Below are 190,196 nucleotides of genomic sequence, written 5' to 3'. Positions count from 1 at the left end.
GTCGGTCACGACCCCGGAATCCCGGAATGCAGCCCTTTCAAGGGCATCGGTCACGATCCCCGGAATGACCGGTCACGATCCTCCGGAATACCCAGACACTGGGGCTGTAAATAAGGTGTTCGCTCTTCGGTTGATCCGTTTGGAGCGCAGGTATCTTGAAACCTGCGCCTTGGAATTCAACCCAACCCGCTAAAGCTTCACAAAACCTTCCCGTTGCGCGACCGAGCGCGGGTCGGGTGACCAGACCTCTAACAAAAAGTCGGCTTCCTCGTGTCTTGCCAGGCGCGGCCAGGCCAGTTGTTCCGCCAGGGCGCGGTGTACGTCGTCACCGTTCAGCGCATAGCCTTGCACCGGATGGCGCCAGTGGCAGGCCAGCAAAGTGCCGCTGGCTTCAAGCGCTGCTTTCATCTGGCTAATCAGTTTGGCCAGTTGCACGTGGTCGAGGTAAAAGCCGATCTCGCTGAACACGATCAGGTCAAAACTTCCCGGTGGCCAGTGGTCGGGCACCCAGCCCTGCAAAAAGCGGATCTGCGACAAGCCTTGCAACCGCTGGCGCGCCTGGTCGAGCGCAGCCGGCACGCCATCGGACACCAGCAGCCGATCACAGCGCGGCGCAAGCGCGGCGGCCAGCTCGCCATTGGCGCAGCCGGGCTCGTAACCGCGCCGGTAGTGCGGGCGCGGCAGGGCCGCCAGGGTCAGGTCGCGCTTGCGCGCCTCGTACCAGCGGGTCTTGAAGCCCCACGGGTCGTCCGTCTGCTGAAACAGCCGGGTGAATTCTTCCCGGTCCGGGTTCACGACGCGTTCCCGGCAGGCATGAAGTATTCAAAGCCCCGCAGCATCCGCGCCAGTGCAAAGCCGGGCAGCACGGCAGGCGCGCCGGTGTCTTGCGGCGCCAACTGGGTCTGGTGGGTGGCCAAAGCGGCGATTTTTTGGCGCACTGCGTTGTCAGGCAGTGCCAGCCGCGCCATGTGTGACCACGGCACGCGCGCATCGCCGGGCCGGGCCCAGTGCCACATCCACACCGGCGCCTGCCAATGGCGGCAGACCACTTGACTGCAAGCACGGGCGGTGGCCTGGCCAGCGGCTTCATGGTCAGGATGGCCGTCCAGTTGCCACGTGGAAAAAACCACGTCGCCGGGCCGAAGCAGTTCAGCCAATCGCTGCGCCAGCCTGTCGTCGCAAGCAGCCAATCTGCCGTCGGGAAGCGAAAGGCGGCTTTGGCTGTGCGGCGGCAAGCCCAGCTGGCGCAGGCCCGCGAGGCTCTCACCGATGCGCGCTTTGGCCAGCAGGCCAGGCGGCCAATTCCGCGAGCCCGGATGGCTGGCTTCGCCGTCGGTCAAGGCGATCACGTGACAAGCGCTTCGGCGTGCGGCCAGCAGCGCCAGCAGGCCGCCAAAGGCGATGACTTCATCATCCGGATGTGGCGCCACCACCACCGCGCGGCGACCTGGCGGTACGAGTTCGTCCAGCGCTATCCGTGACAACTGGCCCAGGCCAGGCCATGTCTGCCACTCGGCTTCCGGCGTGCCTTCTCCGGTGATCTGACGGTCGAACACTACAGCGCCCATGACTCGGGGCCTTGCGCGGCAACCCGTTGGCCTAGCGCCGCAAAATCGCGCTCGGCATGGCTTTGGCGCAGATACACGGGCAGGTCGCAGGCCATGCGGGCAAAGCTGGCGTCCTTGCAAAAAGGGGCTGCGCCCAGTGACCGGCCGGCTTGGGCCAGAACCCGATCCGCGCTGGCTTCGGCACTCAGGCGCACCCGCAGGGCCAGCGCGCTGGCATCGGCCGCAGGCTGCGCGTCGATCCAGGCAGCTGCCTCGCGCAGCAGTGCAGCGGTGTGCTGCAACGCCAGGTCCACCTTGCCAAGGGCCATATGGCGCAGCAGGTTTTTGTCGCTTGGGCGGCCTTGAGACGTGGCTTGCCACAACGCGTGCGCCAGTGCCTGCGCGCCGCCCAGCCAGCAGGCTGCAATGCCTGCGCCGCCGTGCCAGAACCCAGGCCGGGCCAGGTAGGCGCCTTCTTGGCCGACCAGTTGCGCACGGGCGGATGAAAAAACCACATCGACGCTGGCGCTGGCTGCCATGCCTATGGCCGGCCAGCCTTCTTTTGACACCTGCACGCCGGGCTGGTGCATCGCCACGCTGGCCAGAAAGGGTCCGGTTCCGTCAGGGCGCCAGACCGTGAGCAGGCCGTGCGACACCGACCGGGCTCCCGAGCACCAGGCCTTGCGGCCATCAAGCTGCACGCTGTACCCGACATCAGTTACGCCGGTATCACGCGCGTCGTTCTCAAGCGACTGAAAAATCACCCTGGCATCGGGTGGTTCGGCTGCCCACATGCCCCAGCTTGAACCTGACGGCGCTGGCGGCGCACCCAGCTCGCGCATGATGGCCAGTGCATCGGTGTGGCCCTCGAACAGCTTGGCCAGCGACAAGTCCTGCGCTCCAACCCGCGCCAGCGCCTGCCAGCGTTCAAGCGTGCGGCCGCTACCGGGTGCTGGCAATTCGGCCAGGCCGGCGTGAATGAGTTCATGCAGATTGCGGGCAACCTCTTGCTCGTGAAGCGGTGCGGGCACGCCCTCGCTGACTGCAGGCGCGCGCTCAGGGCAGTCGGCTAGGCGCATGCAGCCCCCTCGTTAGCCAGTCCCGCTTCAGGAAATCCGTGGAGCAAGGTGGCGCCAAAGCCGCCCGCTGCACGGAAATTCTTGCGGGCGCTGGTGACCACGCGCGGAGCGGCCGACCAGGCAATCGAGGCACCGCGCGCCTGCAGCGCCTGCACCAGCGCCACGTCCTCGCTGCAGGCCAGCGGTGGAAATCCGCCGGCGTCGCGGTAAGCCTGGGCGCTGACGCCCAGGTTCGCACCGTGAACATGCCGGTGACCGTGCGCGTCGTTGTAGCTGGCCTTGAAACGCAATGCCAGTTGTGGCGCATGTCCGCTCCAGTCGTTGACGGTCACCGTGCCGCAGACCGCGTCGCTGTCCTGGTCGAGCTGCTCGGCCAGCCAGTCGGGCGAGACCCGCGTGTCGGCGTCGGTAAAGGCCAGCCAGCGCGCGCCCATGTCCAGGCAGTGCTGGGCACCGGTGGCGCGGGCAATGCCGACATTGCGCGCCTGCACCTGGAGTGTTTGAATGCCAAAACTGGCTGCAATGCAGGCGCTGCCATCGGTGCAGCTGTCCAGCACGACCAGGGTATGCACGATTTCGCGGTGAAGCTTGGGCGATGCCGCTGCCTGGATAACTGCCTGCAGGCAGCTGGTCAGCCACGCCTCTTCGTTGTGGACCGGTATGACTATGCCGAGCATGCGGGACATTCACGATCAAACGTGCCGTTGCGCAAAGACAATGAAGTGTTGTCATGCCGATAAACACAGCATGCCGGGCTCAGCGGTATTGCAACGAAGCCCGAGGCGGGCAGGTGAAGGTAGGTCATCCAGTGGTCCCCGTAGAAAAAATCAGCAGATCTAAAGCAAAAAAAGCGTGGAGATTTGCCTTCAAGCCTAATGCGCCTGTATGCGTCTGAAAGTAAGAATTCACCATTTCAGCCGGTAAGCGCCCATCACGCAGGCGCTGCAGGTTATGGGTAGCGGGGGTAGGACTTGCTGCCGAGGTGGGGTGTTCAAACCGCCAGCATTGGCACTGCATGCCGAGGTGCCAAACGCTTTTATTTTGATAGCTGAAAGCACACGCCAGTCATGCGTAAACGGTGTTTTTATTGCAAAACCTGACCTGGCAATGCCTGCCAGAGGCTTTAGCTGCCGCTGCCGGTCGAGAAGCTGAAACTGCGGCTGAAGGCCGTGCCGTTGTTGGTGCCGCCTAGCATCACGGTATAGGCCGTGTCCGGCAGCAAGGGCGCGTCCGGCACGACATAGGCCTGGTGCGGCCCGAAGCAGCCGGTCAGGCAGGGTCCGTAGGGATCGTTGGCCGATGTGACCGGCGTGCGCAGCACCACGGCTTCCCCGGTAGCCGCCCGCGTCATGGCTGCTCGGGTGATGGCCAGCCGGTTGCCTTCGCGCACCGCAATGTAAACGGTCGAACCCAGTGGCGCCGTGCGCAGGTCCCGGCCGGGCACCGGGTTCGGCGTTTCGTTGGTCAGTTGGGGGTTCACGCCGCCCGTGCCTTCGCAGGGGTAGGTCTGCACGTCGCTGCTGCCCAGCCGTTGCGGGCCGGCGGAGATGGTGTAGGCCGCGTTGACCTGCACAAAAACGCCGGGTTGGCCCTTGCCGGTGTCGTCCCGGGAGCGCACCGCCACGCCGACATCGCGGTAGCCGCTCATCAGCCCATTCAGGTGGCAGGGCGCATTCAACAGCCCGCGAATGCCCATCACGCCGATGCCGCGCTTGGGCAATGCTGCATTGCCGGACGTGAAAAAAGCGAATTCGTCGGTCACGCCGCCCAGGTCGGCATAACCCTGCGCCCTGACACGCGCAGCCGGGTTGGTGCCGGTAAAGCCTTCCGGAAACCGGCTGGCGTCTTCAAGGTGCGAATTCAGGCTGTTGACGATCAGGTAGTCGGCATGCGCCCGGGCCGCTGCGTCCAGCGGCGCGCTGGCGGTCAGCAGCCCGAAACCGCAGAGCCCGCGCTCGGCGTTGAGCAGCTGATAGGCCGCCAGTTCCTCGCTGCCCGGCGCATAGGTCGTCGGCGCGGTCGGCGTGGTCACGAGCGAAGGGTTCGGCGAAGCAGGCGTGGCCGTCTGGACAGGCGTCGCCATCGGCAGGACGCCATCGCCATCGCTGCCGCCGCCGCAAGCCGACAGCAGCGCCAGCACCGCAAGTACAAGGGCGGCCGCTTTGAAGCCAGCCGGTGTTGAATCGAAAACATGAAGGTTCATGAAAGCCCTTGATGAAGGCGATGAAGGATGACAACGAATCCCGCAGGTTCAGCGCCGTGCCAAAAAGGGAGGGGGATGCGCTGTCAAACCGGAGCAGCAAATCTGATCACGTTAAACGCGAACCGGCCCTTGCACTGTAAGTGTTTGTGGCTGGTGCGGGCGGGCCGCATGAGGTGTTGGCGTGGCGCAGGATTCGAAGCGGCTCGCATCACCACCTGTTGCGCTGTTTTTGATGAATGCTATGGATTGAATAGCTGCAAGCGCCCGCTGGGCATGCGCAATCAACCTTTTTATTCGAAAATTTAGTACGCCTGCCAGTGGGCGCAGGCGTCAAACCGCTTGGGGTTCAGGCAGACGATTCCTTGCATCATGAATTCGACACGTCCGTCATTTTTGCCTGTGCAATGACGGCTTGGGTGCTTAGCGCCCGCTGGCTTCGAGCCGCTCAACGCGGGCGCGCAGCGTGTCCAGCTCGTCGAGCAGTTCCAGCGCCAGTGCGGCGCCGGCCAGGTTCACGCCCAGGTCGCTTTCCAGCCGCAACGCCACGCGGGCGCGGTGCAAATGGACGCCGGTGAAGCGCCATTCGCCGGGCGCGGTGCCGGAGGGTGTCAGCAGTCCCACATCCACCAGCTCGACAATGCGCTCGACCTGCGCGGCGCAGGCTCGGCACAGGTCGTCAAGGCGCAGTTCGCTCTGGTCTTCGAGGATCAGTCCGGTGATTTGTACAAGTTGGAAGTCGGTGGTCATGGCTGGCCTTCCAGTTTGGCTCTGGGTTTGAAGGAGTTGAACTGCGTGGCCATGCCTTCGTAGAACGCCTTGGCGCTGTCGCTGTCGGCAGCCGGCACGGAAATTTGCAGCACGAAGTAAAAGTCGCCCGGCGTGCTGCCCGGCAGGCCGCGTCCCTTGAGCCGCAGCTTGCGCCCGGCTGCCGAGCCGGGCGGCACCGTCACTTCGACGCGCCCGGTGGGCGTGGGCGCTTCCACATTGGCGCCGAGCGCGGCTTCCCATGGCGCCACGGGCAGGTCCAGGTAAACATCGCGCTGCTCCACCCGGTACAGCAGGTGCGGATTGAATTCCACGTCAAGGTACAGGTCGCCCGCGCCGCCGCCGCCCACTCCGGGCGCGCCCTGGCCGGCCAGGCGTATGTGCTGTCCGGCGCGGATGCCCTTGGGCACGCTGAAGCTGATCTGGTGCTCTCGCGGGACGACATGGCCCTGGTCGTCCATTTCGGGCACGCGCAGGCTGATGGTGCGGGTGGCGCCGCTGTAGGCGTCTTCCAGATCGATGAGGATCTTGGCATGGCGGTCTTCGCCGGCGGCGCTGTAGCGGGCGCGCTGGCCGCCGGCGCCCGCGCGGTTGCTTGCATGGCCTGCACTGCCGCCGCTGGCGAACCCCTGGCGGAACAGCGACTCGAAAAAGTCGCTGTAGTCGCCGTCCCCACCGCCCTGGAAATCGCGCGGTGCGCTGCGGCCGGCATGTTCGGCGCCGGCGTTCCAGCCGGGCGGCGGACGGAATTCCTGGCCTTCCTTCCAGTGCTGGCCCAACTGGTCGTAGGCGGTGCGCTTTTCCGGGTCTTTCAGCACTTCATAGGCTTCGCCAAGCTGCTTGAAGCGCGCTTCTGCGTCTTTTTCCTTGCTGACATCGGGATGGTATTTACGCGACAGCTTGCGGTAGGCGCGCTTGATGTCGTCAGGCGAGGCGTCGCGGGCCAGGCCCATGACGGTGTAGTAATCCTTGAATTCCATGAAGGCTTTCCCAGTGCAGAGACGACCCAGGGCGGGCCAGCAAGTACCTTAGCGCAAAACCGCACCGCATTTACTGCGCTGCATCAGGCCGCCGTGTAGGCCATCGGCTTGTTTGGCTATTTCACCGGAATCGGTGTGGTGGCAGGCACCGGAACGGCGGTCACGCTGTTTTGCGGCGAGCCTTCGATCAGCCGGTCCGAATAGGTCAGGTAGACCAGCGTGTTGCGCTTGGCATCGACCATGCGCACCACGCGCAGCCGCTTGAAGACCAGCGAAATGCGCTCGCTGAACATTTCTTCCTGCTTGTCCAGCGGCTTGCCGCCGGCAAAGCTGATGACGCCGGTCTGGCGGCAGGCAATCGACGCATCGGACTTGTCCTCTGCCAGGCCGAAGGCGCCCTTGATGCCGCCGGTCTTGGCGCGCGACACATAGCAGGTCACGCCGCTGACCTTGGGGTCGTCGTAGGCATCGACAACGATCTTGTGGTCGGGGCCGATGAACTTGAAGACGGTGTCGACCGCGCCGACTTCCTCGGCGCTGGAAAGGCCGCAGCCGCTCAGGACCAGGGTGGCCGCCAGGGCGGCGCGGCGCCAGTGGCGCGGAACGGGGGAAAGTGGGGAAGCGGTGGATGTGTGCATGGAAAAGTCCTTGAAAGAGCGCCGAACAGGTTTTGGCGCTGGAGCCAGACCTCTAATGTACAAAGCGGGCCGCCCCTATCATGGGTGGATGATTTCCAGCCCGTCGCCCTCCAGTCTGCATTCCCTGTTCGAAGCCCAGCACCGCGCCAGCCGTGCCCGGGCCGAAGTGCCGCTGGCACTGCGCCGCGAGCGGCTGCTGAAAATCCGCGCGCTGCTGGAGCAGCACGGCGCGGCGCTGGCGCAGGCGGTGCAGGCCGACTTTGGCGTTCGCTCGCCGCAGCTGACCGAGATTGCCGACCTGTTCGTGCTGCGCACGCTGCTGGCCGGCGCGCTGAAAAACCTCGCCCGCTGGATGAAGCCGGTACGGGTGCGTACGCCGCTGTACCTGCAGCCCGCGCGCGCTTTCATGCAGCGCCAGCCGCTGGGCGTGGTCGGCGTGATTTCGCCATGGAACTATCCGGTGCAACTGGCGCTCGGCCCGGTCATCACCGCGCTGGCAGCGGGCAACCGGGTGATGCTCAAGCCCAGCGAGCTGACGCCGCAGACCTCGGCGCTGCTGGCCGAACTGATCGCCCGCAGCTTTGCGTCCGACGAACTGTGCGTGGTCCAGGGAGACGGCGACGTGGCGGCGGCTTTTGCCAGCCTGCCGTTCGACCACCTGTTTTTCACCGGCTCGACGGCAGTCGGCCGCAAGGTGGCTGCTGCGGCTGCCGCCAACCTGACGCCGACCACGCTGGAACTGGGCGGCAAGTCGCCGTGCATCATCGACGCGTCGTGCGACCTGGACCAGGCGGCGCTGAAGATTGCCCACGGCAAGCTGCTCAATGCCGGCCAGACCTGCATCGCGCCCGACTACGTGCTGCTGCCCGCCGGCCGCGAAACAGAGTTCGCCGACGCCTTCGAGCGGGCCGTGGCTAAGCTGTTCCCGCGCATTGAAGGCAACCCTGATTACGCCGCCATCATCAATCCGCGCCAGCATCAGCGCCTGCAGGCGCTGCTCGACGATGCGCGCAACGGCAGCGCGCAGGTGCAGGTGGTCAACCCCGGCGCTGGCCATGCCGCTGCCGCCAGCGGGTCGCGCCAGATGCCGCCGGTGCTGGTGTTTCATCCGGCGCCCGATTCGCGGCTGCTGAACGAGGAAATTTTCGGCCCGATCCTGCCGGTGCTGGCCTACCGCTCGCTGGACGAGGCGATTGCGTTGGTCAATGCCCGGTCCCGGCCGCTGGCGCTGTACTGGTTTGGCACCGACGCGGCGGCCCGCCACAAGGTGCTGGAACGCACCGTGAGCGGCGGCGTGACGGTGAACGACACGCTGATGCACATTGCCCACCCGCAACTGCCGTTCGGCGGCGTGGGCGACAGCGGCTGGGGTGCCTACCACGGTGAAGCCGGCTTTCTGCGGTTGACGCACCAAAAGCCGGTGCTGCTGCAGTCGAAATGGGCGCGCGGCGACCTGTTTTATCCGCCGTATGGCCGGCGCTTCGACCAAGTCATGGGGTTGCTCAAGCGCATCATTTGATGGCCTGGCTTGAAAAATTCAATCAAAAAAGGCTTTCGCGCACTATCCACGGGCGCAGGAAGCTATGAATTAAAGAGCCAATCAGCGCACTGCAATTCAGCGTTTGTCATGGAACTGGCTGGGCGGCTGGCCCATGGCGGCCTTGAACATGGCGGAAAAAGCGCTTTCGCTGGCGTAGCCGCTGGCGGCGGCGACGTTGCCCACTGGCTCGCCACGTGCCAGCATCGGCAGCGCATGCGCCAGGATGGCCTGCTGTCGCCATTGCTGGTAGCCCAGGCCAAGCTGCTCGCGAAACAGCCGCGCTACAGTGCGTTCGCTGGCGCCCACGTCGGCCGCCCAGCCAGCCAGCGTGGCGCGTTTGGACGGCGCGCGCAGCACCGCCTGGCACAGTGCGCGCAGCCGCTTGTCGCCGGTGTCGGGATGCGGCATCGGAACGCCCAGTGCCTGGGTGTCGGCCCGGGCGATTTCATCGAGTACCAGCGCGCTCAGCCATTGCTCGCGTGCGCCCAGCCGGGGCGCAGTGGCGCCGACGTCAAGCGCATGCACCAGTTCGCGCAGCAGCGGCGACACCACCAGCACGCGGCAGCCCTCCCAGCCCGACGGTGTCGCGCTGGCGTCCAGGTAGAGCGTGCGCAGCTCGGCCGCTTCCAGCACCGTGATGTGGTGGTGGGCAGCCGGCGCAATCCAGACCGCTCGCGAGGGCGGAACGATGTAGGTGATTTCTTCCGCCCGGTCGTGGCCGGGCCGGGTCTGTTCGGCCGTGACCTGCATCACGCCGCTGGCGCAATAGGCCAGCTGCGCCCACGCATGGGCATGCGGCTCGAAATGCGCGTCGGCCGGCATGGAACGCGAGCGGACCCGCACCGGCTGCGCGGGGCTGGGCGTAGACAGGCCAGTGTCGCCGATGGGAACGGGCAGGAGGCGGCTGTTGCGGTGCATGGGAAGTGAAATGGGGGACGTTACGGTTGTCCGGTATTCGATGAAACATGACGATTTGTCGCATTTCAGAATTCCGGGGCCAATATTACGATAAGGCCATGAGCACTTCAAGCACCCTTCATCCGCCCGCCGGCGCTTCTTCCTTGCGCGGTGACGCCGGCGTGATCGGCCTGGTCGGGCTGGGCCATATGACCAGTCATTTCAGCCAGTTGCTGCTGGCGCCGCTGTTCCCCTGGCTCAAGGAGGCGTTCGACGTCAGCTATGCACAGCTCGGTTTTCTGATGACGATTTTTTTCGTCGTGTCGTGCGCGGTGCAGGCGCTGTCAGGCTTCGTCGTGGACCGCTTCGGCCCGCGTCCGATTCTGTTTGGCGGCCTGGCGTTGCTGGGTTTTGCCGCGCTGGGCTATTCCATCAGCACCAGTTACGCCATGCTGGCGGGTTTTGCGGTGGTCGGTGGCATCGGCAACGGCGTGTTTCATCCGGCCGACTACACGCTGCTGAACCGCAAGGTCAGCGCCTCGCGCTTGGGCCATGCCTACAGCGTACATGGCATCACCGGCAGCCTGGGCTGGGCGCTGGCGCCAGCGCTGGTGGTGTCCCTGACGTTTGCCTTTTCCTGGCGCATTGCGCTGGCGGCGGCCGGGGTGCTGGTGTTTACCGTGCTGCTGGTCTTGCTGCTTCAGCGCAACAAGCTGGCGCTCCAGCCGGCCGTGCCGGTGGCAGGTGCCAGTGCCGCGGGCGGCAACCTGGATTTCCTGAAGATTCCGGCCGTCTGGATGTGCTTTGCCTTTTTCTTCTGGAATGCCATCGTGCTCAGCGTGGTGCAGGCCTTTGCCCCCGAGGCGGCGCGCCAGCTGCACGGCATGCCGCTGACGCTGGTCGCCGTCTGCCTGACGGTGTACATGGTGTGCGCGGCTGGCGGCATGGTGCTGGGCGGTTTTCTGGCGGCCGATCCAACGCGCTGCGAACGCATCGTGGGCATTGGCTATGGCGTGGCGGCGGCGGTGGCGCTGGTGCTGGCGCTGGGCCACGTGTCGCCGGGCGTGGTGCCGGTGCTGTTCGGCGTGATGGGTTTTGCCTCCGGCATGGCCGGGCCGTCGCGTGACCTGCTGGTCAAGCGCTCGACGCCTGAAAACGCGACCGGCCGCGTCTACGGCGTGGTCTATGCGGGGCTGGACATCGGCCAGGCAGTGGCGCCGCTGATCTTTGGCGTGATGATGGACCATGGGCAGTACCGCGGTGTGCTGCTGGGGCTGGCGCTCACGCAGGGCGTGCTGATTGCCAGCGCCTTCAACGTGCGCCGGGTGCGCCGCACCGCGCTGCCCGTGGCGGCCTGACCAGGGGAAAAGGGTAAGCCAGCGGGCGGTGCCTGCGCGCCTTGTGGCATTCCTTTCATGCATTCTTTGGTGCATTCCCCTATGATTCGGGCTTTCCATAAATCCCTTTTTTCCTTTGCTGAAAAACGCTTTTGAGATGACGGTGCGTGGGCCTGCCAAGCCGGCCGGCCGTCTGATTGCTCGGTGGTGCATGGCGCTGGCAGCGCTGCTGGCCGGCTGCACCAGCCTGGCTCCGCCCACCGACCGCACTGAAAGCAGCGTGCTGCGCAACACCGCCGATACCGCGCTGGGGCGGGGCATTGCGCCGCTGGCCGGCCGCCATCCGGGGCTGTCGGGCATCTACCTGCTCAATGAAGCGCGCGACGCTTTTGCCGCGCGCGTGCTGCTGGCCGATGCTGCCGAGCGCACGCTGGACGTGCAGTACTACATCTGGCGTCCCGACGTGTCGGGCAAGCTGCTGCTGGAAGCCTTGCATAGCGCCGCCGAGCGCGGCGTGCGCGTGCGCTTGCTGCTTGACGACAACAATACCGTCGGCATGGACGCCTTGCTGGCCGCGCTCGACCAGCACGCACACATCGAGGTTCGGCTGTTTAACCCTTTCAAGGTGCGCGGGTTCAGGCCGCTGGGCTATCTGACCGAGTTTTCGCGCCTCAACCGGCGCATGCACAACAAGTCCTTCACCGCCGACAACCAGGCGAGCATCCTGGGCGGGCGCAACGTGGGCGATGAATATTTCGGCGTCGGCGACGGCATGCTGTTTGCCGACCTGGACGTGCTGGCGATTGGCCAGGTGGTCGATGCCGTGTCCACCGACTTTGACCTGTACTGGGCGAGCGCGTCAAGCTACCCGGTCAGCCAGTTGCTGGCTCCCGCGCCGGTGGGCCAGCTTCGCAAAGTGAGCGAGCATGACGCCGGCGCAAGTCGAGACCCTGCCGCCCAGGCCTATGTGCAGGCGGTGCAACAGGCGACTTTTGTGCGCCGCATGGTCGAAGGGACGCTGGCGCTTGAATGGGCGCCAACACACCTGGTGAGCGACGACCCGGCCAAGGTTCTGGCAAAAGCCCGTCAGCAGGACCTGATGCTCCCCCGGCTCAAGCAGGTGCTGCAGGCGCCGACCGAATCGATGGAGCTGGTTTCGCCGTATTTCGTTCCGACGGCTGACGGCGTGCAGGCGCTGGTGGCGCTGCGCCAGCAAGGCGTGCGCATCCGCGTGCTGACCAACTCGCTGGAGGCCACCGACGTGGCGGCGGTGCATGCCGGTTATGCCAGGCGTCGCAAGGCGCTGCTCGAAGCCGGCGTGACCTTGTACGAACTCAAGAAACAACCCTTTGAGGCGACCACGGCCAAGGGGCTTGGGCTGGGCGGAAGTTCCAGCGCCAGCCTGCATGCCAAGACGTTTTCTGTCGACCGCACCCGGCTGTTTGTCGGCTCTTTCAACTTTGACCCGCGCTCGGCCGCGCTCAATACCGAAATGGGCGTGCTGATCAGCAGCCCCAGGCTGGCCGGCCAGGTGGCCGACGGGTTTGACCAGGAACTGCCGGCGCAGGCCTACCAGGTCATGCTGTCCGAAGACAAAAGCGCTGGCGGTCTGCGCTGGCTGAGCCAGGATGCGCAAGGGCAGCCGGTGGTTGACACCACCGAGCCGGGCACCAGCTGGTGGCAGCGCGCAGGCGTGAGCTTTTTGTCGCTCTTGCCCATCGAATGGCTGCTTTAAACACCAGTCGCCGTGCCGCTGCCGGTTGCGGGTCAAAGCCGCTGCCCGGCCTGGCTGGCTGCTGGAGCCTTCTCTTGAAACACCTGGCTCGCCTGGGCCGACTTGGCGTGGCTGTCTTGCCCAGCCTGTTGCTGGCGCTGGTCGCGATGAGCGCCCAGGCGCAGCCGGACAGCACCGACACATCGCTGGACGCTGCGCGTGCGCAGATCGACCAGGCGCGCAAAGTTCTCGACAAGCCACCGAAAGAGGCGGCCGATCTGCTGCCCTTGCGTGCCGGGGTGCTGGCCGCCGGAACCCAGGCCGACGCGGCGGCCGCGCTGCTGGAGCCGCAACTGGCGAGCGTCCAGGCGCGGCTGGCCGAACTCGGGCCGGTCACTGCCGGGCAGGCCGAGGCACCCGACGTGGCGGTCTTGCGCGCCCAGCTGAACAAGGTGCGCGCCGAACTCGACGCCCAGTTCAAGCGGGCCAAGCTGCTGTCGGTGGAAAGCGAGCAGACGGCCGGTGAAATCTCGGCGCTGCGGCGCTCCGAATTCCAGGCCCGGCTGGGCGAGCGCACCTCGTCCATCCTGAGCAGCCTGTTCTGGGCCGAACTGCGCATGGAAATTCCCGGCGACCTGCTGCGTGTGCGCCGCCAGGCCGACGCACTGGCTGCCGCCGCGCGGGCCAGCGGCACGGCGGTCTGGATCAGTGTGGGCCTGGTGCTGATGGTGCTGCTGGGTTTGTACGCCTGGGCGGGCCGGGTGCTGTTGAGACTGACCACCACGCGCGTGCCGCCGGGCCGGTTGCGCCGGTCGCTGCATGCCTGGACACGGGTGCTGTTGCCCGCCGTCACGGCTGGCCTGATGGCCGAGGCGGTTTACCTGGGGCTGGTCTGGGTCGCGCCGCTGCCCGAGTCGCTGGCGCCCGTCATGGGCCGGCTGGCCGGCGTGATCTGCTTTGGCGGCTACGTCGTCGGCCTGGGCCATGCGCTGCTGCTGCCGGCCCGGTCGTCGTGGCGTCTGCTGCCGCTGCCCGATGTGGTGGCGCTGAAATTGCGCTGGCTGCCGGCGGTGCTGGCGCTGCTGATGGTGCTGACCTGGGCGCTGATGCAGCTGACCGCGCAGATCAATGCCAGCCTGGTCACCACGGTGGCGGCCGACTGCATCGTCGCGCTGGTGATGGGCCTGGCCATGGGCCTGGGCCTGCTGCTCGCCGACGTGGCGCGCCGCCGCGCCCTGCGCGACCCCGGCACGGCCGCGAACTGGCCGCCAAGTCCGCTGTGGCTGACGACGGTGTTCGGGCTGGCCTGTCTGGGTGTGTCCGGCAGCCTGATGGCGCTGCTGCTCGGCTACGTGGCGCTGGGCAGCTTCGTGGTGCACCAGATGGCCTGGATGGCGGTGGTGCTGGGATCGGCCTATCTGCTGGCGGTGCTGATCGACGATGGTTTCATGGCGTTGCTGGGACCGAAAACCAGCCCGGCCAGTGCGGCCAGCGATGCCAGCGCGACGGCGGATGCCGCCGCAGCGGCCGACATGCCGGCGTCCCGCTTCCTCAAGGTGCGGGCGCAGGCCGCCGTACTGCTGTCGGGCGTGGGCCGGCTGCTGGTGGTGGCGCTGGCGCTGATGCTGCTGCTGGCACCGTTTGGCGAGGGGCCGTCCGAGTTGTTCGAGCGCGCCGACAAGCTCCAGCAGGGCGTCTCGGTCGGCGCCTTCCAGATTGTTCCGGCAGCCGTGCTGCAGGCCGTGCTGGTCATCATCCTGTGCCTGGTCGTGGTGCGCATCGTCAGGCGCTGGCTGAAGGAGGATTTCCTCCCGACCACATCGCTCGATGCCGGCATGCAGGTCTGGACGTCCACGCTGTTTGCCTATGCAGGCAACCTGCTGGCGCTGTCGCTGGGCCTGGCCGCCGTCGGCATCGGTCTGGAGCGCATTGCGTGGGTGGCCAGCGCCTTGTCGGTGGGCATCGGTTTTGGCCTGCAGGCGGTGGTGCAGAATTTTGTCTCGGGCATCATCATGCTGGCCGAAAAGCCGGTCAAGGTCGGTGACTGGGTGTCGCTGGGCGGCATCGAGGGCGACATCCGTCGCATCAATGTGCGGGCGACTGAAATCCAGATGGGCGACCGCTCGACGGTGATTGTTCCGAATTCGGAATTCATCACCAAGACGGTGCGTAACGTCACCCACGCCAACCCGCTCGGGCTGGTCAAGATCCTGCTGCCGGTGCCGCTGAACGCCGACGCCGACCAGGTCCGCAGCCTGATCCTGGAGCTGTTCGCAGCGCATGCCGACGTGCTGAAGGTGCCAGAGCCCAGCGTGCAGCTCGACGCCATCGACAGCGCCGGCATGGTGTTCAACGCGACCGCCTTTGTCAACTCGCCGCGCATGGCCTACGGCGTTCGCAGCGCCTTGCTCTTCGACGTGCTCAGGCGGCTACGCGAGGCCGACATTTCGCTGGTCAAGCCGGCCGGGCTGGTGCTGCGCGAGACGCAGGACAAAGCGCAGGACAAGGCGCTGGAGCCTGCTTTGCCGCCGCCACTGGCTTAGGGCGGCGCGCTTCCTGTTGCGCTGGCGAAGTTGCCGGCGTACATTGGGATTTTGCGAGCGCACGGCTGCTACGATGGCTTAACTTCAGGAGACTTCAATGACCGCATCCCAGACCCCTCCCGCCAACGACTTTGTCCGCTGGGTGGAAGAAAAATCAGACGCTGTCATGTCCGACCTCGGCGACAAATTTCCGCCCGCCACCAGCGGGCCCGAGGCGCTTCACGCCGAAACCTACACCCAGCGCATCGAGGAAGTGCTGCTCGGCCACGAGCCGCCCGATGAAGCGCTGCTGGAAGAACTCGCTGCGCTGGAGGAAGCGCCACCGCTGAGCGACGAGGAACTGGACCGCCAGGCGCTGGAAAGCGGCGGCGCGGACGCCGATCCGACGACGCCGGAATAAGCCGGGCGCCGCCGCGTTTCAAGACGGCGGCTGCCATTCGGTGCGCAGAGGCCAAGGCACAATAAAGCGCATGACCCAACAACTTGCCGGCCACCTTCTTGTCGACTGCCTTCTGGCCCAGGGCGTCACCCATGCTTTCGGCGTTCCCGGAGAAAGCTACCTTGCCGTGCTCGACGGCTTGCATGCCCGCCAGGACCGCATCCGTTTCGTCACCTGCCGCCAGGAAGGCGGCGCGGCCTTCATGGCCGAGGCGCATGGCAAGCTCACCGGCCGTCCCGGCGTGTGCATGGTCACGCGCGGACCGGGCGCCACCAACGCGTCGATTGGCGTACACACGGCGTTCCAGGATTCGACGCCCATGGTGCTGCTGGTCGGCGACGTGGCCAGCGACTGCCGCGACCGCGAAGCCTTCCAGGAAGTGGACTACACCAGCTTTTTCGGCCCGAGCACCAAGGGTTTTGCCAAACGTGTCGAGCGTATCGATGACGCCGACCGCATCCCTGAATATGTGGCGCGGGCCTTTGCCACCGCCATGAACGGCCGGCCCGGCCCGGTGGTGCTGGTGCTGCCCGAGGACATGCTGACGCGCATGACCGATGCCCGGCCGCTGCCACGCGTTGAAGCGGTGCAGGCCTGGAGCAACCCCGGCGGCTTGCGCACACTGCGCGAGATGCTGCTGGCGTCAAAGCAGCCGCTCATCATTGCCGGTGGAGGTGGCTGGACGCCGCAATCTGCGCAGGCCTTGCAGCGTTTTGCCGAGAACTGGAAGCTGCCGGTGGGCAACGCCTTTCGCTTCCAGGACACTTTCGACAACCACCATCCGCTGTATGCCGGCGATGTCGGCATTGGCCTGAGCCCGAAACTGGCTGCGCGTGTCAAGGCCAGCGACCTGATCATCGCCATCGGCCCGCGCCTGGGTGAAATGACGACCGGCAACTACACACTGATCGAGGCGCCCCGGCCGAAGCAAAAGCTGGTGCATATCCATGCCAGCGCCGAAGAACTCAACCGCGTGTTCCAGGCCGACCTGGCGATCAACGCCACCATGAATGCCGCTGCCCGTTCGCTCGAAGTGCTGAGCGCGCCGGTGTCTGTGCCGTGGGAAGAATGGACCGCCTCGGCCAATGCCGATTACCTGGCCAATCTGGTGCCGCAGGCTTTGCCCGGCGACATCGACATGCCGGCCATCGTCGGCCTGCTGCAACAGCATTTGCCAGAGAATGCGGTGCTGACCAATGGCGCGGGCAATTTCGCCAGCTGGATTCACCGTTTCTACCAGCACCACGGGCTGGTCAAGGGGCACAAGACGCAGCTTGCTCCCACCGTCGGCGCGATGGGCTACGGCGTTCCGGCCGGCATTGCCGCTGCCATCACGACCGGGCGCGTGGCGTTCACCATTGCCGGCGATGGCGACTTCCTGATGAACAGCCAGGAACTGGCGACGGCTGTGCAGCACGGCGCCAAGAGCATCATCCTGCTCCTGAACAACGGCATGTACGGCACCATCCGCATGCACCAGGAAAAGACCTATCCGCAGCATGAGAGCGGCTCGCGCCTCAACAACCCGGACTTTGCGGCGCTGGCCCGCGCCTACGGTTATGCCGGCGTGCGCATCACCCGCACCGACGAATTCGAAGCCGAACTGCTGGCCGCGCTGGCCCGGCCGGAAGGCACGCTGATCGAGGTCATGCTGGACCCGGAAGTCATCACCACGCGTGCCACGCTGTCATCGATCACGCAGGCCGCACTGCAGCAGGGACTATGAAAGTGATAGCTGCTTGCGCCCGTGCTTATTGCGGAAATGGCTGTTTTTGCTTGAAAACATGACGCAAAAGACAGCTTTCCAACTTGCCAGCCGGCGTTGGGCGTTGCACCAGCGGGACTGCCGGCTGTCACAAGGCTGTCATCAAACCAGACAACACTAGGGGCTATTTTTTGACCGTAAAGACCTGTCTTGTTACTTCCCGCCACGACCCCCGCACTGGTCCCCGTCGCCATGCCTGTCAAGTTTCTTGACCGCGACCACAGCATCCTCGCCTTCAACGAGCGGGTGCTGAACTGGGCACGGCGCACCGACGTACCCTTGCTGGAGCGCCTGCGTTTTTTGTGCATCGTGTCGTCCAACCTGGACGAGTTTTTTGAAGTTCGGGCCTTGTCGCACCTGACGGCGGCAATGAACAATGAGCTGAAAGGCGCTTGTTCGGTCGCGTCGTTCAAGACGCTCTCCGGCATGGCGCATGACATGGTGGCGCGCCAGTATGCGCTGTACAACGACGAGCTGCTGCCGGCGTTTGCGCGGCACGGCATCCGCATCGTCTCGCATGGCGAGCGCAATGCGGTGCAGCGGCGCTGGGTCAAGGCCTATTTCGAACGCGCGGTCCGGCCGCTCTTGATTCCGGTCGGGCTGGATCCGTCGCACCCGTTTCCGCAGGTGGCCAACAAGTCGCTGAACTTCATTGTCCGGCTGGGCGGGCGGGACGCCTTTGGCCGTGAAAACGAAATTGCCATCGTCAAGGTTCCCCGGGTCTTGCCGCGGTTCATCCACATGCCCAGCCGCAGCGAGGGAAAAGGCAACAAGCTGTTCCTTTCGCTGTCCAGCGTGATCCGCGCGCACCTGGCCGACCTGTTCGCGGGCCGCAAGGTGGGTGAGTTTTCCCAGTTCCGCGTCACCCGCAATTCCGACCTGGAAGTCGATGAAGACGATGTGAAGAACCTGCGCACCGCGCTGCGCCTGGGACTGGAGCAGCGCCACTACGGCCAGGCGGTCCGGCTCGAAGTGTCGGCCGGCTGCTCGGAGTATCTCTCTGGCTTTTTGCTCAAGCAGTTCAACCTGCCGGCGCAGGCGTTGTACCGGGTGCATGGCCCGGTCAACCTGGTGCGACTGACCCAGCTGGTCGATCTGGTCAACGACCCCAAGCTGCTGTTTCCGCGCTACAAGGCCTGCTACCCGAAGCAACTGGTGCCCGGCCAGTCGTTTTTCGAGCGGCTCCGGCAGGGCGACGTGGCTATCCACCAGCCTTTCGAAAGCTTCGACGGCGTGCTGGCCTTTTTGCGCGAGGCGGTCAACGACGCCTCGGTGCTGGCGATCCGGCAAACCATTTACCGCACCGGTCCCGATTCCGAGCTGATGCTGCTGCTGCGTGAAGCGGTGCGGCGCGGCAAGGAAGTCATGGTGGTGGTCGAGCTGAAGGCTCGCTTTGACGAAGAAGCTAACATCAACTGGGCCGAAATGCTCGAATCCATCGGCGCGCAGGTGGTCTATGGCGTGATGGGCCTGAAAACGCATGCCAAGATGCTGCTCGTCACCCGGCGCGAAGGCCGGCGCCTGGCGCGCTATGCCCATCTGTCCACCGGCAACTACAACCCGGGCACGGCGCGGCTGTACACCGACATCAGCTACCTCACGGCCGACCCGCTGCTGACCGCCGACATCGACCATGTGTTCGTGCACCTGGCAAGCCACAGCCGACTGCCCAGGCTGCACCATCTGCTGCTGGCGCCATTCCAGCTGCAGCGCAGGCTGCTGGACAAAATCGCCGCGCTGGCCCAGGCCGCGCAGGCCGGCAAGGACACGCGCATCGTCGTCAAGACCAATGCGCTGACCGACGAAGACCTGATGCGCGCGCTGGTCAAGGCAGGGCAGTGCGGCGTGAAGATCGACCTGATCGTTCGCGGCGCCTGCATGCTGCCGGCACAGGTCAAAGGCGTGACCGACAACATTCGGGTGCGCTCGGTGATTGGCCGCTTTTTGGAGCATTCACGGGTGTTTTACTTTCGCTCCGGCGACGACGAAACCTTGTTGTTGTCGAGCGCCGACTGGATGAACCGCAACATGCTGCGCCGGGTCGAACTCGCCTGGCCGGTGAACGACCCGGTGATTCGCCAGCGCATCATCGACGAATGCCTGGTCGCCTACCTGCACGACGGCCGCGATGCCTGGGATTTGCAGCCCGATGGCACGTATGTGCTGGTGAACCCGGCAGACCCCGAAAACCGCCACAGCGCGCAATCGGCGCTGATGGCGCGCTATTCAGCCTTGAAACCCCGCAAAAGTTAGTCAAGCATGGACCTGATCCTGTGGCGTCATGCCGAAGCAGAGGCGTTGCCCGAAGGCACGGCCGATGCGTGCCGTGACCTGGAACGCAAACTGACCGCGCGTGGCGACAAGCAGGCAGTCCGCATGGCCGAATGGCTGGACCGGCAGTTGCCCGGTAGCGCCCGCATTTTGGTCAGTCCGGCACGGCGCTGCGAGCAGACCGCGCTGGCGCTGGGGCGCAAGTTCAAGACCCGGCCCGAGCTGGCGCCAGGAGCCACACCCGAGGCCTTGCTGGAAGTGGTGCAGTGGCCGTTGGCCCGTGTGCCGGTGCTGGTGATAGGCCACCAGCCGACGCTGGGACAGACCGTGGCCCGCCTGCTGGGGCTGGTGGAAACCGATTTTTCCGTGAAAAAAGGCGCGGTGTGGTGGCTCCGCACCCGGGAGCGTAACGGTCAGGTGCAGGCCGTCGTGGTGACCGTCCAGTCGCCGGACTTCCTGTAGAACCCACTGGCGCTGACCAGTCGATCGATTTTTTAGATGGAAAATGCTGTTATCGCTTGCCGGGTATGCATAGGCAGCTATTAATAAAGTAGCAAAATTCTGAATTTCCTGCCGCTGCGATGGCGCGTCTGGCGTGTTGCGCTTTGATGGCGCCCGACGGTGGCGCAGCTTTTTCAGGATGTGGAAACGACCAGCGTCCACGGCGTTTTTTGCCAGGCCAGCACTTCTTCCTGCAGCAGCCAGGCGGACTGCGGAAAGGCTTCGGCCCAACCCGGACGACAGGTCAGCCAGAAGCGCCTGCCGGGCTCGGTTTCCCAATTGAGTTGCATCCCCTTCAGGTCCGGGTCGCGCCGTGCATGACACAGGATCACGGCCAGACGCAGGCAGAGCAGTTGCTGGACAAACAGCCTGTCGTCGAAATCAGCTTCGAGCTTGCGCAGCTTGCCCCGGTGGCCAAGCACCAGCAGGCTCAGGTGGTGCATTTCATGCACCGCGAAGCCTGGCGCGTCGGCATTGTCGAGGATGTACGCGCCGTGCTTGTGGTAGTAGTTGTGCGAAACCTGGCAGCCGACTTCATGCAGTTGCGCCGCCCAGCCCAGCTTTCGCTGGGCACGTTGCACCTGGGGCTCCGGCATGCCTGCGCTGCCCAGCTTGAACAGGTGCAGCGCCACCTTGCTCAGGCGCGCCGACTGCACGGTGTCGGTGCTGAAGTTGTGCGCCAGCCGCTGCACGCTGGTGGCTCGCACATCGGTCAGGTCTTCGCCCCGGTCCACCAGGTCGTAAAGCACGCCATGGCGCAAGGCGCCTTGCGCTGCGTGCATCTGCTCGATGTCCAGCAGGCTGAACACCGCCCGGAGCACGCTGACGCCGCCGCCTATCACTGCCCGGCGGTCTTCCTTGATGCCTTCGAGCTTGAGCCGGTCGGCGCTTTGCGCCTTGAGCAGCCGGTCCAGCAGCCAGTCCAGGCCTTCGCGCGTCACCACGTCGGCCGGCCAGCCGGCCACGGCCAGTATCTCGCTGACCGCACCGATGGTTCCCGACGCACCGTAGGCCGTATCCCATGCATCCCGGCGGTAGGTGCCCATGGCTTCGTCAAGCACTGCCTTGGCGGAAATTTCAGCCACCTCAAAGGCGCGCGCGCTGAACTGCCCGTCGGCAAAGTAGCGCATCGACCAGGCGACGCTGCCGACGCGGTAAGACTCCAGCGTACGAGCCTCCAGGCCCTGGCCGAGGATCATTTCGGTCGAGCGCCCGCCAATGTCGACCACCAGGCGCCGTTCGTCGGACTGCGGCAGCAGATGGGCCACGCCCTGGTAAATCAGCCGGGCTTCCTCGCGTCCGGCAATCACATCGATCGGAAAACCCAGCAGTTTCTGGCCGCGCCTGATGAAGTCATCGCGGTTGACGGCTTCACGCAGGGTCTGGGTGGCCACGGCGCGTACCTGCTCCTTGCCGAATCCGGCCAGCCGTTCGCCGAACCGCGCCAGGCAGTCCCAGCCGCGCTGCATGGCGTCCTGCGACAGCCTGCGATCGGCGTCCAGTCCGTTGCCCTGGCGCACGGTTTCCTTGAGGTATTCGATGCGATGGATGCGGCCGTGGTCAAAACGGCCGATTTCAAGGCGAAAGCTGTTGGACCCCAAGTCCACAGCGGCAAGCAGTGTTCCGTTTTGCATATCTGAGTTTTTATTTCGGAGTTCAGCATAGCATTGGCGCAGAGCGGGCATCAGGTCAGCCCTCATGCCTTCTTCTTGATCTTCTTCTTGTCAGCCAATCAGCCGGCCCTCTTGCGTCATCATGCTTTGCGTGACGTAAGCGCCACTTCTGCGCTGGGCGTTGAAGCTGATGCGAAAGCCACCGACGTCCAGGTTGGCGCGCCGCTGGAAGCTGGCCAGGGCGCTTTGACGTGTCGGCGGCCCTTCAATTTCATTGAGTACTTCAAACGTATAGCGGGCAGCAATGAAGCCTGCCAGACTCAAGGGGGTAGGGGGTTCGTCGAACAGCCGGGCGAGCGTTTCACGGTACAAGCGCACCACCGGCAAGCTGGCGTTGACCATGGGAACCGGCTGGGTCGCAATGATGGGCGTGTTGCGTGCCCCGCCCATTTGCATCAGGGTCTGCAGATTGACATCGGCCAGGGCCACGATGTAGCGTTGGCGCGCCTGCTTTTCCAGCCCCTGCGTGAACTGGGTCAGCTCCGGCGTGCCGCCCACGAACAGCAGCAAGGCAGGGGTATTGGCCGTGAGCTTCTGGCCAAGCAGGCTAACGTCTCCGGTGCCTTGAAATGACTGCACCCTGAGCTGCATGCCGGCGGCGATTCGTTCGACTTCGTGATGCAGCGCTGCGTGCTCGCGCGCACTGGCATAAATGGCGCCCAGCTCCTTCACACCCATGACCGACAGGATTTTGAGCGCATGGGCAATCTGTTCTTGCCGTGCCGCGAAGATGGGGAAGGTCTTGTCATCCACTTCAAGGCTGGAGTTCTGCAGCCACGGCGCCGCATGGGCAATATTCAGCTCGCCCTTGAGCGACATGGCGGCGATCTGACTGGCCAGCTGGTCGCCGACACTGCCGGAAAGCACCACGCAGGAAGCGTCGTTTTTCAAGGAGGCCAGTGCGTTGCGCAGGCTGGCGGGCGTGCCGTCAGTCTCTACCGCAAGGTGCTCTACCCGCCGGCCGCGAATGCCGCCGTGTGCATTGATGTCTTGCCATGCGGCGCGCGAGCCGATCAGAAAATCCTTGGAAACATCCTGCTGCTCCTGGGAGAAATCAACCAGCTGGGCGACCATCAGGCTGCGCGATGCCGTCGCTGGTCTGGACGGCTGAGCCCAAACGGGTGCGGCAGCGCCTGCCGCCAGCAGGCTGACACGCTGGAGCCAATGGCGACGGCTCATGAGGGATGGTGGCAATGGCATGTTTGATTTTTCAGGTAAAAAGGAACAGGAAACAATTTGCTATTAAATAAATAGCTGCTAGCGCAGGTGGATACTGCGCAGGAGCCTTATTTGGTATAAAAAAACAGCTATGACTGTCGCTGAAACCTGCTGCAGCGAATCAGGCCAGGAATTTCCCCGCTCGCAAAGCAATGAAGGGGATTAAGAAAACCAGGGGGTTGACGTCTTTCCCTTGGGTGCGGCGGGTGGATGACGGCCTTGCATCACAAGCTGAGCCCATGAAGCCGTCGTTCCATGCCTGGGTGGGTCAGGCATGACCCAAGGCAGTCCGGATGCACGCCACTGACCCCTGAAATCCCGATCTGAAGCAAATCGGCCGAAACAGCCGTGCCTGTATTCAGGGCTTGGCTGGCGGCAGCAGCACACTGTCAACGACATGCACAACGCCATTGCTTGCTGAAATGTCCGGCGTCTGCACCATGGCGTCTTCCACGGTCACGAAATCGCCAGCCCGTGAAAGCGCCACGTTGGCGCCATTGACGGTTTTGCTGTTGCTATTCTTGACATCAGCCGCCATGACCTTGCCGGAAATCACGTGGTAGGTCAGCACCGCTTTCAGTTGGGCCGGGTCTTTGGCCAATGCGTCCATGATTTTGGCCGGCACTTTGGCGAAAGCTTCATTGGTGGGGGCAAATACGGTAAAAGGACCAGCGCCTTTCAATGTGTCCGTCAGGCCGGCTTTAACGATCAGGGCGTTCAGCGTCGAGAGTTGTGGCCGTGCCGCTATGGTGTCGGCCAATGAAACAGGCTGCGACGTCGTGGCGCAGCCAGCAACGATGGCAATGGCTGCAACCGCAAACACGAAATGACGCTTGAGCATATGAATTCTCCTGAGAAGCTGAAAGGGTAGTAGGTAAGACAGCGGCAAGCGTAGGAGGGCTTCGTGACCGGTTCATGACAGAAATTTGACGGTTTTGTGACGCCGGCACACCGTTGGAGCCATCCGTAAATCCGGTGTTCTTGTCACAACTTTGTCATACAAGACTTCTACAGTTGCAGCATCTTTCCAACCAACCGTAAAGGTGTCCTGATGAAATCCACTTTCAAAGCTTCCATGACCGTGACCATGGGTGCTGCCCTGATGTCGTTTGCTGCACTGTCGGCTGCCCAGGACGTGACAGGCGCCGGCGCCAGTTTCCCGGCACCGCTTTACTCCAAATGGGCGGCTGACTACAACAAGGCGACTGGCGTAAAGATCAACTACCAGTCGGTAGGCTCCGGCGCAGGTATTCGCCAGATTGAAGCCAAAACGGTAGATTTTGGCGCCTCGGACGCTCCCCTGAAAGACGATGAACTGGCGAAAAAAGGCCTCATGCAGTTTCCTACCGTCATTGGCGGCGTGGTGCCTGTGGTCAACATCAAGGGCATTGCGCCCGGCCAGCTTAAATTGACGGGACAGGTTCTCGGCGACATCTACCTGGGCAAGGTGACCAAGTGGACCGACCCGGCCATCAAGGCGTTGAACCCTGCCCTGGCGTTGCCTGATGCCGCTATTTCGCCAGTGCGCCGCGCTGATGGTTCAGGCACCAGTTTTATCTTCACCAACTACCTGAGCAAGGCGAACGCCGAGTGGAAAGCCAAAGTGGGCGAGGGTACGGCTGTGAACTGGCCGGTCGGTGCCGGTGGCAAGGGCAACGAAGGTGTGGCCGCTTTTGTGGGCCGCCTGCCCAATTCGATTGGCTACGTCGAATATGCCTATGTCAAGCAAAATAAAATGGCTTTTGCGCAGATGAAAAATGCTGACGGCAATTTTGTATCGCCTGACGACACGTCTTTCAAGGCTGCAGCCGCTGGCGCCGAATGGTCCAAGAGCTTCTACCAGATCCTGACCCAGCAGCCAGGCAAAGACGCATGGCCACTGACCGGTGCGACGTTCATCCTGATGCAAAAAGTCCAGGACAAGCCGGCTCAGGCTGCTTCTTCGCTCAAGTTCTTTGAGTGGGCTTATAAAAATGGCGACCAAACTGCTGGCGCCCTGGACTATGTGCCGATGCCTGCGAACGTGAAGCTGATCATCGAAAAGTCATGGGCCGAGATCAAGGACTCTTCGGGCAAAGCTGTCGCCTTCAAGTAAGCCGTCAGTCAACCGGCTTTGTACTTCAGCTTCAAACCACGGGGGTTTATTTCGTGTCCTCTACACTTCCGGCAAGCCGGGCCGCTTTTGAGTTTCCGGCAAAAGCGACCGGACGCGCCATGACCAATCCTCCTCCTGTAAACCCTGTGAAGCGAAGTCCGTTGCCGGACCGGATTTTCGGCTGGGCCGCCCTGGCAGCGGCACTGCTGACGCTGGGTTTGCTCATTGCCATCCTGGTATCGCTGATCATCGGCGCCTGGCCGGCGATCAGCAAATATGGCCTGGGTTTCCTGACCAGCAGCGTCTGGGATCCGGTCAAGAACGAGTACGGCGGGCTGGTGATGATCTACGGCACGCTGGCCACGTCCTTCATTGCCCTGCTGATTGCGGTGCCGGTGAGTTTCGGCATTGCGCTGTTTTTGACCGAATTGTCGCCAGCGTGGCTCAAACGCCCGCTCGGAACCGCCATTGAACTGCTGGCTGCCGTGCCTTCCATCGTCTATGGCATGTGGGGCTTGCTGGTGTTCGGCCCGATTCTGGCCACTTACGTGCAGCAGCCGCTGCAAGCTGTGTTCAGCGATGTTCCTTACCTGGGGGCGCTCTTTTCAGGCCCGCCGGTGGGTATTGGCATTTTGTCGGCCGGCATCATCCTGGCCATCATGATCATTCCGTTCATCGCCTCGGTGATGCGCGATGTGTTCGAGGTCACGCCGGTGCTGCTCAAGGAATCAGCCTACGGCCTGGGTGCCACGACCTGGGAAGTGGTGTCCAAGGTGGTGCTTCCCTACACCAAGGCCGGTGTCATGGGCGGCATCATGCTGGGTCTGGGGCGCGCACTGGGTGAAACCATGGCGGTGACCTTTGTCATCGGGAACTTCAACCAGCTCGATTCGCTGAGCCTGTTTCAGGCTGCCAACAGCATCACCTCTGCATTGGCCAACGAATTTGCCGAGGCGGCCGATGGCCTGCACCAGGCATCGCTGATCTACCTGGGACTGGTCTTGTTTTTCATCACCTTCGTGGTGCTGTCGCTGTCCAAACTGCTGCTGTCGCAGTTGCAGAAAAATGAAGGAGCCAAAACATGAGCGCCGTGATGAAGGATCCGCGCCGGGCCAAATTTGCCCAGCGCAAACGGGTCAATCAGTTCGCGCTGGTGCTGTCGCTGGCGGCCATGTGTTTCGGCCTGTTCTGGCTGTTCTGGATTCTGTGGGAAACCGTCAGGTTGGGCATAGGCGGCATCACGCTTGCCACTTTCACCGAAATGACGCCCGCCCCGAATGAAGAGGGCGGCATTGCCAATGCAATTTACGGCTCGTTCCTGATGGTGATGCTGGCCACCTTCGTGGGCACGCCGATTGGCATCATGGCAGGCATCTACCTGGCCGAGTACAACACCAAAGGCCCTCTGGCTTCGGTCACGCGCTTTGTCAACGACATCTTGCTGTCTGCACCATCGATTGTGATCGGCCTGTTTGTGTATGCCGTTGTGGTGTCCCGTTTCCATTCCTTTTCAGGCTGGGCCGGTGTCATGGCACTGGCCTTGATTGTGATTCCGGTGGTGATTCGCACCACTGAAAACATGTTGCAGCTGATTCCGCCGGGTCTGCGCGAGGCGGCTTATGCGCTGGGTGCCCCCAAGTGGAAGGTCATCACCAGCATCACGCTGCGGGCAGCCCGTACCGGCGTGGTGACCGGCATATTGCTGGCGGTGGCGCGCATTGCCGGTGAAACAGCGCCCTTGCTGTTCACTGCCTTGAGCAACCAGTTCTGGACCTCGAACCTGAATCAGCCGATTGCCAGCTTGCCGGTGACCATTTTCAAGTTTGCAATGAGTCCGTATGAGAACTGGCAGAAGCTGGCCTGGGCCGGCGTGTTCATCATCACGATGGCGGTGCTGGGCCTGAATATTCTGGCGCGTGTGCTGACACGCAAAAAAGACTGAACTGCCGGCTGACCAGCCCGCCTCCCTACAAGACAAGGTTAATGATGGATACCCACAGCACAATCCTCGAGAAATCTAAAATTTCAGTCAAGAACCTGAATTTTTATTACGGCAAATTCCATGCCCTCAAAAATATCAACCTGGAAATTCCGGAAAACAAGGTGACCGCCTTTATCGGCCCCTCGGGCTGCGGCAAATCAACCCTGCTGCGGATTTTCAACCGGATGTACCAGCTTTATCCGGAGCAGCGGGCCGTAGGCGAAGTCATGTTTGACGGCGACAACCTGCTGACATCCAAGGAAGATGTGGCCTTGATCCGAGCCAAGGTCGGCATGGTGTTCCAGAAGCCAACGCCGTTTCCGATGTCGATTTATGACAACATCGCGTTTGGCGTGAAGCTGTTCGAGAACCTCAAGAATTCGGACATGGACGAGCGGGTGGAATGGGCCTTGCGCAAGGCCGCTTTGTGGACCGAAGTCAAGGACAAGCTCAACCAGAGCGGCTCCAGCCTGTCGGGCGGCCAGCAGCAGCGGCTGTGCATCGCCCGGGGCATCGCCATCAAGCCCGAAGTGCTGCTGCTCGACGAACCGTGTTCGGCGCTGGACCCGATTTCCACCGCCAAGATCGAAGAGTTGATTTCCGAGCTGAAAAACGACTACACCGTGGTCATCGTGACGCACAACATGCAGCAGGCGGCCCGCTGCAGCGACTACACGGCCTATATGTACCTGGGCGACCTGGTGGAGTTCGGCGTCACCGAAGACATATTCTTCAAGCCCAAGCGCCAGGAAACCGAAGACTACATCACCGGCCGTTTCGGCTGAACCACACGCACCGGAGCTGCATCATGGCTGACAAACATCTATCCACCCAGTTCGACAGCGAACTCAATGGCGTCTCGTCCCGCGTGATGGAACTCGGCGGTCTGGTCGAGTCGCAGTTGCGGCTGGCGATTCATGCGCTGTCGCAGTACAGCGCCGAATGCGCCAACCAGGTCATCGAGACCGAGCTTCGCGTCAATGGTATGGAGCTCGACATCGACCGCGAGCTGTCGTCCATCATTGCCCGGCGCCAGCCGACGGCGCGCGACCTGCGCCTGCTGATCGCGATTTCCAAAACCACCGCCAACCTGGAGCGCGCCGGGGACGAAGCCGCCAAGATCGCCCGCATGGTCAAGTCCATCATGCACAACGGCGCCTCGCGCACGCTGCCGTCGTCGGATTTGCGGGTTGCGGCCGACCTGGCCTCGGGGTTGTTGCGCAAGGCGCTTGATGCCTTTGCCCGGCTGGACACGGCGGCGGCGGTGTCCATCCTCAAGGAAGACGACCAGATCGATGCCGAATTCGACGGTTTCGTGCGCAAGCTGATCACCTACATGATGGAAGACCCGCGCACCATTTCGGCCAGCCTGGACCTGCTGTTCATTGCCAAGGCCATCGAGCGCGTGGGCGACCATGCCAAGAACATTGCCGAGTTCATCATCTACATCGTCAAGGGTGCCGATGTGCGGCACAGCCCGATGGAGCAGGTCGAGTCAGCCGTCAAGTCCTGAGCCATGAAGCACCTGCCCCGCGTATTGATCGTCGAGGACGAACCGGCCATTGCCGAACTGATTCAGGTCAACCTCAAGCATGGCGGCTTCACGCCGGTGCTGGCCTACGACAGCGTGGCGGCCCAGCGCGAACTCGACGCCGAGTTGCCTGATGTGATCCTGCTCGACTGGATGCTGCCCGGCCAGAGCGGCCTGAGCCTGGCGCGCCACTGGCGCAAGCAGGAGCGCACCAAAGGCATTCCCATCCTGATGCTGACGGCGCGCGGCGACGAGCCCGACAAGGTCGCCGGGCTCGACGCCGGTGCCGACGACTACATCACCAAGCCCTTTTCGACGCAGGAACTGCTGGCCCGCATCCGCGCCGTGCTGCGCCGCCGTGCGCCCGAGGAGTCGCCAGGCGACCGCGTGACCGTGGGCGCGCTGGTGCTGGACGCCGGCACGCACCGCATTGCCTGGCAAAGCCAGGAGCTCAAGCTGGGGCCGACCGAGTTCAAGCTGCTGCACCACCTGATGAAGCATCCGGAGCGGGTTCACAGCCGCGCCAGCCTGCTCGACAAGGTCTGGGGCGACCATGTGTTCATCGAGGAACGCACGGTCGATGTGCATGTCAAGCGCCTGCGCGAAGCCCTGGGACACGCTGGGGCGATGGTGGAAACCGTCCGGGGCGCAGGCTACCGGCTGACCGCCACCATGGCGAAAATCCCTGCTGCTGCGGCATCCCCGGAGTCATGATCGGCCGCTGGATTGTCTGGACTGTCTTTGCGCTGGCGGGCGGGGCGCTGGGCTGGTGGCTGGCGTCGCGCGAAGGCCTGGCCTGGGGATTGCTTCTGGGCGCCGCTGCCTGGCAGCTCATGGACAGTTTTTACGCCCGGCGGCTGCTCAACTGGTTGCGCTCGGAGCAAAGCAACGAGACGCCGGTGCTGATGACGGGCTCACAGCCACGCTTGCCCGGTGTCTGGGGCGAGGCCGCCGACCGCGTGCGCCGCCTGCTGAAAAACCGCCATGTACAGTACCGCGAAAGCCAGGCCCGGCTGGATGAGTTCCTGGCGGCCCTGCAGGCTTCGCCCAACGGCGTGGTGCTGCTGGACGACGAGGGTCGTATCGAATGGTGCAACCAGACGGCGGCCCAGCATTTCGGTTTCGATGCGCGGCGCGATATTCAGCAGCACATCGCCAACCTCGTGCGCGACCCGGCATTCAGCGCCTACATGGCTGCTGCCAATTTCTCGCAAGAGGTGCAGATCCCGGGAAACTTCAGCACTGCTGGCCGGCCGGTCAGGCTGTCGGTGCATGTGCACCGTTATGGCAAGGACAAGAAACTGCTGCTGTCGCGCGACATCACCGCGCTGGAGCAGGCCGAGGCCATGCGGCGCGATTTTGTCGCCAATGTGTCGCATGAAATCCGCACGCCACTGACCGTGGTGGCCGGCTTCATCGAGACGCTGCAAAACCTGCCCCTCAAAAAGCCCGACCGTGACCGCTACCTGACGCTGATGGCCCAGCAGTCGCAGCGCATGCAGACGCTTGTGGAGGATTTGCTGACGCTGTCCCGACTGGAGGGCAGTCCGCTGCCCGGTACCCATGAATGGACGTCCACCACTTCGCTCTTTGCGCAGTGCGAGCAGGAATCCAGGGCGCTGTCCAGCGTGATGTCGCCGCAGGGCCATCAACTGGTGTTCGATGCCGGCCCAGCCTGCGACATCGCCGGTATCGGGCGCGAACTCGGCAGTGCCTTGTCCAATCTGGTGACGAATGCCGTCCGCTACACGCCCGAAGCCGGCCTGATCCGTGTCACCTGGACACTGCTGCCGGATGGACGGGGCAGCTTTTGCGTCAGGGATTCAGGGCCCGGCATTGCGGCCGAACATCTGCCGCGACTGACCGAACGGTTTTACCGGGTGGACCGCAGCCGTTCGCGAGAGACAGGCGGCACCGGCCTGGGCCTGGCCATCGTCAAGCATGTGGCGCAGCGGCACGGGGCTGAACTGCAGATCGAGAGCCAGGTGGGTCAGGGTTCGTGCTTTTGCATCGTTTTTCCTGCGGCCCGGGTGCGCCGGACGCTTCAACCAGCCTGAAAACTGGCCGCTTGGCCCCGCTGGCTGCGGCTCACTGCATGCACCAAGAGGCCCAGCAGCGCGATGGCTACCAAGGCGATGGCCACGGTGCTGGCCACCCAGAAGCTGCTTGCGGCCTGCGTGGCCGGGTGTCCCGCCAGACCCACGTAAGCCAGCCGGTATCCGCCGTACAGGCCCAGTCCCCAGAGCAGCACACCATACAGCGCCAGTGGTGCGATCGTGATGCGGTAGCAGCGCAGCAAAAAGGCGCACAGCGCCTGCAAGGCATCGGCAACATGGTAGAGCGCCACCCAGGGCAGCAATCCGGACGCCAGGGCCACAACGGCAGGACTTGCCGAATACCAGCTGGCCAGCGTGGGTGATGCTATGTAAACAGTAGCTGCAAAGCCAAGCGCAACAAGCGCAGTCAGCCTGAATCCTATAAAAACCGCGTGTCTGGCTAGGTCCGGGCGGCCCGCGCCCAGCCAGAAGGACACGCGGGCGCTGCAGGCGACTGCCATGGACAGCGGCATCATGTACAGCACGGCGGCCACGCTGGCCGCGATCTGGTGGCTGGCTGACGCGACGGTGCCCAGCCGGGCGATGAACAGCGCCATCAGGGTGAAGGAGGTCACTTCCACCAGATACGCCAGTCCCCCGGGAAGGCCGAGCCGCAGGAAGGCGCCGAGCTGTCGCCAGTCGGGCCGCTCCATGCGCTGCCAGAGCTGGAAGGGCTGGTAGATGTCCTGCGTTCGCAGCATCACCACGGCAAGCACCAGCAGGACGTAGTTGACGACCAGGGTGGCCCAGGCGCAGCCGACAACGCCCATGGCGTCAACGCCGGCGCCGCCCGCTACCCACCAGAGCGAGAGAGGAATCTTGATCGCCAGCGCGGCAATCTGCAGCCAGGTCACCAGGCGCGGCTTGCCCAGGGACTGGTTGAATGTCGCGTAGAGCTTGAACAGCAGCGAAGGTGCAAAGGCGAAGGCCAGCACGCCGAGATAGCGCTGGACGTCGTCCTGCATTGCCACAGGCACCTGGGCCCAGCGCAGCAACGGTCCAGGAAACAGCAGTGCGGCCATGCCCGCGAGGCTGATGGCGCCGCACAGGTAAACGCTTTGGCGTAATGAGGGGCCAACAGCTGCAGGCCGGCGCGACCCCAGCATTTCAGCCCAGACAGGAAGCAGCGCTTGCACAATGCCCATCAAGCCGACATACACACTGATGTAAAGCGCCGAGCCGACCGAGAGCGCGGCCAGCGCCGCCTCACTGTGGCGCCCGGCAATTACCGTGTCGGCAACGCCGAAGGCCATCACCGCCAGCTGACCAACCAGGATGGTTCCTGCGTGGCGGCCGATGAGCCGCAGCTCGCTCATGGGCTGTGCGGGATACCCGCTGGTCCAGGCGTGACCGCGACGCTCACGCGCTTGTAAACCAGCATGTTTTCCGTCTTGTCGGTCGGTTTGCGCACCGTGGCCTGGAACGCCCAGTCGGGCAGGTTGACCGCGCTGCCCAGGCGCGCCTGGGCCGTCACATCCACCACCAGGTATGGGCAACTGGCCAGTGGCGTTGCCTGGCGCAGGTCAAGCTGGCCATGGTATTGCAGGGCTGCTGTCTGGGCGCTACCGACGCCGAAGATTTCAACGCAGCTTTTCTTGTCGACCAGGCTGGCCACCTGGCGCGACAGCGGCGCCAGGCTGCGCGCATAGTCCAGCAAGGGCATCCAGAGCGTCATCAGCAGCAGCCAGCACAAGGTGGCGCCACCGGCAGGCAGCACCAGTGATTTCCAGATGGCAGCGCGATGCGCGCCAGTGCGCCAGCGCACCAGCCAGGCCCAGGCCAGCGTGGCGGCCACGGCGCTGACAAAGGCCAGCAGCGAAAAACTCGGCTCAAAGCCAGGCGCCAGCTTGGTGACATTGGCCGCCGGTTGCCGGGGAACGCCGGTTTGCATGGCTATCCAGATCACCCAGATGGCAATCGCGCAGGTGGTGAAAAACAGCAGCGTGAACCAGTCGATCAGCGAAGCCACGCTGCGCTTGAGCGTGGGAAGGGCAAAGGCGGCCAGCGCTGCCAGCGGCGGCAGGCTCAGCAGCAAGCTGCGGTCAGAGGCATCGGTGGTGAATGCCGACACCACGGCCATGCCGGCAAACCAGAGTGGCAAGGCCACATGACGGCTGGACAATTGCCGGCGCCAGCGCCACAGCGTCCACAGGGCCAGCGGCCAGGCGGGCCAGGTGAACCACAGCAGCAGGCGTGCCAGACTGTTCCAGTCGCTCCAGGCGGACTCGCCGTCGGTGCCGGGCAGTTCGATCCGCCAGCGCCACAAATCCAGTCCGAAACTCAACAGCGAAACGGCCAGCGTGACGCCGGCGATCAGCAGCACCCAGTGCCATGACTGCCGGTCGCTCGCGGCTTCGCGATGGGATGAGGGGTCCCACCGCGTGTGCGACCATTCCACCAGCGCCCCCCCCACGCCGAGCAGCAAGGCCAGCGTCGGCGCGCCGCTCAAGGCCAGTCCAGTCAGGCCGATCAGCAGGCCGAGAGCCGGACCGGCAAGCCGGGTGGCACGGCGGTAAGGACTGGCGGCCATGGCGTAGAACGCCAGCGACGTGAAACCCAGTTGCGCCAAGGCAGGCGTGGTTTCGTGCGAGAACTGCGCCAGGCCCAGGCTGGCAATCAGTGCCAGAACACCGCCGTCGGCAATTGCCCGCGCATAGTCCACCGGATCGGCTTCGCCGCCAAAGGCAAACGCCACGGGTTGCGCCTGCGGACTTTTGGCCAGGTAATACACCGCATACCAGCTACTCAGCAGGGTCATCACCAGCAGAAGCATGTAGGGAATGCGCACCGCCATGGCGGGATCAATAAAAGGCAAAAGCTTGATGGCCAGCGCGCCGAGCCAGTAGGGCAGCAAGGCATCGAAGCCGGTGACCTGGCCGAGCAACTGCGGCTGCAGCCAGTTGGCTGCGGAGGAAGTGAGTTCACGCATCACGCCAAAGGCCGCGATGTCCTCGTTTTTCCACGGACTGCGGCCGAGAAAACCCGGAAGGATGTAGGCCGCGCAGAAGAGCAGCAGTGCCCGGCGCGGCAGGCGCCGCACGGCAGACTGGGCAATGATGGCGGGGGAAGGTTTGTTCAAAACAGCTTGACGATGGAGCTAGACGATGGAAAAGGGCCGGATGCAATGCCCCGGAAGCAGGAAATTTAGCCGAAAAAAAAGCAGCCTGAACTTCAGGCTGCTTTTTGTGCTGACGGGCAGATGCTTGTGCAGCTTATTCGGCAGCGACCGGTGCAGCTTCTGGAGCTGTTTCCTTGGCGGCGGTTTTGCCGAAGCGGTTGCGAAAGCGCTCGACGCGGCCACCCATGTTGTCCACGGATTTTTGCGTGCCGGTGTAGAACGGGTGCGATTCGCTGGACGTGTCAAGCTTGTACAGCGGCAGTTCGCGGCCGTCTTCCATTTTCACCATTTCTTTGGTGTTGGCGCACGAGCGGGTCACGAACTTGAAGTTGTTGGACATGTCCAGGAAACAAACTTCGCGGTAATTGGGGTGAATGCCTGTTTTCATAATCTTTCCTTTTTCATTGTTTTGGTAGCCACCTAAAACCGTTTCAGGCACTTTCCATGAAGCCTGCGATTATCACATTAAATGGAAATCGCGTTATCCGCCCCGGCGCATCATGTCGAAGAATTCGTGGTTGTTTTTGGTGGCCTTCATGTTTTTCAGCATGAGTTCCATCGACTCGATCTCGTCCATGTTGTACATGAACTGGCGCAGGATGCGCGACTTTTGCAGGATTTCGGGGGCCAACAGCAACTCTTCCTTGCGGGTGCCGCTGCGGTTGAGATTGAGCGCCGGAAACACGCGCTTTTCATACAGGCGGCGGTCCAGGTGGATTTCGCAGTTGCCGGTGCCCTTGAATTCTTCAAAGATCACCTCGTCCATGCGGCTGCCGGTGTCGATCAGCGCGGTGCCGATGATGGTCAGGCTGCCGCCTTCCTCGATCTTGCGGGCGGCGCCGAAAAATCGCTTGGGACGCTGCAGTGCGTTGGCGTCCACACCGCCGCTCAGCACCTTGCCCGACGAAGGCAGTACGTTGTTGTAGGCGCGTGCCAGGCGGGTGATCGAGTCCAGCAGGATCACCACGTCCTTGCCGAGTTCGACCAAACGCTTGGCGCGCTCGATCACCATTTCGGCGACATGCACGTGGCGCGCGGCGGGTTCGTCAAACGTCGATGAAATGACTTCGGCGCGCACGCTGCGTTGCATTTCGGTTACTTCTTCCGGGCGCTCGTCCACCAGCAGCACCATCATGACCACTTCGGGGTAGTTGGCGACGATGGCGTGCGCGATGTTCTGCATCATCACCGTCTTGCCTGACTTGGGCGGCGCCACCAGCAGGGCGCGCTGGCCCTTGCCGATGGGCGCGATGATGTCGATGATCCGGCTGGTCAGGTTTTCTTCGGCCTTGATGTCGCGTTCCAGCTTGAATTGCTCGCGCGGGAACAGCGGCGTCAGGTTCTCGAACATGACCTTGTGCTTGTTGTCTTCAGGCGGGCCGTCGTTGATCTTGTCGAGCTTGTTCAGCGCAAAGTAACGCTCGCCGTCTTTAGGCGTGCGCACTTCGCCTTCGATCATGTCGCCGGTGTGCAGGTTGAAGCGGCGAATCTGGCTGGGGCTGATATAGATGTCGTCGGTGGACGCGGTGTAGCTTGAATCGGGCGCGCGCAGAAAGCCGAAACCGTCGGGCAGCACTTCCAGCACGCCATCGGCGACGATGGTTTCACCTGTCTTGGCGCGTTTCTTGATGATGGCGAACATCAATTCCTGCTTGCGCATACGGCCGACGTTTTCGATCTCAAGGGCTTCCGCCTGCTTGAGGACTTCAGACACGTGCAGCGCCTTGAGTTCGTTTAAGTGCATGGGATGACTCCTCGCGGAGTTGATTTGGAAAAACAGGGGGAGGTTTGAAAAGAAGCAGCTTCTTGGCAAGAAGGCTGACAAACCGGCAACTCGAACCCGCTGGCAGCAACCGGCAGGTGAATAAATTGAATTATGACAGGAAATTTATGCGCTGATGCCGAGGCTTGGCAGGAGCGTCAGCAGGGAAGGGAGGATGGGACGGTAAAAAAACAGTGGGAAATAAAACCGCCGGAAGAAGCAGTCAGCGCTTTTCCGGCAGTTCTGACGATCAGGCCAGCTGCTGGTCGATGAAGGCGGTCAATTGCGACTTGCTCAACGCGCCGACCTTGGTGGCGGCAAGTTCGCCGTCCTTGAAGATCATCAGCGTCGGGATGCCGCGAATGCCGAACTTGGCGGGAATCTCGCGGTTTTCATCGACATTCATCTTGGCAATCTTCAGCTTGCCTTCGTAACCCGTGGCCACGTCGTCAAGAATCGGGGCGATCATTTTGCAGGGACCGCACCACTCGGCCCAGTAGTCAACCAGCACGGGGGTGGTGGATTTGAGCACGTCGGCGTCAAAGGTGGCATCGGTGGTATGTTTGATCAGTTCATTGGCCATGATGGCTCCTTGGGTCTGGTTACGATAGGAAAGCGTGAAAAACGTTGCGTTTATTGTGGCAGAAACAAGCGCCAGGGGCGCTGGCCGGCTGCTATCGCGCCGATAGAACGCCGCTGCGGGGCGCGGGCTGCTCTTTTGTCGATTGAAAAAATTCTGTTTTCCCCATCATGACCCTTTCCCCTTCCCTTTCTGTGCGTTGCTGGCACCAGGCCATCCGGCGGTTGGCCGAAATCATTGCGTCGCGCGGCCTGCATCCTTCCGAAGTGGTCGTGCTGCTGCCTTATGCCCAGTTGATCCAGCAGGCGCGCCAGACCTGGGCTGAAAACGCAGGCGACACTTTTTTCGTGCCGCGCTTTGAAACCACCATGAACTGGGCCAGCGGCCTGGGCGGCACGCTGGGGATGTTCACGCCATCAGGGGTTGATCTACGGATGGATGTGTCGGTCGATATGCTGACCGCCGCGTCGCTGCTTGGCAAGGCTGGCCTTGCGGCCCAGCAGGATGCGCTGGCCGGCCGGCTGGTCGAGGCCGCCTGGAGCCTGAGCCGCGTGGCCGCCAGCGTGCTGCCCGCCGAGCGCCAGGCCTGGAGCGAGTCGCTGGCCGAAGCACTGGGCGTCGGCCTGGACTCGCCGGTGCTGGCGCTGGAAGCAGCCGTCGGACGCATCGCGCTGGCCTGGGTCGCGGCCTCTGGCTACGCATCGGACCGGCTGTTTCAGGCCGCGCCGGCCCTGCTGGTAGTGGTCGAGGGTTTCCAGGCCGAGCCGGTGACCGAGGCGTTGCGGCTGCATTTTGGCGAGCGTGCGCTGTCAATCGCGCTGTGCCTGCCCGAGGACGAACCCGAGGCCTGCAGCGCGCCGCTGCCGGCGCTGCATGCGGCGCTCGACGCCGAAGACGAGGCGTGCCGTGCCACGGCCTGCGTGCTGGCGCATCTGGCGCAAGGCCGCTGCCCGGTGGCGCTGATCGCGCAGGACCGGCAGCTGACCCGCCGCGTGGCTGCGATGCTGTCCGAGCGCGGCATTTTCATGCGCGATGAAACCGGCTGGAAGCTGTCCACCTCGCGCGCAGCAGCGCGTCTGATGGGCCTGCTGCGCGCCTTGCCGTGGGACGTGTCCACCGACGCCGTGCTTGACTGGCTGAAGAATGCCCCGGCCTTTGCCGACGCCACCGTCACAGCGGCTGAAGCCGAGGTGCGCAAGTTCGGTATGCGAGCCTGGCGCGACTTGCCGACGGCGCCGCTGGAGGCTCTGGCCATTGCCCAGCCCTTGGCGTGGGAGGTCAACCGGCTGCGCGACGCGCTGGCTCGCCCACGCCTGCTGGCTGCCTGGCTGCGCGACCTGCGCGCCGCCCTGCAATCAGCCGGTCAGTGGGAGCTGCTGGCGCGCGACGAGGCTGGCCAGCGGGTGCTGGAGACACTTCGGCTGCACGAGGGCGCCGACAGCGAGTTTGCTGACGCCCCGGCCTTGAAACTCAGGGAATTCACCAGCTGGGTCAACCAGGCGCTGGAAGCGCAGACGTTTTCTCCCGAGCATCCGACGCACGAGCAGGTGGTGATCCTGCCACTGGCGCAACTGCTGGGCCGGTCGATGCAGGCCGTCGTGCTGCCCGGCTGCGACGAGATCCGCCTGCCGGTGTCCCCCGACCCGCCGGGCCAGTGGACGCCGAGCCAGCGCGAACTGCTCGGCCTGCCGTCCCGCGAGGCGCTGACCCGGGTGTCGCGGCGTGCCTGGACCTATGCCTTGCAGCTGCCGGATGTGGATCTGCTGTGGCGGCGCAGCGAAGCCGGCGAGCACTTGATGCCCAGCGGTTTCGTGCAGGAACTGCTGCTCGGCCGCCGGCTTGCGTCTGATTTGGCGAACGACCCGCGCAGCCTGCGCGCCGTGGCGATCTGCCCGACGCCACGGCCGCAGCCCAGCGGCGAGGCACTGCCCGTCACGCGCCTGTCGGCCAGCAGCTATGGCGACCTGCGCGCCTGCCCCTACCGTTTTTTTGCGCTGCGCCAGCTGGGTCTGAGCGAATCGGACGAACTGGAAAGCGAACTCGGCAAGCGTGATTTCGGCAACTGGCTGCACAGCCTGCTCTGCACCTTTCATGAAGCCTTGAAAGAGTCTCCTGCGCAGGACCAGCATGTGCGGATAGCTATGATTAATGTAGCGGCAGAGCAGGCCACGAAAAAGCTGGGCCTGAGCAGCAGCGAGTTTTTGCCGTTTTCCGCAGCCTGGGTGCCGGTGCGCGACAGCTACTTGGCGTGGCTGGCCGCACACGAGGCCACCGGCGCCTGCTTCGACAGCGCCGAGCAGTGGCGCGAGATGCCTCTGGGCGAGCTGACGCTGATCGGCCAGATCGACCGAATCGACCGGCAGGCCGATGGCGGGCTGTTGCTGATCGACTACAAGACCGAGCCGCGCACCACCACCGCCGAGCGCATAAAGCATGGCATGGAAGACACCCAGCTGGCCTTCTATGCGGCCCTGAGTGCCGATGACACGCTGGCCGCTAGCTATGTCAACCTGGGCGAAAAGGAGCCGACCCGCACCTACGACCAGCCCGATATCGTCGAACTGCGCGATGCATTGATCGACGGCATTCTGGTGGACATGTCACGCATCGCGCAGGGCGCTGCCCTACCTGCGCTGGGCGAAGGCAAGGGCTGTGCCTATTGCGCGGCACGTGGCCTGTGTAGAAAAGATTTCTGGAGTGAGTAGGGCCCCCACGCTCCCCACTGCATGTGGTTCGCTGCCCCCCGAGGGTGCCGCCCCGCCTGCGGCCTGGCAAAGCCAAGGGCGTAGATGCCCCCACGCTTGTCGCTTCGCGTACTGCGCTGCCCCCCGAGGGGGCGCTGCGCCTGCGGCCCGGCTGAGCCGGTTCCGCGGCCCCGGCTGGTTCGGGTGGTTTGGCTGCTATGTGCCCCGCGCTTTGTAACCCGCGCTTTGTTTTTCTGTTTGACGCATGCTTTCCAATGACCAAGAGAGACTTTTCATGACTGCCGCTTACGAATGCAACGGCCAGCCCGTTTCTGCCGATGCCTTTTATGCCATCGCCTGCGATCCGCGCCGCAGTGTGGCGGTTGAGGCCTGCGCCGGTGCGGGCAAGACCTGGATGCTGGTCTCGCGCATCGTTCGGGCGCTGCTCGATGGTGCGAACGCCCCGGACCACGCCGACGGTACACCGCGCGAGGCGGTGCGGCCGCATGAAATCCTGGCCATCACCTTCACCAAAAAGGCCGCTGGTGAAATGCGCGAGCGGCTGGACGAATGGCTGCAAAAGTTCACCCATGCCGACGACGAAACCCTGCGCCAGGAACTGGTCATGCGCGGCGTTTCCAGCCAAAAATCCCTGCAGTCCAATGTCAACATGCGCCGGCAACTGTCAAATCTTTACCGGTCGATGCTGGCCAACGGCCGCTCGGTGCAGATACGCACCTTTCACGGCTGGTTTGCCGCCTTGCTGCGCAGCGCGCCGGTGGCAGTGCTGCACCGCTTGAGCATGCCGGTGAACTACCAGTTGCTGGAAGACGATGCACCGGCACGTGCGCTGGTGTGGCGCCGCTTTTATGCCGCGCTTGCCGGCGAACCGGCGCTGCAGGCTGACTTCGAGGCGCTGGTGCTGGCCCACGGCCGCTTCCAGGCCCACAAGGCGCTGCACACCGCGCTGGACAAGCGGACCGAGTTTGTGCTGGCCGATGAAAAAGGCGTGGTCGATGCGTCGGTCCAGCCGTTTGCCGTGCAGTTTCCGGAGTTTGCAGAACTGGCCGCGCCGCAGGACTGCCTGGGGCCAGCCGGGCCAGGCCACGCCTTGCTGGTCCAGGCCGCCACGGCGCTGGGCCGCGCCAGCGCGCCGTCGTTTTCTGCCAAGGGCGTCGAACTGGAGCACGCCTTGAGCTGCCAGGACCTGCCGGGCATCCTGGGCGCGCTGCTGACCGAGAAGGGAACGCCGCGCAAGTTCGGGGAAAAGATCAATGGCATCGACACCGTGCGCCAGGCGCAGGACCTTGTGATGCGGGTGCAGGCAGCCTGCCAGCAGCAAGAAGCCTGGTTGCACCAGCAGCGCATGGCCCGGCTCAGCCGCTTGTTGATTGCGCAATACAACCAGCTCAAGCGCGAGCAGGGCTGGGTGGACATGAACGATGTCGAGCGTGCTGCGCTGGTCATGCTGGGTGATCCGGTACTGGCCGGCTGGGTGCAGGAACGGCTGGACGCGCGCATCAAGCACCTGATGATCGACGAGTTCCAGGACACCAACCCGCTGCAGTGGCAGGCGCTCTCAAGCTGGCTGAGCGGTTACGGCGGCGCGGGTGCGGCGCCCAGCGTGTTCCTGGTCGGCGACCCCAAGCAGAGCATCTACCGCTTTCGCCGCGCCGAGCCGCAGGTGTTTCGTGCCGCGCAGGCTTTTGTGGTGGAGGGGCTGGGCGGTGACTTGCTCAGTTGCGACCACACCCGGCGCAATGCGCTGGCCGTCATCGAGACGGTGAATGCCGTCATGGGCCATGCGCGTACGGTCGATGGCTACGACGGTTTTCGCGACCACAGCACCGATTCGGTCAAGGCCGGCGCCACCGGCTGCCTGCCGGCGATTCCCCGTCTGGGGGCGAATGCCGATGCGGACACGCCGCCCGGGGACGGCTGGCGCGACAGTTTGATGACACCGCGCGAATTGCCGGAGGAAACGCTGCGAACGCTGGAGGCGCGCCAGGCCGCGGCCTGGATTTCAGGGCAGATTGCCAGCGGCCTGGCGCCTTCGGATGTGATGGTGCTGTCGCGCAAGCGGGCCGGGCTGCTGCCGGTGCAGGAAGCCTTGCGCTCCCTGCACATTCCGGCGCAGATCGGCGAGAAAACAGACCTGATCGACTGCTGCGAAGTGCTGGACCTGGTGGCGCTGCTTGACGCGCTGGTGTCGCCGCAAAACGATCTGTCGCTGGCGCGCGCCTTGCGCTCGCCGCTGTTTGGCCTGCTGGACGCCAGTCTGGTGCAGATCGCGCTGCTGCAACGCGAGCACAAGCTGCCGTGGCACGATCTGTTACAAAAAACAGAGCTGCTGGCGCCGGAGCTGCAAGGGCTGTCGGCCATATTGGCCCGATGGAAGGGCTGGCTGGACAGCCTGCCGCCGCACGACGCGCTGCAAGGCATCTACGATGATGGCGATGTGCTGGCGCGCTTTGCAGCCGCAGCGCCCGCAGCCCGGCGCCTGTCGGTTCTCGCCAACCTGCGCGCGCTGCTTGGCGTGGCGCTGGGGCGCGATGGCGGCCGCTATGCCACGCCCTACGGCCTGGTACGCGCCCTCAAGGCCGGTGGCCTGCTGGCGCCGGTGGCTGCCAGCGACGCAGCGGTCCGGCTGCTGACGATCCACGGCGCCAAGGGCCTGGAAGCCGAAGCGGTGCTGTTGCTGGACACCGACACGGTAGAGCGCAATGCCGACAGCATGGGCGTGCTGATCGACTGGCCCGGCGAAGCCACCGAGCCGCGCAAGCTGGTGTTCCTGGTCAGCGAAGGCAAGCCGCCGGCCTGCGCACAGGAAGCCTTGGCCGTCGAGCAGGCGGCCCGCAAGCGCGAGGAACTCAATGCCCTGTATGTCGCCATGACGCGCGCCCGGCATACGCTGGTCATCTCGTCGATCGAGCCGCACCGCACGACCACCGACAGCTGGTGGCAGCGCCTGCAGGGCCTGCTGCCCCCGCTGGCAGCGCCAGGCCCTGCCGTCGATTCCGCCAGCCAGGACGCGCCCGGCGTGTTTTATCTGGCCGAGCTGGCGGCCCTGCCTGACACCCCGTCGCCAAAGTCGCTGCCCGAAACACCGGCGGACGAAGACCCGGCCAATGCCCGCATCGGCAAGGCCATGCACCGCCTGCTCGAATGGGGAGGTCCGTCGTCGGCCGAGCATGTCGGCGCGGTGGCACGCGAGTTCCGGCTCAGTCCGGCGCAGGCGACCGAAGCGTCTGTACTGGCCCAGCGCATCATCCAGGGCGATGGGGCCTGGGCCTGGCGGGAAGACGTTCTGGCCTGGCAGGGCAATGAAGTGGACCTGGTGTTCCAGGGCCAGGCCTTGCGTCTCGACCGCCTGGTGCGGCGCAAGGACGCGGGCCATGAAGGCCACTGGTGGGTGCTCGACTACAAGTCGGCCCCGGCGCCGGAACTGCAGCCCGAGCTGATCGTGAAAATGAGGGTTTACCGTGCCGCCGTGCAGCGAATCTATCCGGGTGCCCCGGTGAAATCGGCCTTTCTGACGGGGCTGGGCACGGTGGTGGAACTGGGTTGAAGGAGACGATGATTAGCCGTTGTCCGTTGCCCGTTGCCAGAAACGGTTCTTCAAGCGCAAGTTTGAATGCGTTCAATCCCCTTGCATTGCGGCGATGCGCAAACCTTCTACCAATCTATCCATGCCTGAACGCTCAAAGACTTTGATTCGGTCGTCATTGCCACCCGCCCGAACAGGGCTACGGTGGCAGCCAGGCATTCGGCGATACAGGACGCCTGCGGCTTGAAGGCACTGCTCCAGGTGACGATCACCCATCGCCCGCCAGTCCCCATGAATTCACCCCCAAACCCCTGCCTTGCGAGAAAGTGCAAAATGCAAGCCTTTCAAGCATCCTGCGCAATACCGGCGTTCGCTTTCAGCTATTGAAAAAATAGCATGCGCGGAGCGCCGGGCAGTTTGCCCGGGGTCGTCATCATTTTTTACCTCAAGCCAGCACCTTCGTGCGTACGGATTTTCCTTTGAACAACATCGACTCTTTTGCCACTCCCATCCTCGACCCGGCCCGGCCGCTGCGCGTTGCCGTCATTGGTGGCGGCGCCGCCGGCCTGATGGCCGCCGAAGCGCTGGCCAGCGCCGGCCCCGCGGTTTGCGTGCAGGTCTATGACGCCATGCCTTCGGTCGGCCGCAAGTTCCTGCTGGCCGGCAAGGGCGGGCTGAACCTGACGCATTCCGAGCCAGCGGAGATTTTCCTCAAGCGCTACGGCGAGCACAGCGGGCCGCTGCAGGCGCTGATGGACGCTTTCGGACCGGCCGAGGTGCGCGCCTGGGCCGAAGCGCTGGGCATTGAAACCTTTGTCGGCAGTTCGGGGCTGGTGTTTCCCAAGGACATGAAGGCCGCGCCGCTGCTGCGCGCCTGGCTGCACCGCCTGCGCCAGTCGGGGGTGGGATTTTCCATGCGGCATCGCTGGCTGGGCTGGGCCGAGGATGGGGCACTGAAATTTTCAACGCCCGCCGGCGAGCTGCTGGCCGAAGCCGATGCCGTGGTGCTGGCGCTGGGTGGCGGCAGCTGGAAACGCCTGGGTTCCGACGGCGCCTGGGTGCCCTGGCTGGCCGAGCGCGGCGTGGCGGTGGCGCCGCTGCAGCCGTCGAACTGTGGCTTTGACGTGGCGGCCCGGCCGGCGCTGGACGCCGCCGGTCAGGGCGAAACCCGGCGCGATTTCTTGCGCGAACTGGTTGGCCAGGCGCCGCAGCCGCAGCCGGGCTGGAGCGAACACTTTGCCAGCCGCTTTGCCGGCCAGCCCTTCAAGTCGGTGGCGATCCGCTTCACCGATTCGCAAGGCCGCACCTTCAGCCGCAAGGGCGAATTCGTCGCCACCGCCACCGGCGTCGAAGGCAGCCTGGTGTATGCCGCGTCCAGCCTGCTGAGGGATGAGATCGAGGCCCAGGGCAGCGCGACACTGCTACTCGACCTGCTGCCCGACAAGACGCCCGAGCAGGTGCTGGTCGAAGTGCGCCATCCGCGCGGCTCGCGCTCGCTGTCGAGCCACCTCAAGAGCCGCTTGAGTCTGGACGGCATCAAGGCCGGCATGCTTTATGAGCTGCTGGGCAAGGAGGCGATGGCCGACCCGGTGAAGCTGGCCGCTGGCATCAAGGCGCTGCCGTTGCGGCTGGTGGCGGTTCGGCCTATCGACGAAGCCATCAGCAGCGCCGGCGGTGTCCGGTTCGAGGGGCTGGATGCGAACCTGCAAATCACCGTGCCCGCCGACCTTAGGCCGCCGGTGTTTTGCGCTGGCGAAATGCTCGACTGGGAAGCGCCCACCGGCGGCTACCTGCTGACGGCCTGTTTCGCCACCGGACGCGCAGCCGGGCAGGGCGTTTTGCGGCACTTCGGGCAAGCGGCGCCGAGCGGCGCCTGAACGGCTTGCGGCCTGGCTAGATGCCCGACGGAAAGGTTTCGGGCGCTTCGCTGGTGCTCCAGACCGGCCCCTTGTCCAGCGGCTCCAGTGCGCTGGTTTCGTCGATGTGGATCATGGCATCGAACTGGCCGGCCAGGCGGGTGTGGAAATAGTGGCTCTGGCGCTCGGTTTCGGGCCGGTAGATGACGCCGATCGCGCGCTGCAGCCGCAGCGGCTCGGCCAGCTGGCGCAGCGCGGCATGGTCCCGCAGGGCGAGTAAAAAACGCTTCGTGCCGGTCTGGTGGAACACGTCTTCCCAGCTGCCGTGCAGGCCATCGCGCACCCGCTTGCGCTGCGGCGGCTTGTCCCAGTCCGATGCGGCCGTCACCCAGCCATGGTGGGTGCTGAAACCGACGCGAACGGCGTCGCTGCCATAGTGGTCGTGCATCAGCTGGCCGACGTTCCATTCGCCCCGGTCGCTCATCTCGGTGGCCGCCGCATCGCCCAGGTGCGAGTTGTGCGCCCACACGGCGATGCGCGGCGGCGTACCACCGGCGCCCAGGTGCCGGTCCAGCGCCTGCAGCGTCTCGACCATATGGCTGTCGCGCAGGTTCCAGGACGATACCCGTGCGCGGAACATGGTGCGGTAGTACTCTTCCGCGTTTTGCACCAGGCGGACGTTTTGCTGGGCATGGAAGGCCTCGTCGCGCTCCAACCCGGGCGTGTGCGGCAGTTCGGCCGCGCGCCGCGTCATTTCCCGCAGCTGGAGCACCACCGCCTCCTCGCAGCTCGGCGCCATCCCGAAGCTGGCGCTGTAGCCATAGGCGTTGCTGTCTTCGCCGGCATGGTCAAAGCAGCTGTAGCGCTCGCGGGCGCGCCGCGCGGCCTCGGGATCCACCCGGTCCAGGTAGGCCAGCACCTCGTGTATCGAGGAAAACAGGCTGTACAGGTCGATGCCGTAAAACCCGGCCTGGGTGTCCGGGCTGCGGCCCGTGTTGTAGTCGCGCAGCCATTCGACAAAATCGCGCACCTCGGTATTGCGCCACATCCACGACGGAAAGCGCTTGAAGCCCGATAGCGCCGATGCCGCATCAGCGTCGTTGCCCAGGCCGCGAACATAGCGGTTCACGCGCCAGGCGTCAGGCCAGTCGGCTTCGACCGCAATCGCCGTAAAGCCTTTTTCGGTGATCAGCCGGCGCGTGATGGCGGCGCGCTCGCGGTAGAACTCCTGCGTGCCATGCGAGGCCTCGCCCAGCAGGGCAAAGCGCGCCGGGCCGATCAGTTCGAGCAGCGCGTCGTAGTCGTTGTCATGGCCGTTCAGCGGCTGCAGGTGCTGCTGCAGGCTGTGAAGCAGCGCGTTGGGCGCTAGAGAAAACCCAGTCTGCGGCTCGGGGGAGGGGTTTGGCTGCCATGATTTTTCCCGCATCCGGTTGGCCTTCAGCGCCTCTTCATGCCAGCGGCGGGCTTCATCGAGCAGGGCAATGACTTCTTCGTCGCTGGTCTGCCCAAACGACTTGTACCAGAGGCCGACGGCGCGAAACGGAGAAGGCATGGCGGCGCAGACCACCTCGTCGGCATCGTTGCGCAGCGCCTCGCAACTGTCCTGCGCGCCCACCGGAACCGCCATCACCAGCCGGGCCGGATGCTGCTGCCGGATGGCCAGCACAGCCGCGCGCATGCTGGCGCCGGTGGCCAGCCCGTCATCGACCACGATCACCGTGCGTCCTTCGAGGCTGAGCGGCGGGCGCTGGCCCCGGTAGAGCTGCTCGCGCCGCACCAGTTCATCCTGCTCGCGGGCCACGACCTCGGCGATTTTTGAGGGCGCGACATTCAGGCCGGGCAGGGGCGTCATGACGCGCACCCCTCCGCTGGCAATCGCGCCCATGGCGTATTCCTCGTGCCCGGGAAGGCCCAGCTTGCGCACCACGAAGATGTCCAGCGGCGCCTGCAGCGCACGCGCCACTTCAAACGCCACCGGAACGCCGCCGCGCGGCAGGCCGAGCACCAGCAGATTATCCTGGCCGGCATAGCGGGCCAGCTTGTCCGCCAGCAACCTTCCGGCTTGGCGGCGATCATCCAGCGGCAAGGTGATGTCACGCATGATGGTTTCCTCCTTCAGGCTTTGACTGCGGGTGCTTCGGCCGGTTGCGGATGCGCCAGATGCGTGCCGAACCAGGCAGCCGCCAGTTCCGCCACCGCCTCCAGCGCGCCTTTTTCTTCAAACAGGTGGGTGGCGCCCTCGACGATGGCCATGCGCTTGTCGCATCTCAGGTGCGCAAGCGAATCCTCGTTGAGCTGGATGACACCGTGGTCGGCGCCGCCAACGATCAGCAGCGTCGGCGCGGTGACGGCCGCCAGCGCGACCGGGCCCGCCAGGTCAGGCCGGCCTCCGCGCGACACCACGGCGGCAATCTGCCGGCCCAGCCGGGCAGCGGCAATGATGGCGGCGGCGCTGCCGGTGCTGGCGCCGAAATAGCCAACCGGCAGCCGCTGCAGGCCGGGCTGCGCCATGGCCCAGGTGGTCGCGTCCTGCAGGCGCTGGGTGAGCAGCGCGATGTCGAAACGGTGCTCGCGGGTGTGCATGTCAGTCTGCTCCTCCTGCGCGGTGAGCAGGTCGAACAGCAGCGTGGCAATGCCGGCCTGCTGCAGCTTGTCCGCCACCAGCCGGTTGCGCGCGCTGTGCCGGCCACTGCCGCTGCCGTGCACAAACAGCACCACCCCGATGGCATCGGCAGGCACCGTCAGATCGCCGTAAAGCCGGGCTTCGCCGCAGGGAATGCGCACTTCGAACGCGGCGGGAACTTGTCCGGAAAGATTCATGGCGATCTCCAGCAAAAGGTAAGCCTGAGCCTATGAAAAAAATGCGCTTTCGGTTATCAGGATTTTTCGATTTTTTGTGTAGTCAAGCGCTGGCCCGGTGCCTGAGTTGGTATTTTTCAAGCCTTTTAGGCCTCTGGCGCACGCGCTGCGGGCGCAGGGCGCTATCAAATTTGTTAACTCTATATGGCGCGAAGGCTTGAAGGCAATCCGCGTGTCAGGGCGCAGGCGGGCAGCCGGCAGGCTTGAAAACGCGTTCGGTCGTTGCTGGATGTTTCACCAGCTTGTTCGCCGGTCGGCGCGTACGCGCCACCAGTTCGCCGCCGCAGTTGGGACAAAGGCTGGCCAGCCGGGTGCTGGCGCAGTCGCTGCAAAAGGTGCATTCAAAGCTGCAGATGCGCGCATCCGGCGATGCGGCGGGGAGGTCACGGTTGCAGCATTCGCAATTGGGGCGCAGCTGGAGCATGGGTCGGGTTCCGGCAGGGTTGGAATGGCTGGCTCAGCCCAGTTTCTTGACCAGGACCTGGCTTTTGCGGTCCCAGTTGTACTTGCGTTTGCGGGCGTCGGGCAGCCAGTCCGGCTCCATCTGCACGAAGCCGCGCTTGATGAACCAGTGCATGGTGCGCGTGGTCAGCACGAAGATGCTTTGCAGTCCGGCGGCCTTGGCGCGCTGCTCGATGCGTTTGAGGATTTTCTCGCCGTCGCCCTGGCCCTGGCTTTGCGGCGACACCGTCAGGGCGGCCATCTCGGCGGTCTTGGCTTCGGGGTAGGGGTAGAGCGCTGCGCAGGCAAAGATCACGCCGTCATGCTCGACGATGGTGTAGTGGTCGGCGTCGCGCTCGATCTCGGTGCGGCTGCGCTTGACCAGCGTGCCGTCCTGCTCGAAGGGCTCGATCAGTTGCAAAATGCCGCCCACGTCGTCAGCCGTGGCTTCGCGCAGTTCTTCGAGCTTTTCATCGACCACCATGGTGCCGATGCCGTCGTGAACATAAATTTCCAGCAACAGCGCGCCATCGACCGCAAACGGGATGATGTGGCTGCGCTCGACGCCGGCCTTGCACGCCTTCACGCAATGCTGCAGGTAAAACGCCGTGTCGCTCGGGCGCTGGGCGGCCGGCACCTGGGCCAGCAGGCTTTCGGCGGCGGCCAGTGGCAGTTCGGTGTCAATGGGGTTGTCTTCGCTGAGGGGTTCGTCCGGATTGCTGCGGATTCCGGGGATTTCGGTGACGAAAATCAGCTTGTCGGCCTGCAGCGCAATCGACACGCTGGTCGCCACTTCTTCCATCGTCAGGTTGAAGGCCTCGCCGGTCGGCGAGAAACCGAAGGGCGAGAGCAGCACCATCGCGCCAAAATCGAGCGTGCGGGAAATGCCCGCCACATCGACCTTGCGCACCAGGCCCGAATGCTGGAAATCCACGCCATCGACAATGCCGACCGGCCGGGCGGTGATGAAGTTGCCCGAAATCACGCGAACGGTCGAGCCGGCCATCGGCGTGTTCGGCAGGCCCTGGCTGAAGGCCGCCTCGATTTCATAGCGCAGCTGGCCGGCGGCTTCCTGGGCGCAGTCGAGCGCCACGCCGTCGGTGATGCGCATGCCGTGCGAGTATTTCGCCTCGTGGCCCTTGGCCCTGAGCTGCTCGTTGACCTGTGGCCGGAAGCCATGCACCAGCACAACTTTGACGCCCATGCTCTGGATCATGGCCAGGTCCTGCGCCAGGTGCGCAAGCTTGCCGGCGGCAATCGCCTCGCCGCAGACGGCGACCACGAAGGTCTGGTTGCGGAACTTGTGGATGTAGGGCGCCACCGAGCGAAACCAAGGGACAAAGGTGAAGTTGAAGACCGTGGACATGACGCGCTTTCGGGGTTCGGGCAAGGGCGGGGCGGTAGAAATGCCTGGCAACGCCCTGATCGGGTCGTGGCTGCATTTCCACGCAAACAAAAAATAGCAGTGAGTGTAAGGGCGTGCCCCCGCGCCGACAGGCCTGCTGGCGCTTGAAAGCCTGCCAGGCAAGCCCTGACCGGGCAGAACGCCGATAATCAGCAGCTTTGACTGCTGGGTCTTCCTTGGCTTCTTCTGCTTCCACCTTGTCTCCTCTGGCCATCACCTTTCCCGAGTCGCTGCCGGTTTCCAGCCGTCGCGACGATATTGCCGCAGCGCTCACGGCGCACCAGGTCATCATCGTCTGCGGTGAAACCGGCTCGGGCAAAACCACGCAACTTCCCAAGATCGCGCTGTCGTTGGGGCGCGGCAAGCTCAATTACCCGCCCGGCCAGGGCAAGCTGATCGGCCACACCCAGCCGCGCCGCATTGCCGCGTCCAGCGTGGCCAAGCGCATCGCCGAAGAATTGAAGACGCCGCTGGGCGACGTGGTCGGCTACAAGGTGCGTTTCCAGGACCGGCTGAGCCGCGATGCGTCGGTCAAGCTGATGACCGACGGCATCCTGCTGGCCGAGACGCAGACCGACCCGCTGCTGCGCGCCTACGACACCATCATCATTGACGAGGCGCACGAGCGCAGCCTGAACATCGACTTTTTGCTCGGCTATTTGCGCCAGTTGCTGCCGCGCCGGCCGGACCTGAAGGTCATCATCACCTCGGCGACGATTGATGCGCAGCGCTTTGCCGACTATTTCACGTCCAGCAAAGGGCCTGCGCCCGTGATCATGGTGTCGGGCCGGATGTTTCCGGTCGAGCAGCGCTACCGGCCGTTCGAGGAGTCGCGCGACTACGGCCTGAACGACGCCATTGCCGATGCGGTCGATGAGTTGTGGATGAGTCCGCACAGCGCCGGCGACATCCTGATTTTCCTGCCCGGCGAGCGCGAGATTCGCGAAGCCGCCGACCATTTACGCAAGCACCTGGCGCACCAGCCGCTGACACGCAATGCCGAAGTACTGCCGCTGTTTGCACGTCTCTCCCAAGCCGAGCAGGACCGGATTTTTGATGGCCACAGCGGGCGGCGCATCGTGCTGGCGACCAACGTGGCCGAAACGTCTCTGACGGTTCCAGGTATCAGATACGTCATTGACGCCGGCACGGCGCGCGTCAAGCGCTACAGTTTCAGGAACAAGGTCGAGCAGTTGATGGTCGAACCGATCTCGCAGTCGGCGGCCAACCAGCGCGCCGGGCGCTGCGGCCGCGTGGCCGACGGCATCTGCATCCGGCTGTACGATGAGCCCGATTTCCTGGGCCGACCACGCTTTACCGACCCCGAGATTTTGCGCAGCTCCCTGGCGTCGGTGATTCTGCGCATGAAGTCGCTGCACCTGGGAACGATTGAAAGCTTTGCCTTCATCGAGCCGCCGCAGGGCCGCGCAATTGCCGACGGCTACCAATTGCTGGCCGAACTCGGCGCGGTGAACGACGACAACGAACTCACGCCGGTCGGCTGGACGCTGGCCAAGCTGCCGCTGGACCCGCGTGTCGGCCGCATGATCCTGGAAGCGAAAGACCGGCAGGCGCTCGACGAGGTGCTGGTGATCGCCAGCGCGCTGAGCGTGCAGGACGTGCGCGACCGGCCGATGGACAAGCAGTCGCAGGCCGACCAGGCACATGCCAAGTTCGACGACGAGAAAAGCGAATTCGTCGGCTTTTTGAAATTGTGGAAGTGGCTGGGCGACTCGCGTGGCGGGCATGATGCGGTGCACAAGCTGACGAACCGTCAGTACGAAGGCCTGCTGCGCGAGAATTTTGTCAACATTCGCCGCGTGCGCGAGTGGCGCGACATCCATTCGCAACTGCTGGCGGTGGTCAGGGAGCAAGGCTGGCATCTCAACACGCAGCCGGCCAGCTACGACCAACTGCATTTGTCCCTGCTGTGCGGCCTGCTCGGCAACATCGGCCTGAAAAGCGAAGAAGACGACTGGTACCTGGGCGCGCGCGGCATCCGCTTTTACCGCCACCCCGGCGCACGGCTCAGCAAAAAGCCGGGCCGCTGGATCGTTGCGGCCGAGCTGGTCGAAACCACGCGGCTGTTTGGCCGGGGTATTGCCAACATTGACCCGCAATGGATCGAGCAGGTCGGCGGCCATCTTTTAAAGAAGCAGTTGCTCGACCCGCACTGGGAGAAAAAAGCCGCGCAGGTCACGGCGCTGGAGCGGGCCACGCTGTACGGCCTGGTGGCCTACAACGGGCGGCGCGTCAACTTTGGCCGTATCGATCCGGTCACATCGCGCGAAATCTTCATCCGCGAAGCGCTGGTGGCCGGCAACTGGGACACCAGGCTGCCCTTTTTGGCGGCCAACGACAAGATGATCACGCATGTCCAGGAACTGGAGCACAAGGCGCGCCGGCAGGACGTGCTGGTCGATGACGAGCTGATTTACGCCTTTTACGACCAGCAGTTGCCGGCCGACATCTGCACTGGCGCCGGCTTTGAGAGCTGGTTCAAGGCCGAGGTCAAGAAGCAGCCGAAATTGCTGCTTTTGACGCAGGACGAGTTGATGCGCCACGAGGCGGCCGGCATCACCACGCAGGCGTTTCCCAAGACATTGCGGCTGGGCGGCGTTGATTGCCTGGCAACCTATTTGCACGAGCCCGGCGACGCGCGCGATGGCGTGACCGTCGAGGTGCCGATCTTTGCGCTGAACCAGGTCAACGAGGAGCGCTGCGAGTGGCTGGTGCCCGGCATGCTGAAAGACAAGATCCAGGCGCTCATCAAAACCCTGCACCAGCGTCCGCGCTCGCGCCTGGTGCCGCTGCCTGACACCGCCACGCGCATGGCTCAGGAACTGATGGCGGCAGAGAAATTCGGCGCGCTATCGCTGACCGACGCGGTGCTGAAATGGGTGCGCGACGCGACTTCGCTCGACATCAAACGGGCCGACCTGAAGCTCGACATGCTGGCCCCGCACCTGTTCATGAACTTCCGCGTGGTCGATGAACACGGGCGCCAGCTGGGCGCCGGGCGCAACCTGGGCGCGCTCAAGGGCGAGCTGGGCTCGCAGGCGCGCGGTGCCTTCCAGGCGCTGGCGGGGCTGAAGAACCTGGGTAGGGCGATGCCCGCTGCGCTTGACAGCGCTCCGACCAGTGCCTCAGACCGAAATAAAGCATCAAACAAGCCTCTTACGCAAGCTGGTCGGGCACAGGCAGCTCCTGAAAAGATAGTGGCCAAGGTGGCGCAGCGCTACACCAGCTGGACTTTCGGCGAGCTGCCCGAACTGATGGAAATCGGCAAGGGCGCGCAAACGCTGATCGGTTTTCCGGCGCTGATCGATGTGGGCGATGCGGTGACGATCGAGGTGTTCGACGAGCCCGATACTGCGGCCGTCAAGCATCGCGCGGGTCTGCGACGACTGTTCTCGCTGCAGATCAGGGACGCGCTGAAATACCTGGAAAAAAACCTGCCTGACCTGCAGAAAACCGCCACGTCCTACATGCTGGTCGGCCGCGCCGCCGACAACTCGGGCGGCGGCACGGTGGACGAGTTGCGCCAGCAGATCATCGAGGTCGCGCTGGACCGGGCATTTTTGCTCGATCCGTTGCCGACGAACGAAGCTGACTTCAAAAAGCGCATCGACGACGGACGCGGCCGCCTGACACTCATTGCCAGCGAAGTGGCGCGCCTGGCATCCAGCATCCTGATCGAGTTTGCCGTGGCGCAGCGAAAAATCAAGGACAGCAAAAATGCCACCGAAGCAGTGCAGGACACGTCGCAGCAACTGGCGCGGCTGGTACCGAAGAAATTCCTGACCACCGTGCCTTACGGCCAGCTGCAGCATTTCACCCGCTACCTGAAAGCCATCACATTGCGGCTGGAAAAGTGGCGCGCCGACCCTGCCAGAGACGCCGCCCGTTTGGCCGAATTGCGCCCGCACGAACAGCGCTACTGGCGACTGCTGGCTGAGCGCAAGGGCGCTATCGATCCGCGCATGCAGGAATACCGCTGGTTGCTGGAGGAGTTGCGGGTGAGCTTTTTTGCGCAGGAATTGCGAACGCCGCAGCCGGTCAGCATCAAGCGGCTGGACAAGCTCTGGGCACAGGTGAACAGCTGAACGAAAAAAAGGGCCTTGAAGACAAGGCCCTTTTTTTGGCGAAGCGGATGGGAGAGTTAGATCCGGCCCATCAGCAGCAGCACGATCAGGATGATCACCACCAGGCCGATGCCGCCGCTGGGACCGTAACCCCAGTTGCGGCTGTGGCCCCAGCTGGGCAGGGCGCCGACCAGGATCAGGATAAGGACGATGAGCAGAATAAGCGAAATGGACATGGAAAACTCCTTTTTTTGTATGTCTGTATTCTTGCCGCACGCTTGCATGCGTCAAGCAGGAAGGCGGCTGATACAGGCGTCAGGAGTTGCCTACAGTCGGGCTAGCCGTTCCAGTGCCAGGTGAAGGGTTTCATCCTTCTTGGCAAAGCAGAAGCGCACGACGCGCTGGTCAAACCCGTCTCCGTAAAACGCCGACAAGGGAATCGCCGCCACGCCAATGTCGGTCGTCAGCCAGTGGCAGAAATCCGCCTCACCCAAATCACTGACCTCTGAAATATCGACACACTGGAAAAAGCTGCCTTCGCTGGGCAGCAGCTTGAAGCGCGTGTTTTCCAGGCCGGTGCGGAACAGGTCGCGCTTGCGCTGGTAGAAGGCCGGCAGGTCCAGGTAAGGCCGGTCGCTGGCCATGTAGGCGGCCAGGCCATGCTGCACCGGCGTGTTCACGGTGAACACGTTGAACTGGTGTACCTTGCGAAATTCCGCCATCAGGCTGGCCGGCGCAGCGACATAGCCGACCTTCCAGCCCGTGACATGGTAGGTCTTGCCAAAGCTGCTGACGATGAAGGCGCGGGCCGCAAGCCCTGCAAAGCGCGCGGCGCTCTGGTGGAGGTTGCCCTGTGCGGCGTCGAACACCATGTGCTCATAGACCTCGTCGCTGATCAGCAGGACATCGGTGGGGGCCAGGAGCTCCTGAAGCAGCAGCATCTCGGCCTCTGTCCAGACCGTTGCGCTCGGGTTGTGTGGCGAATTGACGATGATGGCACGCGTGCGGAGACTGATGGCTGCCCTGATCTTGTCAAAATCCGGACGAAACGTTCCGGGCGTCAACGGCACCCGGACGACCGTGCCGCCTGCCAGTTCGATGTTCGGCACATAGCTGTCGTAGCACGGCTCCAGCACGATCACCTCGTCGCCCGGATGCACGATGGCCAGGATGATGGTGAGGATGGCCTGCGTGGCACCCGCAGTGATGGTGATGTCGCTGACCGGATCGTAGCTGCGGTCATAAAGGGCCGCCAGCTTGGCCGCGACGGCTTCGCGCAGCACCGGGACGCCGGCCATGGGCGGGTACTGGTTCAGGCCGCGCTGCATGGCGCCGGTGACGGCCTCGACCAGTTGCGGGTCACAGTCAAAATCCGGAAACCCTTGCCCGAGATTGACCGCGCCCTTTTCAGCAGCCAGCGCCGACATGACGGTGAAAATCGTGGTGCCGACCCGTGGCAGCCGGCTGGCGAGCCTGGGCGTTCTTGCCACGCTGGCGGTTGGGTTGGTGGAAGCGTTCGTCATCATGTTCAAACCTCGTCGTCGTTGAGGCGGCCTGCCATGGCCCGGGCCACCAGGTCGCGGTTGAGCTTGTCGCTAAGCAGTTCAGTGAATTTATAGACAAAATTGCGCAGGTAGGCGCTGCGCTTGAAGGCCACGCGGGCTACGTTCACGCCGAAAAGATGCCCTGCCGGCAAGGCAATCAGGTCGGCATTGGTGCCGTCGTCCCTGACCGCCATTTCGGCCACGATGCCGACGCCCAGTCCCAGTCGCACATAGGTTTTGATCACGTCGGAGTCGATCGCTTCCAGGGCAATGCGCGGATGCAGGTGCCGGGCGGCAAATGCCAGGTCAATCTTGGTGCGGCCGGTGAACGACGGGTGGTAGGTGATCAGCGGCTCCTGCGCCAGGTCTTCCAGCGTTATGTGTTCCTTACGCGCCAGCGCATGGTCGCTCGGCATCACCAGCATGTGCTGCCATTCATAGCAGGGCAGCGTTACCAGGTCGTCGTACTGGGTCAATGATTCGGTGGCAATACCGATTTCGGCGACTTCTTCAAGCACCATGCGCGCCACCTGGTCGGGCGAGCCCTGGTGAAGGCTGACATTGACCTTGGGAAAGGCCTCGCGCAGCCGGGCCACGGGTTGCGGCAGCACGTAGCGGGCTTGCGTATGGGTGGTGGCAATCGACAGCGTTCCACTGTCCTGCGCCGAGAACTGCTCGCCGATGCGCCGCAGGTTGCCCACTTCCCGCATGATCAGCTCGATGCTTTTGAGCACATGTTCGCCGGGTTCGGTCACGCGCTTGAGCCTCTTGCCGTGGCGTGCAAAGATTTCCACGCCCAGTTCTTCTTCCAGTTCAATGATGGCCTTGGAAACGCCGGGTTGCGAGGTGTGCAATGCACGCGCGGTCTCGGTCAGGTTCAGATTGCGGCGGACAGCCTCTTGGACAAAGCGGAATTGGTGCAGGTTCATATGAAATTTATGCTGTTTATTGATTTTATTATCACTTGAATGCATTAACGAAACTTGCCGCAACGCCACTCCACGGGACGCTGCGCACTGCCGAGCCGTGTTCAGGCGACCGCGATATCGGCCAAGAGGGTTGTCATTTGCATATATTCGCCTGCAGCCGGCAGCAGTTCGATGGCGATACCGGGATGCGCGGACCTGATGTCCTCGATCAGCAACGGCAGGTCTTCACGCGCATGCTTGCCAACCCCCAGAAAGAGCGGAAAAACCCTCAATTCCCCGGCGCCCGCCGCCATGAGGTCGGCAGCTGCTTCGGGCAGTGAAGGCGTGCAGATTTCCAGATAGGCGCAGCGCACGAGGACGCCAGGCTGCCGTGCCCTGATCTGTGCAGCGACCGCTTCAATCGGCAAGCGCCACAGCGGATCGCGCGAACCATGGGCAAACAGGACAATGCCGCGTGGCGTGGGGAGTGTGGAGGGCATAAGTCGTTGGAAAATGAAAGGACTCAAGTTGTTGGAAAAGCGAAAGGCACGGATGGGCTGTCAGCGCCTGAGCACCAGCCAGCCGAAGGCACCCATGGAAACGGCCATGTAGATCAGTCCCGGAGTGGCCGCTGCCAGCCAGGGCTGCCAGTTGCGCAGGTTGCCGATGTAGCCGAATACATTGTTGAGCAGGAAAAAACTGATGCCGATCATGACGCCGGCAAACACATAGGCAGTGATCCCGCCAGAGCGGAAATGCAGGTAGGCAAAAGGCAGGGCCAGCATCACCATGACCAGGCAGCTGAGCGGATAGAACACCTTGCGCCAGAACTCGATTTCGTAACGCTGCGATGTCTGGCCGTTGGCTTCCAGATGGCGGATGTAATTGAACAGGTCGATCGTGGCCATCCGGTCGGGCCGCAACAGCGCGACAGACACCATTTCGGTGCTGATTTCGGTGGGCCAGCGAAAGCTGGCAACGGCGCTGCGGCTGACTTTGGCCTGCTGCGGGGCCGCATTGACGCTGGCGGAGACATCGAACTCTGTCCTCATGGCATTGCTCAGCAGCCAGGCAGTTTTTGATGAAAACGCTGCCTTGGGCGCTTCGGTCGTCGAGACGATCAGGCCCTTGCTGTCGAACTCGTAAATACGAACGCCATGCATTTCGTTGTCAGGCGACAACTCGCTGACGTTCACAATAAAGCTGCTGCTGGCCTGCTTTTCCTTCAGCCAGGCGCCGGTCTGGCCAACCGTGATCTTGCTCTGGTAGCGCGCCTTGAGCAATTGCGCGGCGCGTTCGCTGACCGGCGAAATGTAGTCGCCCACGACAAAGCTCAGCGCGACGAAAAAGGCGCCCAGCCACAGCAGCAGCTTGAGCGCCCGCCAGGGGCCGAGGCCGCTGGTGCGCAGGATCGTGTATTCCGAGCTTTGGGCCAGGCGTGCCATGACGAAAATACTGCCAATCAGCACCGAAATGGGCAGGAGTTCGTACAGGTGGTTGGGAATCAAGAGGGCGACATACAGCAGCGCATGCCTGATCTGGTAGGTGCTGTCGCCCACCAGGCCGTTGTTTTTCCCCAGGTACTGCAGTTCATCAACCAGGTCGAAGAAAAAGAACAGGGCCAGAAAACCCAGTGCCACCAGGGCGATCGAGGTAAAAACTTCGCGGTAGATGAGGCGCCGTATGGTCTTCATGCCCGTCCTCCGGCCTGAACCGGGGATACCGGAGCAAGTGCGCGGTGCGTGCGCCCGAAGCGCCAGTTCAGGTGCCGCTTGGCCAGCCATGCCAGCGCCAGCAGCAAAACCCCGCCATGCAGAAGCAGCAAAAGAGGGCCAAAACCGATCAGTCCGACAAAGATCCAGTTTTGCCCCAGATTGACCAGGTTGTTGTAAACCACGAAGGCCAGCACGACAAAAATCATGTTGCTGCTGCGCCCACCGCGCGGGTTGACGCTGGACAGTGCCAGCGCCACCACCACCAGGTTGATGGCGGACAAGGCTAGGCCCAGCCGCCATCCCAACTCGCCCAGGTTGCTGCGCGTTGGCTCCTTGATCAGCGCGCGGCTGGACATCAGCTTGGCCTCCGGCGGCGTTTCGCCCAACAGTCCGGAGCTGCCGGTCTTGACGCCGTATTCCTTGAAGTCGCTGATCTTGAGCGCTGACTTGCCAATCTCGTTCTCCAGCCGCTGGCCGTTGGAAAGCATCAGGAACTGCGCATCGCCACGGCTTTCAATGCGGCCGGACTGCGCGGTGGTGACCGAGCTTTTCCCCTTTTCAGTGGCGGCGATGAAGACGTTGTTGCTGGCTTTCTCGCCGGCCAGTTCGCGGTCGATGAAAAACACCCGGTTGCCGCTGGAGGATTCCTGAAAGACGCCGGGTGTGATGCGGTCCAGGTCGCCGCGTTGCTCGTAGCGGCTTTGCATGTCCCTGGTTTGCTGGTTGGTCCAAGGCCAGACAAAAATTGCCATGAGGCTGATGACCATCAGCACCGGCCAGGAAAAGTGAAACAATGGCCGCAAAAAGCCCGCCAGTCCCTGGCCGCTGGTGAACCACACGACCATTTCGCTGTCGCGGTACATGCGGGTCAAGGTGCTGACCAGGGCGATGAAAAGGGCAAGCGTCAGGATGGTCGGCAGGCGACCCAGGCCTGAATACGCCATATAGAGCATCACGTCCTGCGGGCTGATGGAGCCGCGCGACGCCTGTCCCAGGGTGCGTATCAGCACGATGGTCATAACGATGGTGACCAGCACCACCAGCGTGGCGCCGAAACTGCGCGCCAGTTCCTTGCGGATTGAAGATTGGAATAACATTGACTGGATGGCTGCCTTGCTCGGCTGTATTTTGTGTAAGCTGGTTTTTCTACCCAACCCTGAATTATGGACTTTGAACTTAAAACCCTGAACCGTGCCCTTGTCTGCAGTGAAAAAGCCGATGCGCTGATGGTGCTGGTCCCTGAAGGCCTTGCGGCAGGAGGCGACGCTTTGTCCGTCCTTGCCGCATTGGCCATCAAGTCCGGTGATCTGGAACTCAAGCCGGGCAAGCTGCTGAACGCCTACCGCTCACCGGGCATCGAGGCCACGCGGGTGGTGCTGGTCGGCGCAGGCGATGCCAGCGAAAAAAACGTCCGTACGGCTGTCAATGCCGCCATGGGCGTGCTGAAGACCAGCAATGCACAGCGCGCCGTTCTTTTCCTTGGCTTGCTGGACAACGTCCAGCCCGAGACCGTGCGCGCCGCTGTCGTCGCCTGTGCCGAGGCCAGCTATGCCTACAGCACCACCAAGTCCAAGCCCGTAGCGGCAAAACTGCAGCAGGTGACCATTGCCGTTGAAAACGTTGCAGCCGTGCAATCAGGTTTTGACAAGGCCATCGCACTCGTCAAGGGCATCGAACTGGCCAAGGAATGGGCCAACCGGCCCGCCAACCATGCCACGCCGACCTTGCTGGCGGGCGCGGCCAAAGAGCTTGGAAAGCTGCGCGGCATCAAGACCGAAGTGTTGGGCCACAAGGAGGTTGAAAAGCTCGGCATGGGCGCATTCCTGGCGGTGGCGCAGGGCACGGCCGAACCACTGCGCTTCATCGTGCTGCGCTACGACGGCGGTGCCAAGGACGAAGCGCCCGTGGTGTTGATTGGCAAGGGCATCACCTTTGACACCGGCGGCATCTCGATCAAGCCAGCCACCGAAATGGACGAAATGAAATTCGACATGTGCGGCGCTGCCAGCGTGCTGGGCACGTTCCGGGCGCTGGCAGAATTGCAGCCGGCGCTCAACGTGGTGGGGCTGATTCCAGCGTGCGAAAACATGCCGGGTGACAAAGCCGTCAAGCCCGGTGACGTGGTGACCAGCATGAGCGGACAAACCATTGAAATTCTCAACACCGATGCCGAAGGGCGCCTGGTGTTGTGCGATGCCTTGACCTATGCGGCGCGCTTCAACCCCAGAGCCGTGGTGGATATCGCCACGCTGACAGGCGCATGCGTGGTGGCGCTCGGTAACGTGCGGAGCGGGCTTTTTTCAAGCAACGAGGCATTGGCCGAATCGCTGGCCCGGGCCGGCGACACCTCGCTCGACCTGTGCTGGCGCATGCCGCTGGACGACGACTATGCGGATGGCCTGAAAACCCATTTTGCCGACGTTGCCAATGTGGCCGGCCGTGCCGGTGGCGCGGTGACGGCCGCCAAGTTCCTGCAGCGCTTTGCGGCCGACTTTGCCTGGGCACATCTGGACATTGCCGGCACCGGTTGGAAAAGCGGCCAGGCCAAGGGCGCCACCGGCCGTCCTGTGCCGCTATTGCTGGACTTTCTGCTGGCACAGGTGACGTCCGCATCCATGGCGCCAGCGGCGCCCAAGGCAAAAGCATCCAAAGGACGCGCACCCGCCGCTAAAACCCGGGCATGACCGACATCGCCTTTCATTTCAATGCGGCCGACAAGCTGGCTTACGGCTGCCGGCTGCTGCGAAAAATCTACCTGAGCGGCGCGAAAGTGGCGGTCACGGCCGAGCCGGCCATGCTGGCCCGACTCGACGAGTTGCTGTGGACTTTTTCTGCGGCTGATTTCGTGCCGCATTGCACGGCGGCTGCATCGCCCGCCACGCTGGCGCTCACGCCAGTCGTGCTGGCGGCTTCGCCTGCCGGTTATGCGCAGCAGGGCATCCTGGTGAACCTGGGGCATGCGCTTCCTGCAGGGTTTGAGGGGTTTGAACGCTTGATCGAAGTGGTTTCGCTGTTACCGGAAGATGCGCAGGCCGGGCGCAGCCGGTGGAAGCATTACGCGGCTCGCGGCTATACGCTGAAAAGGCACGACCTGGCCCAGCGGGCCGCAGGCGCACCATGAACCGTTTGTCAGGGCCGCCGGTGCACGTGCCCACGCTGACCGACATCGTTCATCCGGCGTCTTCCCAAGAAATAGCAGATGAAGTCGCGGTGGCCGAAATGGCCGCCACAACAGACCTGCAGGCGTTGATGGTTCAGCGGGTGCTGCAGCGTATCGACGGGGTGCTGGAAAGGCGCCTGCATGAGGCCACCGAGCAACTGATCCGCGCGCATGTCCAGGCCCTGCTGCCACAGTTGCTGGATGAAATTGAGCGGGTGGTGCGTGAGTCGGTCAGCCAGGCGTTTGAGCGTGAAATGCTTGCATCACCGGTGCAGCCCGACAGCCAGAAACCCACCCTGTCGTGAACCCTGCCGGCAAAATTTCTTACAAAAAATTGCGCCATATCAGGGCAAACCCTCTGATCAAACACAACCTAGGGACGTTGCTATGGTGCAGGCCTAAAAATTGCGTTATGTTCTGCCCCGTTGAGTTAAAAAAATGTTCTCAACCTTCACAGGTAATTTTCTAACCGGAGTTTTTTTATGCAGATGAAATTGAAATTGACAGCGTTGGCAGCCCTTGCGATGGTGGGTGGCATGGCTTCGGCTCAGGATGCTGTCGTGAAAATTGGCCATGTGGCACCCATGTCCGGTTCACAGGCGCATTATGGAAAAGACAACGAAAACGGCGCACGCATGGCTGTTGAAGAGTTGAACACCCAGAACATTGTCATTGGCGGTAAAAAAATCAAGTTCGAACTGCTGGCTGAAGACGATGCCGCTGATCCAAAACAGGGCACGGCAGCCGCACAAAAACTGTGCGACTCCAAAGTTTCGGGCGTGGTCGGTCACCTGAATTCCGGCACGACGATTCCTGCTTCCAAGGTCTACAACGACTGCGGCGTTCCGATGGTGACGGGTGCGGCAACCAACCCCAACCTGACCAAGCCAGGCTACAAGACCACCTTCCGCATCATTGCGAACGACAACGCCCTTGGCGCGGGACTGGCTTTTTACGCAGCCGACGCACTGAAGCTGAAAAAAGTCGCCATCATCGACGACCGCACGGCCTACGGCCAGGGCGTTGCCGAAGTGTTCAAGAAGACAGCAATGGCCAAGGGCATGACCGTGGTTGACGAGCAGTTCACTACTGACAAGGCCACCGACTTCATGGCCATCCTGACCGCTGTCAAATCCAAAGCCCCTGACGCGATTTTCTTCGGTGGCATGGACCCCCAGGGCGGCCCGATGCTGCGCCAGATGGAGCAACTGGGCATGAGCAATGTCAAGTTCTTTGGCGGTGACGGCATTTGTACGGCAGAGCTGGCCAAACTGGCTGCCGGTGCGAAAACCATCGGCAACGTGGTCTGCGCTGAAGGCGGTGCATCCCTCGCCAAAATGCCAGGCGGCGAAGCCTGGAAAAAGCGTTATGACGCCAAGTACCCCAACCAGTTCCAGGTTTACAGCCCGTACACCTATGACGCAACCTACCTTCTGGTAGATGCCATGAAGCGTGCCAACTCGACCGATCCGAAGGTGTTCACGCCAGAGCTGATCAAGTCGAACTTCAAGGGTGTCACGACCACCATCGCCTTCGAGCCGAACGGCGAGTTGAAGAACCCCGCCATCACCTTGTATGTCTACAAGGACGGCAAGAAATCGGCCCTGAACTGACACCTGTCCTGGCCGATGCAGGCCAGTTGACCCGCTGACCCGTAAGCGGCAACAGTTCAATCCAAAACGCCCTGCGCAAGAAATTTGCGCAGGGCGTTTTTCAATTGAAGTTCATGGCCATCATTCGGCTTGCGTCAGGAACTGGCCAGCGCCATCGCCCGCTTTGCAATCACATCAATCAATTCCTGGGGATCGAAAGGCTTGGTCAGGTGCAGGTCGAAACCGGCTTGAAGCGCTTTCAGGCGGTCGTCTTCCTGACCCCAGCCTGTGGCCGCCACCAGCAGGGGAAAGTTTCCCTCGGGTTGCAAGCGTATGCGCTGCGCAACTTCATAGCCATTGAGGCCCGGCATTCCGATGTCAAGCACCATGACATCGGGTTTAAGCTCAATGGCCAGCGCAACAGCCTGAAGTCCATCCGGCGCCGTGACCACCGTGTAGCCATCCAGCCGGAGAAGTTCTGCCAGTGTTTCTGCGGAATCCCGGTTGTCATCGGCGATCAGGACCGTGAGGGGCTTGGCCGGGGTGACGGGCGTTTCAGTATTCTTATCCCTTGCATCCTCCGAGAAAGTGGTCGGACCACAGGGAATACAGACTTCAAACCGGCTGCCCAGACCGGGTCCGTCGCTGCGGGCTGAAATTTCGCCGCCATGCAGTTCGACCAGTCCCTTGGAAAGTGCCAGTCCGATTCCCAATCCGCCTTCCGACCGGTCAAGGGCGGTCTGCTCCTGAGCAAACATCTGAAACACCTTTTGCAGCGTGGCGGGGCTCATCCCGATGCCGTTGTCGGTCACGCCAAACACCAGCCGCGCGTCTGCAAGCCGGATGTCCAGGCTGATGATGCCCCCTGCGTCGGTGTACTTGGAGGCATTGTTCAGCAGGTTGGACAGAACCTGCGCCATTCGCACCGGGTCGGCTTCAATCCACAACGCGTTGTCTGGCAGCGCGATATTGAGGGTATGGTTCTTCGCGTCGATGCCGGGTTGTGCCGCTTCCACTGCGCTTTCAACCAGAGAGGCAATGTCCACCCTGGTCTTTTTCAGTTCCAGCCGGCGCTGCGTAATGCGTGCAATGTCGATCAGGTCATCAAGTAAAAGCGCCATGTGGCCTGCCTGGCGCTGGATGACGCGGGTGGCGCGTGTCCGTACGGCTTCGTCCGCTCCGGCAGTCACCAGCAGGCGGGCGGCAGTGCGAATGGGCGTGAGCGGGTTGCGCAGTTCATGCGCCAGGGTGGCCAGAAATTCGTCTTTCTGGCGGTCTGCATTGCGCAATGCATCGGCGGTCTTTCGGGCGTCCTCGATGTTGGTCGTGGTGCCAAACCAGCGAAGCACACCGCCATCGGCACCACGCTGGACGACTGCGCGGGTGATGAACCAGTGATAAATGCCATCGTGCCGCCGCAGGCGGTATTCCCCTTCCCATTCGCCGTTCTCCTTATCCGCCCGCCATGCTCCAGCGCTGTCGTCGGGATGAACGGCCGCCCGCCAGCCGGCACCCATCGCGTCCTGTGCATCCTGACCTGTGTAGCGTGTCCATTGCGAATTGAGCCGTTCAATGGCGCCGCCCGCGTCCGCTACCCAGGAAATCGCCGGAATGCTGTTGGAAAAAGCCAGCAGCGCTTCCTGGGCCTGGTGCTCCTGCGTAACGTCATAGCCCTGGACAAAAATGCCGTCAACCTGCCCGGACGAATCGACCAGGGGCTGGTAGACAAAATTAAGGTAGGTCTCGCTCAGGGGCGCTCCGCGTTCCCGCCCAAGCATGACTCGCATTGAATGACCGACATACGCCTCGCCGTTTTGGTAGACACGGTTCAACAATTCAATGAAGCCCTGACCAATCACTTCCGGCAAGGCTTCAGCCACTGACTTGCCCAGCACATCACGAAAGCCAGTCAGTTGAAGGTAGGACTGGTTGGCAATTTCAAACACATGGTCAGGGCCGCGGAGCACGGCAGTGAATCCGGGGGTCTGCCGAAACAGCGCCTGAAGCCTTTGCTGTTGAACGCGCTGCTGCTGTTCTGCCCGCACCATGGCGGTGGTTTCAACACAGGCGCAATAAATGCCTGCGGTCGTGTCTTCGTCGTCCAGCACCGGCGAGTAGGAAAAGGTGAACCAGGCGTCATCGTCAAAGCCATGGCGTCTCAGCCGGAGCGGCAGGTTTTCCATGTAGAAAGATTCGCCCCCGAGTGCGCGTTGCACCAGCGGCACCAGATCGTCATGCACTTCATGCCAGACTTCATAAAAGGGTTTTCCCAGTGCCGCCGGATGCTTGTCGCTCATTATTTCCGCATAGCTGTCGTTGTACAGCAATGCCAATGTCGGACCCCAGGCCACAAACATGGGAAAGGCCGAACCCAGCATCAGATGCACCACGGAGCGAAGCGACTGGGGCCACTGCTGGGGCGTGCCGAGCGAAAAGGTGGACCAGTCGTGGGTGCGCATTCGCTGAGCCATTTCGGTGTTGCCCGTAAGGAAGGGCAGCTGTTTTTTAGCCTTCATGACGGCAATTTTATCTGGCCCGACCCTCTGAAAATACAGGTTGTTGCGTTCGATCACTGCAGAATAAAGCGTGCCGGAATGTGGCACTATTTTTTTCAATGCAAGCCGTTCCGGCGCGTGGCTGCGCCCTTCCAACTCTTTTTCACAGGACAAGTGCATGCACATCGAACATATCGAACGTATTGGCCTGATCGGCTATGGCGAAGTCGGCAAGATCTTCAGCAGCGGCCTGAAGGACAAAGCCGGTGTGGCAGCATTGTCCGTCTGGGACCTGAAACTGGGCAATGCAGCAACGCAGGCGGCAGAGCTTTCCCACGCCGCAGCGGCTGGCGTGGCCACCCAACCATCGATGCAGGCACTGTGCGAGGCCAGCGAACTGGTGATTTCGGCCGTGACGGCATCGAACACGCTGGCTGTGGCGCAGGAAGCGGTACCTTTCATGCGCGTGGGCACGGTCTTTCTCGACCTCAATTCCGCTTCGCCCGGCACCAAGCAGCAATGTGCCGCCGTGCTGGAGGCTGCAGGTGCGCATTACGTTGAAGCTGGCGTCATGACCTCGGTTCCGCCCTACGGCATCCGGGTGCCAATGCTGCTGGGCGGAGCAAAGGCCGCCGAACTGGCGCCGCTTCTGGTCAGCTGGGGCATGGGTGCCAGGGCCGTGAGCGAACGGCTTGGCGTGGCCAGCGCGATCAAGATGTGCCGCAGCATCATGATCAAGGGGCTGGAGGCGCTGGTGATCGAGAGCTATGCAACGGCCCGCGCCTATGGCGTCGAGGACCAGGTGCTGCCGACACTGCAGGAAACCTTTCCGAGCATCGACTGGAGCGCGCAGGGCGCCTATTTCTTCAGCCGCGTGGTGCAGCACGGCCAGCGCCGCGCCGAAGAAATGCGCGAGTCGGCCAACACGGTGAGCGAGGCCGGGATCGAGCCGCTGATGGCGACAGCCATTGCCGCCAGGCACCAGTCGGTAGCCGATCAGGCCGGGGCAGGCTTGTTTGCCGGCCTGGACAAAGCTGCCTGCTGGCAGGACTATGCCGACCGGCTGCTGGCTGCCCGCCAGAAATGACAAACCGCCGCATTCCGCCCAGCGCCGCAGAGACTGTTTACTATCAAATTCATAGCTGAATGAGGAGGCGGAACGTGCGCAAGAGGCCAGTTTGATGCTTGAAATCAGTTGGCCGGTAAAAATGCAGGTGTTTTATGTTTCATCACGACAGGCCGGCCAGCAAGTCGCCGGAAATGATCCTCAGCACGCGGCCGCCCAGTAGTCCCGAGCGCTTTCACCCGATGCATCTTTGAAAACCCCCGGCGTTTCCAGGGAATGGCTGTACTTGAAATCGCACTATCGCTTTGAGGGCAGCTTGCGTTCTCAATCCGCCTTGACGCGGCCGGAGCTGATGACCGGTTTCCAGCGTGCGATCTCGGTCACGATCAGCTTGCCGAAGGCTTCTGGCGTGCCGGGGGTGGCCACTGCGCCTTCGGCGGCCAGCCGGTTCTTGAGTTCGGCGGACTTGAGCGCCAGGTTGATCTGCTCATTGAGCCGGCGAATGATGGCGTCAGGCGTGCCTGACGGAGCCACCACGCCGTACCACTGGTCGGCCTCAAAACCCGGGTAGCCGCTTTCAGCCACCGTCGGCACATCGGGCAGAGCGTCGAGCCGCTGCGGGCTGGACACCGCCAGGGCACGCAACTGGCCGTTCTTGAGCTGACCAATGACGGCTGGCGCGCCCGTGAACAGCAACTGGATCTGCCCGCCCATCAGGTCGGTCACGGCGGGTGCGGTGCCGCGGTAGGGAATGTGCAGCAGCGAGGTGCCGGTCTGGAGCTTGAAGTATTCGGTCGCCAGGTTGGCCGCGCTGCCGTTGCCGCCCGAGCCATAGTTCAACTGGCCCGGCCTGGCCTTGGCCAGCGCGACCAGATCCTTCAGGGTCTTGACCGGCACGGCTGGGTTGACCACCAGTACATTGGGCACCCGCGCAACCCAGGCCACCGGGGCGAAATCCTTTACCGGGTTGTAGGGCAGCTTCGGGTACAGGCTGGGGTTGACCGCCAGTGTGCCGATGTGGCCCATCAGCAGGGTGTAGCCATCGGCTGGCGCCTTGGCCACCTTGTCGGCGCCGATGGCGCCGCCGGCACCCGGAACGTTGTCCACCACCACGCTCTGGCCCCAGGCACGGGTCAGTTCCTGTCCGATGGCGCGCGCCAGAATGTCCGTGCTGCCGCCGGGGGTGAACGGAACCACCAGGCGGATGGGTTTCGAGGGATAGACGGCCGGCTGGGCCTGAACCGGCTGAATCAACCCTAAAGCTGAACAGATAATGGCTGTTGCGCTTATTCCATGAGCATGAGTAGCTATTGTTTTCATAGTAATTTCCATTTCAGGAAGTGCTGAGTTGCTGTCGGGCCAGGGTTTGTATAAGGGCCAGGGTAGCCTGCTGGGTCAGCGTGGCGGGTCGCACGGAACTGGTGACCAGCGACAGTCGGGTTCGCAGCAGTGGCTGGCAAATGGACCGCATGGTAAAGGCTGACGGCCGGACGGAACTGGCCACTGCATTGCGCGGCAGCAGGGCGCAGCCAGCGCCATCGGCCACCAGGTCCAGGATGGCGGAGACGCCGTCGATCTCCAGCGCAATCACGGGCCGGCAGCCAATACCCGCCATTTCCGCTTCGACGTGCATGCGAATCGCATTGGGCCGGCTGGGTATCACCAGCGGCAGCCTGGCCACCTTTTGGAGCGCCATCGGCGGCGGGGGCGGGTCTTCCAGCAAGCCGGGTGGCCGCGCCTGCACCAGCATCAGGTCTTCGTCGAGCAGATGCGCCAGTTCAATGCCGTCTGCTGGCTGCGCGTTGTAGAGCACCGCAATGTCGAGCCGGCCGTTGAGCAGCCATTCCTGCATCACCGCCGACAGGCCTTCGCTGATGGACAACCGGGCATCCGGCAGTTCCCGGCGAAAGGCACGCGTCAGCGGCACGGTCAGTACGCGTGCCAGCGTGGGCGGCAGGCCGATGGCGACGCGGCCGGCCAGCGAGCCGCGCACCCGGCCGAGTTCTTCGCGCGCGCGCTCGACTTGGTGCAGGATGCCGCGCCCATGCGAGAGCAGCAGCTTGCCGGCTTCGGTCGGTGTCGCGCCGCGCCCGTTGCGCACCAGCAGGCTCTGGTGCAACTCGACCTCCAGCAGCCGCACTTGCCGGCTGAGCGCTGGCTGCGCCACATCCAGCGCAATGGAGGCGCGGGTAAAACTGCCAAGTTCGGCGACGCGTACAAAATATTCAAGCTGTTTAAGGTCCACGGCATGAGTTTATTGCCATATCCGATCACCTGATATGCTGGCTTGCTATAGCTGTTAGTGAGCGTCCGGCCTGTCGCAACGCTGGCCAAGTCCGGACAATTGCCTTCCATCAGCATTCCGAGGAGACAAGACCCATGACATCCCAGACGGCAATTCCCTGCCTGTTCATGCGCGGAGGCACTTCCAAAGGGCCGTTTTTCAACGCGGTCGACCTGCCCGCCGACATTCCCACCCGCGACAAGGTGCTGCTGGCCGTCATGGGCTCGCCTGACAAGCGCCAGATCGACGGCCTGGGCGGCGCGCATCCGCTGACCAGCAAGGTGGGCATCGTGCGCAAAAGCACCACGCCCGGCGTCGACCTCGACTTTTTGTTTGCGCAGTTGCAGCCCGACAAGGACACGGTCGATACCTCGCCCAACTGCGGCAACATGCTCGCCGCCGTCGTGCCATTCGCACTGGAAACCGGCATGGTGCAGCCGCAAGGCACCGGGCCAGAGGGCACCAGCACCTACCGCGTGCTGACCCTGAACACCGACATGCAGTGCGACGTGACGGTGCAGACGCCCGGCGGCGAAGTGCACTACGAAGGCAGCGCGCGCATCGACGGCGCGCCCGGCACGTCTGCGCCCATCACCGTCAATTTTCTGGATACAGCGGGTTCCGTCTGCTCTGGCCTGCTGCCCACCGGCCAGGTGCTGGACCGCGTCAAGGTGGAAGGCGAGGGCTTCGCGCCTTTTGAAATCGACGTGACCTGCATCGACAACGGCATGCCGCTGGTGCTGATGCGCGCCGCCGACATGGGCCGCACCGGCTACGAAACCGCCGCCCAACTGAACGCCGACACCGACCTGAAAATCCGCCTCGAAGCCTTGCGCCTGAAAACCGGCCAGGTCATGGGGCTGGGCGACGTGACGAAAAAAACCTATCCGAAGATGACGCTGATCGCCGCGCCACGGGACGGGGGCAGCCTGAGCACGCGCAGTTTCATTCCGCATGTCTGCCACGACGCCATTGGCGTGCTGGCCGCCGTGACTGTGGGCACGGCTTGCGTGCTTGAGGGTTCGGTCACGCAAGGCATTGCCGTCATGCCGTCCGGCAACCCCAAGACGATTTCTGTGGAACATCCGACTGGCGAATTCAGTGTGGAACTGGGCATCGACCCGGCCAATCCGCAAAACGTCACCCGCGCGGCCTTGCTGCGCACGGCGCGCCTGCTGATGCGCGGCGACGTCATGGTTCCGCGTTCGGTGTGGACGCGTCCCGCCACGATCTGAAAGTCACCTGCCATGAAACCCATCGCTTCCCCCACCGCCGACCGCCGTGTCGATGTGCAGACTTTTCTCAACGAAAACAAGTTTTCCGGCTACCAGTGGCTGATTTTCGGCCTGTGCTTTGTCATCGTGCTGCTGGACGGGTTTGACACCGCCGCCATCGGCTTCATTGCGCCTTCGCTGGTCAATGAGTGGGGCGTGTCCAAGCCGGCGCTGGCCCCTGTATTGAGTGCTGCGCTGTTTGGCTTGGCGGCCGGCGCGCTGTCGGCCGGACCACTGGCTGACCGGCTGGGCCGCAAGCGGGTGCTGGTCGGCTCGGTGCTGGTGTTTGGCATCGCCTGCCTGGGCTCGGCCTTTGCCGGCGACCTGACGCAACTGACCGTGCTGCGGTTTCTGACTGGCATCGGCCTGGGTGCGGCCATGCCCAACGCCGTCACGCTGATGAGCGAATACTGCCCGAACCAGCGCCGCGCGATGCTGACCAATGCCATGTTTTCCGGCTTTCCGCTGGGCGCGGCCTTTGGCGGCTTTCTGGCATCGTGGATGATTCCGCAGTTTGGCTGGCGCAGTGTGCTGGTGCTGGGGGGCGTGACGCCGCTGCTGCTGGTCGTGGTGATGGTGCTGTTGTTGCCCGAATCCGTGCGCTACATGGTCGCCAAAGGCCAGCCGGTCGAGCGCATTCGTGCGGTGTTGATGCGTATTTCTGCCACGGCCCAGCAGGCCCAGTCCTTCTTCATGACCGAAACCAAGGCGTCGGTTGAAGGCCAGAGCGGTTTGGGCGTGGTGTTGTCGCCAGCCTACCGGGTGGGCTCGCTGATGCTGTGGCTGGCTTACTTCATGGGGCTGGTGATTTTCTATGCGCTGATCAACTGGATGCCGATTTTGTTCAGGGAAGCCGGCATTGCTCCCAAGGATGCGACCCTGATCGCCGCGCTGTTCCCGCTGGGCGGTGTGGGCGCGATTTTCTTTGGCTGGTTGATGGATCGTTTCAATGGCAACAAGATCATCGCCGTGGGCTATGCGCTGACCGCCGTATCGATTTTTGCGATTGGCCAGGTGGCTGGCAATGTGGGCATGCTGGTGCTGGTCGTGTTTGTGGCGGGCACCATCATGAACACGGCCCAGTCGTCCATGCCCGCGCTGGCCGCCGGTTACTACCCGACGCAAGGCCGCGCCACTGGCGTCGCCTGGATGCTGGGCATTGGCCGGTTTGGCGGCATTGCCGGCTCTTTCCTGGTCGCTGAACTGGCGCGTCGCCACCTGGACTTTGCCACCATCTTCATGGTGATTGCCGTTCCCGGTGTGATTGCTGCGATTGCATTGCTGGTCAAGCAGCGTGTGCATCCGGAAGTTCCCTCGGCCCGTGCTGACGCCAAATGCGCAGCGCTGGCCCACTGAATCTGCCCCTCATTGACACCATAAGGAGACCTCATGATCATCGATTGCCACGGCCACTACACCACCGCCCCGAAAGCGCTGGAAAACTGGCGCAACCAGCAAATTGCCAACCTCAATGACCCGGCCAACGGGCCCAAGGTGTCCGACTTGAAAATCAGCGACGACGAACTGCGCGAGTCCATCGAGAGCAACCAGTTGCGCCTGATGAAGGAACGCGGCTCGGACCTCACCATCTTCAGCCCGCGCGCCAGCTTCATGGCGCACCACATTGGCGACTTCAACACCTCCAGCACCTGGGCCGCCATCTGCAACGAGCTGTGCTACCGCGTGAGCCAGCTGTTTCCCGACCATTTCATTCCTGCCGCCATGCTGCCGCAGTCGCCGGGTGTGGACATCCAGTCGTGCATTCCCGAGTTTGAAAAGTGCGTCAAGGAATACGGCAATGTCGGCATCAACCTGAACCCCGATCCATCCGGCGGCCACTGGACCAGCCCGCCCTTGAGCGACAAATACTGGTACCCGATCTATGAAAAGATGGTCGAGTACGACATTCCGGCCATGGTCCACGTGTCCACCAGCTGCAACGCCTGCTTTCACACCACCGGCGCGCATTACCTGAACGCCGACACCACCGCTTTCATGCAGTGCCTGACCAGCGAGCTGTTCAAGGAGTTTCCGACACTCAAGTTCCTGATTCCGCACGGCGGCGGTGCAGTGCCTTACCACTGGGGACGTTTCCGGGGACTGGCGCAGGAGCTGAAAAAGCCGTTGCTCGAAGAGCATTTGCTGAACAACATTTTCTTTGACACCTGCGTTTATCACCAGCCGGGCATTGATTTGCTCAACACCGTGATCCCGGTCAAGAACGTGTTGTTTGGCTCGGAGATGATTGGTGCGGTGCGCGGCATTGACCCGCAAACCGGCAATTATTACGACGACACCAAGCGCTACATCGAAGCGTCAAAAATCCTCAGTGACGACGACCGTTTCCAGATTTACGAAGGCAATGCCCGGCGCGTGTTCCCGCGCCTGGATGCTGCGCTCAAACTGAAAGGCCAATAAACCATGACCCTCAACCAACTGGGCGTTGTCAAACGCAACATCGTTCGCGCCGACAATGCTGCGGTCGAAAAACTCTCTAAATTCGGCGTCGCCACCATCCACGAGGCGATGGGCCGTGTCGGCCTGATGAAGCCCTATATGCGGCCCATTTACAAGGGCGCGAAGATCTGCGGCACGGCCGTCACCATCTTGCTGCAGCCCGGCGACAACTGGATGATGCACGTCGCCGCCGAGCAATTGCAGCCCGGCGACGTGGCCGTGGCCGGCTGCACCACCGACAACTTCGACGGGTTTTTTGGCGATCTGCTGGCGACCTCATTCCAGGCACGCGGTGCCAAAGGATTGATCATCGACGCCGGTGTGCGCGACATTGACGAGCTGGAAAAGATGGGCTTCCCGGTGTTCAGCCGCGCCATCCACGCCAAGGGCACGATCAAGGCGACGCTGGGGTCGGTGAATATTCCGGTGATCTGCGCCGGTGCGCTGGTCAATCCCGGTGACGTGGTGATTGCCGACACCGATGGCATCGTGGTCGTGCCCGCCGCCATCGCCCAGCAAGTGGCTGATGCCGCCGAAGCCCGCGAAAGCTTTGAAGGCGAAAAGCGCGCCAAGTTTGAGGCCGGCGTGTTGGGGCTGGACATGTACAAGATGCGAGAGCCGCTGGAAAAAGCCGGCCTCAAGTACATCGACTGAAAGCACCGTCATGACAAAACCTACCACGGGTGATTTCACCAAGACCTCCGGCTGGCTCGACTGGTATGCCGGGCCGTCAAAACCTGTATTCAAATTGCCAGCCGGCGCGGTCGATGCGCACTGCCATGTGTTCGGCCCTGGCGCTGAATTTCCTTACGCGCCCGAGCGCAAGTACACGCCTTGCGATGCAAGCAAGGCCGAGTTGTATGCGCTGCGCGACCACCTCGGTTTTGCCCGCAATGTGGTCGTTCAGGCCACTTGCCACGGTGCCGATAACCGCGCCATGGTCGATGCGTTGGTCAGTTCGGGCGGCAAGGCGCGTGGCGTGGCCACCGTCAAGCGCAGCGTGACTGATGAAGAACTGCAGGCCATGCATGCGGCTGGTGTGCGCGGCGTGCGCTTCAATTTCGTCAAGCGGCTGGTCGATTTCACGCCCAAGGAAGAACTGATTGAAATTGCCAATCGCATCAAGCCGCTGGGCTGGCATGTGGTGATTTATTTTGAGGCGGTGGACTTGCCCGAGCTGTGGGACTTCTTCACCACGCTGCCGACTGATGTGGTGGTCGATCACATGGGCCGGCCCGATGTCAGCCAGCCGGTCGATGGCCCGGAGTTTGAATTGTTCGTCAGGTTCATGCGCGAACACCCGAACGTCTGGAGCAAGGTCAGCTGCCCCGAGCGCCTGTCGCTCACCGGCCCGAAAGCGTTGAACGGCGAGCAGAACGCTTATACCGATGTGATTCCGTTCGTCAGGCGCGTCGTCGAAGAGTTTCCGGACCGCGTGCTGTGGGGCACCGACTGGCCGCACCCGAACCTGAAAGACCACATGCCCGACGACGGCTTGCTGGTTGATTTCATCCCGCACATCGCCACCACGCCCAAACTGCAGCACAAGCTGCTGGTCGACAACCCTATGCGCCTTTACTGGCCCGAAGAAATGAAAGGCTGATCATGTCGCTGCAAAAAAACTACCTCGACGTTCCCGGCACCACTATTTTTGATGCCGAGCAAAGCCGCAAGGGCTACCACCTGAACCAGTTTTGCATGTCGCTGATGAAAGCCGCCAATCGCGAGCGTTTCAAGGCTGACGAGCGGGCGTATCTGGACGAGTGGGCCATGACAGAAGACCAGAAACTGGCCGTGCTGGCCAGAGACCTGAACCGCTGCATTGCGCTGGGCGGAAACATCTATTTCCTCGCCAAGATCGGTGCGACTGACGGCCTGAGCTTCCAGCAGATGGCGGGTTCCATGACCGGCATGACCGAAGAGGAATACCGCGACATGATGATTGCGGGCGGTCGTTCCGCCGAAGGCAACCGCGTGGTCGGCGAAGACGGCAACGCACAGGCCCAGCACCAGCCGCAAGGCCAGTCACACAAGAAAGCGAGCGCCTGAATGGCCAAGATCACCGCCAGCGTTTACACCTCTCATGTGCCGGCCATTGGCGCCGCGCTGGATCTGGGCAAGAGCAACGAGCCGTATTGGCAACCCGTGTTCAAGGGTTACGACTTTGCCAAGCAGTGGATCAAGGACAACCCGCCCGATGTCATTTTTCTGGTTTACAACGACCATGCTACGGCTTTCAGTCTGGACATGATTCCGACTTTTGCCATCGGTACGGCGGCCGAGTTTCAGCCGGCTGATGAAGGCTGGGGACCGCGTCCGGTGCCCACGGTTATCGGCCACCCCGAACTGGCCGCGCACATCGCGCAGTCGGTGATTCAGGACGACTTTGATCTGACCATCGTCAACAAGATGGATGTGGATCATGGCCTCACGGTGCCGCTCAGCCTGATGTTCGGTCAGCCCCCGGCGGATGATTTCCGCTGGCCATGCCCGGTGATTCCGTTTGCCGTCAACGTGGTGCAGTACCCGGTGCCTTCAGGCAAGCGCTGCTTCAACCTGGGCAAGGCGATTCGCAAGGCGGTGGAGTCGTTCGATCAGCCGCTCAATGTGCAGATCTGGGGCACGGGCGGCATGAGCCACCAGTTGCAGGGGCCGCGCGCGGGGCTGATCAACAAGGAATTCGACAATGCCTTCCTTGACCGTTTGATCAACGACCCTGAAGGCCAGGCCAGCGTGCCGCATATCGACTACGTACGCGAAGCCGGTTCCGAAGGCATTGAGCTCGTCATGTGGCTGATTGCGCGCGGCGCAATGGATGACATCGACCCGGCACCGCTGGGTGCCGCAACGCCGGATGCTACTAAAAACAGAGTTGCCAGCGCCCACCCAGTATGCGTAAAGCAGCGTTTTTACCATATACCTGCCTCCAACACGGCTGTCGGTCATCTGATTTTGGAGAATTCCTGAGATCGTGCGGGACGGACCCAATGGACACGCAGTGCCATTGGCTCGGTCCTCACCGAATCAGATTCGTAATTTGAACGGAGTGAACAAATAATGAGCAAAACCATCAAAGTTGCGCTGGCGGGCGCTGGCGCTTTCGGCATCAAGCACCTGGACGGCATCAAGAACATTGACGGCGTCGAAGTCGTTTCGCTGATCAGCCGCGATCTTGGCAAGACGCAGCAAGTCGCTGATCAATACGGCATCCAGCATGTCTCGACGGACCTGGCCGACGCGCTGGCCTTGCCAGAAGTCGATGCTGTCATCCTTTGCACCCCGACGCAAATGCATGCCGGGCAGACGCTGGCTTGCCTGCGGGCCGGCAAGCATGTGCAGGTCGAGATTCCGCTGGCTGACAACTTGAAGGGCGCTGAAGAAGTGGTGGCCCTGCAAAAGGAAACCGGCCTGGTCGCCATGTGCGGCCACACCCGCCGCTTCAACCCCAGCCATCAGTACGTGAACCAGCAAATCACGGCGGGCAAGTTCAACGTGCTGCAGATGGATGTGCAGACCTACTTTTTCCGCCGCACCAACACCAACGCGCTGGGCCAGGCGCGCAGCTGGACTGACCATTTGCTGTGGCACCATGCCGCGCACACCGTGGACCTGTTTGCCTACCAGGCCAACAGCCCGATCGTGCAGGCGAATGCCGTGCAGGGGCCGATTCATCCGGTGCTGGGCATTGCGATGGACATGTCGATCCAGCTCAAGGCGGCCAGCGGCGCCATCTGCACGCTGAGCCTCAGCTTCAACAACGACGGCCCGCTGGGCACCTACTTCCGCTACATCGGCGACACGGCGACGTACCTGGCGCGCTACGACGACCTGTTCACCGGCAAGGAAGAAAAAATCGACGTCAGCCAGGTTGCCGTCAGCATGAACGGCATCGAACTGCAGGACCGCGAGTTCTTCTCGGCGATCAAAGAAGGCCGCGAGCCGAATGCCAGTGTCGCCAAGGTGTTTGCCTGCTACCAGGTGCTGGATCAGCTGGAAAAGCAGCTCAACGCCAGCGCCTGATGGGCCACGCATCCAACCTGACCTGAAGGATCAACCCGGAATAAAGGGACGGATCATCGGACGCGATGCGTTTGTGTGATCCAGCCCTTTGTTTTTAACCTCAGCAATGTAATCTACAAGTTAAATACCATGGAATATCGACAACTTGGACCTTTCAGCGTTTCTGCCATCAGCCTGGGATGCATGAACCTCAGCCATGCCTACGGCGCGCCGGTTTCGGCAGAGCAGGGCGAGCGCGTGCTGCTGGCTGCCCTGGATGCCGGCGTGACGATGTTCGACACGGCGGCGCTCTACGGCTTTGGCGCCAATGAAACGCTGGTCGGCAACGTGCTGTCACGGCACCGCAGCCGCTTCACCCTGGCCAGCAAGTGCGGCATGACCGGCGTGGATGTAGCGGGCGACGGCAAACTTGTGCGCGTGATCGACGGCCGGCCCGAAACCATTCGCGCTACATGCGAAGCCGCGCTCAAGCGCCTGAAGACCGATGTGATCGACCTGTATTACCTGCATCGCTGGGACAAGCAGGTGCCGATTGAAGACAGCGTGGGCGCCTTGGCCGAACTGGTGGCTGCCGGGAAGATTCGCACCATCGGCCTGAGTGAGGTGTCGGCCGCCACGCTGCGCCGCGCGTATGCCGTGCATCCGGTCACTGCCGTGCAAACCGAGTATTCGCTCTGGACGCGCAACCCCGAAATCGGCGTGTTGGATGCCTGTCGTGAGTTGGGCGTTGCCTTTGTCGCCTTCAGCCCGGTGGCGCGCGGGTTTCTGTGCGGAGGACTTCAGGACCTCAACACGCTGGACGCCAAAGACATCCGCCGCAGCATGCCGCGGTTCCAGCCCGGCAACCATGCGGCCAACCTCAAGTTGTTGCCCGCCTATCAGGCCATCGCACAGGAAGCCGGCTGCACGCCTGCCCAGCTGGCGCTGGCCTGGCTGCTGCACCAGGGCGAGCACATCATCCCGATTCCCGGCACGACACGCGTGGAGCATCTGCATGAGGACCTGGGCGCAGTGAATATCAGTCTCGGCGCCGACACCCTGCAGCGCCTGAACGCCCTGATCAACGAAAAAACCGTGGCAGGCAATCGCTACACCGACCAGGCCAGTCGCGAGGTGGATACCGAAAGCTTTTAGCAGCTTCCATTTTGATGCTATCGAAATAGAAGCTGATGATGCAGACAGGGATTGAGCAAATGGCTTATTTCATCAATATTTCAGGCTAGAGCCGGGTTCACGGGATCCCTGCGGCGCCGACCAGCACGGCGTGCTCCTTCGCACCGGCTCTCGAATGCCTCTGCCCATGGGGCGTACCGGCCAAAGTCGCTCAGGCGCATCCCCATTTTTATGTGCTCGCCTGGCCTCTTTTGCTTCAAAGTGTGATCTGCCTGTGCTGTGCTTTCTGCGGCGCGCTATGGTGCGTGCATGAACATTACCAAGCGTCATGGCGTTATATTCGCAGCAGGGCTTGTGCTCGTTGCCATGGTTGTGGCTGTCGCCTGGCGCGTGGTCGATTCGCGCCCGGCCTCGAAAATGGAGAATGCTGCACCTGAATTGCAATCTTCTGCACTGATCGCATCCCCGCAAGCCTTTACCTGTCAAGTCCAGCCAACCATTGCGGCGGTCAGCGAAAAGGATGGCCAATTTCCCTTTCAGCCCGATCTCTCTGGTTTGAGCGCCAACGAGATTGGCTCTTTCATCGTCATTGGCAAGGAATCGGCATCCGCTGGCCGGCCGCGCGACGCTGAAACCGCCTTCCTCATGGCGTGCCGGCTGGCGGAAAAATTCAGGGGAACGGGTTCGCTGGAGATCGCTGATGCCAAGTACCAACTGGGCTGGCACTATGCGGCTATCGCCAGGCAGGGCTCCGACGGATCTTCTGCCGACATCCGTGCAGTGCTGCTGGAACGCGTGCAGCTTTTGTATCCGGACAGTCTGGGTGTTTATCAGGCCAAATTCGGTGATACCCACGAAAAGTCCCTCCTCGCCGCAGAAGGAATGGCGTGGGTGCGGCAGACGCTGGCGCAGGCAGCACCCTTGTCCGTGCCAAGCGTTTCGGTAGCGGCGGGCAGGGCCAGCGAACCCGTCAGGGCGGCCGTGGCGGGACATTCGGCTGCTACTCCTGCACGCGGATTGACGCCACGCAAAGCCAAGCTTGCAAAGGCTGCTTCGCCACCTCGTCAGGGACCCAACCCGGCTGCCAGCATCCAGCCCAGTTTTGATTGCAGACGGGCGCGTTCAAAACCCGAGAAGCTGATCTGTTCCGATGCAGAGCTTGCCGAGCTTGACCGCGAACTGGGCCGGGTCTATGCCCGTGCAAGAAAAGCCACATCCGACCGAACCGCCTTTCAGCGCCAGCAGAACCAGGAATGGCTGCGGCGCGAATCAAGCTGCCGCGACCGCGATTGCCTGCTGCGCTGGTATGAAGTCAGACGCGATCAGCTGATGAACGAAATAGAAGGCCGGCGCCAGTCGTCGGCGACGGCTTCCCGTTAGATCGCCCTGTCGCTGACCGGACCACAAACTTTTTAGACCCAAAAAAGCCTGTTCCGCAAGCTGAGTATGTACTGGAAGCTATTAATTGAGGAGCAAAAAAGAGGAATTTCTTGCCTGCCGTGGTCGCCAGCAACCCCCCTTTGCGCAGGCTGAGCCGCACGAATCACGGTTCACAAAGCGCAGCCAGATACTTTTTTTGCATTGACACGCGATGGCCGACGGATGAAGACCGGGGGATGTCGGCAGCTTTTTGGTCATGTAGTGGGGATGACCAACGTGACTCCAGGGTTTTCTACACAGTGTCGGGCTGGTGACTGAGCCGCCATTGCCCTGGTTCGATCGGCAGAAACGCTTCGACAGCGGCAGTTGCAATGACATGGGTTGTGTTCTGCTCCAAATCGTGGACGTTGAGCCCGCCATGGACTGCGGTGACTTCGGCGCGCCCGCGTGGCAGTTCCGCGCAGACCCGGGCAATGTCCACCTGGTCGGGTTCCTGCACGCCAATGGTGACTTGCACGCGCATCTCTCGGTGGTCGTAGCCGAGCGACTTGAACAATACGATGGAAGAGTGGTGCAAGGCGTCTTGCACCGCCCTGCACGCGGCTTTGGTGTAATCCATGCCGTAAAGGTCATTGCCAGTGCCCATTTCCAGGATGATGCGCTTCTCAGTCATGGGCGAGCTCCATGTCAAACGAGACCATGACTGCCGCATTGGCGATCACACTCCAGCCATCCTTGTCGCGACGGGGGATGTCAAGACCGCCCTTGACCACGCTCACGGCCGGCTGTCCGTAGGGAAATATTTTCAGCAGGGCTGCGCTGTCCACCAGTTCAGGTTGCTGCACACCGATCTCGACGTTGATGATCATCATTTCCCGGGGGAAGCCGAACGCATCGGCCACATTCAATGCGTTGTGCCACAGCGCATCGCGAATGGCGCGCGCGGCAGCTTCGGTGTAGTTGCGGCTGCGAATCGAGGTTCCCATACCGAATTGCGTGACGACCCGTTTCATAACCATGGAGAATGTCCTGTCAAAAAAAAGTAGGTGAAAAAGTGTCGCGGGCAGACGGTGCCAGTGATGTGGGCGCTGGCCTGCGTCAAGGGACTTGGTGATGACGGACCACGAAATGTTTGGTGGTGGGCTCGATCACTTCCCAACAACCGCTGAATCCGTTGGGAATCACAAAGGCATCACCGGTTTTAAATGATCGGATCGTTCCATCGTCGCCAATCAGGCGTACGTGGCCCGACACGATATGGCAGAACTCGTCGCGATGGGTGAAGGCACGCCATTTTCCGGGCGTGCTGGTCCAGGTGCCCGACACCATCTCGCCCGCACCGTCGGTGAAAAAGACGGTGCTCTCGTGGTGCGGGTCGCCCTGCAGCACGCGATCGGGCAGGTCGCGCAGGCGCCTGGTCTCATGTTCACCCTTGTCGTGCTGGAAGTCGATCACCTGAGTGTCCTGGGTCATGTGTTGCTCTGTGTGTTGTGAGGTGTGCATTCAGATCTTCTCGTCGCGCAGCCAGTACCACTTGTAGAGGAAAAACTGGCCGAAGCGGCGAAAAGGGGCGAAAGCTTCCGAACGCACCATGTTCAGGACATTGGGGTATTCCAGCGGCGAGTTGTAGATCGGCAAGTTGAACACCTCGCGTCCGGCGTCTTTGCCCGCCACACGCTCGGCAATGCGTTTGCCCGCCCAGGTGGAGGCGGCCACACCGTTGCCTCCGTAACCCAGCGCGTGCCACACAGTTTCTTTCGGGTCAGGACGGGCAATGCGCGGCATCATGTCGTGGCTCACGTCGACCCAGCCCCACCAGGAGTGGTCAATCCGGATGCCGGCCAGTGGTGGAAATTTCCGCGCAATCGCATCGGTGAGCAGCTTGAGGTGCATCGGGTCTTCGGCATCGACGCCCGTGATCGAGCTGCGGCTGCCCAGCTGCAGGCGGTTGCCTTCGAGCAGACGGTAGTAAAAGCGCAGGGTGCGCGTGTCCGTCATGAACGTTTTGGACTGGAAGTTGCACGCCGCCATTTCGGCGTCGGTCAGTGGACGCGTGACCACCGAGTTGGAAAGGATGGGAAGGATCTTGTTTTTCAATCCCGGGGTGAGGTTCTGCCCGGTATAGCCGCCGGTGCACACCACCACACGCCTGGCGCGCACGATGCCGCCGGGCGTCTGCAGGTGATGCACGCCGTTGACCGTTTTCCAGCCTTGCACCGGGCTGGCCGGGTGCACTTTCACGCCCAGTTCACGTGCCTTCCGGATCAAGCCGAAGGTGAATTTCAAGGGGTGGATGCCCACGCCTTCTTCTTCAAACATGGCACCCAGGTGCTCTCGCTCGTCGCAGTGTTGTTCGCGCACTTCTTGCGGCGTGAGCATGCGCGTCTTGTAGCCAAACACCTCGTTGCGCACGCGCATCATCTCGCGCAGGTAGTCGAGTTTTTTCGGGCGATGCGCCATGTAGAGGTGGCCGCCGTCATAGGCCTCGCATTCGATTTCCTTGGTGAGCAGCTTGAAGTTTTCGAAGCCGGTACGCACTTCAGTGTCAAGCCGCTTGGCCACGTCCAAGCCCCAGCGCTCGATCCACTGCGAGCGGCTCAGGCGGCCGTTGGCATTCTGCCCCTGGCCGCCGCTTCGGCTGGAACAACCCCACGAGGTCTGGGCCGCTTCGAGCACAGTGGCAACGATGCCTTGTTCACGCGCCAGGTAAAGCGCCGTGGACATGCCTGTCGATCCCGAGCCGATCACGACCACGTCAGCATCGATGTCGCCGCGAATCGGACCATCGTCCGGTGGCGGGCTGCCGGCCGAGGCAACCCAGTAACTGGGTGCATAGCCTGTGCCTTGTCCGGGGGTGGCGTTCACCAGCGGGTCGTAGGTGGGTTCGTAGGGCCGCATCAGGTGGCCACCATTGGTTGTCGAGGTCATGAGTTGTCTCCAGGGTTTATAGCGAGTGCGCAGGGCGGTCGGCAAGCGCAGGTGGCCGACAGCGTGCGGGTCCAGGAAATCATGTTCTTCGGACCACACCGAAGCGAAGGATAGGCAAGAGTGGCTTACTCTGGTTAGGACCAGTTGCGACCATTCCATGGGACCAGCGATGGCTGCGCATATACCCCAAAAAAAGACCTTTCAGGGTTAACCCGAGTGCTTGGCTCTAACGATTCCCTGTGGCTGGTTCTACAGTCCGAAGCGGTTTGGCTTCAACAATACAGTCCACTCGCAAACAGGTCGCACTGGCGACAGCATCGATCCCGATGGCACGACATGCGAAGACTTTGACACGAACACCAGGAGACAAGATGACCGATCCGCAACCAACCATCACGCCGCAAACCCTTGCCGCCTTTGCAGACGCCTGGAATCGTCACGACCTCGACGCCCTGATGGGCTTCATGCACGACGACTGCTTGTTCCACGCCGTGGCAGGCCCTGATCTGCTGGGTCGGACCTTCAGCGGCCGCGCCGAAGTCAGCGATGGCTTCAAAGCCGCCTGGACCAACTTTCCCGATGCCGCCTGGCTCGATGGCGACCACTTCGTGGTGGGCGATCGGGGCGTGTCGGAGAGCACCTTCAAGGGCACCAAGGCCGACGGCTCGCGCATTGAGGCCCGCATGGTCGATGTGTTCACCTTCAAAGACGGCAAGATTCTGGTGAAGAACGCCTACCGCAAAGACCGTCCGGCACTGGCGGCCTGAACTGGCTCGCGCCGGTTCAACCTGGTTTCAGTGCATCGCCCAAGATCGGCCACCAAGCCGACCCGTTTTTTCAACCACCCCTGGAGACATTCATGAAATTCAAAACCACCACCCTGGTATCGCTGCTGGCAGCCTCCTGCTTCTTCGTGGGCGGCAGCGCTCTGGCCACCACCTTCAAGGTCGCCGTGGGCGACGCCCAGGGCAGTGCCCAGTGGGAAATGGCCACCAAGTTCAAGTCAGCCTTTGAAGCCAAGACCGCAGGCAAGCACAAGATCGACCTGTTCCCCAACGGCCAGCTCGGCAGCGAAGAGACCACCATCAACAGCGCCTCGATGGGCACGCTGGACTTCTCGGTTGTGGCTGTCAACAACGTGACGCCGTTTTCTCCCACGGTGGGTGTGCTCACGCTGCCCTATGTGATCCAGAGCGCCGAGGAAGCCAAGAAGCTGGTGACCGGCGATGTGGGCAAGGAACTCACGGCCAACACCGTACGCGACGCAGGTGTGCGCATCGTGGGCTGGACTTTCACTGGGTTTCGCGTGTTGACCAACTCCAAGAAGCCGGTCAAGACCCTGGCAGACCTCAAGGGCCTGAAGATCCGCGTGCCCAAGAACGAAATCATGATCGCGTCCTACCAGGCTTGGGGCATCAACCCCACACCCATGGCCTGGTCGGAAACGTTCACTGCTTTGCAGCAGGGCGTGGTTGATGGTCAAGACAATCCTTACATCACCGTGAGTTCGATGAAGTTCAACGAAGTGCAGAAGTACATCACCAACATCCGCTATGTATTCTCGCTGGAACCCATCATCGTCGGTGAGGGACTGTTCAAGAAGCAGCCCGCCGATGTGCAGAAAGCGATTCTGGACGCGGGTGCCGAAGCCACCGAGCACAGCTACAAATGGCTGGCCGAGACCGAAGACAAGATCAAGAAGGAGTTGACCGCCAAGGGTATGCAGATCAGCGATCCTGCCGATGGCGAGAAGGAGTGGATCTCCAAGGCCACCACGACGGTCTGGCCCCAGTTTTATAAAAGCATCGGCGGCAAGGACAAGCTCGACAAAGTCCTGAAAACCCTGGGCCGTTGATCATCTGACGGTGGCGGCCACCCCAGGTAGCTGCTTTTTTTGTGGGTTTGTGTTGCAGTGCGCTTTTCAAAGCGCCTGCCCCGGTGCGCTGTGCGCGCTCTTTGTTGAGGAAAACACCATGACGTTCCTGCGCAATTCGCTGGGCTGGTTAAACGATATCGAGACACTGGTGTGTGAATGGTTGCTCGCACTGTTTGTGATCCTGCTGTTCGCGCAGATCGTTTCGCGCCAGCTGTTCAACCACTCCATTGCCTGGTCGGAAGAACTCTCGACCTACATGTTTGTCTGGTTTGCCTACCTGGGCGCGGTGGTGGCGGCCAAAATGTCGGCGCATAACCGCGTCACGGTGCATTTTCAGTTCATGCCCAAGTGGATGGCCACCACGCTGATGACCGTGGCCGACCTGCTTTGGGTAGCATTCAACCTGTATTTCGTCTGGCTCAGCTACGACTTTGTGTTCAACCGCATGAACCTGTTCTGGAAATCGCAGACGCTGGGGGTGCCGATGAAATATATCTACATGATTTTGCCAATCGCATTCACCTTGATGTCGATCCGCGTGCTGTGGAACATTTACCTGCGCGTCGTCAAAGGCGAGGAATTGCTGGATCCGGAAACCGCCGAGATCAAAAAAATGCAACAGAACAACAACGCGCAAGCCTCGAGCTGAACGCGCACTGGAGACAACACCATGGAAATGTACCTGCCCGAGATTCTGTTTGGCGGCTTCATGCTGCTCCTGCTGCTGGGGGCCCCGATCACGGTGGCGCTGGGTGGCGCGGCCATGGCTGCCTACATGGTGCTTGACAAAGACCCGATCGCCCTGGTGCAGATCGCGTTCAACTCGGTCGGCAGCTTTCCGCTGATGGCTTTGCCCGCTTTCGTGCTGGCTGGCGCGTTGATGGAAGCCGCCGGTATCTCCCGTCGCCTGGTCGACATCGCCGAAACCATGGCGGGTCCCATCACCGGTGGCCTGGGCGTGGCCACGGTCCTGGCCTGTCTGTTCTTCGGGGCGATTTCGGGCTCGGGCCCGGCGACTACCGCAGCGGTAGGCATGTTGATGATTCCGGCCATGACCAAGCGCAACTACGACCGCGCCTACGCATCAGCGATAACGGCCGCTTCAGGCGGCCTGGGTATCATCATTCCGCCTTCGATTCCGATGGTGATCTTCGGTATCGCTGCACTCGGCATGGCGCCGCCGCCCGAAGCGGTAGCCAAGTTTGGCACCTTCGCTTCGCTGTCCATCCCCAAGCTGTTCGTCGCAGGTGTGATGCCTGGCCTGTTGATGGCGGGCAGCCTGCTGATGATGAACTACTTCATCTCGAAGAAGAGCGGTTACCGCGGCCTGTCCGAAAACTGGTCGGGTGGCGAGCTGCTCGCTGCGCTCAAACGGGGTGTCTGGTCCATCCTGGCGCCAGTGATCATTCTGGGTGGTATTTACGCAGGTATCTTCACGCCCACCGAGTCCGCCATCGTTGCGATCTTCTACACGCTGTTCGTCGGCTGGTTCGTGCATCGCGAGATGCGCTGGCTCGCAATCAAGGTGGCGCTGCGCACCACCACCTGGATCACCGGGCGCGTGTTGCTGATCTTGTTCACCGCCACGGCGTTCGGGCGATTGCTGGTGGAGCAGCGTATTCCCAGCGATATTGCCGAGGCGATGCTCAACTTGACAACCAACCCCTACATCATCTGGGCGCTGGTCATTGTGTTCCTGCTGTTTGTGGGCATGTTCATGGAAACGCTGGCGGCCATCCTGATTCTGGTGCCGGTGCTGCTGCCGGTCATGTACATGACCGGCGCCGACCCGACCCATGTGGGTATTGTCGTGATCTGCACACTGTCGATCGGCTTCATGACACCGCCGCTGGGCGAGAACCTGTTCGTGGCCTCGGGCATTGGCGGGGAGTCGGTGGAAAAGATCATCGTGAAGGTGCTGCCCTTCGTGTTCGTGACCACCATTGCGACGTTCATCATTGCCTATGTGCCGCAGATATCGCTCTGGCTGCCCTCGCTGATGGGTTATTGATCCCCGGCAGTTTGAGTCACCGCATAGCGCCGTCAGCCGATCAATGTCGGCTGACGGCGTTTTTGCAGGGCGGCGATCACTGCGGCCAGGGTGGAGATGCCTTCGTCGATCACACGCGCATTGATCGACTGAAAACCCAGCCTGACAAAGTTGCCTGCGGGTTGCAAGGCTTGAAAAAACACATCACCCGGCTCAATCAGAACTCCCTGCTTGGCAGCACGTTCGGCCAGCTCGGTAGCCGGCACGTTGTCGGGAAGTTGCACCCAGCACGAGCCGCCGCCATCAAAGGGTGTCACCGCGCATTGAGGCGTATGGCGCGCCAAGGCGTCAAGCATCAGCGCTCCGCGCTCCTTTTGCGCTTGCGCCAGGCGCTTGAGGTGGGCATCGTTGTAGCCCAGCGAAATGAACAGTGAGAGGCTGCGCTGGAGGAAAGATGAAGGGTGACGGATCATGAGGCGTCGCAGCGCGCGGAGTTCGCTGATCAGCTCGGGTGCGGCCACAATGTAGCCGATGCGCAGTCCTGGCGCCAAGCTTTTGGAAAGGCTGCCGATGTAGATCACGCGCTCGTTGCGGTCCAGGCTCTTGAGCGCTGGAATCGGATTGCCTGCGAAGTTGTTTTCGCTTTCAAAATCGTCTTCAATAATGACCAGGTCGGAAGCATCGGCCAGACGCAGCAGTTCTTTGCGCCGGTGCAGGGGCATGGTCACGCCGGTCGGGCACTGGTGGCTGGGTGTGGTGTAGAGGTAGTCGAGTTCACGCAGTCTGTCGTCCACGATCAGGCCGTTGTCGTCCACAGGCAGAGGGACGATCTTCGCGGTGCGGCGTGTGAAGATATTGCGCGCATCGGGGTAGCAGGGATCTTCGATTCCTACCCGGGTACGTTCGCGCATCAGCAGGTCAGCCACCATGTAGAGCGCATGTTGCGCGCCCACCGTGATCATCAGCTGGTCTGCAGTGGCCCATACGCCACGCCGGGGCAGCACGCGGGTGCATATCTGCTCCACCAGAGAGTCATCGTCGCGGGTGATCTGATCGGGCGCCCAGTCGCGTATGTCGAGCACGCTCAGAGCTTTGTGGCAGCACTCGCGCCAGGCAGCGGTGGGAAACAGGGATTCGTCAAACTGGCCATAAAGAAACGGGTAGGGGCTCTTCTGCCAGTTCGCAGGTTTGACAATGCTGCGCTGCGCGCTGGGGCGCTGGTGCAGGCGCTGTGTCCAGGCGATGGAGGGGGCCTGCCGCTCACTGTCAGCCGGGATGCGGGCCTGCATGCGCTCACCCAGCAAGGCTGAGCATACGAAGTGGCCTTTGCGTTCGCGAGATACCAGGTAGCCGTCGTCCACGAGTTGCTGATAGGTCAGTACGACGGTAATCCGCCCCACGCCCAATTCGGTGGCCAGCTCGCGGCTGGAGGGTACTGGGGTGCCTGGTTTGAGTTGTCCGTCAAGAATCGCCGAAACCAGCATCTCCCGGATCTGACCTTGCAGCGTAAGGTTTTCGCGCGCGCTGCGTTGCAGCAGTTGTTTCCACATCGCGCCTTGGAGGGGTTGGGCCATGGCAGAAATCCTGAAGCTGTTGTAAGTCGAAGAAACCAGAGAACGAATTGTGCTCCAAGGGTGGTGACTGTCCGTTGATTGTTGATGCATGGGAGATGCTCAAGACAAGATGCAAAGTCTCCCTTCCGGCATGCTTCGGCATAAAGGCTGCTTGCGGGTGCAGCCTGCTGGATCTGCAAGACAAGAATAGATGGAACTGCAATTTGCGGATATTCCCGCCTGCTTGCGCGGGCAACTGACCGTGATGAAATCCAGAATCGGTTTAAACATGGGCTGTGTCGTAATAGTGCGTCGTTGGGGCCAATAGTTGGATCAGTGCGGGACTAGCCAATCAAACAGCGCACGCGCCACGCTCAGACCTGAGATGACAATCAGCAAGTTAAGCACCAGCAACCGGAAACCGTCGGGATTGCTGCGGGCGAAAGCAGCCCGCCCGAGCCGCATGCCCAGCAACATTCCGGGGGCAAGCACCAGTATCCAGCGCACGGTCTCGGCGCTGAACACGTTGATGCCGGTGCCACTGTCTTGCGAGAACGCGCTGGCCCATAACAGCGTGTAGCCGCATGCAAAGGTGACATAGGTGATGAGCGTGCCGCGCATGGCCAGGGCAGGAACGTGACAGGCAGCCATCAGCAACGCGGCGGCAACCCCTCCACTGGCTGCCAGGCCATTAAGTAACCCGGAAAGGACGCCAGCGACCGTCAGAACGCGGCGGTTGGTGTGTAGTGAGCGGGTGCTGCGCCAGCGCAAACCGGTGGCAGTGAGCAGCAGCGCGCAGCCAACCATCAGGCGCAGCAGCACTGGATCGAGATGGGCAAGCAGGTAGACGCCAATGGGTACCAGGAAAATGTTGCCAATCACAAGCGACTTCAACCACGCCATGTCGAGATCGCGCACGGCGGCTCGCCACACGCTGATGCTGGCCAGAATCTCAAGCACCAGCACTGCAGGCACCACTTCAGCAGGTGCCATGAACAGCGAAATGCCCGCTACCGTGAGGGCTGAGAAGCCAAACCCTGAAAAACCACGCACTATGCCCGCGCCCAGCGATGCAATGAGGCCGAAAACGGTCAACCCGTTCAAGTAGTCATGCGGGCTCACTTCAATAGCTGTGGTCGGTTTGGTCGCCCACGTTGGACAGCCGGCCCAGAAAGAAACAGGGCACCAATGCAATCAATCAACAACCAGGCAATGACCCGGCCGACCAGGTACATCATGGCGAAGCAAACCAGCTTGGCAAACGGAATGCCGGTGACGTCCTTGGCCACGAACAGGTTCAGTCCAAACGGCGATGTGATGAAGCTGATGGCTGAGCCTTCCAAAAAGATCACCAGGAAGTGCACTGGGTCCGCCCCGTGGACCACCGCAATCGGCGCCATGGTGGGCTCGAAAGTTACGCTGACCGGCATTTTTTCCAAAATATAGCCGGCCGCCATCACGATCGCCATGCACACAAGCAGTTCAGCTGGCGGCCGTTCATTTTGGGGTCGGGATCGGTGTGTAGCATCAGTTGATCTTTTAGTCCCCATGGTCTTGCCGCACCTGATCGGCAGGTGGCTCCAGAACGAGCGGTATCGGGATCGACTCCGAGCAGCAGCATCTTTACCGACAGATCTTTGCTCAGACGTTCTGCCATAACCGTTCTGGCGTAGCCCGCTTCGACCAGGATGAAATCGATTGTTCAAGACGCCACTCAGCTTGTCCACGTGGAGCTTATTGTTCCGATTGTTGTTATTTTCTTGCATTCTGCAAGTCTAAATTTTAAATAATGGAACGAAGTGTACCAATATCAGTGTTTATCTGCGAGGCTCTTTGGATTGTTTTTTATCCAATTGGTCGCGATCATGAGTTCTTGGCCAATGCGATCGATTTCGAGGATGAGCATGTCCATGTCGGCACGCGTGGTGCGGTGGTTTGTGATGTTCACCCGAATGGCGTTCCGGCCATTCACCAGGGTGGTGGAGGGCGCGGCCAGCCCCTGAACCTGCAACTGCACCACGATCTCGTCGTTGAGGCGATCCACCTCCAGCTCATCTTGTCCCGGGGCCCGATAGCGCAGACAACAGATGTTCATGGCCACGGGCGCCACCATGTCCATGTGGGGATGGTCATCGACCAGGGTTTTCAGGTAGGCCGCCTGTGCACAGTTTTGTGCGATCAGGGCGCCCAGTTTGTCGGTGCCATGTTCAGCCAGCTGCGTCCATACCTTGAGTGCCCGGAATCCGCGGGAAAGCTCCGGACCGTACTCCACAGGCCAGGGATTGCCCGCCGCCAGACCCCGCTCAGCGCCTTTCAGGTATTCGGGCCGCTCGGAAAATGTACGGCGATGCAGCTCTTCGGAGCGCATCAGGATGAAGCCCGCGTCGTAATTGACATGAAGCCACTTGTGAAAATCAAAAGCCAGTGAATCGGCCCGTTTGATGCCTGTCAACCGGGGGCGAAGCTGTTCGCACAACACGCCCAGTGCACCAAACGCACCGTCGATGTGCAGCCACAATTTTTCGGCCTGCGCGATATCTGCCAGTGTCTCCAGGTCGTCGATGGCGCCTACATTCACGGCGCCAGCGGTACCCACGATGACAAAGGGCGTGAAACCTGCAGCGCGATCTTCTGTGATCGCCGTTTGCAGTGCGTAAGTGTCGATTTCGAAGTGCTCATTGACCGCAATTTTGCGCAATGCGTCTGAGCCCAGACCCAGAATGTCAAAGGCGCGGGCAACGCAAGAATGGGTTTGTGCCGAGGTGTATCCCACCAGCTGGCCCAGTGCGGTTTTTTGCAGCCCGGTTTTGCGGCTGCTGAAGTCAAAGCAGCGATCGCGCGCCGTTTTCAATGCGACGATGGTGGCAATCGAGGTGCCGCTGACAATCAGGCCGCTGGACGTTTCCGGGAACTGAAAAATCTCTCGGCACCAGTTCACCACCTGCTTTTCCACATACATTGCGCCGTGGTCGCGGCCACCGAGGTTGGCATTCATCGTGGCTGCGGTGATGTCCGCCAGCAGATTGCCGGGTGTGCCTGAGCCATGAACCCAGCCAAAAAAGCGTGGGTGGGTATTGCCCACGCCGTAGGGCAGCAATGCCGTTAAGTGTCTTTCAATGGCTTCTGGCCCCATGCCTTTGCTGCGCAATGGCACTTGGTAGTCGGCCTGGAGCCCGAGCGGCAGCGGCGTCCAGACTGGCCCTTCGCGGTAGCCTTCCATGCGGTCAACGGCAGCGTCGAGCAAGCGGTGGGCCTGAGCGCGAAAGGCATTCCAGTCACCGGGGTCCAGCGTTTGTTCCGGCGGAACGCTTGAATGTTGAGATGGATTCATGACTTGTCTTTCGGAAGTTCACCGGGCGGTTGGGCGGCTGCGGTGGTGGCGGCCCTTTGTACGATTTGCCCGATCAACTGGCAGTCCTCCGGGGTCAACGACAGCGGCGTTCGCAGGTCGAGCAGTTGGCGCAGAATGCCCCGGGACTTCGGCATCGGCGCTTGCTCCGGCAGGTAGTGCCAGTGTTCGAAATGGCTGGTAAATGCGGTGGGCACGCGCAAGCCAAACCACTTGATGTACAGGCCTCGGGTTTCGCACTCGATCAGAAAGTGTTCAATCTGTGGTGGCGACAAGTCCAGCGAGAATTGGATCGAGCTGGGCACAAAGTCTTCGCGCCCATCGCGCACCGGCAGTGAGACATGGGGCACGCTGGCGAACGCCTGGGCCAAGTTGTCGTAGATGCGCCGCCAGCGCTCGCCGCGCTCGGGCAGCAGCGCCAGTTGCGGACGAAGCAACGCGGCCGCCACATTCGACATGCGCATGCTGAAGTTGGGTGTGACGTAGCGCCAGCGCTCGAACACCTCGGGCCCTGGACGAAGAATGTGCTGGTCGTACATCATGTAGCAGCCCGACATCAGGATGGCCTGGGCGGCGATGTCGTCGTCGTCCGTAACCAGCAGACCGCCTTCGCCGGAATTGATGTGTTTGTAGGTCTGGGTGCTGTAGCAACCGATATGGCCAAAGGTCCCGGTGTGTTGACCGTCCCATCGGGCACCCATGGTGTGGGCACAGTCCTCGACCAGCGCGATGTCATAGCGTTCGCAGATCTCGCGCACCGCGCGCACATCGGTGATGTGACCCCGCATGTGCGAAAGCAGAAAGACCTTGGCGCCGATGGTGGCCGCCTTGCGCTCCAGGTCCGGCAGGTCGGTGGTGTAGTCATCCCGCGTCTCGACCAAAACCGCTGATGCACACGCGTGGGCGATGGCGCCTGGCACGGGGGCCAGCGTGAAGCTGCTGGTCAGCACTTTGTCGCCCGGTTTCACGCCGAGCGCCTTGAGTGCGAGAAACATGGCGGCACCGCAAGAGTTCACTGCCACACAGTATTTGCTGCCCACATAGGCAGCATATTCCTGCTCCAGCAACGAGGGCTCGGGCGTGCCAGCGCCTTGTTCGCCGTAGCGATGCAGTCGGCCGCTGCGCATGAGCGCTACCGCCTGTTCAATGGCCGCTTCAGGGATGGGCTCGGACTGACTCAGGTCTTTGCCGAACCAGAGGCCGTCAGCTGCGAGGGTGGGGGTGTTGGCAGTGTTCATGTCAGTGCTGGTGGCCTTGCAGCGTGCCCAGTTCGAAATGCTCTTGCGGGAAATATTTCTTCAGTCGAATGTCTCCGGTGCGCGCATGGCCCTCCATGCCTTCCAGCCGGGAGATGCGGGCGGCCACTTGGCCCACCTCGCGGCTGGCGGCGCGGTTCAGGCGCTGGTAAGTCACGGTTTTGATGAACTTGCCCACGCTCAGACCGCCGGAATACCGCGCCGCGCCGCGCGTGGGCAAAATGTGGTTGGGGCCTGCGCACTTGTCGCCGTAAGCCACGGTTGTTTCTTCGCCGAGGAACAGCGAGCCGTAGTTGGTCAGGCGATCCAGCCACCAGTCCAGGTCGGCTGCCAGCACCTGCAGATGCTCGGGTGCGTAGCGGTCACTGATCTCGCAGATTTCTTCGCGGCTGGAGGCCCACACTACCTCGCCGTAATCGCGCCACGCGGCCGTGGCAGCCGAACGCGCAGGTTCGGGCAGGGCAGCGATCACACCCGGCATGATCTCGATCACATTCATGCCCAGCTCGCGCGAGGTGGTGTACAGCCACACAGGCGAGTCCGGTCCGTGCTCGGCCTGGCCGGCCAGGTCGGCAGCCACGATTTCTGCATCGGCGTTGTGGTCGGCGATCACGGCCGATTCAGTGGGGCCCGCAACCACATCGATGCCGATGCTGCCGAACAGCGTTCGCTTGGCTTCGGCGACGAAACGGTTACCAGGGCCCACGATGATGTCGGCTGGCTGGGCTGTGTACAGCCCGTAGGCCATGGCTGCGATCCCTTGCACGCCGCCCAGTGCCAGCACGGTGTGCGCACCGCAGAGCTGCATGGTGTACAGGATCGCTTGGTTCATGCCGGCTTCTTTGTGAGCAGGGGACGTGGCCACGATGTTGGGCACGCCCGCCACCTTGGCCGTGCAGACGCTCATGATGGCCGAGGCGGCATGGGCGTATCGCCCTCCGGGTACATAGCAGCCGGCCGTGTTGGCTGGGATCAGCTTTTGTCCGGCCACCAGGCCACTCATCAGCTGCACTTCGAACTCGCTCAACGATTCACGTTGGCGGTGGGCGAAGTCACGCACACGGGTGTGAGCGAAAGCGATGTCGTCGCGTACGCCTTGTGGAACGGCTTTGGCTGCCGCTGCGAAGTCGCTTTCGTCGAGCACGATCTTGCCGGTGTAACCATCCAGATCTCGTGCATAGCGCTCCACGGCCTCTCGCCCTTCGCGCTTGATTTCGGCCAGCATGCGGTGAACGGTCTCACCCGTGGCTGTGTCAATCGTCTCGATGGGAGGGGTAGCTTTCTTCAGGTATTCGGTGGTCATGTGGGGCCTCGTTGGTGGGGTGGGGAGTGGTGCTGATGCTAGGCCTGCACATGCTGTGGTGTTAGAGCCATAATCGCATTTGTTTGGTGCCAGAATAAAAGCGCACCCGAATCGACCATAAGGAGAAGCCATGCGCCCGGCGCAAGACATTGCCGACATCTGGGCCAACCTCTTGCCCCGCTTCGCGGGCAGCAGCGCGACGCTGCAGGGGCGAATCAAGGAAATGATGGTCCACAGCATCCTGACGGGTCTGATTCCCGCCGCTGCAGCCATTCCGCCCAGCCGTTCGCTCGCGGTGGCGCTGGGGTTGTCGCGCAACACGGTCATGCTGGCTTTGCAGATGCTGGTGGACAAGGGCTTTCTTATGGCGCGCGAGCGCAGTGGCCTTTTCGTCAATCCAGACATCGTGCTCGGGCAGTCCAGCCAGGCGCACGATCCCGGCGCGGATGCTGACCCACTTTTGTGGGCCAGTCGCCTGAAGAGCGACGTCGCCAGTCAACGCAACATTGCCAAGCCGGCCCACTGGCAGGACTTTGCTTATCCTTTTGTATATGGGCAGTTTGATGCCAGTCTCATGCCCTTGACCGACTGGCGTGCGTGCTCCCAGCAATCGTTGCTGACGCCAGCAGTCAGGAAGTGGTCACAGGATCATGTGGACCGCGATCACGAAGGCCTGGTGAGCCAGATTCAACATCGCTTGCTGCCCGCGCGCAGCATCCTGGCCCAGCGCGACGAGATCCTGGTGACGGCCGGTGCGCAGATGGCCTGTTTTCTGCTCGCCCAAGTGCTTGTCGGGCGCAAGACCGTCGTAGGCATGGAGGACCCGGGTTACCCCGATGCACGCAACAACTTCGAATCGCGCAGTTCCCAGGTGTTGCCGCTGGCGGTGGACGAGCAAGGGCTGGTGCCGTCGCGCAAATTGGGCCAGTGCGAATACGCATACGTCACGCCCAGCCACCAGTGCCCGACCAGTGTGACCATGCCGCTGGAGCGCCGCCAGGTCTTGCTCGATTTGGCGAGAAAGAAAAATGTAGTCCTGTTTGAAGACGACCACGAGAGCGAGCTCAATTTTTCAGGGCGGCCACTGCCCGCACTCAAGAGCATGGATACCGAGGGGCGGGTGATCTATCTGGGCAGCCTTTCCAAGACGCTGGCTCATGGCCTTCGACTGGGCTTCATCGTGGCACCTGCGGAACTGATTCGCGAATTGCGCGCGGTGCGGCGGTTGATGATGCGACACGTGCCCTCTAACAATGCCCACATCGCCAGCCTGTTCATTGCGCAAGGTCACCACGATGCCTTTATTCGCAAGCTGAATGTCACGTACCGGGATAGGCGCATGGTGTTGCTCGATGCCATGCAACGCTGGATGCCGGACTGTTCTGTGAGCGAGGCCCAGGGAGGGTCGGGCGCGTGGATACAGGGACCAGCGGGCTTTGATGCGCTGGCGCTGGCGCAGCAAGCCCAGGCGCACGGTGTGCTGATTGAAGCAGGGCAGGTGTTCTTCGCACAGCCCACAGCAGCGAGCCGGAGATTCTTTCGCATGGGTTACTCGGCGATCTGCAGTGCTGCCATTGAAGCGGGCGTGCGTGAACTGCGCGAAGCACGGACATTGGCAGGCTTTTAGCGCTTGGGACTGGTGCCCTCAGCGCCGTGGTCCCGCTGCGGTCATGGCCACAATTTCCCTTAAAACGGTGTTGGTGACCGAATTGGACAAGTCCAGGGCCCGATTGTTCCGGTAATAGGGGCTCAGGTCCAGCCCGACGCCGATGCCGTAAATTTCCACCTGGCCTTGTGCCTCTAGCTGGGCCACCACGTTGCACAGGTGATGGTCCAGATAGTGGGCGTCGTTGGCCAGAGTGGTTGCGCCATCGGTGGGGCTGCCGTCGGAAATCACCATCAACAGGCGTCGCCCATCGTGCCTTTGAACCAGTCGCTGCGCAGCCCAGGCCACCGCTTCGCCGTCCACTCCTTCGCGGAAAAGATCGCTTTTGAGCAAAGCGCCCATCGCCGGTCGCGCACGCCGCCAGGGCGTATCGCTGTCCTTGAAGATCAGGTGTGCCGCTTCATTGAGACGCCCGGGATGGGGCGGGCGGCCAGCGCGCATCCAGGCTTTCTGGGCGCGACCGCCATTCCAGGCATTGGTGGTGAAGCCCAGCACTTCGGTGGTCACGCCGATCTGGTCCAGCGCACGGGCCATGACATCGACCAGCACGGCAACAGATTCAATGTGCTCGCGCATGGAGCCCGAGCAATCAATCAGAAAGCTCACGGCGCTGTCCGCAACCGGTGCATGTTGTTCGATGCGAAACAGGCGGCGTTCGGCGGGTGACGTGATGAGCTGACTGAGCTGACGGCCATCGATGTAGCCTTCTTCTTGCCCACCGATCCAGCCGTCGCGCACCGGCGTGGCGAGCACGGCATTGAGCTCACGGGCCAGGCGCGCCACCGACAGGCCCTGTTGCTCGATGCACTGGTCAAGCCGTTCCCGGTATTCCTCCAGCACTGCAGCGCGCACCAGGGTGGCGGCATCGACTTCGGTGTCAAATTCATCGGTGAATACGCGGTACACGCCACCCGATTCGGCCAGGGACCGGCTGTTGCCGCTGCTGGCGGTGGTGAAGCCTTCTTCTTCACCTTCGCTGTCGAAATCCATCCAGAGGTTGAAGTCCAATGGCTTGTCATCGGGCTCGGTATCGATGTCATTCTCGCCGCCGATGCCTTGCAGGTCGTAAGCGGCCAGCATGCCAGCCACCAGCGAAGCCATCGAAAGGGCGTGTTCGGCATAGGCTGCCTGATCGAAGCGTTGACGGCGCAAACCGGCCAGGTCATGGCCCAGGCTGCGCACGATGGACATGCGGGTGGCTTCGATCGCGTCTTCGGTGGCTTCGACCACCGGTTGGGCGGTCACGCGCGAGCGGGTGATCTGCGCCACCGTATAGAGCAGGATGCCTTTGGATGTTTCAGTCAGACCACTGTTGTAAAACGCCATGGACCAGGCCTCGAAGCGGTGGCGCAGGTTGTGCGCCATGCCGGGCATGTCAGTGGGTGCCAGCGCTTCCACCCGGAATTGCTCGAGCATCTCGAACAGCATGCGCTCCATCGGATATGTCGGGCGCAGACGCTTGTGCAGTTTTGCATCGGAGAACTGCAGACGCAGGGCCATGGCGTCGGCGGCACCGCGAAACGAGGAGAAGTCGTCCACCTCGGGTTTGGGGCTGAGGTGCGGCGCAAACGGTGGCAGCGCCTTGTCGTTTCTGAAAAGTCTGCGACCACGGAAATGCAGCCCGGCTTGGCCGCTTAGCGCGCGGATGGTCGCGGCGCAGAGGTCGTCTATGCGTTGCTGATGGCGCGTGGCGCTGGCCGCAGCCGGGTGCTCGACCATGGGGTCAGGCGGCGTGAACGAACGAAGCTTCGAGCTCGCGATGAAAGCAACGCTGAAAATACTCGGCCACGGTGGCGCGCTCGCTCTCATCGCATTTATTCACGAAAGAGAGCTGAAACGCCAGGCCGGGATCGCGGAAGATTTCCATGTTTTCTGCCCAGGTGATCACGGTGCGAGGTGACATCAAAGTGGACAGATCGCCCACGCGAAAACCTTTGCGTGTGAGGTCGGCTACAGCCACCATGGCGTTGATCATCTCTTGGCCAGCGGAGTCGGCATAGGCGGGAACACGGGCGGTGACGATGGCCACCTCTTCCTTGCGCTCAAGATAGTTGAGCGCCACCACAATGTTCCAGCGGTCGATCTGCGCATGATTGAGACGCTGGGCGCCGTGGTACATGCCGTTGAGGTTGCCTTGACCCACGGTGTTGGCCGTGGCAAACAGGCGGAAGTAGGGGTTAGGCGTCAAAACGCGGTTCTGATCCATCAAGGTGAACTTGCCGTCGCGTTCCAGGATGCGCTGGATCACGAACATCACGTCGGGGCGGCCAGCGTCGTATTCGTCAAAGATCAGCGCCATGGGGCGCTGCAGCGACCACGGCACGATGCCTTCCTGGAATTCGGTGACCTGTTGGCCTTCTTTCAAGACCACCGCATCTTTGCCCACCAGGTCGAGGCGGCTCACATGGCCGTCGAGGTTGACGCGCACGCAAGGCCAGTTAAGGCGTGCCGCGACTTGTTCGATGTGGGTGGATTTTCCGGTGCCGTGCAGGCCTTGAACCATTACGCGCCGGTCACGGCTGAAGCCTGCCAGCAAGGCCAGCGTGACCGCCGGGTTGAAGCGGTAGGTGGCGTCGACATCAGGGACATGTTCGTCGCGTTCAGCGAAAGCCGGTACCTTGAGGTCGGTATCGATGCCAAATACATCGCGAACTGACACCATGTTGGTGGGTCGCAGGGAGGTCAATTCGGTCATCAGTGAGAGTCTCCGGTCATGGCTCGGCGCTGGGGCTCAGGCGCTTTTGCTGTGGTCAATGGGATCGGTGGCGTTGCTTTCGATGCGACTGAGCGCATCGGCGGCTCGTTGCAAAGCAGGTAGGAGCTGAATGGCTTTCAGGACACTCAGTCGCATGATCGGGGCTTGCACCGCAACACAAAGGTTGGAGCGACCACTGGCATTGGGAACCAGCACCGCCACACAGAGCAAGCCAGGCAAAAACTCTTCGTTGTCCAGGGCAAATCCCTGTTGTTTCACCTGTTTGATTTCTTCCTCGAGCGCATCCAGATCCGTCAGCGTTTTGGGTGTGAATGCTTCCAGTGGTGCGTGTGCCAGCAGGCGCTGACGCTGCGCAGGGGTCATGCTGGCGAGAAACATTTTCCCGCTGGCCGAACAGTGCACGGGAACCCGGGATCCTGAGTGCAAATAAAAGCGCAGTGGCGCGGGTGTCTCGACACGGTCCAGGTAGATCACCTCGCTGCCACTCAGCGCGGTGAGGTTGCAGCTTTCGCCAACTTCGTTGACCAAGGCGCGCAAGACGCCGTGGCGTGCGCCATGAAAAGTGTCGTTGAGAAGCAGGTTTTCAGCCAGCTTTCTCAGGCGCACACCGGTGCCGTACTGCCGGTTGTCTCCGCTGCGCTCCAAGAGTCCGGCGCTTTCAAGTTGCTGAAGCATTCGGTGCAATGTTGGCTTGGGAATACTGGTCTCTTCTGCAAGTTGCTGAAGTGAGAAGAACTGGTCTTTGGACGCCACAACCTCCAGCAGCGAAAACAAGCGCAGCGTCGGGGTGTCACCGTTTATTTCTATCGGCGATTGAACAGGGGTTGGCACACTTTTCATGACATCGATCATAGTTGAATTTCAAAAAATAGTTAAAAAAGTTCCGATAAATGAGATTTATTGTTGACCAATGATAAAAATCCATCTACAGTTCAACATATTCCGGAAAACGGAATAAATCGTTTCAAATTTCATTCAAACTATCGGCCAACGCCGCAGGAGACATCGATGAGCAAAACCACAACCGACACCCGCACCGTCGTCAGCGGCGTGCAAAAAATGACGCCTTCAGAGGCGTTTGTAGAAACCCTGGTCGCCAATGGCGTCACCGACATGTTCGGCATCATGGGTTCAGCCTTCATGGATGCCATGGATATTTTCGCTCCCGCCGGTATCCGCCTGATTCCTGTCGTGCACGAGCAAGGTGCTGCACATATGGCCGACGGCTATGCCCGCGTGTCCGGCCGCCATGGTGTAACCATTGGTCAAAACGGCCCCGGCATCAGTAACTGCGTGACCGCCATTGCTGCCGCCTTCTGGGCACACAGCCCTGTCGTGATCATCACTCCCGAGACCGGCACCACCGGTATCGGTCTGGGCGGCTTCCAGGAAGCCAATCAGTTGCCGATGTTTGAAGAATTCACCAAGTATCAAGGTCACGTGACGCACCCCAAGCGCATGGCCGAGTACACGGCGCGCTGCTTTGACCGCGCCATGAGCGACAACGGTCCGACCCAGCTGAACATCCCCCGTGACTACTTTTATGGCGAGATCGAGTGCGAGATTCCTCAGCCGATGCGTGTGGACCGTGGCGCTGGTGGTGAAGCTACTTTGGCTGCTGCAACTGAATTGCTGGCCACGGCCAAGTTCCCGGTCATTTTGGCTGGTGGCGGTGTCGTGATGGGCGGTGCTGTCGACGCGTGCAAGGCTTTGGCCGAGCGTCTGGGCGCCCCTGTGGTGACCGGCTACCTGCGCAATGACGCCTTCCCTGCCAGCCATGAATTGTGGGCTGGTCCCTTGGGTTACCAGGGCTCCAAGGCCGCCATGAAGCTGATCGCTCAAGCCGACGTGGTGATTGCTTTGGGTTCACGCATGGGCCCATTCGGTACCCTGCCACAGCATGGCATGGACTACTGGCCCAAGACCGCCAAGATCATTCAGGTTGAAGCCGACCACACCAACCTGGGACTGGTGAAGAAGATCTCCGTCGGTATCTGCGGCGATGCCAAGGCCACGGCCCTTGAACTGACCAAGCGCCTGACCGGCAAGACACTGGCGTGCGATGCCACCAAGGCAGAGCGTGCCAAGACCATTGCCAGTGAAAAAGCCGCCTGGGAAAAGGAACTTGACGAGTGGACTCACGAGAAGGATGCCTTCAGCCTGGACATGATCGAAGAGAACAAGAAGGAAGTCACATTCAACGGCGGTGAGTACCTGCACCCCCGCCAGGTTCTGCGTGAACTGGAAAAGGCCATGCCGCCACGTGCCATGGTGTCCACCGACATCGGCAATATCAATTCCGTCGCCAACAGCTACCTGCGGTTTGAAGAGCCCCGCAGCTTCTTCGCCCCCATGAGTTTCGGCAATTGCGGTTATGCCTTGCCCACCATGATCGGTGCCAAGCTGGCCGCCATGGACCGTCCAGCCATCGCTTACGCAGGCGACGGCGCCTGGGCCATGAGCATGACCGAGATTCTGACCGCCGTGCGTCATGACATTCCGGTGACGGCCATTGTGTTTCACAACCGCCAGTGGGGTGCGGAGAAGAAGAACCAGGTCGACTTCTACAACCGTCGCTTCGTTGCAGCCGAGCTGGAAAACGAGAGCTGGTCCGAGATGGCCAAAGCCATGGGTGCTGAAGGCATCGTGGTCGACAAGCTGGAAGACGTGGGTCCTGCGCTCAAGAAAGCCATCGACATGCAGATGAACGAAGGCAAGACCTGTGTCATTGAAATCATGTGCACCCGCGAATTGGGCGATCCGTTCCGCCGTGATGCGCTGGCCAAGCCTGTCCGCTTCTTGGACAAGTACAAAGACTACGTCTAAGTACCGATCGGAGTCTGCTTTGACTCCTTGACTCCAACGGCGCTGCGAGGACCATTTCTCTTCGCAGCGCTTTTCGTATCTGTATTCTTTCGAACTGGAGGCTTCATGGCTGATCCCGTCGCTTTGTCGATGTTGAACGCAACATCTGCTCACTCTGCATCTGAGTCTGCTCACCCCCATTTGAAGTCGCTGGTCGATGCAGCAAAGGCCTGTGGCCCGATGCGCGTGGCCATCGCTTACCCGTGTGACGCGGCTTCGCTTGGTGCGGCAATCGAAGCCGCCCGCGCCGGTCTCATCATTCCGATCTTGGTGGGGCCTCGCGCCCGCATGGAAGCCGCCGCCCAACAGGGTGGTCTGGAATTGTCTGGCATCGAAATGGTTGAAACCTCAGACAACCCGCGTGTTGCTGCTGCTCAGGCCGCCACCCTGTGTCGCGAAGGCGCCGCCGCCGCCTTGATGAAGGGCAGCTTGCACACCGACGAATTGCTGGGTGCTGCCGTGTCGCGTGACGCCGGCCTGCGCGGCGGCTCGCGTGCCAGCCATGCCTTTGTGTTGGATGTACCTGGTGCGGATCGCCCATTGGTGCTGACCGACTGCGTGGTCAACATTGAACCGGGACTGATGGAAAAGCGCGACATCGTGCAAAACGCCATCAATTTTGCACACGCCATCGGCGTGGCCTGTCCGCGTGTGGCCATTCTTTCGGCCGTGGAAAACATCAACCCCGCCGTTGCAAGCACGCTGGACGCTGCCGCACTGTGCAAGATGGCCGATCGGGGTCAGATCACTGGCGCCATCCTCGATGGTCCTCTGGCCTACGACAACGCGGTTTCCGCCGAGTCAGCCATCAACAAAGGCATCGTGTCCGAAGTGGCGGGCCGGCCCGACATCATGTTGCTGCCCAATCTGGAAGCGGGCAACATGCTCTACAAGCAGTTGGTGTACACCGCTGGTGCAGAGTGCGCGGGTTTGGTGCTGGGCATGAAGGTGCCGATCATCCTCACCAGCCGCTCTGACTCCATCACGGCGCGCATCACTTCATGTGCGCTTGCGGTGCTGGTGGCGACCCGTTTGGCAGGTCGTGGAGATCGCGCATGAACACGGCCGCATCAGGGGGGCGCAATCCCCTGAAGTTCGTGATGCATGTGCTGCCTGGTACGTTGCTGGCCGGGGTGGTGGCTATGGCGGCCACGCTGGTTTCCACGCTGCATGGTGGCCCGCAACTGCTGTATGCCCTGTTCTTCGGCGTTGCGTTTCATTACCTGAGTTCGGACCCCAAGGCCAAACCCGGCATCGAGTTCTGTTCCCGAAACGTCCTGCGTCTGGGGGTGGGCTTGCTTGGCGCGCGTATTACCGCCACACAGATCGCTGGCTTAGGCTGGTCTACCGCAGCGATCGTGATAGTTGCGGTGATTACGACCTTGCTGGTGGGTTATTTCCTGGGCAAGCGCCTGGGGCTGAACCGCGCCCAAGGCGTCCTGTCCGGTGGTTCGGTGGCGATCTGCGGCGCCTCGGCGGCCTTGGCGATCTCGTCGGTGCTGCCGCACAACAAGGAAAGCGAACGTTTCACCCTGACCGTGGTGGTAACGGTGACGGTGCTCTCCACCGTGGCCATGGTGTTTTACCCGTTGATTGCAATTGCTCTCAAGTTGCCCCCCGAACTGGCAGGTCTGTTCCTGGGTGGAACCATCCACGATGTGGCGCAGGTGGTCGGCGCGGGCTATACCATCGACCATCCAACCGGTGACTACGCGACGATTGTCAAGCTGTTCCGCGTGGCCATGCTGGCAGTGGTGGTGGTGGTGGTGTCGACCATGTTCAAGACCGAGCGAGAGCAGCTTGAACGTGACAAGTCAGCCGCCGGCGGTCTGACCGCCGCCAAAAAGCAACCTCTGGTACCGTGGTTCCTCTGGGTGTTCGTTTTCCTGGTGGGGATCAACTCGCTTGGCTTTGTGCCGGCCGAGGTAGGCAAGGGACTGGGTGATCTCTCCCGCTTGTGTCTGGTGGTGGCTATTTCGGCTTTGGGCATCAAGACTTCATTTCAGGAGTTGGCCAAATCTGGCTGGAAGCCGTTCACCTTGCTGGTGGTGGAAACCATGTGGATGGCGGCCTTTGTGCTTGCTGCCATTTATCTGCGCGGCTAGCTGTATATCCCGGAGTCTTTGACCCATTTTTGCTCCATGTTGTCTATTCATAAGAAGAGACAAAACATGCCAACTCAAGATATTGTTTAACGTGGTGTAAAAAAGTGGGTAACAAAATCTGGACAAGAAAAAACCCCAAGTAATTCAATTACTTGGGGTTGAATCGTGGCGGAAGAGGCGGGATTCGAACCCGCGGTAGGTATAACCCTACGCACGCTTTCCAGGCGTGTGACTTAAACCGCTCATCCACCCTTCCGCGAAGCTCTAAATTATAGCAGTCGTACTGGGCAGCTTTGCCGGCCAGGTTCAGGAAATTGCAGGTTAATGCACCGTTCCCTGAAAGCGGTGTTTTTCGAGCTGGGCCATGGTCACAAACTGCAGCGCGTTGGCATGCGTGGCTTCGAGGACCACGGGCGGCGCCACTCCGGCCTCAAGTGCCTCCCGCCAGCGAAGGGCGCACAGGCACCAGCGGTCCCCTGGGTTCAAGCCTGAAAAACGGTGTTGGGGCAAGGGTGTGACCAGGTCGTTGCCCGCAGACTTCGAGAAGTGCAGGAATTGCGCCGTCACCCGGACGCAGATCAGGTGCGAGCCGTGGTCGCTGGCATCGGTGTTACAGCACCCGTCGCGAAAGTAACCTGTCAACGGATCGTAAGAGCAGGGCGCCAGTTCGGTGCCGAGAACGTTTTTTGCATTCATGTAGTTCCGTATTTAAAAAAAACTGACCGCCCAGCGCTCAGGCCTTGTTGGACTGCACCATTTTCATGGCTGAGGTGATAAGCGCCGAGACTTCAGTCATGTTGCTGGGAACGATCAACGTGGTTGTTGCATCGCTGGCAACCTGCGAATACGCCGCCACCGCTTTTTCTGCCACCTTCAACTGCACCGCCAGTTCGCCCCCGGGCTGGCGAATCGCCATGGCGACGACTTCAATGGCCCGGGCATTGGCCTCGGCCACGGCCAGGATGGCGGATGCCTCGCCTTGCGCATTGTTGATAGCGGCCTGTTTTTCGCCTTCGGAGCGGGCGATGAAGGCTTCGCGTTCCCCAGTGGCAATGTTGATCTGCTCCTGCTTGCGGCCTTCGGACGCAGCAATCAGCGCACGCTTTTCGCGTTCCGCCGTGATTTGCGACTGCATGGCGTGCAGGATTTCCTTGGGTGGCGTCAGGTCCTTGATCTCGTAGCGCAGCACCTTCACGCCCCAGTTCAGCGCCGCCTCGTCAATTGCGGCGACGACTTGCGCATTGATGATATTGCGCTCCTCGAAAGTTTTGTCCAGCTCCAGCTTGCCGATGACCGAGCGCAGCGAGGTCTGGGCCAGTTGCGTGACCGCCACGATGTAGTTGGACGAGCCGTAACTTGCCCGCATGGCATCGGTGACCTGGAAATACAAAATGCCATCGACCTGCAACTGGGTGTTGTCGCGGGTGATGCAGACCTGGCTGGGCACGTCCAGCGGGATTTCCTTCAGGCTGTGCTTGTAGGCCACGCGGTCCACGAAAGGAATCAGAAAGTTAAGGCCTGGCGTCAGGGTGCCGAGGTATTTGCCCAAACGCTCCACCACCCAGGCGTTTTGCTGCGGCACTACCTTGATGCTCTGGACAATAAAGATGCCCGCCAGGATGAGAATGACGAGTGCGATTTCCATGAAAACTTCCTTGTTTTAATATGAGTTGGGCCTTGCGTGGGTGGCCCGGGAACTGACCCATGGGTATGCCTTACTGCGGCTCGATGACCAGGTGGTTGCCGCGCATTTCCTTGATCCGGAAGTTCCCCGGGTTGAATGCTTCGGCGGGATCGGCCGCAATGGCGGTCCAGTGGGCGCCACGAAAATGCACGCTGGCCGTGCCGTCGGCATTCCAGCGCGCCACATGAACCATGTCGCCAATATCCAGATGAACGTCCCGATTGGAATGGGCAGGCATGGGCGCCGGACGCTTGCTGCGCCGCCAGTGCCATACGGCAACAGCGCCGCCTCCGATGGCTGCCGCCACCAGCATCTGGCCCGTCAGTGCAAGGCCCATTATTGCCGCCAGCGCACCGGCCACCAACCCGGTTGCCAGCATTAGCAGATAGAACGTGCCTGTCAACAGTTCCACGGCAATGGCCGCGCCTGCCAGCAGCCACCAGATGCCTGCTTCGCCCATGATGTTTCCTTTTGTCAGTGATTTTCCCTATTTTGGGCCAGATCAGCGCGGTGCAACCGGAGAGTCACAATACATCCTTAAACTTCGCAGTTTGCAAAAAGTCTTTGCGCCTTGGAAAAAAAGCCGACTGCAGAGATAAGCGAAAATTGCGCATCAACCTGCGCAAGGAATTGCGTGGATCTGTTTGCCTCTTAATTGGCGCTTCTAGCTTTTTTTCTTTCAACCGTTCGGGCTCAACCTGTCTATGCCTTCTGAACGTTCATTTTCATGCCCTCCGACAGGTTCGGGGCACCCTCAACTCCTGCATACGCCATGAAATTTCGCTTTCCGATTGTCATCATTGACGAGGACTTCCGTTCTGAAAACACCTCTGGCCTGGGCATTCGTGCGCTTGCCCAGGCCATTGAAACCGAGGGCTTTGAAGTGCTGGGCGTGACTGGCTACGGCGACCTGTCGCAGTTCGCGCAGCAACAAAGCCGTGCCAGCGCCTTCATCTTGTCGATTGACGACGAAGAATTCACGCCCGGTCCCGACCTGGACCCGGCCGTGCTGGACCTGCGCAAGTTCATTGCCGAGGTGCGCCGCAAAAACCTTGACGTGCCGATTTACGTCTATGGCGAGACCAAGACCTCGCGGCACATTCCCAACGACATCCTGCGCGAGCTGCACGGCTTCATCCACATGTTCGAGGACACGCCCGAGTTCGTCGCTCGCCACATCATCCGCGAAGCCAAGAGCTACCTCGAAGGCGTGCAGCCGCCGTTTTTCAAGGCGCTGCTGGACTACGCCGAAGACGGCTCGTACTCGTGGCACTGCCCTGGTCACTCCGGCGGCGTGGCATTCCTGAAAAGCCCGGTCGGCCAGATGTACCACCAGTTCTACGGCGAAAACATGCTGCGCTCTGACGTGTGCAATGCGGTGGAGGAACTGGGCCAGTTGCTGGACCACAACGGCGCCATTGGTGCCAGCGAGCGCAATGCGGCGCGCATCTTCAATGCCGACCACTGCTTTTTCGTGACCAATGGCACGTCGACGTCCAACAAGATGGTCTGGCACCACACGGTGGCGCCGGGCGATGTGGTGGTGGTGGACCGCAACTGCCACAAGTCCATCCTGCACGCCATCATCATGACCGGCTCGATCCCGGTGTTCCTGAAGCCGACGCGCAACCATTTCGGCATCATCGGCCCGATTCCTCAGAGCGAATTCGAGCCCGAAGCCATTCGCGCCAAGATTGCGGCGAATCCCTTGCTCAAGGGCGTGGATGCCGCCACCGTCAAGCCGCGTGTGCTGACGCTGACGCAGTCGACCTACGACGGTGTGCTGTACAACACCGAGACCATCAAGGGCATGCTCGACGGCTACATCGACAACCTGCATTTCGACGAAGCCTGGCTGCCGCACGCCGCGTTTCACCCGTTTTATGGGACCTACCATTCGATGGGAAAAAACCGCATACGGCCGAAAAACGCTGTGGTCTACGCCACGCAGTCAATCCACAAACTGCTGGCCGGTATCAGCCAGGCCAGCCATGTGCTGGTGCAGGACTCGCAAAACGTCAAGCTCGACAGGCATCTCTTCAACGAGGCCTACCTGATGCACACCTCGACATCGCCGCAGTACAGCATCATTGCAAGCTGCGACGTGGCCGCCGCCATGATGGAGCCGCCGGGCGGCACCGCGCTGGTCGAGGAAAGCATTGCCGAAGCGCTGGATTTTCGGCGCGCAATGCGCAAGATCGCCGAAGAATATGAAACCGACTGGTGGTTCAAGGTCTGGGGTCCGGACAAGCTGGTGGAAGAAGGCATCGGCGAGGCGAAAGACTGGATCATCAAGGGCGAGTCACGCACCGCCAAGACCGCCAAGAATGGCGCCAACAACTGGCACGGCTTTGGCCAGATGGCTACCGGCTTCAACATGCTCGACCCGATCAAGTCGACCATCGTCACGCCTGGGCTGGACCTGAACGGCAAGTTCTCCAAAACCGGGATACCGGCCAGCATCGTCACCAAGTTCCTGGCAGAGCACGGCGTGATCGTCGAAAAGACGGGGCTGTACAGCTTTTTCATCCTGTTCACCATCGGCATCACAAAAGGCCGCTGGAATACGCTGCTGACCGCCTTGCAGCAGTTCAAGGACGACTACGACAAGAACCAGCCGATGTGGCGCATCCTGCCCGAGTTCTGCCAGAAGTTTCCCAAATACGAGCGCATGGGGCTGGCCGACCTGTGCCAGCATATCCATACCCTGTATGCCAAGTACGACATTGCCCGCCTGACAACGGACGTGTACCTGAGTGACCTGGCGCCGGCCATGAAGCCTAGCGATGCCTATGCCCACATTGCCCATCGCACCACTGAGCGGGTCGAGATCGACTACCTGGAAGGCCGCATCACCGTCGGGCTGGTCACGCCTTACCCGCCAGGCATTCCGCTGCTGATTCCGGGAGAGGTGTTCAACAAGAAGATCGTCGACTACCTCAAGTTTTCGCGAGAGTTCAATGCCCAGTGCCCCGGTTTTGAAACCGACATCCACGGCTTGGTGGCGCAGGAAGATGCCAAGGGCAAGATGCGCTATTACGCCGACTGCGTGAAGAAATAGGCTGGGGCGGCGGCCGCGCCATGCAGGTAACGAATTTTTGTATGAAAAAAGCCATTTACACAGGCTGGATCTGCAAAATTAGCTATTGATTCAGTAGCAAAAATTCTGATTTCCCTCAATACCATGGCGGTCATTTAACGGGTTTTGCTTCAGTCTTCGCGCACCCGCATGAAGCTGGCAAAGCGCGGGATGCCGCTGTCGTTTATTCCCCGGAAACGATAGGTCACGCGCACGCCGATGGGGGGCGGGTTTTGCCTTTGTGCATCGCTAAAGCCCGTGCCCAGCTTGAAGCGCTGCGCGGGCTGGCCGTCGGCCGCCGGCATTTCGACCAGCAGAGCGCCCAGCTTGCCGGTGTATTTGCCCTGGCCGGCAATGTGCGCCACGACGCGTGCTTCGGTATCCTCGTAAGGCTTGAACTTGAGCAAGTCTTCGCTGCGAACACCTTTGTACAGTGACGCGCCACGGTGCAGCATCAGGCCCTCGCCGCCGTTCTTGACGGTCCTGGCCAGCAGCGTGCGCAACGCCTGAGGGGTCGCCACCTTGAACTGCGCCACGGCCTGAACCCAGGGCTTGTCAATGCGGCTGACGACGCCATTGATCAAAGGAATCCGCTCGGTGAACGGGCCGCCTTCTGCGGGCAAATCAAACACCATGAAACGCATGGCGCGCCACGCGGCATCCTGGGGCGTTTGCTGGCGCACGGTGGACACCGCCTTGCCAAACTGCCCGTGCCCGGCCCAGAGTTCGCCGTCCATCGCCACCGTGGGCCAGCCTGCGGTGAACCAGCCAGGTGCGGCAACGCGCTCGCCGCCGCGTGTCCAGAGTTGCTGGCCGTCCCAGTAGCCGCGAACGCCATCGTACTTTTCACTCACCCAGTAGTCGGCCAGCACCACACCGTCGCGGTACACATTGGCCAGCATCAATGACGGGGCTGGTTCGGCCCGAGCAGCGGCAGCAGGCAGCAGCGAAACTGCAAGGGTCAGGCTGACCAGGGACAGGAGAAAGCGTCGCCGCATCGTGCGCCTTTTGGCTAATTGCTATAAAAAATATAGCTGAATATGTAACGGTGGAGTGCGGAAACCGGCTTTTTTATCTGAAGATCAGGTGACCGACTCGCTGTCCCGGCTGGCGCCAGCCGTTGCGCTGAAGCCGCAATCGACATAAGTGATCTCCGCCGTCACGCCGCTCGCCAGATCGCTGAGCAGGAAAGCAGCCACATTGCCCACATCCTCGATCGTGACATTGCGGCGCATGGGCGAGGCCGCAGCCACCATGCCCAGCAGCTTGCCGAAATCCTTGATGCCGCTGGCCGCCAGTGTCTTGATGGGCCCTGCGCTCAGGCCGTTGGCGCGCATGCCCTTGGGGCCGAGCGATTCGGCCAGGTAGCGCACCGACGCTTCCAGGCTGGCCTTGGCCAGACCCATGGTGTTGTAGTGCGGAATGATGCGGTCCGCGCCGAGGTAAGTCAGCGTCAGCACGGCCGATTTCGGGTTCAGGTAGGGCAGGGCGGCCTTGGCCATGGCCGGAAAGCTGTAGGCGCTGATGTCGTGGGCAATGCGGAAGTTTTCGCGCGAGAAGCCGTCGAGAAAATCGCCGGCAATCGCTTCGCGCGGCGCGTAGCCGATGCTGTGGACAAAGCCGTCGAAGGTTGGCCAGGTCTTGGACAGGTCGACAAACAGCTTGTCGATCTGCTCGTCGGAGCCGACATCGCAGTCAAAGATCAGGGTGGAGTCAAAATCGGCAGCGAACTCGGTGATACGGTCCTTGAAACGCTCGCCCACGTAGCTGAAAGCCAGCTCGGCGCCCTGTGCGTGGCAGGCCTTGGCAATGCCATAGGCGATGGACCGGGTGGACAGCACGCCCGTGATCAACAGTTTTTTGCCGGCGAGAAAACCCATTTTTATGCTCCTGTGTGTTCGTGTGATTCGGCCACAGTATTGCGCAAGCCTGACGTTTGGCGGTTGCGCAGGCTGTAAAAAATTGGCCGAATTAAGTAGTGCAGAATTGTCGCATGCGGGATTTGATTTTTTTACGGGCCTTGGTTCTGGTCTGCGCGGCAGGCCTTGCCCCGCAAAGCCGGGCCGCCCATGCCTACGCGCAGTTTGGCGACATCAAGTACCCGGCGGGTTTCACGCATTTCGATTATGTGAATCCGGCTGCGCCCAAGGGTGGCGAAATCCGCATGGTGCCGCCGACCCGGCCGACCAACTTTGACAAGTTCAATCCCTTCACGCTGCGCGGCACGGCGCCTTACGGGCTGGGGATCTTGCTGATTGAAAGCCTGCTTACGGGAAATTCGGAAGAACCGACCACGGCCTACGGACTGCTGGCCGACGATGTGGCGGTCGCGCCTGACAAACTCTCGGTGACGTTCCACCTGAATGGCAAGGCGCGCTTTCACAACGGCTCGCCTGTGCTGGCGGCCGATGTGCTGCATTCATTCACCCAGCTCACCAGCAAGCTGGCCGCGCCGCAGTACCGCACGATTTATGCGGAAGTCAGGGGCGTCACCGTGGTTTCCGAGCTAGTGGTACGTTTCGACTTCCTGACGCCCAATCCCGAACTGCCGCTGGTGGTGGGCGGCATGCCGGTATTCAGCCGCAACTGGGGCAAGGTCGATGGCCAGGCCAGGCCCTTTGACAAGATCGTGTCCGACATTCCCATCGGCTCTGGGCCGTACAAGGTGGCCAACCCGGCCATGGGCCGCGACATTACCTACGTGCGCGACCCGGCCTACTGGGGTGTTGACTTGCCAAGCCGCAAGGGTCAGTTCAACTTCGACCGCATCATCTTCAAGATCTACCTGGACGAAACCTCGCGTTTCGAGGGGCTTAAGGCCGGGGAATTCGATTTCCTGCGCGAATTCATCTCGCGCAACTGGGCGCGCCAGTACACCGGCAAGGCTTTCACGTCAGGCGAACTGGTCAAGCGCGCCTTTGAAAACCGCAACCCCGGCGATTTCCAGGGCTATGTGTTCAACCTGCGAAACCCCAAGTTCCAGGATGCGCGGGTGCGGCGCGCCATCGGCCTGGCGATGGATTTCGAGTGGATGAACCGGCAACTGTTCTACGGCCTCTACAAGCGCGTCAACGGTTACTTTCCCAACAGCGAGTTTCATGCCGAAGGCCTGCCCAAACCTGATGAACTGGCCTTGCTGGAGCCTTTGCGCGCCAAGCTCAAGCCAGAAGTGTTCGGCCAGGTTCCTGTTTCGCCGACGACCACGCCGCCCGGCAGCCTGCGAGAAAACCTCCGCCAGGCCCAGGCCTTGCTGCGCGAGGCGGGCTGGACCTACCGTGACGGCGCGCTGAGGAATAGCAAGGGCGAGGCTTTCACCATGGAGTTTTTGAACGACCAGCCTTCGCTGGTCCGCATCGTCGGGCCGTTCCAGAAGGCGCTGGAAAAGCTCGGCATCACCATGACCTACCGCATCGTCGATTTTTCGCTGGGCAAGCAGAAGATGGATTCCTTTGATTTCGAAATCACCACGTTGCGACTGCCGGGCAGCACCGCGCCGGGCGGCGAGCTGCTCGAATTGTTTGGCTCGAAGGCTGCCAGCACACCGGGTTCTTCCAATGTCTGGGGCATTGCCGATCCGGCGGTCGATGCGCTGCTGCAAAAGGTCGTGACCGCCAGGACGCGTCCTGAGCTGGGTGCGTCAATGCGCGCGCTGGACCGCGTGCTGACGCATGGCTACTACTCGGTTCCGCAATACTACGGTGATGCCTTCCTGATTGGCTACCGGCCACGGCGCTTCTTGTTGCCTGACACGGTTCCGCCGTATTACCAGCCCGACACCTGGGCCATGAGCGCCTGGTGGGCATCCCCGTCCAACAAGTAGGAAGCCGCACCCTCCATGGCCAGCTATATCCTCAAGCGCCTGCTACTGATGATCCCGACCTTGTTCGGCGTGCTGCTGCTGACCTTTGCCATGGTGCAGTTCGTGCCGGGCGGGCCGGTCGAGCAGATGGTGGCGCAGCTTCAGGGTCGTGATTCGGGGGGCGAGCGGGCTGCCAGCAGCGGGGCTGGGTACCGGGGCCGGCAGGGCGTGGATGCCGAGCGCATCGAGGAGATCAAGGCGCTGTACGGCTTTGACAAGCCGGTGCTTGAGCGCTTTGTCCAGATGCTGGGTCGCTTCGCACGGTTTGACCTGGGCAACAGCTTTTACCAGCACAAGGATGTCTGGCAACTGGTCAAGGAAAAGCTGCCGGTGTCGGTCAGTCTGGGGCTGTGGACTTTTTTTCTGAGTTACCTGATTGCCGTGCCGCTGGGCGTGGCCAAGGCGGTCAGGGCGGGCAGCCGCTTCGACTTCCTGACCACGCTGGTGGTGCTGGTCGGCTATGCAATTCCGGGTTTCGTGCTGGGCGTGGCGCTGCTGGTGGTGTTTGGCGGACAGCTGCAGTGGTTCCCCCTGCGCGGGTTGACCTCGGCCAATTGGGAGACCCTTGGCTGGTGGGCGCGCATCACCGATTACCTCTGGCACATCACCTTGCCGATTACCGCCATGGTGCTCGGCAGCTTTGCCGTGACGGCGGTGCTGACCAAGAACTCGTTTCTGGAGGAAATCCGCAAGCAGTATGTGCTGACCGCCCGCGCCAAGGGCTTGAGCGAGCGCCAGGTGCTGTGGAAGCATGTGTTCCGCAATGCGCTGATCCCCATCATCACCGGCTTTCCAGCCGCGTTCATCGGGGCCTTTTTCACCGGTTCGCTGTTGATCGAAACCCTGTTTTCCCTCGACGGCCTGGGCCTGCTCAGCTACGAAAGCGTGATCCGACGCGACTACCCGGTGGTGCTGGGCACGCTGTATTTGTTCACGCTGATTGGCCTGGTGACCAAACTGATCAGCGACCTTTGCTATGTATGGGTGGACCCTCGTGTCAAATTCGACTGATATGGCCAGCATGTCTCGCTCCGGCGCCGTAGCGGTTCCCGCTCCAGCCCAGCCAGGGCCGCAGGACCGGCTTTGCCGGACTGCAGGCGCAACGGCCCCCTCGGGGGGCAGCGAACCACACGAAGTGGGGAGCGTGGGGGCGATTTCACCGTCGCGCCGCGCCTGGCAGCGCTTCAGGCGCAACCGGCTGGGCTACTGGAGCCTGCTGCTGTTTTGCCTGCTGGTGGTGTTCAGCCTGTTCGCCGAAGTGTTGTCGAACGACAAGCCGCTGCTGGTGCGCTACCAGGGCACGCTGTACTTTCCGCTCGTCAAGGACTATTCGGAAAAAACCTTCGAGGGCGACTTTGACACGCCGGCAGATTACCTCGACCCCTTCATCAAGGGCAAGCTGACACAGGGCGGCAACTGGGCCATCTACCCACCCAATCCGTACGGGCCTCGCACCATCAACTATTTCGCCAAGGAGCCGAACCCTTCAGCGCCGTCGCGTGACAACCTCTTCGGCACTGACGACCGGGGGCGCGACCTTCTGGCGCAGCTGATCTATGGCTTTCGCCTGAGCGTGCTGTTCGGCCTGGCATTGACGTTCATCGGCGTGGTGATGGGCGTGGTGGCCGGTGCGATTCAAGGCTATGCCGGCGGCAAGACCGATCTGGTCGGCCAGCGCTTCATGGAAATATGGGGCTCGATGCCCGAGCTTTACCTGTTGATCATTTTCAGCGCCATTTTTGCACCCAGCGTGGGGTTGCTGCTGGTGCTGCTCAGCCTGTTTGGCTGGATGGGGCTGTCGGACTATGTGCGTGCCGAGTTTTTGCGAAACCGCCAGATGGACTACGTGCGGGCGGCCAAAGCGCTGGGCGTGAGCAATTTGCAGATCATGTGGCGGCACATTTTGCCCAACAGCCTGACGCCGGTTGTCACTTTTTTGCCGTTTCGCATGAGCGCGGCGATCCTGGCGCTGACCTCGCTGGATTTCCTGGGGCTGGGCGTGCCGCCCGGAACCCCGTCGCTGGGCGAGTTGCTGAGCCAGGGCAAGGCCAATATCGACGCCTGGTGGATTTCGCTGTCTACCTTTGCGGTGCTGGTCATCACCCTGCTGTTGCTGACCTTCATGGGCGACGCATTGCGGGATGCCTTGGACCCTCGAAAGGTGGACCGATGACCTTGCCGCTGCTGGAAGTCAAGGCGCTGCGCGTGTCGTTCGCCGGCAAGGAGGTCGTGCGCGGCATCGACTTTTCCATCGCATCCGGCGAAAAGCTGGCGCTGGTGGGCGAGTCGGGCTCGGGCAAGACCGTGACGGCGCTGAGCCTGCTGCGGCTGGTCCAGGATGCGGCGATCAGCGGCCAGGCCATTTTTGAAACACCGGGCGGCAAGAAGGATCTGCTGGCCTTGCCGGAAAGCGCCTTGCGCGGCATTCGCGGCCGTGACATTGCCATGATTTTCCAGGAGCCGATGACGGCGCTGAACCCGCTCTTCACCGTGGGCGACCAGATTGCTGAAGTTTTACAGCTAAAAGAGGGGTTTGCGCATGCGGCGTCTGCGCAAGCAGCTATCGAATTACTAGCAAGCACCGGTATTGCCGAGCCTGGGCGGCGGGCCAATTCCTTTCCACACCAGCTCTCGGGTGGCCAGCGCCAGCGCGCCATGATCGCCATGGCGCTGGCCTGCAAGCCCCGCCTGTTGCTGGCCGACGAGCCGACCACGGCGCTGGATGTCACGTTGCGCGGTCAGATACTGGACCTGCTGAGTGATCTGCAGCGGCGAAATGGCATGGCGGTGCTCCTGATCACGCATGACCTCAACCTGGTGCGCCGCTTCGCGGACCGGGTGGCTGTCATGGAAAACGGCCATATCGTGGAGCAGGGCACAGTCAGCCAGGTGTTAGCCGATCCGCAGCATCCCTATACCCGCAAACTGATCGACAGCAAGCCGGTGCGCGATGTGGTGAAGGCCGGCGTTGCTGGCGCGGACTCTTCGCCGGTCATGCTGGCCAGTCATTTGCGCGTCGCTTATCCGGTGGCTGTACCGGGGTTTAGGGGCTGGTTCAAGAGCGGCGAGTTTGTCGCCGTCAAGGATGCCAGCTTCAGCATTCCTGCGGGCAGGACGCTCGGCATCGTGGGCGAGTCAGGCTCCGGCAAGTCCACTCTTGCACTGGCCAGCCTGGGGCTGCTCAAGTTTTCTGGACTATTGCAGGCGGCCGGGCAGTCATGGAGCCGGCAAGCCGCTGCCAACAAGGCGATTCGCAAGGTGGTCCAGGTGGTGTTCCAGGACCCGTTTTCCTCGCTTTCGCCCCGCATGACGGTGGAAGCCATCGTGGAAGAAGGCCTGCTGGTGCATGAGCCTTTGCTCACCCAGGGCGAAAGACGTGTTCGCGTCGAGCAGGCACTGGCCGATGTGGGCATGGGCGAAGCGCAGTTTCCGGGTCTGCTGCGGCGCTACCCGCATGAATTCTCGGGCGGCCAGCGCCAGCGGCTGGCGATTGCCCGCGTGCTGATCGTCAATCCCGGCCTGCTGGTGCTGGATGAACCGACGAGTGCGCTTGATGTGACGATTCAAAAGCAGGTGCTGGGGCTGCTGCAGCGGCTGCAGCGGGAGCGTGGCCTGAGCTACCTGCTCATCACGCACGACATCGACGTGATTCGTGCCATGGCCCACGAGGTGATGGTAATGAAAGATGGAGAAATCGTCGAATCGGGCCTTGTCGAGTCGGTGCTGGACAGGCCGCAGCATCCGTACACGAAAATCCTGGTGGCGCAGGATTGAGTCCTTGCCCGGACAGGTGAAATATTCTGGTGCTTGAAGGCCAGATCGGCACAAAAATGGTTGCGTCACGGTGGCCTTTACGCTAGAATACGCGCTTCACACGACCAAATGGGCGGGTTTTTACCGCCCATTTTTTTTGGGCGTTTGTTTTTGCACTGTGCAAACGAATGCCTGGCGAATCGCTAAAAGGAACGAAAGACTGAATGGCTTTGCAAGAGACGATTGAGCAAACGGTAACGGGGCTGGGATACGAGTTGGTCGAGATCGAGCGAACCGGTGGCGGCTTGCTGCGTGTCACGATCGACATGCCTTATCTTGCCGGAACGCCGCCAGACGCCGTGCAGTTCATCAATGCTGAAGACTGCGAGAAGGTGACGCGCCAGTTGCAGTTCGTGCTCGAAGTCGAAGGTGCCGAATATTCGCGCCTGGAAGTCAGTTCCCCCGGCATCGACCGGCCGCTGCGTAATGAAAAAGATTTTGACCGCTTTGCGGGTGAGTTGATTGACATCACCCTGAAGGCGCCGATTGGCGTGGCTGCGAGTGCGGGTTCTACCGTTTCGGCCAGCCGCAAGAAATTCCGCGGAACGCTGGAGCGGGCCGAGCCTGTCGGCGATCAGCCGGGATGGCAAATCGTCTGGAGCGATGAGCCTGCTGTCAAGCCTGGGCAGAAGGTTAGCAAGAAACGAATTCCCGCGCCACTTCAGGCGCTGGGGTTCACGCTGGATGAAATTCAACAGGCGCGTTTGGCGCCCGTGGTTGATTTCAAGGGCCGCAGACCCAAACCTGTTGCCGATACATCCATAGAAACATAATTTAGAAAGGCAGGCTTGTGAAATGAATCGCGAACTGTTGATGCTGGTTGATGCCATCTCGCGTGAAAAAAACGTTGAGCGCGACGTGGTATTCGGCGCTGTCGAGCTTGCGCTCGCATCAGCGACCAAGAAGGTGTATGCGGACGGCGTGGACATCCGTGTGGCGGTGGACCGCGACAGCGGCAAGTATGAAACCTTCCGCCGCTGGCTGGTCGTGGCTGACGAGGCCGGCCTGCAAAATCCGGAAGCCGAAGAATTGGTGACCGATGCGCGCGACGAGATTGCCGACATCGAAGAGGGCGACTACATTGAAAAGCCGGTCGAAAGCCTGCCCATCGGCCGCATCGGTGCGCAGGCGGCCAAGCAGGTCATCTTGCAGAAAATCCGCGATGCCGAGCGCGAAATGCTGCTCACAGACTTCATGTCGCGCGGCGACAAGATTTTTGTCGGCACCGTCAAGCGCATGGACAAGGGCGACCTGATCGTCGAGTCCGGCCGGGTTGAAGGCCGCTTGCGCCGCAGCGACATGATTCCGAAGGAAAACCTGCGCACCGGCGACCGTGTGCGCGCCATGATCATGGAAGTCGACACCACACTGCGTGGCGCGCCCATCATCCTGTCGCGGACCTCGCCCGAATACATGATGGAGCTGTTCCGACAGGAAGTGCCCGAAATAGAACAGGGCCTGCTCGAAATAAAGACCTGCGCCCGTGACCCAGGCTCCCGCGCCAAGATCGCCGTGCTGTCGCATGACAAGCGCGTCGACCCGATCGGCACCTGTGTCGGTGTACGCGGCACCCGTGTCAACGGCGTGACCAACGAACTGGCGGGCGAGCGTGTCGATATCGTGCTGTGGAGCGAAGACCCGGCCCAGTTCGTGATTGGCGCGCTGGCACCGGCCAACGTGTCGTCGATCGTGGTCGATGAAGAGCGCCATGCCATGGACGTGGTGGTGGATGAGGAAAACCTGGCCATCGCGATTGGACGTGGTGGCCAGAACGTGCGCCTTGCGTCCGACCTGACCGGCTGGAAGATCAACATCATGGATGCCAACGAGTCGGCCCAGAAGCAGGCCAGCGAAACCGACAGCAGCCGCAAGCTGTTCATGGCCAAGCTCGACGTGGACGAGGAAATCGCCGACATCCTGATTTCCGAAGGCTTCACCAGCCTGGAAGAGGTGGCCTATGTGCCCCTTCAGGAAATGCTGGAAATTGAGTCGTTCGACGAAGACACCGTCAACGAACTGCGCACACGCGCCAAAGACGCTCTCCTGACGATGGAAATCGCCCAGGAAGAAAATGCCGGCGGTGTTTCGCAAAATCTGCGGGACGTCGAAGGCTTGACGCCCGAGCTGATTGCCAAATTGACCGAAGCGGGTGTTGCCACCCGTGACGACCTGGCCGATCTGGCCGTGGATGAGCTTACCGATATAACCGGCCAGTCTGCGGACGAGGCCAAAGCCCTGATCATGACTGCACGCGCCCATTGGTTTACCGATGACGCTGGCGACGCTGCTGCACCCGCAGCAGCCCAAGAGCAATGATCATGGAGGCCAGTCAGGAAAACCAAATATGTCCAGTACCACTACCGTCGCTGAATTCGCAGCTGAATTGAATAAATCTCCCGCCACCCTGATCGAGCAATTGACCAGCGCAGGCGTTGCAAAATCGCAGGCCAGCGACCCCTTGTCGGAATCCGACAAGCAAAAGCTGCTCGGCTATCTGCATGCCAGCCATGGCACCGTCGCGGCTGATCGCAAAAAGATCACCTTGATGAAGAAATCCACTTCGGAAATCAAGCAGGCCGATTCCACTGGCAGAGCCCGCACCATCCCGGTCCAGACCATCAAGAAGCGCACCTTCATCAGGCGCGAAGATGAAGCGGATCTGCCGGTTGAAGAAGCGCAGCCGGATGTCACCGTGACTGTTCCTCAGGTTCAGGCTGCAGCAGACGCCGAACTGGTCCGCCGTGAAGACGAAGCCAACCGGAATGCCGAGCTGCTGCGTCGCCAGGAAGAGGAACTGACGGAAAAGCGCCGTGTGCGCGACGAACAGGCCGCGCAGGACGCAGCCCGAGAGCAGGAGCGCGAAGCCGCGGCACAAAAAGCTGAAGCCGAGGCGAAGGCCCAGGCACAGGCGCAAGCGGCTGCACAAGCCGCCGCTGTTGCCGAAGCTGCGAAAAAGCCCAAGCCGACCATCGGCAAAATCTTCAAGCCGGCGCCAGTTGCTCCGCTTGCTGCAACTGTTGCCGTGGAAGCTCAAACGATCGTGGACACTGCCGCTGCTGAAAAAACCAGCAAGGCCGCCGAAGCTGCAAGCGCCAAGGCTGCTCAAGCCGCTGCCCTCCAGGCGGCTGCCAAAGCCAAGGCGACTGCTGAATTCCAGGCGGATGCGGCCAAGGCCGTGGACCTGCAGGAACGCCGCCGCAAGGCCGAGGCAGAAGCCGCCGGCATTCGCGCCATGCTGTCTGCGCCCAAGCGTGTCCTGGTTCCCCACGTCGACCCCAAGGTCGCGATGAAGGGAACCCTGCACAAGCCGGTCGTTGCCCCTGGTGCCGCCAAACCTGCTGCTACAGGTGCCGCGGGTGCATCTGCTGCGCCAGGCGCCGCCGGCAAGAAGGAAGTCAAGTCCGAGAACCTGTCTTCGACCTGGAAAGATGACGCGGCCAAGAAAAAAGGCATCCCTAGCCGTGGCGCTCCGGTGGTGCCGGGTCGCGGCAATTTCCGCGCCGGGCCGCGTGGACGCCGCAGTGGCGGACGTGACGTGCGTCCGGAATCGAACTTTGTCGCGCCGACCGAATTCAAGGTGATCGAGGTCCATGTGCCCGAAACCATCACCGTGGGTGAACTGGCACACAAGATGAGCGTGAAGTCGTCCGAGGTCATCAAGCATTTGATGAAGCTGGGCCAGATGGTCACCATCAACCAGCCGCTGGACCAGGACACCGCCATGATCGTGGTGGAAGAAATGGGCCACAAGGCACTCACTGCCGCGCTGGATGATCCGGAAGCCTTCACCGATGACGACGTGCAGGGCCAGCAGGCTGAAGCGCTGCCACGCGCTCCGGTGGTCACCGTCATGGGTCACGTTGACCATGGCAAGACCTCGTTGCTTGACTACATCCGGCGCGCCAAGGTGGCCTCCGGTGAAGCAGGCGGCATTACCCAGCACATCGGCGCCTACCATGTGCAAACCCCGCGCGGCATGGTGTCCTTTCTCGACACCCCGGGCCACGAGGCGTTCACCGCCATGCGTGCCCGTGGTGCGCAGGCCACCGACATCGTGATCCTGGTGGTCGCGGCGGATGACGGCGTGATGCCGCAGACCAAGGAAGCCATCAAGCACGCCCGTGCCGCTGGCGTTCCGATCGTCGTGGCGATCAACAAGATTGACAAGCCCGGCATCAACCTGGAGCGCGTCAAGGGCGAACTGGTCACCGAGGGCGTGGTGCCCGAAGAGTTTGGTGGAGATTCACCGTTTGTGCCCGTGTCTGCCCATACCGGCGCCGGCATCGACAACCTGCTGGAGCAGGTGTTGCTGCAGGCCGAAGTGCTCGAACTCAAGGCCTCGGTCGATTCCCTGGCCAAGGGCCTGGTGATCGAAGCGCGCCTCGACAAGGGCCGCGGCCCGGTCGCCACCGTGCTGGTCCAGTCCGGCACGCTGAAGGCGGGCGACGTGGTGCTGGCGGGCTCGACCTATGGCCGCGTGCGCGCCATGCTCGACGAAAACGGCAAGCCGATCAAGACCGCCGGTCCTTCGATTCCGGTCGAAATCCAGGGCCTGACGGAAGTTCCGCAAGCTGGCGACGACTTCATGGTCATGACCGACGAGCGCCGCGTGCGCGAAATCGCCACTTACCGTGCCGGCAAGTTCCGCAACACCAAGCTGGCCAAGCAGCAGGCGTCCAAGCTGGAGAACATGTTCTCCGACATCAACGCCGGCGAAGTCAAGCTCCTGCCCATCATCATCAAGGCTGATGTGCAGGGTTCGCAGGAAGCGCTGGCCCAGTCGTTGCTCAAGCTCTCGACCGACGAGGTCAAGGTCCAGCTGGTGTACTCGGGTGTTGGCGGTATTTCCGAATCCGACGTGAACCTGGCCATTGCTTCGAAGGCCGTGCTGATCGGGTTCAACACCCGTGCCGATGCCCAGGCGCGAAAGCAGGCCGAGAACAACGGTGTTGACATTCGCTATTACCAGATCATTTATGACGCGGTGGACGAACTCAAGGCCGCCATGTCCGGCATGCTCACGCCCGACAAGAAGGAAGAAATCATCGGCAATGCCGAGATTCGCAACATCTTCAAGGTCAGCAAGATCGGCTCGATTGCCGGCTGTATGGTCACCGCCGGTGTGGTTCGCCGCACCGCCAAGCTGCGTTTGCTGCGCCAGAACGTGGTCATCTTCACCGGTGAACTCGACTCGCTCAAGCGTTTCAAGGACGATGCCAAGGAAGTCAAGGAAGGCTTCGAGTGCGGCTTGAACCTGAAGAACTACAACGACATCGAAGTCGGTGACATCCTGGAGTTCTTTGAAATCAAGGAAGTGGCCCGGACCTTGTAAGAGATCAGCGCCGTTCGCCAGCCTCGGGGCTTGGCGAACGGCCTTCTCGAAACCAGGACTGCAACTTCAGACCCCAATACATGCGTAAAAAATCATCTACTCCCAACCGCAGCTTTCGCGTGGCCGACCAGATCCAGCGCGATCTGACGGAACTGATCGCGCGCGAGTTGAAGGACCCGCGCGTCGGCATGGTGACGGTCCAGTCGGTCGAGGTCACGCCCGACTATGCCCATGCCAAGATTTATTTCAGCGTGCTGGTCGGCGATCCGAAGGAGTGCGAAATCGCGCTGAACCAGGCGGCAGGCTTCCTGCGCAACGGCCTGTTCAAGCGTCTGATGACGCACACCGTGCCGACGCTGCATTTCCATTTCGACCAGACGACCGAACGTGCGGCCGACCTGAACGCCTTGATTGCCAAGGCGGTTTCTTCGCGCGCCCAGGACTAACGCCGCGCCGTTCCCCTTTGACAGGTTCGGGGGCAACGGTGCCACCGGGCGTTCGGGCCAGCCCGCACGCCGAGCCTGTCAAAGCTTATGACGCAAACAACTTCTCTCCGCCAGAAAATCCAGCGACGTCCCGTACATGGCGTGTTGCTGCTCGACAAGCCGCTGGGTTTTTCAAGCAACCAGGCGCTGCAAAAAGCCAAATGGCTTTTGCGCGCAGAAAAAGCCGGCCATACCGGAACGCTCGATCCGCTGGCGACCGGCGTGCTGCCGCTGTGCTTTGGCGCGGCCACCAAGTTCAGCCAGTTGCAGCTCGACGCGGACAAGACCTATGAAGCCGTGCTGCTGCTGGGCCAGAAGACCACCACGGCCGATGCCGAAGGTGAAGTGATTGAAACCCGCCCAGTACCCGGCATCACGCCCGAACTGCTGGAATCGATCACCCGGCGCTTCACCGGCCCGCTGGCGCAGGTGCCGCCGATGTACTCGGCGCTGAAGAAGGACGGCAAGGCGCTGTATGAATATGCCCGCAAGGGCATTGAGGTCGAGCGGGAAGCCCGCCACGTCACGATTTTCAAGCTAAATATGGCGATTGCGCATGATCCACGGGCGCAAGCAGCTATTAAAATAATAGTGAGCTGCAGCAAGGGAACGTATATTCGTACGCTCGGCGAAGACATTGGCGAGGCCATCGGTTGCGGCGCGCACCTGGGTTCGCTGCGCCGGATCGAAACCGGAGGTTTTGTGGCTGCGCAATGCGTGACACTGGCTGCGCTCGAAGCGATGACCGAAGCCGAGCGCGATGCCTGTTTGCTGCCGCCGCAGTCGCTGGTGGCCGCTTACCCATCCGTCACGCTGGACGCCGATAATGCAGGACGTTTCCTGAGCGGATTGCGTCGCCGGGGCCAGTGGGGTGCCGATGCACCGCTGGTGCAGGTGTATGGCAGCGAGCCCGCTGCATTTCTGGGTTCTGCCCATATCTGTGCCGACGAGTTGATTCCCCAGCGCTTGCTGAGCCCGGTTGAAGTCCAGGACCTCCTGCAATCAGCCCAGTGTGCGACCGAAGTTTTAACGCCAGTTTCCATGGCCGCAGCCTCTGAACCCACGGATGCCGGCTCTTTTCAACATTAATCCAAATACCGTTTTTCAAGTTCCCAGAAAGTCCACCATGAGTCATAAACAAATCCGTAACATCGCCATCATCGCCCACGTTGACCATGGAAAGACCACCATGGTCGACCAGTTGCTGCGCCAGTCCGGCACCTTCGCCGACCACGAAAAAGTCGTGATGGACAACAACGCCATCGAAAAAGAGCGTGGCATCACCATCCTGGCCAAGAACTGCGCCGTGACCTGGGAAGGCACGCACATCAACATCGTCGATACCCCGGGCCACGCCGACTTCGGCGGCGAAGTCGAACGCGCGCTGTCCATGGTCGATGGCGTCGTGCTGCTGATCGACGCGCAGGAAGGCCCCATGCCCCAGACGCGCTTTGTGACCAAGAAGGCGCTGGCCCTGGGCCTCAAGCCCATCGTGGTGGTGAACAAGGTGGACAAGCCGGGCGCCAATCCTGACAAGGTGATCAACGCCACGTTCGACTTGTTCGACAAGCTCGGTGCCACCGACGAACAGCTTGATTTCCCCGTGGTCTATGCCTCGGGCATCAATGGCTGGTCGTCGCTGGAAGAAGGCGAGCAAGGCGAGCAGTGGGGTCCCGACATGTCGGCCCTGTTCAACACCGTGCTCAAGCACGTGCCAGCCCAAAAGGGTGATCCTGACGCGCCGTTGCAACTGCAGATTTCTGCACTCGACTTTTCGACCTTCGTCGGCCGCATCGGCGTGGGCCGCATCAGCCAGGGCACGATCCGGCCGATGATGGACGTGGTCGTGATGGAAGGCCCGGACGGCAAGCCTGTCAAGGGCCGCGTCAACCAGGTGCTGACCTTCCAGGGCCTGGAGCGCGTGCAGGCGACCGAAGCCGGCCCCGGCGAAATCGTGCTGATCAACGGCCTGACCGACATCGGCATTGGCGTGACCATCACCGACCCGGTCAACCCGATGCCGCTGCCCATGCTCAAGGTTGACGAGCCGACGCTGACCATGAATTTCTGCGTCAACACCAGCCCGCTGGCCGGCCGCGAAGGCAAGTACGTAACCAGCCGCCAGATCTGGGACCGCCTGCAAAAGGAACTGCAGCACAACGTCGCCCTGCGCGTCAAGGAAACCGACGAAGAAGGCATTTTCGAAGTCATGGGCCGGGGCGAGCTGCACCTGACCATCCTGCTGGAAAACATGCGCCGCGAAGGTTTTGAGATGGCTGTATCCAAGCCGCGCGTCGTGATGAAAGACGTGAATGGTGAAAAGCATGAGCCGATCGAGCTGGTGACTGCCGACATCGAAGAGCAGCACCAGGGCGGCGTGATGCAGGCACTTGGCGAGCGCAAGGGCGAGCTGGTCAACATGGACCCGGACGGCCGTGGCCGCGTGCGCCTGGAATACCGCATTCCGGCGCGTGGCCTGATCGGTTTTACCAACGAATTCCTGAATTTGACGCGCGGCTCCGGCCTGATCGCCAATATTTTTGACTGCTACGAGCCGCACAAGGGCGACATTGGCGGACGCAAGAATGGCGTGCTGATTTCCATGGACGCCGGTGAAATCTTCACCTACGCACTGGGCAAGCTCGACGACCGCGGCCGCATGTTCGTCAAGGCCAACGATCCGGTGTACGAAGGCATGATCGTCGGCATCCACAGCCGCGACAACGACCTGGTGGTCAACGCCACGCGCACCAAGCAGCTGACCAACTTCCGCGTGTCCGGCAAGGAAGACGCGATCAAGATCACGCCGCCGATCGAATGCACGCTGGAATACGGCGTCGAGTTCATCGAGGACGACGAACTGGTTGAAATCACGCCCAAGTCGATTCGCCTGCGCAAGCGTTACCTGACTGAAAGCGAGCGCAAGCGCTCAGGCCGCTGAGCTTGAACGGCTTCGGCCGTTCAGTGGATCAGGCTTGAATGCCTGAAATACTCGTTGAAGGCCACTGCATGCAGTGGCCTTTTTATCGTTCGCACAGGTGCCCTTGATGAACTTGACGCATTCCCGCGCGGTGGCCGTGATGGTGCTGGTGACGCTGCTATGGTCCATGGCTGGTGTGGTGACGCGGCAGCTGGAGGCGGCGCGCAGCTTTGAAGTAACCTTCTGGCGCAGCTTTTTCACGCTGGCGTCGCTGCTGGTGATCCTGCCTTTGTTTCAGGGGCGGGCGGTTTTCTCGAAAATCCGTCATGGCGGCAAGGCGCTGTGGTTGTCCGGCGTTTGCTGGAGCATCATGTTCACCGCCTTCATGGTGGCGCTGACGCTGACCACCGTGGCCAATGTGCTGGTGACGCTGGCGCTCGGTCCCTTTATCACGGCCCTGATGGCTCGTGTCTTCATCGGCCACAGGATTCCCGCGCGGACCTGGGTTGCGATTGCGCTGGCCAGCGCCGGCATTGTCTGGATGTATGGCGGCCAGATGGACCTGGGCAGCCAGCTGGCTGGGACGCTGGTGGCGCTGATGGTGCCGGTAGCAGGCGCCTGCAACTGGACGGTGGTGCAGCATGGCGGCGCCCATGGCCAGAAAATCAATCTGGTGCCTGCGGTCCTGATCGGGGCGGCGCTGTCGTCGCTGGCCACCTTGCCGTTGGCGCTTCCTTTTTCGGCGACAACGCACGACATCGTCCTGCTGGCGGCACTGGGACTTTTTCAACTGGCGATTCCGTGTGTGCTGGCGGTGCTGTGCGCCGGAGTGCTCAAGGCGCCCGAGGTGGCGCTACTGGGCTTGCTGGAAGTGATTTTTGGCATCCTGCTGGCCTGGGTGGGTGCCGGCGAGGTGCCAGGTTCCAGTGTGCTGACCGGCGGTTCGCTGGTCATTGGCGCGCTGGTGGTGAATGAATTGATTGGATGGAGACAGAGAGCATGACGACAGAAATCAACAAAATCGATGCGGCCGGTGACGTGCTGGCCGAGCGCCAGGGCAATGCCGGACTGATCACGCTGAACCGGCCCAAGGCGCTCAATGCCCTGTCGCTGCCCATGGTGCGCGAATTGCTCGCCATCCTGCGCGCCTGGCAGGACGACCCGGAGGTGCGGCTGGTGGCGATTCGCGGCACCAACAAGCTGGGACGCCCCGGAACGCCTGACAGCCTGTTCGGCGGTTTTTGTGCCGGCGGCGACATCAGGTTTTTCCACCAGGCAGCGCTGGCCGGCGATCCTGCGCTGGACGACTTCTTCACCGATGAATACCAGCTCAACCACCTGATCCAGACCTATTCCAAGCCTTTCATCGCCTTCATGGACGGCGTGGTGATGGGCGGCGGCATGGGCCTGAGCCAGGGCGCGCGGGTACGCATCGTCACCGAGCGCACCAAAATGGCCATGCCCGAGACGAATATCGGCCTGTTCCCTGACGTGGGCGGCGGCTATTTCCTGAGCCGTTGCCCCGGCCATGTGGGCGAATACCTGGCGCTGACCGGCGAAGTCATTGGCGCCGACGAGGCCATCGGCTACGGACTGGCTGATGTAAAACTGGATGCGGGTGACCTGCCGGCGCTGTGGGCGGAACTGGGTACCACGCCTTGGGCATCGGCCGCTGAAGCTGATCAATGGATTGCATCAAAATTCATAGCGGACAGTGCCCGTCCGGCCTGCGAAACAGGCCATATTGATGCATTTTTCTCATTGCTGCGGGTCAAGCACATCGTCGATGCGCTGGAAAAAGCCAGGGACGACCGTTGGGCAAGCCGGATGGCCGGTGTGCTGCGCAAGCGCTCGCCGCTGATGCTGCATGTGACGCTGGAGCAGATTCGCCGCGCCCGCAGCATGACGCTGGCCGATGACCTGCGCATGGAGCGGGACATGGTGCATCAGTGCTTTCACCTGCGCCCCGGGGCGCAAAGCGAAACCGTCGAGGGAATCCGCGCGCTGGCAGTGGACAAGGACTATCAGCCGCAATGGAAGCCGGCGCGCATCGAGGACGTGAAGCCCGGCATGGCCGATGCGTTTTTCATCAGCCCTTGGGCTGCCGAGGCGCATCCGCTGCGGAGCCTGTAGACCTTCAGGCTTTGCTGCCAGCGGGTTCTTGCGAAAGCGATTCAAAGCTGCTGGTAAACCAGTTGCGCCAGCCGCATCAATTCCTCACGCGGCACCGCACCGCTCAGCGCATAGCCAAAACCCTGATCGACCCAGTAAAAGGACGCTACCCCACCTTCTGCGCTGTAGCGGAAAGCGGTAGTTCCCACTTCTGTTTTGGGCGCTCCCGCCGCATGGGGCAGCGCGTCGCCATCGAGTGCGCCCAGGTAGAGCGTGACGCGCATGCCTGCCGGATTCTGGAACATGAACTGGGCGCGGGCGCCGTCATCGCCGGGCAGCAGCCGGCCGCCCACCAGTTCATAGCCTTGCGCGGCCAATACAGGAATCTTCAGGGGTTTGCCGAGGCGTTTGGACAGCCACTGCACCAGGTGTTCCTGCTGCGCGGCGGTGACTTCCACTGGATGGCGGACTTCAGGCGAAAACACCGCATAGGCCACCGAAGCCTGGCGCACGAAGGCCTGCGCCGACGGTTTCTGGTCAAACGCCATGTCGGTCTGGCCAAACTGGCCATGCGACAGCCAGCCGACGCCAAAAGCCAGCACCACGGCTGCCGCCATGCCGCCCCAGCGCGACCATTGACCGAACTGCTGCCGGCCCTGCTGGCTGCGGCGGGCAGCCGCCATCAGCGTCTCGGGAATCGGTTCTTCGAGCAAGGATGCGTGTAGTGCGCGCAGGGCTTCGCGCTGCGCCTGCCAGTCCTGAAACGTTTCAAGCGCGACCGGGTCACCCGCCAGCGCCGCCATGGCTTGGGCTTGTTCGTGAGCAGACAGGCGGCCATCGACCAGCGCATGGATTTGCTCGTGGGTGGGTTCGCTGTGGGGTTCATGCATGCTTTTCAACCCTCATTTCAGGCGCCGCAGCACCGTGGGTGCAGGCGAGGATGGCGCTGTTGCCGGTGCCGCCGATGCAATCGGTTTTGCCGGGCTGTCCATCAGTTCACGAAGGCGGCTGCGTGCCCGCGACAGGCGCGACATCACGATTCCGATGGGAACCCGCGTAATTCGCGCCACTTCTTCATAGCTCAGGTCTTCCAGGCTGACCAGCAGCAGCACGATGCGCTGATCCTGCGGCAGGCGCAGCAGGCAGCGCTGCAGATCAAGCGATTGGGCGGTGCTACTCTCGGGCGCAAGCAGTTCATGAAGCACATCATCAACATTGACGCGGATGCCTGCCTCCGCCTGCCTGGCTGTTCGACGAATATCATTTACATACAAGTTGTGCATCAACGTGAAAAGCCAGGCCCGCAGGTCGCTGCCCGCCAGCCACAAGCGCCACTTGGAACAGGCCCGCTCCAGCGTGTCCTGCACCAGGTCATCTGCAGTCCAGGCATCTCCAGTCAGCGCCCGCGCGTAGCGGCGCAGGCTGGGGATGTGCTCGGTGACCGGAAAGTGGTTCACGGCTTGCCTGGCCCGGTGGGCGGGAAAGCCGGGCCGGTCATCAGGGTTTGGCGGTGTGCCAGACAGTCATGAAGCCGTCGCCGGTCTTGTCGCCGGGCTTGCTGTCCTTGGACCAGTAGTAGAGCGGTTTGCCTTTCATGGCCCATTGCTTTTTGCCATCGTCGCGAGTGATGACCATATAGTCGCCGGCGCCCTGGTCTGCATCGGCAGCCATCAAGGGTGGCCAGTTGGTGGCGCACGGGCCGTTACAAGCCGATTTGCCGCTGTTGGCAGCATCCTTGTCGAACACGTACAGCGTCATGCCGTTGGGGCCGACCAGCACGCCATCGGCGACGGTGGCGGGGCTGCCGGCGGCCATGGCGGCAGATCCGCCCACCAATGCAGCGGTCAGAAAGGCAATGGACAAGATTTTCATGAGGTTTCTCCTGGTGGTGTTGCGCAGCAAGTGGCTGCACCGGGATAAACACCTTTGGTCGCCTGTTTATTCCCTCTCGAAAAACTATTTTTTTTGCGCCTATGCGCTGTGTCTTTAGCGGTTTCTTGATTTCATCGCGCGATCCACTTCGCGCTTGCCTTCACGGTCCTTGATGGTGTCGCGCTTGTCATGCTCGGCCTTGCCTTTGGCGAGGCCGATCTCGCACTTCACCTTGCCGGCCTTCCAGTGCATGTTCAGCGGCACCAGCGTGAAACCCTTCTGCTCGGTCTTGCCGATCAGGCGGCGAATCTCTTCCTTGTGCATCAAGAGCTTCTTGGTGCGCACCGAGTCGGGCCGGATATGGGTGGAGGCGGTGCCCAGCGGGTTGATCTGGCAGCCGATGATGAACAACTCGCCACCCCTGATCACCACATAGCCGTCGGTGAGCTGTACCTTGCCTTCGCGCACCGACTTGACTTCCCAGCCTTCCAGCACCATGCCGGCTTCAAACCGCTCTTCAATGTGGTAGTTGAACGTGGCCTTCTTGTTGTCGGCAATGCGCACGGCGGCGGCGGCTGCCTTGGGTGACAGATTGGCGGCTGGTTTTCCTGTCGGTTTCCCTGAAGAGGCCGCAGCGGGTTTTTTGGAGGAGTTTGCTTCTTTGGTGACCATGGCTAAGATAGTGGAGCAGAGGGGCGAAGCAGCACTTGTGGCTCATACAATTGCCCCCAGCCTTAGATTGTATGAAAACCGTTCACAAGTCCGTTCTTATCTGGTACAGCCCCGCTGAAATGTTCGCGTTGGTGACCGATGTTGTCAGCTATCCGCAATTTTTACCCTGGTGCGACCGTGCTTCGGTGGAAGAGGAAACGGCTCAGGGCATGGTGGCCAAGGTCGGCATTTCCATTGCCGGTATCCGGCAGAGCTTCACCACGCGTAACCAGCATGAGCAGGACCAGAAGGTCAGCCTGAAACTGGTCAAAGGTCCTTTTTCCCGGCTGGAAGGCGACTGGAACTTCCTGCCGCTGGGTGACGGCAGCCAGCGCGCCTGCAAGGTCGAGTTCACCCTGAGTTATGCCTTTGACAACGGAACACTGGCGTCGCTGGTCGGGCCGGTGTTTGACAAGATCGCAGGCAGCCTGGTGGATGCCTTCGTCAAGCGAGCTTCTCACGTCTATGGCGACACCTGAGCCATCCAAAGCGGGTTTGCGCCTGAACATCACGCTGGTTTATTCACCTGCCCCGCGCCAGGTCAGAGAATGGCAGCTTGAGCTTGAGGCCGGCGCAACCGTCATTCAAGCGCTTGCGGCTTGCGGCATCTTCGAGGAATTTCCGGCGCTTGCGGAAAACCGGCTGCTGGCAGGTATCTGGGGGCGAAGAATCCGGCCGGACCATCTGCTGGCAGACAAGGACCGGATAGAAATCTACCGGCCTTTGCGCGTCGATCCGAAAACCGCCAGGCGCGAGCGTTTTGACCGTCAGGGGGCCAAAAGCGCGGGGTTGTTCACCGTGAAGCGACCTGGTTCAAAAGCTGGTTACTGAACCGATCAGCGGGCAAGCACCTTACTTGGCGCAGTCGCTTTCGGCTATCGCCTGCAGGCGCTTGGTTTCCAAGGAGCGGGCGGCGTCATCCATGAATTCGCGTTCTCCTTTTGCGTTGGTGAGCGCAATGCGTACGCCAGACTTCAGCGTGGCCTGACCTTTTTTTGCCCGTTCGCAATTGTCGGCCCTGGCTTTCGCAAGTTTTTCCGCTTCTGCCTGCTTTTTACCTTCCTCCAAAGCATCAGCCTGCTTTTTACGGGCTTCGAGTTCTGCATCCCTGCCCGAGAGCTTGGGCATGCTGCCTTTGGCGACAGGTGCCGATGCCGCAGGGGCTGTCGTACTGGCAGCCTCACCTTGAGGGGGATTGGGCACCTTGAATCCAGGCTCCTTCAGGATGCTTTTCAGCGGAATGTCGGGCGGCGGCGGCCGGTCGCTGAATACCTTTCGGCCGTCTTTGTCGAGCCATTGCCATTGGGCAAGTGCTGGAATCGTCAATACGCTACCGGCCAGGGCCAGAACCACGGTTCGTGTCAGAAATTTGAAGTCCATGACGAAAGTGTATCCCTGTGTTTCGATGCTGCGCGCATTTTGCCGGCTATGCTGAATCAAGAGGGCTCACAAGCATGGGCCGCGAGGGCGACGAGTGTAAGGACGGGACTCATCGGGGGCAAAGGTACAATCGACTTTTTGGAGCTTTCTCTATGCGCCTACTCGGCAAAGCGCTCACCTTCGACGACGTATTGTTGGTGCCAGCGTTCTCCCAGGTCCTTCCCAAGGACGCCCTGCTTTCCACCCAGTTCTCCCGCAACATCCGCCTGAACCTGCCGCTGGTTTCGGCCGCCATGGACACGGTCACCGAAGCGCGGCTGGCGATTGCCATTGCGCAGGAGGGCGGCATCGGCATCGTTCATAAAAACCTCACCCCGCAGCAGCAGGCGGCCGAAGTGTCCCGCGTCAAGCGCTATGAAAGTGGCGTGCTGCGCGACCCGGTCGTCATCACCCCGACGCACACCGTACGCCAGGTCATGGCGCTGAGCGAACAACTCGGCATTTCCGGTTTTCCAGTGATTGACGGCGGCAAGGTCGTCGGCATCGTGACCGGTCGCGACATGCGCTTCGAGTCGCGCATGGACGTGCCGGTCAGCACCATCATGACGCCGCGCGATCGCCTGATCACCATGCCCGAAACGGCCACGCTGGCCGACGCCAAGGCGCTGCTGAACAAGCACCGCCTGGAGCGCGTGCTCCTGATCAACGACGAGTTCGAGCTCAAGGGCCTTATCACGGTCAAGGACATCACCAAGCAGACCACCTTTCCGAATGCCGCGCGCGACCTGCACGGCAAGCTGCGCGTTGGCGCGGCTGTCGGCGTGGGCGAGGGGACCGAGGAGCGGGTTGAAGCGCTGGTGCGCGCCGGCGTCGATGCCATCGTGGTCGATACCGCACATGGTCACAGCAAAGGCGTGATTGACCGGGTTCGCTGGGTCAAGCAGAACTATCCGCACATTGACGTGATCGGCGGCAATATCGCCACGGGCGCCGCAGCACTGGCGCTGGTTGAGGCCGGCGCTGATGCGGTCAAGGTCGGCATCGGCCCGGGCAGCATCTGCACCACCCGCATCGTCGCTGGCGTCGGCGTGCCGCAGATCATGGCCATTGACAGCGTCGCGACTGCCTTGCGCGGCACCGGCGTTCCCCTGATTGCCGACGGTGGCATCCGCTACAGCGGCGACATTGCCAAGGCGATTGCGGCCGGCGCCGGCACGGTCATGATGGGCGGCATGTTTGCCGGCACCGAAGAGGCGCCAGGCGAAGTCATCCTGTTCCAGGGCCGCAGCTACAAGAGCTACCGTGGTATGGGCAGCATTGGCGCCATGCAGCAGGGCAGCGCCGACCGCTATTTCCAGGAGTCCAGCACCGGCAACCCGAATGCCGACAAGCTGGTTCCCGAAGGTATTGAAGGCCGCGTGCCCTACAAAGGCTCCATGGTTGCCATCATTTACCAGATGGCCGGCGGATTGCGCGCCAGCATGGGCTACTGCGGCTGTGCCACGATTGAAGAAATGCACAACCAGTCCGAGTTTGTCGAGATCACCTCCGCAGGCATCCGCGAAAGCCATGTGCATGACGTGCAGATCACCAAGGAAGCGCCGAACTACCGCGCTGACTGAAGCTTGTCCCACGCATCCTGGGCGTCTGTTGGCAGACGCCCTTTTTCTTTTTTTGACTGAACCATCGCCCAAGGCGTCTTTCATGCAGCACCAAAAAATCCTCATTCTCGATTTCGGCTCACAGGTCACACAACTGATCGCACGCCGGGTACGCGAAGCCCATGTTTTCTGCGAAGTCCATCCCTGCGACGTGAGCGATGCCTGGGTTCGCGAATATGCAAGCGACGGCAACCTCAAGGGCATCATCTTGTCGGGCAGCCACGCCAGCATTTATGAAGACGCCACCGACAAGGCGCCGCAGTCGGTGTTTGAACTGGGTATTCCGGTGCTGGGCATCTGCTACGGCATGCAGGCCATGGCGTACCAGCTGGGCGGCAAGGTCGAAGGCGGCCACAAGCGCGAATTCGGACATGCCGATGTCCGGGCGCGCGGCCACACGGCTTTGCTCAAGGACATTGCGGACTTCACCACGCCAGAAGGGCAGGGCATGCTCACGGTCTGGATGAGCCATGGTGACAAGGTGACTGAAATGCCGCCAGGCTTCAAGCTCATGGCCAGCACCGACAGTTGCCCAATTGCCGGTATCGCGGACGAGGAACGGCATTTTTACGGTCTGCAGTTTCATCCTGAAGTTACCCACACCAAGCAGGGCGCAGCCATCCTCAACCGCTTTGTGCTTGATATTTGTGCTACCCGTCCTGACTGGGTCATGGGCGACTACATTGCCGAGGCGGTCGAGAAAATCCGTCAGCAGGTCGGCGACGAGGAAGTCATCCTGGGCTTGTCGGGTGGTGTCGACTCCTCCGTGGCTGCCGCACTGATTCACCGCGCCATTGGCGACCAACTCACCTGCGTCTTTGTCGATCACGGCCTGTTGCGCCTGAACGAGGGTGACATGGTGATGGACATGTTTGTTGGCAAGCTGCACGCCAAGGTGATTCGTGTTGATGCCGCCGAGCAGTTCCTGGGCCACCTTGCCGGTGTCAGCGACCCGGAAGCCAAGCGCAAGATCATCGGTCGTGAGTTTGTCGAGGTATTCAAGGCGGAAGCCGCCCGGCTCAAGGCGGGGCTGGACGGTGCCTACAAGGGCGCTAAATGGCTGGCCCAGGGAACCATCTATCCTGACGTGATCGAGTCGGGCGGTGCCAAGAGCAAGAAAGCCGTCACCATCAAGAGCCATCACAACGTCGGTGGTCTGCCCGAACAGCTGGGTTTGAAGCTGCTCGAACCGCTGCGTGAACTGTTCAAGGACGAGGTGCGCGAGTTGGGTGTGGCGCTGGGACTGCCGCACGACATGGTGTACCGCCATCCCTTTCCGGGGCCGGGGCTGGGCGTGCGAATCCTGGGAGAAGTCAAAAAAGAATATGCCGATCTGCTGCGCCGGGCCGATGCCATCTTTATCGAAGAGTTGCGAAACTTCAAGGATGCGCAAACCGGCAAGAACTGGTATGACCTGACCAGCCAGGCCTTCACGGTATTCTTGCCAGTGAAAAGCGTCGGCGTGATGGGCGATGGCCGCACGTATGAGTATGTGGTGGCGCTGCGCGCTGTGCAAACCAACGACTTCATGACTGCCGACTGGGCGGAGTTGCCTTATGCGCTGCTCAAAAAGGTGTCCGGCCGCATCATCAACGAAGTGCGCGGCATCAACCGCGTCACCTACGACGTCAGCAGCAAGCCGCCTGCAACCATCGAGTGGGAATAAGCCGTTGATTGGCGATTTCGCTGGCTTGAACGTATTACGAAGCATTGCTGTGCCATGTCAAAAGCCCGATATTCCAGCAGGTCCGGTCACGACTTGGATGTGATTCCGGATTAAGCTTGCGGCCATGTACCTGCCTCCCCATTTTGAAGGCGACCGCGCCCAGGCTGCGGACCTGATTCGTCAACACCCCTTTGCCAGCCTAATCAGCATTGACGCGTCGGATCTGCCTTTCATTACCCATTTGCCGCTGCATCTGGAAATGACGGACGATCCTGCTGGGCCACAGACGTTCACCCTGCTGGGACATGTCGCCAGAGGAAATCCCCATTGGCGCTATTTGCGGGACCGGCCGCAGGCGGTCGTGACTTTTCTCGGGCCGCATGCCTATCTGTCGCCCAAGGTTTACCCTGACCTTGCCCGGGTTCCGACCTGGAATTACCTGGCAGTGCACTGCACCGTGCAGGCGACACTGGTGGAAGACGCTGCGGCCAAGGATAATCTCCTGAAAAAACTCATAGGCGATCACGAGCCTGCCTATGCTGAACAGTGGCGCGGAATGGATGATGCGTATACCCGGAAAATGCTGGCTGGCATCGTGGCGTTCGAGTTGCAGGTGACCGACCTGCAATGCAAGTTAAAACTCAACCAGCACCGGCCCGAAGCCCTTTTAGCTACGCAGGCCGTTTATGAAAGTGGCAATGATGCCGAACAGGACCTTGGACGCTGGATAAAACATATCTCCAGGGATTCACCAAACAGTCTGAAGGGTTGAAATGCGTCTGGTTTTCGGGATGATAAGTTTGTTGATCGTGCTGGCTGTCGTTGGGCTACTGGCAAAAAAGCAGATTGGGGCTGTGACGGGAGCGCAAAACCCCGTGCTTGCCCCTCCGACTAATGTTGAGCCGACAGGATTGTCCGGTGCCAAAAATCCTCAGCTGCAGAGTCAGCAGATTCAGGAACACGTCAGGCAGTCGCTCGAAGCCGCGATGCAACGGCCGAGAGCTGTCGATGGAGAGTGAAAAATGGCACTTACGCACGACCCTATTCGGTTTATAGCTATACTTTAAGTAGCAAATGACTGATGCTGATTTTATGGCACTGGCCCTTGATGAGGCCAGAATGGCGGCTAAGTCAGGGGAGGTTCCCGTCGGGGCTGTGCTTGTGAGGCAAGGCCAAGTAATTGCCACTGGTCGCAATGCCCTGGTGAGTGGCCATGATCCAACAGCCCATGCCGAGATCGTCGCCTTGCGGGCTGCAGCAAAAATTCTCGGAAACTATCGGCTGAACGAGTGCGAATTGTTTGTCACGCTGGAGCCGTGCGCGATGTGCAGTGGCGCCATCCTGAACGCGCGGCTCAAACGTGTGGTATTTGGCGCCCCTGAACCCAAGACCGGGGCGGCCGGTTCCGTTGTTAACCTGTTTGCAACAACTGCGCTCAACCACCGAACCGAGTGGCAGGGCGGAATGCTGGCCGAAGCGAGCTGCGCACTGATGCAGGATTTTTTTCGCCAGCGCCGGGTTGAGCAGCGTGCATCGGCACGGCGGCGTCATCCCTTGCGCGATGACGCACTGCGAACGCCCGATGCTGCCTTCGATGGTTTGCCTGACTATCCCTGGAATCCAAACTATCGCAGCGACTTGCCCGCCCTTGACCGTTTGCGAATGCATTATCTTGACGAGAAAATGGTTTCGTCTGGAGATGCGGCCAAGCAGGAGTCGATTACCTACTTGTGCCTGCATGACTTTAGTGGCTGGAGTTACGGGTTTCGACAATTGATTTCCTCTTTGCTTGAATCCGGAGACCGGGTCGTAGTACCGGATTTGATCGGATTCGGGAAAAGCGACAAGCCCAAGAAGGCCGCTTTTCATACGTTGGCAAGGCATCGCCAGATTATGGTTGAACTGGTTGAGGCTCTTGACCTGCGCAACATAGTGCTGGTGCTTCCAGAACGGCAAAGCCTGCTGGGTTTGACGCTGCCGATGGCCGCACCTCTGCGTTATAGAGGTCTGCAGCGCATTAGTGTAGAGGGCAGTTTTACCGAAGATGAGCAAACCTTAAACGGGGGGCTTCTAGTGTGGAATCAAGCAAGACGCCGCATAGATAACGATCATTGTTTGATTCATTCAAGCAAATTAAAAAAGATTCAGCCCAGCCATTCAATCGATCCAGGATGCGATGCACCATTCCCCGGGCAGAGCTATCGGACGGGATCGCTTGTACTGTCGGTTATGGCGCAGGGATTTGACAATGCAGAAAATCGGGATATTTTTCGCGAAACTGAAAGTTTCTGGACTTTTCACAGCAAGCGCTAAATGCGTGTTGTGGGCCTCTACTGCATCAATTAAAATTTAATGTAATCTACACATCTATTAAGAAATTAGAAATCCTTATCTGTCGAAATAATATGTTTGTACAAACGTAACCCAACCAAATCACAACCTCAGGAATGGGATACTCGGTATTGTGAAAAAACATATCTATATTTACTCTCCCTCCAGTGCTGTGCGCGACAAGTCGGCTTTTAAAAGAGGTGTTAAGCGCCTGACAGCACTGGGTTATGAAGTGGAGATCGATGAGGCTGCCTTGGCAAGCCATCAGCGCTTCGCAGGGAACGATGAAACACGACTTGCGGCCATACACAGGGCTTCAGCCAGCGGCGCCGATGTGGCGCTGATTTCACGTGGCGGCTATGGCCTTACACGTATTCTTCCCGCCATTGATTACCAGGCCGTTGCAAAAGCTGTAGGCTGTGGTACCCAATTTGTCGGGTTTAGCGACTTCACCGCATTCCAGATGGCGCTATTGGCAAAGACAGGCGCAGTCAGTTGGGCGGGGCCTGCGCTGGGTGAAGATTTTGGCGCTGCAGCAGGCGCTGATGACATCATGGAAGCCTGTTTTGGAGATCTGGTGACAGGGCAAGGGGAGGGTAGTGGTTGGCGATTACCAAAAACAGCTATTAAAAAAATAGCTGGAGAAGACGTTCCGTCAAGCGCAGACGTTGTAAATGATCCATACAGCATTGATCATGCTGTGCTGTGGGGCGGTAATTTGGCGATGCTGGCTTCGCTGGTCGGAACACCTTATCTTCCCGTCATAAAAAATGGCATCTTATTCATTGAAGATGTGGGCGAGCATCCCTACCGGGTAGAACGTATGCTCGCCCAACTGCTACAGGCTGGCATACTTGCACAGCAAAAAGCAATCATATTTGGCCAGTTCAGTCAGTACAAACTCGTGGCACACGACAAAGGCTACAAGATGGCCAGTGTGATCGCGTGGTTAAAAAGGCAGGTGACTGCGCAAGTCCTTACCGGACTTCCTTTCGGGCATGTCGCCACCAAGGTTGTTCTGCCAGTGGGTCTGCCTGTTACCCTTGCAGTCGATGGTCGAGACGCATTTTTGCTTTGGGGACATCAGCATTGAGCAGCGAATCAGCCATGCTGTAATTTAATCCCGTACAACAGGTAGCATCCACACCCATGGCTGAGTTCACCGTCGTTTTTGCGGATCTTACTGGAAGCACCGGTGTTTTCGAAAAACTTGGCAATGTCAAGGCTACTCAGGCAATTACCCGCCTGACACAATGGATAGCCAGCATTTGTGAAAAGCACAGTGGACAAGTTGTGAAATCCTTGGGCGACGGTGTCCTCATCCTGTTTAAGGAAAGTCAGGATGCAGTTGCTGCTGGCAGCGAACTTCAGAAGATTCACTATGAAAGGATTAGCCATTGGCCGCGTCTTTTAAAAATGAGGCTTCAGATAGGGATGGCACGTGGTGATGTTGTCGAGCAAGACGGCGATTGCTATGGTGACGCCGTCAATGTGGCATCCCGTCTCAGCGACCTATCGGGTTCAGAACAAATACTTGTCAGTGATAGTGTGATTCAACATCTGCCGGATGCTTTCGCGTTGCGCTCACGCTGCCTTGGCCCTATGGCTATCAGAGGCAGGGCAGAATTTTGTATTGTCCATCGTGTCGAATGGCAGGACGAATTGTTGTCTGAAATTTTCACCATGCCTGCCAGTTTGATGCCTTCGTCTTTTGACAATCAATATACCAATCCAACCTATATTGAATTTTCATGGCTCGATCTGAACGCGAGATTTACCACCGCTGAGTTTCCTGTTTATCTTGGCCGAGATAGTGATGCTCAATTTGTGGTTCAGGATCCCAGGGTGTCACGCAGACATGCCATGATCGAATGGCGGGCGGGAAAATTTTATTTGAAAGATATCAGTAGTTATGGCACATGGGTAAGGTTTTCCAACGAGGAGTCTGTTATTCCTTTACGCAGGCAGGATTGCGTACTACTCCTTAATGGAGAAATGGCCCTTGGCGCTTCTTTTCAAGATTTCACCGTGCCCACCGTTTCCTTCAAGCTTCACAAAGAAACTGATGTCTAGACTTCAAGCTGGAACTGTGTCTAAATTCATCCGATCCCGATATCGATGAAGAGTTATGGCCGATTGAAAAGCTTGCGGCACCTGCCTATCAAGCACTTTGCGTACATCAAGCATATGGGCTACTTCAGGGGCGAAAGAGGCAAAATCCCAAAATGAATCGTGCGCGCTACTGGCTTGAGGTAATTCATGATGAGATTCGGGTTTGAGTGTATGGATCAGATCTGGAAATTTGATTGCATCCTGAAGTAACCATCCCCCGGCAAAGCCTTGGGATGGTTACTATAATAGCCACAATTAATGAATGGTAAGAGGGGTTTTCCGCTGGCGCGCATATTCATCCTTCTTCATGGCTAGGTAGCTTGAACGGTCTACTTCGCGTAGCTGCAGGGAATATTCTTCAGTTGCATCAAACCAGTACTGCAATCTTGCATCTGGTAGTTGCGCTGCGGACTGTTTAAGTGATGCAAGATAAGCTTCTATTGCCAAGTAATAACGCATGGTGTTGCGTTCCACAGCACCTCGCATTCCTCCAACATAATCAGTACTGCCACCTGATGCCAGCTTGGTAAAACCAATTTTACCGCGGCCCAAAGTGGACAGATAAGTGTTCATGGCCAGCTTGCCAGCTAGCCCGTACTTATAAGAGTAACGAAGATTAATAAACGTTTTTCCTTCGGACAAAGGAATAGCACGCAACTCAAGCTGATAATCTGTCGTATTCAAAGGACCTTTGTTTGCGTGCAATTCCACTGACATATATTTGGACGTTTCGACACTAACCTGGTGAGAGAATTCAAGAGGAAAGGTGTCAGCGAGCGGCTGAGGCGTTTTTTTTCCTATGTTGACAACAATCCGGGCTGGATTGACGGATTCCGAAGTCGCATTGCAATATTTTGTATTCAGATGAAGTATTAATACTTCACACCACAGATCAGGCTTTTTAAAAGTTGAACTCACCAAGTCAAATGGAGAGTTTAATACAGCATAAACTGAGCTACTTACATTATCGGAATTTTCTACTGATTCGAAAACCAGAGGACGATGGTAAATATTTTGCGCTAATTGAGGTTTAAGTTTTGCATGCTTTTCAATCAGTGCTGCGTAACTTGAATCACTGTTTAGGGGTAGCGTGACCTGGGCGAAAGAGTTTTCAATGCTCGAGAAGGCAAAAATTGCAAAAATGCACAGTGACACTAATATATTACTTCGAATATATAAATTAGATATTTTCCTCATCCTTTGATTTTGCCATTGGTTGGGCATGAATCTCCTAACAATCCATTTTGTCCTACAAGCACCGTCTTTCATGCTGATAAATCAGATATATCAAAGCGCTTTTAGCCAATGCAATTGGCTGTTAAAGATCATCGAAAAGGCGCGCTACTCGGCTTGAAAGTGCTGCGCCTGCGCGGCTGTAGCCCACCACTGTTGCGACACTCTGATGTCCTGTCATCGCCATGGTTTCCGCCAATGGCATGTTTCGACGGCCTGCTTCAGTGATGAATCCAGAGCGCAGTGAGTGAGCTGAAAAATCTCCATCAATACCTGCAAGGTCAGAACGGTGTTTCACAATGTCCCTTACAGCTGCGCCTGCCAGTGCCGGGCCAAGTTGGCCTCCCTTTCGGACTTGCCTGAAGATCGGACCTTCAACAATGCCAGAGACCTGTAGCCAATCTGTCATCGCAGTTGCTGCAGTTCCTAACAGTGGTTTGTCATTTTCTGGCTTGTCTCGTACTGCCTGATTTGTTTTCGAATGAACCAGGGTGTAGGTAAATCCGTGAGGGACAGCTTTCAAAAATTTCATGTCTGCATTGGCGACTTCTGATCGCCGCCGCCCTCCGCTTGCCCAAGCGAAGAGCAGCAGCGCACGGTCCCGGCTGCCGCGAATACTGTCATCACAGCTCGCCAGCATCAACTGGAGCGGATCTTTTGTTAGTGCATCTTTTTTGTTCGGCAAAACGCCACGTTTCGCATACGCCTTGCGTGTGCGTGAAAGAAGTTCCCTGACCTTGTTGTCATGACAGGGATTCGTCAGCGATCTAATCTGATGCACCTTCGAAAGCACCGCAATTCGGTGCACCAAGGTATTGTGAGCAAGAGGCCCTGGCTTTCGCTTGTAGCCACCACTGACTAGGGCCATGTCAATGGCATGGGGTAGTTCTGACACCAGGCCCTTTTCCGAGATGCGTTGTGCATGATCAACGATGAACTGCAACACCGATGAAGCACATACGGGTAACTGTATTGGTAAGCCGTAACGCATTCCATGCCAGGCTTCCCAGTACTTTAGCGCGCTACGGTAACTAGCAAGCGTATTGGCAGATTGACCTTCTCTCAGTAAATCTTCGACCGCGCTTTGGGCCCCGACATCAAGGGCAAACGGATTCAATACTGAAGCGTGGATATCAAGGAAAATTTTCATAATCATGAATGAGTGTATTATTAAATACATAAGATGTATGATGTATAACAATTTATATTTGTTAGACCTCGATAACATTCTTTTATCGAGGGTAAATATAGCATCGGAGTGATCAATGGCGTCAAGAATTAATAGCAACCGGGGAATTCAACAAGAAGACGTGTGGTCGGCTGCAGACAGCCTTATCGCCGATGGACTCAGGCCTACCATTGAGCGAGTCAGGCAAAAAATTGGTCGTGGTTCCCCGAACACTGTCAGCCCGATGCTTGAGACGTGGTTTGCGACTTTGGCATCTCGACTTGGCGTCAACAAACAAGATGTTGAGACCAACAATGTTCCAAAAGCACTTCAGCAGGCACTCAACGAGGCATGGGAATTTGCTTTGTCAAAGGGCAGGGAAACCGCTTCATTGGAGATTGTGCAAGCTCAAGACGAACTGACCCAGGCTACACAAGCTATGAATGAACGTGAAGCAGGATTTGTTCGGATGGAGCAGGTAAGCGTGGTGAAACACCAGGCGCTTGAGCAAGCTGTCATTTCATCCAAAAGCATCACTGATGATGCACTTGCACGCTTGAGTGAAGCGCAACGCTTGGTGAACAGGTTTGAAACGGAGATGCGTAGCCTTGGAGACAGACTGGTTATTGTAGAAACAACGCGGGACTCTGAGCGACTTCGCAATCAGGAAATAACTACAGGTCATCTCGTGGAACGACAGAAGATCGAAGAGCGAGCCCAGACTTCACAACATCGATTGCTTGAGGAAATTGACCGGGCCAGGCAGGAAACAAAGAATGTATGCAGGGAGGCAGAAACGGTTCGGAAGCAATTTGCCGCAGAAAAAATATTCCTGGAAGAAAGAATTCGGATTCACGTGAAAGAGCAGTTAAAAGTCCAGGCGCTCTACACAGATCAATCAGCAGAAATTCATGCGCTTCGGGAGGCATTCGCCATTTCCAATTCCCGCGCACATGAAACTCAAGAGTTGTTGAAAGCTCAGTTGAACGATAGCAAAAGTGCCGCTGCACGTTTGACAGAAGCCTTTCTGAACCGGGAAAATGAACCGAACCCAGCATCAAAATTTTTGGTTTCCAAGTTCAAACGAACACGCAGCATTCGTAAAAGATGAAGACCTTGGAAAGGGAAGAAAAAACACAGGAAACTATTTTTATTCTTTTAAACCCAAGATTTAGTTAACATAATATACATCGTGGAATGTTAATTTGTAGGCGCTAAATAGTAATTTTTCACCAACGGCCAACTGGCCGTTTGCTTCTAATCGCTGCAGCGATTGCTTCCACCGAGTCAGGTCTTTTTCCTCGCTGGGCAAAGTCCAGTGCCGTCAGTCCTTGCTGATTTTTTAGTTTTGTGTCAGCGCCTTGCTGCAGTAGCAGTTTGACCGATGCTTCAGAGCCATACATGGCGGCCATCATCAGGGGCGTGGAGCCATTTGGTGACTCTGCATCAATGTAGGCACTGTTTTCAAGCAGCAGGTCAATGAGAGCAGTATTTCCGCCGCTGGCTGCGTAATGCAACGGCGTCCAGCCGGTTTTATTCACATCGGCTCCCTTTTTGATGAGCCTGTCTGCCAACTCCAATTGGCCCTTCAGTGCTGCCAACATCAGAATGCTTTCACCTTGCGCGTTGAGCTTGTTGACGTCGGTTTTTGGCCAATCCATCAATACCTGGGCCGCTTTGGGTGACGGCTCGCGCAAGGCAAGATACAAGCCAGTCTGGCCTTTGGAATCGGTCGTATTTGCATCGAATCCTCTGGCAAGGAGTTCGCTGACCCTTCCCGCGTTGTCCTGCCTGATGGCATTGAAAAAATCCTCAAAGGACCCCGCGCATGCTACACCTGTGGCCGCGAGCAAAAATACAAGACAAAGTTTTTTCGCATATGAAGCAGAGGGTCCAGTCATGCATTTACACCGGTGAAAAGCTGTTCAAAATTGCGGCTGGTCGCGTTGGCAATCGTCTCAAGCGATTCCAGCCTGATTTCGGCAAGCTGTTTTGCCACAAAAGGTACATAAGACGGATTGTTGGTTTTCCCCCGGTAAGGCATGGGGGCTAGATAAGGACTGTCGGTCTCGATTAAAAGCCGGTCAAGGGGTACAAAACCAGCTACCTCACGAATGTCCCCTGCATTTTTAAATGTGATCACCCCTGAAAAAGAGATGTAAAAACCAAGGTCCAGTGCCGCTCGTGCTACCGCCATGGTTTCAGTGAAGCAGTGGAAAACACCGCGTATCTGTCCCCCTTTTTTAGCGGCATTTCTACTTTCTTCTTTCAAGATGGCAATCGTATCGTCGGAAGCACTTCGGGTATGGACAACAAGAGGTTTTCCGGTGAGAAAAGCGGCCTGGATATGTACCCGAAAACGCTCGCGTTGCCATTCCATGTCGGCAATCGAGCGCTCGCCCAGACGGTAATAGTCAAGACCTGTTTCGCCAATACCCACTACTTTTTCAAGTTTGGCTCGCTCGAGAAGATCATCTATTTTGGGTTCCTGGACGTTTTCATTATCAGGATGCACGCCAACTGTGCACCAGAAGTTGTCATAAGTAGTGGCTAGCTGGTGAACTGCATCAAACTCTTCCAGCGTAGTGCAAATGCACAATGCCCTGTTGACATGCGACTCCTTCATGGCTTGTCTTATTTCAGGAAGGTTTTCTTTAAGTTCCTGAAAATTCAGATGGCAATGGGAATCTGTGAACATTTTATGTTGGACTATGTAGATGAAATTCAAATCGTGTTAGTCGGCCGATTCGACATCAAATGCGAACCTAATACCTCTTCGATCCGGGCTTTGAGAAGTCGTGATTTCTCTTCCGAGGGGAACCGAATACCTATTCCCTGCATCTGGTTGCCTGCAGCATGGGCCGGGGTAATCCATGCCACTTTGCCGGTGACTGGATGGCGTTGCGTTTCCCCCGGAAGGGTCAGCAACAGGTAAATATCATCGCCGAGCTTGTAGTCGCGAGGTGTAGAAATGAAGATTCCCCCCTCTTTGAACAAAGGAATGTACGCCGCATGAAGTTCAGCCTTTTCCTTGATGACCAACTGGACAATGCTGGGCCTGGTTGCTGTAGCACCAGAACTGGAAACGGGTTTTGTAGTCATGAGAATTTTTTATGGAGGTTGAAATGTCGCCGATCAACACAGCCGTTCTAAACGGTTTCGTCCTCACTCATGCGGCTGCTAACGCTGTTTTTGCACGGCTGACCAGAGATTCGATCAGTAGACCAGGGTTGTAGGGATGATCCACGGTGCGCGCAATGGCGTTCAAATCACTGGACCAGCTTGCGAGCGCTTCCAACCCCGTGGCAGCCATTTCTTTAGTGGCAAAGCCCGTTTTGCCATCGTGTTTTTCAGGCATGAACGACAGGTCTTTGGAACTGAAAAACCGGGGGGCCGCCCCCACCCGAACAGCCCACAGGTCATGGCAAAGCTTTTGCAAGGCGTCGACTGCCATGGCCGGTGACCAGTCCACCAGCGCACTGACGTCGCCGCGAACCATGGCTATGGGGAAATTCTGCCATCGCTGCGCTGTCTCTGTGGCCGGGCTGTCATGCATCCAGTTGAGAACGTCAGCTGGCCGTCCGCCCGCTCTGTGCAAAAGTATTTTCAAATCAGCAGCATCAGGCAAGCGAACCGATTTTTGTGGCTTGCTGTCTGTGCTGCCCAGTCGAGCCGGATCACTACCCAGCCAGCGTAAAGCCTCCTCAAAATCAGGCCAAAGCATGGTGTGGCCGAGGCAGCGGCTTCGGATCGTTGGCAACAGTTGATGCACCGCTTCGGTTGCAAGAATGAACTTGACCGCCCCTGGCGGCTCTTCCAGCGTTTTCAACAACGTGTTTGCCGTGACGTGGTTCATGCGTTCGGCGGGAAACACCACGATGACCTTCGTCGTTCCACGGGATCGGGTGAATTGGGTAAACGACACGGCTTCGCGCGCTGCATCCACCTTGATTTCCTTGCTGGGCTTGCGTTTTTTTCCGTCCAGATCGTCCTGTGTTTTTTCGTCGAGCGGCCAGCCCAGCGACAGCGACAGGGTTTCAGGCAACAGCATGCACAGGTCTGCATGGGTATGAACCTCTACCGCATGACAACTGACGCAGTGGCCGCACGCGCCCTGCGCCGTGGGCTGCTCGCACAACCAGGCGGTGGCCAGCGCCAATGCCAGCTCGAATTGTCCCAGCCCTGACGGCCCGCCCAGCAGCCATGCATGGCCGCGCTGCGCCAGCAGGCTTTCCAACTGGGTTTGCAGCCAAGGGGCCAGGCTCCGGCTTGGCGGGGCGAATGCATTCGGGGTGATCATGGGTGGGTCATGGCTTGCAGCCATCCCTTTTCAACCACCGCCTGCAGGACACACTGCCAGACGGCATCACGCAACTGGGAAGCATCAATCCGCGCGAAGCGTTCAACATGAATGCGCTGGCGTTCCGCGTAACCTTGCGCAACACGGCGAAAAAATTCCACGGGTTGAGATTCGAATCTGTCGGGAATGCGCGAACCCGCCAGGCGCAAGGCGGCCTCCTCAGGCGGCAGGTCGAACCAGACCGTCAGGTCGGGCTCGATCACCGTTTCAACCTCGGGTTTCATCGGTTGATTGCCCGCTGGGTCGCCCAGCAGGCCTTCGTCGGCCTGTACCCAGCGTTCTAGCGTTGCCAGCACCGCCAGATTGAATCCGCGCCCGGCTCCCTGGTAGGCAAAGGTCGCGTCGGTGAAGCGGTCGCACAGCACCACCTCGCCACGCAGCAGCGCGGGGGCGATCACGCGAACCACATGATCGCGGCGGGCGGCAAAGATCAGCAGCGACTCGGTCAGCGGGTCCATGGCCTCTTCGAGCACCAGGCTGCGCAGCTTTTCAGCGAGCAAGGTGCCGCCCGGTTCGCGCGTGAGCGTGACCAGCCGGCCTTCGGACCGGAAGGCGTTGGCCAGAGCGTCGATGTGCGTTGATTTTCCGGCACCGTCGATGCCTTCAAAACTGATGAACAGGCCCTGGGAATGCGAAGGTCGCCGCGCCAGGCTTTTTACATCAGGGCCAGCCCCAACGGGGAGCAGCACAGAACTTGTAGCGTCAGGCAATGCAGAAGCCTCTTCCATACCAGCAGGGGCCGCGGAACTGGCTTCGCCGGGCCGCAGCGCCTCCTCGAGGGGCAGCGCAGTACGCGAAGCGACAAGCGTGGGGGTCATATCTATCGGCCTCGAATGTATTTGTTGACGGCGCGGTTGTGCCCGTCAAGGTTTTCGCTGAACTCGCTGGTGCCGTCACCGCGCGAGACAAAATAAAGCGCCTTGGTCGGTGCCGGCTGTACCGCCGCCAGCAAGGCGGCCTTGCCCGGCATGGCAATTGGCGTTGGCGGCAGACCCGTTCGGGTGTAGGTGTTGTAAGGCGTGTCCTGCTGGAGGTCGCGTTTGCGCAGGTTGCCGTCAAACCGGGCGCCCATCCCATAGATCACGCTCGGGTCTGTCTGCAGCGGCATACCGATGCGAAGGCGGTTGGTAAAGACACCGCCGATCTGTCCACGGTCCAAGGGCTTGCCGGTTTCCTTTTCGACGATGCTGGCCAGGATGAGCGCCTCGTCGGGAGACTTGAGTGGCGTCTCAGGGCTGCGCAAACTCCAGGCGGCTTCGAGTCGCCTGTCCATGGCCCGGGCAGCGCGCTTGAGTACGGCCAGATCGCTTGAGCCCTTGGCATAGGTATAGGTGTCGGGAAAAAAACGGCCTTCCGGATGGACGCCTGGCTTTCCCAGCTTTTCCATGATCATTTCAGGGCTTAGCGCAAGCGTGTCGGGGGTTAGCTGCTCTGCTTTTTGAAGTGCCTGCAGAACCTGGCTGAAGGTCCAGCCCTCAACCAGCGTGACGTTTTTCAGGGTTTCCTCACCGCGAACCAGCATGCTCAACAGTCGTCTAGGTGAGGTACCGGGAACGATTTCGTAGCTGCCCGCCTTGATCAGCCGGGCCTGCCCTGAAAAACGAAACCATGCCTGGAGCAGCAGCACCGGCACGTCCGCACCACTGGCCACCACGACATCAGCGACGCCATTGGCCGTGGTGCCGTGCTCTATCTCCAGGTCCACGACCTGGCTTCCCGGTTGCAGCCGAAGCGGCATGGGTTCGTGCAGCCACCAAAAGGCCGCACCGAAAAGCAGCAGCGCTGCAGTCAGCATCAAGATCAATAAACTTGTAAAAACACGACGCACGACCCAGCTACCTTTTCAACATCAACACCACTCAACACCGGGCAATGATAATTCAGGCCATCTTCACCTCTACAGCGAATTCCTCATGACCATGACCCGCTCAGTCCCTCAAATTTCCGGGGTCGTCAAGCTGACGCATCTCGGGATCATCCGCGCCGTCGGCGAAGACGCCGTCAAGTTCCTGCAGGGCCAGTTGACACAAGACATTGCGCTGCTGGAACCGACGCAGGCCCGGCTCGCGGCCTTTTGCAATGCCAAGGGGCGGATGCAGGCCAGTTTTGTCCTATTCAAGCGCAGCCCGGAAGAAGTCCTGCTGGTGTGCAGCCTTGACCTCTTGGGCGCGACGCTCAAGCGGCTGTCGATGTTTGTGATGCGCGCAAAGGCAAAACTCAGCGATGCCACTGACGATTTTCTGCTGTATGGTCTCACGGGAACCGCTATTGATTCTGTAGCATCCAGCGCTGAACGGGCATGGACCAAGGTCGATATTGATGAGGCAAACCTGATTTTTCTCTATCCAGGCGCCGGCCAGGCGCGGGCAATGTGGTGCGCGCCGACCGCATCCCGGGTGCCTGAAGGGGAGCCCATTGACCTGGATGTGTGGAACTGGCTTGAAGTGCAATCGGGAATTGCCATGATCAGCCAGCCGATTTTCGAGTCGTTTGTGCCGCAAATGCTCAACTATGAGTCGGTCGGCGGCGTGAATTTCAAGAAAGGCTGTTACCCCGGACAGGAAATTGTTGCCCGAAGCCAGTTTCGCGGCACGCTCAAGCGCCGAGCGTATCTGGTTCATAGCGACGCCGATGCGGCGCCTGCGCCAGGGCAGGAAGTATTTTATGCGCAAGACAACGACCAGCCTTGCGGTCTGGTGGCTGCCTGCGCCGCGCATCCAGCGGGTGGCTTCGATGCGATCGTGTCGATTCAGACCGCTGCAGCGGCAGATGCAGCAGCGCATCCCGGGGAAAAGCGCCTGTCCCTGGGCAACGCGGCCGGACCGGCCCTGGCACTGCTGCCGCTGCCCTACCCTTTGCTTGAAGATATCTGAAGCCATGACGCGAAAGGAAATCCAGGCATGTGCCTGATTGCGTTTGCCATCGGCGTTTCGCAACGCTTTCCTTTGGTGATTGCCTCCAATCGTGATGAATTCCTGGACCGTCCGACGCTGCCGCTGGACCGCTGGCAAACGCCCGGCGGGCAGGAAATTATTTCCGGACGCGATCTGCGCGCAGGCGGGACCTGGCTGGGAATGACACCTGCCGGGCGGGTGGCATTCCTCACCAATGTGCGCGAAGCCGAGCCGAAAGTTGCTGCGTTTTCGCGGGGTGAACTTGTGACACGCTGGCTTGAAAGCCACAGCGATGCCGCAGCATTTGCATCCCTGCTTGAAAAGGACAGCCAGCGCTATGGCGGATTCAACCTGGTGCTGGGTGATGTGCAGCGAAATGGCTGGACATGGATGACGAACAGATCGCTTGCGTCTTCTTCAGGGCTGCATTTCGAAACACTGGCTCCTGGTGTTTACGGGCTTTCGAATGCAGCGCTCGATACACCGTGGCCCAAGACACTCGCATTAAAAAACGCTTTGAGGGCGTCGTTGGAACAGGGTGCCATTGCATACGATGATTCATGGCAAGACCCGCTCTGGGCAGCACTCGGTGATCGTGCTCGAGCCCCGACTCACGATGTGCCGAAAACTGCATCTCGCGAGGCTATGGAAGCGGCCCTGTCCAGTGCATTTGTGCAGTTTCCTGACCTTGGCTATGGCACGCGCAGCAGCACGATTCTGGTAGCCAGCAGGATGCTGGAACCAATTCAGGACAAAGTCCTGCGGATTGACATGGAAGAACAGACGCATTTTCATAAATCTGCAGATGAAATTCCTGTAGCTTCTTCTATCTCCTTCGTTGTTTGAGAATTGTTGTATTAGATAGGTTTAATCTGAAGTGTAGATTACATTCAAAATACTAAATTAGTGCATTGCGCATTCGTGTGCACGACCGGAGGCGAAGCAAATCCGAACTGTTGCGCTGTCCAGTTGAAAAATTTCTTGAAAGACCGCGCAGCCAGCTGCCTCAGAGCGGTTTGAACATTTCCTTGTGCGGGATGCCTGCCTTTGTAAAAATCTCTCCGCGCGGCATGAATCCTTGACGCAGATAAAACGCTTCGGCACTGCATTGCGCATTCAACATGACTTCGTGATCACCGCTTTGCCGGGCCGCACCGACCAGCGCCCCCAAAACGGTCTGGCCGATGCCTTCGCTTCGCAGGGCGCGATGCACCGCCAGGCAACCTATCTTTCCTGAAGCGTGGCCTTGCCTGACCAGCCGGCCTGTCGCGATGCCCTGCCCCAAGGCGTTGAAAGCAACGGCATGCAGGGCTGAGCGGTCAGCTTCATCGCATTCGCTTTCAGGTTCAATACGCTGCTCTTCCACCAACAAAGCCGTTCGAATCCTTGCGACAGCCGGCCACAGTTCGGACCAGGCGCCAAGCCTCACCTCCAGAATTGATTCGCCCGCTTCGAAACGCTCGATCAGGCTGCGCAGGGCTGGCGGCACGGGCCGTGAAGTCTGCGATGCCGGATCGGCAAATACATAGACCAGTTCACAGGTAATAAGCAATGCCTCGCCCCTGAAAATCGCGCCGGTAAAAACCATCGATGAATGACCGATCCGTGCGCACTTCAGCGCCACGTCAAGCCGGTCGTCAAAGCGAGCCGAGCCGTGGTATTCCACACTGGCCTTCTTGACATACAGCTCGCCGCCCAGCTGAATCATGGCCTCTTCATATGGAAGCGCCAGGGCGCGCCAGTAGTCGGTGATGGCGGTGTCAAAGTACATCAGGTAGTGCGCGTTGAACACGATCTTTTGCATGTCCACTTCGGCCCAGCGAACGCGCAGGCGGTGATGCAGCCGGAAATCATTGGGCTTCATGGTCGATTTTTCAGGTGAAAGGCATGGCGCAGAGCCCGGGCGGCGTCGGCATGGGCATGGCGCGCCTCGGGAAGGATTCGACCCATCTTGATGAATTCATGGGTCACGCCGCGGTAGATTTCCAGGTCCACCGGCACGCCGGCGGCGCGCAGCCTGTCGGCATACATCAGCCCTTCATCGACCAGTGGGTCGCATTCGGCCAGCCCGAACCAGGCCGGTGCCGCATCGTCCACATGACTGGCGTTGAGCGGGGCGAAGCGCCAGTCTTCACGGTCGGCCGGACTGCGCAAATAATGGTTGAAAAACCAGCTGATGTCCACTTCATCGAGCACAAAACCCTGGGCAAATCTGCGGTGCGAAGCCGTGTCCTGATGGGACGCGCAACCGGGGTAAAACAGCAACTGCAACGCCAGCGGCAAGCCGATGTCCAGGGCCAGCAGGGCGCACATCGCGGCCAGCGTGCCGCCAGCGCTGTCGCCGCCAACGGCCAGATGCCGGGCGTCAAGCCCCAGTTCAGCGGCGTGACCGGCCAGCCATTGCAGCGTGTCCCAGGCGTCATGCGCCGCCACGGGGAACTTGTGCTCGGGTGCCAGCCGGTAATCCACCGACACCACGGCGCAGCCCGCCAGGTGGCTGAGCTGGCGGCACAGCCCGTCATGGGTGTCGATGCTGCCAATGGTGAAGCCGCCGCCGTGAAAGTACAGCAGCACCGGCAGTTTTTCCGACGACGGCGCATACAGCCGTGCAGCCACCACATGGCCGTCACGCACCGGAATGCCGAAGTCGCGAACCCGCGCCAGCACAGGTTTTGGAAGCTCCAGTACGCCCGATCCAGCTTCATAGGCGGCGCGGGCCTGGACCGGCGTCAGCATGTGAAACGGCGGGCGATGGGCGCGTGCCATGCGGCTAAGGACATCGCGCATGGCCGGTGTCAGCAGGCTTTCGGAGGGGCGGAAATGCATTTAGCCGAGCAATGCGAAAGAAAAAGACAAGGTGATCGGCGCCATTGAACGGCCTATCTCCAAAGTGACCTCCATCAGGGTTTGCTTGTAATTCAAGGGGTGCTCCAGGCTTTAAAGTAAGGTTCACGTCAACAGCTTCGCATCGTACAACGCAGAAAGACACCCATTCATGGCATTCATCTACTACATCACCCAGGTCCAGTTTGAATTTGGCGCCATCAAACTGCTCAAGCAGGAGTGCGAACGTGTCGGCATCACGCGGCCCCTCATCGTGACCGACCCGGGCGTCAAGGCGGCGGGCATCCTGCAAAAAGCGCTGGACGCCCTGCCCGGCCTGACGGTAGCAGTGTTTGACCAGACGCCCTCCAACCCGACGGAAGCCGCAGTGCTTGCGGCGGCCGAGCTTTACAAGACCAGCGGCTGCGATGGTCTGATCGCCGTCGGTGGCGGCTCGGCGATTGACTGCGCCAAAGGCGTGGCGATTGCGGCCACACACGAAGGCCCGCTCACCGGTTACGCCACCATCGAAGGCGGCTCGTCCAAAATCACCGAACGCGTCGCCCCGCTGATCGCCGTGCCCACCACCAGCGGCACCGGCAGCGAGGTGGCACGCGGCGCCATCATCATCGTCGGCGACCACCGCAAGCTCGGCTTTCACTCCTGGCACCTGGTGCCGAAAACCGCGATTTGCGACCCCGAACTGACGCTCGGCCTTCCCGCCCGCCTGACCGCCGCCACCGGCATGGATGCGATTGCGCACTGCATGGAAACCTTCATGTCGGCGGCCTTCAACCCGCCGGCCGACGGCATCGCGCTGGACGGCCTGGAGCGCGGCTGGGCGCACATCGAGCGCGCCACACGCGACGGCAGCGACCGCGAGGCGCGCCTGAACATGATGAGCGCGTCGATGCAGGGCGCCATGGCCTTCCAGAAGGGCCTGGGCTGCGTGCATTCGCTGAGCCACAGCCTGGGCGGCGTGGACCCGCGCCTGCACCACGGCTCGCTCAATGCGGTGTTTCTGCCGGCCGTGGTGCGCTTCAATGCCGGCGCCGAATCAATGCAGAAGGAAATGCGCCTGGCGCGCATGGCCCGCGTCATGGGCTTGTCATCGGGCATCGAGATTCCCGATGCCCTCAAGGCCATGAATTTGCGCCTCGGACTGGCGGGCGGCCTGGCTGAAATGGGCGTGCGGCGCGAGCAGTTCGGCCAGATCATCAAAGGCGCACTGGCCGACCATTGCCACCAGACCAATCCGCGCCTGGCCAGCGTGCAGGACTACGAGGCGATGCTGGAAGATTCGATGTAGTCCGAAGGCGCCTTCGCGCAAGGCGTGGTTTTCCCGGTTACTCCCGCCGGGCAGATGGGCTGATGATCGAACACCCAGCCCCGCGAAAGCCCGCATGCACAGCCATTTCAACGAATCCAGCCCCGCCGGCGTCCGGCGCAACAAGGTCGTCAGCGCGGCCGACGCGGTCCGCCTGATCCACGACGGCGACACCGTGGCCACCGGTGGCTTCGTCGGCATCGGCTTTGCCGAAACCATTGCCGTGGCGCTGGAGCAGCGCTTCCTCGACACACAAGCCGAAACCGGATGCGGCGCGCCGCGCAAGCTGACGCTGGTGTACGCCGCCGGCCAGGGCGATGGCGGGACGCGCGGTCTCAACCACCTTGGCCATGCCGGCATGATCAAGCGCGTCGTCGGCGGCCACTGGGGGCTGGTGCCGGCGCTGCAGAAACTCGCGGTTGACAACCTGATCGAAGCCTACAACCTGCCGCAAGGCGTGATCACCCACCTGTTTCGCGACATTGCCGCCGGCAAGCCTGGCACCCTCACCCACGTCGGGCTCGATACCTTCGTCGATCCGCGCTGGGGCGGCGGCAAGATCAACGCCTGCACCACCGAGGACCTGGTGCGGCTGATGGACATTGACGGCCGAGAATACCTTTTCTACAAGGCCTTTCCGATATCGGTCGGCATCATCCGCGCCACCACCGCCGATCCCGACGGCAACCTGAGCATGGAGCGCGAGGCGCTGACGCTGGAAGCACTGGCGATTGCCATGGCGGCGCGCAATTCCGGCGGCATCGTGATTGCCCAGGTCGAGCGCATCGCCGAGCGCGGCACGCTGCATCCGCGCAGCGTCAAGGTGCCCGGCGTGCTGGTCGATGCCGTGGTGCTGGCCACCGATCCATCGCACCACATGCAGACGTTTTCCGAGGCCTACAACGCCGCCTATTCCGGTGAAATACGCGTGCCGATGGATTCGCTGCCGGCCATGGTGCTGAACGAACGCAAGGTGATGGCCCGGCGCGCCGCACTGGAACTGCGCGCCAACCACGTGGTCAATCTGGGCATCGGCATGCCCGAAGGCGTGGCCAGCGTGGCCGCCGAAGAACGTGTCATCGACCTGGTCACCCTGACGGCCGAGCCCGGCGTGATTGGCGGCATTCCGGCCAGCGGCCTGAGCTTTGGCGCTGCCGTCAATGCCCAGGCGGTGATTGACCAGCCCAGCCAGTTCGACTTCTACGACGGCGGCGGGCTCGACATCGCGGTGCTGGGCCTGGCGCAGGCCGACGCCGAAGGCAACCTCAACGTCAGCCGTTTCGGCCCCCGGCTGGCGGGTGCGGGCGGCTTCATCAACATCAGCCAGAATGCCGGCACCGTCGTGTTCGTGGGCACCTTCACGGCTGGCGACCTGGACGTTCGCGTGCAGGAAGGGCGGCTGCAGATCCACCGCGAAGGCACGATGCGCAAGTTTGTTCAACACGTAGAGCACCGGACCTTCAGCGGCCGCGAGGCCTGCAGGCGAGGCCAGCGTGTGCTCTACGTGACCGAGCGCTGCGTGTTCGAACTGAAGGCTGATGGAGGCCAGGGCCGGCTGGAACTGATCGAGATCGCGCCGGGCGTCAACCTGGAGCGCGACGTGCTGGGGCAGATGGATTTCATGCCGGCCATCAGCCCGCAGCTCAAGCTGATGGATGCGGCGCTGTTCCTGAACGAGCCCATCGGACTGCGCCACCGGCTGCTGGCCACGCCGCTGGCGCAACGCTTCGAGCTGGACCGCGCACACGGCATGCTGTTCATCAACTTTGAAGGTCTGGCCGTGGACAGCATTTCGGACATCGAGGCGATCGAACAGCAACTCGCCGCCCTGCTGGCGCCGCTGGAACCGCTGGGCGAGCGCGTGGCGGCGGTGGTCAATTACGACAGCTTCAGCATCCTGCCCCGGCTGATCGACGACTACTCGGCCATGGTCCAGCGCCTGAGCACGCGTTACTACAGCCGCGTGACGCGCTACGGCACGGGCGGGTTTCTGAAGGCCAGGCTGGAGGCGCTGAAACCGCAGGCTGGTTGAGCCCGCCCGTGGCGGTGGCCGGGCCATCATGCCAAAAAAGAAAAACCGGCATCCGGGCCTGACCCGGCTTCCAACGGGTGCCGCATCTCCGGTTGCAGGCATGCACCAAACACCATCACTGGCAAACACTGCATGCAAAAAATCAGCAATTTTGCTAACAAATTAATAGCTGCAATCGCATATGCAGCCTGCGCAAAAACCATTTTTCATGCCAAAAAGTCGTTTTTCAGAGCGAACGCATGCCAGTCCCCTGATCTGAGCGCTATGGTGTCCGGTTCCAGCCCGCAATGACAGAAAAACCGGAACGCTATTTTTTCAGCCCCGCCAGCTTGCTGAACGCCGATTGCATCGCCGTCGATGCCGGTTGCGGCGTAGCCTGGCGAGAACCGCCGCGTTGCTGAATGCCGGGCCGGGCGCTTTCAAAGCGGTTGTCGCGCGGGGCGTCGCGACGCACTGGCGCAGCGTCCAGCTTCATGGTCAGGGCGATGCGCTTGCGCGCCACATCGACCTCGGTGACGCGCACCTTGACGATGTCGCCGGTCTTGACGACTTCACGCGCGTCGGTCACGAACTTGTTGGCCAGCTGGCTGACATGCACCAGGCCGTCCTGATGCACGCCAATGTCGATGAAGGCGCCAAAGGCCGCCACGTTGCTGACGGTACCTTCCAGCAGCATGCCTTCCTTCAAGTCCTTGATGTCTTCCACGCCGTCGTTGAAACGTGCCACCTTGAAGTCAGGGCGCGGATCGCGGGCCGGTTTTTCGAGCTCGGCCAGGATGTCTTTCACCGTGATGACGCCAAATTTCTCGTTGGCAAACAGCTCGGGTTTCAGCGTCTTGAGCATTTCGGCGCGGCCCATCAGTTCGGCCACCGGCTTGCCGGTGTACGCCATGATTTTCTCGACCACGGAATAGGTTTCCGGATGCACGCCGGTCATGTCCAGCGGATTGGTGCTCTTGTGCAGGCGCAAGAAACCCGCGCTCTGCTCGAAGGTCTTGGCGCCCAGCCCCGTCACCTTGAGCAGATCGGAGCGGCTGGCAAAAGCGCCATTCGCATCGCGCCAGCGCACCACCGACTTGGCCACCGTCTGGCTCAGACCCGACACGCGCGCCAGCAGCGGCACGCTGGCCGTGTTCAGGTCCACGCCGACACTGTTCACGCAGTCCTCGACCACCGCGCTCAGGCTGCGCGCCAGGTCGCTCTGGTTCACGTCGTGCTGGTACTGGCCGACGCCAATCGATTTCGGATCGATCTTCACCAGCTCGGCCAGCGGGTCCTGCAGGCGCCGCGCAATGCTGGCCGCGCCGCGCAGGCTCACATCGACATCGGGCATTTCCTGGCTGGCGAATTCGCTGGCCGAATAGACCGACGCACCGGCTTCGCTGACCACTACCTTTTCGATAGCTGCTAGCGCTTGTCCAGCATGCGCAAGCACCTGTTTTTCCATGATTTTCATCAAATCGCCAGCCAGCTTGTCGGTTTCGCGGCTGGCCGTGCCGTTGCCAATGGCGATCAGGTTCACGCCATGCTTTTCGCACAGCTTCGCCAGCGTGTGCAGCGAGCCGTCCCAGTCCTTGCGCGGCTCATGCGGAAACACCGTCGCGGTTTCGACCAGCTTGCCGGTCGCATCGACCACCGCCACCTTCACGCCGGTGCGAATGCCAGGGTCCAGCCCCATCACCACGCGCGGGCCGGCAGGTGCGGCCAGCAGCAAATCGCGCAGGTTGTCGGCAAACACCTTGATGGCGACCTTCTCGGCGTCTTCACGCAGGCGGGTGAACAGGTCGCGCTCCAGCGACAAACTGAGCTTGACGCGCCAGGTCCAGGCGACGCACTTGCGCAGCAGGTCATCAGCTGGCCGCGCCTTGTGGCTCCAGCCCAGGTGCAGGGCAATCTTGCCTTCGGCAATGCTCGGCTGCCCGGCTTCGGGTGGCACAGGCAACACCAGCTTGGCATCCAGGATTTCCAGCCCCCGGCCGCGGAACACGGCCAGCGCGCGGTGCGAGGGTACACGCCCGATCGGTTCGTCGTAGTCAAAGTAATCGCGGAACTTGGCGGTGTCGGCATGGTGTTCGTCCTTGCCGCTGACCAGCTTGGACGACAACAGGCCTTCGCTCCAGAGCCACTGGCGCAGCGACTGCACCAGGAGCGCGTCTTCGGCCCAGCGCTCGCTCAGGATGTCGCGTACGCCGTCGAGCACCGCCTGCACGGTGGTGAAGTCGTCGCCGCTTTCGTTCTTTTCGGCCATCACGAAGGCCAGCGCTTCTTCCAGGGGATGGAGCGACGGGTCGGCAAACAGCCGTTCGGCCAGCGGCTCGATCCCGGCTTCGCGCGCCATCTGGCCTTTGGTGCGGCGTCGGGTCTTGTAGGGCAGGTAGAGGTCTTCCAGGTCCTGCTTGGTGGCGGTTGCCTCGATCAACGCGTGCAGCGCGGGTGTCAGCTTGCCCTGCTCGTCAATGTTTCTCAAGACCGTTTCACGGCGCTCTTGCAGCTCGCGCAGGTAAGACAGCCGGTGTTCGAGTTCGCGCAGCTGGATGTCGTCCAGCCCCCCGGTGGCCTCCTTGCGGTAGCGTGCAATGAAGGGCACCGTGGCCCCGCCGTCGAGCAGTTCCACGGCGGTCTTGATCTGGTGTTCATGGACCCTGATTTCGGCCGCAATCTGGCGAATGATTTTCTGCATGTGGTCTCTGGTTGAGGTTTTTCTGCCTGCCGCCAGCGGCGGGCTCCCGTGCCTGCTGACGCCAAAGGGCGGAATTGTCCCACAGTCAAAACCGGCTTGCGCATCGATAATCCCGGCAAGCGTCCGCGCCTTCATACCAATCAAAAAGGGAGTTCTCCATGCGTTTTCGCACCATTCTTCTGGTCGTCGCCATCTTGCTGCTGGCCGGCTTCGTGGCCTTGAACGTGGATGTCTTCACCCAGCCCAATCCCTTGAGCCTGGGCTTCACCACCATCAATGTGCCCCTTGGACTGGTGATGCTGGCGCTGCTGGTGGCCACCGTGATCATCTTCCTGGGCAGCACCATCTTCATGCAGAGCCGGCACGTGCTTGAAGCGCGTACCCATACCCGCGAACTCAATGCCCAGCGCGAACTGGCCGACAAGGCCGAAAGCTCGCGCTTTACCGAACTGCGCTCCTACCTGGAAGCGCAGGTGGTGGCAGAGCAGCAGCGCGAGACAGCGCTGGGAACGGTGCTGGCCGACCGTTTTGCCCAGCAGCAGCAAGTCCTGCTGGCGCGCATGGAGCAGATGGACAACACCCTGGCCGCCTACATGGGTGAACTCGAACAGCGCCTGGCGCAGCGCGCTGCAACCGTCACCCCCACCCTCCCGCACGACAGCAACACCACCTTCAGATAAGCTCCGGCCATGCAAGACATGGCTGAAGCAGTTTGATCGCCCTCCTCCAACGGATCCTCAAAGGCATCCTGTTTGCGCCGCTTGCACTGTTCCTGCTGTTCGAGGAATGGGGCTGGGAACCCCTGGCCGCATGCTTTGCTGCGCTGGGCCGGTTGCCGGTCTGGCGGCAGATCGAGCGGCTGATCATTCGCCTGCCGCCGTGGGCGGCCTTGCTGGCGTTTGGCATCCCGGTACTTTTACTCATTCCGGTCAAGCTGCTGGCGCTGTTCCTGCTGGGCAAGGGTCACCTTGGCGTTGGGCTGGGCCTGGTGGTTTCGGCAAAAATTGCAGGCACCGCACTGGCTGCCCGCCTGTTCCAGCTGACCGAACCGGCCCTCATGCAACTGGGCTGGTTCGCCCGCGCCTACCCGCCGTGGAAAGCATGGAAGGACCGGATGCTGAGGCAGGTCCGCGTTTCATGGCCCTGGCGCCTGGGACGGCGGATGAAGCACAGGACGAAAGCCGTGCTGGTCCGGTTCTGCAGCGCTCTCAGGCAGGAAAAACCCGGCAAGCACAAATAGGCCACGGTTTTTATATCATAAAAAAATGATAGCAATAAACCAACGCTGATAGTACGCAAATGCCGTTAATGACTTGAAAAAATCGATGCCGACAGGCGAGTGCAGCGCCTACATCGGCATTGGCACCGATTGCAGGCGCTGCTGGCGCGAGAAAAAGGTCCACAACAGCAGCGTGGCATCCGGACCTTCGGGCGTGCTGTAGTCCAGGCGGCCGTCACCGCCGCTCCACGCATGGCCCAGCAGGTCAATCTCGCATTTCACCAGCATCGGCTTTCGGCCGGCGTAATAGGTCGCCGTCTTGTAGGCATGGCGCGGGCTTCGGCCGCTGCGGCGCCCGGCATAGCTGCGCACCACCGGTTCGGCGCTGGTGATCCAGGGGGCGTCGATGATGGAAAACTGGGCGCTCAGGTGGTCCACATTCACACGGCGCACCACCGAATCGCTCTTGCCCTGGATCAGCATGACCGGCATGCCGGGAAACTGCAGTTTGCTGTCGGTGAACTCGCGCACCGCCTCCTTGTGATGCACGCCGGCGCCCTGCTGCATCGCCTGGAAACCGCTCATGGGCGAGTCACTGGTGCCAAAGACCGGCGCCGAATGCAGACCGGCGGCGGCAATAAGCTGCGGATGGCGCAAGGCCAGGATGGCCGCCAGGCCGGCGCCCGCAGACATGCCTGCAACATAGGTGCGCGTCGTGTCCAGCCGGTTCCGGACGCGCACCTGCTTGATCATTTCGGCGATCAGCGCGACATCGCCATGGCCTTGCTGGGTGGCGCGCCGGTACCAGTGCCAGCAGCGGTTCGCGTCGGCGGCGGCCGACTGCTGCGGATACAGCACCGCGAAGCCCTTGCGTTCGGCCAGCTGGTTCATGCGGGTGGAAGCGGCAAAATCGGTCGCGGTCTGCTTGCAGCCGTGCAGCATGACAACCAGCGGGAGCGGCGCCTTGGCAACACCGGACGGCAGGTAAAGCCAGTACATCATCCGGCGTGCCGGGGCCAGCCCCGTGCCCGGCAGGCTGAAGAAGGATTTCTTCCAGCTTCCAGGCAGTGCCGGCAGCAGCGTCGCCGCAGGCCCGGCGGGAGGAGCAGCCGCCTTGCGGCGCGGCTTGGCGGCTTTTACCACCGGAGGCTTCACCGGCTTCAGCGCCTTGACGGTTTTCAGGGTGGTGGTGCGAAGGGTCTTGGCAACTTTGGCGGGCTTGATGCTTTTGGCCAATGGTGTGCGGGCCGGCGTCGTCAACAGATTTTTGAAGAGTTTGCGGCCCTGCGCCTGCTGTGCCTTGCCAACGAGGCGCAGGTTCTTGAGCCAGAGGCTGGTCAGACTTTTTGTCATGGGGACTTTGGCTTTGTGGTGTTTTCAGGGGTCTGGAATGGGGCCGATGCCGCAAACGCCATGCGCGGGTCATGATTCCCAACCGCTCCCCGTATTTTGCTGCAATGCAGCATAATTTTTTGTAAGCTCTTTTCCCCAAAAACAAGGCTTGGCGTTAAAAACCCGGGTGGCGGGATAATTGGCCTACCGGGGCACGACAGCGCCCACCCTTTTTTCGCCTGGATTACCCCCATGATCACGCCCGACTTCCTGACCGCCGCCCTGTATAAATTTGTCGAACTGCCTGACTTTGACGCGCTGCAGGCTCCGCTGCTGGCCTGCTGCGAAGCGCAGGGCGTCAAGGGTACGCTGCTGCTGGCGCCGGAAGGCATCAACGGCACGATTTCCGGAACCACTCAGGGAGTGCATGCGGTGCTGGGCTTCCTGCGTGGCGACCCGCGCCTGGCCACGCTGGAACACAAGGAAGCGCATGCCGCGCAGATGCCGTTCTACCGCATGAAGGTGCGGCTGAAAAAGGAGATCGTCACGCTGGGCGTGCCGGATGTGCACCCCGCGCTGATGGCCGGCCAGTACGTCAAACCGCAGGACTGGGACGAACTGCTCGCCGATCCAGCGCTGGTACTGGTCGATACCCGCAATGACTACGAAGTCGCCATCGGCACTTTTAAGGGCGCCATCAACCCGGCCACGCACAGCTTTTCGGAGCTGCCCGCCTGGGTCGAAAGGGAAATGGCCGATGGCGGCGCGCTGGCGCCGGTCGATGGCAAGAAGCCCCGGGTGGCCATGTTCTGCACCGGCGGCATCCGCTGCGAAAAGTCCACCGCCTTCATGCGGGCGCAGGGTTTTGAAGAGGTCTATCACCTGGAAGGCGGCATCCTCAAGTACCTTGAAACCATGCCCGAGGCGAAAAGCAAGTGGCAAGGCGAATGCTTCGTGTTCGACGAGCGCGTCTCGGTCGGCCACGGGCTGCAGCCGGGCGACTTCACGCTGTGCCGGTCCTGCCGCGACCCGCTGAGCGCTGCAGACCGCCAATCGCCGCTGTATGAACGTGGGGTGAGTTGCGCGCACTGCCATGACCGCACCACCGACGCGCAAAAGCACGGCTACCGTGAACGCCAGCGCCAGGTCGAACTGGCCGCCGCGCGCCATCAAGCGCACATAGGCGTGCGGCAACCGGGTAGCGAATGACATGGACATGGCATCGGCCCTGCCCCCTTTTTCCCAATCGCTTCAGCCCCTGCCGGTGCTGTATTCCTTTCGCCGCTGCCCCTATGCGATGCGGGCACGGCTGGCCATCGCGGCCAGCGACCTGCGGTGCGAATTGCGTGAAGTCGTGCTGCGCAGCAAACCGGCCGACCTGCTGGCTGCATCCTCCAAGGCGACGGTGCCGGTGCTGGTGTTGCCCGACGGCCAGGTGATCGAGCAGAGCCTGGAGATCATGCACTGGGCGCTGGCGCAGAACGACCCATACGACTGGCTCGCGGCGGGTCGCGAAACGCTGCCGTCGATGCAGGCGCTGATCGCGTTCAACGACGGCGAGTTCAAGCAGCACCTGGACCGCTACAAGTACCCCAACCGCTACCGGCACGAGCACGCAAGCGACGAGCAGGCCTTTGCCCAGGCGCACCAGGCCGACGCGGGCAGTTGGCTAATGGAGCTTGAAACCCGTTTGAGCCATCACGCCTGGCTGTTTGGCGATACGGCGAGCCTGGCCGACATGGCCATCCTGCCGTTTGTCCGCCAGTTTGCACACACTGACCGGGCGTGGTTTGATGCCCAGCCGTGGCCGCACCTGAAGGCGTGGCTACGGGATTGGGAGACCGGGCCGCTGTTTCAGCAGGTCATGGAAAAATATCCGCCGTGGCAGCCGGGCGAGCCGGGCATTGCGTTGGGATGGCTGGCTGACCCGACGACTGGCTTGACACCCTAAAACTTAAGACATTCAGGCCATTTGCGCATATCCCACCGGCGTATTCAGCTATTTATTCAATAGCAACTACAGGTTTTCTAGAGTTCCGGCGCAATTGACTCGGCATAGTCATACAAGGCGCCCAGAATCGCCTCTGCCCGCTCGTCGGCGGTTTCGGCCAGGGCGTCAATTTCTTCAAACAGCGCATCGACATTGCGCGCACCGCCCTCGCCTTCGAGCAGTCGCGCGGCCCGGTGCGCTTCCCAGCGCTCAGAATCTTCCGGACTAAGGGTTTGCGGAAAATTGCGGGCGCGGTAGCGAAACACCAGTTCAGGCAAGCGCTCGTCGTCAAACCCCATCCGGCTGTGCGCCAGTTCATCGGCTGACAGTTCACGCAACTGGTTCAGCCTGAGGCGGTCCTCGTTGCCAATGAAGCCGCCATACAGGTTTTCATCGACATCGGGTGTGTCCGATGCCGGATGCCGGAACACCTCGGACCAGAGCGCGCTCATGTCGGGCAGGCCGGCGGCGATTTCGGCATGGCGCAGCGCCTTTTCCTTGTCCACTCCCCAGCGCGCGGCCATGGTGGACGTCAATGTCTGTAGATTACGTACGACCATGGGTGACTTGTTCAGGTGCACCGACTTGATCGGCAGACGCAGCACACCTTCGGGCAGGTCGGCTGATTTGCTGAACAGCCGCAGGCGCAGCGTCGCCACGTCGAGCAGCGACAACTCGCTCGGGTCGTACGCCAGGTCCCAGGCCAGCACTTCGTTCTTGTTCGACGGATGGGTGGCCAGCGGAAACATGATGGCCAGACAACCTCGTTCAGAGGAAAACATGCCCGAGACATGCAAGAAAGGCCTGGACATTTGCGCCGTCGCCGGCAGACCCAGTTCGGCTAGTACCCGGGCCTTCTTGTGCAGCCCCAGGCAAAAGTCGAACAGTTTGGGCTGCGCCGTGCGGATCAGCCGGCCCAAGGCAATCGTGGCGCGCACATCCGACAGCGCATCGTGGGCGGTCTCATGCATCAGGCCATTGGCCCGCGCCAGGTCTTCGAGCCTGAAGCTGGGCTTGCCATCGTCCTTCAGCGGCCACTGAATGCCGTCGGGACGCAGCGCATAGGCCATGCGCACCACGTCAAGCAAGTCCCAGCGGCCGCAGTCGTTCTGCCATTCTCTAGCATACGGGTCGATCAGGTTGCGCCAGAACAGGTGGCGCGTCACCTCGTCGTCAAACCGGATGGTGTTGTAGCCCACGCCAATCGTGCCGGGCAGCGCCAGCGCCTGCTCGATCTGCGCGGCGAAGGCGTGCTCGGGCACACCCTGCGCCAGGCAATGCTGCGGTGTGATGCCGGTCAGGACGCAGGACGCCGGGTCCGGCAGGTAGTCGTTGGCCGGCTGGCAGTAGACCATCAGGGGCTCGCCGATTTCATTGAGTTCGGCATCGGTGCGAATGCCGGCAAACTGCGCCGGCCGGTCGCGCCGCGGATTCAGGCCAAAGGTTTCGTAGTCATGCCAGAGAAAGGTGTGGGAATCCATGGGCTGGTTTTTTCCAAGATTTTTAATCAAATAGGCCTTTTCCGCAGGTAACACGGGCGCTGGCAGCTACTTTTTTGGTAGCGCCATGAAAAAAGGCCGATAGCAAGATGCTACCGGCCTTTTTGAGCCTGCCAGCCGGTTCAGGGCTGGTTTCAGGCGATCAACTTGCTTCTGCCGCTTCCGACTCGGGCTTGGCGCGGCCTTCGCGCTTGGGCAGGGGCTGGATGTCCAGCTCGACTTCGCCGGTTTCCACGCCTTTTTCGTCGGTCGTGACCTTCATGTCCACGGTCAGACGACCGCCATCGGTCAAACGGCCAAACAGCAACTCGTCGGCCAGCGCACGGCGGATCGTGTCCTGGATCAGCCGCTGCATCGGACGCGCACCCATTAGCGGATCGAAACCCTTTTTGCCCAGGTACTTGCGCAGCGTGTCGGTGAACGTGACCTCGACCTTCTTCTCGGCCAGCTGGGTTTCAAGCTGCAGCAGGAACTTGTCGACCACACGCAGGATGACCACTTCGTCGAGCGCCTTGAAACTCACCACCGCATCAAGGCGGTTGCGAAACTCGGGCGTGAACAGGCGTTTGATGTCAGCCATCTCATCGCCGGCTTCGCGCGGATTCGTGAAGCCGATGGTCGCCTTGTTCATGGTCTCGGCGCCCGCATTGGTCGTCATGACGATGATCACGTTGCGGAAATCGGCCTTGCGCCCGTTGTTGTCCGTCAGCGTGCCGTGGTCCATGACCTGCAGCAGCACATTGAAGATGTCCGGGTGCGCCTTTTCGATTTCGTCGAGCAGCAGCACGCAATGCGGCTTCTTGGTCACGGCTTCGGTCAGAAGGCCGCCCTGGTCGAAGCCGACATAGCCCGGAGGCGCGCCAATCAGCCGGCTCACGGCATGGCGCTCCATGTACTCGGACATGTCGAAACGGATCAGCTCGATGCCCATGATGTAGGCCAGTTGCTTGGCCGCTTCGGTCTTGCCGACACCCGTGGGGCCGGAAAACAGGAAGGAGCCAATCGGCTTGTCGTCCTTGCCCAGACCTGAACGCGCCATCTTGACAGCCGAGGCCAGCACGTCGAGTGCCTTGTCCTGGCCAAACACCACGCTTTTAAGATCGCGTTCCAGCGTCTTGAGCTTGCCGCGGTCATCGTTGGAAACGTTGGCGGGCGGGATGCGGGCGATCTTGGCCACGATCTCTTCCACCTCGGTCTTGGTGATGGTTTTCTTGCGCTTGTTGGCCGGCAGGATGCGCTGGGCCGCGCCCGCTTCGTCGATCACGTCAATCGCCTTGTCTGGCAAATGGCGGTCGTTGATGTACTTGGCGCTGAGCTCGGCCGCCGCCTGGAGGGCCGCCAAAGCATATTTGACGCCGTGGTGTTCTTCAAAGCGAGACTTCAGCCCCTTGAGGATATCGACGGTTTCCTGCACCGTCGGCTCGACCACATCAACCTTCTGGAAGCGCCGCGACAGGGCCGCGTCTTTCTCGAAAATGCCACGGTATTCGGTGAAGGTAGTCGCGCCAATGCACTTGAGCTGACCCGAACTGAGGGCTGGCTTGAGCAGATTGGACGCATCCAGCGTGCCGCCCGAAGCCGCACCGGCACCGATCAGCGTGTGGATTTCGTCAATGAACAAAATACCGTTGGGCTTGTCCTTGAGTGACTTGAGCACGCCCTTGAGGCGTTGTTCAAAGTCGCCCCGGTACTTGGTACCGGCCAGCAATGCACCCATGTCGAGCGAATAGACCTGCGCCTCGGCCAGGATTTCGGGCACGTCCTTTTGCGTGATGCGCCAGGCCAGCCCCTCGGCAATTGCCGTCTTCCCCACGCCGGCCTCGCCCACCAGCAGAGGGTTGTTCTTGCGTCGGCGGCACAGGATCTGGATCACGCGCTCGACTTCGTAGTGGCGGCCAATCAGCGGATCGATCTTGCCTTCCTTGGCGAGCTGGTTGAGGTTGACGGTGTACTGCTCCAGCGGCGAAGCCTTTTCATTCTTCTCACCGGCTTCTTCATTTTCAGCAGCGCTTTCGCCGGTTTTGGTCGGCTCGGGCGGATCGCTTTTCTTGATGCCATGGGCAATGAAATTGACCACATCAAGGCGCGTGACGCCCTGCTGGTGCAGGTAGTACACCGCATGCGAGTCTTTTTCGCCAAAAATGGCGACAAGCACATTGGCACCGGTGACTTCCTTCTTGCCGCTTCCGGTGGACTGCACATGCATGATGGCGCGCTGGATCACGCGCTGGAAACCCAGCGTGGGCTGCGTATCGACATCGTCGGTGCCGGCAACCTGTGGCGTGTTGTCCTTGATGAAATTGGCAAGCGACTTGCGCAAATCATCCACATTGGCTGAGCAGGCGCGCAGCACTTCAGCGGCACTGGGGTTGTCCAGCAAGGCCAGCAGCAGGTGTTCGACGGTGATGAACTCGTGACGTTGCTGGCGAGCCTCGACAAAGGCCATGTGCAAGCTGACTTCTAATTCCTGGGCAATCATAGATTTTCCTTTCGGCTTGCTTGGGTAACTACTTTACTGGTCTATTCGACGCTTAAGGGGATATTGGCCGATTTTGCCGTTATTCAATGGGCTCGCTGACACATTGCAGCGGATGACCGTTTTTCCGGGAGGCTTCGGTCACCTGGTCCACCTTGGTGGCGGCGACGTCCCTGGAGAAAACCCCGCAGATTCCTTTTCCATCGAGGTGTATCTTGAGCATGATCTGGGTCGCCGTCTCGCGGTCCTTGTTGAAAAATTCCTGGATGACGACCACGACGAACTCCATGGGCGTGTAGTCGTCATTGAGCAACACCACCTGGTACATCTGTGGTGGTTTGGTTTTTTGCGGACGGCGCTCCAGCACCACCGAGTCTCCGCCGTTGACATCGGCAGGCTTGACGACCGCGGGACTTGGCGGCGGGGCCGGCGATTTGGGGGGTTTTGTTGCCATGGAAATCATTCTAGCCATCGGTACCGTTCATTGCATCAGGCAAATCAATTGGTGGTGCCCAGGCAAAGTTCAAGTCTGCAGCGGCGGATTCACCTCTGCAAGGTGTTTGCCTGGAATGAAAAAACCGCCACGGGATCGCTCCCGGGCGGTCTGCATTGTTTTTACGGGTAAATCCGCTCACATATGGTCGATCATGACCTGCCCAAAGCCCGAGCAGCTCACCTGCGTGGCGCCGTCCATCAGGCGGGCGAAGTCATAGGTGACTTTTTTGGAGGCAATCGAGTGCTCCATTGAACTGATGATGAGGTCAGCCGCCTCCAGCCAGCCCATGTGGCGCAGCATCATTTCGGCCGACAGGATCAGGGAACCGGGGTTGACGTAATCCTTTCCGGCGTATTTTGGCGCGGTGCCATGGGTGGCTTCGAACATGGCGATGGTGTCGCTGAGGTTGGCCCCGGGCGCAATGCCGATGCCGCCAACCTGGGCTGCAAGGGCATCGGAAATGTAGTCGCCGTTCAGGTTAAGCGTGGCAATCACGCTGTACTCGGCCGGGCGCAGCAGGATTTGCTGAAGGAATGCGTCGGCGATCACGTCCTTGATGACGATGTCCTTGCCGGTTTTTGGATTCTTGAACTGGCACCATGGGCCGCCGTCGATCAGTTCAGCGCCGAATTCCTTCTGCGCCAGGGCATAAGCCCAGTCGCGAAAGCCGCCTTCGGTGAACTTCATGATGTTGCCTTTGTGCACGATGGTCACGCTGGACTTGTCGTTGTCAATGGCGTACTGGATCGCCTTGCGCATCAGGCGCTCGGTGCCTTCGCTGGACACCGGCTTGATGCCAATGCCCGAAGTTTCAGGAAAGCGGATCTTTTTGACACCCAGTTCATCCTGCAGGAATTTGATGAGCTTTTTAGCCTTGTCGCTGCCTGATTCAAATTCAATGCCGGCGTAGATGTCTTCCGAATTTTCGCGAAAGATCACCATGTTGGTTTTTTGCGGCTCCTTGACCGGCGATGGCACGCCGGCAAAGTACTGAATGGGGCGCAGGCAGACATACAGGTCCAGTTCCTGGCGCATCGCCACGTTCAGGCTTCGAATGCCGCCGCCCACGGGCGTCGTCAGCGGTCCCTTGATGGACACCACATAGTCCTTCACGGCATGCAGCGTTTCTTCCGGCAGCCAGACGTCAGGTCCATAGACCTTGGTGGCTTTTTCACCGGCAAACACTTCCATCCACTGGATTTTTCGCTTGCCACCATAAGCCTTGGCAACTGCGGCATCGACCACTTTCAGCATGACCGGAGAAATATCGACACCCGTTCCGTCGCCCTCGATGAAGGGAATGATGGGCTCGTCAGGCACGTTCAGTGAATTGTCTGGGTTGACAGTGATTTTCTCGCCTTGGGCGGGCACCTTGATGTGCTGGTACATGTACTGAAGTCTCCGGTAAGCCTGGATGACGCACCTGATTGGCGCGTTGCTTCAGGGAATAAAGGTAAAGGCCGGTTAAATTTTAGTCCCAAAAATTTTTGCAACGATATTCTGGACGGCTGTCAACGCAATGAAAACTGCTTCGTTATGGGAAGGACTCCGAAAGGTTCGGGGTGTTTTCAAACGATAACTTGCCTTACCAATTTCTCAAGGAATTCCAGATGAACAAGATCCTCGCTGCCCTCGTTGCCACACTTTTTGCTGCAGGCGCCTATGCACAAGCGCCGGCTGCCGCGCCAGCGAAGCCCGCAATGCCGGCCGCTGCAGCAACGCCCGCAGTGGCCGCTACCCCGGCCATGCCGGCAGCCTCTGCTCCCATGGCAAAAGCCAAGCCAGCGGCCATGACCAAGGAAGAAAAAGCTGCTGCGAAAGCTGCTAAAAAAGAAAAAGCCGCTGCTGCCAAGAAGGCAAAAGCTGATGCCGCCATGGCGAAGAAAGAAGCCGCTGCCAAGAAAAGCTGAAAACCGGGGAAACAGTTTCCGGCTTCAGTCAAAATGCCCGCCTAGTGCGGGCTTTTTTAATGGCCGCTGTTTATGCTTATGAACAAACTTCCAGGGTGCGCGCGTATGGGGTTCAAGAACTGCTTTTCCAACAGACCTGCCAAGGCGTACCGTTTCATCGGTACGCTGGCGACGGCGACAATCCTGTTGCTGCCAGCATGGGCCGCTGCGCAACAGGCTCCGCAGCTGAATCTCCAGCGTGCCAAGATCAACGCCGGCATGTACGTGATTGACGCACAGGTAGCCCTGACACCGCAGGAGCGGCAGACCGGCTTGATGCTGCGCAAGGACATGCCGCAGCATGAGGGCATGCTTTTTGTGTTCGAACAGGCCGGTGAACAATGCTTCTGGATGAAAAACACGCTGCTTCCCCTGACCGCCGCCTTCGTGGCCGATGACGGCACCATTGTGAACACGGCGGACATGAAACCTGAAACCACCGACTCGCACTGTTCCGCCAAGCCGGTTCGCTACGTTCTGGAAATGAACAAGGGCTGGTTTGCCAAAAAGGGCATCAAATCGGGCAGCAAGTTGTCTGGCCCGATGTTTGAGGGTCCGCGCTGAACAGCATATAACCAGAACAGCAAAAAGCCGACTTTACGTCGGCTTTTTGATGGTTAAGCGAGGTTAATCGTCAGGGATTAAGTATCAGGAAAAATTGCTTTCAGCAAATTCCCAATTTACGAGGCTGGAGAGGTAAGTTTCGACAAACTTGGGGCGCTGGTTGCGGTAATCGATGTAATAGGCATGTTCCCATACGTCAACCGTCATCAGGGCCTTGTCGCCTGTGGTCAGCGGGGTACCGGCGGCGCCGGTATTGACGATGTCCACAGTGCCGTCAGCTTTCTTCACCAGCCACGTCCAGCCGGAGCCGAAATTGCCGACTGCAGACTTGACAAACGCTTCCTTGAACGCTGCGTAGGAGCCAAATTTCGCATTGATGGCTTCGGCCAGCGCACCGCCAGGCTCGCCGCCACCGGCGGGCTTCATGCAACTCCAGAAAAATGTGTGGTTCCATATCTGGGCAGCATTGTTGTACACGCCGCCGCTGGATTTCTTGACGATCTCTTCGAGCGTCATCGATTCGAACTCGGTGCCTTTTTGCAGGTTGTTGAGATTCGTGACGTAGGCGTTATGGTGCTTTCCATAATGGTACTCAAGGGTTTCCTGGCTGTACTCTGGAGCCAGTGCGTCCATGGCATACGGGAGCGGGGGGAGCGTGTGTTCCATATATTTCCTCGTGGGGTTGATGAGATGTCCAGCGACATGCAAAGGACATTGTAAAAACTAAATCAGCCGCCGTGTGGAGACCGTCAAATCGACCTGTCCATCGGCAAGGGTAGCGCGCACCGGCTGACCGGGATGGGTGGTTTTTACGCTGGTGATGGCGTGGCCTTCCAAGTCTGCTAGCCAGGCATAGCCGCGTTGAAGCACCAGATGCGGGTCCAGCATGTCAAGCCGCAACTGGGCGCGTTCCAGCCGATGCCGGCTGTTTATCAAGCGGGCGGCAAGTACCTTTGGCAAATCACTGCCCTGTGTTTCCAGCCTATGCTTTTCCTGACCCAAAGCCAGTTGCATGGCATGGCCCAGGCTTTGGGCAATACCGCCCAGCCTGCCATGCTGGCGCGTGATCAGATGTGACGGCTGGCTGGCGCGTGCAGCCGCTCGGTCCAGCCGCTGATTGGCCGCCTGCATCTGCCGGTCCACGCCGTTTTGCAGACGTGAAAAAAACTGTTCCAGTGCCACCAGCCAGGAGGTCTGCGGTTGGGCACACAACTCGGCTGCCGCCGTGGGTGTTGGCGCGCGCACATCGGCACAAAAATCTGCGATGGTGAAATCCGTTTCATGTCCGACACCGCAAACCACGGGCATGGGCGTGGCGATGATGGTACGGGCCAGCAACTCATCGTTGAACGCCCACAGATCCTCCATCGCGCCGCCGCCACGAACCAGCAGCAGCACATCGACCTGGTCTATTGCCTGCCGCTCGGCAGCCTTAAGCAATGCGCTGCGGAGTTCTCCGGCAGCTTGCAAGCCCTGTACGCTGGCCGGATAGATCACCACGGGAATGTGGGGCGCCCGGCGCTGCAGAGCCGTCACCACGTCATGCAGCGCGGCGGCACCCAGCGACGTCACCACACCGATGGCACGCGGCATGATTGGCAGCGGACGCTTTCGGGCACTGGAAAAAAGCCCTTCGGCGTCAAGTCTGGTCTTGAGTTGCAGAAACTGCTCGAACAGGCTGCCCTGACCGGCCTGCTGCATGGATTCGACAACCAGTTGCAGTTCGCCACGTGGCTCGTACACGCCCAGCCGTCCGCGCAATTCGACCAATTGCCCATCGCGCGGTGAAAAATCCAGCAGCCCCGCCGCTCGCCGAAACATGGCGCAGCGCACCTGCCCCTGATCGTCCTTGAGCGAAAAATAACAATGTCCGCTGGACGCCCGTGAAAAGCCGGACAGTTCGCCCTGCACCGCGACGGGATTGAACCGGTCTTCCAGACTTTCGGCGATGGCGCGCAGCAATGAGCCGACGGGCCAGATCCGGGAAGCGCCTGCAGACGAAGGTGCTTGTAGTCGTTCACGCGAAGAGTAAGCATCAACCACAGCGATCTCCAGAATATTTAAAAGTCAGTACTCCACACCGCCTAAAGGGGGCTGAATGCGGTTCAGGCATCCCTTGGATAGCCAGACAAATGGCGCAACCTGTTGATTTAAATAGAAAAAGTACTGCCTAAATTTTCACCGTTTTATCAGAACGACGGGCTGGTGCGGCTTTGAACCGGCTCAGCACAGACTTACCCACAAAGTTATCCACAGATTTTGTGCGTTAAATGATCAAATCCCGGCACGCACAACAATCAGTCTCAAGCCAGCAGTAACGACTTTTCGACATGGGCGCTGCGCCATAATCCAACACCCCTATTTGTCTGGAGATACGCATTGTTTTCGATCATACAAGCAGCCGGCTGGCCCATCTGGCCACTGCTGGCGTGTTCCATCGTTGCACTGGCGCTGGTCATTGAACGGTTTTCAAGCCTCAAAACCATGAAAATTGCGCCTCCCAAACTGCTCGGCGAAGCCATGGTTGTTTCGCGAACCACCCTCCCACCGCCGGACGTGGTGTTGAAGCTGGAACAGAATTCACTGCTTGGCGAGGTGCTGGCCAGCGGTTTGCGTGCCCTCGGCGCCAATCCCCGTATCAGCGAAGCCGATCTCCGTTCCACGCTGGAAGGCGCTGGTCGACAGGCGGCACACAAACTGGAACGCTACCTCGCCGCACTGGCCACCATTGCGTCGGCAGCGCCCTTGCTCGGCCTGCTGGGCACGGTGATTGGCATGATCGAGATTTTTGGCGCCCAGTCGGGCAATGCCGGCAACGCAGGCGGCGGCAACCCGGCACAACTTGCACAAGGTATATCCATCGCACTGTACAACACCGCTTTCGGCCTGATGGTGGCCATTCCGGCTCTGATCTTTTGGCGATATTTCCGGGCACGAGTGGATGGCTACCTGCTGTCGATGGAACTGGCGGCCGAGCAGTTCGTGCGCCATCTGAACCGATTGCGCAAATGAACTTTCGACCCCGAGTGCGTCCCGAGCCTGAAATCAACCTGATTCCTTTCATTGATGTGCTGTTGGTGGTGCTCATCTTTTTGATGCTGTCGACCACTTACAGCAAATTCACCGAGCTTCAGGTCCGGCTGCCCTCCGCCGACGCCGAGCAATTGCGCGAATATCCGAAAGAGGTCATCGTGGCAGTCAGCAGCGACGGCCGTTACATGGTCAACAAAACCCTGGTCGATGGCCGTGGAATCGAGCCGCTGGGCACTGCCCTCACGCAGGCCGCCAGGGCCGGGAAGGACAGCGTCATCGTCATCAGCGCAGATGCCAGTGCCACGCACCAGGCCGTCATCACCGTCATGGAAGCCGCCCGCCGTCAGGGATTGACGCAGATCACTTTCGCCACCCAGGGCACGGTCCCGTCAGCCGCCAGGTAAGCCTGCGGACCTTGAAGCTCCGGTACGACATGGCAGCGGCGTGAAAAATATTCTTTTGAGCGCCTGGCGCACGCGTGGCTGGCTGGCCTGCCTGCTCTGGCCGGTAGCACTGGTTCACGGCCTGATGGTGAGATTGCGCCGGGCACTCTACCGGCTCGGCATTCTGCGATCCACGCGCTTTGACGTACCGGTCATCGTGGTGGGCAATGTTGTAGCGGGCGGCGCGGGGAAGACACCGTTGGTCATGGCGCTGGTCAGGCATCTTCAGGCAAAGGGTTTGCGTGTCGGCGTGGTGTCTCGCGGCTACGGACGCGCCAGCAGGCAAAGCCTGGAAGTCAGGCCGGGCACACCGGTTGATGTGTCGGGCGACGAGCCTGCGCTTATCCAGCGTGCAACAGGTGCTCCTGTTTTTGTAGCAGATCGGCGGACCAACGCCTTGCGCGACTTGCTGGCGGCCTATCCGGCAACCTCCACTGTCGTGTGCGACGACGGCCTTCAGCACTATGCCTTGCAGCGTGACATCGAAATTGCCGTGTTTGATGACAAAGGCGCAGGAAACGGCTGGCTGCTGCCCGCCGGACCGCTGCGCGAACCGTGGCCCGGACGACTGGGCCAAGGCATTGACCTGGTCCTTCACACTGGCCAGAAGGCTGCGTTTCACGGCTACACCTCGCGGCGCCAACTGGCCGAACAAACCATTGATGCCAATGGCGCCCGGCTGGCATTGACGTCCTTGACGCATCAGCCCCTGGTGGCGCTCGCGGGCATCGCCCATCCTGAAGCGTTCTTCGACATGCTCAGGGAACGCGGACTGACGCTGGAAAAAACCCTTGCTTTCCCCGACCACCATGACTTTGAAAAAGGCGATCTGGAGGTCCTGTCAGGCAGAACAGTTCTGTGTACGGAAAAAGATGCAGTCAAGCTGTTTTCCCTGCCAGTTCCGCCAGGACTGCGGCTGTTGGCAGTCCCGCTCGAATTCTCGCCCGAACCCGCGTTCTTCGACGCGCTGGATACGCTGCTGGCGCCGATGCTTTCTCAATTACCATCAAGGCATGGACACCAAACTCATTGAATTGCTGGTCTGCCCCGTCACCAAGGGCCACCTTGAATACGACCGCGAAAAGCGTGAACTCGTTTCACGCAGTGCCCGCCTGGCCTATCCGGTTCGCGATGGCATCCCGGTCATGCTGGAAAGCGAAGCACGGCCGCTGACCGACGAAGAGCTTGGCCTGTAAGCAGGCATGAGCTTCACCGTCCTGATCCCGGCGCGCCTGGCATCCACCCGCCTTCCCAACAAGCCGCTGGCAGACATCAATGGCCGGCCCATGGTGGTGCGCGTGGCGCAGCGCGCCCTGCAAAGCAGTGCATTGCATACCGTTGTAGCCGCTGACAGCGCAGAAATCATTGCGCAATGCAAGGCTTTCGGTATCGATGCGGTACTGACCCGCATCGACCACCCGAGCGGCAGTGACCGGCTCGCTGAAGCCTGCGATTTGCTGGGTCTGGCCGACGACGCTATCGTGGTCAATGTGCAGGGCGATGAGCCGCTGATCGACCCGGCCCTGGTCGATGCGGTGGCCGGTCTGCTGCAAAACCGTCCGGACTGTGCCATGGGAACTGCCGCGCATTTCATCGATGACCTGGTTGACTTTCTCAATCCGAACGTCGTCAAGGTAGTACTGGACGCGCAGCAGACGGCCCTGTATTTCAGCCGTGCGCCGATTCCTGCTGCCCGTGACCTCGCCGGCCAGGCATGGTGGGAGCAAGGCAGGTTTCCACGGCCGCTGCGCCACGTCGGAATCTATGCTTACCGGGTCGGTTTTTTGCGCCGCTTCCCCCAGTTGCCCCAGGCACCCATGGAGCAGCTGGAGTCGCTCGAACAGTTGCGTGCCTTGTGGCATGGCTACCGGATAGCCGTTCACATCACCGAGCAGGCACCGGGCGCCGGTGTGGACACACCTGAAGATCTGGAGCGTGTCCGGCGTCTGACGGCTGAAAAGCCGCATGAGGCGGCGTCTGTGTAAGCTGACGTCAGGGATGTGCATGCTATCCTCGACCGGAAAATCGCCCAGCGGCGAAAAACACCGGCAACCGGGCGGGACGCAAAGCGACAAGGGGCCAGTCGGCCCGTCAAACCTCCAGTTTGGCATGCAGAATTCACAATAATCCGAGGACCTTCATGAGACTTATTTTGTTGGGCGCGCCTGGCGCGGGCAAAGGCACACAAGCCACGTTCATTTGCCAAAAATACGGCATTCCACAAATTTCCACAGGCGACATGCTTAGGGCTGCGGTCAAGGCAGGCACCCCGCTGGGCATCGAGGCCAAGAAAGTCATGGATGCAGGCGGTCTGGTCAGCGATGACCTGATCATCAACCTGGTCAAGGAACGCATTAACCAGTCCGACTGTGCGCAGGGTTTCCTGTTCGACGGTTTCCCCCGCACCATTCCCCAAGCCGATGCCATGAAGGCTGCGGGTGTGAAAATCGATTACGTGCTGGAAATCGACGTGCCCTTTGAAGCCATCATCGAGCGCATGGGTGGCCGTCGTTCGCACAGCGCGTCCGGCCGCACTTACCACGTCAAGTTCAACCCTCCCAAGGTAGAAGGCCAGGACGATGTGAGCGGCGAACCGCTGATCCAGCGTGAAGACGACAAGGAAGAAACCGTTGCCAAGCGCCTTGAGGTGTACAGCGCCCAGACGCGTCCACTGGTGGCCTACTATTCCAATTGGGCAGAAGCCGCACCCGACGAGGCGCCAAAATACCGGGCCATCAGCGGCACGGGCAGCGTTGAAGAAATCACCGAAAGAGCCTTCAAGGCGCTGTCGGACTGAACAGGCTCAAATGCTGGCCAAAGCCATTCCACGGGATGGCTTTTTTTATGTCTGCCCGGCGGCTGAAGGCCGTTGGTCTTCAGTAATCAAATCAAGCATCAGCGCGATCCTGGCCTTGACCGGACTGAGACCCTGCGAATCTGCAATCGTATTGCCTGGCAGCGGCAAAATGCGGCCATCAGGGCAGCGCGTCGATCGCACAACCCGCACCCCGGCAGCCTGCGCACTGAGCAAACCGGCTTGCAGGTCTTCATGAATCGTGCCATTGCCTGTGCAGGCTACCACCAGACCCCGCACGCCCTGATCGACCAGTGCCTGGACTGTGAGAGCGCTCGCGCCTGCGTAATTCATGACAATCTCGACGCGGGGCCAGGTTGCTACTTTTTCAATAGCTTCGCAGGCAATACCAGCCTGCGGAACTGGCCAATTTCTTAACAATCTGAGCTTGCCTTCCTCAACATAGCCCACAGGGCAGGCATCACCGGAACTGAAGGCATCGAGTCTGTAGGGGTGTACTTTTTGCACATCCATCGCACTGTGTACCGTTCCGGCGCAGACGGCCACCACGCCGCAGGCCTCTGGATGACGGGCGACCGCCACGGCGTCCATCACGTTTTGCGGGCCATCTGGCACCAGCGCGGTGGCTGGACGCATGGCGCAGGTAAGCACCACCGGCTTGGCCGGCTGGCATGTCAGCTGGAGGAAAAAAGCCGTTTCCTCCAGCGTGTCCGTGCCGTGCGTGATGACGATGCCCTGGACATCGTCATCCGCAAGAAAATGACGCACGCGGGCAGCGAGTCGCGCCCACACGTCAAAGCTCATGTCCTTGCTGTCGATCTGGCTCACCTGTTCACTGATGATCAAACCGCTTGCGGCCAGCGCAGGAATGGCTGCGAGCAGCTGGTCTATGCCCACCTGTGCAGCGGTGTAGCCGATGTTGTCAGAAGCATGGGCAGCTTTTCCGGCAATGGTTCCGCCGGTTCCCAAAATCACCAGTTTGCGACGTTTTACAGGATGTAGTTGTTTTTTCATAAAGACTGTATAAAAATACAGTTGCTGGCTATTCATACAGTTATACTGAATTTTTCAAGGCGTAGATTTCAGGCTAGTCCCGTTTTAACCCAAGGTCCACAGCTTATGCGTACTTTCAATGATTTTTCCTCTCAACCTGCTGACAGACCCAAGCTTACTGCCAGGCAGGCACAGATCCTGGAATTGATCCAGAATGCCATCGCCCAGACAGGTGCGCCACCCACCCGGGCAGAAATTGCGGCCCAGCTCGGCTTTCGCTCGCCCAATGCAGCCGAAGAGCATTTGAAAGCTCTGGCAAAAAAAGGCGTCCTGGAGCTCGTCAGCGGCACATCACGGGGCATTCGACTTCGTACCGGTGCCCTGCACGCCTTGAACGAATCGCGGATGGATTCATTCTTGATGTCTCCCCAGCGGCTTGCCCAGTTGAGCCTGCCCCTTGTGGGCCGGGTGGCTGCGGGCAGCCCGATCCTTGCGCAGGAACATATCGAACAGACTTACCATTTCGAAAGTTCTCTGTTTGAGCAAAAGCCTGATTACCTGCTGAAGGTGCGCGGCATGAGCATGCGCGACGTGGGCATCATGGACGGCGACTTGCTGGCCGTGAAGCAGTCAAGGGAAGCCAAAAACGGGCAGATCGTGGTCGCCCGACTCGGCGACGAAGTCACTGTCAAACGCTTTCACCGTCACAAGAACCTGATCGAACTGCTGTCGGAAAATCCCGACTTCAAGCCCATCCTGGTACAGCCCGGCGAGCCTTTCGAGCTTGAAGGCCTGGCAGTCGGTTTGATCCGCGGCAGGCTGTCGATGTAGCCCTGCCGGCCTTGCTGTCGGAATACAGCCAGCGATACCGCCCCTTCTTAAAGCGATCCGCCGTTCCTGCTGGCAGACCCTGTCACGCCTGTGTCCACACTTTATCAACTGGAGTTCTTCATGCGAATCATCAGCTTTTCACATGCCCCCGTGCAAGCATTCTGGACGGTACCGGTTCAGGCGCTGGCGCCATGGATCACCCGGATCAGGCACTCCTTGGGACACAGTGCCATTCCATTCATTACACAGCCTTCGGCGACGACATCACCGTCTACTTTCCAGCCTTGCACCGCGACGGCAAGCAATGACGCCATTTTTGAGGTGCTGCCTCAAAATGCCAGTCTGCCCCGCATCACCATGCCACAGGAAACGACACGCAGCGTACTGCGGGTCGTGCGTGTATCCGATGCGGCCATGCGGCCCGATTGCGCAGGACGTATGGTCATTTCAGGGCGAATGGCCGATGTGTGCGCTGAACTTGACCGTATGGCCCTGCAAGCGGAGTCCACTATCGCCAAGTGATGACTTTTCGGCACCAGGCAAAAAAGCTGGGCAACCACACAACCATATGCAACCAGCCTTCCAACCTCCCGCAATTCGAGCCATGACGTGAACGGGAAACCGCCAATCGCCCTATTCCGGATGTAAGCTGTTGATCTTCGAAAAACAGAAATCTAGAAGGCACAATATCTGCATGAATATTGTGATTCTTGATGATTACCAGGACGCAGTGCGAAAGCTCGCCTGCGCGTCCAAGCTCGAAGCCTACCCTGCCAAGGTCTACACCAACACCGTCAAGGGCGCTGGCCAGTTGTCGGTTCGGCTGAAGGATGCAGACGTGATCGTCCTGATCCGCGAACGTACCCACCTGACGCGCCAGTTGATTGAAAAGCTGCCCAAACTCAAGCTGGTCGTCCAGACAGGCCGCATCGGCAGCCATGTGGACGTGGCGGCCTGCACGGAGCGCGGCATTGCGGTGGCCGAAGGCACGGGCTCACCGATTGCGCCAGCAGAACTGACGTGGGCACTGGTCATGGCGGCGATGCGCCGCATTCCGCAGTATGTGTCGCATCTCAAGCATGGAGCGTGGCAGCAATCGGGACTGAAATCCGCTTCCATGCCGCCTAATTTTGGTCTCGGATCCGTGCTCAAGGGCAAGACGCTGGGAATCTGGAGCTACGGCAAGACAGGCCAGCTGGTGGCCGGCTACGGCCGGGCATTTGGCATGCGCGTGATCATCTGGGGCAGTCCGGCCTCACGCGAACGCGCCCAGGCGGACGGGTTTGAACTCGCGCCGAGCAAAACCGAACTGTTCAAGCAATGCGACGTGCTTAGCCTGCACCTGCGCCTTGCAGAAGAAACTACCGGCATCGTCACACTGGATGAAATGTCATCCATGAAACCAACCGCGTTGCTGGTCAATACGTCGCGCGCCGAACTGATTGAACCCGAAGCGCTGATTGCGGCGCTCAACCGTGGGCGTCCGGGCATGGCGGCGATCGACGTGTTTGAATCGGAGCCCATCCTTCAGGGACATGCCCTTTTACGGCTGGAGAACTGCATCTGCACGCCGCACATCGGTTATGTCGAGCAGGACAGCTACGAAATGTATTTTGGCGCCGCCTTTGACAATGTCATCAATTTCATCAAGGGAACGCCAACAAATATCGTCAACCCGGGCGCCTTGCAGGTCAGGCGTTAGCCGCTGGCATTGCATTGCTCCTTGTTCAACACTTCTACCTGGCCAGCGAATCAGAATCACCATGCAAACAACTTTTTATCCAACGGTCGGCATCGTGGGCACCGGCGCCATGGGGCGGGGCATTGCACAGATTGCCGCGCAGGCAGGCAGCTCGGTCAGACTGATGGATGCTCAGGAGGGCGCTGCGGAGAAAGCGCGCAAGGCGCTTTGCAACCAGTGGGACCGGATGACCGAAAAGGGACGTATCAGCGCTGAAATTGCTGACGGCTACAAGGCAAGCATCCAGATCGTGGACACGCTCGCTGACCTGTCCGGATGCAACCTGGTGATCGAAGCCATCGTGGAGCGGCTGGACATCAAGAAAGCGCTGTTCGCCCAACTCGAATCCATCGTGCCGGATCACACCGTACTGGCAAGCAATACATCGTCGCTATCAATCACGGCAATTGCCGCTGACCTCCAGCATCCAGGGCGCTTTGCCGGCTTCCATTTTTTCAATCCAGTGCCGCTGATGAAGGTCGTGGAAGTCATTGCCGGCCTGAAGACCGAAGCGGCCACCTGCCACGGGCTGAGCGAATATGCGCGCCAGACAGGCCACACGCCGGTGCACGCGCAGGATACGCCGGGCTTTATTGTCAACCACGCCGGGCGCGGCTACGGCACCGAGGCGCTGCGAATAGTCAGCGAAGGCATTGCCGATTTCGCCACCATCGACCGCATCCTGCGCGACCAGGCCGGCTTCAAGCTTGGACCGTTCGAACTGATGGACCTGACCGGGCTCGACGTCTCGCATCCCGTGATGGAATCCATTTACCACCAGTATTACGAGGAAGACCGTTACCGCCCCAGCGTCATCACAGCGCAGCGCCTGGCGGGCGGGCTGCTGGGACGCAAGACCGGCGAAGGCTTTTACCGCTATGAAGGCAGCGTTGTCCAGGTTTTTGCCGAAGCACCCGCTCCCGAAGTGTCTCAAATGCCGCCGGTCTGGGTATCGCCCAGGGCGGCGCGGCGCTCGGAACTGCTCCAGTTGCTGAAAAACCTCGGAGCCCACATCGAGACAGGCCAGTCGCCCTCCCCGCAGGCACTGACGCTGGTGGCGCCGCTCGGTTTCGACATCACCACGGTCGCCGTGGTCGAGCGCCTGGACCCGGCGCGCACCGTCGGCATCGACATGCTGATCGATGACGCCGCAACCCGGCGCCGCGTGCTGGCGACCAACCCGGCCACGCGCAGCGACATGCGGGATGCGGCCCATGCGCTGTTTGCACGCGACGGCAAGGCGGTCAGCGTGATTCGCGACAGCGGCGGCTTTGTGACGCAGCGCGTGGTGGCCACCATCGTCAACATTGCCAGCGACATCTGCCAGCAGGGCATCTGCAGCCCGAAGGACCTGGAGACCGCTGTCACGCTGGGGCTGGGCTATCCCATGGGCCCGCTGGCCATGGGCGACCGCTACGGAGCGACCAATATCCTGGAAGTGCTGTTCAACCTGCAGACTGTTTATGGCGACCAGCGCTACCGGCCGTCACCCTGGCTGCGTCGCCGGGGCGCCATCGGCCTGAGCCTGATGCACCAGGAGAACTGATATGTCCGGCGCATTGAAAAGCACCAGTGAAAGCGGCACGCTCATCCTGACGCTGAGCAACCCGGAACACAAGAATGCGCTAGGTCCCGACATGTATGCCGCCGGCATCGAAGCGCTGAACGCCGCCGAGAACAACCCGGAAATCCGCAGCGTGGTGATCACCGGCGAAGGCAGCATGTTTTGCGCCGGCGGCAGCCTTCCGCGGCTGCAGGCCAACCGGCGGCTGTCGCCCGAAGTGCAGGCGCAGAGCATCGAGGCGCTGCACAACTGGATCGAGGCCATTCGCACCTATCCCAAGCCGGTGATTGCGGCGGTCGAAGGGGCTGCAGCCGGTGCGGGCTTTTCGCTGGCGCTGGCTTGCGACTTCATCGTCGCCGCCGACAACGCCGTGTTTGTCATGTCCTACAGCACCGTGGCACTGTCGCCCGATGGCGGCGGCAGCTGGAGCCTTGCGCGCGCGCTGCCCCGCGCCCTGGCCAGCGAACTGCTCATGGGGGCCGAACGCATCAGCGCCGGGCGACTGCACGAGTTGGGTCTGGTCAACCGCGTCACGGTTGCCGGCGGCGCGGTCGGTGAAGCGCTGGTATTGGCCGCTCGACTCAACGCGCGCGCACCGAATGTGCTGGCCAGCATCAAGGACCTGATCAACGACGCGCCGGCCAACACCCTGAGCCAGCAACTGGACAGCGAACGCAACCACTTCGTTCGCAACCTGCACCACGCCAATGGCGGCGAAGGCATTGAGGCATTTTTGCAAAAACGCTTGCCGATTTATCGCTAGTATTGCTCCTGATTCAATAGCTGCTTGCGCATACACAGCAAGCGCAAACAGCCAATTTTTATTAAAAATTGGGTTTTTACCGTCATTCTGGCTGCATGCCAGTAGCGCAAGCACTGGCAATCCGATCTTGCTGGTTTTCACGATTGACCTGACCTTGCCACCGGCTAAAGATTGACAGAGCCGCGCCTGCAGGATTCCGGCTCGAGCCGGGCCATTGCTTTGCTGGCAAGGCGACACCCATGCGACAGCAGGCAATTCCGCCGCAGGTCGCTAAAGCGACAATGCAACACTTGTTAGTCACCCAAAAGACAGACCATGGACGATCCTATTCTTACGATAGATGAAAGAGCGGCCATCAACAGCGGCCGCTGGTTCTCATCCCTTTCACCATCCCTGAGGCACGACATTCTCCGATGCGCTTACGTCAAACGCTTCAAAGACGGCGACCTCATAGCGGCGCGCGGCGACCCGCCCGAGGAATGGATCGCCTGTGCCATGGGCGCGGTGCGTGTCAGCTCGACCTCGATTTCCGGCAAGCAGGTGACGCTGACGTATGTCGAGCCGGGCATCTGGTTTGGCGACGTGGCGATCTTCGACGGCGAGCGACGCACCCACGATGCCTATGCGCATGGCAGCACCACCATCCTGTGTGTGGCACGCGCCGACCTGCGCAAAATCCTGACGCAGCATGTCGAACTCTACGAAGCGTTGCTGCGCCTGCATGCGCGGCGCATTCGCCAGCTGTTCGGTCTGGTCGAAGACCTCAACACCCTGCCCTTGCGGGCGCGGCTGGCCAAGCAGCTGCTGCACCTGGTGCGAAGCTATGGCGTTCCCAGCCTGGCCAACGGAAGCGATACCCGCATCAGCCTGCAACTGGCGCAGGAAGAACTGGCGCAGCTGCTGGGCGCCTCTCGCCAGCGAGTCAACCAGGAACTCAAGGCGATGGAGCGCGAGGAAGCCATCCGCATCGAACCGGGCGGCCTGGTGGTGCGCAACCGCCAGTCGCTGTTGCGCATTTCAGAAGCGGATGCCGACAAATAACAACATCCGTCCCAAGGAGACTCACCGCATGAGCAATTTTGACCATTTCATCGGCACCCGGGCCGTGACCGCCGGCCAGGCATTTGACACTGAAGCGCTCGGCACTTACCTGAGTCAGCACCTGGAAGGCTTCAGCGGCTCGCTGAATGTCGAGATTTTCAAGGGCGGTCAGTCCAATCCAACCTACAAACTGATCACGCCTGGTGCCAGTTACGTGATGCGCGCCAAGCCCGGCCCGGTCGCCAAGCTGCTGCCATCGGCGCATGCGGTCGAGCGCGAATTCAGGGTGATGCAGGGCCTGCAGGGCACGGCCGTTCCGGTGCCAAGGATGTTCTGCCTGTGCGAAGACGAATCCGTCATTGGCCGCGCTTTCTACGTCATGGAGTTTGTCGAAGGGCGCGTGCTGTGGGACCAGTCCCTTCCCGGCATGACGCCCCTTGAGCGCGGCGAAATCTACGGCGAGATGAACCGCGTCATTGCAGCCCTGCACAAGGTCGATTTTGCCGGACGCGGCCTGGCCGGCTACGGCAAGCCCGGCAACTATTTCGAACGCCAGATCGGCCGCTGGAGCAAGCAGTACCAGGCATCCGTCACCCAGCCCATCCCCGAGATGGACAGCCTGATGCAATGGCTGCCGGAGAACATTCCCGCCAGCGCCCGCGATGAAACCATGGTGTCCATCGTGCATGGCGACTTCCGGCTGGACAACCTGCTTTTTCACCCCACAGAACCCCGGGTGCTGGCGGTGCTGGACTGGGAGCTGTCCACGCTGGGTCATCCGCTGGCCGACTTCAGCTACCACTGCATGGCCTGGCACATACCGCCCGGCACCTTTCGCGGCATAGGCGGCCTGGATGTGGCCAGCCTGGGCATTCCGACCGAGGAAGCATACATCGCCCGGTATTGCGAGCGCACCGGCCTGACGACGCCCGGGGCGCTCAAGGCTGACTGGAACTTTTACCTGGCCTACAACCTGTTCCGCTTGGCCGCCATCCTGCAGGGCATCGCCAAGCGCGTTGAAGCCGGCACTGCGTCCAGCGCTCAGGCGGTCAGTTCTGCCGCCGGCGCACCGCTGCTGGCCAGGATGGCCTGGGATTTTGCGCTGAAGGCGCAAGCCTGAATGCGCCCTGACTGAATCATCCACTGAGCGACAGACCACCCGCCGATTTTTCCGGCAAGCCTTTCCCTATAACAACCCGCCCTTTCAGGAGATATTCATGGACTTCGACTACACCCCCAAAGTAAAAGAGCTTCAGGCCCGCCTGTTGAAGTTCATGGATGAGCATATTTACCCCAACGAAGCGCGGTTTTTCCGCGAGATCGCTGAAAACCGGGCCAAGGGCAATGCCTGGGTTCCCACGACGCTGATCGAGGAACTCAAGCCCAAGGCGCGCGCCGCCGGGCTGTGGAACCTGTTCCTGCCGCTGTCGCCGCGCGCGCCCGAAGGCCTGTCCAACCTTGAATACGCACCGCTGTGCGAAATCATGGGCCGGGTGCCGTTTGCCGCTGAGGTTTTCAACTGTTCGGCGCCCGACACCGGCAACATGGAAACCATCGCCCGCTACGGCTCGGAAGCCAATAAGGACGAATGGCTGGACCCGCTGCTCCAGGGCGAGATCCGCTCGGCCTTTCTGATGACCGAGCCCGAAGTCGCCTCCTCCGACGCCACCAATGTGCAGTGCCGTATCGAGCGCGACGGCGACGACTATGTGATCAACGGCCTCAAATGGTGGTCGTCCGGCGCCGGTGATCCGCGCTGCGCTGTTTACATCGTCATGGGCAAGACCAATCCCGAGGCCGGCCGTCACGAGCAGCAGTCGATGATCCTGGTGCCCGCCAATTCACCGGGCGTTACTGTGATCCGGCCCTTGAGCGTTTTTGGCTATGACGACGCGCCGCACGGCCACATGGAAGTGCGCCTGGACAATGTTCGCGTACCGGCAGCCAATTTGCTGCTGGGCGAAGGACGCGGCTTCGAGATTGCCCAAGGCCGCCTCGGCCCCGGACGCATTCATCACTGCATGCGCAGCATCGGCATCGCCGAGCGCGCGCTGGAACTCATGTGCAAACGACTCAACAGCCGCGTGGCCTTCGGCAAACCCATCGCCCGCCAATCGGTGTGGAGCGAACGCATCGCCGATTCGCGCTGCATGATCGAGCAGGCCCGGCTGCTCACCCTGAACGCGGCCTACATGATGGACACCGTGGGCAACAAGGTGGCCAAGGCGCAGATCGCCATGATCAAGGTGGTCGCACCCAGCATGGCGTGCCAGATCATCGACTGGGCCATCCAGGCGCACGGCGGGGGCGGCGTGTCGGATGATTTTCCGCTGGCCTATGCCTACGCCAGCCAGCGCACCCTGCGCCTGGCCGACGGACCGGATGAGGTGCACCGTGCGTCGCTGGCCAAGCTGGAACTGGCCAAGCACCTGGTCATTCCGGGCGAGGTCGAGATGCCGGTGACGCGCGGCTGCTGATTTCCTTGAGAGCTTTGACGGGCATATGATGCTATCCAATAAATAGCAGCATATGCCCGCTCCACATGCGAAGAAGGCATAAATCACCTAATTTTTTATTTACAGCAGCCAACCCACCCGGCCTCCAACAGCAAGACAGCTTTTTTCATTTCACGTAAAGTCGCGTGACATCAACACAAGAAAGCCGCTGTGATCGACGTCTATTCCTGGCCCACGCCCAATGGCCACAAGGTTCACATCATGCTGGAGGAATGCGGCCTTCGCCTGGGACGCGACTGGCAGGTTTTTCCAGTCAACATCGGGACCGGAGACCAGTTCAAGCCTGAGTTTCTCGCCATCAGCCCGAACAACAAGATTCCGGCGCTGGTCGATCCGGAAGGCCCCGATGGCAAGCCGATGTCACTGTTCGAATCGGGCGCCATCCTGCTCTACCTGGCGTCGAAAACCGGCAAGTTCCTGCCGAAAAGTGACCGGCTAAAGTTTCAGGTGCTGCAATGGCTGATGTTCCAGATGGGCAGCGTCGGGCCGATGCTCGGACAAACCCATCACTTCCGCAAATACGCACCCGAGAAAATCGACTACGCCGTCAATCGCTACACCAACGAAACCAAACGTTTGTACGGCGTCATGGACAGGCAGCTGGCCAAAAGCAGGTTCATGGCCTGCAACCAGTACACGGTCGCAGACATCGCCATTTATCCGTGGGTGCGCAGTTGGGAAGACCAGGGCATCGACTGGGCCGACTATCCGCACCTGAAAGCATGGTTCGACTTGATTAGCGCCAGGCCGGCCGTCAGGCGCGGTGTCGAGGTGCTGGCCGAATTGCGCAAGCCTTTCCGGGATGAAAAACAGTACGAAAATCTGTTTGGCAGCACGCAATACCAAAGGCGCTGATGACCGGAAAAATCGATTGGAAAATCCCGTTGCATGACAGCGTATAAATTTTTTGTTTATGTGCTGGCCGGATGGTCAGGATTTTTCGTCATGGCGCTCGAACTGCTGGGGGGCCGGGCGCTGGGGCCGTTCTTCGGGACAGGCATTTATGTCTGGGGCGCCATCATCACGCTGTTCATGCTGTCGCTGTCCATCGGCTACCTGATCGGCGGTGCGCTGTCCGCCAGACGGCCAAGCCTGGAAAAGCTGAGCGCCATCCTGCTGCTGGCAGTCCTGACATCCCTTCCGTGCGTGCTGGCTTCCAACCCGATTCTGGAATTCATTTTTGACCGGGTGCCCGATCCCCGCTATGGCGCGCTGAGCGCCTCGGTGGCGCTTTTCTTTCTGCCGATCACAGTGTCGGGCGCGGTGTCTCCGTATGCCGTAAGGCTGCTGGTGGAAGGCCTGGGAACCAGCGGCAAGGTAGCTGGCAACGTCTTTTTTGTATCGACTTTCGGCAGTATGCTGGGCACGCTGCTGACGTCCTTTTACCTGGTCTTGCTTTTCGAACTGGACCAGATTTTGTGGGGAATGATGACCATCTCTTTTTTGATCGGCGCGGCTGGCCTGGTATTTCACCGGGGAAGGACCCCACATGTGGCGACGGCCTGAATGGCTAATGGGCGCGGTCCTTGCACTGACGGCCGGCGTGGCAGGCGCACAAGACATCTATCAGGAAAAATCCCTCTACCGCAACATTCTGGTGTACGAGGAACAAGGCCTTCGCTGCATGAAGTTCGGCCGGCAGGGCACGGGGCGGCAAACCTGCATTTCCCTTCAACACCCTGACGCGCTGGTGTTGAGCTACACCAGGATGCTGCTGGGCGCGCTTTACCTGAATCCCCAGCCGCAAAACATTTTGATCATCGGCCTGGGCGGGGGCAGCCTGCCGTCCACACTGAAAAAAATGATTCCTCAGGCAAGGATCGAAACGGTCGAGCTTGACCCGTCGGTGGCCAAGGTGGCAGAACGTTTTTTTGGCTTCATGCCCGCCAGCAACAACATCGTCACCATCGAGGATGGGCGGGTCTTTGTCAAGCGTGCGCAAAAGCAGGGAAAAAAGTACGACCTGATCATTCTTGATGCGTTTGACCAGGTCTATGTGCCCGAACACATGCTGACCCGGGAGTACCTGCTGGAGGTGAAGTCTTTACTCGAAAAGGACGGCGTGCTGGCAGCCAACACGTTTTCATCGTCCAGGCTTTACGACGCCGAGTCCGCCACCTATGCAAGCGTGTTTGGCGGGTTCTTCAACCTGAAGACAGAAAACCGTGTGATCCTGGCCAAAAATGGCGGCTTGCCACCGATGGCGCAAATCCAGGCCAATGCACGCCAGCTGGAGCCCAAGCTCAATCTTTTTGGAACGGGCAAGGACTGGTTGCTGCCACTGTTTTCAACAAAAATTGACTGGCCCGAGGGCACCAGAATCCTGACCGACCAGTATTCGCCGGTCAACCTGATGAACGGAAGTGGAAATCAAAAGTCGTGGTGGAAATTCTGGTGAGCCGGCCATGCGCGCTAACAGGACCCAAGCCGCTTGCGTGAGGGTTGGGCAAACGTATACATGCTGATTTGGTCTGCCCGGAGGGGATCGAACCCACGACCCTCAGCTTAGAAGGCTGATGCTCTATCCAACTGAGCTACGGACAGATATAAAAAAAGCCCACAATGTGAGCTTTTTTATTGATTTTTTGGTCGGAGTACAAGGATTCGAACCTTGGACCCCCTGGTCCCAAACCAGGTGCGCTACCAGACTGCGCCACACTCCGACAAGCTGTTTATTATAGTCCGTAAAAATGCGTTGCCTCGGGGTATGGCCAAACTTTTTAATACGCTGCCTGGCTTTTTCACCATGGCACGGCAGGCACCCCGATGAAAGCATCGGGGCAGCGGAAATATACTTCCCGTCCAGACTCTTCAAACGCCCTGTATTTCCCACTTTCCGGACACGCTCAAATGAAACTGAAAATCCTGGTCGGCAGCATGACCCACACGGCCGGCCATGTCGCGCAGGCCATTCAGATGGAATGCGCCGACCTGGTCAGTTCAGTCGAAATTGAGTGGATGGACGGGCTGGATATCCACGTCTTTGATGCCGAAAAATCCGTGGATTCGCTCTTTCTGGTGTGCATTTCCACTTATGGTGCGGGTGATGTTCCGGACAATGCACAGATGCTTTTCCAATCGCTGGAGGCGCAAGCCCGGTATCTGGGCCATATCCGCTATGGCGTCATTGCACTGGGCGACAGCATGGCGCATGAACAGACCTATGGCTTTGGCGGAAAGCGTTTTGATGAGCGCCTGCAGGACCTGGGTGCCCAGCGTCTTGGCGACATATGTTTTCTGGATTCAAGCGATGGCACGCTGCCCGAATCAAGGGGCGCCGAATGGTGCAGCGCCTGGATCAAAGCCGCATTGACGCAAGCCATCCAGCCTGGCGCCACAGGCTCTCTTTCCTGAAAAAGAACAGGAGGCTGGATGCCAGCTTCGCAACTGCCGGCGCGCCAAGGGCTAAAAAGGACTTGACGCGTCGAAACGTGGCTCACGCCGCCCCCGCAGGGAAGCGATGCCTTCATGCACATCAGGACCGGAAAAGCCCATGAATTCGAGCGCCAGCGACGCGTCGAAGGTCGGTCCTGCCAGCCGCAACCAGTTGTTCAGCGCGTACTTGGTCCAGCGAATGGCCGACGGCGATCCTTTGGCCAGGCGTTAGGCCACCTCGAAAGCCCTGGGCAGCAGGTCGGCCTCATCGACGGCCAGCGACACCAGTCCGATGCGCTCGGCCTCCTCGCCGGACACGGCCTCGCACAGCAACAGGTAATACTTGGCCTTGGCCATGCCGCACAGCAGCGGCCATACGATGGCGGCATGGTCGCCAGCGGCAACGCCCAGGCGGGTGTGGCCATCGATGATCCGGGCAGTTTTGGCTGCAATCGAAATATCGGCCAGCAACCCGGCCACCAGACCAGCGCCAACAGCCGGCCCATGCATGGCCGAGACAATCGGCTTGGAACAGTTGATGACGTTATAGACCAGGTCGCGCGCTTCGCGCCAGACACGCGCACGTATGTTGAAGTCGTCGGCCATGTCTTGCACCAGTCCCAGGTCGCCGCCGGCGGAAAAGCCCCGGCCCTCGCCCCGGATGATGGCGACACGGGTGTCCGGATCCTTGTCGATGTCAAGCCAGATGGTGGACAACTCGCGGTGGAGGTGGTGGTCGGCAGTGGACAGTTTGCCATTGGCGCTTTGCGCCGCACCCATCACAATTTCAAGAATGCCGTGCGGATGGCGCTTAAGGCTCAAGGCCTTGTATTGCGCATAAAACGATTCGTTGTCCATAAATCTCTTTCAATGCAGAGGCCGATGTGAATTGGTCCTGGCCATCATATGCATCTCCTCGCGAAAGGAAAAGCAGCCAAAAATACTTCATAGCTAAACAATTCACTTCTAAAGCTCGGGTTTTACACTAGGCCAGACGTCCGCCACTCGCCTTATATTCGATGCATCCTGTCATCCACCAAGGAATTCCATGTCCTCTCGTCGTCTGGTCCTCACCCGCAGTGCTGCCGTGATTGGTGCCGCCTCAACCGGCCTGCTGCTGCCCGGAATCGTTCGGGCCCAGTCGGCCAAGGTTCGCGTGGGCTTCATGCTGCCTTACACCGGAACCTTCAGCCAGCTCGGCGTGGCGATTGAAAACGGCTTTCGCATGGCGATCAATGAGCAAGGCGGCAAGCTGGGAGGCCGCGAGATCGAATACTTCAAGGTCGATGACGAATCGGAGCCGTCCAAGGGCATTGAAAACGCCAGCAAGCTGGTGCAGCGCGACAAGGTCGATGTGCTGGTCGGCACCGTGCATTCGGGCGTGCAGATGGGCATCCAGAAAGTCGCCCGCGACAGCGGCGTGCTGTGCCTGATTCCGAATGCCGGCGTGCATGCCGCCACCCGTGCCTTGTGCGCGCCCAATGTGTTTCGCACCTCCTTCAGCAATTCCCAGCCGACCCGCGCGCTGGGCAAGGTGATGATGGACAGGGGCCATAAAAAAGCCGTCTGGATCACCTGGAAGTATGCTGCCGGCGACGAGGCCTTTGAAGGCTTCAAGGAAAGCTATACGGCGGCCGGCGGCACCATCATCAAGGAACTCGGCCTGCCTTTCCCCAATGTCGAATTCCAGGCATTGCTGACCGAAATCGCGGCGCTCAAACCCGACGCCGTGGCCTGCTTTTTTGCCGGCGGCGGCGCTGCCAAATTCATCCGCGACTATGCCGCCGCAGGCCTGAAGGGAAAAATCCCGCTTTACGGCTCAGGCTTCCTGACCGAAGGCGTGCTCGACGCGGCCGGCCCGGCAGCCGAGGGCATTGTCACCACCATGCATTACAGCGACTCGCTTGACACGCCGCGCAACAAGAAATTCAGGCTCGACTATGTCAAGGCTTTTCGCAGCCAGCCCGACGTGTACGCGGTGCAGGGCTACGACACCGGCCTGCTGCTCATACAAGGTGCCAACGCCGTCAAGGGCGACCTGAGCGCCAAACCCGCGCTGTACAAGGCCATGGAAGGCGCCACCATTGACAGCCCGCGCGGCAAATGGACCATGAGCAAGGCGCACAACCCGGTGCAGGACATTTACCTGCGCGTCGTGGAGAACAAGGAAAACAAGGTGATCGGCATTGCAGCCAAGGCCTTGGCCGACTCGGGCGTTGGCTGCAGGATGTAGCCCCCACGGTCGTTCACTGCGTGTAACTCCCTGCCCCCCGAGGGGGCCACTGCGCCTGCGGTCTGGCGAAGCCAGTCCCGCGGCCCATGCTTGTAGAAGAACGCCTTTTACCCAAGGCTGCACGGGACTTCTGTCAACCCCATTCTGTCCTCCACTTTTCGACCCAAAGCCTGCCGATGGATCTCGCCAATTTTCTTATCCAGCTGCTGAACAGCGTGCAGTACGGGCTGCTGCTGTTCATGCTGGCTGCCGGCCTGACGCTGATCTTCGGCATCATGGGCGTGGTCAATCTGGCACACGGGAGTTTCTACATGCTGGGCGCCTACCTGGCCTGGTCGCTCAGTGCGCAATTTGGCAGCCTGAGCCTGGCCATTGTCGTCGGCGCGGCGCTGTCGGTGCTGTTTGGCCTGGCGCTGGAATGGCTGCTGTTCCGCCATTTCTACGAGCGCGACCACCTGGACCAGGTGCTGCTGACCTTCGGGCTGATCTATATCTTTGAGGAATTGCGCTCCATCCTGTGGGGCGACGACGTTCACGGCGTGCCGATCCCCGAACTGCTGGGCGCCTCGATTCCGCTGACCGACAACCTGTCGTACCCGGTGTACCGCCTGTTCATGTCGGGCATCTGCCTGGCCCTGGCCGCCGGCCTTTATTTCCTGATTTCAAAGACCCGACTGGGCATGAAGATTCGCGCAGGTGCCTTCAACCGCGACATGGCCGAATCGCTGGGTGTGAACATCAAGCTAATTCATGCGGTGGTGTTTGCGCTGGGCGTCGGACTGGCAGCGGTGGCCGGAATGATTGCCGCGCCGGTCGCCAGCGTCTATCCGAACATGGGCTCGCAGGTGTTGATCATGTGCTTCGTGGTGGTTGTCATCGGCGGCATCGGTTCGGTGCGTGGCGCGCTTATCGCCGCGCTGCTGGTCGGCCTGGTCGATACCTTTGGCAAGGTGCTGCTGCCGCAGGTGGCCGGCATGCTGGTCTATGTCCTGATGGCGGTCGTGCTTCTGTACAAACCTGAAGGTCTGTTCAAGCAATGATCCGGTCCAACCTTGAAATTTTGCCGCGCGGCGTGCAGGTCGCGCTGGCGCTTGGCCTGGTGGCCCTGTGCGCGTTTCCTTTTGCCGGCACCGACTACTACACCGAGATGATCACGCGCATGATGATCATGGCGATCTTTGCCATGAGCCTGGACCTGCTGCAGGGCGTGACCGGCCTGGTGTCGCTGGGCCATGCCGCCTATTTCGGACTGGCCGGCTATGCACTGGCTTTCCTGACGCCCCCCGGCGAGCCGGTCAGCCTGTGGTGGACCTTGCCGGTGGCCGTGCTGGCCTCGGGGCTGGCAGCGCTGATCATCGGCTTTTTTGTCGTGCGCACACACGGCATCTATTTCATCATGGTCACCATGGCGTTTGCGCAGATGGTGTTTTTCCTGTTTTTCGACAACAAGGCGCTGGGCGGCTCGGACGGGCTCTACATCAATTTCAGGCCTGACGCGTCGCTGTTCGGCTGGGTGCCGTTTGAACTGGACAGCAAGCGCACGCTCTACTATTTCACGCTGGCCGCCATGCTGGGCGTCTATGTGTTCTTGCGGCGCCTGCTCTGGAGTCCGTTCGGCCGGGCGCTGGCGGGCATACGCGTCAACGAGCACCGGATGCGGGCGATGGGCTTTCCCACCTTTGGCTACAAGCTCACGGCCTTCACACTGGCCGGCAGTCTGGCCGGGCTGGCGGGCTACCTCTGGGGCACGCAGACCGGCTACATCAACCCCGAACTCATGGGTTTCCAGATGAGCGCGCACACCATCATGATGGTCGTCCTCGGCGGCATGGGCAACATTGCCGGCGCCATCGTCGGCGCCTTCGCCTTCGAGTACCTGCTGCATGTCTTCAAGGACCTGCCGCAGGTCGGCAGTGTCAACCTGGGCAAGCACTGGCAATTGTGGATGGGCCTGTTCATCGTGCTGCTGATCACTTTTGCGCCGCGCGGCCTGCTGGGGCTTGTCGAGCGCCTGGGCAAGGCCG

169 protein-coding genes, 3 tRNA genes and 2 pseudogenes (1 of these 174 cut by a window edge) are annotated in these 190,196 nt (G+C 60.9%); 96 read left to right on the top strand and 78 right to left on the bottom strand.

The features are described 5' to 3' along the window. On the top strand, positions 1–193 hold a 193-nt coding region (locus GZ092_RS06950), incomplete at its 5' end, for a hypothetical protein (protein WP_293635608.1). Here GZ092_RS06950 and GZ092_RS06945 read toward each other — a convergent pair. The 8 genes from GZ092_RS06945 to GZ092_RS06910 all read right to left on the bottom strand — a co-directional run bounded on the left by GZ092_RS06945 (position 190) and on the right by GZ092_RS06910 (position 7,212). Continuing rightward, positions 190–795: an SAM-dependent methyltransferase gene (locus GZ092_RS06945; RefSeq protein WP_293635606.1), complete on the bottom strand. Its 606-nt coding sequence runs from the start codon at positions 793–795 to the stop codon at positions 190–192. The genes GZ092_RS06950 and GZ092_RS06945 overlap by 4 nt on opposite strands. Continuing rightward, positions 792–1,568 (bottom strand): PIG-L family deacetylase, encoded by a 777-nt coding sequence (locus GZ092_RS06940; protein ID WP_293635604.1) that lies wholly within the window; start codon positions 1,566–1,568, stop codon positions 792–794. Before GZ092_RS06940 ends, GZ092_RS06945 begins: the two co-directional genes overlap by 4 nt. After that, positions 1,556–2,626: an acyl-CoA dehydrogenase family protein gene (locus tag GZ092_RS06935; protein WP_293635602.1), complete on the bottom strand. Its 1,071-nt coding sequence runs from the start codon at positions 2,624–2,626 to the stop codon at positions 1,556–1,558. Before GZ092_RS06935 ends, GZ092_RS06940 begins: the two co-directional genes overlap by 13 nt. Beyond that, positions 2,617–3,303 carry a glycosyltransferase gene (locus tag GZ092_RS06930; protein WP_293635600.1) on the bottom strand — a complete coding sequence of 229 codons (687 nt, stop codon included), beginning with the start codon at positions 3,301–3,303 and terminating at the stop codon, positions 2,617–2,619. Before GZ092_RS06930 ends, GZ092_RS06935 begins: the two co-directional genes overlap by 10 nt. 446 nt (positions 3,304–3,749) lie before the next feature. Continuing rightward, positions 3,750–4,829 carry a hypothetical protein gene (locus GZ092_RS06925; protein WP_293635598.1) on the bottom strand — a complete coding sequence of 360 codons (1,080 nt, stop codon included), beginning with the start codon at positions 4,827–4,829 and terminating at the stop codon, positions 3,750–3,752. A 420-nt stretch (positions 4,830–5,249) separates the two neighbouring features. Beyond that, the gene (locus GZ092_RS06920) at positions 5,250–5,576 is read right to left on the bottom strand and encodes a chaperone modulator CbpM (RefSeq protein WP_293635596.1); all 327 of its coding nucleotides are present in this window, start codon (positions 5,574–5,576) and stop codon (positions 5,250–5,252) included. Next, positions 5,573–6,574: a DnaJ C-terminal domain-containing protein gene (locus GZ092_RS06915; protein ID WP_293635594.1), complete on the bottom strand. Its 1,002-nt coding sequence runs from the start codon at positions 6,572–6,574 to the stop codon at positions 5,573–5,575. Before GZ092_RS06915 ends, GZ092_RS06920 begins: the two co-directional genes overlap by 4 nt. A gap of 116 nt (positions 6,575–6,690) precedes the next feature. Next, positions 6,691–7,212, bottom strand: a complete 522-nt coding sequence (locus GZ092_RS06910; protein ID WP_293635592.1) for a CreA family protein — start codon at positions 7,210–7,212, stop codon at positions 6,691–6,693. Between the two features lie 88 nt (positions 7,213–7,300). On the opposite strand from GZ092_RS06910, the gene GZ092_RS06905 reads away from it, so the two are divergent. After that, the gene (locus GZ092_RS06905) at positions 7,301–8,731 is read left to right on the top strand and encodes a coniferyl aldehyde dehydrogenase (RefSeq protein WP_293635590.1); all 1,431 of its coding nucleotides are present in this window, start codon (positions 7,301–7,303) and stop codon (positions 8,729–8,731) included. A gap of 96 nt (positions 8,732–8,827) precedes the next feature. Here the strand turns inward: GZ092_RS06905 and GZ092_RS06900 are convergent, their stop codons facing one another. Continuing rightward, entirely contained in the window at positions 8,828–9,670 is an 843-nt protein-coding gene (locus tag GZ092_RS06900; RefSeq protein ID WP_293635588.1) for a helix-turn-helix transcriptional regulator, read from the bottom strand. 98 nt (positions 9,671–9,768) lie between these two features. Between GZ092_RS06900 and GZ092_RS06895 the strand changes: the two genes are divergently transcribed. From GZ092_RS06895 to GZ092_RS06865, 7 genes are all read left to right on the top strand, one after another. Then, positions 9,769–11,007: an MFS transporter gene (locus tag GZ092_RS06895; RefSeq protein ID WP_293635586.1), complete on the top strand. Its 1,239-nt coding sequence runs from the start codon at positions 9,769–9,771 to the stop codon at positions 11,005–11,007. Between the two features lie 136 nt (positions 11,008–11,143). Next, a complete protein-coding gene (locus tag GZ092_RS06890) occupies positions 11,144–12,721 on the top strand; it encodes a phospholipase D family protein (protein ID WP_293635584.1) in 1,578 nt (525 codons plus the stop codon). A gap of 74 nt (positions 12,722–12,795) precedes the next feature. Continuing rightward, positions 12,796–15,243 (top strand): DUF3772 domain-containing protein, encoded by a 2,448-nt coding sequence (locus GZ092_RS06885; RefSeq protein ID WP_293635582.1) that lies wholly within the window; start codon positions 12,796–12,798, stop codon positions 15,241–15,243. A gap of 97 nt (positions 15,244–15,340) precedes the next feature. After that, positions 15,341–15,643 (top strand): hypothetical protein, encoded by a 303-nt coding sequence (locus GZ092_RS06880; protein WP_293635580.1) that lies wholly within the window; start codon positions 15,341–15,343, stop codon positions 15,641–15,643. Positions 15,644–15,713: 70 nt separating this feature from the next. Further along, positions 15,714–17,408: a thiamine pyrophosphate-binding protein gene (locus GZ092_RS06875; protein WP_293635578.1), complete on the top strand. Its 1,695-nt coding sequence runs from the start codon at positions 15,714–15,716 to the stop codon at positions 17,406–17,408. Between the two features lie 231 nt (positions 17,409–17,639). Further along, positions 17,640–19,700, top strand: a complete 2,061-nt coding sequence (gene ppk1 / locus GZ092_RS06870) for a polyphosphate kinase 1 (RefSeq protein ID WP_293635635.1) — start codon at positions 17,640–17,642, stop codon at positions 19,698–19,700. 6 nt (positions 19,701–19,706) lie between these two features. Continuing rightward, positions 19,707–20,180, top strand: coding sequence for a histidine phosphatase family protein (locus tag GZ092_RS06865; protein ID WP_293635577.1), 474 nt, complete (start codon positions 19,707–19,709; stop codon positions 20,178–20,180). Positions 20,181–20,353: 173 nt separating this feature from the next. Here the strand turns inward: GZ092_RS06865 and ppx are convergent, their stop codons facing one another. The 3 genes from ppx to GZ092_RS06850 all read right to left on the bottom strand — a co-directional run bounded on the left by ppx (position 20,354) and on the right by GZ092_RS06850 (position 23,951). Then, on the bottom strand, positions 20,354–21,853 hold the full coding sequence (ppx, locus tag GZ092_RS06860; protein WP_293635575.1) for an exopolyphosphatase: 1,500 nt from the start codon (positions 21,851–21,853) through the stop codon (positions 20,354–20,356). A 90-nt stretch (positions 21,854–21,943) separates the two neighbouring features. Then, the gene (locus GZ092_RS06855; protein WP_293635573.1) at positions 21,944–23,071 is read right to left on the bottom strand and encodes an ABC transporter substrate-binding protein; all 1,128 of its coding nucleotides are present in this window, start codon (positions 23,069–23,071) and stop codon (positions 21,944–21,946) included. A gap of 397 nt (positions 23,072–23,468) precedes the next feature. Then, positions 23,469–23,951, bottom strand: coding sequence for a fasciclin domain-containing protein (locus GZ092_RS06850; protein WP_293635571.1), 483 nt, complete (start codon positions 23,949–23,951; stop codon positions 23,469–23,471). Positions 23,952–24,161: 210 nt separating this feature from the next. Between GZ092_RS06850 and pstS the strand changes: the two genes are divergently transcribed. The 7 genes from pstS (at position 24,162) to phoR (ending at position 30,774) form a co-directional block, all read left to right on the top strand. Continuing rightward, the gene (pstS, locus tag GZ092_RS06845) at positions 24,162–25,205 is read left to right on the top strand and encodes a phosphate ABC transporter substrate-binding protein PstS (protein WP_293635569.1); all 1,044 of its coding nucleotides are present in this window, start codon (positions 24,162–24,164) and stop codon (positions 25,203–25,205) included. Positions 25,206–25,324: 119 nt separating this feature from the next. Continuing rightward, positions 25,325–26,290, top strand: coding sequence for a phosphate ABC transporter permease subunit PstC (gene pstC / locus GZ092_RS06840; protein WP_293635567.1), 966 nt, complete (start codon positions 25,325–25,327; stop codon positions 26,288–26,290). After that, positions 26,287–27,147, top strand: a complete 861-nt coding sequence (gene pstA / locus GZ092_RS06835) for a phosphate ABC transporter permease PstA (RefSeq protein WP_293635565.1) — start codon at positions 26,287–26,289, stop codon at positions 27,145–27,147. The genes pstC and pstA overlap by 4 nt, the downstream gene beginning before the upstream one ends. Before the next feature lie 44 nt (positions 27,148–27,191). Continuing rightward, positions 27,192–27,971, top strand: coding sequence for a phosphate ABC transporter ATP-binding protein PstB (gene pstB / locus GZ092_RS06830; protein ID WP_293635564.1), 780 nt, complete (start codon positions 27,192–27,194; stop codon positions 27,969–27,971). A 23-nt stretch (positions 27,972–27,994) separates the two neighbouring features. Next, the gene (gene phoU / locus GZ092_RS06825; protein WP_293635563.1) at positions 27,995–28,699 is read left to right on the top strand and encodes a phosphate signaling complex protein PhoU; all 705 of its coding nucleotides are present in this window, start codon (positions 27,995–27,997) and stop codon (positions 28,697–28,699) included. Between the two features lie 3 nt (positions 28,700–28,702). Then, positions 28,703–29,431, top strand: a complete 729-nt coding sequence (gene phoB, locus GZ092_RS06820; RefSeq protein WP_293635562.1) for a phosphate regulon transcriptional regulator PhoB — start codon at positions 28,703–28,705, stop codon at positions 29,429–29,431. After that, a complete protein-coding gene (gene phoR, locus GZ092_RS06815) occupies positions 29,428–30,774 on the top strand; it encodes a phosphate regulon sensor histidine kinase PhoR (protein ID WP_293635561.1) in 1,347 nt (448 codons plus the stop codon). The genes phoB and phoR overlap by 4 nt, the downstream gene beginning before the upstream one ends. Here phoR and GZ092_RS06810 read toward each other — a convergent pair. The 5 genes from GZ092_RS06810 to trxA form a co-directional block, all read right to left on the bottom strand. Then, positions 30,762–32,129 (bottom strand): MATE family efflux transporter, encoded by a 1,368-nt coding sequence (locus tag GZ092_RS06810; protein WP_293635560.1) that lies wholly within the window; start codon positions 32,127–32,129, stop codon positions 30,762–30,764. The two genes, phoR and GZ092_RS06810, sit on opposite strands and share 13 nt — an antisense overlap. After that, positions 32,126–33,892: a hypothetical protein gene (locus tag GZ092_RS06805; protein WP_293635559.1), complete on the bottom strand. Its 1,767-nt coding sequence runs from the start codon at positions 33,890–33,892 to the stop codon at positions 32,126–32,128. The genes GZ092_RS06810 and GZ092_RS06805 overlap by 4 nt, the downstream gene beginning before the upstream one ends. 133 nt (positions 33,893–34,025) lie before the next feature. Then, the gene (locus tag GZ092_RS06800; protein WP_293635558.1) at positions 34,026–34,319 is read right to left on the bottom strand and encodes a type B 50S ribosomal protein L31; all 294 of its coding nucleotides are present in this window, start codon (positions 34,317–34,319) and stop codon (positions 34,026–34,028) included. Between the two features lie 93 nt (positions 34,320–34,412). Beyond that, positions 34,413–35,675 carry a transcription termination factor Rho gene (gene rho, locus GZ092_RS06795; protein WP_036804350.1) on the bottom strand — a complete coding sequence of 421 codons (1,263 nt, stop codon included), beginning with the start codon at positions 35,673–35,675 and terminating at the stop codon, positions 34,413–34,415. A gap of 268 nt (positions 35,676–35,943) precedes the next feature. After that, positions 35,944–36,276, bottom strand: coding sequence for a thioredoxin TrxA (trxA, locus tag GZ092_RS06790; RefSeq protein ID WP_196864622.1), 333 nt, complete (start codon positions 36,274–36,276; stop codon positions 35,944–35,946). A 167-nt stretch (positions 36,277–36,443) separates the two neighbouring features. Between trxA and GZ092_RS06785 the strand changes: the two genes are divergently transcribed. The 3 genes from GZ092_RS06785 (at position 36,444) to GZ092_RS06775 (ending at position 44,381) form a co-directional block, all read left to right on the top strand. After that, entirely contained in the window at positions 36,444–38,978 is a 2,535-nt protein-coding gene (locus GZ092_RS06785) for a PD-(D/E)XK nuclease family protein (protein WP_293635557.1), read from the top strand. Between the two features lie 274 nt (positions 38,979–39,252). Then, positions 39,253–42,525 (top strand): UvrD-helicase domain-containing protein, encoded by a 3,273-nt coding sequence (locus tag GZ092_RS06780; RefSeq protein WP_293635556.1) that lies wholly within the window; start codon positions 39,253–39,255, stop codon positions 42,523–42,525. 467 nt (positions 42,526–42,992) lie between these two features. Further along, positions 42,993–44,381, top strand: a complete 1,389-nt coding sequence (locus GZ092_RS06775; protein ID WP_293635634.1) for a TIGR03862 family flavoprotein — start codon at positions 42,993–42,995, stop codon at positions 44,379–44,381. 16 nt (positions 44,382–44,397) lie between these two features. Here the strand turns inward: GZ092_RS06775 and GZ092_RS06770 are convergent, their stop codons facing one another. From GZ092_RS06770 to argA, 4 genes are all read right to left on the bottom strand, one after another. Then, entirely contained in the window at positions 44,398–46,461 is a 2,064-nt protein-coding gene (locus GZ092_RS06770) for an erythromycin esterase family protein (RefSeq protein ID WP_363254322.1), read from the bottom strand. Between the two features lie 14 nt (positions 46,462–46,475). Then, complete coding sequence (locus GZ092_RS06760; protein WP_293635555.1) at positions 46,476–47,180, bottom strand: alpha/beta family hydrolase; 705 nt, start codon at positions 47,178–47,180, stop codon at positions 46,476–46,478. Positions 47,181–47,394: 214 nt separating this feature from the next. Continuing rightward, positions 47,395–47,643: a DUF1272 domain-containing protein gene (locus tag GZ092_RS06755; protein ID WP_293635554.1), complete on the bottom strand. Its 249-nt coding sequence runs from the start codon at positions 47,641–47,643 to the stop codon at positions 47,395–47,397. A 33-nt stretch (positions 47,644–47,676) separates the two neighbouring features. Beyond that, positions 47,677–49,026: an amino-acid N-acetyltransferase gene (argA, locus tag GZ092_RS06750; protein ID WP_293635631.1), complete on the bottom strand. Its 1,350-nt coding sequence runs from the start codon at positions 49,024–49,026 to the stop codon at positions 47,677–47,679. 215 nt (positions 49,027–49,241) lie between these two features. Here argA and hrpA point away from each other — a divergent pair, with 215 nt between their 5' ends. Then, the gene (gene hrpA, locus GZ092_RS06745) at positions 49,242–53,171 is read left to right on the top strand and encodes an ATP-dependent RNA helicase HrpA (RefSeq protein WP_293635553.1); all 3,930 of its coding nucleotides are present in this window, start codon (positions 49,242–49,244) and stop codon (positions 53,169–53,171) included. A gap of 56 nt (positions 53,172–53,227) precedes the next feature. Here hrpA and GZ092_RS06740 read toward each other — a convergent pair whose 3' ends face one another. The 6 genes from GZ092_RS06740 to lptF all read right to left on the bottom strand — a co-directional run bounded on the left by GZ092_RS06740 (position 53,228) and on the right by lptF (position 58,414). Next, positions 53,228–53,386 carry a DUF3309 family protein gene (locus GZ092_RS06740; RefSeq protein ID WP_293635552.1) on the bottom strand — a complete coding sequence of 53 codons (159 nt, stop codon included), beginning with the start codon at positions 53,384–53,386 and terminating at the stop codon, positions 53,228–53,230. 90 nt (positions 53,387–53,476) lie between these two features. After that, entirely contained in the window at positions 53,477–54,673 is a 1,197-nt protein-coding gene (locus GZ092_RS06735; RefSeq protein ID WP_293635629.1) for a pyridoxal phosphate-dependent aminotransferase, read from the bottom strand. A 5-nt stretch (positions 54,674–54,678) separates the two neighbouring features. Then, positions 54,679–55,623 (bottom strand): CysB family HTH-type transcriptional regulator, encoded by a 945-nt coding sequence (locus GZ092_RS06730; RefSeq protein ID WP_293635550.1) that lies wholly within the window; start codon positions 55,621–55,623, stop codon positions 54,679–54,681. A 101-nt stretch (positions 55,624–55,724) separates the two neighbouring features. Next, positions 55,725–56,102, bottom strand: coding sequence for a CbiX/SirB N-terminal domain-containing protein (locus GZ092_RS06725; RefSeq protein ID WP_293635627.1), 378 nt, complete (start codon positions 56,100–56,102; stop codon positions 55,725–55,727). A 60-nt stretch (positions 56,103–56,162) separates the two neighbouring features. After that, positions 56,163–57,296: an LPS export ABC transporter permease LptG gene (gene lptG, locus GZ092_RS06720; protein WP_293635548.1), complete on the bottom strand. Its 1,134-nt coding sequence runs from the start codon at positions 57,294–57,296 to the stop codon at positions 56,163–56,165. Then, positions 57,293–58,414 (bottom strand): LPS export ABC transporter permease LptF, encoded by a 1,122-nt coding sequence (lptF, locus tag GZ092_RS06715; RefSeq protein WP_293635546.1) that lies wholly within the window; start codon positions 58,412–58,414, stop codon positions 57,293–57,295. Before lptF ends, lptG begins: the two co-directional genes overlap by 4 nt. Positions 58,415–58,480: 66 nt before the next feature. Here lptF and GZ092_RS06710 point away from each other — a divergent pair, with 66 nt between their 5' ends. The 4 genes from GZ092_RS06710 to GZ092_RS06695 all read left to right on the top strand — a co-directional run bounded on the left by GZ092_RS06710 (position 58,481) and on the right by GZ092_RS06695 (position 62,090). Further along, positions 58,481–60,001, top strand: coding sequence for a leucyl aminopeptidase (locus GZ092_RS06710; RefSeq protein WP_293635544.1), 1,521 nt, complete (start codon positions 58,481–58,483; stop codon positions 59,999–60,001). Beyond that, a complete protein-coding gene (locus GZ092_RS06705; RefSeq protein ID WP_293635542.1) occupies positions 59,998–60,438 on the top strand; it encodes a DNA polymerase III subunit chi in 441 nt (146 codons plus the stop codon). The genes GZ092_RS06710 and GZ092_RS06705 overlap by 4 nt, the downstream gene beginning before the upstream one ends. Beyond that, positions 60,435–60,782: a hypothetical protein gene (locus tag GZ092_RS06700; protein WP_293635540.1), complete on the top strand. Its 348-nt coding sequence runs from the start codon at positions 60,435–60,437 to the stop codon at positions 60,780–60,782. The genes GZ092_RS06705 and GZ092_RS06700 overlap by 4 nt, the downstream gene beginning before the upstream one ends. A 177-nt stretch (positions 60,783–60,959) precedes the next feature. After that, a complete protein-coding gene (locus tag GZ092_RS06695; protein WP_293635538.1) occupies positions 60,960–62,090 on the top strand; it encodes a branched-chain amino acid ABC transporter substrate-binding protein in 1,131 nt (376 codons plus the stop codon). Between the two features lie 134 nt (positions 62,091–62,224). Here GZ092_RS06695 and GZ092_RS06690 read toward each other — a convergent pair whose 3' ends face one another. Beyond that, positions 62,225–64,585: a response regulator gene (locus GZ092_RS06690; RefSeq protein ID WP_293635537.1), complete on the bottom strand. Its 2,361-nt coding sequence runs from the start codon at positions 64,583–64,585 to the stop codon at positions 62,225–62,227. A 157-nt stretch (positions 64,586–64,742) separates the two neighbouring features. Here GZ092_RS06690 and GZ092_RS06685 point away from each other — a divergent pair, with 157 nt between their 5' ends. Next, complete coding sequence (locus tag GZ092_RS06685; protein WP_293635536.1) at positions 64,743–65,651, top strand: DUF1932 domain-containing protein; 909 nt, start codon at positions 64,743–64,745, stop codon at positions 65,649–65,651. A 303-nt stretch (positions 65,652–65,954) separates the two neighbouring features. Here GZ092_RS06685 and GZ092_RS06680 read toward each other — a convergent pair whose 3' ends face one another. Next, the gene (locus GZ092_RS06680) at positions 65,955–66,884 is read right to left on the bottom strand and encodes a tripartite tricarboxylate transporter substrate binding protein (RefSeq protein WP_293635535.1); all 930 of its coding nucleotides are present in this window, start codon (positions 66,882–66,884) and stop codon (positions 65,955–65,957) included. Between the two features lie 79 nt (positions 66,885–66,963). Beyond that, positions 66,964–67,875 (bottom strand): LysR substrate-binding domain-containing protein, encoded by a 912-nt coding sequence (locus GZ092_RS06675; protein WP_293635534.1) that lies wholly within the window; start codon positions 67,873–67,875, stop codon positions 66,964–66,966. Between the two features lie 134 nt (positions 67,876–68,009). On the opposite strand from GZ092_RS06675, the gene GZ092_RS06670 reads away from it, so the two are divergent. The 10 genes from GZ092_RS06670 (at position 68,010) to GZ092_RS06625 (ending at position 78,158) form a co-directional block, all read left to right on the top strand. Beyond that, positions 68,010–69,149, top strand: coding sequence for a 4-oxalomesaconate tautomerase (locus GZ092_RS06670; protein WP_293635533.1), 1,140 nt, complete (start codon positions 68,010–68,012; stop codon positions 69,147–69,149). Between the two features lie 12 nt (positions 69,150–69,161). Then, complete coding sequence (locus GZ092_RS06665) at positions 69,162–70,544, top strand: MFS transporter (RefSeq protein ID WP_293635532.1); 1,383 nt, start codon at positions 69,162–69,164, stop codon at positions 70,542–70,544. A gap of 33 nt (positions 70,545–70,577) precedes the next feature. Further along, complete coding sequence (locus GZ092_RS06660; protein WP_293635531.1) at positions 70,578–71,606, top strand: amidohydrolase family protein; 1,029 nt, start codon at positions 70,578–70,580, stop codon at positions 71,604–71,606. Positions 71,607–71,609: 3 nt separating this feature from the next. Next, entirely contained in the window at positions 71,610–72,299 is a 690-nt protein-coding gene (gene ligK, locus GZ092_RS06655; protein ID WP_293635530.1) for a 4-carboxy-4-hydroxy-2-oxoadipate aldolase/oxaloacetate decarboxylase, read from the top strand. A 10-nt stretch (positions 72,300–72,309) separates the two neighbouring features. Next, entirely contained in the window at positions 72,310–73,248 is a 939-nt protein-coding gene (locus GZ092_RS06650) for an amidohydrolase family protein (protein ID WP_293635529.1), read from the top strand. A gap of 2 nt (positions 73,249–73,250) precedes the next feature. Continuing rightward, complete coding sequence (gene ligA / locus GZ092_RS06645) at positions 73,251–73,694, top strand: protocatechuate 4,5-dioxygenase subunit alpha (protein WP_293635528.1); 444 nt, start codon at positions 73,251–73,253, stop codon at positions 73,692–73,694. Next, positions 73,695–74,612: a class III extradiol dioxygenase subunit beta gene (locus tag GZ092_RS06640; protein WP_293635527.1), complete on the top strand. Its 918-nt coding sequence runs from the start codon at positions 73,695–73,697 to the stop codon at positions 74,610–74,612. It begins immediately after the preceding gene. 90 nt (positions 74,613–74,702) lie between these two features. Beyond that, positions 74,703–75,665, top strand: coding sequence for a Gfo/Idh/MocA family oxidoreductase (locus GZ092_RS06635; protein ID WP_293635526.1), 963 nt, complete (start codon positions 74,703–74,705; stop codon positions 75,663–75,665). 129 nt (positions 75,666–75,794) lie between these two features. Further along, on the top strand, positions 75,795–76,799 hold the full coding sequence (locus GZ092_RS06630) for an aldo/keto reductase (protein ID WP_293635525.1): 1,005 nt from the start codon (positions 75,795–75,797) through the stop codon (positions 76,797–76,799). A gap of 345 nt (positions 76,800–77,144) precedes the next feature. Further along, positions 77,145–78,158 (top strand): hypothetical protein, encoded by a 1,014-nt coding sequence (locus GZ092_RS06625; protein ID WP_293635524.1) that lies wholly within the window; start codon positions 77,145–77,147, stop codon positions 78,156–78,158. A 292-nt stretch (positions 78,159–78,450) separates the two neighbouring features. Here GZ092_RS06625 and GZ092_RS06620 read toward each other — a convergent pair whose 3' ends face one another. The 4 genes from GZ092_RS06620 to GZ092_RS06605 form a co-directional block, all read right to left on the bottom strand. Further along, on the bottom strand, positions 78,451–78,831 hold the full coding sequence (locus tag GZ092_RS06620; protein WP_293635523.1) for a Lin0512 family protein: 381 nt from the start codon (positions 78,829–78,831) through the stop codon (positions 78,451–78,453). Further along, positions 78,824–79,177, bottom strand: a complete 354-nt coding sequence (locus tag GZ092_RS06615) for a Lin0512 family protein (protein WP_293635522.1) — start codon at positions 79,175–79,177, stop codon at positions 78,824–78,826. The genes GZ092_RS06620 and GZ092_RS06615 overlap by 8 nt, the downstream gene beginning before the upstream one ends. A 79-nt stretch (positions 79,178–79,256) precedes the next feature. Beyond that, a complete protein-coding gene (locus tag GZ092_RS06610; RefSeq protein ID WP_293635521.1) occupies positions 79,257–79,631 on the bottom strand; it encodes a cupin domain-containing protein in 375 nt (124 codons plus the stop codon). A 30-nt stretch (positions 79,632–79,661) separates the two neighbouring features. Further along, the gene (locus GZ092_RS06605; RefSeq protein ID WP_293635520.1) at positions 79,662–81,086 is read right to left on the bottom strand and encodes an FAD-dependent oxidoreductase; all 1,425 of its coding nucleotides are present in this window, start codon (positions 81,084–81,086) and stop codon (positions 79,662–79,664) included. A gap of 371 nt (positions 81,087–81,457) precedes the next feature. On the opposite strand from GZ092_RS06605, the gene GZ092_RS06600 reads away from it, so the two are divergent. The 4 genes from GZ092_RS06600 to GZ092_RS06585 all read left to right on the top strand — a co-directional run bounded on the left by GZ092_RS06600 (position 81,458) and on the right by GZ092_RS06585 (position 84,973). Next, positions 81,458–81,853, top strand: a complete 396-nt coding sequence (locus GZ092_RS06600) for a nuclear transport factor 2 family protein (protein ID WP_293635519.1) — start codon at positions 81,458–81,460, stop codon at positions 81,851–81,853. A 92-nt stretch (positions 81,854–81,945) separates the two neighbouring features. Beyond that, complete coding sequence (locus tag GZ092_RS06595; protein WP_293635518.1) at positions 81,946–82,941, top strand: TRAP transporter substrate-binding protein; 996 nt, start codon at positions 81,946–81,948, stop codon at positions 82,939–82,941. A gap of 118 nt (positions 82,942–83,059) precedes the next feature. Then, positions 83,060–83,611 carry a TRAP transporter small permease gene (locus GZ092_RS06590; RefSeq protein ID WP_293635517.1) on the top strand — a complete coding sequence of 184 codons (552 nt, stop codon included), beginning with the start codon at positions 83,060–83,062 and terminating at the stop codon, positions 83,609–83,611. Positions 83,612–83,632: 21 nt separating this feature from the next. Continuing rightward, positions 83,633–84,973 carry a TRAP transporter large permease gene (locus tag GZ092_RS06585; RefSeq protein WP_293635516.1) on the top strand — a complete coding sequence of 447 codons (1,341 nt, stop codon included), beginning with the start codon at positions 83,633–83,635 and terminating at the stop codon, positions 84,971–84,973. A 32-nt stretch (positions 84,974–85,005) separates the two neighbouring features. Here the strand turns inward: GZ092_RS06585 and GZ092_RS06580 are convergent, their stop codons facing one another. The 6 genes from GZ092_RS06580 to hisD form a co-directional block, all read right to left on the bottom strand. Next, positions 85,006–86,526, bottom strand: a complete 1,521-nt coding sequence (locus GZ092_RS06580; RefSeq protein WP_293635515.1) for a PLP-dependent aminotransferase family protein — start codon at positions 86,524–86,526, stop codon at positions 85,006–85,008. Positions 86,527–86,838: 312 nt separating this feature from the next. After that, positions 86,839–87,627, bottom strand: coding sequence for a sulfite exporter TauE/SafE family protein (locus GZ092_RS06575; RefSeq protein ID WP_293635513.1), 789 nt, complete (start codon positions 87,625–87,627; stop codon positions 86,839–86,841). Continuing rightward, on the bottom strand, positions 87,624–87,974 hold the full coding sequence (locus GZ092_RS06570; RefSeq protein ID WP_363254320.1) for a TRAP transporter large permease subunit: 351 nt from the start codon (positions 87,972–87,974) through the stop codon (positions 87,624–87,626). The genes GZ092_RS06575 and GZ092_RS06570 overlap by 4 nt, the downstream gene beginning before the upstream one ends. 341 nt (positions 87,975–88,315) lie before the next feature. Next, positions 88,316–89,749: a pyridoxal-dependent decarboxylase gene (locus GZ092_RS06565; RefSeq protein ID WP_293635511.1), complete on the bottom strand. Its 1,434-nt coding sequence runs from the start codon at positions 89,747–89,749 to the stop codon at positions 88,316–88,318. 83 nt (positions 89,750–89,832) lie between these two features. Continuing rightward, positions 89,833–91,092, bottom strand: coding sequence for an aminotransferase class I/II-fold pyridoxal phosphate-dependent enzyme (locus GZ092_RS06560; RefSeq protein WP_293635509.1), 1,260 nt, complete (start codon positions 91,090–91,092; stop codon positions 89,833–89,835). Position 91,093: 1 nt separating this feature from the next. Further along, on the bottom strand, positions 91,094–92,413 hold the full coding sequence (hisD, locus tag GZ092_RS06555; RefSeq protein ID WP_293635507.1) for a histidinol dehydrogenase: 1,320 nt from the start codon (positions 92,411–92,413) through the stop codon (positions 91,094–91,096). A 130-nt stretch (positions 92,414–92,543) separates the two neighbouring features. On the opposite strand from hisD, the gene GZ092_RS06550 reads away from it, so the two are divergent. Beyond that, positions 92,544–94,040 carry a PLP-dependent aminotransferase family protein gene (locus GZ092_RS06550; protein WP_293635505.1) on the top strand — a complete coding sequence of 499 codons (1,497 nt, stop codon included), beginning with the start codon at positions 92,544–92,546 and terminating at the stop codon, positions 94,038–94,040. An 18-nt stretch (positions 94,041–94,058) separates the two neighbouring features. On the opposite strand, the gene GZ092_RS06545 is transcribed toward GZ092_RS06550, so the two are convergent. Genes GZ092_RS06545 through GZ092_RS06535 form a run of 3 tightly spaced genes read right to left on the bottom strand, consistent with a single transcriptional unit; the run spans position 94,059 to position 97,647 of the window. Beyond that, entirely contained in the window at positions 94,059–95,798 is a 1,740-nt protein-coding gene (locus tag GZ092_RS06545) for a cobalt chelatase (protein WP_293635503.1), read from the bottom strand. A 4-nt stretch (positions 95,799–95,802) separates the two neighbouring features. Then, positions 95,803–96,774, bottom strand: coding sequence for an AAA family ATPase (locus GZ092_RS06540; protein ID WP_293635501.1), 972 nt, complete (start codon positions 96,772–96,774; stop codon positions 95,803–95,805). Between the two features lie 36 nt (positions 96,775–96,810). Further along, positions 96,811–97,647, bottom strand: a complete 837-nt coding sequence (locus GZ092_RS06535; protein WP_293635499.1) for an IclR family transcriptional regulator — start codon at positions 97,645–97,647, stop codon at positions 96,811–96,813. 156 nt (positions 97,648–97,803) lie between these two features. Here GZ092_RS06535 and xsc point away from each other — a divergent pair, with 156 nt between their 5' ends. The 3 genes from xsc (at position 97,804) to GZ092_RS06520 (ending at position 101,765) form a co-directional block, all read left to right on the top strand. After that, complete coding sequence (gene xsc, locus GZ092_RS06530; protein WP_293635497.1) at positions 97,804–99,621, top strand: sulfoacetaldehyde acetyltransferase; 1,818 nt, start codon at positions 97,804–97,806, stop codon at positions 99,619–99,621. A 105-nt stretch (positions 99,622–99,726) separates the two neighbouring features. Then, entirely contained in the window at positions 99,727–100,719 is a 993-nt protein-coding gene (locus GZ092_RS06525; protein WP_293635495.1) for a bifunctional enoyl-CoA hydratase/phosphate acetyltransferase, read from the top strand. Next, positions 100,716–101,765, top strand: a complete 1,050-nt coding sequence (locus GZ092_RS06520; RefSeq protein ID WP_293635494.1) for a putative sulfate exporter family transporter — start codon at positions 100,716–100,718, stop codon at positions 101,763–101,765. Before GZ092_RS06525 ends, GZ092_RS06520 begins: the two co-directional genes overlap by 4 nt. 166 nt (positions 101,766–101,931) lie before the next feature. Here the strand turns inward: GZ092_RS06520 and GZ092_RS06515 are convergent. The 4 genes from GZ092_RS06515 to GZ092_RS06500 form a co-directional block, all read right to left on the bottom strand. Next, positions 101,932–102,021 (bottom strand) — tRNA-Ser (locus GZ092_RS06515). Positions 102,022–102,086: 65 nt separating this feature from the next. Further along, positions 102,087–102,461, bottom strand: a complete 375-nt coding sequence (locus tag GZ092_RS06510; protein WP_293635492.1) for a DUF2237 domain-containing protein — start codon at positions 102,459–102,461, stop codon at positions 102,087–102,089. Positions 102,462–102,498: 37 nt separating this feature from the next. Next, the gene (locus GZ092_RS06505; protein ID WP_293635490.1) at positions 102,499–103,410 is read right to left on the bottom strand and encodes a stomatin-like protein; all 912 of its coding nucleotides are present in this window, start codon (positions 103,408–103,410) and stop codon (positions 102,499–102,501) included. Between the two features lie 70 nt (positions 103,411–103,480). Beyond that, the gene (locus tag GZ092_RS06500) at positions 103,481–103,909 is read right to left on the bottom strand and encodes an NfeD family protein (RefSeq protein ID WP_293635488.1); all 429 of its coding nucleotides are present in this window, start codon (positions 103,907–103,909) and stop codon (positions 103,481–103,483) included. Positions 103,910–104,221: 312 nt separating this feature from the next. Here GZ092_RS06500 and GZ092_RS06495 point away from each other — a divergent pair, with 312 nt between their 5' ends. Next, the gene (locus GZ092_RS06495; protein ID WP_293635486.1) at positions 104,222–106,510 is read left to right on the top strand and encodes an arginine/lysine/ornithine decarboxylase; all 2,289 of its coding nucleotides are present in this window, start codon (positions 104,222–104,224) and stop codon (positions 106,508–106,510) included. Positions 106,511–106,659: 149 nt separating this feature from the next. On the opposite strand, the gene GZ092_RS06490 is transcribed toward GZ092_RS06495, so the two are convergent. Beyond that, entirely contained in the window at positions 106,660–107,526 is an 867-nt protein-coding gene (locus tag GZ092_RS06490; RefSeq protein ID WP_293635484.1) for a DNA ligase, read from the bottom strand. 84 nt (positions 107,527–107,610) lie between these two features. Continuing rightward, a complete protein-coding gene (gene fabI / locus GZ092_RS06485) occupies positions 107,611–108,408 on the bottom strand; it encodes an enoyl-ACP reductase FabI (protein WP_293635483.1) in 798 nt (265 codons plus the stop codon). A 113-nt stretch (positions 108,409–108,521) separates the two neighbouring features. Between fabI and GZ092_RS06480 the strand changes: the two genes are divergently transcribed. The 12 genes from GZ092_RS06480 (at position 108,522) to GZ092_RS06425 (ending at position 125,070) form a co-directional block, all read left to right on the top strand. Then, positions 108,522–110,348, top strand: coding sequence for an extracellular solute-binding protein (locus GZ092_RS06480; protein ID WP_293635482.1), 1,827 nt, complete (start codon positions 108,522–108,524; stop codon positions 110,346–110,348). Positions 110,349–110,363: 15 nt separating this feature from the next. After that, positions 110,364–111,398 carry a microcin C ABC transporter permease YejB gene (gene yejB, locus GZ092_RS06475; RefSeq protein WP_293635481.1) on the top strand — a complete coding sequence of 345 codons (1,035 nt, stop codon included), beginning with the start codon at positions 110,364–110,366 and terminating at the stop codon, positions 111,396–111,398. Positions 111,399–111,522: 124 nt separating this feature from the next. Then, on the top strand, positions 111,523–112,560 hold the full coding sequence (locus tag GZ092_RS06470; RefSeq protein ID WP_293635625.1) for an ABC transporter permease: 1,038 nt from the start codon (positions 111,523–111,525) through the stop codon (positions 112,558–112,560). After that, the gene (locus tag GZ092_RS06465; RefSeq protein WP_293635480.1) at positions 112,557–114,161 is read left to right on the top strand and encodes a dipeptide ABC transporter ATP-binding protein; all 1,605 of its coding nucleotides are present in this window, start codon (positions 112,557–112,559) and stop codon (positions 114,159–114,161) included. Before GZ092_RS06470 ends, GZ092_RS06465 begins: the two co-directional genes overlap by 4 nt. Positions 114,162–114,364: 203 nt before the next feature. Then, positions 114,365–114,973: a ribosome maturation factor RimP gene (rimP, locus tag GZ092_RS06460; RefSeq protein WP_293635479.1), complete on the top strand. Its 609-nt coding sequence runs from the start codon at positions 114,365–114,367 to the stop codon at positions 114,971–114,973. A 22-nt stretch (positions 114,974–114,995) separates the two neighbouring features. After that, complete coding sequence (gene nusA, locus GZ092_RS06455; RefSeq protein WP_293635478.1) at positions 114,996–116,516, top strand: transcription termination factor NusA; 1,521 nt, start codon at positions 114,996–114,998, stop codon at positions 116,514–116,516. 28 nt (positions 116,517–116,544) lie between these two features. Further along, positions 116,545–119,532 (top strand): translation initiation factor IF-2, encoded by a 2,988-nt coding sequence (infB, locus tag GZ092_RS06450; protein ID WP_293635477.1) that lies wholly within the window; start codon positions 116,545–116,547, stop codon positions 119,530–119,532. 80 nt (positions 119,533–119,612) lie between these two features. Continuing rightward, positions 119,613–119,978, top strand: coding sequence for a 30S ribosome-binding factor RbfA (gene rbfA, locus GZ092_RS06445; RefSeq protein WP_029524823.1), 366 nt, complete (start codon positions 119,613–119,615; stop codon positions 119,976–119,978). Between the two features lie 87 nt (positions 119,979–120,065). After that, complete coding sequence (gene truB / locus GZ092_RS06440; RefSeq protein WP_293635475.1) at positions 120,066–121,106, top strand: tRNA pseudouridine(55) synthase TruB; 1,041 nt, start codon at positions 120,066–120,068, stop codon at positions 121,104–121,106. Positions 121,107–121,143: 37 nt separating this feature from the next. Beyond that, positions 121,144–122,958, top strand: coding sequence for a translational GTPase TypA (gene typA / locus GZ092_RS06435; protein WP_293635473.1), 1,815 nt, complete (start codon positions 121,144–121,146; stop codon positions 122,956–122,958). A 106-nt stretch (positions 122,959–123,064) separates the two neighbouring features. Further along, a complete protein-coding gene (locus GZ092_RS06430) occupies positions 123,065–123,940 on the top strand; it encodes a DMT family transporter (protein ID WP_293635471.1) in 876 nt (291 codons plus the stop codon). Continuing rightward, positions 123,937–125,070 (top strand): enoyl-CoA hydratase/isomerase family protein, encoded by a 1,134-nt coding sequence (locus tag GZ092_RS06425; protein ID WP_293635469.1) that lies wholly within the window; start codon positions 123,937–123,939, stop codon positions 125,068–125,070. The genes GZ092_RS06430 and GZ092_RS06425 overlap by 4 nt, the downstream gene beginning before the upstream one ends. Before the next feature lie 41 nt (positions 125,071–125,111). Here GZ092_RS06425 and GZ092_RS06420 read toward each other — a convergent pair whose 3' ends face one another. The 4 genes from GZ092_RS06420 to smpB all read right to left on the bottom strand — a co-directional run bounded on the left by GZ092_RS06420 (position 125,112) and on the right by smpB (position 127,593). Further along, positions 125,112–125,939: an anti-sigma factor gene (locus tag GZ092_RS06420; protein WP_293635467.1), complete on the bottom strand. Its 828-nt coding sequence runs from the start codon at positions 125,937–125,939 to the stop codon at positions 125,112–125,114. Between the two features lie 12 nt (positions 125,940–125,951). Continuing rightward, a complete protein-coding gene (locus tag GZ092_RS06415; protein WP_293635465.1) occupies positions 125,952–126,506 on the bottom strand; it encodes an RNA polymerase sigma factor in 555 nt (184 codons plus the stop codon). A gap of 40 nt (positions 126,507–126,546) precedes the next feature. Next, positions 126,547–126,921 carry a hypothetical protein gene (locus GZ092_RS06410; RefSeq protein WP_293635463.1) on the bottom strand — a complete coding sequence of 125 codons (375 nt, stop codon included), beginning with the start codon at positions 126,919–126,921 and terminating at the stop codon, positions 126,547–126,549. A gap of 114 nt (positions 126,922–127,035) precedes the next feature. Further along, the gene (smpB, locus tag GZ092_RS06405; RefSeq protein ID WP_293635461.1) at positions 127,036–127,593 is read right to left on the bottom strand and encodes an SsrA-binding protein SmpB; all 558 of its coding nucleotides are present in this window, start codon (positions 127,591–127,593) and stop codon (positions 127,036–127,038) included. A 71-nt stretch (positions 127,594–127,664) separates the two neighbouring features. On the opposite strand from smpB, the gene GZ092_RS06400 reads away from it, so the two are divergent. Then, entirely contained in the window at positions 127,665–128,111 is a 447-nt protein-coding gene (locus GZ092_RS06400) for a type II toxin-antitoxin system RatA family toxin (protein WP_293635459.1), read from the top strand. After that, positions 128,098–128,463 carry an RnfH family protein gene (locus GZ092_RS06395; protein WP_293635457.1) on the top strand — a complete coding sequence of 122 codons (366 nt, stop codon included), beginning with the start codon at positions 128,098–128,100 and terminating at the stop codon, positions 128,461–128,463. The genes GZ092_RS06400 and GZ092_RS06395 overlap by 14 nt, the downstream gene beginning before the upstream one ends. A gap of 21 nt (positions 128,464–128,484) precedes the next feature. On the opposite strand, the gene GZ092_RS06390 is transcribed toward GZ092_RS06395, so the two are convergent. Next, on the bottom strand, positions 128,485–129,012 hold the full coding sequence (locus GZ092_RS06390) for a DUF4124 domain-containing protein (RefSeq protein WP_293635455.1): 528 nt from the start codon (positions 129,010–129,012) through the stop codon (positions 128,485–128,487). 152 nt (positions 129,013–129,164) lie between these two features. Between GZ092_RS06390 and guaB the strand changes: the two genes are divergently transcribed. The 6 genes from guaB (at position 129,165) to GZ092_RS06360 (ending at position 136,743) form a co-directional block, all read left to right on the top strand. Next, the gene (gene guaB, locus GZ092_RS06385; protein ID WP_293635453.1) at positions 129,165–130,634 is read left to right on the top strand and encodes an IMP dehydrogenase; all 1,470 of its coding nucleotides are present in this window, start codon (positions 129,165–129,167) and stop codon (positions 130,632–130,634) included. An 82-nt stretch (positions 130,635–130,716) separates the two neighbouring features. Beyond that, positions 130,717–132,339: a glutamine-hydrolyzing GMP synthase gene (gene guaA / locus GZ092_RS06380; protein ID WP_293635451.1), complete on the top strand. Its 1,623-nt coding sequence runs from the start codon at positions 130,717–130,719 to the stop codon at positions 132,337–132,339. Positions 132,340–132,463: 124 nt separating this feature from the next. Next, a complete protein-coding gene (locus tag GZ092_RS06375) occupies positions 132,464–133,111 on the top strand; it encodes an FMN-binding negative transcriptional regulator (protein ID WP_293635449.1) in 648 nt (215 codons plus the stop codon). A 302-nt stretch (positions 133,112–133,413) separates the two neighbouring features. Beyond that, complete coding sequence (gene tadA, locus GZ092_RS06370; RefSeq protein ID WP_293635447.1) at positions 133,414–134,652, top strand: tRNA adenosine(34) deaminase TadA; 1,239 nt, start codon at positions 133,414–133,416, stop codon at positions 134,650–134,652. 151 nt (positions 134,653–134,803) lie between these two features. Beyond that, positions 134,804–135,763 carry an LD-carboxypeptidase gene (locus GZ092_RS06365; protein WP_293635444.1) on the top strand — a complete coding sequence of 320 codons (960 nt, stop codon included), beginning with the start codon at positions 134,804–134,806 and terminating at the stop codon, positions 135,761–135,763. A gap of 56 nt (positions 135,764–135,819) precedes the next feature. After that, positions 135,820–136,743, top strand: a complete 924-nt coding sequence (locus GZ092_RS06360) for an adenylate/guanylate cyclase domain-containing protein (RefSeq protein WP_293635442.1) — start codon at positions 135,820–135,822, stop codon at positions 136,741–136,743. Between the two features lie 3 nt (positions 136,744–136,746). Here the strand turns inward: GZ092_RS06360 and GZ092_RS06355 are convergent. The 3 genes and pseudogenes from GZ092_RS06355 to GZ092_RS06345 form a co-directional block, all read right to left on the bottom strand. After that, a pseudogene (locus GZ092_RS06355) lies at positions 136,747–136,980 on the bottom strand (catalase); the annotation flags it as partial. 57 nt (positions 136,981–137,037) lie between these two features. Continuing rightward, positions 137,038–138,006 carry a hypothetical protein gene (locus GZ092_RS06350; protein WP_293635440.1) on the bottom strand — a complete coding sequence of 323 codons (969 nt, stop codon included), beginning with the start codon at positions 138,004–138,006 and terminating at the stop codon, positions 137,038–137,040. A 94-nt stretch (positions 138,007–138,100) separates the two neighbouring features. Then, entirely contained in the window at positions 138,101–139,165 is a 1,065-nt protein-coding gene (locus tag GZ092_RS06345) for a tyrosine-type recombinase/integrase (protein WP_293635624.1), read from the bottom strand. A gap of 115 nt (positions 139,166–139,280) precedes the next feature. On the opposite strand from GZ092_RS06345, the gene GZ092_RS06340 reads away from it, so the two are divergent. Next, positions 139,281–140,294: a DNA-binding protein gene (locus tag GZ092_RS06340; RefSeq protein WP_293635438.1), complete on the top strand. Its 1,014-nt coding sequence runs from the start codon at positions 139,281–139,283 to the stop codon at positions 140,292–140,294. A gap of 118 nt (positions 140,295–140,412) precedes the next feature. On the opposite strand, the gene GZ092_RS06335 is transcribed toward GZ092_RS06340, so the two are convergent. The 6 genes from GZ092_RS06335 to mltG form a co-directional block, all read right to left on the bottom strand. Continuing rightward, on the bottom strand, positions 140,413–141,084 hold the full coding sequence (locus GZ092_RS06335) for an ankyrin repeat domain-containing protein (RefSeq protein ID WP_293635437.1): 672 nt from the start codon (positions 141,082–141,084) through the stop codon (positions 140,413–140,415). After that, entirely contained in the window at positions 141,081–141,881 is an 801-nt protein-coding gene (locus GZ092_RS06330; RefSeq protein ID WP_293635435.1) for a TatD family hydrolase, read from the bottom strand. Before GZ092_RS06330 ends, GZ092_RS06335 begins: the two co-directional genes overlap by 4 nt. Before the next feature lie 26 nt (positions 141,882–141,907). Continuing rightward, positions 141,908–142,285: a PilZ domain-containing protein gene (locus GZ092_RS06325; RefSeq protein ID WP_293635433.1), complete on the bottom strand. Its 378-nt coding sequence runs from the start codon at positions 142,283–142,285 to the stop codon at positions 141,908–141,910. 67 nt (positions 142,286–142,352) lie between these two features. Continuing rightward, a complete protein-coding gene (locus GZ092_RS06320; RefSeq protein WP_293635431.1) occupies positions 142,353–143,483 on the bottom strand; it encodes a DNA polymerase III subunit delta' in 1,131 nt (376 codons plus the stop codon). Next, positions 143,480–144,271, bottom strand: coding sequence for a dTMP kinase (tmk, locus tag GZ092_RS06315; protein WP_293635622.1), 792 nt, complete (start codon positions 144,269–144,271; stop codon positions 143,480–143,482). Before tmk ends, GZ092_RS06320 begins: the two co-directional genes overlap by 4 nt. 92 nt (positions 144,272–144,363) lie before the next feature. Further along, entirely contained in the window at positions 144,364–145,338 is a 975-nt protein-coding gene (gene mltG / locus GZ092_RS06310) for an endolytic transglycosylase MltG (RefSeq protein ID WP_293635620.1), read from the bottom strand. A gap of 118 nt (positions 145,339–145,456) precedes the next feature. Between mltG and GZ092_RS06305 the strand changes: the two genes are divergently transcribed. Together GZ092_RS06305 and GZ092_RS06300 are read left to right on the top strand one after the other, a co-directional pair. After that, the gene (locus GZ092_RS06305; protein ID WP_293635429.1) at positions 145,457–146,416 is read left to right on the top strand and encodes a folate-binding protein; all 960 of its coding nucleotides are present in this window, start codon (positions 145,457–145,459) and stop codon (positions 146,414–146,416) included. Positions 146,417–146,443: 27 nt separating this feature from the next. Then, a complete protein-coding gene (locus GZ092_RS06300; RefSeq protein ID WP_293635427.1) occupies positions 146,444–147,283 on the top strand; it encodes an NRDE family protein in 840 nt (279 codons plus the stop codon). Between the two features lie 160 nt (positions 147,284–147,443). Here GZ092_RS06300 and GZ092_RS06295 read toward each other — a convergent pair whose 3' ends face one another. Further along, a complete protein-coding gene (locus tag GZ092_RS06295; RefSeq protein WP_293635425.1) occupies positions 147,444–148,301 on the bottom strand; it encodes a YbgC/FadM family acyl-CoA thioesterase in 858 nt (285 codons plus the stop codon). Beyond that, entirely contained in the window at positions 148,298–149,263 is a 966-nt protein-coding gene (locus tag GZ092_RS06290; RefSeq protein ID WP_293635423.1) for an alpha/beta hydrolase, read from the bottom strand. Before GZ092_RS06290 ends, GZ092_RS06295 begins: the two co-directional genes overlap by 4 nt. 169 nt (positions 149,264–149,432) lie before the next feature. Between GZ092_RS06290 and GZ092_RS06285 the strand changes: the two genes are divergently transcribed. Both GZ092_RS06285 and GZ092_RS06280 read left to right on the top strand, forming a co-directional pair. Continuing rightward, on the top strand, positions 149,433–150,569 hold the full coding sequence (locus GZ092_RS06285; RefSeq protein WP_293635421.1) for an iron-containing alcohol dehydrogenase: 1,137 nt from the start codon (positions 149,433–149,435) through the stop codon (positions 150,567–150,569). A 94-nt stretch (positions 150,570–150,663) separates the two neighbouring features. Then, positions 150,664–152,619, top strand: a complete 1,956-nt coding sequence (locus GZ092_RS06280) for an acyl CoA:acetate/3-ketoacid CoA transferase (protein ID WP_293635419.1) — start codon at positions 150,664–150,666, stop codon at positions 152,617–152,619. A gap of 26 nt (positions 152,620–152,645) precedes the next feature. Here GZ092_RS06280 and GZ092_RS06275 read toward each other — a convergent pair whose 3' ends face one another. Further along, positions 152,646–152,822 (bottom strand): hypothetical protein, encoded by a 177-nt coding sequence (locus GZ092_RS06275; protein WP_293635417.1) that lies wholly within the window; start codon positions 152,820–152,822, stop codon positions 152,646–152,648. Positions 152,823–152,926: 104 nt separating this feature from the next. After that, positions 152,927–155,299, bottom strand: coding sequence for a Tex family protein (locus tag GZ092_RS06270; RefSeq protein WP_293635415.1), 2,373 nt, complete (start codon positions 155,297–155,299; stop codon positions 152,927–152,929). Between the two features lie 158 nt (positions 155,300–155,457). Here GZ092_RS06270 and GZ092_RS06265 point away from each other — a divergent pair, with 158 nt between their 5' ends. Together GZ092_RS06265 and GZ092_RS06260 are read left to right on the top strand one after the other, a co-directional pair. After that, a complete protein-coding gene (locus tag GZ092_RS06265; RefSeq protein ID WP_293635413.1) occupies positions 155,458–155,979 on the top strand; it encodes a LapA family protein in 522 nt (173 codons plus the stop codon). Positions 155,980–156,011: 32 nt separating this feature from the next. After that, positions 156,012–156,539: a hypothetical protein gene (locus GZ092_RS06260; protein ID WP_363254310.1), complete on the top strand. Its 528-nt coding sequence runs from the start codon at positions 156,012–156,014 to the stop codon at positions 156,537–156,539. A 108-nt stretch (positions 156,540–156,647) separates the two neighbouring features. On the opposite strand, the gene GZ092_RS06255 is transcribed toward GZ092_RS06260, so the two are convergent. Next, positions 156,648–157,871, bottom strand: a complete 1,224-nt coding sequence (locus GZ092_RS06255; protein WP_293635411.1) for a PHB depolymerase family esterase — start codon at positions 157,869–157,871, stop codon at positions 156,648–156,650. A 231-nt stretch (positions 157,872–158,102) separates the two neighbouring features. Between GZ092_RS06255 and GZ092_RS06250 the strand changes: the two genes are divergently transcribed. Then, complete coding sequence (locus GZ092_RS06250; protein ID WP_293635409.1) at positions 158,103–159,059, top strand: rhodanese-related sulfurtransferase; 957 nt, start codon at positions 158,103–158,105, stop codon at positions 159,057–159,059. A gap of 7 nt (positions 159,060–159,066) precedes the next feature. Beyond that, entirely contained in the window at positions 159,067–159,801 is a 735-nt protein-coding gene (locus tag GZ092_RS06245; protein ID WP_293635407.1) for a glutathione S-transferase, read from the top strand. Positions 159,802–159,878: 77 nt separating this feature from the next. Here GZ092_RS06245 and sbcB read toward each other — a convergent pair whose 3' ends face one another. The 4 genes from sbcB to icd form a co-directional block, all read right to left on the bottom strand. After that, the gene (gene sbcB, locus GZ092_RS06240) at positions 159,879–161,321 is read right to left on the bottom strand and encodes an exodeoxyribonuclease I (protein ID WP_293635405.1); all 1,443 of its coding nucleotides are present in this window, start codon (positions 161,319–161,321) and stop codon (positions 159,879–159,881) included. Between the two features lie 160 nt (positions 161,322–161,481). After that, complete coding sequence (clpA, locus tag GZ092_RS06235; protein WP_293635403.1) at positions 161,482–163,818, bottom strand: ATP-dependent Clp protease ATP-binding subunit ClpA; 2,337 nt, start codon at positions 163,816–163,818, stop codon at positions 161,482–161,484. A 79-nt stretch (positions 163,819–163,897) separates the two neighbouring features. Next, the gene (gene clpS, locus GZ092_RS06230; protein WP_293635401.1) at positions 163,898–164,269 is read right to left on the bottom strand and encodes an ATP-dependent Clp protease adapter ClpS; all 372 of its coding nucleotides are present in this window, start codon (positions 164,267–164,269) and stop codon (positions 163,898–163,900) included. 177 nt (positions 164,270–164,446) lie between these two features. Further along, complete coding sequence (gene icd, locus GZ092_RS06225) at positions 164,447–165,700, bottom strand: NADP-dependent isocitrate dehydrogenase (RefSeq protein ID WP_293635399.1); 1,254 nt, start codon at positions 165,698–165,700, stop codon at positions 164,447–164,449. Positions 165,701–166,077: 377 nt separating this feature from the next. On the opposite strand from icd, the gene GZ092_RS06220 reads away from it, so the two are divergent. Together GZ092_RS06220 and GZ092_RS06215 are read left to right on the top strand one after the other, a co-directional pair. Then, positions 166,078–166,221 (top strand): hypothetical protein, encoded by a 144-nt coding sequence (locus tag GZ092_RS06220; protein WP_293635397.1) that lies wholly within the window; start codon positions 166,078–166,080, stop codon positions 166,219–166,221. Between the two features lie 105 nt (positions 166,222–166,326). After that, positions 166,327–166,824 (top strand): DUF192 domain-containing protein, encoded by a 498-nt coding sequence (locus tag GZ092_RS06215; RefSeq protein ID WP_293635395.1) that lies wholly within the window; start codon positions 166,327–166,329, stop codon positions 166,822–166,824. A gap of 84 nt (positions 166,825–166,908) precedes the next feature. On the opposite strand, the gene GZ092_RS06210 is transcribed toward GZ092_RS06215, so the two are convergent. Beyond that, positions 166,909–167,490, bottom strand: a complete 582-nt coding sequence (locus tag GZ092_RS06210; RefSeq protein ID WP_293635394.1) for a Fe-Mn family superoxide dismutase — start codon at positions 167,488–167,490, stop codon at positions 166,909–166,911. A gap of 57 nt (positions 167,491–167,547) precedes the next feature. Beyond that, positions 167,548–168,867, bottom strand: coding sequence for an exodeoxyribonuclease VII large subunit (gene xseA / locus GZ092_RS06205; RefSeq protein WP_293635393.1), 1,320 nt, complete (start codon positions 168,865–168,867; stop codon positions 167,548–167,550). A 336-nt stretch (positions 168,868–169,203) separates the two neighbouring features. Here xseA and GZ092_RS06200 point away from each other — a divergent pair, with 336 nt between their 5' ends. From GZ092_RS06200 to adk, 6 genes are all read left to right on the top strand, one after another. Further along, entirely contained in the window at positions 169,204–169,836 is a 633-nt protein-coding gene (locus tag GZ092_RS06200) for a MotA/TolQ/ExbB proton channel family protein (protein WP_293635392.1), read from the top strand. Then, a complete protein-coding gene (locus tag GZ092_RS06195; RefSeq protein WP_293635390.1) occupies positions 169,833–170,261 on the top strand; it encodes a biopolymer transporter ExbD in 429 nt (142 codons plus the stop codon). Before GZ092_RS06200 ends, GZ092_RS06195 begins: the two co-directional genes overlap by 4 nt. A 40-nt stretch (positions 170,262–170,301) precedes the next feature. After that, positions 170,302–171,333 carry a tetraacyldisaccharide 4'-kinase gene (gene lpxK / locus GZ092_RS06190; RefSeq protein WP_293635388.1) on the top strand — a complete coding sequence of 344 codons (1,032 nt, stop codon included), beginning with the start codon at positions 170,302–170,304 and terminating at the stop codon, positions 171,331–171,333. Next, positions 171,314–171,496 carry a Trm112 family protein gene (locus tag GZ092_RS06185; protein WP_293635386.1) on the top strand — a complete coding sequence of 61 codons (183 nt, stop codon included), beginning with the start codon at positions 171,314–171,316 and terminating at the stop codon, positions 171,494–171,496. Before lpxK ends, GZ092_RS06185 begins: the two co-directional genes overlap by 20 nt. Before the next feature lie 6 nt (positions 171,497–171,502). Beyond that, positions 171,503–172,285: a 3-deoxy-manno-octulosonate cytidylyltransferase gene (gene kdsB / locus GZ092_RS06180; protein ID WP_293635384.1), complete on the top strand. Its 783-nt coding sequence runs from the start codon at positions 171,503–171,505 to the stop codon at positions 172,283–172,285. A gap of 155 nt (positions 172,286–172,440) precedes the next feature. After that, positions 172,441–173,097 (top strand): adenylate kinase, encoded by a 657-nt coding sequence (gene adk, locus GZ092_RS06175; RefSeq protein WP_293635382.1) that lies wholly within the window; start codon positions 172,441–172,443, stop codon positions 173,095–173,097. Positions 173,098–173,142: 45 nt separating this feature from the next. Here the strand turns inward: adk and GZ092_RS06170 are convergent, their stop codons facing one another. Beyond that, entirely contained in the window at positions 173,143–174,129 is a 987-nt protein-coding gene (locus tag GZ092_RS06170) for an asparaginase (protein WP_293635380.1), read from the bottom strand. Between the two features lie 105 nt (positions 174,130–174,234). Between GZ092_RS06170 and lexA the strand changes: the two genes are divergently transcribed. The 11 genes from lexA to GZ092_RS06115 all read left to right on the top strand — a co-directional run bounded on the left by lexA (position 174,235) and on the right by GZ092_RS06115 (position 184,962). Continuing rightward, positions 174,235–174,939, top strand: a complete 705-nt coding sequence (gene lexA / locus GZ092_RS06165) for a transcriptional repressor LexA (protein WP_293635616.1) — start codon at positions 174,235–174,237, stop codon at positions 174,937–174,939. Between the two features lie 120 nt (positions 174,940–175,059). Then, positions 175,060–175,461, top strand: coding sequence for a hypothetical protein (locus GZ092_RS06160; RefSeq protein WP_293635378.1), 402 nt, complete (start codon positions 175,060–175,062; stop codon positions 175,459–175,461). A 172-nt stretch (positions 175,462–175,633) separates the two neighbouring features. After that, entirely contained in the window at positions 175,634–176,641 is a 1,008-nt protein-coding gene (locus GZ092_RS06155; protein ID WP_293635376.1) for a D-2-hydroxyacid dehydrogenase family protein, read from the top strand. Positions 176,642–176,702: 61 nt separating this feature from the next. Continuing rightward, on the top strand, positions 176,703–178,226 hold the full coding sequence (locus GZ092_RS06150) for a 3-hydroxyacyl-CoA dehydrogenase (protein WP_293635374.1): 1,524 nt from the start codon (positions 176,703–176,705) through the stop codon (positions 178,224–178,226). Between the two features lies 1 nt (position 178,227). Continuing rightward, positions 178,228–179,007, top strand: a complete 780-nt coding sequence (locus tag GZ092_RS06145) for an oxepin-CoA hydrolase, alternative type (protein ID WP_293635372.1) — start codon at positions 178,228–178,230, stop codon at positions 179,005–179,007. Between the two features lie 315 nt (positions 179,008–179,322). After that, the gene (locus GZ092_RS06140) at positions 179,323–180,048 is read left to right on the top strand and encodes a Crp/Fnr family transcriptional regulator (protein WP_293635370.1); all 726 of its coding nucleotides are present in this window, start codon (positions 179,323–179,325) and stop codon (positions 180,046–180,048) included. Between the two features lie 28 nt (positions 180,049–180,076). Beyond that, positions 180,077–181,168 carry a phosphotransferase gene (locus tag GZ092_RS06135; protein ID WP_293635368.1) on the top strand — a complete coding sequence of 364 codons (1,092 nt, stop codon included), beginning with the start codon at positions 180,077–180,079 and terminating at the stop codon, positions 181,166–181,168. 97 nt (positions 181,169–181,265) lie between these two features. After that, positions 181,266–182,525 (top strand): acyl-CoA dehydrogenase family protein, encoded by a 1,260-nt coding sequence (locus GZ092_RS06130; RefSeq protein WP_293635366.1) that lies wholly within the window; start codon positions 181,266–181,268, stop codon positions 182,523–182,525. A gap of 189 nt (positions 182,526–182,714) precedes the next feature. Beyond that, positions 182,715–183,419, top strand: coding sequence for a glutathione binding-like protein (locus GZ092_RS06125; RefSeq protein WP_293635365.1), 705 nt, complete (start codon positions 182,715–182,717; stop codon positions 183,417–183,419). Between the two features lie 33 nt (positions 183,420–183,452). Continuing rightward, positions 183,453–184,070, top strand: coding sequence for a fused MFS/spermidine synthase (locus GZ092_RS06120; RefSeq protein WP_293635364.1), 618 nt, complete (start codon positions 183,453–183,455; stop codon positions 184,068–184,070). Continuing rightward, entirely contained in the window at positions 184,054–184,962 is a 909-nt protein-coding gene (locus tag GZ092_RS06115) for a fused MFS/spermidine synthase (protein WP_293635363.1), read from the top strand. Before GZ092_RS06120 ends, GZ092_RS06115 begins: the two co-directional genes overlap by 17 nt. Positions 184,963–185,031: 69 nt before the next feature. Here the strand turns inward: GZ092_RS06115 and GZ092_RS06110 are convergent. Both GZ092_RS06110 and GZ092_RS06105 read right to left on the bottom strand, forming a co-directional pair. Further along, positions 185,032–185,108, bottom strand: a tRNA-Arg gene (locus GZ092_RS06110). A 42-nt stretch (positions 185,109–185,150) separates the two neighbouring features. Further along, a tRNA-Pro gene (locus tag GZ092_RS06105) sits at positions 185,151–185,227 on the bottom strand. A gap of 187 nt (positions 185,228–185,414) precedes the next feature. On the opposite strand from GZ092_RS06105, the gene GZ092_RS06100 reads away from it, so the two are divergent. Next, on the top strand, positions 185,415–185,918 hold the full coding sequence (locus tag GZ092_RS06100) for a flavodoxin domain-containing protein (RefSeq protein WP_293635361.1): 504 nt from the start codon (positions 185,415–185,417) through the stop codon (positions 185,916–185,918). Between the two features lie 51 nt (positions 185,919–185,969). On the opposite strand, the pseudogene GZ092_RS06095 reads toward GZ092_RS06100, so the two are convergent. Then, positions 185,970–186,797: pseudogene (locus tag GZ092_RS06095) on the bottom strand (enoyl-CoA hydratase/isomerase family protein). 190 nt (positions 186,798–186,987) lie between these two features. Here GZ092_RS06095 and GZ092_RS06090 point away from each other — a divergent pair. From GZ092_RS06090 to GZ092_RS06080, 3 genes are all read left to right on the top strand, one after another. After that, positions 186,988–188,172 (top strand): ABC transporter substrate-binding protein, encoded by a 1,185-nt coding sequence (locus GZ092_RS06090; RefSeq protein WP_293635359.1) that lies wholly within the window; start codon positions 186,988–186,990, stop codon positions 188,170–188,172. 176 nt (positions 188,173–188,348) lie between these two features. Then, positions 188,349–189,212: a branched-chain amino acid ABC transporter permease gene (locus GZ092_RS06085; RefSeq protein WP_293635357.1), complete on the top strand. Its 864-nt coding sequence runs from the start codon at positions 188,349–188,351 to the stop codon at positions 189,210–189,212. Further along, positions 189,209–190,196, top strand: the 5' portion of a protein-coding gene (locus GZ092_RS06080) for a branched-chain amino acid ABC transporter permease (protein ID WP_293635355.1). Its footprint extends 47 nt past the window's final position; 988 of the gene's 1,035 nt are visible here — the first part of the coding sequence; it begins with the start codon at positions 189,209–189,211; its stop codon lies beyond the right edge, outside the window. Before GZ092_RS06085 ends, GZ092_RS06080 begins: the two co-directional genes overlap by 4 nt.

Origin of the sequence: Polaromonas sp. (assembly GCF_010365105.1) — a bacterium.
Classification (GTDB): domain Bacteria; phylum Pseudomonadota; class Gammaproteobacteria; order Burkholderiales; family Burkholderiaceae_C; genus Polaromonas.
Note: the sequence above shows the minus strand (reverse complement) of the source record. Positions and strands in the feature narration are given on the sequence as shown.

Excerpts from the sequence above, each read along its gene's own strand:
- argA (WP_293635631.1), bottom strand. The coding sequence starts at position 49,026 with ATGTCCACGGTCTTCAACTTCACCTTTGTCCCTTGGTTTCGCTCGGTG.
- GZ092_RS06345 (WP_293635624.1), bottom strand. The coding sequence starts at position 139,165 with ATGAAAATTTTCCTTGATATCCACGCTTCAGTATTGAATCCGTTTGCC.
- GZ092_RS06145 (WP_293635372.1), top strand. The coding sequence starts at position 178,228 with ATGTCCGGCGCATTGAAAAGCACCAGTGAAAGCGGCACGCTCATCCTG.
- tadA (WP_293635447.1), top strand. The coding sequence starts at position 133,414 with ATGACTGATGCTGATTTTATGGCACTGGCCCTTGATGAGGCCAGAATG.
- GZ092_RS06140 (WP_293635370.1), top strand. The coding sequence starts at position 179,323 with ATGGACGATCCTATTCTTACGATAGATGAAAGAGCGGCCATCAACAGC.
- ligK (WP_293635530.1), top strand. The coding sequence starts at position 71,610 with ATGACCCTCAACCAACTGGGCGTTGTCAAACGCAACATCGTTCGCGCC.
- GZ092_RS06465 (WP_293635480.1), top strand. The coding sequence starts at position 112,557 with ATGACCTTGCCGCTGCTGGAAGTCAAGGCGCTGCGCGTGTCGTTCGCC.
- nusA (WP_293635478.1), top strand. The coding sequence starts at position 114,996 with ATGAATCGCGAACTGTTGATGCTGGTTGATGCCATCTCGCGTGAAAAA.
- GZ092_RS06360 (WP_293635442.1), top strand. The coding sequence starts at position 135,820 with ATGGCTGAGTTCACCGTCGTTTTTGCGGATCTTACTGGAAGCACCGGT.
- GZ092_RS06340 (WP_293635438.1), top strand. The coding sequence starts at position 139,281 with ATGGCGTCAAGAATTAATAGCAACCGGGGAATTCAACAAGAAGACGTG.
- GZ092_RS06525 (WP_293635495.1), top strand. The coding sequence starts at position 99,727 with ATGGCTGATCCCGTCGCTTTGTCGATGTTGAACGCAACATCTGCTCAC.
- GZ092_RS06800 (WP_293635558.1), bottom strand. The coding sequence starts at position 34,319 with ATGAAAACAGGCATTCACCCCAATTACCGCGAAGTTTGTTTCCTGGAC.
- GZ092_RS06740 (WP_293635552.1), bottom strand. The coding sequence starts at position 53,386 with ATGTCCATTTCGCTTATTCTGCTCATCGTCCTTATCCTGATCCTGGTC.
- GZ092_RS06330 (WP_293635435.1), bottom strand. The coding sequence starts at position 141,881 with ATGTTCACAGATTCCCATTGCCATCTGAATTTTCAGGAACTTAAAGAA.
- GZ092_RS06620 (WP_293635523.1), bottom strand. The coding sequence starts at position 78,831 with ATGACTGAGAAGCGCATCATCCTGGAAATGGGCACTGGCAATGACCTT.
- GZ092_RS06850 (WP_293635571.1), bottom strand. The coding sequence starts at position 23,951 with ATGCTCAAGCGTCATTTCGTGTTTGCGGTTGCAGCCATTGCCATCGTT.
- GZ092_RS06590 (WP_293635517.1), top strand. The coding sequence starts at position 83,060 with ATGACGTTCCTGCGCAATTCGCTGGGCTGGTTAAACGATATCGAGACA.
- GZ092_RS06605 (WP_293635520.1), bottom strand. The coding sequence starts at position 81,086 with ATGACCTCGACAACCAATGGTGGCCACCTGATGCGGCCCTACGAACCC.
- GZ092_RS06400 (WP_293635459.1), top strand. The coding sequence starts at position 127,665 with ATGAAAACCGTTCACAAGTCCGTTCTTATCTGGTACAGCCCCGCTGAA.
- GZ092_RS06665 (WP_293635532.1), top strand. The coding sequence starts at position 69,162 with ATGAAACCCATCGCTTCCCCCACCGCCGACCGCCGTGTCGATGTGCAG.
- GZ092_RS06335 (WP_293635437.1), bottom strand. The coding sequence starts at position 141,084 with ATGACTGGACCCTCTGCTTCATATGCGAAAAAACTTTGTCTTGTATTT.
- GZ092_RS06410 (WP_293635463.1), bottom strand. The coding sequence starts at position 126,921 with ATGAAAATCTTGTCCATTGCCTTTCTGACCGCTGCATTGGTGGGCGGA.
- GZ092_RS06865 (WP_293635577.1), top strand. The coding sequence starts at position 19,707 with ATGGACCTGATCCTGTGGCGTCATGCCGAAGCAGAGGCGTTGCCCGAA.
- GZ092_RS06150 (WP_293635374.1), top strand. The coding sequence starts at position 176,703 with ATGCAAACAACTTTTTATCCAACGGTCGGCATCGTGGGCACCGGCGCC.
- pstA (WP_293635565.1), top strand. The coding sequence starts at position 26,287 with ATGAGCGCCGTGATGAAGGATCCGCGCCGGGCCAAATTTGCCCAGCGC.
- GZ092_RS06305 (WP_293635429.1), top strand. The coding sequence starts at position 145,457 with ATGACCATGACCCGCTCAGTCCCTCAAATTTCCGGGGTCGTCAAGCTG.
- typA (WP_293635473.1), top strand. The coding sequence starts at position 121,144 with ATGAGTCATAAACAAATCCGTAACATCGCCATCATCGCCCACGTTGAC.
- rho (WP_036804350.1), bottom strand. The coding sequence starts at position 35,675 with ATGCACTTAAACGAACTCAAGGCGCTGCACGTGTCTGAAGTCCTCAAG.
- GZ092_RS06890 (WP_293635584.1), top strand. The coding sequence starts at position 11,144 with ATGACGGTGCGTGGGCCTGCCAAGCCGGCCGGCCGTCTGATTGCTCGG.
- hisD (WP_293635507.1), bottom strand. The coding sequence starts at position 92,413 with ATGACCACCGAATACCTGAAGAAAGCTACCCCTCCCATCGAGACGATT.
- GZ092_RS06660 (WP_293635531.1), top strand. The coding sequence starts at position 70,578 with ATGATCATCGATTGCCACGGCCACTACACCACCGCCCCGAAAGCGCTG.
- GZ092_RS06855 (WP_293635573.1), bottom strand. The coding sequence starts at position 23,071 with ATGAGCCGTCGCCATTGGCTCCAGCGTGTCAGCCTGCTGGCGGCAGGC.
- rimP (WP_293635479.1), top strand. The coding sequence starts at position 114,365 with ATGGCTTTGCAAGAGACGATTGAGCAAACGGTAACGGGGCTGGGATAC.
- GZ092_RS06560 (WP_293635509.1), bottom strand. The coding sequence starts at position 91,092 with ATGAACACTGCCAACACCCCCACCCTCGCAGCTGACGGCCTCTGGTTC.
- GZ092_RS06685 (WP_293635536.1), top strand. The coding sequence starts at position 64,743 with ATGCACATCGAACATATCGAACGTATTGGCCTGATCGGCTATGGCGAA.
- GZ092_RS06900 (WP_293635588.1), bottom strand. The coding sequence starts at position 9,670 with ATGCACCGCAACAGCCGCCTCCTGCCCGTTCCCATCGGCGACACTGGC.
- icd (WP_293635399.1), bottom strand. The coding sequence starts at position 165,700 with ATGTACCAGCACATCAAGGTGCCCGCCCAAGGCGAGAAAATCACTGTC.
- GZ092_RS06735 (WP_293635629.1), bottom strand. The coding sequence starts at position 54,673 with ATGACGAACGCTTCCACCAACCCAACCGCCAGCGTGGCAAGAACGCCC.
- GZ092_RS06090 (WP_293635359.1), top strand. The coding sequence starts at position 186,988 with ATGTCCTCTCGTCGTCTGGTCCTCACCCGCAGTGCTGCCGTGATTGGT.
- GZ092_RS06390 (WP_293635455.1), bottom strand. The coding sequence starts at position 129,012 with ATGGACTTCAAATTTCTGACACGAACCGTGGTTCTGGCCCTGGCCGGT.
- GZ092_RS06135 (WP_293635368.1), top strand. The coding sequence starts at position 180,077 with ATGAGCAATTTTGACCATTTCATCGGCACCCGGGCCGTGACCGCCGGC.
- ligA (WP_293635528.1), top strand. The coding sequence starts at position 73,251 with ATGTCGCTGCAAAAAAACTACCTCGACGTTCCCGGCACCACTATTTTT.
- GZ092_RS06785 (WP_293635557.1), top strand. The coding sequence starts at position 36,444 with ATGACCCTTTCCCCTTCCCTTTCTGTGCGTTGCTGGCACCAGGCCATC.
- GZ092_RS06625 (WP_293635524.1), top strand. The coding sequence starts at position 77,145 with ATGGTTGTGGCTGTCGCCTGGCGCGTGGTCGATTCGCGCCCGGCCTCG.
- GZ092_RS06430 (WP_293635471.1), top strand. The coding sequence starts at position 123,065 with ATGAACTTGACGCATTCCCGCGCGGTGGCCGTGATGGTGCTGGTGACG.
- GZ092_RS06250 (WP_293635409.1), top strand. The coding sequence starts at position 158,103 with ATGATCACGCCCGACTTCCTGACCGCCGCCCTGTATAAATTTGTCGAA.
- GZ092_RS06615 (WP_293635522.1), bottom strand. The coding sequence starts at position 79,177 with ATGGTTATGAAACGGGTCGTCACGCAATTCGGTATGGGAACCTCGATT.
- GZ092_RS06545 (WP_293635503.1), bottom strand. The coding sequence starts at position 95,798 with ATGGTCGAGCACCCGGCTGCGGCCAGCGCCACGCGCCATCAGCAACGC.
- clpS (WP_293635401.1), bottom strand. The coding sequence starts at position 164,269 with ATGGCAACAAAACCCCCCAAATCGCCGGCCCCGCCGCCAAGTCCCGCG.
- fabI (WP_293635483.1), bottom strand. The coding sequence starts at position 108,408 with ATGGGTTTTCTCGCCGGCAAAAAACTGTTGATCACGGGCGTGCTGTCC.
- GZ092_RS06505 (WP_293635490.1), bottom strand. The coding sequence starts at position 103,410 with ATGGAAATCGCACTCGTCATTCTCATCCTGGCGGGCATCTTTATTGTC.
- mltG (WP_293635620.1), bottom strand. The coding sequence starts at position 145,338 with ATGCTGACTGCAGCGCTGCTGCTTTTCGGTGCGGCCTTTTGGTGGCTG.
- GZ092_RS06520 (WP_293635494.1), top strand. The coding sequence starts at position 100,716 with ATGAACACGGCCGCATCAGGGGGGCGCAATCCCCTGAAGTTCGTGATG.
- GZ092_RS06255 (WP_293635411.1), bottom strand. The coding sequence starts at position 157,871 with ATGACAAAAAGTCTGACCAGCCTCTGGCTCAAGAACCTGCGCCTCGTT.
- GZ092_RS06120 (WP_293635364.1), top strand. The coding sequence starts at position 183,453 with ATGACAGCGTATAAATTTTTTGTTTATGTGCTGGCCGGATGGTCAGGA.
- GZ092_RS06170 (WP_293635380.1), bottom strand. The coding sequence starts at position 174,129 with ATGAAAAAACAACTACATCCTGTAAAACGTCGCAAACTGGTGATTTTG.
- GZ092_RS06490 (WP_293635484.1), bottom strand. The coding sequence starts at position 107,526 with ATGCGGCGACGCTTTCTCCTGTCCCTGGTCAGCCTGACCCTTGCAGTT.
- GZ092_RS06640 (WP_293635527.1), top strand. The coding sequence starts at position 73,695 with ATGGCCAAGATCACCGCCAGCGTTTACACCTCTCATGTGCCGGCCATT.
- GZ092_RS06725 (WP_293635627.1), bottom strand. The coding sequence starts at position 56,102 with ATGCCCTCCACACTCCCCACGCCACGCGGCATTGTCCTGTTTGCCCAT.
- GZ092_RS06215 (WP_293635395.1), top strand. The coding sequence starts at position 166,327 with ATGGGGTTCAAGAACTGCTTTTCCAACAGACCTGCCAAGGCGTACCGT.
- GZ092_RS06395 (WP_293635457.1), top strand. The coding sequence starts at position 128,098 with ATGGCGACACCTGAGCCATCCAAAGCGGGTTTGCGCCTGAACATCACG.
- GZ092_RS06320 (WP_293635431.1), bottom strand. The coding sequence starts at position 143,483 with ATGATCACCCCGAATGCATTCGCCCCGCCAAGCCGGAGCCTGGCCCCT.
- GZ092_RS06500 (WP_293635488.1), bottom strand. The coding sequence starts at position 103,909 with ATGGGCGAAGCAGGCATCTGGTGGCTGCTGGCAGGCGCGGCCATTGCC.
- guaA (WP_293635451.1), top strand. The coding sequence starts at position 130,717 with ATGCAGCACCAAAAAATCCTCATTCTCGATTTCGGCTCACAGGTCACA.
- GZ092_RS06705 (WP_293635542.1), top strand. The coding sequence starts at position 59,998 with ATGACCGACATCGCCTTTCATTTCAATGCGGCCGACAAGCTGGCTTAC.
- GZ092_RS06770 (WP_363254322.1), bottom strand. The coding sequence starts at position 46,461 with ATGCGTGACATCACCTTGCCGCTGGATGATCGCCGCCAAGCCGGAAGG.
- GZ092_RS06510 (WP_293635492.1), bottom strand. The coding sequence starts at position 102,461 with ATGAATGCAAAAAACGTTCTCGGCACCGAACTGGCGCCCTGCTCTTAC.
- lptG (WP_293635548.1), bottom strand. The coding sequence starts at position 57,296 with ATGAAGACCATACGGCGCCTCATCTACCGCGAAGTTTTTACCTCGATC.
- GZ092_RS06265 (WP_293635413.1), top strand. The coding sequence starts at position 155,458 with ATGCGTTTTCGCACCATTCTTCTGGTCGTCGCCATCTTGCTGCTGGCC.
- GZ092_RS06210 (WP_293635394.1), bottom strand. The coding sequence starts at position 167,490 with ATGGAACACACGCTCCCCCCGCTCCCGTATGCCATGGACGCACTGGCT.
- phoR (WP_293635561.1), top strand. The coding sequence starts at position 29,428 with ATGATCGGCCGCTGGATTGTCTGGACTGTCTTTGCGCTGGCGGGCGGG.
- GZ092_RS06300 (WP_293635427.1), top strand. The coding sequence starts at position 146,444 with ATGTGCCTGATTGCGTTTGCCATCGGCGTTTCGCAACGCTTTCCTTTG.
- infB (WP_293635477.1), top strand. The coding sequence starts at position 116,545 with ATGTCCAGTACCACTACCGTCGCTGAATTCGCAGCTGAATTGAATAAA.
- GZ092_RS06100 (WP_293635361.1), top strand. The coding sequence starts at position 185,415 with ATGAAACTGAAAATCCTGGTCGGCAGCATGACCCACACGGCCGGCCAT.
- lexA (WP_293635616.1), top strand. The coding sequence starts at position 174,235 with ATGCGTACTTTCAATGATTTTTCCTCTCAACCTGCTGACAGACCCAAG.
- GZ092_RS06690 (WP_293635537.1), bottom strand. The coding sequence starts at position 64,585 with ATGAAGGCTAAAAAACAGCTGCCCTTCCTTACGGGCAACACCGAAATG.
- sbcB (WP_293635405.1), bottom strand. The coding sequence starts at position 161,321 with ATGGATTCCCACACCTTTCTCTGGCATGACTACGAAACCTTTGGCCTG.
- pstB (WP_293635564.1), top strand. The coding sequence starts at position 27,192 with ATGGATACCCACAGCACAATCCTCGAGAAATCTAAAATTTCAGTCAAG.
- guaB (WP_293635453.1), top strand. The coding sequence starts at position 129,165 with ATGCGCCTACTCGGCAAAGCGCTCACCTTCGACGACGTATTGTTGGTG.
- GZ092_RS06185 (WP_293635386.1), top strand. The coding sequence starts at position 171,314 with ATGGACACCAAACTCATTGAATTGCTGGTCTGCCCCGTCACCAAGGGC.
- truB (WP_293635475.1), top strand. The coding sequence starts at position 120,066 with ATGACGCAAACAACTTCTCTCCGCCAGAAAATCCAGCGACGTCCCGTA.
- pstC (WP_293635567.1), top strand. The coding sequence starts at position 25,325 with ATGACCAATCCTCCTCCTGTAAACCCTGTGAAGCGAAGTCCGTTGCCG.
- GZ092_RS06325 (WP_293635433.1), bottom strand. The coding sequence starts at position 142,285 with ATGACTACAAAACCCGTTTCCAGTTCTGGTGCTACAGCAACCAGGCCC.
- GZ092_RS06425 (WP_293635469.1), top strand. The coding sequence starts at position 123,937 with ATGACGACAGAAATCAACAAAATCGATGCGGCCGGTGACGTGCTGGCC.
- GZ092_RS06875 (WP_293635578.1), top strand. The coding sequence starts at position 15,714 with ATGACCCAACAACTTGCCGGCCACCTTCTTGTCGACTGCCTTCTGGCC.
- GZ092_RS06540 (WP_293635501.1), bottom strand. The coding sequence starts at position 96,774 with ATGACCGAATTGACCTCCCTGCGACCCACCAACATGGTGTCAGTTCGC.
- kdsB (WP_293635384.1), top strand. The coding sequence starts at position 171,503 with ATGAGCTTCACCGTCCTGATCCCGGCGCGCCTGGCATCCACCCGCCTT.
- GZ092_RS06285 (WP_293635421.1), top strand. The coding sequence starts at position 149,433 with ATGGCATTCATCTACTACATCACCCAGGTCCAGTTTGAATTTGGCGCC.
- GZ092_RS06710 (WP_293635544.1), top strand. The coding sequence starts at position 58,481 with ATGGACTTTGAACTTAAAACCCTGAACCGTGCCCTTGTCTGCAGTGAA.
- GZ092_RS06550 (WP_293635505.1), top strand. The coding sequence starts at position 92,544 with ATGCGCCCGGCGCAAGACATTGCCGACATCTGGGCCAACCTCTTGCCC.
- GZ092_RS06670 (WP_293635533.1), top strand. The coding sequence starts at position 68,010 with ATGACATCCCAGACGGCAATTCCCTGCCTGTTCATGCGCGGAGGCACT.
- GZ092_RS06160 (WP_293635378.1), top strand. The coding sequence starts at position 175,060 with ATGCGAATCATCAGCTTTTCACATGCCCCCGTGCAAGCATTCTGGACG.
- clpA (WP_293635403.1), bottom strand. The coding sequence starts at position 163,818 with ATGATTGCCCAGGAATTAGAAGTCAGCTTGCACATGGCCTTTGTCGAG.
- GZ092_RS06905 (WP_293635590.1), top strand. The coding sequence starts at position 7,301 with ATGATTTCCAGCCCGTCGCCCTCCAGTCTGCATTCCCTGTTCGAAGCC.
- GZ092_RS06650 (WP_293635529.1), top strand. The coding sequence starts at position 72,310 with ATGACAAAACCTACCACGGGTGATTTCACCAAGACCTCCGGCTGGCTC.
- GZ092_RS06115 (WP_293635363.1), top strand. The coding sequence starts at position 184,054 with ATGTGGCGACGGCCTGAATGGCTAATGGGCGCGGTCCTTGCACTGACG.
- GZ092_RS06130 (WP_293635366.1), top strand. The coding sequence starts at position 181,266 with ATGGACTTCGACTACACCCCCAAAGTAAAAGAGCTTCAGGCCCGCCTG.
- adk (WP_293635382.1), top strand. The coding sequence starts at position 172,441 with ATGAGACTTATTTTGTTGGGCGCGCCTGGCGCGGGCAAAGGCACACAA.
- GZ092_RS06570 (WP_363254320.1), bottom strand. The coding sequence starts at position 87,974 with ATGGCGATCGTGATGGCGGCCGGCTATATTTTGGAAAAAATGCCGGTC.
- GZ092_RS06155 (WP_293635376.1), top strand. The coding sequence starts at position 175,634 with ATGAATATTGTGATTCTTGATGATTACCAGGACGCAGTGCGAAAGCTC.
- GZ092_RS06630 (WP_293635525.1), top strand. The coding sequence starts at position 75,795 with ATGGAATATCGACAACTTGGACCTTTCAGCGTTTCTGCCATCAGCCTG.
- tmk (WP_293635622.1), bottom strand. The coding sequence starts at position 144,271 with ATGGAAGAGGCTTCTGCATTGCCTGACGCTACAAGTTCTGTGCTGCTC.
- GZ092_RS06580 (WP_293635515.1), bottom strand. The coding sequence starts at position 86,526 with ATGGCCCAACCCCTCCAAGGCGCGATGTGGAAACAACTGCTGCAACGC.
- GZ092_RS06085 (WP_293635357.1), top strand. The coding sequence starts at position 188,349 with ATGGATCTCGCCAATTTTCTTATCCAGCTGCTGAACAGCGTGCAGTAC.
- smpB (WP_293635461.1), bottom strand. The coding sequence starts at position 127,593 with ATGGTCACCAAAGAAGCAAACTCCTCCAAAAAACCCGCTGCGGCCTCT.
- GZ092_RS06920 (WP_293635596.1), bottom strand. The coding sequence starts at position 5,576 with ATGACCACCGACTTCCAACTTGTACAAATCACCGGACTGATCCTCGAA.
- ppk1 (WP_293635635.1), top strand. The coding sequence starts at position 17,640 with ATGCCTGTCAAGTTTCTTGACCGCGACCACAGCATCCTCGCCTTCAAC.
- GZ092_RS06290 (WP_293635423.1), bottom strand. The coding sequence starts at position 149,263 with ATGCATTTCCGCCCCTCCGAAAGCCTGCTGACACCGGCCATGCGCGAT.
- trxA (WP_196864622.1), bottom strand. The coding sequence starts at position 36,276 with ATGGCCAATGAACTGATCAAACATACCACCGATGCCACCTTTGACGCC.
- GZ092_RS06275 (WP_293635417.1), bottom strand. The coding sequence starts at position 152,822 with ATGGTTTTTGCGCAGGCTGCATATGCGATTGCAGCTATTAATTTGTTA.
- rbfA (WP_029524823.1), top strand. The coding sequence starts at position 119,613 with ATGCGTAAAAAATCATCTACTCCCAACCGCAGCTTTCGCGTGGCCGAC.
- phoU (WP_293635563.1), top strand. The coding sequence starts at position 27,995 with ATGGCTGACAAACATCTATCCACCCAGTTCGACAGCGAACTCAATGGC.
- GZ092_RS06700 (WP_293635540.1), top strand. The coding sequence starts at position 60,435 with ATGAACCGTTTGTCAGGGCCGCCGGTGCACGTGCCCACGCTGACCGAC.
- GZ092_RS06270 (WP_293635415.1), bottom strand. The coding sequence starts at position 155,299 with ATGCAGAAAATCATTCGCCAGATTGCGGCCGAAATCAGGGTCCATGAA.
- GZ092_RS06480 (WP_293635482.1), top strand. The coding sequence starts at position 108,522 with ATGCGGGATTTGATTTTTTTACGGGCCTTGGTTCTGGTCTGCGCGGCA.
- GZ092_RS06295 (WP_293635425.1), bottom strand. The coding sequence starts at position 148,301 with ATGAAGCCCAATGATTTCCGGCTGCATCACCGCCTGCGCGTTCGCTGG.
- GZ092_RS06245 (WP_293635407.1), top strand. The coding sequence starts at position 159,067 with ATGGCATCGGCCCTGCCCCCTTTTTCCCAATCGCTTCAGCCCCTGCCG.
- GZ092_RS06940 (WP_293635604.1), bottom strand. The coding sequence starts at position 1,568 with ATGGGCGCTGTAGTGTTCGACCGTCAGATCACCGGAGAAGGCACGCCG.
- GZ092_RS06280 (WP_293635419.1), top strand. The coding sequence starts at position 150,664 with ATGCACAGCCATTTCAACGAATCCAGCCCCGCCGGCGTCCGGCGCAAC.
- GZ092_RS06780 (WP_293635556.1), top strand. The coding sequence starts at position 39,253 with ATGACTGCCGCTTACGAATGCAACGGCCAGCCCGTTTCTGCCGATGCC.
- GZ092_RS06810 (WP_293635560.1), bottom strand. The coding sequence starts at position 32,129 with ATGAGCGAGCTGCGGCTCATCGGCCGCCACGCAGGAACCATCCTGGTT.
- GZ092_RS06760 (WP_293635555.1), bottom strand. The coding sequence starts at position 47,180 with ATGAATCTTTCCGGACAAGTTCCCGCCGCGTTCGAAGTGCGCATTCCC.
- GZ092_RS06695 (WP_293635538.1), top strand. The coding sequence starts at position 60,960 with ATGCAGATGAAATTGAAATTGACAGCGTTGGCAGCCCTTGCGATGGTG.
- GZ092_RS06595 (WP_293635518.1), top strand. The coding sequence starts at position 81,946 with ATGAAATTCAAAACCACCACCCTGGTATCGCTGCTGGCAGCCTCCTGC.
- GZ092_RS06610 (WP_293635521.1), bottom strand. The coding sequence starts at position 79,631 with ATGACCCAGGACACTCAGGTGATCGACTTCCAGCACGACAAGGGTGAA.
- GZ092_RS06755 (WP_293635554.1), bottom strand. The coding sequence starts at position 47,643 with ATGCTCCAGCTGCGCCCCAATTGCGAATGCTGCAACCGTGACCTCCCC.
- phoB (WP_293635562.1), top strand. The coding sequence starts at position 28,703 with ATGAAGCACCTGCCCCGCGTATTGATCGTCGAGGACGAACCGGCCATT.
- GZ092_RS06730 (WP_293635550.1), bottom strand. The coding sequence starts at position 55,623 with ATGAACCTGCACCAATTCCGCTTTGTCCAAGAGGCTGTCCGCCGCAAT.
- pstS (WP_293635569.1), top strand. The coding sequence starts at position 24,162 with ATGAAATCCACTTTCAAAGCTTCCATGACCGTGACCATGGGTGCTGCC.
- GZ092_RS06915 (WP_293635594.1), bottom strand. The coding sequence starts at position 6,574 with ATGGAATTCAAGGATTACTACACCGTCATGGGCCTGGCCCGCGACGCC.
- GZ092_RS06930 (WP_293635600.1), bottom strand. The coding sequence starts at position 3,303 with ATGCTCGGCATAGTCATACCGGTCCACAACGAAGAGGCGTGGCTGACC.
- xsc (WP_293635497.1), top strand. The coding sequence starts at position 97,804 with ATGAGCAAAACCACAACCGACACCCGCACCGTCGTCAGCGGCGTGCAA.
- GZ092_RS06925 (WP_293635598.1), bottom strand. The coding sequence starts at position 4,829 with ATGAACCTTCATGTTTTCGATTCAACACCGGCTGGCTTCAAAGCGGCC.
- GZ092_RS06880 (WP_293635580.1), top strand. The coding sequence starts at position 15,341 with ATGACCGCATCCCAGACCCCTCCCGCCAACGACTTTGTCCGCTGGGTG.
- GZ092_RS06495 (WP_293635486.1), top strand. The coding sequence starts at position 104,222 with ATGAAATTTCGCTTTCCGATTGTCATCATTGACGAGGACTTCCGTTCT.
- lptF (WP_293635546.1), bottom strand. The coding sequence starts at position 58,414 with ATGTTATTCCAATCTTCAATCCGCAAGGAACTGGCGCGCAGTTTCGGC.
- GZ092_RS06375 (WP_293635449.1), top strand. The coding sequence starts at position 132,464 with ATGTACCTGCCTCCCCATTTTGAAGGCGACCGCGCCCAGGCTGCGGAC.
- GZ092_RS06420 (WP_293635467.1), bottom strand. The coding sequence starts at position 125,939 with ATGCATGAACCCCACAGCGAACCCACCCACGAGCAAATCCATGCGCTG.
- GZ092_RS06350 (WP_293635440.1), bottom strand. The coding sequence starts at position 138,006 with ATGCCCAACCAATGGCAAAATCAAAGGATGAGGAAAATATCTAATTTA.
- GZ092_RS06910 (WP_293635592.1), bottom strand. The coding sequence starts at position 7,212 with ATGCACACATCCACCGCTTCCCCACTTTCCCCCGTTCCGCGCCACTGG.
- ppx (WP_293635575.1), bottom strand. The coding sequence starts at position 21,853 with ATGCAAAACGGAACACTGCTTGCCGCTGTGGACTTGGGGTCCAACAGC.
- GZ092_RS06535 (WP_293635499.1), bottom strand. The coding sequence starts at position 97,647 with ATGATCGATGTCATGAAAAGTGTGCCAACCCCTGTTCAATCGCCGATA.
- GZ092_RS06895 (WP_293635586.1), top strand. The coding sequence starts at position 9,769 with ATGAGCACTTCAAGCACCCTTCATCCGCCCGCCGGCGCTTCTTCCTTG.
- GZ092_RS06585 (WP_293635516.1), top strand. The coding sequence starts at position 83,633 with ATGGAAATGTACCTGCCCGAGATTCTGTTTGGCGGCTTCATGCTGCTC.
- GZ092_RS06935 (WP_293635602.1), bottom strand. The coding sequence starts at position 2,626 with ATGCGCCTAGCCGACTGCCCTGAGCGCGCGCCTGCAGTCAGCGAGGGC.
- GZ092_RS06195 (WP_293635390.1), top strand. The coding sequence starts at position 169,833 with ATGAACTTTCGACCCCGAGTGCGTCCCGAGCCTGAAATCAACCTGATT.
- GZ092_RS06220 (WP_293635397.1), top strand. The coding sequence starts at position 166,078 with ATGGCAAAAGCCAAGCCAGCGGCCATGACCAAGGAAGAAAAAGCTGCT.
- GZ092_RS06635 (WP_293635526.1), top strand. The coding sequence starts at position 74,703 with ATGAGCAAAACCATCAAAGTTGCGCTGGCGGGCGCTGGCGCTTTCGGC.
- GZ092_RS06600 (WP_293635519.1), top strand. The coding sequence starts at position 81,458 with ATGACCGATCCGCAACCAACCATCACGCCGCAAACCCTTGCCGCCTTT.
- yejB (WP_293635481.1), top strand. The coding sequence starts at position 110,364 with ATGGCCAGCTATATCCTCAAGCGCCTGCTACTGATGATCCCGACCTTG.